General features: G+C 42.8%; 177 protein-coding genes, 1 tRNA gene, 6 pseudogenes, 1 riboswitch and 2 other annotated features (1 of these 187 running past the window's edge). Of the genes and pseudogenes, 116 read left to right on the top strand and 68 right to left on the bottom strand.

Going from position 1 to position 180,925, the window contains the following annotated elements:
* Positions 1 to 496: 496 nt before the first annotated feature.
* Positions 497 to 805: pseudogene (locus NLX67_RS10920) on the top strand (RCC1 domain-containing protein); the annotation flags it as partial.
* Between the two features lie 1,087 nt (positions 806 to 1,892).
* Positions 1,893 to 2,351: a P-loop nucleotide/nucleoside kinase family protein gene (locus NLX67_RS10915; protein ID WP_254311747.1), complete on the top strand. Its 459-nt coding sequence runs from the start codon at positions 1,893 to 1,895 to the stop codon at positions 2,349 to 2,351.
* 533 nt (positions 2,352 to 2,884) lie between these two features.
* Here NLX67_RS10915 and NLX67_RS10910 read toward each other — a convergent pair.
* A complete protein-coding gene (locus NLX67_RS10910; protein ID WP_254311746.1) occupies positions 2,885 to 3,925 on the bottom strand; it encodes an NAD(P)-dependent alcohol dehydrogenase in 1,041 nt (346 codons plus the stop codon).
* 386 nt (positions 3,926 to 4,311) lie between these two features.
* On the opposite strand from NLX67_RS10910, the gene NLX67_RS10905 reads away from it, so the two are divergent.
* The gene (locus tag NLX67_RS10905; protein WP_254311760.1) at positions 4,312 to 4,728 is read left to right on the top strand and encodes a MerR family transcriptional regulator; all 417 of its coding nucleotides are present in this window, start codon (positions 4,312 to 4,314) and stop codon (positions 4,726 to 4,728) included.
* A gap of 472 nt (positions 4,729 to 5,200) precedes the next feature.
* Here the strand turns inward: NLX67_RS10905 and NLX67_RS10900 are convergent, their stop codons facing one another.
* Positions 5,201 to 5,512, bottom strand: coding sequence for a site-specific integrase (locus NLX67_RS10900; protein ID WP_309143125.1), 312 nt, complete (start codon positions 5,510 to 5,512; stop codon positions 5,201 to 5,203).
* Between the two features lie 345 nt (positions 5,513 to 5,857).
* Here NLX67_RS10900 and NLX67_RS10895 point away from each other — a divergent pair, with 345 nt between their 5' ends.
* Together NLX67_RS10895 and NLX67_RS10890 are read left to right on the top strand one after the other, a co-directional pair.
* Entirely contained in the window at positions 5,858 to 6,958 is a 1,101-nt protein-coding gene (locus tag NLX67_RS10895) for a molybdopterin-dependent oxidoreductase (protein ID WP_254311745.1), read from the top strand.
* Positions 6,945 to 7,664 (top strand): hypothetical protein, encoded by a 720-nt coding sequence (locus tag NLX67_RS10890; protein WP_254311744.1) that lies wholly within the window; start codon positions 6,945 to 6,947, stop codon positions 7,662 to 7,664. Before NLX67_RS10895 ends, NLX67_RS10890 begins: the two co-directional genes overlap by 14 nt.
* Before the next feature lie 349 nt (positions 7,665 to 8,013).
* On the opposite strand, the gene NLX67_RS10885 is transcribed toward NLX67_RS10890, so the two are convergent.
* The gene (locus NLX67_RS10885) at positions 8,014 to 8,604 is read right to left on the bottom strand and encodes a branched-chain amino acid aminotransferase (protein ID WP_254311743.1); all 591 of its coding nucleotides are present in this window, start codon (positions 8,602 to 8,604) and stop codon (positions 8,014 to 8,016) included.
* Positions 8,605 to 8,671: 67 nt separating this feature from the next.
* On the opposite strand from NLX67_RS10885, the pseudogene NLX67_RS10880 reads away from it, so the two are divergent.
* Together NLX67_RS10880 and sstT are read left to right on the top strand one after the other, a co-directional pair.
* Positions 8,672 to 9,277: pseudogene (locus tag NLX67_RS10880) on the top strand (DUF4317 family protein); the annotation flags it as partial.
* Positions 9,278 to 9,801: 524 nt separating this feature from the next.
* Positions 9,802 to 11,040, top strand: a complete 1,239-nt coding sequence (sstT, locus tag NLX67_RS10875) for a serine/threonine transporter SstT (protein WP_254311742.1) — start codon at positions 9,802 to 9,804, stop codon at positions 11,038 to 11,040.
* 244 nt (positions 11,041 to 11,284) lie between these two features.
* Here the strand turns inward: sstT and NLX67_RS10870 are convergent, their stop codons facing one another.
* A complete protein-coding gene (locus tag NLX67_RS10870; protein WP_052728587.1) occupies positions 11,285 to 11,806 on the bottom strand; it encodes a DUF6241 domain-containing protein in 522 nt (173 codons plus the stop codon).
* A 944-nt stretch (positions 11,807 to 12,750) separates the two neighbouring features.
* On the opposite strand from NLX67_RS10870, the gene NLX67_RS10865 reads away from it, so the two are divergent.
* From NLX67_RS10865 to NLX67_RS10845, 5 genes are all read left to right on the top strand, one after another.
* A complete protein-coding gene (locus NLX67_RS10865; RefSeq protein WP_254311741.1) occupies positions 12,751 to 13,578 on the top strand; it encodes a protein-glutamine gamma-glutamyltransferase in 828 nt (275 codons plus the stop codon).
* A 596-nt stretch (positions 13,579 to 14,174) separates the two neighbouring features.
* Positions 14,175 to 15,125 (top strand): L,D-transpeptidase, encoded by a 951-nt coding sequence (locus tag NLX67_RS23040; RefSeq protein WP_254311740.1) that lies wholly within the window; start codon positions 14,175 to 14,177, stop codon positions 15,123 to 15,125.
* A 105-nt stretch (positions 15,126 to 15,230) separates the two neighbouring features.
* On the top strand, positions 15,231 to 15,554 hold the full coding sequence (locus NLX67_RS10855; protein ID WP_046180941.1) for a 2Fe-2S iron-sulfur cluster-binding protein: 324 nt from the start codon (positions 15,231 to 15,233) through the stop codon (positions 15,552 to 15,554).
* Positions 15,555 to 15,935: 381 nt separating this feature from the next.
* On the top strand, positions 15,936 to 17,411 hold the full coding sequence (locus NLX67_RS10850; RefSeq protein ID WP_254311758.1) for a protein adenylyltransferase SelO: 1,476 nt from the start codon (positions 15,936 to 15,938) through the stop codon (positions 17,409 to 17,411).
* A 250-nt stretch (positions 17,412 to 17,661) separates the two neighbouring features.
* Positions 17,662 to 17,868 carry a hypothetical protein gene (locus NLX67_RS10845; RefSeq protein WP_254311739.1) on the top strand — a complete coding sequence of 69 codons (207 nt, stop codon included), beginning with the start codon at positions 17,662 to 17,664 and terminating at the stop codon, positions 17,866 to 17,868.
* 101 nt (positions 17,869 to 17,969) lie between these two features.
* On the opposite strand, the gene NLX67_RS10840 is transcribed toward NLX67_RS10845, so the two are convergent.
* Positions 17,970 to 19,499, bottom strand: coding sequence for an amidase (locus NLX67_RS10840; protein ID WP_254311738.1), 1,530 nt, complete (start codon positions 19,497 to 19,499; stop codon positions 17,970 to 17,972).
* Positions 19,500 to 20,012: 513 nt separating this feature from the next.
* Here NLX67_RS10840 and NLX67_RS10835 point away from each other — a divergent pair.
* Entirely contained in the window at positions 20,013 to 20,606 is a 594-nt protein-coding gene (locus NLX67_RS10835) for a LysR family transcriptional regulator (protein WP_254311737.1), read from the top strand.
* A gap of 185 nt (positions 20,607 to 20,791) precedes the next feature.
* On the opposite strand, the gene NLX67_RS10830 is transcribed toward NLX67_RS10835, so the two are convergent.
* On the bottom strand, positions 20,792 to 21,343 hold the full coding sequence (locus NLX67_RS10830) for a glutathione peroxidase (RefSeq protein WP_046180938.1): 552 nt from the start codon (positions 21,341 to 21,343) through the stop codon (positions 20,792 to 20,794).
* Between the two features lie 811 nt (positions 21,344 to 22,154).
* Here NLX67_RS10830 and NLX67_RS10825 point away from each other — a divergent pair.
* Positions 22,155 to 22,469, top strand: a complete 315-nt coding sequence (locus NLX67_RS10825) for a hypothetical protein (protein ID WP_046180937.1) — start codon at positions 22,155 to 22,157, stop codon at positions 22,467 to 22,469.
* A 776-nt stretch (positions 22,470 to 23,245) separates the two neighbouring features.
* Here NLX67_RS10825 and NLX67_RS10820 read toward each other — a convergent pair.
* Positions 23,246 to 23,533, bottom strand: a complete 288-nt coding sequence (locus NLX67_RS10820) for a HesB/IscA family protein (RefSeq protein WP_254311736.1) — start codon at positions 23,531 to 23,533, stop codon at positions 23,246 to 23,248.
* A gap of 301 nt (positions 23,534 to 23,834) precedes the next feature.
* On the opposite strand from NLX67_RS10820, the gene NLX67_RS10815 reads away from it, so the two are divergent.
* Entirely contained in the window at positions 23,835 to 24,083 is a 249-nt protein-coding gene (locus NLX67_RS10815) for a hypothetical protein (RefSeq protein ID WP_254311735.1), read from the top strand.
* A gap of 239 nt (positions 24,084 to 24,322) precedes the next feature.
* On the opposite strand, the pseudogene NLX67_RS10810 reads toward NLX67_RS10815, so the two are convergent.
* A pseudogene (locus NLX67_RS10810) lies at positions 24,323 to 25,453 on the bottom strand (L-dopachrome tautomerase-related protein).
* Between the two features lie 553 nt (positions 25,454 to 26,006).
* Between NLX67_RS10810 and NLX67_RS10805 the strand changes: the two are divergent.
* From NLX67_RS10805 to NLX67_RS10795, 3 genes are all read left to right on the top strand, one after another.
* The gene (locus NLX67_RS10805; RefSeq protein ID WP_254311734.1) at positions 26,007 to 26,435 is read left to right on the top strand and encodes an ASCH domain-containing protein; all 429 of its coding nucleotides are present in this window, start codon (positions 26,007 to 26,009) and stop codon (positions 26,433 to 26,435) included.
* A gap of 541 nt (positions 26,436 to 26,976) precedes the next feature.
* Positions 26,977 to 27,678: a class I SAM-dependent methyltransferase gene (locus tag NLX67_RS10800; RefSeq protein WP_046180930.1), complete on the top strand. Its 702-nt coding sequence runs from the start codon at positions 26,977 to 26,979 to the stop codon at positions 27,676 to 27,678.
* Positions 27,679 to 28,353: 675 nt separating this feature from the next.
* Positions 28,354 to 28,587, top strand: a complete 234-nt coding sequence (locus tag NLX67_RS10795; protein ID WP_254311733.1) for an ABC transporter — start codon at positions 28,354 to 28,356, stop codon at positions 28,585 to 28,587.
* Positions 28,588 to 28,773: 186 nt separating this feature from the next.
* Here the strand turns inward: NLX67_RS10795 and NLX67_RS10790 are convergent, their stop codons facing one another.
* Positions 28,774 to 29,778, bottom strand: a complete 1,005-nt coding sequence (locus NLX67_RS10790; protein ID WP_254311732.1) for an LLM class flavin-dependent oxidoreductase — start codon at positions 29,776 to 29,778, stop codon at positions 28,774 to 28,776.
* A gap of 374 nt (positions 29,779 to 30,152) precedes the next feature.
* On the opposite strand from NLX67_RS10790, the gene NLX67_RS10785 reads away from it, so the two are divergent.
* The 3 genes from NLX67_RS10785 to NLX67_RS10775 all read left to right on the top strand — a co-directional run bounded on the left by NLX67_RS10785 (position 30,153) and on the right by NLX67_RS10775 (position 31,107).
* Entirely contained in the window at positions 30,153 to 30,317 is a 165-nt protein-coding gene (locus NLX67_RS10785; protein WP_172645588.1) for a hypothetical protein, read from the top strand.
* 155 nt (positions 30,318 to 30,472) lie between these two features.
* Positions 30,473 to 30,652, top strand: a complete 180-nt coding sequence (locus NLX67_RS10780; protein ID WP_254311731.1) for a YjzC family protein — start codon at positions 30,473 to 30,475, stop codon at positions 30,650 to 30,652.
* Between the two features lie 212 nt (positions 30,653 to 30,864).
* Positions 30,865 to 31,107: a hypothetical protein gene (locus tag NLX67_RS10775; protein ID WP_172645587.1), complete on the top strand. Its 243-nt coding sequence runs from the start codon at positions 30,865 to 30,867 to the stop codon at positions 31,105 to 31,107.
* Positions 31,108 to 31,163: 56 nt separating this feature from the next.
* On the opposite strand, the gene NLX67_RS10770 is transcribed toward NLX67_RS10775, so the two are convergent.
* Positions 31,164 to 32,012, bottom strand: coding sequence for an AraC family transcriptional regulator (locus tag NLX67_RS10770; RefSeq protein WP_254311730.1), 849 nt, complete (start codon positions 32,010 to 32,012; stop codon positions 31,164 to 31,166).
* A gap of 120 nt (positions 32,013 to 32,132) precedes the next feature.
* Here NLX67_RS10770 and NLX67_RS10765 point away from each other — a divergent pair, with 120 nt between their 5' ends.
* Both NLX67_RS10765 and NLX67_RS10760 read left to right on the top strand, forming a co-directional pair.
* Positions 32,133 to 33,131: a Gfo/Idh/MocA family protein gene (locus tag NLX67_RS10765; RefSeq protein ID WP_254311729.1), complete on the top strand. Its 999-nt coding sequence runs from the start codon at positions 32,133 to 32,135 to the stop codon at positions 33,129 to 33,131.
* 12 nt (positions 33,132 to 33,143) lie between these two features.
* Positions 33,144 to 34,094 carry an aldo/keto reductase gene (locus NLX67_RS10760; RefSeq protein WP_046180923.1) on the top strand — a complete coding sequence of 317 codons (951 nt, stop codon included), beginning with the start codon at positions 33,144 to 33,146 and terminating at the stop codon, positions 34,092 to 34,094.
* Between the two features lie 54 nt (positions 34,095 to 34,148).
* Here NLX67_RS10760 and NLX67_RS10755 read toward each other — a convergent pair whose 3' ends face one another.
* Complete coding sequence (locus tag NLX67_RS10755; RefSeq protein WP_254311728.1) at positions 34,149 to 34,949, bottom strand: NAD kinase; 801 nt, start codon at positions 34,947 to 34,949, stop codon at positions 34,149 to 34,151.
* A gap of 41 nt (positions 34,950 to 34,990) precedes the next feature.
* On the opposite strand from NLX67_RS10755, the gene NLX67_RS10750 reads away from it, so the two are divergent.
* Complete coding sequence (locus NLX67_RS10750; RefSeq protein ID WP_254311727.1) at positions 34,991 to 35,545, top strand: phytoene desaturase family protein; 555 nt, start codon at positions 34,991 to 34,993, stop codon at positions 35,543 to 35,545.
* Positions 35,546 to 35,901: 356 nt separating this feature from the next.
* On the opposite strand, the gene NLX67_RS10745 is transcribed toward NLX67_RS10750, so the two are convergent.
* Positions 35,902 to 36,453, bottom strand: coding sequence for a GNAT family N-acetyltransferase (locus NLX67_RS10745; protein ID WP_046180921.1), 552 nt, complete (start codon positions 36,451 to 36,453; stop codon positions 35,902 to 35,904).
* 373 nt (positions 36,454 to 36,826) lie between these two features.
* On the opposite strand from NLX67_RS10745, the gene efeO reads away from it, so the two are divergent.
* From efeO to NLX67_RS10680, 13 genes are all read left to right on the top strand, one after another.
* A complete protein-coding gene (gene efeO, locus NLX67_RS10740) occupies positions 36,827 to 37,657 on the top strand; it encodes an iron uptake system protein EfeO (protein ID WP_254311726.1) in 831 nt (276 codons plus the stop codon).
* 1 nt (position 37,658) lies between these two features.
* Complete coding sequence (gene efeB, locus NLX67_RS10735; RefSeq protein ID WP_046180920.1) at positions 37,659 to 38,891, top strand: iron uptake transporter deferrochelatase/peroxidase subunit; 1,233 nt, start codon at positions 37,659 to 37,661, stop codon at positions 38,889 to 38,891.
* Positions 38,872 to 40,596, top strand: a complete 1,725-nt coding sequence (locus NLX67_RS23035; protein ID WP_254311725.1) for an FTR1 family iron permease — start codon at positions 38,872 to 38,874, stop codon at positions 40,594 to 40,596. Before efeB ends, NLX67_RS23035 begins: the two co-directional genes overlap by 20 nt.
* An 18-nt stretch (positions 40,597 to 40,614) precedes the next feature.
* Positions 40,615 to 40,751, top strand: a riboswitch (FMN riboswitch).
* Positions 40,752 to 40,883: 132 nt separating this feature from the next.
* Complete coding sequence (gene ribD / locus NLX67_RS10725) at positions 40,884 to 41,960, top strand: bifunctional diaminohydroxyphosphoribosylaminopyrimidine deaminase/5-amino-6-(5-phosphoribosylamino)uracil reductase RibD (RefSeq protein WP_254311724.1); 1,077 nt, start codon at positions 40,884 to 40,886, stop codon at positions 41,958 to 41,960.
* Positions 41,961 to 41,964: 4 nt separating this feature from the next.
* Positions 41,965 to 42,609: a riboflavin synthase gene (ribE, locus tag NLX67_RS10720; protein ID WP_254311723.1), complete on the top strand. Its 645-nt coding sequence runs from the start codon at positions 41,965 to 41,967 to the stop codon at positions 42,607 to 42,609.
* Between the two features lie 12 nt (positions 42,610 to 42,621).
* Positions 42,622 to 43,830 (top strand): bifunctional 3,4-dihydroxy-2-butanone-4-phosphate synthase/GTP cyclohydrolase II, encoded by a 1,209-nt coding sequence (locus tag NLX67_RS10715; protein ID WP_254311722.1) that lies wholly within the window; start codon positions 42,622 to 42,624, stop codon positions 43,828 to 43,830.
* Positions 43,830 to 44,300 carry a 6,7-dimethyl-8-ribityllumazine synthase gene (gene ribH / locus NLX67_RS10710; protein WP_046180916.1) on the top strand — a complete coding sequence of 157 codons (471 nt, stop codon included), beginning with the start codon at positions 43,830 to 43,832 and terminating at the stop codon, positions 44,298 to 44,300. The genes NLX67_RS10715 and ribH overlap by 1 nt, the downstream gene beginning before the upstream one ends.
* A gap of 89 nt (positions 44,301 to 44,389) precedes the next feature.
* Positions 44,390 to 45,607, top strand: coding sequence for an NCS2 family permease (locus NLX67_RS10705; RefSeq protein ID WP_254311721.1), 1,218 nt, complete (start codon positions 44,390 to 44,392; stop codon positions 45,605 to 45,607).
* Positions 45,608 to 45,903: 296 nt separating this feature from the next.
* Entirely contained in the window at positions 45,904 to 46,890 is a 987-nt protein-coding gene (gene dapF, locus NLX67_RS10700; protein WP_254311720.1) for a diaminopimelate epimerase, read from the top strand.
* Between the two features lie 76 nt (positions 46,891 to 46,966).
* On the top strand, positions 46,967 to 47,635 hold the full coding sequence (locus NLX67_RS10695) for a phosphatase PAP2 family protein (RefSeq protein WP_254311719.1): 669 nt from the start codon (positions 46,967 to 46,969) through the stop codon (positions 47,633 to 47,635).
* Positions 47,636 to 47,847: 212 nt separating this feature from the next.
* Positions 47,848 to 48,858, top strand: a complete 1,011-nt coding sequence (gene adhP, locus NLX67_RS10690) for an alcohol dehydrogenase AdhP (RefSeq protein WP_254311757.1) — start codon at positions 47,848 to 47,850, stop codon at positions 48,856 to 48,858.
* 95 nt (positions 48,859 to 48,953) lie between these two features.
* Entirely contained in the window at positions 48,954 to 50,471 is a 1,518-nt protein-coding gene (adh, locus tag NLX67_RS10685; protein WP_254311718.1) for an aldehyde dehydrogenase, read from the top strand.
* A 58-nt stretch (positions 50,472 to 50,529) separates the two neighbouring features.
* The gene (locus NLX67_RS10680) at positions 50,530 to 50,886 is read left to right on the top strand and encodes a DUF779 domain-containing protein (RefSeq protein ID WP_046180911.1); all 357 of its coding nucleotides are present in this window, start codon (positions 50,530 to 50,532) and stop codon (positions 50,884 to 50,886) included.
* Positions 50,887 to 50,917: 31 nt separating this feature from the next.
* Here the strand turns inward: NLX67_RS10680 and NLX67_RS10675 are convergent, their stop codons facing one another.
* From NLX67_RS10675 to NLX67_RS10665, 3 genes are read right to left on the bottom strand one after another with little or no spacing between them, the layout of a single operon-like run.
* Positions 50,918 to 52,324, bottom strand: coding sequence for a sigma-54-dependent transcriptional regulator (locus tag NLX67_RS10675; RefSeq protein ID WP_254311717.1), 1,407 nt, complete (start codon positions 52,322 to 52,324; stop codon positions 50,918 to 50,920).
* A gap of 4 nt (positions 52,325 to 52,328) precedes the next feature.
* Positions 52,329 to 53,924 carry a GAF domain-containing sensor histidine kinase gene (locus tag NLX67_RS10670; RefSeq protein ID WP_254311716.1) on the bottom strand — a complete coding sequence of 532 codons (1,596 nt, stop codon included), beginning with the start codon at positions 53,922 to 53,924 and terminating at the stop codon, positions 52,329 to 52,331.
* Positions 53,924 to 55,066: an iron-containing alcohol dehydrogenase gene (locus tag NLX67_RS10665; protein ID WP_254311715.1), complete on the bottom strand. Its 1,143-nt coding sequence runs from the start codon at positions 55,064 to 55,066 to the stop codon at positions 53,924 to 53,926. The genes NLX67_RS10670 and NLX67_RS10665 overlap by 1 nt, the downstream gene beginning before the upstream one ends.
* A gap of 85 nt (positions 55,067 to 55,151) precedes the next feature.
* Between NLX67_RS10665 and NLX67_RS10660 the strand changes: the two genes are divergently transcribed.
* The 14 genes and pseudogenes from NLX67_RS10660 (at position 55,152) to trpA (ending at position 69,604) form a co-directional block, all read left to right on the top strand.
* Positions 55,152 to 55,901 (top strand): NRDE family protein, encoded by a 750-nt coding sequence (locus NLX67_RS10660; RefSeq protein ID WP_254311714.1) that lies wholly within the window; start codon positions 55,152 to 55,154, stop codon positions 55,899 to 55,901.
* A gap of 42 nt (positions 55,902 to 55,943) precedes the next feature.
* On the top strand, positions 55,944 to 57,434 hold the full coding sequence (locus NLX67_RS10655) for a glycosyl hydrolase family 28-related protein (RefSeq protein ID WP_254311713.1): 1,491 nt from the start codon (positions 55,944 to 55,946) through the stop codon (positions 57,432 to 57,434).
* A 177-nt stretch (positions 57,435 to 57,611) separates the two neighbouring features.
* Positions 57,612 to 58,910, top strand: a complete 1,299-nt coding sequence (locus NLX67_RS10650) for a homoserine dehydrogenase (RefSeq protein WP_046181341.1) — start codon at positions 57,612 to 57,614, stop codon at positions 58,908 to 58,910.
* 2 nt (positions 58,911 to 58,912) lie between these two features.
* Positions 58,913 to 59,977: a threonine synthase gene (gene thrC / locus NLX67_RS10645; protein ID WP_254311712.1), complete on the top strand. Its 1,065-nt coding sequence runs from the start codon at positions 58,913 to 58,915 to the stop codon at positions 59,975 to 59,977.
* Positions 59,974 to 60,864, top strand: coding sequence for a homoserine kinase (gene thrB, locus NLX67_RS10640; protein ID WP_254311711.1), 891 nt, complete (start codon positions 59,974 to 59,976; stop codon positions 60,862 to 60,864). The genes thrC and thrB overlap by 4 nt, the downstream gene beginning before the upstream one ends.
* A 291-nt stretch (positions 60,865 to 61,155) precedes the next feature.
* Complete coding sequence (locus tag NLX67_RS10635) at positions 61,156 to 62,025, top strand: carbon-nitrogen hydrolase family protein (RefSeq protein WP_254311710.1); 870 nt, start codon at positions 61,156 to 61,158, stop codon at positions 62,023 to 62,025.
* Positions 62,022 to 62,690 carry a GNAT family N-acetyltransferase gene (locus tag NLX67_RS10630; protein WP_254311709.1) on the top strand — a complete coding sequence of 223 codons (669 nt, stop codon included), beginning with the start codon at positions 62,022 to 62,024 and terminating at the stop codon, positions 62,688 to 62,690. The genes NLX67_RS10635 and NLX67_RS10630 overlap by 4 nt, the downstream gene beginning before the upstream one ends.
* A gap of 40 nt (positions 62,691 to 62,730) precedes the next feature.
* Positions 62,731 to 62,963, top strand: a binding site (T-box leader).
* Between the two features lie 26 nt (positions 62,964 to 62,989).
* Positions 62,990 to 63,197, top strand: a binding site (T-box leader).
* Positions 63,198 to 63,248: 51 nt separating this feature from the next.
* Positions 63,249 to 64,643: an anthranilate synthase component I gene (gene trpE, locus NLX67_RS10625; RefSeq protein ID WP_254311708.1), complete on the top strand. Its 1,395-nt coding sequence runs from the start codon at positions 63,249 to 63,251 to the stop codon at positions 64,641 to 64,643.
* Positions 64,640 to 65,140: pseudogene (locus NLX67_RS10620) on the top strand (anthranilate synthase component II); the annotation flags it as partial. The gene trpE and the pseudogene NLX67_RS10620, both read left to right, overlap by 4 nt.
* An 81-nt stretch (positions 65,141 to 65,221) precedes the next feature.
* Positions 65,222 to 66,253 carry an anthranilate phosphoribosyltransferase gene (gene trpD / locus NLX67_RS10615; protein ID WP_046181373.1) on the top strand — a complete coding sequence of 344 codons (1,032 nt, stop codon included), beginning with the start codon at positions 65,222 to 65,224 and terminating at the stop codon, positions 66,251 to 66,253.
* Positions 66,250 to 67,020 (top strand): indole-3-glycerol phosphate synthase TrpC, encoded by a 771-nt coding sequence (gene trpC / locus NLX67_RS10610; protein WP_254311707.1) that lies wholly within the window; start codon positions 66,250 to 66,252, stop codon positions 67,018 to 67,020. The genes trpD and trpC overlap by 4 nt, the downstream gene beginning before the upstream one ends.
* The gene (locus NLX67_RS10605) at positions 67,021 to 67,635 is read left to right on the top strand and encodes a phosphoribosylanthranilate isomerase (protein WP_046181347.1); all 615 of its coding nucleotides are present in this window, start codon (positions 67,021 to 67,023) and stop codon (positions 67,633 to 67,635) included.
* Complete coding sequence (gene trpB / locus NLX67_RS10600; RefSeq protein WP_046181348.1) at positions 67,632 to 68,843, top strand: tryptophan synthase subunit beta; 1,212 nt, start codon at positions 67,632 to 67,634, stop codon at positions 68,841 to 68,843. The genes NLX67_RS10605 and trpB overlap by 4 nt, the downstream gene beginning before the upstream one ends.
* Positions 68,840 to 69,604 (top strand): tryptophan synthase subunit alpha, encoded by a 765-nt coding sequence (trpA, locus tag NLX67_RS10595; protein WP_254311706.1) that lies wholly within the window; start codon positions 68,840 to 68,842, stop codon positions 69,602 to 69,604. Before trpB ends, trpA begins: the two co-directional genes overlap by 4 nt.
* Before the next feature lie 69 nt (positions 69,605 to 69,673).
* Here trpA and NLX67_RS10590 read toward each other — a convergent pair whose 3' ends face one another.
* Positions 69,674 to 70,462: an ABC transporter ATP-binding protein gene (locus NLX67_RS10590; protein WP_254311705.1), complete on the bottom strand. Its 789-nt coding sequence runs from the start codon at positions 70,460 to 70,462 to the stop codon at positions 69,674 to 69,676.
* Positions 70,463 to 71,111: 649 nt separating this feature from the next.
* Between NLX67_RS10590 and NLX67_RS10585 the strand changes: the two genes are divergently transcribed.
* Entirely contained in the window at positions 71,112 to 73,931 is a 2,820-nt protein-coding gene (locus NLX67_RS10585) for a 2-oxoglutarate dehydrogenase E1 component (RefSeq protein WP_254311704.1), read from the top strand.
* A gap of 82 nt (positions 73,932 to 74,013) precedes the next feature.
* Positions 74,014 to 75,273, top strand: coding sequence for a 2-oxoglutarate dehydrogenase complex dihydrolipoyllysine-residue succinyltransferase (gene odhB, locus NLX67_RS10580; protein ID WP_254311703.1), 1,260 nt, complete (start codon positions 74,014 to 74,016; stop codon positions 75,271 to 75,273).
* A gap of 36 nt (positions 75,274 to 75,309) precedes the next feature.
* Here the strand turns inward: odhB and sda are convergent, their stop codons facing one another.
* Entirely contained in the window at positions 75,310 to 75,438 is a 129-nt protein-coding gene (gene sda, locus NLX67_RS10575; protein ID WP_256519779.1) for a sporulation histidine kinase inhibitor Sda, read from the bottom strand.
* A gap of 192 nt (positions 75,439 to 75,630) precedes the next feature.
* Here sda and NLX67_RS10570 point away from each other — a divergent pair, with 192 nt between their 5' ends.
* The 5 genes from NLX67_RS10570 (at position 75,631) to NLX67_RS10550 (ending at position 80,582) form a co-directional block, all read left to right on the top strand.
* A complete protein-coding gene (locus tag NLX67_RS10570; RefSeq protein ID WP_254311702.1) occupies positions 75,631 to 77,079 on the top strand; it encodes an NAD(P)H-hydrate dehydratase in 1,449 nt (482 codons plus the stop codon).
* Positions 77,076 to 77,285 carry a DUF6501 family protein gene (locus NLX67_RS10565; RefSeq protein ID WP_254311701.1) on the top strand — a complete coding sequence of 70 codons (210 nt, stop codon included), beginning with the start codon at positions 77,076 to 77,078 and terminating at the stop codon, positions 77,283 to 77,285. The genes NLX67_RS10570 and NLX67_RS10565 overlap by 4 nt, the downstream gene beginning before the upstream one ends.
* A gap of 30 nt (positions 77,286 to 77,315) precedes the next feature.
* Entirely contained in the window at positions 77,316 to 77,729 is a 414-nt protein-coding gene (locus NLX67_RS10560) for a Rok-like winged helix domain-containing protein (RefSeq protein ID WP_052728642.1), read from the top strand.
* A 95-nt stretch (positions 77,730 to 77,824) separates the two neighbouring features.
* Entirely contained in the window at positions 77,825 to 78,694 is an 870-nt protein-coding gene (locus tag NLX67_RS10555) for an ATP-binding protein (protein ID WP_245618147.1), read from the top strand.
* A 1-nt stretch (position 78,695) separates the two neighbouring features.
* Positions 78,696 to 80,582 (top strand): VWA domain-containing protein, encoded by a 1,887-nt coding sequence (locus tag NLX67_RS10550; protein WP_254311700.1) that lies wholly within the window; start codon positions 78,696 to 78,698, stop codon positions 80,580 to 80,582.
* A gap of 128 nt (positions 80,583 to 80,710) precedes the next feature.
* Here the strand turns inward: NLX67_RS10550 and NLX67_RS10545 are convergent, their stop codons facing one another.
* From NLX67_RS10545 to yidC, 3 genes are all read right to left on the bottom strand, one after another.
* Positions 80,711 to 81,895 carry a toxic anion resistance protein gene (locus NLX67_RS10545; RefSeq protein ID WP_046181359.1) on the bottom strand — a complete coding sequence of 395 codons (1,185 nt, stop codon included), beginning with the start codon at positions 81,893 to 81,895 and terminating at the stop codon, positions 80,711 to 80,713.
* On the bottom strand, positions 81,843 to 82,538 hold the full coding sequence (locus NLX67_RS10540; protein WP_254311699.1) for a 5-bromo-4-chloroindolyl phosphate hydrolysis family protein: 696 nt from the start codon (positions 82,536 to 82,538) through the stop codon (positions 81,843 to 81,845). The genes NLX67_RS10545 and NLX67_RS10540 overlap by 53 nt, the downstream gene beginning before the upstream one ends.
* Positions 82,539 to 82,685: 147 nt before the next feature.
* Entirely contained in the window at positions 82,686 to 83,450 is a 765-nt protein-coding gene (gene yidC, locus NLX67_RS10535; RefSeq protein WP_254311698.1) for a membrane protein insertase YidC, read from the bottom strand.
* A gap of 170 nt (positions 83,451 to 83,620) precedes the next feature.
* Here yidC and bioB point away from each other — a divergent pair, with 170 nt between their 5' ends.
* From bioB to NLX67_RS10505, 6 genes are all read left to right on the top strand, one after another.
* Complete coding sequence (gene bioB, locus NLX67_RS10530) at positions 83,621 to 84,616, top strand: biotin synthase BioB (protein ID WP_254311697.1); 996 nt, start codon at positions 83,621 to 83,623, stop codon at positions 84,614 to 84,616.
* Positions 84,617 to 84,690: 74 nt separating this feature from the next.
* Positions 84,691 to 85,086, top strand: a complete 396-nt coding sequence (locus NLX67_RS10525; protein ID WP_254311696.1) for an FAS1-like dehydratase domain-containing protein — start codon at positions 84,691 to 84,693, stop codon at positions 85,084 to 85,086.
* Positions 85,079 to 85,432: a MaoC family dehydratase gene (locus tag NLX67_RS10520; RefSeq protein WP_254311695.1), complete on the top strand. Its 354-nt coding sequence runs from the start codon at positions 85,079 to 85,081 to the stop codon at positions 85,430 to 85,432. The genes NLX67_RS10525 and NLX67_RS10520 overlap by 8 nt, the downstream gene beginning before the upstream one ends.
* A gap of 5 nt (positions 85,433 to 85,437) precedes the next feature.
* Positions 85,438 to 85,803 (top strand): CidA/LrgA family protein, encoded by a 366-nt coding sequence (locus NLX67_RS10515; RefSeq protein ID WP_254311694.1) that lies wholly within the window; start codon positions 85,438 to 85,440, stop codon positions 85,801 to 85,803.
* Positions 85,803 to 86,474 (top strand): LrgB family protein, encoded by a 672-nt coding sequence (locus tag NLX67_RS10510; RefSeq protein WP_309143124.1) that lies wholly within the window; start codon positions 85,803 to 85,805, stop codon positions 86,472 to 86,474. The genes NLX67_RS10515 and NLX67_RS10510 overlap by 1 nt, the downstream gene beginning before the upstream one ends.
* 194 nt (positions 86,475 to 86,668) lie before the next feature.
* Complete coding sequence (locus NLX67_RS10505) at positions 86,669 to 87,508, top strand: formate/nitrite transporter family protein (protein WP_256519761.1); 840 nt, start codon at positions 86,669 to 86,671, stop codon at positions 87,506 to 87,508.
* Between the two features lie 17 nt (positions 87,509 to 87,525).
* Here the strand turns inward: NLX67_RS10505 and NLX67_RS10500 are convergent, their stop codons facing one another.
* Both NLX67_RS10500 and NLX67_RS10495 read right to left on the bottom strand, forming a co-directional pair.
* Complete coding sequence (locus tag NLX67_RS10500) at positions 87,526 to 88,872, bottom strand: TrkH family potassium uptake protein (RefSeq protein WP_305882029.1); 1,347 nt, start codon at positions 88,870 to 88,872, stop codon at positions 87,526 to 87,528.
* A 25-nt stretch (positions 88,873 to 88,897) separates the two neighbouring features.
* The gene (locus NLX67_RS10495) at positions 88,898 to 90,061 is read right to left on the bottom strand and encodes an aminotransferase class I/II-fold pyridoxal phosphate-dependent enzyme (protein WP_254311692.1); all 1,164 of its coding nucleotides are present in this window, start codon (positions 90,059 to 90,061) and stop codon (positions 88,898 to 88,900) included.
* 164 nt (positions 90,062 to 90,225) lie between these two features.
* On the opposite strand from NLX67_RS10495, the gene NLX67_RS10490 reads away from it, so the two are divergent.
* The 5 genes from NLX67_RS10490 (at position 90,226) to NLX67_RS10470 (ending at position 95,259) form a co-directional block, all read left to right on the top strand.
* On the top strand, positions 90,226 to 90,780 hold the full coding sequence (locus tag NLX67_RS10490; protein WP_046181368.1) for a biotin transporter BioY: 555 nt from the start codon (positions 90,226 to 90,228) through the stop codon (positions 90,778 to 90,780).
* Positions 90,781 to 90,811: 31 nt separating this feature from the next.
* Positions 90,812 to 92,215 (top strand): AMP-binding protein, encoded by a 1,404-nt coding sequence (locus tag NLX67_RS10485; RefSeq protein WP_254311691.1) that lies wholly within the window; start codon positions 90,812 to 90,814, stop codon positions 92,213 to 92,215.
* On the top strand, positions 92,212 to 93,276 hold the full coding sequence (locus NLX67_RS10480; RefSeq protein WP_254311690.1) for an acetyl-CoA C-acyltransferase: 1,065 nt from the start codon (positions 92,212 to 92,214) through the stop codon (positions 93,274 to 93,276). The genes NLX67_RS10485 and NLX67_RS10480 overlap by 4 nt, the downstream gene beginning before the upstream one ends.
* 74 nt (positions 93,277 to 93,350) lie before the next feature.
* On the top strand, positions 93,351 to 94,790 hold the full coding sequence (locus NLX67_RS10475) for a phospholipase D family protein (RefSeq protein ID WP_254311689.1): 1,440 nt from the start codon (positions 93,351 to 93,353) through the stop codon (positions 94,788 to 94,790).
* 109 nt (positions 94,791 to 94,899) lie between these two features.
* On the top strand, positions 94,900 to 95,259 hold the full coding sequence (locus NLX67_RS10470; protein ID WP_254311688.1) for a replication termination protein: 360 nt from the start codon (positions 94,900 to 94,902) through the stop codon (positions 95,257 to 95,259).
* 60 nt (positions 95,260 to 95,319) lie between these two features.
* On the opposite strand, the gene NLX67_RS10465 is transcribed toward NLX67_RS10470, so the two are convergent.
* Entirely contained in the window at positions 95,320 to 95,586 is a 267-nt protein-coding gene (locus NLX67_RS10465) for a hypothetical protein (protein ID WP_046180324.1), read from the bottom strand.
* A gap of 268 nt (positions 95,587 to 95,854) precedes the next feature.
* Between NLX67_RS10465 and NLX67_RS10460 the strand changes: the two genes are divergently transcribed.
* From NLX67_RS10460 to NLX67_RS10445, 4 genes are all read left to right on the top strand, one after another.
* Positions 95,855 to 97,186 (top strand): CitMHS family transporter, encoded by a 1,332-nt coding sequence (locus tag NLX67_RS10460; RefSeq protein ID WP_254311755.1) that lies wholly within the window; start codon positions 95,855 to 95,857, stop codon positions 97,184 to 97,186.
* A gap of 97 nt (positions 97,187 to 97,283) precedes the next feature.
* Positions 97,284 to 98,546 (top strand): sensor histidine kinase, encoded by a 1,263-nt coding sequence (locus NLX67_RS10455; RefSeq protein ID WP_254311687.1) that lies wholly within the window; start codon positions 97,284 to 97,286, stop codon positions 98,544 to 98,546.
* 19 nt (positions 98,547 to 98,565) lie between these two features.
* Entirely contained in the window at positions 98,566 to 99,246 is a 681-nt protein-coding gene (locus tag NLX67_RS10450) for a response regulator (RefSeq protein WP_254311686.1), read from the top strand.
* On the top strand, positions 99,243 to 100,199 hold the full coding sequence (locus NLX67_RS10445; protein WP_254311685.1) for a tripartite tricarboxylate transporter substrate-binding protein: 957 nt from the start codon (positions 99,243 to 99,245) through the stop codon (positions 100,197 to 100,199). The genes NLX67_RS10450 and NLX67_RS10445 overlap by 4 nt, the downstream gene beginning before the upstream one ends.
* 86 nt (positions 100,200 to 100,285) lie before the next feature.
* On the opposite strand, the gene trhA is transcribed toward NLX67_RS10445, so the two are convergent.
* Positions 100,286 to 100,939 carry a PAQR family membrane homeostasis protein TrhA gene (gene trhA / locus NLX67_RS10440; protein ID WP_254311684.1) on the bottom strand — a complete coding sequence of 218 codons (654 nt, stop codon included), beginning with the start codon at positions 100,937 to 100,939 and terminating at the stop codon, positions 100,286 to 100,288.
* A 150-nt stretch (positions 100,940 to 101,089) separates the two neighbouring features.
* On the opposite strand from trhA, the gene NLX67_RS10435 reads away from it, so the two are divergent.
* Genes NLX67_RS10435 through NLX67_RS10425 form a run of 3 tightly spaced genes read left to right on the top strand, consistent with a single transcriptional unit; the run spans position 101,090 to position 103,125 of the window.
* Positions 101,090 to 101,371 carry a GNAT family N-acetyltransferase gene (locus NLX67_RS10435; protein WP_254311683.1) on the top strand — a complete coding sequence of 94 codons (282 nt, stop codon included), beginning with the start codon at positions 101,090 to 101,092 and terminating at the stop codon, positions 101,369 to 101,371.
* Positions 101,368 to 102,690: an FAD-dependent oxidoreductase gene (locus tag NLX67_RS10430; protein WP_254311682.1), complete on the top strand. Its 1,323-nt coding sequence runs from the start codon at positions 101,368 to 101,370 to the stop codon at positions 102,688 to 102,690. The genes NLX67_RS10435 and NLX67_RS10430 overlap by 4 nt, the downstream gene beginning before the upstream one ends.
* A gap of 15 nt (positions 102,691 to 102,705) precedes the next feature.
* Positions 102,706 to 103,125, top strand: a complete 420-nt coding sequence (locus tag NLX67_RS10425) for a universal stress protein (RefSeq protein WP_046180244.1) — start codon at positions 102,706 to 102,708, stop codon at positions 103,123 to 103,125.
* A gap of 37 nt (positions 103,126 to 103,162) precedes the next feature.
* Here NLX67_RS10425 and NLX67_RS10420 read toward each other — a convergent pair whose 3' ends face one another.
* On the bottom strand, positions 103,163 to 104,785 hold the full coding sequence (locus tag NLX67_RS10420; protein ID WP_046180245.1) for an ABC-F family ATP-binding cassette domain-containing protein: 1,623 nt from the start codon (positions 104,783 to 104,785) through the stop codon (positions 103,163 to 103,165).
* Positions 104,786 to 104,980: 195 nt separating this feature from the next.
* Between NLX67_RS10420 and NLX67_RS10415 the strand changes: the two genes are divergently transcribed.
* From NLX67_RS10415 to NLX67_RS10370, 10 genes are all read left to right on the top strand, one after another.
* Positions 104,981 to 105,694, top strand: a complete 714-nt coding sequence (locus tag NLX67_RS10415; protein ID WP_254311681.1) for a phosphoadenylyl-sulfate reductase — start codon at positions 104,981 to 104,983, stop codon at positions 105,692 to 105,694.
* A gap of 64 nt (positions 105,695 to 105,758) precedes the next feature.
* Complete coding sequence (sat, locus tag NLX67_RS10410) at positions 105,759 to 106,898, top strand: sulfate adenylyltransferase (protein WP_254311680.1); 1,140 nt, start codon at positions 105,759 to 105,761, stop codon at positions 106,896 to 106,898.
* 13 nt (positions 106,899 to 106,911) lie between these two features.
* Positions 106,912 to 107,508 (top strand): adenylyl-sulfate kinase, encoded by a 597-nt coding sequence (gene cysC, locus NLX67_RS10405; RefSeq protein ID WP_046180248.1) that lies wholly within the window; start codon positions 106,912 to 106,914, stop codon positions 107,506 to 107,508.
* A 70-nt stretch (positions 107,509 to 107,578) separates the two neighbouring features.
* Positions 107,579 to 108,352: a uroporphyrinogen-III C-methyltransferase gene (gene cobA, locus NLX67_RS10400; protein ID WP_046180249.1), complete on the top strand. Its 774-nt coding sequence runs from the start codon at positions 107,579 to 107,581 to the stop codon at positions 108,350 to 108,352.
* Positions 108,349 to 109,098: a sirohydrochlorin chelatase gene (locus NLX67_RS23030; RefSeq protein WP_254311679.1), complete on the top strand. Its 750-nt coding sequence runs from the start codon at positions 108,349 to 108,351 to the stop codon at positions 109,096 to 109,098. The genes cobA and NLX67_RS23030 overlap by 4 nt, the downstream gene beginning before the upstream one ends.
* Positions 109,083 to 109,703, top strand: coding sequence for a precorrin-2 dehydrogenase/sirohydrochlorin ferrochelatase family protein (locus NLX67_RS10390; RefSeq protein ID WP_046180251.1), 621 nt, complete (start codon positions 109,083 to 109,085; stop codon positions 109,701 to 109,703). The genes NLX67_RS23030 and NLX67_RS10390 overlap by 16 nt, the downstream gene beginning before the upstream one ends.
* An 18-nt stretch (positions 109,704 to 109,721) precedes the next feature.
* Entirely contained in the window at positions 109,722 to 110,624 is a 903-nt protein-coding gene (locus NLX67_RS10385; protein WP_046180252.1) for a sulfite exporter TauE/SafE family protein, read from the top strand.
* A 92-nt stretch (positions 110,625 to 110,716) separates the two neighbouring features.
* Complete coding sequence (locus NLX67_RS10380; RefSeq protein ID WP_254311678.1) at positions 110,717 to 110,953, top strand: hypothetical protein; 237 nt, start codon at positions 110,717 to 110,719, stop codon at positions 110,951 to 110,953.
* Between the two features lie 87 nt (positions 110,954 to 111,040).
* Positions 111,041 to 111,208, top strand: coding sequence for a hypothetical protein (locus NLX67_RS10375; RefSeq protein WP_254311677.1), 168 nt, complete (start codon positions 111,041 to 111,043; stop codon positions 111,206 to 111,208).
* A 606-nt stretch (positions 111,209 to 111,814) separates the two neighbouring features.
* Positions 111,815 to 111,970, top strand: a complete 156-nt coding sequence (locus NLX67_RS10370) for a hypothetical protein (protein WP_254311676.1) — start codon at positions 111,815 to 111,817, stop codon at positions 111,968 to 111,970.
* A 49-nt stretch (positions 111,971 to 112,019) separates the two neighbouring features.
* Here the strand turns inward: NLX67_RS10370 and arr are convergent, their stop codons facing one another.
* Both arr and NLX67_RS23025 read right to left on the bottom strand, forming a co-directional pair.
* Positions 112,020 to 112,436, bottom strand: a complete 417-nt coding sequence (gene arr, locus NLX67_RS10365) for an NAD(+)--rifampin ADP-ribosyltransferase (protein ID WP_046181200.1) — start codon at positions 112,434 to 112,436, stop codon at positions 112,020 to 112,022.
* Positions 112,437 to 112,902: 466 nt separating this feature from the next.
* Positions 112,903 to 113,358, bottom strand: a pseudogene (locus NLX67_RS23025) (SMI1/KNR4 family protein); the annotation flags it as partial.
* A 216-nt stretch (positions 113,359 to 113,574) separates the two neighbouring features.
* Here NLX67_RS23025 and NLX67_RS10355 point away from each other — a divergent pair.
* A complete protein-coding gene (locus tag NLX67_RS10355) occupies positions 113,575 to 113,856 on the top strand; it encodes a CPCC family cysteine-rich protein (protein WP_046180257.1) in 282 nt (93 codons plus the stop codon).
* Positions 113,857 to 114,142: 286 nt separating this feature from the next.
* Here NLX67_RS10355 and NLX67_RS10350 read toward each other — a convergent pair whose 3' ends face one another.
* Genes NLX67_RS10350 through NLX67_RS10340 form a run of 3 tightly spaced genes read right to left on the bottom strand, consistent with a single transcriptional unit; the run spans position 114,143 to position 115,784 of the window.
* Positions 114,143 to 114,766 carry an FMN-binding negative transcriptional regulator gene (locus tag NLX67_RS10350; RefSeq protein WP_046180258.1) on the bottom strand — a complete coding sequence of 208 codons (624 nt, stop codon included), beginning with the start codon at positions 114,764 to 114,766 and terminating at the stop codon, positions 114,143 to 114,145.
* Positions 114,767 to 114,787: 21 nt separating this feature from the next.
* On the bottom strand, positions 114,788 to 115,306 hold the full coding sequence (gene paiA / locus NLX67_RS10345; RefSeq protein WP_254311674.1) for a spermidine/spermine N(1)-acetyltransferase: 519 nt from the start codon (positions 115,304 to 115,306) through the stop codon (positions 114,788 to 114,790).
* A 25-nt stretch (positions 115,307 to 115,331) separates the two neighbouring features.
* Positions 115,332 to 115,784 carry a MarR family winged helix-turn-helix transcriptional regulator gene (locus tag NLX67_RS10340; RefSeq protein ID WP_254311673.1) on the bottom strand — a complete coding sequence of 151 codons (453 nt, stop codon included), beginning with the start codon at positions 115,782 to 115,784 and terminating at the stop codon, positions 115,332 to 115,334.
* Positions 115,785 to 115,897: 113 nt separating this feature from the next.
* On the opposite strand from NLX67_RS10340, the gene NLX67_RS10335 reads away from it, so the two are divergent.
* Positions 115,898 to 116,542 (top strand): YczE/YyaS/YitT family protein, encoded by a 645-nt coding sequence (locus NLX67_RS10335; protein WP_254311672.1) that lies wholly within the window; start codon positions 115,898 to 115,900, stop codon positions 116,540 to 116,542.
* 264 nt (positions 116,543 to 116,806) lie between these two features.
* On the opposite strand, the gene NLX67_RS10330 is transcribed toward NLX67_RS10335, so the two are convergent.
* Complete coding sequence (locus tag NLX67_RS10330) at positions 116,807 to 117,385, bottom strand: cupin domain-containing protein (protein WP_254311671.1); 579 nt, start codon at positions 117,383 to 117,385, stop codon at positions 116,807 to 116,809.
* A 398-nt stretch (positions 117,386 to 117,783) separates the two neighbouring features.
* Here NLX67_RS10330 and NLX67_RS10325 point away from each other — a divergent pair, with 398 nt between their 5' ends.
* The gene (locus tag NLX67_RS10325; protein WP_046180263.1) at positions 117,784 to 118,965 is read left to right on the top strand and encodes a DUF4317 domain-containing protein; all 1,182 of its coding nucleotides are present in this window, start codon (positions 117,784 to 117,786) and stop codon (positions 118,963 to 118,965) included.
* A 448-nt stretch (positions 118,966 to 119,413) separates the two neighbouring features.
* Here NLX67_RS10325 and NLX67_RS10320 read toward each other — a convergent pair whose 3' ends face one another.
* A complete protein-coding gene (locus NLX67_RS10320) occupies positions 119,414 to 120,259 on the bottom strand; it encodes a 3'-5' exonuclease (protein ID WP_254311670.1) in 846 nt (281 codons plus the stop codon).
* A gap of 464 nt (positions 120,260 to 120,723) precedes the next feature.
* Positions 120,724 to 120,797: transfer RNA gene (locus tag NLX67_RS10315), tRNA-Arg, on the bottom strand.
* Positions 120,798 to 121,040: 243 nt separating this feature from the next.
* Here NLX67_RS10315 and NLX67_RS10310 point away from each other — a divergent pair.
* Entirely contained in the window at positions 121,041 to 121,214 is a 174-nt protein-coding gene (locus NLX67_RS10310) for a hypothetical protein (protein WP_254311669.1), read from the top strand.
* A gap of 73 nt (positions 121,215 to 121,287) precedes the next feature.
* Here the strand turns inward: NLX67_RS10310 and NLX67_RS10305 are convergent, their stop codons facing one another.
* From NLX67_RS10305 to NLX67_RS10290, 4 genes are all read right to left on the bottom strand, one after another.
* Positions 121,288 to 121,491 carry a hypothetical protein gene (locus NLX67_RS10305; protein ID WP_046180265.1) on the bottom strand — a complete coding sequence of 68 codons (204 nt, stop codon included), beginning with the start codon at positions 121,489 to 121,491 and terminating at the stop codon, positions 121,288 to 121,290.
* Between the two features lie 86 nt (positions 121,492 to 121,577).
* A complete protein-coding gene (locus NLX67_RS10300) occupies positions 121,578 to 121,955 on the bottom strand; it encodes a DnaJ family domain-containing protein (RefSeq protein WP_254311668.1) in 378 nt (125 codons plus the stop codon).
* Positions 121,956 to 122,504: 549 nt separating this feature from the next.
* The gene (locus NLX67_RS10295; protein WP_254311667.1) at positions 122,505 to 123,536 is read right to left on the bottom strand and encodes an FUSC family protein; all 1,032 of its coding nucleotides are present in this window, start codon (positions 123,534 to 123,536) and stop codon (positions 122,505 to 122,507) included.
* Positions 123,537 to 123,627: 91 nt separating this feature from the next.
* Positions 123,628 to 124,311 carry a type 1 glutamine amidotransferase domain-containing protein gene (locus NLX67_RS10290; protein ID WP_254311666.1) on the bottom strand — a complete coding sequence of 228 codons (684 nt, stop codon included), beginning with the start codon at positions 124,309 to 124,311 and terminating at the stop codon, positions 123,628 to 123,630.
* Positions 124,312 to 124,616: 305 nt separating this feature from the next.
* Between NLX67_RS10290 and qoxA the strand changes: the two genes are divergently transcribed.
* The 4 genes from qoxA to qoxD are packed head-to-tail and all read left to right on the top strand — an operon-like array spanning position 124,617 to position 128,388.
* Positions 124,617 to 125,537: a cytochrome aa3 quinol oxidase subunit II gene (gene qoxA, locus NLX67_RS10285; RefSeq protein ID WP_046180268.1), complete on the top strand. Its 921-nt coding sequence runs from the start codon at positions 124,617 to 124,619 to the stop codon at positions 125,535 to 125,537.
* A gap of 18 nt (positions 125,538 to 125,555) precedes the next feature.
* Entirely contained in the window at positions 125,556 to 127,505 is a 1,950-nt protein-coding gene (gene qoxB, locus NLX67_RS10280) for a cytochrome aa3 quinol oxidase subunit I (RefSeq protein ID WP_046180269.1), read from the top strand.
* A complete protein-coding gene (gene qoxC, locus NLX67_RS10275; RefSeq protein WP_254311665.1) occupies positions 127,502 to 128,104 on the top strand; it encodes a cytochrome aa3 quinol oxidase subunit III in 603 nt (200 codons plus the stop codon). The genes qoxB and qoxC overlap by 4 nt, the downstream gene beginning before the upstream one ends.
* A complete protein-coding gene (gene qoxD / locus NLX67_RS10270; protein ID WP_046180271.1) occupies positions 128,104 to 128,388 on the top strand; it encodes a cytochrome aa3 quinol oxidase subunit IV in 285 nt (94 codons plus the stop codon). Before qoxC ends, qoxD begins: the two co-directional genes overlap by 1 nt.
* 37 nt (positions 128,389 to 128,425) lie before the next feature.
* On the opposite strand, the gene NLX67_RS10265 is transcribed toward qoxD, so the two are convergent.
* The 6 genes from NLX67_RS10265 to NLX67_RS10240 form a co-directional block, all read right to left on the bottom strand.
* Complete coding sequence (locus tag NLX67_RS10265) at positions 128,426 to 128,659, bottom strand: hypothetical protein (protein ID WP_046180272.1); 234 nt, start codon at positions 128,657 to 128,659, stop codon at positions 128,426 to 128,428.
* A 136-nt stretch (positions 128,660 to 128,795) separates the two neighbouring features.
* On the bottom strand, positions 128,796 to 129,431 hold the full coding sequence (locus NLX67_RS10260) for an MOSC domain-containing protein (protein WP_254311664.1): 636 nt from the start codon (positions 129,429 to 129,431) through the stop codon (positions 128,796 to 128,798).
* Complete coding sequence (locus NLX67_RS10255) at positions 129,428 to 129,613, bottom strand: hypothetical protein (protein ID WP_254311663.1); 186 nt, start codon at positions 129,611 to 129,613, stop codon at positions 129,428 to 129,430. The genes NLX67_RS10260 and NLX67_RS10255 overlap by 4 nt, the downstream gene beginning before the upstream one ends.
* 39 nt (positions 129,614 to 129,652) lie before the next feature.
* Positions 129,653 to 130,222, bottom strand: a complete 570-nt coding sequence (locus NLX67_RS10250) for a spore coat protein (RefSeq protein WP_254311662.1) — start codon at positions 130,220 to 130,222, stop codon at positions 129,653 to 129,655.
* A 74-nt stretch (positions 130,223 to 130,296) separates the two neighbouring features.
* Positions 130,297 to 130,545, bottom strand: a complete 249-nt coding sequence (locus NLX67_RS10245; RefSeq protein WP_254311661.1) for a hypothetical protein — start codon at positions 130,543 to 130,545, stop codon at positions 130,297 to 130,299.
* A complete protein-coding gene (locus tag NLX67_RS10240; protein WP_046180276.1) occupies positions 130,502 to 131,464 on the bottom strand; it encodes a cation diffusion facilitator family transporter in 963 nt (320 codons plus the stop codon). The genes NLX67_RS10245 and NLX67_RS10240 overlap by 44 nt, the downstream gene beginning before the upstream one ends.
* Before the next feature lie 161 nt (positions 131,465 to 131,625).
* Here NLX67_RS10240 and NLX67_RS10235 point away from each other — a divergent pair, with 161 nt between their 5' ends.
* The 3 genes from NLX67_RS10235 to NLX67_RS10225 all read left to right on the top strand — a co-directional run bounded on the left by NLX67_RS10235 (position 131,626) and on the right by NLX67_RS10225 (position 134,028).
* Positions 131,626 to 131,994 carry a cytochrome-c oxidase gene (locus tag NLX67_RS10235; protein WP_046180277.1) on the top strand — a complete coding sequence of 123 codons (369 nt, stop codon included), beginning with the start codon at positions 131,626 to 131,628 and terminating at the stop codon, positions 131,992 to 131,994.
* Between the two features lie 370 nt (positions 131,995 to 132,364).
* Positions 132,365 to 133,216 (top strand): STAS domain-containing protein, encoded by an 852-nt coding sequence (locus NLX67_RS10230; protein ID WP_046180278.1) that lies wholly within the window; start codon positions 132,365 to 132,367, stop codon positions 133,214 to 133,216.
* Positions 133,217 to 133,395: 179 nt separating this feature from the next.
* Positions 133,396 to 134,028, top strand: coding sequence for a GGDEF domain-containing protein (locus NLX67_RS10225; protein WP_254311660.1), 633 nt, complete (start codon positions 133,396 to 133,398; stop codon positions 134,026 to 134,028).
* Positions 134,029 to 134,162: 134 nt separating this feature from the next.
* Here NLX67_RS10225 and NLX67_RS10220 read toward each other — a convergent pair whose 3' ends face one another.
* From NLX67_RS10220 to fdhF, 4 genes are all read right to left on the bottom strand, one after another.
* The gene (locus NLX67_RS10220; RefSeq protein WP_254311659.1) at positions 134,163 to 134,648 is read right to left on the bottom strand and encodes a hypothetical protein; all 486 of its coding nucleotides are present in this window, start codon (positions 134,646 to 134,648) and stop codon (positions 134,163 to 134,165) included.
* Between the two features lie 36 nt (positions 134,649 to 134,684).
* A complete protein-coding gene (locus NLX67_RS10215) occupies positions 134,685 to 135,737 on the bottom strand; it encodes a P-loop NTPase (protein ID WP_256519758.1) in 1,053 nt (350 codons plus the stop codon).
* 70 nt (positions 135,738 to 135,807) lie between these two features.
* Complete coding sequence (locus tag NLX67_RS10210) at positions 135,808 to 136,281, bottom strand: helical membrane plugin domain-containing protein (RefSeq protein ID WP_254311658.1); 474 nt, start codon at positions 136,279 to 136,281, stop codon at positions 135,808 to 135,810.
* An 18-nt stretch (positions 136,282 to 136,299) separates the two neighbouring features.
* On the bottom strand, positions 136,300 to 139,236 hold the full coding sequence (fdhF, locus tag NLX67_RS10205) for a formate dehydrogenase subunit alpha (protein ID WP_254311657.1): 2,937 nt from the start codon (positions 139,234 to 139,236) through the stop codon (positions 136,300 to 136,302).
* A gap of 287 nt (positions 139,237 to 139,523) precedes the next feature.
* On the opposite strand from fdhF, the gene NLX67_RS10200 reads away from it, so the two are divergent.
* The gene (locus NLX67_RS10200) at positions 139,524 to 139,865 is read left to right on the top strand and encodes a Na-translocating system protein MpsC family protein (protein WP_254311656.1); all 342 of its coding nucleotides are present in this window, start codon (positions 139,524 to 139,526) and stop codon (positions 139,863 to 139,865) included.
* Positions 139,866 to 140,122: 257 nt separating this feature from the next.
* Positions 140,123 to 140,932, top strand: a complete 810-nt coding sequence (locus NLX67_RS10195; RefSeq protein WP_254311655.1) for a formate/nitrite transporter family protein — start codon at positions 140,123 to 140,125, stop codon at positions 140,930 to 140,932.
* Positions 140,933 to 140,967: 35 nt separating this feature from the next.
* Here the strand turns inward: NLX67_RS10195 and NLX67_RS10190 are convergent, their stop codons facing one another.
* From NLX67_RS10190 to NLX67_RS10175, 4 genes are all read right to left on the bottom strand, one after another.
* On the bottom strand, positions 140,968 to 141,297 hold the full coding sequence (locus NLX67_RS10190) for a DUF1266 domain-containing protein (RefSeq protein ID WP_254311654.1): 330 nt from the start codon (positions 141,295 to 141,297) through the stop codon (positions 140,968 to 140,970).
* Positions 141,298 to 141,457: 160 nt separating this feature from the next.
* Positions 141,458 to 142,243: a glucose 1-dehydrogenase gene (locus tag NLX67_RS10185; RefSeq protein ID WP_254311653.1), complete on the bottom strand. Its 786-nt coding sequence runs from the start codon at positions 142,241 to 142,243 to the stop codon at positions 141,458 to 141,460.
* A 21-nt stretch (positions 142,244 to 142,264) separates the two neighbouring features.
* On the bottom strand, positions 142,265 to 143,125 hold the full coding sequence (locus NLX67_RS10180; protein ID WP_254311652.1) for a GRP family sugar transporter: 861 nt from the start codon (positions 143,123 to 143,125) through the stop codon (positions 142,265 to 142,267).
* A 317-nt stretch (positions 143,126 to 143,442) separates the two neighbouring features.
* Positions 143,443 to 143,637 carry a hypothetical protein gene (locus NLX67_RS10175; RefSeq protein WP_046180289.1) on the bottom strand — a complete coding sequence of 65 codons (195 nt, stop codon included), beginning with the start codon at positions 143,635 to 143,637 and terminating at the stop codon, positions 143,443 to 143,445.
* A 245-nt stretch (positions 143,638 to 143,882) separates the two neighbouring features.
* Here NLX67_RS10175 and NLX67_RS10170 point away from each other — a divergent pair, with 245 nt between their 5' ends.
* On the top strand, positions 143,883 to 144,602 hold the full coding sequence (locus NLX67_RS10170) for a hypothetical protein (protein ID WP_254311651.1): 720 nt from the start codon (positions 143,883 to 143,885) through the stop codon (positions 144,600 to 144,602).
* A 36-nt stretch (positions 144,603 to 144,638) separates the two neighbouring features.
* Here the strand turns inward: NLX67_RS10170 and NLX67_RS10165 are convergent, their stop codons facing one another.
* Entirely contained in the window at positions 144,639 to 146,519 is a 1,881-nt protein-coding gene (locus NLX67_RS10165) for an ABC-F family ATP-binding cassette domain-containing protein (RefSeq protein ID WP_254311650.1), read from the bottom strand.
* 65 nt (positions 146,520 to 146,584) lie between these two features.
* On the opposite strand from NLX67_RS10165, the gene NLX67_RS10160 reads away from it, so the two are divergent.
* Complete coding sequence (locus tag NLX67_RS10160) at positions 146,585 to 147,157, top strand: SLOG family protein (RefSeq protein ID WP_309143123.1); 573 nt, start codon at positions 146,585 to 146,587, stop codon at positions 147,155 to 147,157.
* A 90-nt stretch (positions 147,158 to 147,247) separates the two neighbouring features.
* Complete coding sequence (locus NLX67_RS10155) at positions 147,248 to 147,670, top strand: hypothetical protein (protein ID WP_254311648.1); 423 nt, start codon at positions 147,248 to 147,250, stop codon at positions 147,668 to 147,670.
* A 35-nt stretch (positions 147,671 to 147,705) separates the two neighbouring features.
* Here NLX67_RS10155 and purT read toward each other — a convergent pair whose 3' ends face one another.
* Positions 147,706 to 148,872, bottom strand: coding sequence for a formate-dependent phosphoribosylglycinamide formyltransferase (gene purT / locus NLX67_RS10150; RefSeq protein WP_254311647.1), 1,167 nt, complete (start codon positions 148,870 to 148,872; stop codon positions 147,706 to 147,708).
* Between the two features lie 192 nt (positions 148,873 to 149,064).
* Here purT and NLX67_RS10145 point away from each other — a divergent pair, with 192 nt between their 5' ends.
* A complete protein-coding gene (locus NLX67_RS10145) occupies positions 149,065 to 149,982 on the top strand; it encodes a CHAD domain-containing protein (RefSeq protein ID WP_254311646.1) in 918 nt (305 codons plus the stop codon).
* Between the two features lie 113 nt (positions 149,983 to 150,095).
* Here NLX67_RS10145 and NLX67_RS10140 read toward each other — a convergent pair whose 3' ends face one another.
* The 8 genes from NLX67_RS10140 to NLX67_RS10105 all read right to left on the bottom strand — a co-directional run bounded on the left by NLX67_RS10140 (position 150,096) and on the right by NLX67_RS10105 (position 161,937).
* The gene (locus tag NLX67_RS10140) at positions 150,096 to 152,234 is read right to left on the bottom strand and encodes a sensor domain-containing protein (RefSeq protein ID WP_254311645.1); all 2,139 of its coding nucleotides are present in this window, start codon (positions 152,232 to 152,234) and stop codon (positions 150,096 to 150,098) included.
* Between the two features lie 27 nt (positions 152,235 to 152,261).
* Entirely contained in the window at positions 152,262 to 153,803 is a 1,542-nt protein-coding gene (locus NLX67_RS10135; RefSeq protein WP_254311644.1) for a sensor domain-containing diguanylate cyclase, read from the bottom strand.
* Between the two features lie 438 nt (positions 153,804 to 154,241).
* Positions 154,242 to 154,901 (bottom strand): response regulator transcription factor, encoded by a 660-nt coding sequence (locus tag NLX67_RS10130; protein WP_254311643.1) that lies wholly within the window; start codon positions 154,899 to 154,901, stop codon positions 154,242 to 154,244.
* The gene (locus NLX67_RS10125; RefSeq protein ID WP_375143367.1) at positions 154,894 to 157,626 is read right to left on the bottom strand and encodes a PAS domain-containing sensor histidine kinase; all 2,733 of its coding nucleotides are present in this window, start codon (positions 157,624 to 157,626) and stop codon (positions 154,894 to 154,896) included. Before NLX67_RS10125 ends, NLX67_RS10130 begins: the two co-directional genes overlap by 8 nt.
* Before the next feature lie 358 nt (positions 157,627 to 157,984).
* Complete coding sequence (gene opuFB / locus NLX67_RS10120; RefSeq protein WP_254311642.1) at positions 157,985 to 159,502, bottom strand: osmoprotectant update ABC transporter permease/substrate-binding subunit OpuFB; 1,518 nt, start codon at positions 159,500 to 159,502, stop codon at positions 157,985 to 157,987.
* The gene (locus tag NLX67_RS10115; RefSeq protein ID WP_254311641.1) at positions 159,499 to 160,434 is read right to left on the bottom strand and encodes an ABC transporter ATP-binding protein; all 936 of its coding nucleotides are present in this window, start codon (positions 160,432 to 160,434) and stop codon (positions 159,499 to 159,501) included. Before NLX67_RS10115 ends, opuFB begins: the two co-directional genes overlap by 4 nt.
* Before the next feature lie 296 nt (positions 160,435 to 160,730).
* Positions 160,731 to 161,546 carry a TerC family protein gene (locus NLX67_RS10110; protein WP_254311640.1) on the bottom strand — a complete coding sequence of 272 codons (816 nt, stop codon included), beginning with the start codon at positions 161,544 to 161,546 and terminating at the stop codon, positions 160,731 to 160,733.
* 202 nt (positions 161,547 to 161,748) lie between these two features.
* Positions 161,749 to 161,937, bottom strand: a complete 189-nt coding sequence (locus NLX67_RS10105; RefSeq protein ID WP_254311639.1) for a hypothetical protein — start codon at positions 161,935 to 161,937, stop codon at positions 161,749 to 161,751.
* Positions 161,938 to 162,109: 172 nt separating this feature from the next.
* On the opposite strand from NLX67_RS10105, the gene NLX67_RS10100 reads away from it, so the two are divergent.
* Positions 162,110 to 163,159: a tetraprenyl-beta-curcumene synthase family protein gene (locus tag NLX67_RS10100; RefSeq protein ID WP_046180301.1), complete on the top strand. Its 1,050-nt coding sequence runs from the start codon at positions 162,110 to 162,112 to the stop codon at positions 163,157 to 163,159.
* A 182-nt stretch (positions 163,160 to 163,341) separates the two neighbouring features.
* Here NLX67_RS10100 and NLX67_RS10095 read toward each other — a convergent pair whose 3' ends face one another.
* Both NLX67_RS10095 and NLX67_RS10090 read right to left on the bottom strand, forming a co-directional pair.
* Positions 163,342 to 164,058 carry an SDR family oxidoreductase gene (locus NLX67_RS10095; RefSeq protein ID WP_046180302.1) on the bottom strand — a complete coding sequence of 239 codons (717 nt, stop codon included), beginning with the start codon at positions 164,056 to 164,058 and terminating at the stop codon, positions 163,342 to 163,344.
* A gap of 375 nt (positions 164,059 to 164,433) precedes the next feature.
* Positions 164,434 to 166,149 carry a methyl-accepting chemotaxis protein gene (locus NLX67_RS10090; RefSeq protein WP_254311638.1) on the bottom strand — a complete coding sequence of 572 codons (1,716 nt, stop codon included), beginning with the start codon at positions 166,147 to 166,149 and terminating at the stop codon, positions 164,434 to 164,436.
* Positions 166,150 to 166,390: 241 nt separating this feature from the next.
* On the opposite strand from NLX67_RS10090, the gene NLX67_RS10085 reads away from it, so the two are divergent.
* From NLX67_RS10085 to NLX67_RS10065, 5 genes are all read left to right on the top strand, one after another.
* Positions 166,391 to 166,711 carry an ArsR/SmtB family transcription factor gene (locus tag NLX67_RS10085; protein ID WP_254311752.1) on the top strand — a complete coding sequence of 107 codons (321 nt, stop codon included), beginning with the start codon at positions 166,391 to 166,393 and terminating at the stop codon, positions 166,709 to 166,711.
* Positions 166,712 to 166,733: 22 nt separating this feature from the next.
* Entirely contained in the window at positions 166,734 to 167,705 is a 972-nt protein-coding gene (locus tag NLX67_RS10080) for a TIGR03571 family LLM class oxidoreductase (protein WP_254311637.1), read from the top strand.
* 56 nt (positions 167,706 to 167,761) lie between these two features.
* Positions 167,762 to 168,775: an LLM class flavin-dependent oxidoreductase gene (locus NLX67_RS10075; RefSeq protein ID WP_254311636.1), complete on the top strand. Its 1,014-nt coding sequence runs from the start codon at positions 167,762 to 167,764 to the stop codon at positions 168,773 to 168,775.
* Positions 168,776 to 168,900: 125 nt separating this feature from the next.
* Positions 168,901 to 169,923: an LLM class flavin-dependent oxidoreductase gene (locus tag NLX67_RS10070; protein ID WP_254311635.1), complete on the top strand. Its 1,023-nt coding sequence runs from the start codon at positions 168,901 to 168,903 to the stop codon at positions 169,921 to 169,923.
* Positions 169,924 to 170,031: 108 nt separating this feature from the next.
* Entirely contained in the window at positions 170,032 to 171,153 is a 1,122-nt protein-coding gene (locus NLX67_RS10065; protein WP_254311634.1) for an NADH-dependent flavin oxidoreductase, read from the top strand.
* 110 nt (positions 171,154 to 171,263) lie between these two features.
* Here NLX67_RS10065 and NLX67_RS10060 read toward each other — a convergent pair whose 3' ends face one another.
* Entirely contained in the window at positions 171,264 to 171,857 is a 594-nt protein-coding gene (locus NLX67_RS10060; RefSeq protein WP_254311633.1) for a DUF2238 domain-containing protein, read from the bottom strand.
* A gap of 24 nt (positions 171,858 to 171,881) precedes the next feature.
* On the bottom strand, positions 171,882 to 172,448 hold the full coding sequence (locus tag NLX67_RS10055; protein ID WP_254311632.1) for a DUF2238 domain-containing protein: 567 nt from the start codon (positions 172,446 to 172,448) through the stop codon (positions 171,882 to 171,884).
* 380 nt (positions 172,449 to 172,828) lie between these two features.
* Between NLX67_RS10055 and NLX67_RS10050 the strand changes: the two genes are divergently transcribed.
* Entirely contained in the window at positions 172,829 to 174,010 is a 1,182-nt protein-coding gene (locus tag NLX67_RS10050) for an SAM-dependent methyltransferase (RefSeq protein ID WP_254311751.1), read from the top strand.
* Between the two features lie 610 nt (positions 174,011 to 174,620).
* Here NLX67_RS10050 and NLX67_RS10045 read toward each other — a convergent pair.
* Entirely contained in the window at positions 174,621 to 175,382 is a 762-nt protein-coding gene (locus tag NLX67_RS10045; RefSeq protein ID WP_254311631.1) for a polysaccharide deacetylase family protein, read from the bottom strand.
* Positions 175,383 to 175,547: 165 nt separating this feature from the next.
* On the bottom strand, positions 175,548 to 175,988 hold the full coding sequence (locus NLX67_RS10040; protein ID WP_254311630.1) for an Hsp20/alpha crystallin family protein: 441 nt from the start codon (positions 175,986 to 175,988) through the stop codon (positions 175,548 to 175,550).
* Between the two features lie 443 nt (positions 175,989 to 176,431).
* Between NLX67_RS10040 and nagA the strand changes: the two genes are divergently transcribed.
* The 5 genes and pseudogenes from nagA to NLX67_RS10010 all read left to right on the top strand — a co-directional run bounded on the left by nagA (position 176,432) and on the right by NLX67_RS10010 (position 179,823).
* Complete coding sequence (gene nagA / locus NLX67_RS10035; protein WP_254311629.1) at positions 176,432 to 177,604, top strand: N-acetylglucosamine-6-phosphate deacetylase; 1,173 nt, start codon at positions 176,432 to 176,434, stop codon at positions 177,602 to 177,604.
* Positions 177,604 to 178,329 (top strand): glucosamine-6-phosphate deaminase, encoded by a 726-nt coding sequence (gene nagB / locus NLX67_RS10030; protein WP_254311750.1) that lies wholly within the window; start codon positions 177,604 to 177,606, stop codon positions 178,327 to 178,329. The genes nagA and nagB overlap by 1 nt, the downstream gene beginning before the upstream one ends.
* Positions 178,330 to 178,342: 13 nt before the next feature.
* The gene (locus tag NLX67_RS10025; protein WP_254311628.1) at positions 178,343 to 179,065 is read left to right on the top strand and encodes a GntR family transcriptional regulator; all 723 of its coding nucleotides are present in this window, start codon (positions 178,343 to 178,345) and stop codon (positions 179,063 to 179,065) included.
* Between the two features lie 13 nt (positions 179,066 to 179,078).
* A pseudogene (locus NLX67_RS23210) lies at positions 179,079 to 179,614 on the top strand (sugar isomerase domain-containing protein).
* 41 nt (positions 179,615 to 179,655) lie between these two features.
* Positions 179,656 to 179,823 (top strand): phosphoheptose isomerase family protein, encoded by a 168-nt coding sequence (locus tag NLX67_RS10010; protein ID WP_254311625.1) that lies wholly within the window; start codon positions 179,656 to 179,658, stop codon positions 179,821 to 179,823.
* A 32-nt stretch (positions 179,824 to 179,855) separates the two neighbouring features.
* Here NLX67_RS10010 and uvsE read toward each other — a convergent pair whose 3' ends face one another.
* The gene (gene uvsE / locus NLX67_RS10005; protein WP_254311624.1) at positions 179,856 to 180,734 is read right to left on the bottom strand and encodes a UV DNA damage repair endonuclease UvsE; all 879 of its coding nucleotides are present in this window, start codon (positions 180,732 to 180,734) and stop codon (positions 179,856 to 179,858) included.
* Positions 180,735 to 180,915: 181 nt separating this feature from the next.
* Here uvsE and NLX67_RS10000 point away from each other — a divergent pair, with 181 nt between their 5' ends.
* Positions 180,916 to 180,925 carry the beginning of a tyrosine-type recombinase/integrase gene (locus NLX67_RS10000; protein ID WP_254311623.1) on the top strand. 1,070 nt of this gene lie beyond the right edge of the window, so 10 of the gene's 1,080 nt are visible here — the first part of the coding sequence; the start codon lies at positions 180,916 to 180,918; its stop codon lies off the right edge, out of view.

Here is a 180,925-nt window from a genome sequence, read left to right as displayed (position 1 = left end):
CCTTTGAAAAATACTATTTCAAAAAACTAAAACAAACCAGATTAATTGTTACATATACCGATTCACCAAAAAGACGTAAGAACCATTTTTTAATTGCCAAATACAGGCTTGTAACATTTAAATACTCTTATTAAAGGGCTAAAATACATACAAAGCAAAATCACCCATAATAGCAATTATGAGCGTCAGGATAAAGGAGAAAATTAGGTTCAAGATTGTAAAATATTTTTATCGAAAAAGAGTTTGGAATTAATCCAAACTCTTTTAGTCGTTTTATTTTTAGGCTCTGTTAAACACTATTGTTGATTTTTGCGGAATGCAGTAATTTAAGCAATAGACCAATACTGTTGAGTAAAAGGCTTTTCGATAACATACTTAAAAGAAGGGCTCGTTCAAGGATATTGTAGGTTTTCTTGTTTAACTAACGAAGCAGGTTAGCATAACAAGCAAAAGTGATACAATTAAAAAATAGGTCTTGTTTTCAGGTAGGTAAAATATGGTTTACAATTCACCGAAAGAAGCGGAGTTAAAAGTGAAAAATTTGGCTAAATATACCATAGAAGCGGGGGCTCGTCATACCGTTGGGACTAAATCTGATGGAATGGTGATGGCTGTTGGTGATAATAAATATGGACAATGTGACGTAAGCGAGTGGCACGAAATTGTTTCGGTCGCGGCTGGTAATGTTCATATGGCGACGAACACGGGGAATGCTCATACAATCGGTCTTAAATCGGATGGGACTGTGACGGCAGTGAGTTTGAATAAACATGACCAATGCGATGTAAGCGGATGGCACAGTTTGCAACTGCCAAACAATTAGTTTACGGATAAATGGGTACAGTCCCTGCAACTAATGAATCAAAAAAGGATTAAACATAAAAGATATAAATTCTTTATTCAATTAACGGGGGCAAGAGTTTAAGAACCAGCTGCTGTTCCAGCCGGTCTTTTTTCTTCCCCAACTAAAGGGTCAGTTTACTTTAAGAAGGATTACTTTAACAAACCCTAGAATAAATAACAAATTGAATTTTTAATGTAGGCTAACGGGTGCTTGAGCACAAGATGATTGTCACTGCGGCGGTCTTTTTTCTTATTTAACTAAAACTGAACGATACGATTACGAAGGTCAGGCGCAGTGTTTTAATATAGAGTTGGAGTCGGAGGAGAACAATAGAAGGAAACAATATCACTTAAAGCAACCGAATAAGGATTCCATCTTCCGCCGAAAAACCTATAGCCATAAATTCTTGACTCCCCGACAGTCGTTAAAAAAAACCAGAAATTGTCTCCGTTACTAAGCCACAAATACGTGAAATGATACAGACAATCTTGAAGACCCCAGGGATTCATTCGAGGTTCACTCCTTATTGAAATTAGACTTTTAACCAGTTTATGCTCAGGGTCAAAGCTTAGATTGGATGTATGCCTAGTAGCCCACCTAAATTCAAATATCAATGAAGAAGCTTATATGAAATTGTTTATGGATTGGGAAACTATTTTTATTGAGAACGGTATCTCTAATCCAAAGGAAATTATGAATAGTTTAAATAAGCCACGGAGTTGTTCAACTCCCATGTAAGAACGAGTTTCCTTACATAATCTGTGGTGCAGTGGTTGTGTTGCATGGATGGCTAACGGGGTGCTTTTATTTAATATCTCGGCTGTCATTTCGGCAGCCTTTTCTTATTCAGCTAACGGAGCAGGTTTGTTAAAAAAGGAAAATAAACGAAATCGGTAGAATAAGTAAACTGGATATAAATCTTAACGTCTAAATATTAATAAGAGGAGAATATCTAGGGGAACTAACGAAGTAAAAAGTTTAAACTAAAATAATTGCGGGGGTTAAAAAATATGAAAAATTGGGGACTCTATACTTTTTCTGTGGAAAAATGGGAGCTGGAAAATCAACTAAATCAAAACAATTGGCGATAGATAAACATGCGGTACTGTTGTCTGAGGATGAATGGCTTTCATCTCTTTATCCCAATCAGATTGCATCATTTGAGGACTATCTAAAATTCTCAGCGCAGCTCAAGCCGTTGGTGAAAAAGCATGTCCAAAACATATTAAGTGTCGGTACAGATGTAGTGATGGATTTTCCAGCTAACACTCAAAAACTGCGAAAGTGGTTTTTGGATATGGCGTCAGAGGTCAATGCAAGCCATCAACTAATTTTCCTTAATCTAAATAACGAGCAATGCTTACGTCAAATTGCACAAAGGCGTATCGAACAACCAGAAAGAGCAGCTTTTGACACGGAAGCGGTGTTTATTCATGTTACTAAATTTTTTGAAGCACCAGAGGCATCCGAGGGTTTAAATATTTTAGAGTTTAGCGGAGAAGAATAACAAGGAGTTCAATGATTCGTGTGTATAGAGTACCTTTTTTCTGGGAGGTGCTCTATTTGATATAAAATGAAATGTGAGTAAGAAAAGTTTCACTGTATATATGTTAAAATCGATGTAACTTTGTGAAGTGGTACACTTAAACTCCCATGTAAGAACGAGTTGCCTTACATAATCTGTGGTGCAATGCTTGCGCTGCATGGATGGCTAACGGGGGCTTTAGCTTAACAAACCAAATTAACAAGTCGGTTCCTTAGCGCACAGGAATTCGACTTTTTTTAGGTTGTAATTTGCTTAGTGTATAATATCCGCGTTTTGTCGGCAGGACCCCTAAAGGAAAAAGAATAAAAAAATGAAAGGAAATAGGCAGCTTTCTGTTCAAAACCGAACAGAAAGCTGCCTATTTTCGTTTGAAAACAATTAAGAATGTAAAAACGCAAGTTTTTCAGTGCCCTCAATAAAATTCAGGCGGTGTTTTTGTATTTAAATTGTGAGATACTCTCGAAATTACCAGTAGAAATTATCATTTACGCAACTCAGATTGTGCTAGTGTTAATCACGAATCGATATTTCACATCTGAAGCTAAGACGCGTTCGTAGGCTTCATCAATTTGGTCGGCCGAAATGACTTCAATCTTAGGAACAATATTGTGTTTTGCACAGAACTCCAACATTTCCTGAGTCTCACGGATGCCTCCAATCATCGAACCTGCAAATGAACGGCGATGACCGATGAGAGAGAACACATTTACTGACAATGGCTCTGCAGGCGCACCAACGTTTACTAGAGTACCATCCAGCGTTAACAGTGAGAAGTAAGCATTAATATCGATTTTTGCACTTACCGTATTAATAATTAAGTCAAAGGTTCCGGCAAGCTTCTCGAATGTTTCTGGATCGCTTGTGGCATAGTAGTTTTCTGCGCCAAATTGTAAGCCATCTTCTTTTTTACTTAATGTTTGTGACAGAACAGTGACTTCCGCACCCATCGCATGTGCAATTTTAACGGCCACGTGGCCAAGACCGCCCATACCAACAACCGCTACTTTTTTGCCTGGACCAGCTCCCCAGTGGTTCAGTGGCGAATATGTTGTAATGCCTGCGCAAAGTAATGGTGCTGCGGCGTCAAGCTCAATGCTGTCAGGAATTCTGACTGCGAAATCCTCAGTTACGACAATGTGGGTAGAATAGCCGCCTTGAGTTGGTTCGCCGTATTTGTCAACACCAGCGTAGGTAGGGACATTTCCTTTAAGACAGTATTGTTCTTCTCCTTTACGGCAGTTCTCACATTCGCCGCAGGAGTCAACCATACACCCGACCCCTACCCGGTCACCGACCTTGTACTTTGTGACCTCGGCTCCTACATCCGTGACGATTCCCGCAATCTCGTGTCCAGGTACGAGAGGATAGTTCACGGGTCCCCATTCGCCATGAGCAGTATGGATGTCCGAATGGCATATGCCTGCATACTTAATTTCAATCAGAATATCATGCAAGTCCAGATCGCGTCGTTTAATTTCGGCTGCTCGAAACGGTTTGTCTGGACCGTCGACAGCTCGTGCTTTAGCAGTTACCATAAAAAAATCCTCCTACAATTCATATTTTTCAAGAGAATGTGCTTGTACCAGGTCTAAATGAATAAATCAGTTTAAAAATTTTTTCATTCATTTCTATTCCTGCTTTTTCCCCTTGCAAAACAATGTTAATCCTTATAGTTAACTCTAGGTCAAGTGGATAGCTTATATTTTTTAAAAGATTCCTGCCCATACAGGTTTCATATCATCTATCAATATAGCCCTGTAGCTAGCTGCATTCTTTTTTTAGTAAGCAGATCCCCGTTAAACAGAGTCTATTTTTACTTTTCCTATGATTTGATTTTGACATTCAGCAACTACCATGATAAGATTTCCGCAAATTCTAAAGTTAACTCGAAGTATAGATAGTGCAAAAGGGGAGATAAATGATGAAAACATATTCTATCAGCGAAGCTGCGAAAGAATTGAATCTTACCGTGTATACCTTGCGATACTACGACAAGGAAGGACTTATGCCTTTTGTAGAACGGACACCCAGCGGAACACGATTGTTTAAAGAATCCGATATCGGCGCTTTAAAAATAATTAAATGTTTAAAAGCCACCGGGATGCCTATTAAGGAAATTAAAAGTTTCATTGATTGGTGCTCTGAAGGAGATGCTACTCTGCAGCAAAGATACGACATGTTTATGGAACGAAAAGCTAGTGTAGAGGCACAGATGGAAGAACTAAGAAACACAAGGGAAGTCATCGAGCATAAATGTTCATATTACAAGACTGCTTTGGATGCAGGAACGGAAGATATCCATAAAAACGATAAAATAGGAAGTTCCATTACTAATTGAATCAATTTCATAATTCTGAGCCCATGCCAGACACGGCTTTCAGCCAATAAAAAAAGGAGTACCTCCCCAAATGTCGAAAAGAGTAAGTAACGACACAAACTCTCGAGATCGGAGGAAGACTCCCTATGCCTATTATACGACAAGAAAGTCTGTTTGACCTGTAAGAATTATACGATTTATCACCTACCCAGCGTTTTGAAGCTGTTTTTTCATCCATATTTGATATTTCAGTAAACCCTGCTGTATCAATGTTTTTCAGATAAGTTAGGTCTGACCTATCACATTTAAAATTAAGAAAACCGCGTCTTTCGCTTTGACAGGGTAGAGGTCGCTGGTTCGAACCCAGTAGGAATCATTGGGTGTTAAAACCCTTGAGAGAGCGTCAGGAACACGGTTTCTCTACGAAAAGATCACTTCTTCGGGAGTGGTCTTTTTTTGTATTTTTTTAACCGTGGCATCCGTTTGGCAACAATTAATATGATGGTGGAGAACCAAAAATTGTTTGATCCAATCGGTCAGATGCATCCTGTTGCATGTTGGGCAATAAATGGCCATACGTATCCATTGTAGTCGTGATTTTGCTGTGTCCAAGTCTGTCAGCGATTAACTTCATTGGTTCATTTTGAAAGATCATTAAGGCAGCATGTGTATGTCTTAGATCATGAAAATGAATACGAGGTAAGTTTGCTTCTTCAGTCAACTTTCTAAAAGCTCGTAACAGGTTTCTTGGATTAATAGGTTTATCTATAGAAGACTTTTGTGAGGATAATTGATAATAAGGAATAAAAACAATGTTAATGAAAAGCCACTCAAAAAATTGAGTGGTTGTTTAATTTAATCGATATATCTTCGCGCACCTGCATATTCCTGTTTATATGTAGTGGTGTTTGAAGCGCTTACTAGCCGAATCTGTTGAAGTGAAGAAGGTGAATCATGATCAAATAAAAAACAAGCCTTCTCCTTCATTAAGGGAAGGTTCGTTTTGTAAGCTTTAAGCTGATACGAAATGGACGCAGAAAGAGATAAATAGTACAATGTTTGAAACGTTTTAGAGAAAGTACTTACACAAGCGGCTGCTTTTTTGGCTGAAGATGTTCATTATAAATGCTAAGGGAAGGTGGCTTAAGTCATGCAGTGGCTACGGATAATCCATTTGATTCATGGCGTTTTTTTTATTTTCATGCTCTTGTCAGGACTTTGTCTTTATATTGTTGCAACGAGGACTTGGTTTAATCAAATTGGTTTTCCACTTGTTCAATTTCATTTGCTCACCGCTTGTTTTTATTGCGGACTGGTCCTTTACAGTCTATATAGGATAGGTCGGTATTTACTAAAAAAGCCTCCAGTTAAAAAATTCAATTTCATTCTTAATCTTCTGTTCTTTTTGATGTGGATGGCCTCGGGATTACTTATGTATTTTCAAGCTTATTTGCTGGCAGAGGTTCGAAATGTCGCAGTCGTCATTCACGATTGGACAACATTTTTATTTTTGCCTTGGGTTTTAACACATACAATTGGCCACCTTTTTAACGTATCCCTTCCCTGGCCGGCATGGTGGAAAAGACGAGCTGCATTGCCGCCAATCATTGAAGAAAATATGCTCGAACGTCGTGATTTTTTAAAGCTTTTTAGTTTAGCATTTCTGTTCCTTCTCATTGGGAGCTGGTTCAAGTGGCTGACACCAATTTTAAATGTTACTGAAGCAGAAAATAAACGAAGAGGATACTTTCGAATTTATAATGTGACAAACGATTTTCCTCGTTATGAAGATCGCGAATGGTCCTTAACGATCGATGGTTTGATTAATAAAAAGGAGAGTATTGGTTACACTGATTTATTGCATCTTCCATCCACTACTATAATTGATGACTTTCATTGTGTTACGGGTTGGAGTGTGAGGAACGTCGAAATGAAAGGTGTTCTCCTAAAAGATTTATTTGATGCCTATGGTCTCGAAGCTAAAGGTAAATTTGTAACCGCTTACTCAGGCGATGAGGTATATTTTGATTCATTTTTAACTACCCAGTTAATAGATGAAGAGGCTCTGCTTGTGTACGAAATGGATGGTGAGTTTCTGAAACCAGCCCAAGGCTATCCATGTCGTCTCTATCATCCAGATATGTATGGGTATAAATCAGTTAAATGGGTTGATCGCCTTGAATTTAGTGGAGAACGAAAAAAGGGCTACTGGCAACAAAGTGGAGGGTACGATTTAAATGGTTACTTATAGACCAGTAAAACAAATTTTTATTCTGATACTAGCTTTGATTATGGGTATGTCCCTTTCTTTTTGGCTAATACCTTCAAAAATGGATTATGAATGGAATATTTGGCGCGATCGAACGTTAGAGTGGGAAACAAAAGATTATGAAATCAATGGTATATATACATTCGATGGGGTAAAAGCAACAACAGAGGTTGGAGATTGGTCTGAAGGAAACAGTCAATTTAACCTCACGTCTGTTGTTTCGGACGATTCAACGTTTCAATTTCAAGTTTTTTTTGAGGATGAGAAAATTTTTATTGATTCCGGTGGTAAATGGTTACAAAATGATATCAACTCTCGTTTTGTCGAAGAACTCACCCCTCTGTATCACCCATTTGAATGGATTCGAGAAATTTTGAATGAGGCTGATAAAGTAGAGCGAATCAAGGATGGCGATAAAACAACTTTTCGTGCAATCTTTGACTCTTTTGAAGAGTTTGATTTTCGTGGAACGCTTCTTAGCAAGCAACATAAAACCACATTAATAGTTATAGAAAAAAATGGAGTTATTCAATCAGTGACGTTTGAGGCTCGGCCAATTAGGCCGGATTCTGTCAGTATATTAGATCGTTATCCAAAACAGATGAGTTATAAAATAGATTTTACTGAAATTGAGTCTGCACAATTCGTGTTACCTAAAGAAGCTTACGAAAGCGAACTAATGGAATGAAGTTATCCTCAAGATGTAGAACAAACAAATGGCAAATGAAACACAACCGTTGTGTGTTGTTTACTTTTAAGAATTATATGATTGATCAAGAATTAACTGGTATCTTTGACGGCGGAATTATAAATGCGGCAGAAACAGAGCAGGAGGAATCACCCTGTATAAGCTTAATTTAACAGCGGAGGGGAGTTCAAGTACGCGAAATACTTCCTTTGCGCTGCGCACCTTCATAAAAAAGACAGCAAATAATATTTCATTTTTGATGTTCTTATTCAATAAACGGGTGGCTTTTGTTGAATAAGGAACACAAAACAGCCCCCATCTTTAGTTGGTGGGGGCTGTTTATAATTACTTAATTATCTTCTTCGATTGTTTCAACAAGAATAAACAGAAATTGATAGGTGAGGCTTAAAGCATCGCCTAAAGACATCTCTTCCTTAAATCCTTCTACACTATTCAAGGAAAAATTGACATCCCATAGTCCATCATCGTGGTTGAACATTAAACTGTATGTTCCAATCTCTCCTTGGAGTTCATTATTTAAGTAAGCCTTTAACACATTCCCCATTTTCTTCTGAAATTTCAAGCCAAGCAAGGCATTGTATGTTCCGAACACATCATCTACTTCCAATGAAAGTGTCTCAACTCCGATTAATTCAAACCATGAAGATTCGAAGTAAAGGAATTCGCTTTTATTGATTTTTAGGTATTCAAGGGGTTGTGATAAAAATGCAGCGGATTCTTCCGAAATCAATTCTTCGTTTTCTTTATTACTGCGCTCGATATAAGCATCAGTAAAACGGGTACTATTTTCTTTTTCTACTATAGTAAAATCATTTGTCAAGTGATGTCTTTCTGCATATTCCTTTTCCTCTTTAAACAATTCAACCTTATTCCCACTTAAAGCTTTTGATATGTATAGTTCCATTTGTTTTTTTAACATGGTGAGTGTCCTCCTAGTATCTTTTCATACTTGTTTCATTCAATCATAGCATATAAACCATGGGTTAATTGTTGAAAAAGTACTTAAAGACCGGCAATATGAAATGGATATTGTCGTGACATTCATTCGAGGAGAATATGTGAAGCCAATGAAACGCCCAAGCGAAGAGGCTGAGGAGAGTGAACGAGATGCCGTTTACTCCCATTTATTTATTTTATGCAGTATAAATAAAACGCAAGAACCAAAAAAAGAATTGCTTTTTGACTATATCGGGAAGGAATTCAAGTACAATGTTGTGATAGATCCTGTCATCAATCTCGATGCTCCAGTAGCAGGGCTTCTTTTTCCCTGTTTCACCGATAATGCTGCGGATGTCAGCCACATTCTATATTCAGCAGGCAAAGCACACGAGCCTGATCATCAGTTCGTAGAGGAAGTATTAAATGGTGAATAGAAGATGACTGCAAAAGAGGATAAAACCGCTTTTGAGGAAATTGTAAAAGACGTAATAGGTGATCAACTAAACACGTCAACACTCTCCAATGTATATGAAGAAATTAACCGTGTGATCGAAGAAATTGAAGATGAAGAAACGCCAAAATTAGACTACAAAGACGTAGAACATATTTTAAAGATGAGCGGACTAGAAGATGTAAATACAGAAAAGGAAGAGTATAAAAAGCAGAAAGAAGAAATCATAAAAGGTGTAATAAAAGCGATGTAAAAGAGTTTATTGAGAAAATGGGCAGTTTTTTTGAACAATGAGATGGAGGCTTTTTCTTATAGATATGAAAACATGTGTCACCGAGGTGGACATCTATTCATAAAGCCTTTATATTCCAGGGAGTTATACATTCTTTTAAAAAAGTAACCGACCCGGAAGGAATTTTCGATACATATATTGTTTAGGTTTGTTTTTATAAGAATGTTCTAAGTATTACAACATTTTTTAATAATATAAATAGTATTGTAATATACAGAAAAAATATTATAATACTATTTATTAGAAAGACAGTTGTCTTTTTCAGGTGGAATAAGTTGGAGAGAGGTTGAGGTTGGTACATATTTAATAAAAGTCGGCTATGATTCAATCGTATCTATTTGTAATAGATTTCTTTCTATCATCAGGGTATAGGAAAGGAATAGCTCAACAGGAGCAATGTTATAATTTTATCTTAAACTAATGGGGGAACATGTATGAAAAGTATACTGCAGAAGTGGAATCAGGTAAGCCTGGTCAAACAAATCATTATAGGTTTGATTATTGGTATTATCCTGGCTGTCACGATTCCGGAAGCAGCAAAACCAGTTGCCATTTTAGGCTCTTTATTTGTGGGTGCTTTAAAAGCCGTTGCGCCTGTTTTGGTACTCGTCCTGGTTATGTCGGCCATTGCTCAGCACAAAAGCGGCCACCAGACAAATATGAAATCGATTATTGGCTTATATCTTTTAGGAACGTTTTTGGCAGGCTTAATCGCCGTTATTGTCAGTTTTATTTTTCCTGTCAGCTTATCGCTTGCAGAGGGCGCTGAAGGTGTTACGCCTCCTACCGGTGTGACGGAAGTCTTGAAGACATTACTGCTGAACGTGGTTGATAATCCGGTAAATGCGCTTGTGAATGCGAACTATATCGGGATTTTAGCCTGGGCGATTGTTCTTGGTTTGGCGCTAAGAAATGCCGCTGACACAACAAAAACGCTCATTTCGAATTTTTCGGATGCGGTATCGAAAATGGTTGCATGGGTGATTAAGTTTGCGCCACTGGGAATCATGGGTCTAGTCATTGAATCGATTACAACAAATGGACTTGAGTCGCTGCTCAGCTATGGGAAGCTGCTTGCCGTGTTGATTGGCTGTATGGTTTTTGTGGCGCTGGTTGTTAATCCAATCATTGTGTTCGCAGTGATCCGCCAAAACCCTTATCCGCTTGTGTTTAAGTGCTTAAAGGAAAGCGGAATTACAGCGTTCTTTACACGCAGCTCGGCTTCAAATATTCCGGTTAATATGAGATTATGTGAAGATTTAGGTTTGGATAAGGATAGTTATTCAGTCTCTATTCCATTAGGTGCAACGATCAATATGGCCGGTGCCGCTGTTACGATTTCTGTATTGACACTTGCAGCGGTTCATACTCTTGGCATTCAAGTGGACATTCCTACGGCCATTATCCTGAGCATGCTGGCAGCTGTATGTGCCTGCGGTGCTTCCGGTGTTGCCGGCGGATCTTTATTACTGATTCCGCTGGCATGCAGTCTTTTTGGAATCCCGGCTGATATTGCTATGCAAGTCGTTGGTGTAGGTTTTATCATCGGTGTGTTGCAAGACTCGTTTGAAACGTCCCTTAACTCGTCCACAGATGTTCTTTTTACCGCAGCAGCTGAATTTAAAGAGTGGCGTAAAGAAGGGAAAAAAATAGACATCCATAAAGCAGGATAAAGAGAAATCCTTTTATCTGCGATTGAACGGTCCCTCCAACTGTTAGTTTAACAATTGGAGGGGCCGTTTTTATGGGAAAATAAATGATTGCCGGCAAAACCAGCGGCCAGAAACGTATATAAAAAGCAACGACTTTTGCATTCTTAATGACAATGTGAGCAATGTAGCAGAGGATAAAAAGCTAGGTACTCGGTGAAAAACCGAGTCCTAGGCGGTCCTTGTTTTAAGGGGTACCTACAATAATTCATTCAAAGTTTCTTTCAATATATTTTTCTTCTTCATATGGCGCCAATACTCCCGTAGCTTTACCTACCTCGCCGTCTAAAAGTTGCCATACGGTGTTATGGTCTTGGTCAGCATTTCTGAAATCTCCGGCTTTCCATCGGTTCAAAATGCTCAAATATACGTCTGCATTTCTATATGTATCTTGGTTGGCGAATACCACCTCCATTAAACGGTCAATTCTTTCAGGTGTTATTTGCAAAGCGCCACGTTTTTCATCCGCTTTTACTTTCTGATGGGACATAAAATGAATGGCCTCTCTTACTGAATATTCGTCCATATTCGAAGGGAATTCTTCTTCAATGCTTTTTGCAGTATTAAAAAAATCAGCTCTTTTTTCAGCAGCTTCATTGTTTTCATCGGCAATTTCATCTTGCTCCGGTGTCGATGGAAAAGCAGCACTGAAATAATAAAGGGATGCAGCCGCAATTAATGCGGCAATTAAGCTTCCTAAAACAATGACTTTAACCGTTTGTTTTTTCATAGTTATCGGATTCCTTTTATAGTGGTTTTTAGCCAATCTTTAATCAGCTCCGGTGATTTTAAACTCCCATCAATCTCCGCTCAATTAAATCAGCAGCCGTATTTATTAAATAACCCGATTTTAGGGACTAATCCGAAACAATTCTGCTGTTCTATCGCTAAAGCTACAGTACCTACATCTTCCAATAGGTTCAAATCCTAAATATAAAAATCTAATGTCTTCAAAGCTAGCCACTCATTTTTAGTAGTCCGAATGAAAAATAATCTATGCAAGCAATAATAGCATTTGGAACAAAATAATCCTTCAATATATTCACTCCCACATATTAGTAATATATCACTTTAGAAGCATAATAGATCACCATGTAGCTCTCAACCTTTTTATTAAATAGCCTAAAATCGTCCTAAATGTAGTAGAAGAATGTTTTAGTGGTGCGGTTAGTTCGAGGTCATCGTTATAAAGATATATATAATTGGGCAAAAACCTCAAAAGGGAAAAAGATGCGCCAATCGAACGTAGTGAGAGTGGCAAGGGTGAGCAACTCATTGCGAATCTATTACTTCATTAATGATTAAATGCCGAGAATAAACGGAAAGACTACAGGCTTGTTTGAAGTAGCTGGAGAGCGGTTCATTAGCCGCTTCACGAAGTTTAGTCACCAGTACCTTGTCCTTTTTGATAATGGACCAGTATGAATATTGAAGCAGGAAGCGGTGCAGATCATTAGCAGCTTGGTTATAGGATGAATCTATGGTCAATGTTCTTAGTCCTAGAATCGCAAATGATGGTATAAGGATTAACAATCCAAGTTCTTGGAGTAACCGAACGACAGGGTTCAACTTAAAAAAGGACCGATTTTTTTATTTGTGAAAGCTGCACATTAAAACGATGCTTGAATATTCTAGGTAATAGAATTAATACTCGAACTTGGAAAGAGGTATAGTATGATTCAACTATCAGGGATGCCCTTTCAACAAAGTGACAGGTGGCCGTCTGGCAACATTGAAAGTATGATCATTCAACGGATGAATGAAGATACAGTCGTTTACTCGTATCGATCTATAGACGAATTATCATTTGAGCTTGAGTTACGAAAAAATATCATAGTAAGTGCAAGAGCCATGAATCAAAGCATGATGGAGTTTGAAGTATTTGCAAACTCCCGTTGTAATCCTCAATACTGGGATTTGACACGTACCGGCGGATTCCTGCTGCGTCTTGGTGTAAAACCATCAGAAGCGATTCAAGATATCTACATGAACAGCTCACAATATGCGTTTGAATGTGCCACGGCAAAGGTCATTATCTATTATCATGCGGTTCTAAACGTTATAGGTGAATCCTTATTTAACCGCCTATTTCAAAACATCTATTTATACAGCTGGCATGCGGATCCTGACCTCGGGATAAAAGCAGCGTATACAGGCCATTTTTTGCCTGGAGATGTCGTCTATTTTGAAAATCCGGACTTCGATCCGCCAACCCCTCAGTGGAGAGGAGAAAATGCCGTTGTTCTAGGAGATGGTACGTATTTCGGACATGGATTAGGAATAAAGACAGCTGACCAAATGATTCATGCTCTGAATCAAATGAGAATCCCGGGGACAAATCAATCAGCCTACCGGACAAATATAGTTACAAGACCATCTTTTAAAAAGTTGGCGAAACTTTCGATGGCGCAGCCAGATTATTCGATTCATAAACCTCAACATATGGTCGCCCAGCACCACGAAAGTTCAATTCCATTTGATCGATATGTGTTCTATTTATAATCGCCAGCCCAAAAGTGTTGGTTTAACATAAAATTCGATCAAAGTACGGATGAAAACGTTGATTTATCAATAAATAAAAGAATCTGTTTTTGAAAAAAATTGATGAAAAATAGGGCGATTCCACTTCATCTTAGAAAAAGAGACAACAAAACTTAATAGGACAGAAAAAAGCTCTCATGATCAAATGAACTTTTCAAAATCGTCTCTTTTTGAGGGGATTTTTTTGTGTTTAACGATACTGACTTTTTATTTAAAACGCAGGGGGAAATGATATTTTGTTGTTCTTTATTAAGAACTGATGATATAATTTTGTTCATTATAAAGAATGAAAACTCGGAACATGTATAGCAGTGAAAATCAACTTAAGGGCCAAGGCACTTTATATAAAAGAAGTGATCATTCACGAAAAAACGAAGAAAAAATAAGCGAAGTAAACAAGATAAGGAAGAAAAAATCTTCATTTACTTCGGAGCGGTTTGTGAGTCATCGATCTGCTTTAAAACAAGTTTGAGTGTGTAAGGAACATAGCCGGGCTTCATTTTATCGCCGGCAGGATCTTCATGCACCGGCATTAAAAGAAGCAGGAGGCGAGAAAGGTGAAGAAACCTCAAAATCTCCATATACGTGTAAGAAATGCAGAATCAAAAGCAAAACAGGGGCAATCGAGTAAAAGATTGCTGGCTTTACTGATCTTTTTCTCTTGTTTATTTCTTTTGTATACCACATTTGTTTTAGATCATTATTTTTTTCACTTTACAGACACGTTCACGGAAGAAAACGCTGCCGATGCCTCTAAAGCAATACATGATTCTGGACCTGTGTACGAGGGAAAAGCAGTTTCACAGCAGGGAACGAACATTGCTCAAAAAGGCGGCGCATTGCTGCCGGTTGATGTAACGAATCGAAAGCATGTGGAGTGGCTCGTTGTAAACAGCGCGATTGTGCATTTTTATGGAGAAAAAAAACGCTATCCTGTTTCGCTTGAGGAGTTAGCGAGGTCGTATCCTAATAACTGGATTTCGTATGTTCCTAAAGGAATGACATACAAACGAACGAGCCGAAGCTATACTCTTTTTTTAGCAGGTAATTCTCTTGATGCTCGAAAAGGACTGGTGGAAATTCTCGTTTATCCAAGTGTGCACAAATTGGCGCTTTCCTTTCATGGCAGACCGATTGCTGTTTATTCGGCAGCTACAGGAAAAAACGGAATGCCGTTTTCCTCTTCATATGTAACAGAAAGAGTAGTGGAACCGAACGGTCCAGGCTCCCCGTTTGGCACTAGAGGGCTTGTACTGGAACAACAAGTAGCCATACATGGAACAAACAAGCCTTCTTCGGTCGGGAGAAGTGTGTCAGGGGGCTGTTTTCGCTTGTTGAATGACCATATTGAAGAGTTGTATCCATTTGTCCCAAAAGGAACACTTTTAAAAATATCAGACGGTGCTCCTGCTGCTTTGTCCCTGCCTGGAGCAATTCCGCTTGTGTTAACGGGAAAATCACTGGAAGGTGAAAAAAACCCAGGTACCCGGTATAATTGGCGAAGATAATGAAAGATGGAATTAGTAAGGATTGGAACAGCTTTGCATAAATTCTTTAATTAAGTCGATTTTATTAGTAACAATTAAAATTTTTTTCTAACAGGAGATGATAATATGCCCAAATTAACGGTTTCAGGGCTGGACACGTTTGAAGTTGAAACAGGAAAGAAGCTGGTGCTGGCGTTAGAAGATAATGGTGTAGATATCCTGCATCGATGCGGCGGCAAAGCCAGATGTACAACGTGCCGAGTAGAAATATTGGAAGGCAACTTTGATGATTTAACCAATATCGAAAAAAAAGCATTTGATGAAAAGGGATTGGTTGATGATCATATACGTTTATCTTGTCAAGTTCGGGTAAATGGTGAGATGACTGTCCGCCCCATTATGACAGTGCAAAACAGCGGCATGGATCCAGGTCCAAGACCGGCTGAATAAGCTGTAAAAGGATTATGTGCTGCTGCTTGGTTCGCACTAACAATTTGATGAAACGTCATCGATACGCACTAAATAAAGGAAGCCGTTTTGATGACCAAGAGATCGCTGGTTTGGACGCACCAGGAATGATACAACAAAAACCCTTGCAAATCCTTACCGGCAAGGATTTGCTGTAAAAGATTACTTTATTAGAGGCGATCTTTTTTGCTTTTTATTTCAGTTCATTTAAAGGGCGTCATCCATAGTTGGAAAGGGTATAATGACTTAGAAGAAGCAGACACTAATCGGGGCTGCCTTGCGTTAGAATGAAATGCCGTGATTTATGTGTATGTAAAAAAATATTCGGAAACAAAAAGACAAAAGCAGAAGAAGGGGGATATGATGACACAGAAAAAAGAAACGATCAAAACAGGATGGAACTTCGATAATCGTTATGCCCGTCTGCCGGAATCCTTTTTTGCGCGTCAAGACCTGAATCCTGTACGCTCACCGAAGCTGGTTATGCTCAATGATTCGCTGGCGGCATCATTAGGATTAAACGCCGAAGCGCTGCAAAGCGGGGAGGGCACAGCAGTATTTGCGGGTAACCGGGTTCCGAAAGGCGCTTCGCCGCTTGCCCAGGCGTATGCAGGTCATCAGTTTGGGCATTTTACGATGCTAGGGGACGGCCGGGCTTTGCTGCTTGGCGAGCAGATCACGCCCCATGGTGAACGGGTTGATATTCAGCTCAAGGGTTCAGGCCGGACGCCTTTCTCCCGCGGAGGAGACGGAAGGGCCGCACTTGGGCCGATGCTGCGTGAATATATCATCAGCGAAGCGATGCATGCGCTCGGTATTCCTACCACCCGCAGTCTGGCCGTTGTAACAACCGGTGAGACGGTCAGCCGCGAAACGGGACTGCCAGGTGCGGTTTTAACCCGTGTGGCGGCCAGTCATTTGCGTGTTGGCACGTTTCAATTTGCGGCAAATTGGGAAGGCGGGAAGGGGCTCCAGGCATTGGCTGACTACGCATTAGAGCGTCATTATCCAGACATTGAAGCGGATGAAAACCGCTATCTTTCGCTCCTTCAGGAAGTGATCAAGCGCCAAGCCGCACTCATTGCCAAATGGCAGCTCGTTGGCTTTATCCATGGAGTGATGAACACCGACAACATGACCATTAGCGGAGAAACGATCGATTATGGCCCGTGCGCCTTTATGGATACGTATGATCCGGAAACGGTATTCAGTTCCATTGATGTTCAAGGCCGCTATGCGTATGGCAATCAGCCGATGATTGCCGGGTGGAACCTCGCGCGATTTGCGGAAACCTTATTGCCTCTTCTCGATGAAAATCAGGAAAAAGCTATCGACCTGGCTGAGGGTGCGATTTCAGATTTTTCTGCGTTGTACGACACTCATTGGCTCGCCGGAATGAGAGCGAAACTTGGACTATTTAATGAAGAGCCGGAGGATAAATCCCTTGTTGAAGACCTTCTTGGTATGATGCAGAAGAATCGTGCAGACTATACGAATACCTTCCGCGCTTTAACGTTTAATAAACATGAAGATACGGTTCTGTCTGGAACCGAAGAATTTACTCAGTGGAATGAGCGGTGGCAGGCGAGACTAGGTCGGCAGGAGGAATCGAAAGTCTCCTCAGCTCAGTTGATGCAAAACAGCAATCCTGCGGTCATTCCCCGGAACCACCGGGTAGAAGAAGCATTGGAAGCTGCAGTGGAAAAAGGAGACTACAGTGTGATGGAGCGGCTGCTTGATGTTCTTTCAAGCCCCTATGCGTATTCGCACGAACAGGATGATTACGCCAAACTGCCTCCGCAATCACTTCGTCCTTACCGAACCTTTTGCGGAACCTAATATAAGGAGCATGAGGGACGGCTCTTTCTGCCCCCAGTCGGAATCATAAAAAATGATATAAATCCATCTTGCGAAAATAGCAAGGTGGATTTTTTGTGGCTGAAATGATTTCCCTGAAAAATGGGGTATTTTCCTGCCTTGCTTCCTTCTGTGCTTTATTGATTTAACGGAGTGGGGGACTGACACCAGAATATCATCTCTCCCGCTTTTTTACATAAAATGATGAATATAAAATAAGGGAGCAGAAAGGTTGAAGAAAAGCTATCTCGATTTTTCAGCAGAGTCTGGTATAGGCGGGACCCATCCTGGTGGTTTTTCTTTGACCAAAGAAATCTTCTTAAGCCGCCTTGATCTTCCAATAGGGGCTTCCATTCCCAATTCAAGCAATGACATTGAAAGATTTGATTACGTCTGCACCCGTCTTTCAAAAAGGAATGTCGCATATTCATTTAGGTGATAACTTTACACGAATCTTTTTTAGAAATTCTGAATACAAGCATACTTTAATAAATATGACTACTCCCCACCTTTCGGATGGGGAGTAGTCACTGGTTATAGTTATTTAATTAGAATTGGTGCAACTCTATGTTTAGTTGCTTGTTCATATGCATAAGCCATACCTATAAGACTAGGTTCACTCCACATTTTACCAAAGAAGGCCAGAGCAAATGGGGAGCCATTTTCGTAATAGCCGGCCGGAACTGTGATCAGTGGCAACCCGCTGATATTGATTTCAGAGATAGTTGTTGATTTTACAATTTCAACTTGAAGCGACGGAATCGCTTCAGGCATCTGAGGAAAAACGAATCCGTCTAACTCATGTTGTTCCATCACCGTATTAATGATGTGCAGCAACTCCGCTTTCACTTTATCAAATTCCTTCAAATCTGGCAAAACATTTGGATCAGCCGATGCTGTTTCAGCATTGATGATATCAGAAACTAAACGTAATGGACCTCCTTCTGCCCAAGGAACTTCGCCTGCTTTTTCAAATACGCTTTTAATAGAAAGTTCTGGATTTAAATTTTTAAAGTATTTTTCAAGGTCATGAAAGAAGGTTTCCATTCCGATAAATCCATTCTTTGACTCCATGTATTCAGCAAAACCTGTCCCGGCAAAAGGATCGGTTATCACTTCTGCACCTTGTTTTTCTAATTCCTCAATGGCAAGAGCATACAGTTCTTGTGTTTCTTTTGAAAGTTCTTCTGTACGCCAACCGGGTCCATACAATCCGACTCGTTTTCTCTTAAGCGATGTCGCATCAAGGAAAGCTGGGTATCCAGCTTCAGGAATATTCCCTTTAGCAGCTTCTGTTTTAACGTCCTCTTCAGAATATCCAGCTATTACATTGAGCATAATGGCAGCATCTTGAACGGTACGAGCGTGAGGTCCTAAAACATCTCTGGTACTGCCTGCAAGGGGTGTCACTCCAGTTGATGGAATTAATCCAAATGATGGCTTAATTCCAACCAATGATTGAGCTGCAGCAGGAACCTGGATCGAACCCGCCGTTTCTTCGGCTACACCAAGAACAGCAAAGTTACCTGAGACAGACATAGCAGTACCACTGCTGCTTCCGCCAGGTGAAAGCTCACGGTTTACCGCATTATAGGTGGGACCATTCCAACTATTGTTTGCATTATAGGCACAGCTGAAGGCAGGAATATTTGTTTTTCCAAGAATGATGGCACCCGCTTCTTTTAGTCTTGTTGTAACGAGTGCATCCTTTGCAGGCATTAATTCAATTCCTCCGCTGCCTTTGCTAAGAGGAGCCCAGCCAAATGTAGACGGGTATCCTGCAACATCGACGGCTTCCTTAATGACAATTGGTATTCCTGCCAGCGGTCCGAGTGTTTTCCCTTCTTCACGCAAACGATCCATTTCTTTTGCTTCTTCTAAAGCATTAGGATTCATAAAGGTAAAAGCATTATAAGTATCCCCGAATTGCTCTATTCGATTTAGAAATGACTCAACAACCTCCTGTACCGTAAATGCGCCCTCCTGATATCCTAATAACAGTTCATTCACGGTCACTTCTTCAAAACGAAAATCTTCTTTAGTGGATTTTAGTAAGGTACTGTTTTTCAAATGCTTTACCCCTCTCCATTGAATGAATTGTTTGAGAACAAAATCACAGCCTTCACTCAAGCTGGAATTTTTTCTCGCTTTTCTATCTTATATTTGTTTACTATTTTTAAAAATGAAATTGGTAGATAATCTAACACGGAAAATAGATGAGTTTTATAAAATTCCAAGCCGATGTCAATTAAGGCCTGGTTTTGGAACCTTTTTAATTATTGAGGCACTATTTTGCCGAGGAATTTATTACATTGTTATCCAAATCATCTATTTTTCAATTTTTATTGCTGACTGAAGATTAACTTGAAAAAAACGTGTGCATTCTTTTCCAAGAGATAAGCTCTGCATGTTAATAAAAAACCTGTTAATTTTTATAACAAGCTTACACTTATTCTCAAGGCAGCAGCGCTATAATGGTGTATTAGTTAATAGGTCCTTACCACTAGAAAGAAATGAGCTTAATGCCGGGGTATTCATAATATTTATATGTGGTGCCACTAATAGAAAGAAAGGATACTTTATATGGATATTGAATCCCTGCAGTCCTTTATTATGGTTGTTCGAGAGAAAAGCATTTCGAAAGCCGCACAGTCCCTTCACATTAGCCAACCGACTTTAAGCTCAAGAATTCATAAATTAGAGCAAAATCTAAATTTTAAACTGATCGAAAGGAGCTGGAAGGGCGTAGAACTAACCAGGGAAGGAAAGTATTTTTTGCCTTATGCTATTGAATCTTTTCACAATATCAGTAATGTTAATACTGTTTTAACAAGTATTTTAAGCAAGGAAGTAAAGAGAACGTATCAGGAAGTAGTTAACAACCCTGATCAGCTCCAAATTGGAATTGAATCATGGTTAGCGCCATGCTTTATCAAATTTATTCTGGAGGAGCTGAAAGAGATGCCAGAAATAAAGTATAAGATTATTACTCATCCTACACCCATTATTATGGAGGTGCTGGAATTAGGAGTCCTGGATTTGGGGATATTTTATGGTGGTAAAGAACGGATTAAACAACTTTCTGCCCCAATCATTGAAGATGAAATGATCCTTCTCTATAGTTCAAAAGAGCGGGAAATTAAAAGTGATTTTTCAAACATGCGGTACATGATCTAGAAGCATTCATGAAGAATCCATCCTGCGAAAGAGGCAGGATGGATTCTTCATGTGTGAAATACTACCATACTGATTTTCACCTCAGCCGCTTTTTTACATAAAATGATCCATGTAAAACAAGGAATAGTTTAGATAGAAAAAACAAAAGAGCCTGAACCAGTGATTCTGCTCAGACTCTTTCTATTTTATAATAAAGCTTCAATATCTTTTTCAATATCAATAATGTCGGTAGTGGCTTCAAAACGATGAAGGACATTGCCATTTCGATCTAATAGGAACTTTGTAAAATTCCATTTGATTGAATCACCAAGCATATAATGCGGAACTTTTTCGCTAATAATAGAATTTAATATTCTTGATACTGGATGAAATTGGTTAAATCCTTTAAATGGCTTAACCGCAGTTAAGTAATTAAATAGAGGATTGGCACCTTCATCTCTAACTTTTATTTTAGAGAACATTGGGAAATCGACTCCATAATTAAGCTTGCAAAATTGATTAATATCTTCATTACTTCCAGGTTCCTGATCATCGAAATGATTGGAAGGAAACCCTAATATAACAAATCCTTTATCCTTATATCGAGCGTATAATTTTTGTAAATCTTCGTACTGATATGTAAATCCACATTTACTAGCGGTATTTACGATCAGAACAACCTCCCCTTTGTACTCTTCTAATGAACGTAAATTACCATTTATGTCTGATGCTTGAAAATCAAAGTCATAGATACTCATGCTAGTTCTCCTCTTGTTGTATTTTTTAGGTCCGTGGACCCATTATACTATATAATCTTTTTGAACGCCCGTCTAAAGTAATGTTCATATAGTATTGTTCTGAAAGACCTGCTGTTGCACTGTCTTACCTCTTTTATCATGGGTATGATAAACCGGTGGGTAGAGAACGACACAATCTTTTTTCATTTCTGCTACTTTTTAATTGATAAAAGTTTTATCTTTGCAGGCATTCAACTTTTGAGACACTGAAATAGTAAGTTGCATCTTCATAGGGATTCTTCAAGTACGTCGTATAATTTTTTCAATTAGTCTAAAAGATAACGTATAATAAATTTTATTAAAAGGACATGTTCAGAGTGGGAAGCAGCTTAAGCTGGAATTCAAAGAGTATGTGGCTGGATTTTGAATCATATAAACAATACAAAATAAGGGCTTCTTGAACTAACAGGCAGCAATAATTGAAGCAATGGGTTGCTGCGGCAGCCCATTTTCTTGTTCCACTAACAGGCAGGGAGTTTAGGGAATGGTAACCAATAACCAAGCATGAATGAACCTTCCACAGCTTATTGCTGGTATAATAGGATACGTAAAATAACGGAGGAGAAAAGCAGTATTACTAAAAATATATAGCTGAACGACTGTTAATCCGTAAAGATGAGAAAGTTGATAAAGATTTTACTTATTCTTATAATTTACCAACGAGTGCACGGCCTCTATATACTTGAAAATGGATGCCACATATCGTTGGGACATAGATACACTATTTCCATAAGTTTACGATGAAGTAAAATGAAAAAAGGAGGAATACATTATGGGAAGAGCAGACGTGATTAGTAGTAGAGCCGAACAAGAACATAATCGTTTCATATTTCTAGGTCGTTACTATGCCGATGACTTTAACAGTGATAAATCAGGAGATTTTGTATTTATACAACGCTTAGAAGTAAAGGGGATTAATGGTGAAATAAAAGGTTCAACCCAATTTAATGAATATTGGTCTAACGCTAAGAACAAAGAACAAGTTAAGCAAGTGATAAATAATTCGGTTACTGAATTTATAAAAGCAAATAGTTTGAAATTAATGTTAGAAAAATATAACGTAGCAGAAAGACTAGGGGAGATTTAAATGTCTCTCCTTATATAGCTGTTAGTTAAGAAACAACTGTTTGATAAAACTAGCATGAAAACGAATTCAATTGGGAACAAGAAATAAAAAATGAAACTAAAAAACGCATCCTATAAGAATAGAAAGAAAGGCCAGCCAAATATAATAGGCTGACCTCAGCTTGCAGACAAAGTCTTCATTTTAAAGGCGATGTCTGCAGGCTTTTTTTGTCTAATCGAAACATCAAAACCTTGTGGGGGAATTTGTAGGTTGTCGAACCGATCGGGAAATTATTGGAATAAACTGGAGGTTATCGCGCTCAACCAGCTTGTGCCGGTATTTAAAGGCGATAAAAGAGTTGTTACAACATTTTCAAGATCTGCTTTTCTTTTATACTGGTCATCTCTAACCCTATGTTGATTTGTCTTACGGGTATCGTGTGCTCGACTTTTATTGGCGGATATTTCTCAGGCATTATTTAAGTATCGCACGCCTATCAAAAAAGACTTTGATGGTGTCATCGACTTTGAGAAAGCTATAGCAAACCCAGCGGATCCGGATAGAGAGATTCTAATTTCTGGTTGCGACGATCATATTCACCCTAACTTTACTAGGCACCAGGCAATGGAAAATGCTATGAATCTCTCCGCTTTTAAGCCTTCAGCAAGTATAAAACATTAAGGTCCTATCTATTTAAATGCCCCGGTTTATGTTAAATGAAAGGGAATTTTAACTTTTATTTTCGATTGGTCTAAATAATTTGTTCAATAACAAAAAAATAAAATTGTTCCAGACAATTAAACTGAAACTAAAGGATTGGGATTATTGATCATAAATCCATCGTCTTTAAAATCAATTTCTGTGTTTTTAATGAGATAAATATCGGCAGGGTTAATAAGCGCACGAAATTCATCAAATTCAATGATCGTATCTTGTTCTTTTTTATGTGAAGACAAGCTTAAGTCATATTCCATTTCATTACAGCACCTGCTTGTCACACGAAATGTTAAAAATGTTTCTATTCCTGTATCTTCCTGCATCATTTCCTTAATTTTTTCTTGGGCTTTTTCTGTGATCGTAAACATTTTTTCTCCTTTGATTTCTTTAATTCGATACTGCTGACACTTAATAGAATACGAAGTGTAAACACCTTTTTATATGAACTCTTACAAAGATTATATCACGAATTTTGGTAATTCAAGAAGACGATTATCTTTAGATGTAAATATAGTCTGGAAATAGTTTCGATTTGTTCCTAGTTCAAAAAATTTCTTGTTTATATATAATGTGAAGGGGTAACGGTTAATTTAAAGAGAAAGATTTAGCAGCTTGATGTGTGTCGTACGGTGATAGCTAGTCCTTATTTTGCTAAAACAGGAGGATACTATGGAGAATGCGAAAAAAAAATTTGTCACACCGACAGAAGCCATCGAAGCGGTAAACGAAGGAGCTATTGTTCGATTTGAGAGGAAGGATGGCTATTCGGAAATTAAAAAAAAGAAAAAGAAATATGCATTTACCGTCGCCGCCAATGACAAACCGCCGCTTACTTATTATGGAGACATGCGAAACCTTAAAAAAACAGTGAACGGTCCGAATTGCAGGGAGGCTCTTTATCTCGTGGAATTCGATTGAGCAGAAACATAATTTTTTAAACCATTGAGTCAAGGTAGAGGACAAAATATACTGTTCTTACTTTTAAAAAAGACAGCCATTTATTTGGTTGTCTTTTTTGTTTCTCAGTAGAGAAAAGGAAAACCCCAGTGTAAAACATGAATTTGTTAATCAGCTAATTGAACCTGAAAAGAAAGCAGCCGCTACAAAGGCAGTTGCTTTTTTGGGGAATTATCTGAGTGAGTTTTGTTTAAACATCGTTATTTAGCATAAAGATACGACTTAACACCTTCCCCAACATATGCTTTCCAAATGATTAAATTGTATGGATAGTCCCAATCGATTTCAGTCCGGTTTCATTCAAACATTTGGTGAAGCCGGTTGTTATTAAAAATGATGGATCCTTTTTGATCAAACGCTACTCCATCTACCCATAACATAAAGTCATCGGACAAGAATTCACTGAAACGTTTCGATTCAGGAGCGTAGACGCCAATTCCTTTTCCTTCCAGCATCGTGTAAAATACATTTCCTTTATTATCTGCATGCATCCCGTCTGTAGTTGTCCCTTTGCTGCCAAGATGCTGTACGGAAGCTTTGAGCTGTTCTAACGGTGTGCTGAAATCCCTTAATAATTTCGTGTCGACCGCATATAAATTCCGGTCCGTCACCTGGCAATAATAAAGAGTCGAACGGTCAGCAGACAAGGCTATTCCATCTGCACCTATTTTAATGGGTCTGTCTTTAAAGACCGGTTTATTGTCAATTTCAAAAACAAAGTCAGGAAAATCCTGCGTGCTGTAATGTCTGTCGAGTACACGCCGGAATTTTTTTGTATTCATGTTATACACAATGATCGCGCCAGCAAGCGGATGATCCGGTCAGCCATTTCCGGAATCGGTTATATAAACGAAACCATTCTTATTATCGACTACGACATCATTTAAAAATGAGTTTCGATAGGGTGCGATTTCATTCGGTATTTTGATCGATTGGATCATTTTATTTGTATTAAAATCCCATATAACGAGCTTTTGGGACCCTTCTGGAGAAGGAGCATAAGCTATTTTTCCTTGGTCCAAAATCCACATCCGGTTATGCTCGTCAATTTCGTAGCCCAGTACAGATTGCAGTACGTTCACATTTCCTGCTTGATTCCAATCCCAGCTTGGAAATGCTTCTAACAGCGGCTTTCCATTCTTCATGACAATTCAGTTCATCGTAGCAGGAATGCCATGAGCCCACCGCGGCACCGAAACATAATAGTTTCCTTGTTGATCCACCTTAATTCCAGCAGGCATCGCTCTTTTCCAATACTGACTCGCTTCAAACTGCTGCTTCATGCTGCTGTTAGGGAAATTCCAGTTCAAATGGTTCCAATGAAAAATCATCTGATACCGCTCTTTGTCTGCGCTCTTTAGAGCATGATCCTGCCGCGTGTATGAATTCGGTTCAGTGGTTTTTTGCCCATATGGAATTTGTTGGTCTATCCTTTGTTGGTACGGAACTTGCTGATATGGGGCTTGTTCATACAGATTGAACTGTTGAAAGTATGGTTGATACGGCTGCTGGTAGTATGCATACATACATTTGATAAGGTAGTGGCTGACACCGATTATTTTGATAATGAAGCGATGTTAATTGAGGATAATACGATCGTTGTTCATCTTTTTGGAAATCCTTTGATTCACCTGATTCAATACCCTGCATGTAACACTGCCGCCTCCATTACAATGATATTCACCTGCTTGTATAGATATATTCCACTAGGGGGAAAAGGAGTGGGCGAAAGGTTTAGTAAATAAATGTGAAACAGGATTTAAAACGCTGTCGTTTTTATTAATAATCGTGCTCATTTGATTTTTGCTTATGCTTATAATATTTCTTTACATGGACACTCTATAGGCAAAGTACACTTTCATAGGTTGGATGGAGGCCGGTAGAATGAAGGTTTTGTCAATGATCCAGCCTTGGGCAAGTCTTTTTGTCCTTAGAGAGGCCAAATATGAAACAAGGTCCTGGAAAACGAATTATCGGGGACCTTTGGCAATTCACACAAGTAAAAAAGTGGATAAAGACACTCTTAGCTATGCGGCGATTCAGTCGCTGCTAGGTAAGCATGGCTATACAAAAGAGAATCTTCCCACTGGCAAAATCATTGCTGTATGCAGGCTTGAAAATTGTTTAAGGGTAACTGAAAACAACGAGACATGGGCAGTACTGGAAGATGGACAAGTCGTATCTGGCAATGACTATTTTTTAGGGGACTTTAAAGTAGGTGGCTATGCTTGGGAAGTTCAGGATATGAAGATGCTGGATGAATTTATTCCAGCGAAAGGACAGCTTGGATTATGGGAGCATGTTTTAAAATGATAGATTAAGTCCGGAAAATGGATCTGGAGTAAAAATTTTTCTCAGTTCTTAAAAGGCAAAGATTTTGCCAGGGTGAAGGTGACTGATTCGAAACCGATGGATTTGAGTGTAGCGCGTGGAGGGAAACTTGTAAAAGGCGTATAAAAAAAGCGGCTTAATGAAGTGACCCCAGAAAGGTAGACAGGTTATTTATTAAGCAGCTGGTTGGGCATGAGTCCGGTATTGTACCGGGCTCATGCCCTATATTTTTGTCTTAATGCGCTTGTGATTGTAGTACTCGATATTATTGTGCCAGTTCCAGCTTAAAGTGCTCGATATTCTCAAACTCATTCTGTGAACCATACTTCAATTATGTAGAATGTGGAAAGATGCCGGTAAAGTTCATATAAAATAAACTTGCTCAATAATATCATTTTTTATGATTTTCCTTGCATGCTGCTCTCTGCGTTTTATTGATTTAACGGAGCGGGACTCACATCCCAGCATCACATTTGCCGCTTTTTTACATAAAATAATCCATGTAAAACAAGGAGGGAAAAGAGTGAAAAAAAACTATCTAGATTTTTTAGCGGAGTTTGGTATAGGCGGGGCTCACCCTGGTGGTTTTTCTTTGACCAAAGAAATCTTCACAGGCCTTGATCTCCCAACAGGGGCCTCCATTCTAGAAATCGGCTGTGGCACAGGACAGACGGCGGAATATTTAGCTGCTGCGTTCGATTGTACGATCACAGCTATTGACAACCATTCCATCATGCTGGAAAAAGCAGCAGAAAGACTAAATCAACGAAACGTTGTTGTGCAATATGGAAATGCTGAGCATTTGCATTTTCCTGATCAAACCTTTGATTTAGTCATAGCGGAGTCTGTTATTTCTTTCACTTCCTCGATCGATCAAACGCTCCATGAAATGTCACGTGTCTTAAAAAAAGAGGGAGCGATGATTGCGATTGAAATGACAGCAGACAGACCGCTTTGCAAGGAACAAGAAAGAGAAGTTAAGCATTTATATGGCGTTTCGGCCATCCTTACAGAAGAGGAATGGATGGAAAAATTTAAACGAGCTGGCTTTGATTCTTCCGATCTCTTGAAAACAGCCAATACGTTTAATGAAGAAATCCTTACAGAGATGCGTCTTTCAGAAAACATTAGTGAAGAATTGTATGATATTTGGGATGCACATCATGCCTTTATAAGTCAGCCTGACCTGCCTTTAAGTTACCGAGTCTTTTATTGTCAAACATGAACGATTACACGCGTTGAAGATCACCATTTTTTAAATAGTAGAAATTATAGTTAAATAAGCAGTTTTAACATAAAAAGACGGACAATTCCAATGCGGTATATAGCGCTCATAAAGGCTGACATGCTGTTTGTTTTGGAAAAGCTCGTCTTTATTTTGAGGGTTAGTGCTTCGGATCCATTATAAGAAAATAAGCGAATCTGTTCTTGTGAAAAGTATGAGTTCGCTTCCATATGAAGACCGAGAGCCTGACGACTTATGAAAGAGTTTAAATGTTTCCAAGACATAAAGAAGTGGCTTGGGCTCTAGTATTTTGAATAACAAAATGAAAAGACTTTGTGATATTTATTTTACTATCTTGCAAAAACAGCAAGATGGTTTTTTTATGCCTGAAATTATATTCCCCTTAAAATGGGCTCTTCTCCTTAGTCGGACGTTTAAAAGGAAGATCAGAAAGTCTTGTGGAAAATAAACCATTGGATCTTAGGCACTTTCCAATAGTTGAAATCATACAATGCTGTAGAAAAAAATGGTTAAAACAAGAAATAATGGGGCGCCCCATGTTCTTCGTATGAGAGATTTATTTGAGCCTTTTTGTGTGTTTTGCTTAAACAAAGTCTCAAGCATCCGCATACTATATTGTGAACAAACATTCCTTTTGAAAGGGGGTGAAATTCTATGAATAATGGGCATTCTTCATATAGTATTTTTGAAATTTTCCTTGGATTTTTAACGGGTGTAGTATGGCTGCTGCTGCCAACATCGGGGATAATATCTGATTTTGTTGTATTACTTGACATAGGAAGCATTGGTACTATTTTAAACATCATTATTGCAATCGTTGGCTTCCTTGCTTTTCTTCTCTTTGGAATATGTATCTTCAAGAGAATGTGGCGCTATTGCTTTAGGTGAAAAAGTGGATGTCAATGAATGACTATAGTCTTGGCAGCATCTAATTTTGTTAAAGCATCCTAAATACTTGTTGACAGTCTCTTTACAAGAGGTGTTTTTTTAAAATTATTTCCTCGTTCAGCCGCACTTGGTATGAAGAACGAAAAGCAAGCGCCTCTTGTGAGAGAGGGCTTGCTTTTTGCATTTTTACATTTCTCCGTCAACCACTTCTTTTAAAATCTTATACGATCGTTTTTGTTTATCCTGGTCATACATGTAAGAGACGGCCATAATTTCGTCCGCATTATATTTTTCTTGGAACCTTGTCAGTTGTTCCCGTACGGAATTTTTACTTCCGATCAGTGTTACACTCGACATGGAGGTCGCCATTTGTTTCTCCGGCTCGCTCCATAACTGATTCATGTTTTCGATGGGAGGACTTAACGGTGTTTGAGAGCCGCGTACGACATTCAAGAAAAACTGCTGCATCGTGGTCGATTCAAATTGGGCCTCTTCATCACTTTCCGCTGCAATCACATTCAGGCAGACGATCATATAGGGAGCGTCCAGGTATTGGGATGGCTTGAACCGATTGCGATAAATAGAAGTGGCTTCCTCTAGATATCTTGGTGCAAAGTGAGCAGCAAATACATAAGGAAGGCCTAATTGGGCTGCTAAATAAGCTGAATCCGTCGAAGAACCGAGGATGTAAATTGGAATATTTGTGCCGACACCTGGATACGCTTTTACATAACTTTGAAGCTCTTCAGGCCCAAAATACGTAAGCAACGAATTGACATCGTCAGGGAATGTATAAACAGAGTCATGCTGTGATCTTCTTAGTGCGCTTGCGGTCTTCATGTCGGTACCAGGCGCCCGTCCAAGGCCCAAATCCAGACGATCTGGGTAGATCGTTGCCATCGTTCCGAATTGTTCGGCTACGATTAAAGGGGAATGGTTTGGCAGCATAATTCCGCCAGACCCGACACGTATGTGTTCGGTATTTTCCAACGTATGTTTAATTAAGATAGAAGTGGCTGAACTCACAAGTGTTGACGTATTGTGATGCTCAGCAATCCAATAGCGTGAATAGCCCATTTTTTCAGTCGCTTGCGCCAAATCGACCATAGCATCGATGGCTTCTTTCGCCTCCTGTCCTTTGCGAATAGGGGCCAAGTTTAGGACTGATACAGGTATTTGTATATTTGTCATTTCGTTTTGTCCTTTCTGGATGAAGTGTCCATACTATCGTAACAGTAGGAACACTGGAAGCAAACTTAAATGCTTAGAAAGAAATTTATTTGCAGCATTTATTGGCTTATGTTTTTCACAATAAAAAGAATGTATTCATTTTTATTTCGTACAGAAAAAAGAACGCTGTTTAGGAGTTCTTCATTTAACATGTTTTTATAATTTGAAGCGATTATAACATCGATAGGTCGAATTAAACTAAATGCTGAAAGATTAACAGAAATAAACTATTAGCAGCAATCACGATGAAAGAGAGACCGCTTTGCGTGTATATGAATAGAAGAATCGGGAAAACTGTCGGTGATTCACTACAATTAAAAAGGAGGGATGGTCAGATGGTGAAACGTAAAGCGGCAAGAGATGCTGTGGAAAAATATGCAAAAACACCGAAGAAAAACATTGAGGAAACAGATTATTCCGCTGAATTTGCGGCCGGGGAAGATCCAATGAAAGGGGCAAACCGCAACTCTCAACTGGGCCGGAAAGGCAGAGGCAAGTAAAGACTGTCTGCCAATTGCGAAGATACTGTTAAATACGACCCCTCTTATGTGTTTGAAGTAATCACACGATAAGTGGGTTTTTTGCAAAAATTATTCATACATCAGATTGTTTCCGGACAGGCTACAAGCGTAATCACGAAGAAGGAGTGAGAGCATTGGGGCAGAACAATCAATTTAAGCATGGACAAAAAGCGCCAAACAATGGATTTTATATAGAAATTGGCGAAAAAGGAACCACGGTGAACGACCCGCAAAAAATCAAGCTGGAAGCGGGAGATCATTTCCCGGAAACGACCAATCATAACCGTGTTTGGACCCACGCACCAAAACCATAATAGCCGCATTAAAAAATGAGCCCGCTTGGATGTGCTAATTTCAGCGCTGACAAGAGGGTGCTTTTTTATAGCTTGAACAAACAAGCTTTGAAATGGACATGCACCTTCTCCTATGAAGAAAGAAGCGTTAAAAGTTTAACGGCATATATGGATAGTGAGACGCATAAACTGGATGATTAGAAACAAACTATTCTTTTAGGAGAGAAGGGAAGTTGATGGATGTGAAAGAAGATGTTGAATTTATTAGAGACATTATGCAGGACAAGCTTGAAGAATTAAATGAACTGATCGAATCGGGAGGAAAGCTTAGTCCGAGAGTCGAAATGACTTTTGCCATAGGGATTCAAAGCCTGCTGAACCAATCGATTCAAAAAATAGAAAAAGAGCGACGTCAAAGCCCGCCTGCCGCTAAAAAATCTGAATATGAATCTCTTTCGTCCATCGCAAACAAATAACGTTAAACAGCAGACAAAAGCCTTCCTAAAATGTCCATTAGGAAGGCTTTTGTCCATCACTCCTGCATAGCTGTGCCATGCAGCTCGCGGTACTTGGTCGGCGTCAGGCCTTCTTGTTTTAAAAAAAGCTTGTTAAAATAGCTTGTACTAGGATAGCCTGTTTTTTCGGCAATTTCTTTTATATTCATATCGCGATGATCGAGCAGCCATTGCTTGCTTTGCTGCAGGCGGCATAACGTAATAAAAGACATCGGCGTCATATGGGTGGCCTGTTTAAATAGACGGCAGAAATAATACTTGCTGACTTGGGCTTCTTTGGCCCAGTAATCAAGATCAAACGGCTCGCATGCCTGCTGCTGCATAAGAGGGAGAAGCGCCCCGATCCGGCTGTCATGCTCTGGCGTTTTTTCAGTATTCCACGGCTCTGCATTTGTCATAAATCCGGCAAGGAAAGCGTAAGTCAGCGTGGACAGCTGGGATAAGTGTAAAAAACTATGGGTTTCCGCTTCACTGAGGGTGTGTTCATGCAACTCGATGAGCAGGGGCACATCATGAATATGCCAAAGGGAAAACCGGTGAAAGCCCCGGCCTGATAAAAGAGAGCTCAGTCCTTCTCCATAAAAATGAACCCAGCGGATGCTCCATGGATCTTCTTTGCTGCTGTAATACTTCTGCTCCTGCATCGGAAAATAGAAAAACGCGTCTCCCCGCTTTAAACAATAGACCTCTCCTTCTTTCTCTACAAAACCCGCTCCCTCCACCACAAAGTGAATGCTAAATGTCGTCCACGTGCCCGCTTTGCGGTCTACATAATGATTCCACTCTTCCCAATACCACCCGACTGATTCAGGCAGAATCATATAGCGGGAGTCCTGCAGCATTGGCAATAAATATTGTCTTCGCAATTCATCACGTCCAATCGCAATATTCTTTCAGATTATGAGCAAAAAGCTTCTATATCTTATTGGTTTTCTCTTTTGTATAATGACAATATCATATTAAGATAGAGAAAGGGAGAGGGGAAAATGGAAAAAATTCGATGGGGTATCCTCGGTTGCGCAGGCATTGCAAAACGAGCAGGTATTCCAGGTATTCAGCAGTCTGAAACGGGAATGGTTAAAGCCATTGCCAGCCGCAGAATCGACAAAGCAAAAGAAACTGCCCAAGAAATGAACATTGAAACAGCGTATGGAAGCTATGAAGAACTGCTCGCTGATCCTGACATTGATGCCGTGTACATACCGCTGCCGAATCACTTGCATAAAGAATGGACGATCCGGGCGGCCGAAGCGGGCAAGCATGTGTTATGTGAAAAGCCGGCAGCCATGAATACGGAGCAAGCAGAAGAAATGAAAGAAGCATGTGAAAAAGCGCAGGTGCTGTTTGCGGAAGCCTTTATGTACCGCTATCATCCCCGTTACGCAATGATTCGTGACATCATTCAATCAGGTGAAATCGGGGACATTCGCAGCATACATGGAACCTTTATGTTTAATAATGCGGATGATAAAAACAATGTCCGCTATAAACAAGAATGGGGAGGCGGTTCGTTATATGATGTGGGCGTGTACCCAATCAGTGCCGCACGTCTTATTCTCGGGCAGGAACCGAAAGCCGCCACCGTTCACGCATTTTTTTCACCTGAACATGGTGACGTGGATATGATGGCGTCCGGCATATTGGAGTTTGAAAATGGGGTCACCCTCACTTTTCAATGCGGCATGTGGGCTCACTTTCAAAATGAGCTGTCCATTGTCGGCACAAAAGGGCGGATAGACATACCTTCTGCTTTTGTTGTTCAGCAAGATGAACAGGATCACTTTTTTGTATCGACAGAAAATGGACGGCGGCAAGTAGAAGTGCCAATGGTCAATCAATACGCCCTGCAGGCAGACGTACTCGGGCGCGGCATTCAAAGTCAGGAGCCTATCCCGTATGATGCTTCGGATGCTGTTTCTAATATGCGCGTTTTGGATGCCTGCTTAACGTCTGCAAGAGAACAACGACGAATCGAATTAAAATAGGAGGAGTTCAACATGAAAAAGATTTCCATTCCAGGACTAACAAAACCGGTCTCTGCGCTGATTCAGGGATCCGATTATTTTTCGCCGGATGTGTATGAAAAAGTAAGCGCGGTACTGGACCGATTTATCGCGATCGGCGGCAATACGATCGATACGGCTTACGTCTACTGCGGCGGTGAGAGTGAAGTGGCGATTGGCCAATGGCTGAAAGAACGACAAAATCGCCAAGACGTCTTCATTTTAACGAAAGGGGCTCATCCGAAAGGCGATAGTGGACCTCGCGTAAACCCCGATGCCATAGCAGAAGATCTTTCGACAAGCCTTGAGAGACTTGGAACGGATTACATTGATTTATACGCACTGCATCGCGACGATCCGGCTGTTCCGGTTCACGTCATCATCGACGCACTGAATGAACATCTTACGGCTGGACGCATAAAAGCGATTGGCGTTTCCAACTGGAGCGTGCAACGGATCCAGGAAGCAAATGAGTACGCGGCATCTCAAAATGTAACCGGATTCACATTCAGCAGTCCGAATTTGAGCCTAGCAAAGCCAAACGAACCGTTCTGGCCAGGCTGTATTTCAGTGGATGAAGCAGATATGAGATGGTACGAGGCGAATCAAATGCCGGTTTTATCATGGTCGTCACAGGCACGTGGCTTTTTCACCGGCCGTTTCACCCCGGAGGACCGGAGCAACGAAGACCTTGTCCGCGTTTTTTACAGTGATGCCAACTGGGAACGGCTGCGCCGCGCCGAACAATTGGCAAAAGAAAAAGGTGTCAGCCCGATTCAAATTGCGCTAGCGTACGTACTCAATCAGCCTTTTCCTACATGCGCGCTCATCGGGGCTCAAAATGAAAACGAGCTGCTTTCTTGCAGAGAAGGCGCAGACATTGTGCTGACACAGGAAGAAATCAACTGGCTGGAGCATGGGGAGAAAGAATATAAATTTGGATAAATGGACACAAATACAAATACGAAAAAGCGGACCGAAAAGGGTCCGCTTTTTTTTTCACAAAAACGTCCGCTGCACTTTGTGCCAGAACGAATTGTTTTTCAATTTGACTGTTTTAATGATTTTTCCAGACATCTCGATTTCAATGTTTTTTGCATTGTGTACACTGAGCGCTTCATTATCGAGACCAATAATCGGGTAGTCGTTGCCGTCTTGCACAATGCTTAATGTCAGCTTGCGGCTGTCGCCTAAAATAAACGATGAGCCGAGTGTGCGGAACTGGTTGTTGTTGAGCGAGGCAATTTCGCTAACCTGCATACATGGAATACGCGGATCGACAACGGCTCCGTTCAGCGACCGGCTGTATGCGGTGCTTCCTGTCGGTGTCGACACGACAATGCCATCACCACGGAACGTTTCAAAGTGAAGATCATCGATATGTACGTCGATCACAAACGTTTTGATAATAGAAGAACGGACTGACAATTCATTTAAGCATTGGAAATGGGTATGACCGTCCAAATGCACGTCAATGACCGGATAGCGGCGTACTTCCACGCCAGCCGTTTGAATCGCTTTAATCATCGCGTCACGATCGTGAATGTGAAAATCGCAATAAAGGCTCGCTTCCACTTCATCTGTCACCCCGACATACAGGCAGTCATCACGAAAGCCGGATTTCCGCACCGCCTGCAAAAACGCCCCGTCTCCGCCAACTGCCACAATGATATTCGCTTCCACTGAGCTGTCGACAATTGTAAATCCTTGCTCTTGGGCAATCGCTATGAGCGCTTGGATATCGTCTAATTTTCCGGGATCTTTTTTATAGGAAAAAAACATATTTCTTCTTGATTCCATTGATATAAGACTCCTTTATCGTACAAGATACATCCATTTTAATGTATAATTACGGCAATAGTAAAGGAGGACGCTGTGATGAAAAAGCGATTGTCATCGGCGCCGGACTCGGCGGTTTGTCGGCCGCTATTACCATGCAGGCAAAAGGGGCCGATGTGACCATTGTAACAGCAACGTGTCGGTTAATTGAAGAGCGCGACCGGCCGTCTTATCCGGACAAAAAACTCGACCGGTTTGAGTCTTCGATTTCAGCTTTTGTGATCCTGGCCGGCAAAAAAGAACGGCTCACACATTTGCCGCATCATCAGGTCATGTTCACAAACGATTATCAAGCCAAATTCCGCCAAATTTTCCATGAAAAGCGCATGCCGGATGACCCGACCATACACATAAGTCACAGTGCGGCGACTGATCCGGATGTAACGGACGGCAGCAATCTGTTTATTCTCGTCAATGCGCCGGCTGCAGACGTAGATACCGAACGTTATAAAAAAATAATTTATGAGCGGCTTTTTTCATACGGCATTGATGTCGGCATTTCCGATTATGAACAAATCATAGCGCCTCGGGATATTGCCCGGCGTTTTTCTGCATAATAAAGGAGCGCTGTATGGCATTTCCTCCCATCGCTTAAAAGACTCATTTTTGCGTCCGCGAAACGGTCATCCGAATATCAAAAACATTTATTACGCTGGCGGGACGACACATCCCGGCGGCGGCAGCCCGATGGTGACATTGAGCGGACTGAATGTGCCTTTTTGATCGATCGGTTAAAAAACAAAGTAAACGTAAAGCATTGGAATACACAGGCGAATAAAGGGAAAAAGGCTGTCTCCACTAATGAGAGACAGCCTTTTTCTTTGGGTTTTTGGTCGTCAGATGAACGGATCGTTCGCTTCTTATTTGAAGGTAAGGTACGCATTGAGGGGTTCTTCGGAATGGGTGTTACGCATTACGCTTCCATTGCCTGTTCGTTTTCCTGATCTTTGCGCATCAAATAAAGCGTGAAGAGGTCTTTCGGTACTTCATATAAATCAAATACAGCATCGTCTTTATTTAATTTGGCATATACATCCGGGCGTGTTTCGTTTGCCGGTACTGCATAAGGCAGTTTTTCTGCAGCTTTACGCGAGCGGATATTCACTTTACGAATCGACATATAAATCGATTCAATGCCCATTTCGTAAAAAAGCTCTTTGAAAAATTCTTCTTTTGCCGGAGCATTATAGCCTTGGCCGTGATACGGCTTGCCGAGCCATGTGCCGAGAAAACCAGCGCCGTTTTCAATGTCATACAAGTTGATCGTGCCGATTGGATTGCCCCATTCGTCAAGGATCGTCCGAGAAATTAATTCGCCGCGTTCTTCTGACTCGATGTTTTGTTTTGTCACGAACAAAAATTCTTCATATGACTGGACTTTATGCCGCACAAAAGGGAAGACTTCCGGGTGCGTCATCAAATCAAACAAAACATGACTTTCGTGAACATCGCGTTTCTTCAACATGGTAATTCCCTCCTTTTCATAACTTGAGGGTATAGCGGTTCATCAGCGTCCCGATTCACCCTCGAAATTTTTTATCAATCAAACAAGACCGTCACAACAGCAGCCTGTCCATCAAAAAATTCCGGGATGGGAATCGAACCCATTAGAACCGATTAAAGAAACCGGTGGCGCACCATTTGCCTTCCCACTACAACTAGCAATAACATGTCGTCATTACTTTTATAATATAAGATTTTTACCCATTTGAAAATAGGTTTTAAACGCAAATCAAAAATATTTTCGACATCTTTTTAAAATTTTAATTGAAAATGATTTTCAATAACGTATAATTGTGAATGAAATTCATTATCAGTTAATAAGGGAGATCAAAATAATGAAAAAATGGACGAAAACGACAGCAATACTAACGACTGCAGTAACGCTTGCCGCTTGTGGGGCAGAAGATGCCGCTGAGCCGGCTGAAGTGGCGTCAGCACCGGATTTGTCGAGTGTGACCGATGAGTATAGAGTGTATGCGATCAGTGAAATTGATTTGTTCGTCACTGAAACCGAAAAATTTGCCCAAGCAGTGAAAACAGGCGATATTGAGACAGCGAAAGCGGCGTATGCGCCGGCTCGTATGCATTATGAACGGGCGGAGCCGATTGCCGAAGTATTCGGCGATTTAGATCCGAAAATCGATGCGCGAGAAGGTGACGTGCCGGAAGAAGAATGGACCGGCTATCACCGCATTGAAAAGGGTCTTTGGATCGACGAAACGACGGAAGGCTACGAAGAATATGCCCAGCAGTTGATCGATGATACGAAGCTCCTTCGTGCAAAGGTAGAGACGGTTGATGTAACACCGGACTTGCTTATCACCGGTGCGGTCGATCTATTAAACGAAGTGTCGACGTCCAAAGTGACCGGCGAAGAAGACCGCTATTCACACACCGATTTATATGACTTTGCGGCGAACGTAGAAGGCGCGGAAAAAATCTTTACGCTGCTGCAGCCGGAGCTTGAGCAAAAAGACGAAGCGCTGTCAGCGGAAATTGATGCGAAATTCAGCGATGTTTACACGCTGCTTGACAATCAAAAAGAAGGCGATGCTTATACGCTTTATACTGATTTAACAGATGCAGAGGTAAAAGAATTGAGCCAAGCTATTGATGCACTTGCTGAACCTCTTTCGCAGCTTGGTATCGTGACGGAGGCGTCGTAATGTGGATAATTTTTTAAAAAAAGAAGTGTCACGCCGCAATGTGTTGAAAGCGGGCGGGATTGGTGCGGCAGGTCTGTTGATCGGTGCATCCGGTGCCGGCAGCCTGCTTACACTTAAAGCATCAGCTGGTCAAAAAAGCACCGGCACGGTTCCGTTTTATGGCACGCATCAGGCAGGCATTACAACCGATCCGCAAAATCACTTGTACTTTGCAGCGTTAATGCTGACTACATCGGAAAAAGCAGAAGTGATTTCTCTTTTTAAAGAATGGACAGAAGCGGCTGCAGCTATAGCAGAAGGAAAAGAAATTGGGAAACCGGCATCGAATGTGCTAATGCCCCCGGATGACACAGGCGAAGCAGCCGGTCTTGACGCCTCGAACGTGACCATGACATTCGGCGTTGGTCCCGGTTTTTTTCAAAAATTGGCCATGACGGCAAAGCAGCCGGCGGAACTTGCGGATTTGCCTGCTTTTTCCTTTGACGCCCTTGAAGAACAGTGGTCCGGCGGTGATGTGTGCATCCAAGCGTGCGCAGATGATCCGCAAGTTGCGTTTCATGCAGTGCGAAACCTGATTCGTCTTGCCCGCGGGAAAATGCAGCTTAAATGGACACAGGCAGCATTTCAGCGGACAAAGCAGGCGAACACGGAAAAAGAAACACCGCGCAACTTGTTCGGATTCAAAGACGGAACAGGGAATCCGGACCATACGAGCAAAAAAGCGATGGATGAACATGTCTGGACGAAAAGCGGCTGGATGGCGGGCGGCACGTATATGGTCGTGCGCCGCGTCCAAATGTTTATTGAGGTGTGGGACCGAACAGCTTTGCAGGAACAAGAAGCAACATTTGGCCGCCACCGTGCAACCGGTGCTCCTCTTGGGCGTAAAGACGAATTTGAACAGCTTGATTTGGCCAAAACGGATGAAACGGGTCAAAAACAAATACCGGCGAATTCCCACACGGCGCTTGCACACGGAGACGGAAGCGTGAAGCTTTTGCGTCGGTCTTATTCGTACGCGGACGGTCTCGATCCGAAAACAGGCAGCTTTGATGCAGGTCTGTTGTTTATTAGTTTCCAAAAAAGCATTCAAAATCAGTTTGTACCGATTCAAACCCGACTGGCGAAAAATGATAAATTGAACGAATACACGATTCACCGTGGAAGTGCTGTTTTTGCCTGTCTGCCCGGTGTGAAAAAAGGAGGCTGGCTCGGTGAAACGTTATTTAGTTAAGCTTGCCGCTGTTTTGTTCATTATATGCGGAATGGGCGTACAGAGTGCATCCGCTGAGACCGATATCGACGCTTTATTTGTACCGGTTGGCGATGCGATGATGAATGTGAAAAATGAAGACTACGCGGTGGTTGAAGAGAATATGGCTCAATTTCAAACAGAGTGGAAAACGCTCGGTACGCCGTCTAAAGAAGTAGATGCGGCAATGGCATCTGTTGAAAAAGCCGTGCAGGAAAAAAATCAGGAAAACGTGCAGTCGGCGCTGAAGCAATTATCGTCCGCGCTCGTTGGCGTTGATGAAGCATTAAATCCGGTGGACCAGGAAGCGGAACGTGCTAAAGTGGCAGAGCTGCTGCCGGTTTTGTCTGACATGAACCAAACAGGGATTGACAAGTCTTCATACCGTTCATTTGAAACAAAATGGAGCACTGTTGAAAAAATCGTCAATGCCGATAGTACAGCGGCATACGGTGACATTGAAACCAATATGGCGCTGCTCCGGATTGCCGTTGTAAAAGAACCGTCTGATCCCGCGGAGGTGAGCAGCGCAGCAACCACGCTTGAAGAAGCAATTAAACGGTACTTAAATGGAACGAGTGAGGGCGGCACGGCTGAAACGGCCACACTTGCCGACTACATGGCGCTTTTAAAAAAAGCGGAAGAGGAGGCGCGGGCTGAAAACAGCACCGCCGCTGCCGCCTCGCTGACAGAATCGATCACGATGTGGCCGGCTGTTGAAGGAACCGTTCAAGTAAAAGATACGTCGTTATACAACGACATTGAAGTAGTCATTCCGGAAGCGGCTGGCTTGCTTTCTTCTAAAGAGGTTGACAGTGAAAAAGCAGCAGATATGATCGCAGGCATCGAAAACCGCTTGCTGCCGCTCGTTGAATCCTCTTCCTACACATGGTGGGATGCGGCACTTGTCTTGCTTCGTGAAGGATTAGAAGCTGTGCTTATATTGTCGGCGCTGCTCGCTTTTTTATCAAAAACCGGACAAGAGAAGGCGAAAAAATGGATTTGGCTCGGCGCGGGAGGCGGTATGTTGGCGAGCGTTGTGATGGCGGTTGTGTTAAGCCGCGTGTTCACCGGTCTTGCGGGTGCCGCCGGACGTGAATATATGGAAGGGCTCACCGGCATCGTGGCTGTCGTCATGATGATTGGTGTTGGTATTTGGCTGCACGGAAAATCGAATATAAACAAATGGAATGCGTTTGTTAAGCAGTCGATGGGAAAAGCAGCCGCATCCGGAAGCGTTCTGTCGTTTGCGTTGATCAGCTTTTTGTCTGTTTTCAGAGAAGGCGCAGAAACAATCATTTTTTATGCCGGCATGGCACCGGATATGAAACTAGGCGCACTTGTCAGTGGCATCGCGGTGGCCGTTATTATCGTTTCAGCGGTTGGATCTCTGGTGATGAAATACAGCGTGCGGGTTCCGATGCGGCTCTTTTTTACGAGCGCGGCGCTGCTTATTTACGTGCTGTCGTTTAAAATTTTAGGCAAAAGTATTCATTCGCTGCAAGTTGCGGGCGTGGTGGACATTCATTCAACATCCATTGTGCCGTTTATTGATGTGATCGGCTTGTACCCGACGGTTGAAACGGTTTTGCCGCAGCTTGTCCTGCTTGTTGTCATTGCTATGCTTGCCTTCTGGCTGAAAAAACAAGAATCCCTGCTTGACAGACGATTTAAAGAAGGTTCATAATGATAACAACATTCGAATAAACCTTTCCGGGGCAGGGTGCAACTCCCGACCGGCGGTGATGGGCGCATAGCCCTTAGTCCGTGACCCGCATACGTGCGGTGGATCTGGTGTAATTCCGGAGCCGACAGTGAAAGTCTGGATGGGAGGAAAGGACAAAACGCGTTTTCTGAAAATTTTTTCAGATAGAAAACGTTTATTTCCTAATGATAAAAAGCCCCGTATTGAACATCAATGCGGGGCTTTTCTTGTGTACAGGCGGTATTTTTGAAAAGGGGGGTTCCCTTCTAATGAATGAAGAACATTATATGAATCTTGCACTGTCGCTTGCCGACAGCGCCGCGCACCAAACGTCACCAAATCCGCCAGTAGGCGCTGTTGTCGTCAAAGACGGCCGGATTCTTGGCATGGGTGCCCACTTAAAAGCAGGGGAAGCACATGCAGAAGTAAATGCGCTCGCTCAAGCAGGTGACGAGTCAAAAGACGCTGATATTTATGTGACACTTGAACCGTGTGCTCATTTTGGCAAAACACCGCCATGCGCTGACCTTATTATTGAAAAAGGCATTCGCCGTGTGTTCATTGCCGCTGTTGATCCGAATCCGCTTGTAGGTGGAAAAGGCATCGAAAAACTGCAGGCAGCCGGCATCGAAGTCAAGACCGGCATTTGCGAACAAAAAGCAACGGAATTATTAACACCTTTTTTTCATTTTATTCAGACGAAAAGGCCTTACGTTACGATTAAAACCGCTGTCACCGCCGACGGCAAAACGGCCGCCCACACCGGGCACAGCCGCTGGATTACGAGCGACGCCGCCAGAGAAGACGTACACCTTCTCAGAAGCCGTCACGATGCTATTTTAACAGGCATCGGCACCGTCCTTCTCGACAACCCGCTCCTCACCTCTCGTCTGCCCCAGGGAGGAAAAAACCCGATTCGAATTTTATTGGATACGCATTTACGCGTTCCGCTTGATTTTCATATCATTCAAAACAAAGAAGCAAAAACGATTATTTTCTGCGCATCCGACGCACAGACGAAAAAACAGCGCGCTTTAGAAGATGAAGGAGTCACGGTCATCCGGCTGCCGTATATGGCTATCGATGCGGTGCTTGATGAATTGGGCAAAATGAATATTATGACGCTTTTCGTGGAAGCGGGGGCTGAAATGAATGCGTCGTTTTTGGACATTGGCGCGTTTAACCGGCTCGTGATGTATATGGCGCCGAAATTAATCGGCGGAAAATCCGCTCCGTCTTCTTTTGGCGGACTCGGCGGTTCCTCCATGGATGAAGCACTTGATCTTGCGTTTGTTTCGATGGATCGGATCGGCCCGGATTTGAAAATCGTCATGGAAAAAAGGTGATCACATGTTTACAGGAATAATAGAAGAAATCGGTACCGTCGAGCGAATCGTCCGCGGCGGCAAATCGCTGCAGCTGACGATTGCGGCCAAAACCACGCTGACAGATGTAAAGCTTGGCGACAGCATTTCCATAAACGGAGTCTGCCTGACGGTCACAGCATTCACAAAAACCAATTTTGCGGCCGATGTGATGCCGGAAACATTTAAATCAACCGCCCTTGCGTCGCTTGCGCCCGGTACGCGCGTGAACTTAGAACGGGCGATGGCGGCGAACGGCCGGTTCGGCGGTCATTTTGTTTCGGGACATGTCGACGGTGTTGGTCATATTGTCTCGAAAAAGCAGGAAGAAAACGCCATTTATGTGACGATTTCTTATCCGGAAGGGCTTGGCCGTTACTTTTTATACAAAGGCTCAATTGCACTCGACGGCACCTCGCTTACTTTATTTGGCGTAACAGATAATGACGTAACGGTGTCACTCATTCCGCATACACGCGATGAAACGATTTTAGCGTCTAAAGGCGTTGGGGATGCTGTTAATATTGAATGCGACATGCTGGCGAAGTACGTTGGCAATATGCTTGAGAAAAGAGAAGAGCAGGGGCGCGGCGTCACAATGGATTTATTAAAAGAGAACGGCTATTTGTAAGGAGGAACATCCATGTTTTCGACAATTGAAGAAGCCATTAACGATTTAAAACAAGGGAAAGTGATCATTGTCGTTGATGACGAAGACCGTGAAAATGAAGGCGACCTTGTCGGTATTGCAGAACTCGCAGATGGTGCCATGATTAATTTTATGGCGAAAGAAGGACGCGGTCTCATTTGTGTGCCGGTTGAAGAGCAGATTGCAAACCGGCTTCAATTCCATTCGATGGTGGAACATAACACGGACAGCCACGGAACAGCGTTTACGGTCAGCGTTGATCACATTTCAACGACGACCGGCATAAGCGCATTTGATCGGGCTGATACGGTGAAAGCAATGGTGGATGATGCGTCCACACCAGCTGATTTTAAACGGCCGGGTCATATTTTTCCGCTGATTGCAAAAGACGGCGGCGTGCTGCGCAGAACTGGCCATACCGAAGCAGCGGTTGACCTTGCAAAGCTTGCCGGTCATAAACCAGCCGGTGTCATCTGCGAAGTGATGAATGATGATGGGACCATGGCCCGACTGCCGGCGCTTGAAGTGATGGCGAAAAAATTCGATTTGAAAATCATTACGATTGAACAGCTTGTGTCCTATCGCCGTGGACGTGAAACACTGATCCGCCGGGAAGCGGACATCCAGCTGCCGACCGATTTCGGTTATTTCCGTGCGGTTGGCTATGAGGAAGACTTAACCGGCAAAGACCATGTTGCACTTGTGAAAGGCGACATTTCCAGCGACGAGCCGGTGCTTGTCCGCGTTCATTCTGAATGTTTAACCGGGGACATTTTTGGCTCACATCGCTGCGACTGCGGTCCGCAGCTTCATGCGGCGCTTCAGCAGATTGAAGAAGAAGGGCGCGGTGTGCTGTTGTACATGCGCCAGGAAGGCCGCGGCATCGGGCTGATCAATAAGCTGAAGGCATACGAATTACAGGAGCAGGGCTATGATACCGTCGAAGCAAACGTCAAGCTTGGTTTTAAAGACGACTTGCGTGATTACGGCATCGGCGCCCAAATTTTGCGCGATCTCGGCATTTCAAAAATGCGGCTCTTAACAAACAACCCGCGCAAAATTACCGGCTTAAATGGATACGGGCTCGATATCGTTGAACGTATGCCGATTGAAATGCCGGCCAATGACGACAACCGTAATTATTTAAAAACAAAAATTTCAAAGCTCGGCCACTTATTACATGTAAAAGAGGAGAATGAATAATGGGAAAAACATTTGAAGGACATTTAATTGGAACAGGACTAAAAGTAGGCATCGTTGCCGGCCGTTTCAATGAATTTATTACAAGCAAGCTGATTGGGGGCGCACAAGACGGATTTATCCGTCATGGCGTTGAGGAAGAAAACATCGATATCGCCTGGGTGCCGGGTGCGTTTGAATTGCCGCTTGTCGCTAAAAAAATGGCAGAAAGCGGAAAATATGACGCGGTTATTACGTTGGGCGCCGTTATTCGCGGTGCAACAGCCCACTTTGACTATGTCTGCAGCGAAGCGGCAAAAGGCACCGCGCAAGCCGGCATGCAAACAGGAGTACCAGTAATCTTCGGTCTTCTGACAACGGATACGATTGAACAAGCCATCGAACGTGCAGGCACAAAAGCAGGCAACAAAGGCTGGGATTCAGCGATGTCTGCTATCGAAATGGCGAACTTGCTCCGCTCATTTGACGCGTGATATAATCGCTAACGTGGCTGGTTGTCAGACCTCTGTCTGACAATACAGCGGGTAGGGAGAGGGCGCTTTACAGTAAGCAGGTTTTATTAATGAATGGAGGAATTTTTAAGCTTCGCGAAAATGGAACGACTTTCGCGAAGGAATTGTCTGCGGGTGTGGCCGGCTTTTTAACAGTCATCTACATTATTGCCGTAAACGGGCTCATTTTGTCAGAAGCGGGCATGCCATTTGAAGCAGCCGCAGCGGCAACCATCGTATCGGCCGCGACCGGGTGTTTGATTATGGCGCTGTGGGCGAATGCACCGATCATAATTGTACCAGGCATGGGCATCAATGCGATGTTCACTTATACATTTGTGAACGAAATGGGCATGATGTGGCAGCAGGCGCTTGGTGTCACTGTCGTTTCCGGTCTATTGTTTGGGGTAGTCACACTGACACCAATCGCCGGAAAACTAAATGACATTGTGCCCGCGTCGCTTAAGGAAGCGATCACAATTGGCCTCGGGCTATTTCTTATCGTGATCGGTTTGGAAAAAGCCGGGCTTTCGTGGGCTGCGCTTGTCACGTTCGTGCTTGCAATCGTATTATTTTGGCGAAAAGTGCCGGGCACCTTTATCTGGATCATTTTAGCCGGTACCGGCATCGCCTGGCTGTTTGGCACATTACCGGAGATCTCACGTCATGTTGGCATGAGCAGCTATGCATCGGTATTTGGCGCCTGGACCGTTAAAGGGGTTTCGCCAGTCGTGTTCATTTCGGCGGTATTTTCGTTAACGATGGTGCTGCTGTTTGAAAACATCGGCCTCGTGCACGGCCACTTGAATTTGGCTGAGCAGCCGCAGAAATTCAAGCGGGCCATTCAGTCTAATGCATTTGCGGTAATCGCATCCGGCATGGCCGGATCAAGTGCTAATGTGTCGGCCGTTGAAAGCGCGGCGCCAATCGCTTCTGGCGGACGGACCGGTCTTGTACCGCTTGTTGCCGGACTTTTATTTCCGCTTGCGTTTGTCGCGGCGCCGTATTTAAATATGGTGCCAGGCTCTGCTGTTGCGCCGATCTTAATTATTATCGGCGTGCTGATGACAATGAACATCCGCCGGCTGTCTTTTTCTGACTGGACCGAATCGATTCCAGCACTTGCCATTATCGCGATCATTCCGCTTACATCGAGCATCGCAGATGGCATTGCGGCCGGATTCATTTTGTATCCACTTTTAAAAATAACCCGTGGACGATTCCGCGAAGTACCCGTTCCGATGTATGTTATCGCGGTACTGTTCCTGATGAATACAATGATTCACTAAAAAATCCGCCTCTCGGGGCGGGTTTTTTATTTTTGTATAAATGTGGTGAGAATCGTGTATAGGAATAATAAAGTCTTTTAATTTTCATCTGAAAATACCAGAGTCTTATTAAAATTAAATTAACTTTTCTTAGATTTAATATATTTTTGTGTGAGTATTCCTGCATTATATACGGATAAAATCATCTTTCGCGCTAAGCGTCTATAAAATCGCGCCACCACACTACAAAGTCGCACCGCCGCGCTTAAATCTGCTATACTATACAAAACAAATTAGCTGCGAAAGAGGGATTTAGGTTGGAGATTCAATTTATTAAAGGCCACGGGTCAGGAAATGATTTTATTTTAATTGATGAGTGGACGAACGGGTACACGTTCACCGAAGAAAACCGCCGTGATTTGTCGCTGGCGCTTTGTAACCGTGAAACAGGCATCGGTGCGGATGGCATTGTGTTTGTCATGGAAAGCAGTCATTCGGATGCAAAAATGCGCATTTTTAACAGTGATGGCTCAGAAGCATCGATGTGCGGCAACGGCCTTCGTCTGCACGGCCGGTATGTACTGGACAAACTCGGAAGAAATGAGATTGTTGTTGAGACAAATAAAGCAGACCTTTATGTGAAACGGGACGGGGATATTTATGACGGTGTACCGGCGTATCGCGTGGAAATTTCACCCGTTTTGTTCGATCTTGCCGACTTGCCGATGACGATCGGAAAAGAACGCTTGTTTAATGAAATCGTTCCGGCATTATCTGATTCAATCCCATTTTCAGCAGTCGCCGTACCGAATCCACACTTAATTGCAGTCGGCAGCCGGGAACTAATTGCCTCAAATGAGCAAAAACAGATTGCGGCAATGCTGAACGAAAAAAATGACATTACGCCGGATGGAGTCAATGTCAGCTTCGTTCATCCAATCGAAAAAGGTACGCTGTATGTCCGGACGTTTGAACGCGGCGTCGGCTTTACAAATGCGTGCGGTACAGCGATGTCCGCTTCAACATTGACGACCTGCCAGCTCGGCTTAAACGAGTATGAAACACCGATTGACGTTTTTAACAACGGCGGGAAAGTCCGCTGTGAAGTGCATCAACACGAGGCAGGCCGCTACTCGATTGATTTGATCGGCAACGGCACGTACATGTTTGAAGGGACGATTCAGCTCGATCTGTCAGCCCCAGGCCAATTTACAGTCCACGATCAAAAAACGTTTGAAGAACAGGCTGCTTACGAAAAACTTCGGGAAGAAGCGGAATCGTATTTAGCCGCACATGTTTTTTAAATCCAGGATACATTCCTGGATTTTTTTGTGTAGCGAGGGTACATAAAAGGATAAAAAGAAGAAAGGAAGAATCGTATTGGAGAAGAAAAACTGGCGGCCATACGCTTATTACGGAGCATTAGTTGTTTTTCTGCTCTTTTTTACATGGGGATTTTTTGAAGTCGTCGACGCGCTTCAGGAAAATGAAGTGGCGGCTTTTGATACAAAAATTATCAATGAGGTGCAGTCATGGGTGAATGAAGGCCGAACCGCCCGGATGGTGTTTATAACTGATCTCGCTTCGGTGACGTTTTTAACGGTTGCGACTGTCTTAATCGCATTGTTTCTTCTCATCCGCAGACGATATGGATGGGCGCTGTTTTTTCTTCTCGTCAATGGGCTTGGCGGCGCGTTTAACGGCTTTTTAAAAGAACTGTTTAAGCGCCAGCGTCCGGACATTTTGCCGTTAATTGAGCAGGGCGGCTACAGTTTTCCGAGCGGCCATTCCATGGGATCGTTTATTTTTTATGGTGCTCTGTCGTTTATGCTGTTCCGGTTGTTAAGGGGAAAATGGAAAAAGCTGATGGCCGCGATGCTCGCTGGCTGCATGATCCTCCTTGTGGGCCTGACACGGATTTATCTTGGTGTCCATTACCCGAGTGATGTACTCGCCGGGTTTTCCATAGGCGCGGCCTGGCTGTTTTTTTGGATTATGCTGTTTCATTTTAGTGAATATCGGATTAACCGGCGGCTTTCTCGACGATGAGAAAGCCGTTTTTTTGTTCGAATGAGCCGGAATTTTGGCTGAAAGAGCCGGAAACCCGGCTTAAACATTGGAAAAAAGGTAATGTGTTAACGTTCTCAATGTTGGCACGATGCTTGCATTATAAAAAACGAAAGACAAATTAAAAGGGGGAACGAAACATGAAAACAACAGCCGTAAATGAAATGAACCAGCAGACCGAGGCACAAACAAGTATGAAAGCAGCCGTCGTAAACGAATTTAACCAGCAGCTTGAAGTAAAAAATATGCCGAAGCCGACAGCGGGACGCGGCGAAATTTTAGTGAAAATTGAAGCATGTGGCGTTTGTCATACTGATTTGCATGCGGCACACGGTGACTGGCCGGTTAAGCCGAAATTGCCGCTTATTCCAGGTCATGAAGGCGTTGGAATTATTGAGGAAATCGGTGAAGGAGTCACATCATTAAAGGTGGGCGACCGTGTTGGGGTGCCGTGGTTATTTTCCGCTTGTGGCGAGTGTGAATACTGTCTACAGGGGCAGGAAACACTTTGCCCGAACCAGGAAAATGGCGGCTACTCGGTAGACGGAGGTTATGCGGAATATTGTGTGGCACCGGCTGATTATGTGGCGAGAATTCCAGACGGCCTTGATCCGGTTGAAGTCGCACCGATTTTATGCGCAGGCGTGACGACGTATAAAGCACTGAAAGTTTCAGGTGCCAAACCAGGTGATTGGGTCGCGATCTACGGCATTGGCGGACTTGGCCATATCGCGCTTCAATATGCCAAAGCAATGGGCTTTAATGTTGTGGCGGTTGATATTGCGGATGAAAAGCTGGAGCTTGCGAAAAGCTTAGGCGCAGATGAAGCAGTGAATGGGATGAATGAAGATCCGGCAGATGCAATTCAGGAAAAATTAGGTGGCGTTCAGGCGGCAATCAGTGTGGCAGTCACCAAAAAAGCGTTTGAACAGGCGTATCGTTCCGTGAAACGCGGCGGAACACTGGTCGTGGTTGGTCTTCCAAACGATGAGCTGCCGATCCCGATTTTCAATACAGTTTTAAACGGTGTATCTGTTAAAGGCTCAATTGTCGGTACACGTCTCGATATGAAAGAAGCACTCGATTTTGCGGCACGAGGCAAAGTAAAAGCGCAAGTCGAAACCGCTCCGCTTGACGATATTAACAATATATTCGACAAAATGGAAAAAGGGAAAATTAATGGTCGAATTGTGCTCACTATGTAAGACAAATGAGTTGACATTCAGTTCGGAAGACGTTATTTTGGAAATGTAAGCGTTTTATATAACGGATTTCCAACATTCAAAGGGGGAAAGGGTATATGATTTACGCAAATCCAGGGCAAGAAGAATCAAAAGTTACGTTTAAGAAAAAATATGATAATTTCATTAATGGAGAATGGACCGCGCCAGTCGGCGGCCAATATTTTGAAAACGTCACACCGGTGACGGGCGAAGTATTTTGTGAAGTGGCCCGATCACAGGCGGAAGATATTGAACTCGCACTTGACGCGGCACATGCGGCAAAAGATGAATGGGGCAAAACGTCGGTCGCCCAGCGTGCCAATATTTTAAATAAAATTGCCGATCGAATTGAAGAAAATTTAGAACTGCTTGCGGTAGCAGAGACGTGGGACAACGGGAAAGCAGTTCGTGAAACACTCAATGCCGATTTACCTCTTGCAATCGACCACTTCCGTTATTTTGCCGGAGCGATTCGGGCGCAGGAAGGCTCGCTGTCACAGATTGATGATGACACAGTTGCTTATCATTTCCACGAGCCGCTTGGCGTCGTCGGACAGATTATTCCATGGAACTTTCCGATTTTAATGGGCGTATGGAAGCTTGCACCGGCGCTTGCGGCAGGAAACTGCGTTGTATTAAAACCGGCTGAACAGACTCCAGCGTCGATTTTGGTCTTAATGGAACTCATTGAAGACCTGCTGCCGCCGGGTGTTGTTAACATCGTCAACGGATTCGGTCTTGAAGCAGGAAAGCCGCTTGCATCAAACAAACGCATTGCGAAAATCGCTTTCACGGGTGAAACAACAACGGGTCGACTGATCATGCAGTACGCGTCGCAAAACTTAATTCCGGTCACGCTTGAACTCGGAGGAAAATCACCGAATATTTTCTTCGACGATATTATGGAAGAAGACGATGCATTTTTAAACAAAGCGGTGGAAGGATTTGTCATGTTTGCGCTTAACCAGGGTGAAGTGTGTACATGCCCATCTCGCGCGCTCGTTCATGAAAACATTTACGACAAATTTATGGAGCGTGTCATTGAGCGTGTCAATGCAATCAAAACAGGCAATCCGCTTGATACAGACACAATGATGGGCGCGCAGGCGTCGAATGAACAAATGGAAAAAATCTTGTCCTACCTGGATATTGGTAAACAAGAAGGCGCCGAATGCCTGGCCGGTGGTGAGAAAAATACGGTCGAAGGGTTTGAAAACGGCTACTACATTAAGCCAACTATTTTTAAAGGTCATAATAAAATGCGTATTTTCCAGGAAGAAATTTTTGGACCGGTTGTTTCTGTTACAACTTTTAAAGATGAAGCGGAAGCGCTTGAAATTGCAAACGATACACTTTACGGTCTCGGATCCGGTGTCTGGTCGCGCCATCAAAACAGAGCATACCGGTTCGGCCGCAACATTAAAGCGGGCCGTGTTTGGACAAACTGCTACCACCAGTATCCGGCACACGCAGCGTTCGGCGGCTACAAAATGTCCGGGATCGGACGCGAAAATCATCTCATGATGCTGAATCATTACCAGCAGACGAAAAACCTGCTTGTCAGCTATTCAGAAGATGCTCTTGGATTCTTTTGATCAATGATTGCGCTGCCGCGTTATGCGGCGGCGTTATTTTCATAGGGAGGTGGAAAATATGACAGAGCGGGTGACGGCTACTCAAGTTGCCTTAGATTTAATCGGAAAGCTGAAAGAAAAACACGGACCGCTCATGTTTCACCAATCAGGCGGCTGCTGTGATGGCAGTGCACCGATGTGCTACCCGGACGGCGAATTTATGACTGGTGATTCAGACAAGCTGCTCGGTGAAATCGGAGGCGTCAAGTTTTACATTAGCGATGCCCAGTACGAATACTGGAAGCATACACAGCTCATTATTGATGTCGTTGACGGACGCGGCGGCATGTTTTCACTCGAAGGACCCGAAGGAAAACGCTTTTTAACAAGGTCCCGTGTTTTTACGGACGAAGAGCGGCAGGAACTGAATCAATAAACGAAAAGTCTTCCAAATGAATGGAAGACTTTTATGTTTCATTTAAATAATAGCGGATTTTCCGCTTGGAAATACCGAGCTTTTCGGCTGCCTGTTCGCGGCTGCCGGCCGTTTCTTTCAATGTTTTTTTGATAAACGCTTCCGCGGTCCGCTTTTCCATTCGTTTCATCATATGCAGCAACTCATCGAGCTGAACCAGTTCATCGCCGTTATACAAGTCAGCCAACCGGTTTGAAAAGCGGCGCCACTCGGATTCAAAAGAGCGGGCGGGCGTTGGCAGAGTTTTCTGAAACGTGCCCGGCCGTACCATTTTTTCCGGCAGCATATGAATGGTAATAACCGGTTCATCGGCATATAAAACGGACAGACGCTGCAGCGTATTCACAAGCTCGCGCATATTGCCCGGCCAGTTGTATTGTATAAAAGCATCCATGGCTTCTGGTGAAAATGAAAAAGCAAATCCGCTTTTTTGACCGTATAATTCAATAAAAAGGGGGATGTCCTGCCGTCGTTCACGAAGCGGTGGAATCGTCAGCTTCACAATATCCAGCCGGTACAATAAATCCTCGCGAAACGCACCTTCTGCTACAGCTTTTTCTAAACTCGAATGGCTGGCGGCGATGATGCGCGCACTCGTCCGCTTTGGTGCTGGGTCGCCGATTTTAAAAAACTCACCGGTTTCGAGGACGCGAAGCAGCTTTACCTGAGTGGCATGGGACGCTTCGGCGATTTCATCGAGAAACAAGGTGCCGTTCGTTGCCACTTCAAAATAACCGGCACGATCAAATGCGGCTCCGGTAAACGCGCCTTTTGCGTGCCCGAACAATTCACTTTCAAGCAGAGATTCCGAAATCGCCCCGCAGTTAATGCCAATAAACGGCTGTTCAGTGCGGCTGCCGGCCCGGTGCAAGAAGCCGGCCAGCACTTCCTTTCCAGTGCCTGTTTCTCCTTCAATTAAAATGGTCACCTGTTTTGATGCGAGTTTATACGCTAAACGGTACAATTCGTGCATGCTAGCGCTCGTTCCTAAAAAGGCCCCGGCTTCGATTGCGGCTTGCTTGTATTCTGCAGTATCCACTCGTTTTGTTAAGTGATCGACTAACTCTTCAAGCGCATTGATATCCTCAAACGGTTTTTCAAGAAAATCTTCCGCACCGAGCTGAATCGCTTCCACGGCCGTTTTTACTGTACTGTAGCCGGTCATCACGACGGCTTTACAGGACGGTGCTCTTTTTTTCAATTCCTTTAAAAGATCAAGGCCATTCCGGTCTGGCAGCCGTACGTCTAAAAAAGCGGCATCGAATTGATCGATGCGATCAAGATCATCAAATGCGCGGCCACTATCAATATAGGTTACATTCATTTTTTTAAGTTGAAAAAGCCGGGTTAAAAAACGGCCGATTTCCTGTTCGTCATCCACAATTAATATATGTGCCATGTATTCACATCCTTTTCCATATAGGAAGGGCCAGCGTAAATGTGCTTCCTTTTCCGATACCACTCGTTACAGTTAATGTGCCGCCATGTGATTCGGCGATGCCCAAGCTTACCGACAAACCAAGACCGGTGCCATTGTGTGCTGATTTGGTAGTGAAAAACGGATGGAAAATATCATCTATTTGGTCTGGGGATATCCCAGACCCGTTATCTGTGATATGTAAATACACATGATGCTTGTCGGCTTCCGATTCCACTAATACTTGCTTAACATCCTTTTTTTCTAAACAGGCGTCTTTTGCATTAATTAATAAATTCACCGCAATTTGACTCAGCTGCTGAATACTCCCTTCAACAAAAGGCAGCCGTTCGGCTAATTTAACGGTTAATTCAATCCGCTGCTTTTCAAGTTGTCGTCCTGTCAGCCGCAGTGCTTCATACACCGCATCGTTTAACGAGCATCGGGCAAATGAAGCCGGCTCCTGACGGGAAAAAGCGAGCAGGCTTCGAATGATCGTCCGGCATCGTTTTCCGCACTCATCGATGTCTTCGAGCATGGGCTTCGTGTCATCTGTGGAAAGCCGAAGCAGAAGCTGTGTATTACCGAGAATCGCTGTGAGTGGATTATTCAGCTCATGCGCAACGCCGGCGGCCATTTCACCGATGGCGGCGAGCTGTCCAGAGTGAATAATTTGCGCCTGCATCAGCTGTTTTTCCGTAATGTTTTTTAAATAGACAATAATGCCATTCAGTTCGCCGGCGTCAAGAAGCGGGTAATAAGCACATTCATAGACGTTGTTTTGAATAGATGCTTCTTCAAAGTGTGGTGTAACCTCTCGAACCGTTTGAAGAAAAAGATCTGTCTTTAAAAAAACAGAAATATTTTTCGCGTCCGGCCAATGAATAGCTGCACTGTCATTTCTCGTTAAAATCGTTCCGTCGACGTCCGTCACAAAAATGGAATCCGCTACCGCGCGAAACGTCGATTCCCATCTTGATTTGCTGAGCAGTACTTCATGGTAAAGACGCGCATTTTCAATACAAACAGCCACTTGCCCCGATAAATGCTGAAAAAAAGCCCGGTCTTCCTTTGAAAAAGAAATGGATTCACGAGTAGCAAGTCCGAGCACCCCAATCATGGCACCACGGCTGCTGAGGGGGAACAGCCAGACGGAACGAAGGTCAAGTGCTCCAAATGCCTCAGATTCAAAAAATGCATCCGTTCTCTGAACAGAATGCAGAACATCCTGGCCGGCTGAAAAAACGTGAGAATAAAGCGAAACGTCAGCGGGAAAAGCGGTTCCTTTCGCCAGAAATGTTGCTTTTTCCGGATAAACATCCGCCATTCTAAGCGCTCCGTCTTCCCACATCGCCAGACTGAGGCGGTCAATCCTGTATACGGCCTGAAGTGTTTCCTGCGTTTGTTTCAGCATTTCCTGAATCGACATATTGACATTAAAGCTGTGCATAATGTCATTCATAATTTCAAGCTGCCTGTTTTTCTTTTGAAGCTCGTCCACCGTCCGCTTCAGCTCTGTATAATAGTTACGCTTCGATGACTGGACACCGGTCAGCAAATGAATCATTTCCGGCCGGTTCATTACAGCGCCCTCCTTAAAAGTGCAGCCACTTCTTCCGCCGAAATATCACGTGGATTGGTAATCATACACGCGTCCGTCAGGGCAATTTTACTCATTTCGGGAATCGCATCCGCTTGAAAGCCCATTTCTGACAGGGTCAACGGCGCCCCAATGTCAACGGCCAATTTTTTTACATACTGAATTGCTTTTTCCCCGGCGGCGATGTCAGAAAGCCCGGTCACATCTTCGCCCATTAAAACCGCCATTTCGCGAAACTTTTCCGGACAGGCAATTAAATTAAATTCCATTACATGTGGCAAAAGAACGGCATTAATGTCACCGTGCAGAAACGGATAGCGCCCGCCGATCGTATGGCTCATCGCATGGGCAGCACCTAAAATCGCATTTGAAAACGCAAGACCGGCCTGCAAGCTTGCCATCGCCATTTGTTCTTTTGCTTCTTTATTGTATTTCGACGCAACAGATGGGCGCAGATGACGTGCTGCAATGGCGAGCGCATTTTTTGCCTGCACATCCGTCATCGGTGTCGCCGCGATGCTGACAAATGCTTCAATTGCATGCGTAATCACATCAAGGCCCGTCGTTGCGGTCAGGCGGGCGCTTTTTGTCGTCAGCACGTCCGGATCAATAACGGCAATGTCCGGAACGAGTGATTTCGAGACAATGGTCATTTTTTTCTGCCGGGAGCTGTCTACGATCACTGAAAACTGAGACACTTCTGAACCGGAACCGGCCGTTGTAGGGATCATAACCAGCGGGGGGAGAGGGTGCAGAATCCGGTCAACCCCTTCGTAATCTCGAATGTGACCGCCATTGGTCACAAGCGCAGCGGCTGCTTTCCCGATATCGATGGCGCTGCCGCCGCCGACGGAAATAATCGCATCGCAGCCATTTTTTTTATAGACACGGGCACAGGCATCTGCTTCATCATCTGTCGGATTCACCGACACCTGGTCAAACAAAGCAGCAGTAAGACCGGCTTCCCGGCAGCTTTCTAACACAGGCTCCGTCCAGCCGGCTTCCATTACGCCGCGATCTGTTACAACGAGCACATGACGGGCGCCCAGCCGCTCACAGCATTCTCCCGCCTGAGAAATGGATCCGCTTCCAAAAATCACTTCTGGCATTACAAACTTATACATAAGTTCCACCATCCTATCGTTCTGTCATTTGTTCCATTGTACCATTCCTGCGTATAATTGAAGAAAAAGAAAGTAGGAATCTATCATGTGTTTAATCGCCATCGCTTTTAGGCAGCACACCGATAAGCCGCTGATTGTGGCGGCAAACCGGGATGAATTTTATCATCGCCCAACTGAAGTGTCCCATTGGTGGGATGATGTGCCAATTTTGGCCGGGCGCGATTTGGAAAAAGGAGGCACGTGGATGGGTGTGTCCAAAAACGGCCGATTTTGTGCGCTGACCAATTACCGTGATCCGAACGAACAATCAGCCGGAAAAGAATCACGAGGCCACATCGTCCGGGCTTTTTTAGAAAGTCATTTGACGGCTGAAGTGTTTTTGAACGAATTAGACAGGGAAAAGGACCGCTACCCGGGTTTTAATCTCGTGGCCGGCACGAAAGATGAATTGTATGCGTACGGGAGCCGTTCTGGTGAAAAACCATTTCTCCTTCCGCCGGGCATTCATGTCGTCAGCAACGCTTTTATAAATACTCCGTGGCCTAAAACCGTACGAGCAAAAGAAAAAATGGCAGCAGCGCTGAACAGCAAAGAAGAGCTGTTTGACATGCTGTGCGATTACACAGCCGCCAATGACACCGAACTGCCGGACACAGGGGTGTCGATTGAATGGGAACGGCTGCTTTCGCCCATTTTTATTAAAAGCGAAACATATGGAACGAGAAGCTCGACTATACTCGAAATAAGCAAAAACCATTCAGCTGTTTGGACAGAGAGGACAGTCGAGCCAACTAAACCAGTAAAAGAACAGACTTTTTCCTTTGAAATAAACTAAAAACATTATGTGCAAAATTCAAAAAAAGAAAGGAAAAAGTACATGTATTTAAACAAAGGTCATAACCCAGGAAAAAATGCCGCTCTGATTGAAGCCTATTTCAATGACAGCAATCCACTGTCTGACGCTGTAGCTGAAACAAACCAGCTTTTTTTGGCATCAGCTGCAGATTGGAAGCCAGTGAGTTCAAAAAAAAGCATTTTCGATAAATTGAAGGCGCTTTGGACAAAAAAAGAAGAGCCGATCAAGTTTCATCAAACACTCGTTAAGAAGGGAACGGCTTATCCTGACTGGAAGCCGGTATTGGACCGTGAGTATGGCATACTGCAAAAAAACGCAGCCGCCGTTGTTTATGTAAAATCTGGCGACGACCTGCAGAAGGCGCTGTCCGGCGGCAGGAAAACCGTTCAGTTAGCCGAAGGAACTTATATTGTCGATGAGCTGCATGTGCCATCCAATACGATCGTCAAAGGAGCAGGACCGGGCAAGACAATATTGAAATTGCGGGATACGGCACCGAAACGAAGCTTTGTCGTGACGAATGAAAATCATGTAAAAGGCAATCATCATGTATCAATAGAAGCAATAACGTTAGATTGGTCACTTGAACGGCTCCGTCCCGACGAAAAATCGTCAAGCGGCAATAACCGCTCAAGCTGTTTAACGTTCGCAAATGTTACGTACGGCTGGGTGAAAGAGTGTGACGCGATCAACCCAGGTCTCCATTGTTATGACGTTTCATCTACCTTATATGATTACTCAGGCGATGGACACCGTGCGCCGGGAGGAAGCCGTTTTGTCTGGATTGACGGCTGCACCGGTTCCGGTTTTGGCGATGACGGCGTCACAACGCATCATAGTGACTACATTTTTGTTTCTAATTGCTTTATGCATGATCCGTCCGGCCGAAGCCATAAAACGGGTTTTTCCAATTCAAACGGCTTTGAAGTGGATGATGGCTCTCGTTCAGTCTGGCTCGTGCATAATGCATCAGCGCGTTGTTTCGGCGGCATTGAAATAAAAGCGCACGCAACGAGCTCAGCGGCAGCCAATGTTCATATCATCGGCCATCTTTCCGAAAACGACAATCGGTCGTTCAATTTCCGTCATATCGGCCACCATTCGGCGAGCGATCCGGAATCCAAAACGGCCCGTTTTTTGACCGCCACACGCATCGTGTCCCTCCGTCCGGTATACACAGACTTGTACGCCGGATCAAAACCACGCGCGCTAACGGTATCCGCTTACCGGCACGTCGTGATAAACGGGCTGCGCGCAATCGGTGATCCAGGCTATAATTACAAGGAACTGCCTGTAGCCGGTATTCAATATAAAGCGAAACACGTTCACATTCAAGACGTCGTCATGCGTGATTTTGTGACAGCGGGTACTGCCTTGAAAGTATTCGGCGGAGCAAATAAGCCGGAGGACGTGAGCATAAAAAATGCGCATTTTGCCAACTGCGGAAAAAAACCGCTTTTCATCGCAAAAGACGTTAAAGGGGCTTCATCAGAAAATACGACAACCGCTTGAAAGAAGCGGTTGTTTTCTTTATTATAGGAATTGTATGAAAATATTGTTTTTGTAAAAAAATGATTCTACATTCTTTTACAAAAGATATGGTTGTATTCCGCACGAAAGACCGATATAATGTCTACTATATAAAAACAAATGTACATCAGAAAAATACATAGTTGAGGTGACGTTTAGATGAAGGACAACGTAAAAGTAGGATTACTCGGTCTCGGAACAGTCGGAACAGGTGTTGTCAAGATGATTCAAGATCATCAGGAACAGCTTGCCCACCGTGTCGGCTGTTCAGTTGACGTGACGAAGGTGCTTGTAAAAAACGTAGATAAAAAACGAGAAGTGGAGCTGCCGAAAGAAGCACTTACACTAGATCCATATGATGTGATTAACGATCCGGACGTCGACGTAATAGTAGAAGTGATGGGCGGCATTGATGAAACGAAAAAATTGCTGCTTGACGCGCTTCATCAGAAAAAACATGTTGTGACAGCAAATAAAGACCTTGTCGCACTGTATGGTTCGGAACTGTTAAAAGCAGCGTCTGAAAACGGCTGTGACTTTTATTATGAAGCAAGTGTCGCCGGCGGCATTCCGATTATCCGCGGCTTGGCGGATGGACTTGCATCCGATAAAATTAAAAAAATGATGGGGATTGTCAACGGGACAACGAACTTTATCCTCACAAAAATGAACAAAGAAGGCATGTCTTACGAAACGGCGCTGAAAGAAGCGCAGGACCTTGGCTTTGCGGAAGCAGACCCAACGTCTGACGTGGAAGGACTGGATGCCGCGCGTAAAATGGCAATTTTGGCCCGTCTTGCTTTTTCAATGGACATCGAACTTGAAGACGTCGATGTAAGTGGCATTTCGAACGTGTCCGACAGCGACTTGAAGCACGGCCAGACACTCGGCTATACAATGAAGTTGATTGGATATGCGGATAAGCAAGACGGCGGTGCTGAAGTAAGCGTACAGCCGACATTTTTATCGAATAATCACCCGCTTGCGTCTGTTAATGACGAATACAATGCGGTATATGTATATGGTGAAGCAGTCGGTGAAACGATGTTTTACGGCCCAGGTGCCGGCGGTCTGCCAACAGCTACATCCATTGTCAGCGATCTTGTTGCTGTTATTACAAACATGCGCCTCGGCGTGAACGGCAAAAGCATCACTGTGCCACAATTTGAAAAGCTGTTAAAAACACCAGAAGAAAAATTCGCGAAACATTTTATTCGTCTGCACGTCCGTGATGAAGTTGGGGCATTTTCTGAACTGACGAAGCTGTTTTCATCCAACGGCATCAGCTTCGAAAAAATTCTTCAGCTGCCGCTTGAAGCAGACGGTGTGGCCGAAATTGTCATTGTCACTCATAAAGCATCGATGAAAAACTACACACAAATGCAAGAACAAATTAAAGATCTGGCGGTCGTTCGTTCAATTGAAAGTTTCTACCGCGTTGAAGGAGAAGGAGCATAACAATGGCTAAATGGGAAGGTTTATTACACCAATACAAAGAATTTTTACCGGTTAACGAAAACACGCCGGCGCTTTCATTAATGGAAGGAAACACACCGCTTATTCCGCTTGTGAACATTTCAAAAAAACTTGGCGTCAACATTCACGTAAAAGTGGAAGGAGCCAATCCGACCGGCTCCTTTAAAGACCGCGGCATGGTTATGGCAGTTGCGAAGGCGAAAGAAGAAGGCAGCAACACGGTCATTTGTGCGTCAACAGGAAATACATCAGCAGCAGCAGCAGCGTACGCTTCACGTGCCGGCATGAAAACAATCGTTGTTATCCCTGATGGCAAAATCGCGCTTGGCAAGCTTGCACAGGCAATGATGTACGGAGCAGAAATCGTTGCGATCGAAGGCAACTTTGATGAAGCCTTAACAATGGTACGCAACATCAGTGAAAAATCACCGATTACACTTGTAAACTCGGTAAATCCATATCGTATTGAAGGTCAAAAAACAGCAGCGTTTGAAGTATGCGACCAACTTGGACAAGCACCAGATATTTTAGCGATTCCAGTAGGAAATGCCGGCAACATTACGGCGTACTGGAAAGGCTTTAAAGAATATAACGAAAAATTCGGCACAGGCCTTCCACGCATGCACGGTTTTGAAGCAGAAGGTGCTGCGGCAATCGTGCAGGGGGCGCCAATAGCCGATCCTGAAACAGTGGCAACAGCCATCCGTATCGGCAACCCGGCAAGCTGGAAATTTGCAGAAGCTGCTCGTGATGAGTCTGGCGGTAAAATTGACTTCGTAACAGATGCCGAAATTTTAGAAGCGTATGAAATGATGACACGTGAAGAAGGTATTTTCGCAGAGCCTGCTTCAAATGCATCTATCGCAGGCATTATCAAGCACGTAAAATCAGGCGAAATTGAGCAAGGCGCGAACATCGTCGCAGTTCTGACAGGAAACGGATTAAAAGATCCACAGACGGCGATTGCCCAAATTGAGAAAAAGCCGACGGTTCTGCCAAACAGCGAAGAAGCGGTGTTTAACTTTATTCGTGGAGTGGTTCAGGCATGAGACACGCCGGCTCCTTAAAAGTGCCGGCTTCAACGGCCAATTTAGGGCCAGGATTTGACTCGATCGGCCTTGCCTTTAGTCTTTATTTAACGGTTGACGTGAAGCAGGCGGAGGAGTGGGCGTTTTCCCACGAGTCTGCGCTGCTTGCCGGCCTTCCGGAAGATGACCGCCATTTAATCGCGATTGTTGCCAAAAAAACCGCTTCGCTGCGCGGCATTGAGATGCCGCCGATCGAAGCGGTGCTGAAAAGCGACATTCCGCTCGCACGCGGACTTGGCAGCAGTGCGGCGGCGATTGCAGCCGGCATTGAGATTGCGGACCGGTTTGCGGATTTGAAGCTGACAGATGAAGAAAAATTAAACATTGGCGACCAGTTTGAAGGGCATCCGGATAATATCGGTGCGTCTTTGTTTGGAGGCATGGTATGTGGTGTCTCATTAGGTGAAACGGCCGAATTGTTGACGCTGCCGACGCCAGAAGTCGATTTAATTGCCATCGTTCCGCCGTATGAGCTGAAAACGGAAGATGCACGTAAGGTCTTGCCGGATTCGTTTGACCGAAAAGACGCTGTTTTGGGCAGTGCCGTATCCAATATGCTCGTCGCCGCTTTTATGCAGCACGACTACGAGACAGCTGGGCGAATGATGGAGCGCGATGTGTTCCATGAACCATATCGTGCCGCGCTCATTAAAGAATTCCTGCTGGCACGTGAACTAGCGCATACGCACGGCGCATATGCGACAGTTATAAGCGGCGCAGGCCCAACGGTGTTGACCCTTGCGCCGCGCGGCAAAGGCAAGGTTATCGCGGCTGCCTATCGCGATCAATTTACCGATTGCGATGTATTGCAGCTGAATGTAGAATCAAACGGCCCAGTGTGGCAATAGATAAACCAGCCGGTGGATCATTCCGCCGGTTTTTTTATTTTGTACGGATGGACATAAATGAGAGTGAGTGGACACAATGGGCTATGTGTGGACACAAATTAAAAAAACGCACACAAACAGGTTGACATTTCTGTGAAAAAAACTATAATTGAAATTGAGATTCATTCTCATTAACCCCCTCTTATGAGTATGAATTGAACATTTGACTTTAGGCGGCTTTTAAGCCGTCTTTTTTTCTTGCAAAAAAGACGAATTTCCACTACTTTAGAAAAGATGAAAGGGGCGATTGAGTTGAGAATGAGAGTATCAGCAGTGCAATACCATTTGCACACCATTAGTTCATTTGATGAGTTCGCAAAGCAATGTGAGCATTATATAAAAACAGCAATGGAATTTGAAGCGGAATTTATTTTATTCCCGGAATTTTTCACAACCCAGCTTCTTTCGATCGGCGATGAAAAAACAGGCGAAGCATTAAAGATCACCGACCTGCCGTTGTTTACAGAAAGGTATGAACGGTTGTTTTCCGATTTTGCCAAAGAGTATGACGTACACATTATCGGTGGTACACACGTAACGGAATGGAAAGGCGGCATTCAAAATACGGCGTATTTGTTTTATCCGGACGGCTCATATCAAATGCAGTCGAAGCTGCATATTACACCAGCCGAAGTGGAAGGCTGGAATATGCAGCAAGGGGAAACGTTCCGTATTTTCGAAACCGAAAAAGGCACGATTGCGATCCTCACGTGCTACGACATTGAATTTCCAGAAGTGGTCCGGATGGCGAAAGCAAAAGGAGCCGACGTTGTTTTTTGCCCGTCGTGTACAGACGACCGGCACGGCTTCCACCGCGTCCGTTATACGAGTCATGCGCGTGCCGTTGAGAACCAAATTTATGTGGTCGGCGCCGGAACAGTCGGCTCGCTGCCAACAGTTGATTTAATGCGGTCCAATGTTGGACAGGCGGTTGTCATTTCACCGAACGATATTCCGTTTCCACCGGCGGGAATCGTAGCAGAAGGCATTATGAATGACGACATGATTATTACAGCAGACCTTGATCTATCGCTCTTATATGAAGTGCGTAAAAAAGGGTCCGTCACAACGTGGCGCGACCGACGTACAGACTTGTATCCCGACTGGTGGGAGCACGAATGACCTATTATCAGGAATATTTCGCTTTTCAAGATGAAAAACCGGTGAAAGCGATTATCCGAAATTATACGGAGAAAGATTTCGATGCTTTAATCGGCGTGCAGAAAGAATGCTTCCCGCCCCCATTTCCGGAAGAACTTTGGTGGGATAAAGAACAGCTTGCAAACCATGTCCGGTTGTTTCCGGAAGGAGCATTTTGCATCGAAATAAATAAAGACATCGTTGGCTCTATGACGGCGCTCATTGTCGATTATAAACAGGGTGATACCCATTCATGGGAAGAAATGACCGACAATGGCTGCATTCGTAATCACAATTCAAGCGGCAACACGTTGTACGTTGTCGATATTAGTGTGAAACCGGCGTACCGGAAGCTTGGCATCGGCAAAAAAATGATGCAGGCCATGTATGAAACAGTCGTTCACCTGAATCTTGACCGGCTGCTTGGCGGCGGACGCATGCCAGGTTACCATAAGTATGCAAATAAGCTGACACCAGAGCAATATATTCAAAAAGTGACAGAAGGCGAACTAAACGACCCAGTTATCACATTTCTCATGCGTTGCGGCCGCGTGCCGGTTGATGTGATGGGCAACTATTTAAAGGATGCCGAATCCCTTAACTGCGCGGCATTAATGGAATGGAAAAATCCTTTTAAAAACAGTTGAAATTTTAAATTGATTGTATTATGATAATAATCAGTCAAATAAACATGCGTTGAAGAAGAAAAGTAGCAGTGTAGAATGCTAAAGAGAGCCGGCGTTTGGTGCGAGCCGGTGCAGGAAACATTGTGAATGGGCTTCCGAGCTCCGGACCGAACCGTTTTTAGTAGGCTCCGGCGTACGTCTTACGTTACAAAAGACAGGCAGATTATTCTGCTGTTAAAGTGGGCTGCGATTTTGCGGCCAATAAAGGTGGTACCACGGCTCCCCGTCCTTTTGTTGATGAGGGGGCCTTTTTGTATACAAAAAATACGTTGATCGGAAAAAGTAGGGCTGAAACGCGCGTTAAAGAGAGCCGGGATAGTGGAAGCCGGCACGTTGCAGCAGCTTGAATGGGTCCGTGAGTGGCCGCTTGAACGTGAAGTAGAGCGCCCGGCATTTGGCCGTTATCCAGATTTTAAGGGGAAGCATTTGCTTCAACGAGAGGTGGCACCGCGGGAAACCGTCCTCCATAGATGATGATCATCTATGGAGTTTTTTTATGCACTGAAAGGGGAACTTAAAATGAATTTACAAAAAAATATTTCATACAAACTAAGAGAAATGGAAGGCGATATGATCACACCGATTTCCATCTACCGTTTGCTTACCGGCTCGAAAAAAATGCTGTTTGAATCGTCGGCCAAACATGAAGAAAGCGGACGTTATTCGTTTATTGCCATCGATCCGATTGCTGAATTTACAGCGGATGCAAGCGGCTATACACTGGCGAAAAAAGACGGAAAAACTGAAAATGGCACAGGCAAATTTATGGGCAAGCTAAAAGAAATCATGCCTGCTCACAAAGAACAGGACTATCCATTCCCGTTTTTCGGTGGTGCGGCAGGCTACATCGGATATGATACAGTCTTTTTTGAAGAAAAAATTGGCGAGCCGCTTACAGACGAGCTTGGCATGCCGGATGTGCACATGATGTTTTACGATACGTTCGTTGTGTACGATCATTTAACACAGCGCGTCACCATTGCGGCTGTTGACTTATTTGGCGGACGAACTGAAGCGGAGATGGAGTCGGCGATTCAAAAAATATATGACGACATTCATGCGGAGCAAAAACCATATGCCGTAAATGAAACGAATGTGCTGGCTTTCAGCTCAAAGCTTGAACGGAACGCCTTTTGCCAAATGGTCGAAAAAGCGAAGGAACATATTGTTCGAGGTGACATATTCCAAGTGGTTTTGTCTCAGCGTCTTTCATCTCCATTTGAAGGCGACCCGTTCACGCTCTATCGCCGTCTGAGGACATCGAATCCGTCGCCATACATGTTTTATATCGATTTTGATGGCTACACGGTGCTTGGAACGTCACCTGAAAGCCTTGTGAAGATAAGCGGACGGACGGTGACTACGAACCCGATCGCCGGAACGCGCCCACGCGGTAAGTCACCGGAAGAAGATGCGCGTTTATCAGAAGAATTGCTGGCTGATGAAAAGGAAGTTGCCGAGCATCGGATGCTCGTTGACCTTGGCCGCAACGACGTCGGCAAAATTTCCGAAATTGGCTCGGTGACATTGGATAAATACATGACGATTGAAAAATACAAACATGTCATGCACATTGTGTCCGAGGTTTCCGGCGAGTTAAAAGAAGACTACCATCCACTTGATGCACTTACAGCCTGCTTGCCGGCGGGAACAGTATCGGGCGCGCCGAAAATTCGCGCGATGCAAATTATTAACGACCTGGAGCCGGTGAAGCGCGGCGTTTATTCCGGTGCGGTTGGGTATTTATCGGCAACCGGAAGCATGGACTTTGCGCTGGCCATCCGCACGATGGTCATTAAAGATGGCAGCGCGCACGTGCAAGCGGGCGCCGGGATTGTGTATGATTCGGTGCCGGAAACGGAATTTGATGAAACGATGCATAAAGCAAAAGCATTACTGGAGGTGCAAAAATGATTTTATTAATTGATAACTATGATTCTTTCACATATAACTTGTATCAGCAAATCAGTGGACTCGGCAAAAACGTCCGTGTCGTCCGCAACGATGAAATCACGATTGATGAAATTGAAGCGTTAGAGCCGGAAGCGATTGTCATTTCACCAGGACCGGGAACACCGGAAGAAGCAGGTGTTTCCATTGAAGTGGTGCACGCGTTTTACCACCGCATCCCGATTTTAGGCATTTGCCTGGGCCATCAAGCGATTGCGGCGGCGTTCGGTACAGATATTATTCAAGCGAAAACGATTAAACACGGCAAGCTGTCGATGGTGCGTCACGAAGGAAAAGGCTTGTTTGCTGGTGTGCAAGGGCCGGTGCCGGTCATGCGTTACCACTCACTAGTGGCAGACCCCGAAACACTTAGCCCGAAGCTTGAAGTGATCGCGGAATCAACAGACGATAATGAAATTATGGCGCTTCGCCATAAAGAATATCCGGTGTTTGGCCTACAATTTCACCCGGAATCAATTGGTACAAAAATTGGCGATGAGCTGATTGCTGAATTTTTCCGCTCGTACCGGAAAGAAAAAAACATGAAAAAGCATTTGTTGACATTGTCTGCCGGTGAATCGTTACCATTTGCTGAAATGGAAGACGCGGTAACGGAAATTTTGCAGGAAGACGTTTCCGACAGTGAGATCGCTGCGTTTTTAATGGCGCTGAAAGCAAAAGGCGAAACCGTTGATGAAATTGCGGCACTCGTTCACGTCCTGCGTCAAAATGCTATCTCCACACGGACCGTATGGAAAAATGTGATGGACAATTGCGGCACGGGCGGCGATGGCTCGCAAAGCTTTAATATTTCCACCACGTCCGCGTTTGTATTGGCAGGAGCGGGTGTGAAAGTGGCAAAACACGGCAATCGGAGTGTGTCAAGTAAAACAGGCAGCGCTGATGTGCTTGAGCATTTAGGGGTGTCGCTGGACTTCCTCGCTGACGAAACAGATAAATTGCTTGATGAAAACGGTATTACGTTTTTATTTGCGCCGCACGTTCACCCGAAATTAAAACGAATTATGAAAGTACGCCGCGATCTGAAAATCCCAACGATTTTCAACTTAATCGGGCCGCTTACAAATCCAGTCCAGCTTGATACGCAGCTATTAGGCATTTATCGGCGTGATATGCTGGACATGATGGCAGACGTTTTAAACCGGCTCGGACGCAAGCGTGCGGTCGTGCTGAACGGGGCCGGTTACATGGATGAAGCGTCACTTGCCGGTGAAAACCACCTCGTTGTGCTTGAGAACGGCACAGTGGAAAAAATGATTGTAACGGCCGAATCGGTTGGCTTGCCAGAATATTCACTTGATGAAATTAAAGGCGGCGAAGCGATTGAAAACGCTGAAATTTTAAAACGTATTTTAGAAGGCGAACTCGGGGCATGCCGCGATACCGTCGTGTTAAATGCCGGGATTGGATTATTTGCAAACGGCAAGGCGAAGACGGTGAAAGAAGGCGTAGAGATGGCGCAGGAAAGCATCGATTCCGGTGCGGCGCTGTCTAAGCTGAATTACCTCGTTGACTACTCGAAATCCAGAAAGAAAGAAGAGGTGCTTGGATGACAACCATTTTAGATAAAATTATTGAGAAGAAAAAAGAAGAAGTGGCTATGCTGAAAAAGTCCGGCCTGTCGTATAAGGCTGACCGGAAACCGGTGTCTTTTTACGACCGGATCGCTGCATCTAAAACGATGGCGCTTATTGCAGAAGTAAAGCGGGCATCCCCGTCAAAAGGGGACATTAACCTCGGCGTGAATCCGGTCGAGCAGGCATCGATTTATGTAGAAAACGGAGCGGACGCTGTTTCCGTCTTAACGGATACGCCATTTTTCAAAGGAACGATGGATGATTTAAAAGCGGTGAAAGGGAACATCGACATCCCGGTGTTAAACAAAGATTTTATCATTGATTCGATCCAAATTGACCGGGCATTTGCTTCAGGCGGTGACATGATTTTATTGATCGCGGCAGCACTGAATGATGATGAAATGAAGCGTTTATATGCGCATGCAAAAGAAAAAGACCTTGATGTGCTCGTGGAAGTACACGACGAGGCGGAAATGGAACGGGCGCTCAAACTTGAAGCGAACATTATTGGCATCAACAACCGCAACTTAAAAACATTTGAAACAAATCTTTCTGTCACAGAACGGCTGCTTCGTTCTTACGGCAAAGAAAACGCCTTTTTCGTGTCTGAAAGCGGCATTCAGTCGCAGGAAGACGCCATTCGCTTAAAAGAAGCAGGGGCTAGAGCACTTCTTGTCGGTGAAACATTAATGAGAGCGGGTAATGTCGCAGACGCGGTCCGTTCGCTGAAAGTGGAATTATAAATGAACGTAAAAATTTGCGGCATTATGTCCTTTGAAGCGGCAAGCTGGGCACGGGAAGCCGGAGCGGATATGATTGGCTTCGTTTTCGCACAAAGCAGCCGGAAAATTCCCGCTGAATTTGCCCGGCAGCTGGCAGAAGCGGTTGGCCCACATGTGAAAAAAGTCGGCGTATTTGTCAATGAAACAGAAGAGGCGATTCGATCGATTGCAGCGGAAGTCGGCCTTGACTACATTCAGCTGCACGGTGATGAAACAGCTGATTTTGCGGGGAAAATGCCAGTACCGGTTATTAAAGCTTTTTCAGTGAAAGATGGTTTGTCCTTTAAAGAAATGTTCGCGTTTCCGGCAGACTATATTTTAATCGACAGTCCGCCCGCGCAGTACCGGGGCGGCAGCGGCCAGGTATTTGACTGGTCCGTGCTTGATGATCCGGATGTGGACAAAAGCCGATTAATTTTGGCAGGGGGCTTGAATCCTGATAATATAAAAGAAGCCGTCCAATCTGTCGGTCCGTTTGCGGTTGATATTTCAAGCGGCGTCGAAACAGATGGGCGAAAAGATGAAGTGAAAATATTTCAATTTGTACAGCGTGCGAAAGGGGCTAATAAAGCGTGAGCAATGTATACAATCAGCCAGATGAAAAAGGGCACTATGGTCAATACGGCGGCCGCTACGTACCGGAATCATTAATGCGTGCAGTAAAAGAGCTGGAAGAAGCTTATCAGTCAGCGATGAAAGATGAAGCATTTCTGTCAGAGCTGAATCATTATTTAACCGATTATGTCGGCCGTGAAAACCCGCTTTATTTTGCGGAAAACTTAACAAAAGCAGCCGGCGGCGCAAAAATTTACTTAAAACGGGAAGATTTAAACCATACAGGCGCCCATAAAATTAACAACACGATTGGACAAGCGCTCCTTGCCGTGCGCATGGGCAAGAAAAAAGTTGTCGCAGAAACAGGCGCCGGCCAGCACGGCGTCGCAACAGCAACTGTGTGTGCGCTTCTAAATTTGGATTGCGTCATTTTTATGGGCGAAGAAGATATTCGCCGCCAGGAATTAAATGTGTTCCGGATGGAGCTTCTAGGCGCTCGTGTTGAAAGTGTTTCACAAGGAAGCGGCACATTAAAAGATGCGGTGAACGAGGCATTGCGCTACTGGGTCACAAACGTTGAAGATACCCATTACATTATGGGCTCGGTACTCGGTCCACATCCATTCCCGCAAATTGTCCGCGATTTCCAGGCAGTCATCGGCTTGGAAACGAAAAAACAGCTGCAGGAAAAAGAAGGCCGTCTGCCTGATGCGGTTATTGCCTGCATCGGCGGCGGCAGCAACGCAATGGGCATGTTTTACCCGTTCATTGAGGATGAAACCGTTAAAATGTATGGAGTAGAAGCATCGGGAAGCGGCGTTGAGACAGATAAACATGCGGCGTCAATGACGATGGGCAGCGTCGGCGTCCTTCACGGCAGCAAAATGTATTTACTTCAGGATGAGGCCGGCCAAATTCAAGAAGCACATTCGATTTCAGCAGGTCTTGATTACCCTGGTGTTGGACCGGAACATAGCTTTTTAAAAGATTCCGGACGTGTGATTTATGAACATATTACGGATGAAGAGGCGCTTGAAGGCTTTAAAGCGCTGACGAAAACAGAAGGCATTATTCCGGCACTTGAAAGCTCGCATGCAATTGCGTACGCATTGAAGCTTGCGCCAAAAATGAACAAGGACGAAATCATTGCTATCTGCTTATCCGGCCGTGGCGACAAAGATGTGGCGCAGATTAAAGAACGGTTTGAGAGAGAGGGCAAGCAGGCATGACGAAATTTAAAATGGCCGACGCGTTTCAACAAGTGGAACAAGCGGGCAAAAAAGTGTTTACCGCTTACATTATGGCGGGCGACGGCGGCCTTCATACATTAAAAGATACAATTTTACTGCTTGAACAATCCGGTGTGACGGTGATTGAACTCGGCATCCCGTTCTCCGATCCGGTTGCAGATGGTCCTGTCATTCAGGAAGCCGGCAAGCGTGCCTTAAAAGAAAAAGTGACACTGACACAAATTTTAAAAGAGCTTGCCTCCTTTAAAGACGAAATCAGCGTGCCGATCGTCATTATGACGTATGCCAACCCGGTCTTTAAAATCGGTGCAGAACATTTTGCGGATTTATGCGAAAAAGCCGGCGTTTCCGGTGTTATTATTCCGGATGTGCCAATGGAAGAAGAAGCAGAATTTAAAGAGCCGCTTACTGCGCGTGACATTGCGATGATCCGATTTGTGACACTGACAAGCTCGGACGAACGGATTGCCGAAACAGTGAAAGACGCAGAAGGATTTGTTTATGCAGTAACGGTTAACGGCATTACCGGCGCGCGTGCCGGGTTCGCCGGCGATTTGAGCGCACATTTGTCTCATATTGCTAAACAAAGCCCGGTGCCGGTCCTGGCCGGATTTGGGGTTTCGTCAAAAGAACAGGCGGAAACACTCGGCGCTGCGTGCGGAGGCGTTATCGTCGGCAGCAAAATCGTCCAGCTGTTAAATGAAGGAAAAGGCAATGAAATTAAACAGTTGATTCCGTGAGTAGAAAAAAATTTAATAAAATGCTTCATAAAAAAACCCGATTTGCATGAAAGCAAATCGGGTCCTTTTTTAGTTCGACACAACTTTCAGCCAACTTCGCCGGTCCCGCCACTCTACTTCAACCGAAAGGCCAAATGCATCTGACAATATCTTGTTCGTCAGCACCCTTTTTTTCTCACCGGCTGCTATCATTTTTCCATCTTTCAACACAGCCACATGCGTGATTGCAGGGAAAATTTCTTCGATATGATGGGTCACATATAAAAGAGAAGTGCTGTGTTTTGACGCTTGAACCTCAAGCGATTCCAATAATTCTTCCCGTGCCCGCACGTCTAGTCCAGAACAAGGCTCATCTAAAATCATCGCGCCTGGTTCCGCCATAAACGCCCGCACAATCAGCACACGCCGCTGCTCTCCTTGAGACATAAACCGGTACGGCTTGTCCGCTAAATACGATAGACGAAACGAAGCGAGCAGTTCATCAGCTTTTTCCCAGTCCGTTTTATCCGTCTGTTCATAGATACCGATTGAATTAAACCGGCCGCTCACAACAATTTCCCGTGCGGTTTCCATATTGAGCGTTTCTAAAAAACGATTGAGTGTATTGCCGACAAAGCCAAGCCGTTTTTTCACATATTCCCAGTTGTAACGCCCATATTCGTGTCCAAACACGCGGATTGTACCACTTGTCGGGAATTCATAGCCGCCCATCATATTCAGCATAGTTGATTTGCCTGAGCCATTCAACCCGAGAACCGCCCAATGCTCCCCAGGATTCACCGTCCAGTTTACATCGTCTAAAATCACACTCTTTTCCCGAATAAACTGCACATTTTCATACGAAATTATCTTACTCATTACTCATCACTCCCTCCCTCATTTTAACAGAAAAAGAAAGAGTTAAAATACAATTGGATTATTTTGTTAAAAGAAAAAAACTGGCTATTGTATTTACTTAAATACCCTTAAATGTATAATAAGACAATTTTATGGTAAAAAATAATTATTATCGACGATGTTGCTTCGTATTTTGGTAAAGCGGAATAAGCCACTATTAACTTGTTTATTTAATTGCTATAATCGCAAAAAGACATTTGACAAACAAACTGAAATGCCTTTTTGGCATGAATACAATGCCGGAGATGGAACCTTTTTAACATAACATTTTACTAATGAGAAGAGGTGATCCTATAACACTTTTTTATTGATTTTGGTTAAAACAAACCGCATAACGGCGCTGATTAGAGCGTTTTCAACAAAAGTGAAAATTTATTGCGGAAATTTGCAAAAAAGCATTGGTTTTTACAAAGAACAGTAGTAACATTGTACTTGAAAAGGCACCATCCAAATGACTGGAATTTCCAAATCGGAAACCGCCTTTTTTGTTTAATCTGCAATCAGAGTGGTAAACTTGTTCTGAAAGCGTTTTTAGATTTATTTGTACATATTTTGTTAACAGCGAACGTATACACGGAAATCAAATGGCAACAGGTGGAGGTTTTTCAGAATGAACATGCAAAGTGGCCAAGGGAACCCGTGGAAAAACTTTTCGGGACCGAACCTTGGGTATGTAATGGAAGTGTACGAACAGTACTTGACCGACCCGGATGCAGTCGATCAGGAACTGCGTCAGTTATTTGATCAGTGGGGACCCCCTGAATCATTAACAGGAAATGCATCACAGCACAAGGCATCAGCAGGCGACCTTGATAAGCTGTTTCGTGCGGTTAAGCTCGCAGACAGCATTCGCATTTACGGTCATTTGGCAGCGGACATCGACCCGCTTGATGACAGCAAAAAAGACACGCGCCGGATTGATCTTGAAACGTACGAATTGACGGAAGCGGACCTACGCCAAATTCCGGTGGAGTACATTTGCCCGGGCGCGCCAACGCACGTGCAAAACGGTTATGACGCGATCATGCACTTGAAAAAAGTATACACGGATAAAGTAGCATTTGAATTTGCACAAGTGCACGATCTTGAAGAAAAACAATGGCTTCGCCAGCAAATCGAATCAACGGATTATTATCCGACGTTTTCAGACAGCGACAAGAAAAAGCTGTTGAAACGCCTTACACAAGTAGAAGGATTCGAAAAGTTCATTCACAAAACATTCGTTGGCCAAAAGCGCTTCTCTATTGAAGGCTTGGATGCGATGGTGCCACTTTTAGATGAGCTCGTTCACCATTCAGCGGTTAAAGGTTCGCAATCGATCAACATTGGTATGGCCCACCGCGGACGCTTAAACGTGCTTGCTCACATCCTTGGCAAGCCATACGAGATGATTTTTGCGGAATTTGCACATGCACCAAACAAAAAAATGCTGCCGCTTGGTTCGATGAAAATGAACTACCATGGCTGGACAGGGGATGTGAAATACCACCTCGGTGCAGACCGCAGCTACAAAGAAGAAGATACGCAAACAGCGCGCATTACTCTTGCGAACAACCCGAGTCATCTTGAAGTCGTCAGCCCAATTGTAGCCGGTTATACGCGTGCTGCCCAAGAAGACCGTACGAACAAAGGCAAGCCGGAACTTGATGTATCGAAAGCGATGTCGATCATCATTCACGGTGACGCAGCGTTCCCTGGACAGGGCATCGTCGGGGAAACGTTCAACATGAGCCAAATTAACGGCTATAAAACAGGCGGTTCGATTCATATTATTTCGAACAACATGATCGGATTTACGACTGAAAGCTATGATTCCCGTTCTACGAGATATGCATCAGACGTTGCAAAAGGATTTGAAGTGCCAATTGTACACGTGAATGCAGACGATCCAGAAGCATGTGTAGCGGCAGCCTTTATGGCGGTTAACTACCGGACGCGCTTTGGCAAAGACTTTGTGATCGACTTAATTGGGTATCGCCGTTTTGGCCATAATGAAATGGACGAGCCGATGACGACCAATCCGACCATGTATAACATGATTCATAAGCATAAAACGGTTCGTGAGCTGTATGCGGAAAAATTGGCGGACCGCGGTGTTATTGAAGCAGGCTTTGCTGATGACGTATATAAAGAAAACGAACAAAAATTAAAAGAACTGTTCGAAACAGTTCCGAAAAAAGACGACAATCCAGATATCGTCATGAATCCGCCTGAAGTGGTTGAGCAAGATCTTCCATGTAACAAAACAGGCGTAAGCGAAGAAGATTTAAAAATTATCAATCATGAGCTTCTTCAATGGCCAGAAGGCTTCCAGCCGTTTAAAAAGCTGGAGCGAATTTTAAAACGCCGCGAGCAGCTGTTTGAAGAAGACGGTCAAATTGATTGGGGGCATGCTGAAACGCTTGCCTTTGCCTCAATCCTAAAAGAAGGCACACCGATCAGACTAACCGGTCAAGATTCGCAGCGTGGAACATTTGCACACCGAAACATCGTTTTGCACGATGAAAGTGATGGGAAAGAATATAATCCATTACACGGCTTAAGCAATGTATCGGCTTCATTTGACGTCATTAACTCGCCGCTGACAGAAACAGCCGTAGTTGGCTTTGAATACGGCTATAACGTTTTCTCGCCGGAAACACTTGTCTTATGGGAAGCACAGTTCGGTGATTTCGCTAACATGGCACAAGTGATGTTTGACCAGTTTGTTTCATCTGGCCGGGCGAAATGGGGGCAAAAATCAGGTCTTGTGCTGCTTTTGCCCCATGGCTATGAAGGCCAAGGTCCAGAGCATTCAAGCGCACGCATGGAGCGTTTCCTGCAATCAGCAGCAGAAAACAACTGGACGGTTGCAAACTTGTCGTCGACGTCGCAGTACTTCCACATTTTACGCCGGCAAGCATCAATTTTGAAAAAAGAAGAAGTTCGCCCGCTTGTGATCATGACGCCGAAAAGCCTGCTTCGTCATCCGTTGGCCGCATCAAAAGCATCTGAGTTCTCAGACGGAAATTTCAACGTGATTGTTGAAGAGCCGAGAACGGGCAGCAAACCAAAGCAAGTGGAACGACTTGTGCTTTGCAGCGGAAAAGTTTCCATTGATCTGGCAGAACAAATTGAGAAATCAGAAGACAATCTTGATTGGGTGCATGTACTGCGGGTTGAGGAATTGTATCCATTCCCGAAAGAAGAAATTACCGCTATTCTTGAACGCTTGCCAAATGTGAAAGATGTTATTTGGCTTCAAGAAGAACCGCAAAACATGGGCGCATGGACATACATGGACCCAAGACTGCGTGATACGGTTCCTGAAGGCGCAACGGTGCGCTATGTCGGCCGCCGCCGTCGTTCAAGTCCTTCAGAAGGTGATGCAATTGTACACAAAAAAGAGCAGGCTCGTATTTTACGTACAGTTTTAACGAAAGAACAGTAATAAAAGCCTGCACCACCTGCAAGTGGTGCCGGCCTGTACATAATGAAAATGACAACGGAAAACAACGAGGAGGATTTTAACAGTGGCTGAAATTAGAGTTCCTGAACTGGCAGAATCAATTACAGAAGGCACCATTGCACAATGGCTGAAACAGCCGGGTGACTACGTTGAAAAAGGCGAATATATCGTTGAACTTGAAACGGATAAAGTAAACGTGGAAATCATTTCAGAAGAAGCAGGAACGATTACGGAATTGCAGGCGGCAGAAGGCGACACTGTTGAAGTCGGCCAAGTCATTGCGCTCGTTGAAGCAGGCGGTTCAGGTTCACCGTCCACACCAGCAGCGAAAGAAGAAGCACCAACGCAGGCAGCGCCAAAAGCAGAAGAAAAAGAAGTACAGCCAGAACCGGCACAGCTGCAAAAAGAAGCTGGCAGCCGCACAGTCGCTTCACCGGCAGCCCGCAAGCTTGCTCGTGAAAAAGGCATTGACTTGAACGCAGTGAAAACAGCTGATCCACTTGGCCGTGTCCGTGTTCAGGATGTTGACTCACATCAAAACACACCAACTGCACCGCCGCAAAAAGCACCGCAGCAAGCGGCACCACAAAAAGCAGCACCTGCACCAAAAGCGCAGAATAATGGTAAACCGGTTGAACGCGAGCGCATGAGCCGCCGTCGTCAAACAATCGCAAAGCGTCTTGTTGAAGTACAGCAAACCGCGGCGATGCTGACAACATTTAATGAAATTGATATGACAAACATCATGGACCTCCGTAAACGGAAAAAAGATAAGTTCTTTGATGATCATGATGTGCGTCTCGGCTTTATGTCATTTTTCACAAAAGCGGTCGTAGCCGGATTGAAAAAATATCCATATGTAAACGCAGAAATTGATGGCGACGAAGTGGTATTGAAAAAGTTTTATGATATCGGCGTTGCAGTATCAACAGATGACGGTTTAGTTGTGCCAGTCGTTCGCGATTGTGACCGCAAAAACTTCTCTGAAATCGAAGGATCCATTATGGAAATGGCTTTGAAAGCACGCGACAACAAATTAGCGCTTGCAGATTTGCAAGGAGGCTCATTTACGATTACAAACGGTGGTGTTTTCGGTTCATTGCTGTCGACACCAATTTTAAACGGTTCGCAAGTGGGGATCCTTGGCATGCATACGATTCAAAAACGCCCGGTTGCGATCGGTGATACGGTTGAAATTCGCCCGATGATGTATGTGGCACTTTCATATGACCACCGGATCATTGACGGAAAAGAAGCGGTTGGGTTCTTGAAAATGGTGAAAGAATTAATTGAAAATCCGGAAGATCTTCTTCTCGAAGGATAATAAAAAAATCCCGCAGCACACGCTGCGGGATTTTTGTTACTCTTTTTCAAGTTTTGGGGAAAGGCCTCTTTTGTGCACTTCTGTTTTTAATGTTTCAATTTCAGACTTATTCTGGTCATGCTTCAATGCATCCCTGTAAGCCGCCACCAGCATCTCGTCACTCATAATTTTCACTTTATGACCTCCTTTGATTTGGTGTTCAAATAAAGAGAAATTCTCTTTATTTTCTGCTAATTATACTAGCTATCTCATAAAAGGCAAACGATAACAGGAAAACAAATAAAAATGCTATAATACTCCTAAATTATATGATTATTTTTAGAAATTATTACATAAAATCATGAAAAAGGGGGTATTATGTTGTATATTTATAAGAGTAGTGAAATAAAAAAAACGGATCAACAAGCCGAAGAAAATGGCATGCCTTCTTTCACATTAATGGAGAGTGCTGGTGCCGGTTTATTTAAGGATATTACTGCCTCGTACGATGTGAATGATCATTCGTTTTTAATTGTATCGGGAAAAGGAAAAAATGGGGGCGACGGGATTGTGCTGGCGCGTTATTTAAAACAGGCTGGTGCGAAATGCTGTCTCTATTTTCCGATCGGGCTGCCGGAAACAGAGCCGTCGAAAAGCCACTTGCACTATTATGAAACACTCGGTTATTCATATGAAACCGATCAGCCGGACGTTTCGGCCACGGTCTTAATCGATGCCTTGTTGGGTGTTGGAGCGAGGCTGCCATTATCTGCTGCCATAAAACAATGCACGGATTGGATCAATACGCAAAAAGCGCAGCGCGTTTCTATTGATTTGCCAACCGGTGTGGCCTCCGATAGCGGGAATTGTGATGAATCCGTTATTCAAGCAGACAAAACCTACATAGTACATGGGTATAAACCTTCCCGGTTTTTGTATCCTGCTGCGGCTTATTACGGAGAATCATATATTGTTGATATCGGGCTTCCACATACGTCTAATTGGACCATTTATGAGCCGGCCCAGACATCTTGTTCTTTTTATTACAGCGGCCATAATGCCCATAAAGGCATATTTGGCCATGGACTCCTGATCGCGGGAACGGGGTTAATGCCCGGCAGTGCTGCACTTGCTGCGCTTGGTGCAGTATCATGCGGTGCTGGTAAAGTAACGGTGCAAACCAAACAAGAAGCGGTACCGGTGATCGCTTCCCATGTCCCTGAAGCACTGTACGACTTTGGGACGAGCATTGATGTTGATCATACGTTTCAGGCGATCGCCGCCGGGTGTGGACGGGCAGCAGATAATAAAATGGAATTGATCGTTCAGCATCTGCTGCAGCAAAACCAACCGGTTATTTTAGATGCCGGCGCGTTACACTCAAGAAGCTGGCAAGAAGCTAAATGTCCGGTCATTTTAACACCGCATCCTGGTGAGTTTTCTCGTATGACAGGAAAATCGATCGAGCATATTCAAAAAAATCGTTTGCAGGAAGCGTCCGCTTACGCGGTGAAACACCAGGTCACTGTCGTATTAAAAGGCGAATATACCGTCATTGCGTTTGCAGACGGAAGCGGCTATATAAACGAAACGGGCAACGAAGGGTTGTCAAAAGGCGGAAGTGGTGATACGCTAACGGGTATCATTTTAGCGCTTGTCATGCGCAATTCACATTTAAAAACAGCTGTCGCAGACGCTGTTTATTTGCACGGAAAGTGTGCTGACATTTGGAAACGAATGTACCCGGCTCAAGCGATGCGGCCATTTGGCATTCACGACTTGATTCCGGATGCGATAAATGAAATGGTAAAGGAGAGAAGACGATGATTCATTTAAACTGGAACGAAACGAAAACGCTAAAACAAGTCACATGTATTCACACAAATGCAGAAAAGTATATGGTGGAAAATGTCCTGACGAAAGGACACGTATACGAAGTAAAAAATGAAACAGACGAATTTTATTTTGTCGTTGATAACAAAGGACAGGTGTCCGGTTTTTATAAAGATTATTTTCAAGATACGAATGGATAAATGAGCGTGTTGCTACAGGGGGCGAAAACAGTGTTTGATGAACGAATGGCATTGAAAATCAGGCTGGATCAGTTAGCGGATGCAGAAATTCGTGTGATGCAGGAATTTAAAAAAGAACGGGAAACGATCTTTTCCAGACTTCAGGAATTAGATGAAGGGGAAGCAGGGCATGTCGAGGTAACGGCCATTACAACAGTCGGAGCGCCACCAAAAGTACGCAGAGGCCGGCGAAGTGAAGGATTAACAGAGCTTCGAGATACAACGATCCGCATTTTAAAAGAACAAAACACACCGATTCGCGGCGTTGAGCTGCAGCGATATGTGGAACAGCAATCCGGAAAAAAAATTGCGAATATGACAACGTTTATGAACAGTCTTGAGCGTGAAAATGCGCATGTTCGCAAGCTTGGACGTGGCCTTTACATTTACGAATATGACATGTAAGCAAAATGCGGGCGAATCAGCCTGCTTTTTTTGCGTTATATATCTTTACAGGTGTATGATGAAATGTGCAAAAGCGATTGGAAAGGAAGATTTTTTTGAACATTACAACACTGCCAGAACAAATCAATTCCATTATAGAAAAACGAAAAGCGCAATTTGAGCAGCATACTGTTACGAAATCAACTGCGTATATTGCCCAAAACAATGAGTTAGTGACGGATACGGTTATTTCCTTGGCGCTTGGTAAAAACATTTTGCTGAAAGGGCCGACTGGCTCCGGAAAAACAAAATTGTCTGAATCACTCGCCGCTTATTTTGGCCAGCCGGTTCACAGCATCAACTGCTCTGTTGATCTCGATGCAGAAGCCATGCTTGGCTTTAAAACGATTGTTGAAACGGACGGAAAAACGCAAATTGACTTCGTCGAAGGGCCCGTCATTCAAGCAATGAAAAACGGACACCTTTTATATATTGATGAAATTAACATGGCAAAGCCGGAAACATTGCCGATCTTAAATGGTGTGCTTGACTATCGCCGCCAAATTACCAACCCGTTTACAGGGGAAGTCGTTAAAGCGCAGCCGACATTTAGCGTGATTGCTGCTGTCAATGAAGGATACGCTGGCACCGCACCGATGAATGAAGCACTCAAAAACCGGTTTATCGTCTTTGACATTCCATATATTTCAGGGGATGTCTTATTTAAAGTGCTGAAGCAACAGTCCATCTTACAAAATGAAACAATGCTCAGTCAATTCGTTTCGTTATCAAGCGACTTAACGACCCTTGTGGAAAGCGGCCGTCTGCCGGAAGAAGCATCATCCATCCGTGCCCTTGTTGACGCGTGTGACCTGGCTCTATATATTCCACCGCTGCGTGCGATTGAAAGCGCAATTGCCGGCAAGCTCGATGATGAGCGCGAAAAAGCCGCTGTTTTGAACGCGGCGGAAACGTGGTTCGCGTAACGTGGAACGGTTCATTCAATTTAACGACGAAACGGTCAATTCCGCTTTTTGGATGGAGCTGTCTGATCTCGCGGCGGCATTGTCCCAAAATCCTAATTTAAAAGTAGAATTTGGACCGCTCGCTTACTTTCAAAAAGAGCCGGCCGTTTTGTATGTCAGTCATTTTTGGCATCACCGCTCTCGTCAGGAAGAAACAGCCGGAATGAAAACAGACATTTATTTGCGTGCACTCGGAACCGCCCAGTGGACAGACGAAGAAGCGGTCCACTCGTTTATACACCGCTATAAAAATGGATTTGCCCGGCAGCTGCTTGCCGTCGCAGAAGACATCCGGCTTGAGCTGCTTTGCGTTCAATTGCGCCCCGGGACGAAAAAAGCGTTTGGAATTCGGAAGCAAGTGATGAGGGGCTATCATGAAGGGCAGCTATCGGTTAACCGATCAAAAGGATTTTTTACAGATGCTGTTTACAATGCGCTGTTTGTGCTTTGGCAGGCAGATGCCCCTTTTGATTGGCCGGACATTCATCCCGGTATTAACGGCGCCATTCCATTTATCGACCGAACTGCACGGGCACTTTTTGATGCGAGAACGACAAAAGACGTCGTGAAAATCGTTTCCGACATAGCGGATGTGCTCGAAGAATTAGATGTGCGGGGAATGGTGAATACGTATAGCCATCTGCCGGATTATCGACAGCCAACTATCGAAGAAGCAGCAGTAGATCCAGGCAAACGCCAAGACCCGCTTGCGAATGATGATGAGCAGGATGCAGACGAACATGAACAATTTGATGAACAATTTTTCACATGGCATCGTGAATCCGAAGAAACGCGCGGCACATTTATGCAGTTTGATCTTGATCAAGGAGCGAAAACGCCAATGATGGGCAATACCGCCCGTGAAGGAGACGAAGGGGATGCTGCGCTTGCCTCAGTGCAGGGACGCTCGAAAAAATCGTCACGTGAACAATACAGCCGGCTATTAGCGGAGCGCCGCGATGCCGACACGCAAGCGGATGAAACTCGCTACGGAAAAGAAAACATCGGGGCCAAGGCGATTTATGAAAAACCGCGTACAGCGAAAGACAGCGAACGGGAACAGTACCGCCTTTTAAAAGACGAAACAGCACCGGTTGTTCATACATTAAAACGAATGATTGAAAAATCGATCGAAAAGAAAAAAACAAGTCCACGGACGGATTTATTAACGGGCCGGCTCGGACGGAAGCTGACACGGTATTTTACGGACGATAATCCACGCCTTTTTTACAAAAAGCAGGAGCCGTCTCGTGAAATTAATGCCGCTTTTTATTTATTAATTGATAGTTCTGCGTCTATGTACGATAAAATGGACGACGTGAAAAAAAGTGCGGTGCTGTTTCATGAAACACTTGCTTCGCTTCGTGTACCACATGAAATTACCGGCTTTTGGGAAGATACGTCGTCTCTTTCCAAAGACGTAAAGCCGAATCATTTTTTGACAGCTGTGCCATTTAACACGTCATATCAAGCAGAAACGGGCTATGCGATTATGCAGCTTCGGCCGGAGGAAGACAATCGCGACGGATTTGCGCTTCGTTTGGCGATTGAAAAAATGGAGCGCCGCAGTGAAGAGCGAAAATTTCTTATCTTCTTTTCTGATGGAGAGCCATCCGCCGCCGATTACGATAAAAACGGCGTGCTCGATACACATGAAGCGGTGATGGCAGCTCGCAAAAAAGGCATGACGGTGTTTAATCTGTTTATTGGGGATGAAGCGCTTGACGAAGCACGCCAGCAGACGATGAAGACAATTTACGGGCATGGCTCTATTATGGCGCCGGATGTATCTGAACTCCCGCATGTTTTGACACCCATCTTAAAAAAATTACTGTTTGACAGTATTTAGAAAGGACTTTTCATCGGATCGGCTGGGTGCCGTTTTTTGAAAGCGGCCTTAGGTGGATTATGATCAGAAGAGCTATAAAATGAACATGAAAAAGGGCTGTCCTCTAAATTGGACAGCCCTTTTTCTAATTATTGTTTCAGCCGCAGCAGCCGTTGTTTTAAATCGTCTTCCATTACAATTAATTCATCTTCGGCCGCTTTTCGTTTTACTCGGCCGTCTTGCTGGATGCGAATCGTTTCTTCGAGTGTCGTAATTAAGTTTTCCTGCGTTTTCTTTAACGTTTCAATGTCGACAAGCCCACGCTCGTTTTCACGGGCGGTTTCAATGGAGTTGACCTTCAGCATTTCTGAATTTTTCAAAAGCAGTTCATTTGTCGTTTTCGATACTTCTTTTTGGGCCTGTACCGCTTTTTGCTGGCGGACAAGGGTTAATGCGATTGCAATTTGGTTTTTCCAAAGCGGCACCGCTGTTAAAATCGACGACTGGATTTTTTCAGCGAGCGCCTGGTTTGTATTTTGAATTAAGCGTATTTGCGGGGCGCTTTGAATCGTAATCTGGCGGCTCAGTTTTAAGTCGTGCAGCCGTTTCTCCAGCCGGTCGGCGAATGCTATCATGTCATTGACATCCTGAAAATCCATTTGATCGCCGGTTCGCTCCGCTTTTTGGCGCAGATCCGGAATCGTCTTCGTTTCAATTTCTTCGAGTTTTAATTCTCCGGCAGCAATGTAAATGTTCAGCGCTTGGAAATATTCTTTATTTTTTTCATATAATTGCTCGAGCATCCGGATATCTTCTACAAGTCCGCGTTTTGAATGTTCAAGCTTTACGCCGATCCGATCGATTTGTGAGCCGACTTTCTGGTAGCGTGTCATCACTTCCTGCACGGAATCGGACACTTTTCCAAACATGCGGGAAAACACATTCCGCTTTTCATCGCGTAATTCATCAGGATTGACATTTTTTAAATTTTTCATTAAATCGTTTAAAATATCGCCAATCGGCCCAATATCTTTACGCTGGACGTGATCGAGCATATGGTGGGAGAAATCAGACAGTTTTGTTTGAGCAGCGGTTCCGAATGAAAAAACCGCCTGTTGATTCCCAGCGTCGATTTGTGCAGCGAGCTGCTCCGCTTTTTGCCGATGTTCAGCCGACAGCATATCGACAAGCCGCTTTGACTGGGCGGACGGTGTCGCCCCTGTACTTGGTGAAGAAAGAATGTCTCCAAATGGATCCGCAAGCAGGTCATCTAATAAATCATCATTTTTTGCGCCCATAACGGGTGCCTGTTGGGGCTGTAATTCGTTGTTCATCTTTTTTATCTCCTTCCTTAGCAGGTTCAGGTTCAGACAATTGGTTAGTCCGGCCGGCACGCTGTTTAGCGACATCGAGTTCAATCGTTAAATGCTCAATATCACGGGCGAGTACCTGGCGTAAGTCAGCTTCAAGTGTTTGCGACAGGTCGCCAAGCGTTTCGGTCGTTTCAAGCAGTGATTTTTTCATGTCTGGGTCTTTTACTTTTTTGCTTGAGAGAAGGGACGATTTTTCAGCAAGCTCCACGACCGAGTCAAGGTGCGAGTAGAAAAAAGGCTCAATCTCATAAAAACGCTTTGGCTCTTTCTTTACGACAGAATAAATCCGCTTCACAAGGCTGTTCAGCTCAATCATCTGCTTTAAGGAGCGCAGGCTCCGCACTTTTAAAAATAAATGCTGCAGCCGGGACAGCTTCGCTTTCGCTTCTTTCAGCTGATCCAGTATATAGTAATATTCCCTTCGATTTAACCCGTGTTTTTTCTGGATCCGTCTGTTGCCGAAATTGGTGTACAGCATAAATGTCACGGCAAAACTGGCCGCAAACGCCCCGTACGCCAAAAATCCGTCAAACAGAGTCGTTGCGAGAACTGCCGTTCCGAATGAAACGGCAAGACGACGAAACCAGTAAAGAGAGTATCGCATCGTTCATCCACTCCATCTTGTCATTTCGCTCTTCATTGTGAGCGTATTATGTTCTTTTATACGGACAGCCAAACAAAAAAGTTTCATATTTTATAGTGTTTACGTTTTTTTCTATTAAAAAACCCCTTTTTTAAAAAAGGGGATGAATCACTTCACTGTTTCTTCTACAGGCGGGTGATTCTGATAATATTTGCGGCCGATCCAAGATTGGAAAATTAAAATGAGTCCGCTGACACTCCAGTATATCGGCAAAGCAGCCGGTGCATTAAAGGAGAAAATCAAAATCATCAATGGCGACAGCAGGCCGACAAATTTCATTTGCTGCTGCTGTTCCAGCGGCATCGTCTGCATCGACAGTTTAAATTGAACATAGTACATAATACCGGCAATGATCGCCATCGCGATATCAGGCTGACCAAGCTGGAACCATAAAAATTCGTGCGTTTTAATGTCTTCTGAAATGGTAATGGCATAATAAAGCCCCATCCAGACCGGCATTTGCAGAAGCATCGGCAGGCAGCCCATCGCCATTGGATTAATGTCGTTTTCTTTGTAAAGACTCATCATTTCCATTTGAATTTTCCGCTGCTCTTCCGGATTTTTCGTCGCTTTTAAACGAGCTTGAATATCCGTCATCTGCGGCTTTACAACGTCCATTTTCTGCCGCATGACAGCCTGCTTTTTCATGGAATTAAGCATAAGGGGCATGAGGATAAGACGGACAGCAATCGTGATCACAATGATCGCAAGACCATAGCTTCCAAGCATTTCCCCAAGCCAGTGAATGAGTTCAACAAACGGATTCACCAAATAATCGTGAAAAAAATGACCTTCTGTTTGAGCGCTCTGACAGCCGGAAAGCAAGACTGCGGATAATAAAGTGAGCGCCAGTAATAATTGTTTTTTCAACATTCGTTCCTCCTGCGCCTGCTAGCAGGCTAGTTCCTTTAGACACAAAAAGTATACTCCTTTTTCTCTATGAAAACAACGAATGTACGAGAGGATTATTGTCAACTTGAAATAAAAATAGGTTGACAAAAGAATTAGTTACCCTTTAATCTGGAAAAAAGGAGAGATGACCTATGTCAACATGGACTCAATTAGCTGGGCAGGTTTTAAATGGATACAAACTATCGGAAGTGGAAGCCATCCAGATACTAGAATGCCCGGAGGATGATTTGCTGCAGCTGCTCGATGGCGCTTTTCAGATCCGCCGCCATTATTACGGCAAAAAAGTGAAGCTTAATATGATCATCAACACAAAATCAGGGCTATGCCCCGAAGATTGCGGCTATTGCTCTCAATCATCTAAATCAACTGCCCCAATCGAAAAATACCGGATGATGGACCGGGAACAAATCGTGGCAGGCGCCGAAAAAGCGCATTCGCTTGGAGCGAATACATATTGTATCGTCGCAAGCGGAAGAGGTCCGTCTAAAAAAGAAATTGAAACAGTCACAGGTGCCGTGAAAGAAATTAAAGAAAAATATCAAATGCGCATTTGTGCGTGTCTTGGCATCTTAAAGCCAGAACAAGCCGCACAGCTGAAGGAAGCCGGGGTGGACCGGTATAATCATAATATTAATACGTCAAAAGAGCACCATAGTGAAATTACAACGACACATACATACAATGACCGGACTGAAACGGTCGGGCGCGTCAAAGAAAGCGGCATGTCACCATGTTCCGGTGTCATTATCGGAATGGGCGAAACAAATGAAGATATTGTCAATATGGCCTTCAGCCTGCGCGAACTGGATGCTGATTCGATCCCGGTTAATTTTTTACATGCGATTCCCGGTACGAAACTTGAGCATGCAAAACCGCTCACACCTTCTTTTTGCTTAAAGGTACTGGCTTTGTTCCGGTTTATTAACCCATCAAAAGAAATCCGTATTTCCGGCGGACGGGAAGTGAATTTGCGTTCGGTACAGCCGCTCGGCTTATATGCCGCCAATTCGATTTTTCTCGGCAACTATTTAACAACAGCCGGCCAGGAAACGACCGCTGATCATAAAATGATTGAAGACATGGGATTCATCGTGGAACATGCACACGAACAGGAACCTGTTTGTTAACAAAAATGGCCTCTTTTCAAGGGGTCCTTTTTTGTTGATTGTATGATAAAATCATCAAAAGAAAGGGTGAGACAATGAAAGAGAAAACAGAATTGTACCGTTATGTTTACAAAATTGAAGAAAAAGAAGTGAATGCTTTTAAACAAGCTGTTTTTGCAAGCGATTCCATTCAAGAGATCCCGCCAACTTTTGCGACAGTCATGGATTTTCAGGGGGGCATGTCATTTTATAAATTAACTCGACTGCTTCAGTATGATCCCGCTTGTGTACTGCATGGCAGCCAATCATACGAATACATAAAACCTGTTTACCCTGGGGATCAAATTGAAGCCATTGTTTACATAACCGGAAAAACAATGAAAAAAAACATGACGTTCGCGAAGCTTGAAACAACCTACATAAAAGAGAATGAAACAGCTATTATTTCCCGTTCTGTCCTTATCGAGCAGAAAGGAGACCGTCATGTTTAATCTGATTCAATGGACGATCAAACAAGAAGACATAGAATCCTATGCACACGCATCAGGAGATCATAATCCGATTCATACCGATGCCGAATATGCTAAAAAAGCCGGGCTGCCGGGCTGTATTGCGCACGGCATGCTCGTTATGGCGCTGGGGAGCCGGGCGATTGATGAATGGTGTGCCGAGCCGCTCACGTCCTATGACGCCCGTTTCCAGGCGATGACATACCCTGGTGAGCCTCTTGCTATAAAAGGCAGCTGGATAGATGAAGAAGCGGGAAAAGGGAGTGTAACAATTGAAAATGAAGCCGGTGAAGTGAAAATGAAAGGTTTCTTTACGGTTAAGCGGTAATCCCAATGAAAAAATGGATCCTTTTCTTTATTCAAATTGCCTGCTTAACTGCTCTTTACCAGCTGTCGGTTTGGACTGTTTCTGTGCTCCACATTCCCATCCCGGCAAGTGTATTCGGTATGCTCACTTTACTTTTGTTACTGTTAACGGGGATCGTGCCGGACCGCTTTATTGGGTCAGGTGCGGCGTTTTTAAACAAGCATTTAGCGTTCTTTTTTATTCCAATCGCAGTTGGTTTGATGGCGTATGGTGATTTAATTCGCTCAGACGGTGTTGCCCTTTTCCTGATGATTGCAGGGAGTTCGATTATTGGTCTTTTTATAACGGCTGGGCTGTCAAATTTCCTGTCGGCTAAAAGGAGGTCAAAATAGTGACAATTCTTTATATTGCATTGACTGTTTTAGTCTACTTAGGGGCGCGAGTCATTTCAATGCGTTTTCCCTCACCCTTTACAACGCCTGTTTTTACATCAACGGTGGTTGTGATCGCCATTCTTCTTGCATTTAATGGTTCTTACGAAGCGTATACACCAGCGAAAGACATTATGACGTTTTTGTTGGGTCCGGCAACGGTCGCACTTGCTGTGCCGCTTTATCATAATCGGGAAGTTCTTCTAGAACGGCTTGTGCCTGCTGTAGTAGGCCTTGTGGTCGGAACAATGTCTACAATTGCGTCTGCTGTCGGGCTGTCGGCTGCATTCGGCTTGTCGGAAACAATTCAAGCAACCGCCGCGGTGAAAGCAGTAACCACGCCTGTCGCGATTGAAGCCGCGCTTATTATTGGCGGCGACCCGTCGCTCGCTGCAGCGTTTGTCATGACAGCAGGCATATTTGGTGCCGTATTCGGACCGTTTTTGCTAAATGTCTTTCACATAAAAGATCCGTTTTCGAGAGGACTTGGCATCGGAACCGTTTCTCACGGGATCGGCACAAGTCAGGCCGTGCTCGAAGGACCGGTCCAAGGTGCGGTTTCAAGCGCAGCGATGGGGGTCGCCTCGATTATTACATCGCTCGTTTTGCCGTGGTTTTTTCCGCTGCTTTAAAAGATTTTGAAAAAGAGATGGCGCTTACTCAGACCATCTCTTTTTTCTTTAGGGAAAATTATTGATAACGCTTTAAAAAAGGACAAAAAGTTGTGACAACTTTTCTGTAGACTTTGGGAAAAGAGGGCATATAATAAAAGTGTAAATAAATTGTGATTTATTTCACAAACTAACAAGAAGAGCGAGTGAATAAAATGAAAAAAGAGGCTTACGAAGAAATAAATACGTGGGCGGTTAAAAAATCAGCCATCTTAAAAAACAATCCAATACAGTACATCGTCAAAGCGATGCTGGCCAGCTTTTTCATCGGTTTTGCTATTATGCTTTCTTTTAAACTTGCTGAACCCTTTTTCGATGCGGGATCGCCTGCAACAGCGCTTATGCTCGGCGCCTTTTTTGGCATTGCGCTCGTCTTGATTATATATGGAAGTGCAGAGCTGTTTACTGGCAATACGATGTATTTTACGATGAGTACCATAAGCGGCAAAACAACATGGAAAGATTCGCTGGCTGTGTTAGCCGTCTGCTATACAGGAAATTTATTAGGTGCGGTATTCTTTGCTTTATTTATTGGCGCAGCCGGCATTTATAACGATCCGGCCAACTCTCAATATTTAATGGATGTCGTTTCACACAAAATGCATTACCCGGCATCTGAATTATTTTTTAAAGCGATTTTATGTAACTGGATTGTCTGTCTCGCGGTTTGGATTCCGATGCAGATGAAGGGCGATATGGAGAAAATTGTGACGATGCTTTTGTTCGTCATGACCTTTGTGGTAGCCGGCTTTGAGCATAGCGTTGCCAATATGGTGCTTTTCAGCCTGACGCTCGTTGTACCGCATCCGGAAGCGATCTCTATTGCAAGTGCGATCCATAACTTAATTCCGGTCACAATTGGAAATATCATTGGCGGCAGTGTATTTGTCGGTATGGTTTACATGTATTTGGCCAAACCAGCCGCCAAACCTGAGCGGGCAGCAAAAGAAAGAATTTCAATAAAATTACTGGAGATGAGTAAAAGCCGTCGATAAAGACGGCTTTTACTTTTTTAGCCAATTAAAATTCTTTCTTTCGGGTAATGGTAGGAATCTTTTATTTCTTTGCCGCGAATAAGGAACAAAAGGGAGAATAAGCCGACACGGCCGATAAACATAAGCCCGATTAAAATGATTTTCGCCGGCGCCCCAATAACGCTAGTAATGCCCAAAGAAGATCCAGTCGTTCCAAATGCAGAAGATGCTTCATAAATGATCGGCAGCAGTGCCACCTCAGGCTCTAGATAAGAAAGCATCATAATCGACATACACCAGATAAATGACCCGGTGGCGACAACGACAAATGACCGGTGTACATCAATCGGGTGCACTTCCCGCTGAAACACTTTAATCGTATTTTTTCCGCGTGCAAATGTAAACACACTCAATGCCGCAATGGCAACGGTTGTCGTCCGTAAGCCGCCCCCGACACTGGACGGGGAAGCGCCGATAAACATAAGCATCGACAGCAGAAGAAGCGATGGCGATGAAAAATCATTTAAATCCAGTGTCGTTACCCCCCCGCTTCTGGATGCAATCGACTGAAAAGCAGCATAAAAAAACGATTCATGCCACGTTTTATCCATTAAAAAGTTATGCCGTTCAAACAAAAGCAGCCCTGCTGTACCAACTGCGGCTAAAAGAACGTACATCGTCACCGTTAATTTTGTGAATAAGCTGAATGAAAACTTGCGTGAACCGCGATAAGTAAGAAAATCTTTTACTTCAATCAGCACAGGAAATCCGATTGCTCCAAGAATAATCAGCACCATGTGAACAAACTGGACGAAATAATCGTTCGCATATGGAATAAGCGAGGCACCGGTAATATCAAACCCGCCATTAGTGGTCGCACTGACTGATGCAAACAGGCCATGCAGAAATGCTTCGCCAAGTGTCGGATAATATTGTGTGAAATAAATGCCGAGTACAATGGCACCGACGGCTTCAATCGCCAAAATAAGCAGGAAAATTTCACGCATTAACCTGACAAGCCCATTTAAATCCGTCCGATTTTGATCGGCCATAATGAGCTGCCGTTCCCGCATGCCGATTCGTTTGCCGAACAGCAGCCAAACCATCGAACTAAATGTCATAATACCAATACCGCCGACCTGCAAAATCAGCAAAATAAAAAAATAGCCGGTCGTGCTAAAGGTGTCAACCGTGCTGACAGGGGTGAGCCCAGTGACACTAAGAGCACTGACAGCGACAAAAACTGCATCAATAAACGCAATTTCAACACCTGGCTTATGGGCAACTGGCAGCAGCAATAAAATGCTTGAAAAAACAACGCCTATCAAATAAAGAAGCACGATAACTTGAAAGGGAGACAGCCGGAGTGTTCGTTTTAATTTCATTTTTTCCATTATTGCCATATCCCATTCATGAAATCACCTTTTTCAGCTCTTTTGCCGCTTGCTTTAGTATGGGAACGGGCTGAACAAGCGCAATCCGCACATAGTCTTTGCCCGCTGTGCCAAACGCACTGCCGGGAACCATCACGACACCAGACTCGTCAATGGCTTGAAACACAAACGCCCGATCATCTTCTCCGCGCGGAATTTTCGCCCATAAAAACATCCCGCCGTTTGGACGCTCAACAGGCCAGCCAATATTCTGAAGCCCTGTCGAGAGGGCCTCGGCACGTGCACGAAATTCAGCGCGAAGCTTGTCTGTAATTTCTTCCGCCTGATCAAGAGCAAAAGCCGCCGCTTTTTGTATCGGGTCAAATACCCCATAGTCGAGGTTTGATTTCAATTGTTTTAAAACAGCGATCATGCCGGCATTCCCGGCGATGTAGGCAACTCGTGCACCAGCGAGGCTGAAGCTTTTGGATAGGGAGTTAATTTCTATTCCAACCTCCATCGCCCCAGGAATCGCAAGAAAACTAAACGGCTTTTCGCCCGTAAAATAAAACTCCGAATAAGCAGCATCGTGCAGCACAATAATTTGATGCTTTTTGGCGAATACGATGACCTGTTCAAAAAACGCGTCATCCGGCATCGCTGGTACCGGATTGCCTGGTAAATTTAAGAGCATCAATTTCGCTTTTTTCGCCACATCGTCCGGGATGAGGGACAAATCCGGCAAAAATCGATTTTCAGACAGAAGCGGCATGTAATACTGGACAGCTCCTGCAAGCGTAATACCCGCTTCATAAGCCACGTAAGCCGGATTGGTCGTCAGAACAATATCACCGGGGTTGCAAAATGCAAGCGGAAGATGAACGAGCCCTTCCTGAGAGCCCATCGTCTGAACGATTTCTGTCTTTGGATTTAGGTTTATTCCAGAACGTCTTTTATAGTAGTCGGCAACGGATTTATAAAAAAGTTCTGTCCCACCGAGTGTATAGCCGTATGCTTCCGATTTCGCACTTTCATTAGCTAATATAGCCCGGATTCGCTCGTCCGGAGGCAAGTCCGGACTGCCGAGGCTTAAATCAATCAGTGTTTTTCCTTTTTGTTTTTTTTCATCCGTATACGTTTTTAAATTACTAAAAATGGATGAGTCGAACGCAGCCATTTTTATAGAAGGTTCAATCGTCAAAACAAGCACCTCATTGCGTGGAAATATATATGTATGGGCACTATTTTACCATACCGGCCGAAAAAAGTATGTTGTGTTATTTGTTAACTTAAATTAAATTCAGTTGACAATAAAGCGAAAAGACCTTTACAATAAAAAAAACGATTTATTGGAGGAATACATATATGAAAACAATTCACTGGATGCAGGCAGCCATGTTTGCGGCTATTATGGGCGTTTTAGGCTTCTTGCCGCCTATTCCGCTCTCTTTTACACCGGTGCCGATTTCCTTTCAAACGATTGGGGTCATGATTGCCGGCGGTGTACTCGGCGCGCGTCTCGGGGCACTCAGCCAAATTATCTTTCTCCTTACAGTCGCAGCAGGGGCACCGCTTCTTGCCGGAGGGCGCGGCGGTCTTGCTGTGTTTGCGGGACCAAGTGCCGGCTTTTTGATTTCTTGGATTGCAGGAGCTTTTGTTATTGGCTTGTTAACCGAACGTGCCGCTAAGCTGACAGCACGCCGGACGTTCGCTGCCAATCTTGTGGGCGGTGTCGCAGTTCTATACGCAATCGGCATACCGGTTCAATCCTTTGTTACAGGTGTTGGATTAAAAGAAGTGACGATTGCAAGCATGGCGTTTATTCCGGGAGACGTTTTAAAGTCGGCTGCTGCCGCTGTTCTTGTCCCGAAACTGCGGACAGCACTGCAGGCCGTGCCATCTTTTCGCCGCGCTGCCTAAAATTTGATATAGTACTGTGGGGGGATCGATAATGAACATGACATCCACACAATCGCTCCGGGCACAAACGTGCTCGGAGTCTATTTGTGTACAAACAAAAAATGAGGTTTTTACATGCAGCAGATGGGAAGACATAACGAAGCGGGCAGCAGCGTGGCTTCTTTTACAGGGCCAGCCTGGCGATATCGTTGCGCTAACAGCACAAAATCGGTGGGAAACACTTGCTTTGTTTTGCGGCGCAGTCCGGGCCGGCTTTACTTTTATGCCGCTTGATCCACGAATGACCCATGCGGAACGAGCCGAGCGGCTTCACCTGGCAAAACCGGCGCTGTTTATTGGGGAAGACGATCTAAGTGAAATCGGCGGGCTCATTCAAAAAACAGCGCCTTCTTCCTATTGCCATCCGGATTCCGAAGCGTTGTTTTATTCCGGCTTTACTTCTGGGTCAAGCGGCACGCCAAAGCAATTTGCCCGAAACCAGTTTTCCTGGCTGAAAAGCTTTGAAGCGGGATTGGCTGATTTTCCATTGACCGGTCAGGAAACGGCGGTCATTGCCGGTCCTATTCATCATTCTCTTTTTTTATATGGCACGGCTTTTGCGCTTTTTAGCGGACAGCCGATTGTATTGATGGATAAATTTTTGCCGCAAAGTGTGATCGAAGCATTAAATACAACCGAATCGTTCGTTTTTTATGCGGTGCCGACGATGCTTGAAGCCATCGATCAGCAAGGAGAGCTTGCTTCTGCGGGGCTCGTTTTCCTATCCGGTGCCGGCTGGACAGCTGAAAGAAAGCAGCAGTGGATGAATTCGTATCCAAAAGCGCCTCTTTACGAGTTTTACGGCGCATCCGAGCTGAGCTTCGTTTCTTACATGACGCCGGATGATTACAAAGAGCGGCCTGCTTCTTCCGGAAAGCCAAGCACAGGCGTGACGATTGAGATTCGATCGGATGGAAAAAGCCTTTCTGCTAATCAAATTGGCACAGTCTTTGTGAAAAGCCCGATGCTGTTCAGCGGTTATGTGGAGCAGGGCTCCTATCAGCTGGATGTTAGAGAAGACGGATTTTATACAGTTGGGGACGCCGGCTATTTAGATGAAGAAGGCTATTTATACATCGTTGGCCGGGAACAGTTTATGATCATTACCGGCGGGGTCAACGTGTATCCGGAAGAAATAGAACGCATCATTGTGAAATGTCCGGGAGTTGAGATGGCCGCCGTAACCTCCATTCCAGATCCGCGGCTAGGCGAAAGGATTATCTGCTTTTATACAGGACAAGCCGCTGCCACCGTGGTCCGAGCGTTTGCCAAACAAGCCTTATCGGTTCAAAAACTGCCGAGACGCTGGATTCAACTGAACGAGCTGCCGCTTACATCAAACGGGAAAATCGCCCGTAAAGACTTGCAAAAGAAAGCAAGGGAGGCGTTTCTATGACGGTTTACATCACGGATGCGCGACGGACACCGGTTGGCGTAAAAGACGGCATTTTTGCGCACATTGGGGCGGCTGAGCTTGCTGCGCCTGTTATCACGTCTTTAACAAAATCAGTGAACGTTCCACCTGACGAGGTGATTCTTGGCAATGTGACCGGACCAGGTGGAAACATTGCGCGCTTGTCTTCGCTCTTGGCCGGGCTTCCCCAAACCGTACCCGGCTTGACGGTTGACCGGCAATGTTCATCTGGTTTAGAAGCGATCCGGCTCGGTGCCGCCATTATTCAATCCGACGGGGCACAATTCATCATCGCGGGCGGATGTGAAAGCTCCAGCACATCACCTCGTCCGGAAAAAGCCGTCTTTTCCCCTGCATCGATTGGCGATCCTGAAATGGGGATCGCGGCAGAATGGCTCGCTGAACGGGAACATATTTCTAGAAAAGAGCAGGACGACTATGCGATTTTAAGCTATAAGCGATATGAGGAATCGATAAAGAAAAAGCGGTTTAGCGAAGAAATCGTTCCGGTTGGCGGCTATAAGCAAGATGAAGCCGCCATGAAAAAACGCCCAGTTGAAAAAATTGCGCCGCGGGCGAAAGCTGCTTTTAAATCAGGCGGCACCGTGACGGCATTGAATGCATCTGCCTTTAACGATGCGGCGTGTGCTGTGTCGATGACGTCTGTGAGAGCACCTGGTTTAAAAGTGATCGCAAGTGCCGTCGCTGGTGCCGATCCGAACTTTCCAGCTGCAACACCTGTCCCGGCGATTGAAAAGCTGCTTCAAAAAACAGGTTTAACTGTTTTAGACATTGATGTGTGGGAAATAAATGAAGCCTTTGCGGTAAAACTCGTATATGCCGCTCGAAAACTGGACATTCCGCTCCAAAAACTAAATCCGAACGGAGGCGGGCTTGTACTTGGGCATCCGTATGGGGCGTCAGGAGCGATGCTTGTACTGCGGCTTTTTTACGGCATGCAGCAGCGTAATGAAACGTATGGGGTTGCGGCAGTTGGAAGTGCGGGTGGAATTGGTGTTGCGATGCTGTTTGAACGTGTTTAAAAAATCTTTCAGCCGGTTTTTCCCCGTACAGGCATGGGTATGATAAAAGAAACAGAGAGAACGGGGGAGCCGTTATGAAAATAAGGCTGGATAAATGGGGAAAGCGGCGCTTATTCGCCATTCTTTTTTTGTCTTTATATGTGATTATTATGATGTACAATGTCTATCGGCCGCTGCCAGACAATATATCGTACAAAAGCAAAGAATACACAGTACATGAAGAAGATGTCGATTTTTTCTACAATTTATCTGGTGAAAAAAACAGCGAGACATTTTTTAAGGAAGAAATTTTCACAAGAACGCTCGAAATTATAAACGAAGCGGAACAGTTTATCGTCCTTGATTATTTTTTATTCAATTCTTATCATGAAAAAAAGAAAGAATATCCAGCGAATGTTCAGAGAATGACAAATGCACTAATCGCTAAAAAAGAAGCGAACCCCGATATGCCTATCATTTTCGTCACAGACGAAGTAAACTCATCATACCGCTCTCATTCAGTGCCGGAATTTGTGCAAATGAAAAAGGCTGGCATCAAGGTCGTGGAAACAAACATGGATGCCTTTCGTGATCCGACCCCAATTTACAGCGGATTTTATCGGATGCTGTTTACGTGGTGGGGTGACAGCCAAAACGGCTGGTTGCCAAATGCTTTTTCCGACACCGCACCGGATATGACGATTCGTTCCTATTTAAAACTTTTTAACGTCAAAGCCAATCACAGGAAAACGATTACGACAGAACAAACGACACTGATCAGTTCAGCAAATCCGCATGATGCAAGCTATTATTTTGCCAACGTGGCGTTTGAAGTAAAAGGAGCGCTCGTTGGAGACATGCTTAAAAGTGAAAAAGCGGCTGCGGACACCCGGCGTGAAATCAATTTTCCGGATTCCATTGATCCGCATCAAAACGAAGGGGATGTTCGTGTGCAGCTCCTAACAGAAGGAAAAATTCAGGAAGCGGTCCACGATGAAATTGATGCAGCAAAAAAAGGAGATGAAATTTGGCTGGCAATGTTTTATTTAGCCGACCGTACTGTTATTGAAGGGCTGACTAATGCGGCAAATCGCGGGGTGAACGTGAAGCTCATTCTTGATACAAACAAAAATTCATTCGGACGTAAAAAAACAGGCTTGCCGAATATCCCAATGGCAGCTGAATTGCGGGAAGACACAGACAACAAAGTAGAAGTGCGCTGGTTTGCTCAGTCGCCGGAGCAATTCCATCCGAAAATGATCTATGTGAAACATAAAAAGGAGACCGTTATTATAAGCGGTTCAGCCAATCATACGTCGCGAAATCTGAATAACTACAACCCGGAAACAGACGTCAAAATAAGAGCAGCCAACGATAGTGAAATTATAAGTGAAGTGGATGGCTATTTCCAAATGTTGTGGGAAAACCAAGGAGCGATTTATACAGATGCGTACGAGGAACACAACGACAACATGTCGCTTGGCAAACGAATCATCTATGCATTCCAAAAAATATTTCATTTTACAACATTTTAACGAAAACGGCTTCGGCCGTTTTTATTTTTTAAAATACAATATGTGCAAAATTCAAATTTGACAATTTTAAAACAAGCTATTAAACTAAAAAGAAAGGAGTGATGGAAAAATGCCTAGAGGTGAAGGGAAATTTTTAATTAAACAACGTGCTTTTTTAAAGCTTTATATGATCCATTTTGTTGAAGAACATAAAATGTATGGAATGCAGGCGATGGACGAATTAAAAGCAAACTTTAAACCTTTCGGATACGAGCCGAATCATTCTGAAATATACCGGTCACTTCATGAATTAATTGATGATGGTATTTTAATGCGCCAGAAAAAAGTGCAGGAAGGCGCAAAATATAAAGAAATTGTTATTTACCAATTCGCTGACTATGAAAAAGCGAAACTCTATAAGAAACAAGTGAAAACAGATCTTGACCGCAGTATGTCGCTATTGCGAAAAGCGCTGGAAGACGTTTATTGAGCTCTTTTTTGTGGGTTTTCTTTTTTAATTGAAGAAACAGACAGGCGATTTGAGAACAAATTATTTATTTTCTTCTTCGTTTAGTTTATCGTCTTTTTCTCCATCCTGCATATCAACACCATCATTAATGGTGTCATCCTGTTTGATTTGATCATCAAGCTGGTCATTTTGATCCTCATTATCTTGATCTGGCTCGTTTTCTTCATCCAGCTGGCCCTCCTGCTGATCTTCCGGTTCTTCACTGTCTCCACAGGCGGATAAGCCGCCAAGCATTAATACGGCTGCCATTCCACTGGCGAGCAGCCTCTTTTTCAAATTGAGATCCAATGCCGTTTCCTCCTTTATTCTAGTTTGATTTAGTAAATTTTCTACCCTCCCTACAAAAGGATAAACAGATGGGGGGAATGGTTAATTAATAAAAGTCTTTTTTATAGAAAAAGCGAAGCAAAATATGAATTAGTTTTTATGAACACAAAAACTTTTATTGTTAATACTTTTTTAATTTTCGTTTTATATACCTTTCCACTTAATTTAATTAAATTATTCAATAATAAAGCGTTTTCATAAAAATGAAAAGGAGTGTTTAACGATGACAATGCTCGCCATTCTCGGTTTTTCCATGATAGCTGTTTTCATGTATTTAATTATGAGTGGAAAATTATCCGCATTAATCGCCTTAATGATTGTACCGGCCGCATTTGCTGTTTTTGCTGGATTTGGTTCTGGCATCGGTGATATGGCGCTTACTGGCATTACAGAACTTGCACCGACCGGCGTTATGCTTATGTTTGCGATTTTGTACTTTGGGATTATGATCGATGCTGGACTTTTTGATCCAGTCGTCGGCAAAATTTTGAAAGCGGTTAAAGGGGATCCAATGAAAATTGTGGTCGGCACCGCCGTGCTGGCAATGATTGTTTCCCTTGATGGAGATGGAACAACAACGTATATGATTACGATCTCTTCGATGCTGCCGCTGTATCAGCGGTTGAAAATGAATCCGCTTATTTTGCCGGCTGTTGCGTTGATGGCTGTGGGGGTGACGAACTTGACACCTTGGGGCGGTCCGACTGCTCGTGCGGCGAGTGCGTTGAACATTGATATGCAGGAGTTATTTAACCCGTTGATTCCAGTGATGATCGTGGGAGCTTTATGGGTCATTTTGTCAGCATATTGGATGGGGAAACAGGAAAGAAAACGTCTTGGAGTCCTTTCGATGGAAGAGCTCCAGCAGCAGGCGGAAGGAAAAAGTTATTTAACGTTTTTTAGCACAGCCACTGCCGCTGTTTCGGAGGAAGAAGCAAAATGGAAACGGCCGAAGCTTATTTGGTTTAACTTTGCGTTAACCATTGTACTTATGGCGATGCTCATTTTAGGCGTTATGCCGCTTCCGATTTTGTTTATGCTGGCGTTTGCCATCGCGATCACCGTAAATTATCCGAAAGTGATGCACCAAAAAGAGAGAATTGCCGAACATGCAAGCAATGTGCTGGCGGTAGTGTCACTTGTCTTCGCAGCCGGTATTTTCACCGGTATTTTATCTGGAACAGAAATGGTCGATGCAATGGCCAACAGCTTAGTTGCTGTCATTCCGGATTCAATGGGACCGCACTTGCCGATTATTACTGCGATTACAAGCATGCCGTTCACGTTTTTCATGTCCAATGACGCGTATTACTTTGGGGTTCTGCCGATTATTGCAGAAGCCGCTTCGACATATGGCATCAGCGCCGTTGAACTTGGCCGTGCGTCATTGCTTGGGCAGCCGGTTCATTTACTTAGCCCGCTTGTAGCATCAACTTATTTGCTTGTCGGGATGGCAAAAGTGGATTTCGGGCAGTATCAGCGGTTTACAATTCTGTGGACAGTCGGAACATCCCTTGTGATGACGATGACTGCTTTATTGTTTGGTGTTATTTCGTTGTAATTTATATCCCGGCCCGGATTTTTTCGAATCCGGGATTTTTTCTTTTCATCTGATCAAATGTTTCGTACAATTTGATCAAAAGCAGATTGGAGCCTTCATGAAAACGAAAACAGTCCCACTCCGGACGAAAATTTTTGCGCTTGTTTTTTCTTTACTTTTTTTCATTATTGCCGGTATGTCCACTGTTTTTTACGCTATTCAAACGGGGGAAACGGCCGAACAGGTTCACCAGCTTTCGCTTCAAACCGCACAGACGATTTCGTTGATGCCGGAGACAACCGCTTTTTTAGTGGAACAACGTGACCGCGAAACGCTATTACCTGTCCTTGAACATATACAAGAGCGGACCGAAGCACAGTCCATTTCTATTGCCGGACGAAACGGCACTGTGTTGTCCACCTACGGGAATAACGAACTGCTCCGGGAGTCCGATAGCCGCTCGCTCATTTATGGCGGGACGTATACGGTGGAAGAAACAGGAACAGACGGAGAAGCCATTATTGGAAAAGCCCCTATTATGAAAACAACAGATAACTATACAGAAGTGATTGGGACCGTTTCCGTTGAATTTTCAAAAAAGTCAATTGCACAGAAAACAGCCGCTCAAACCGGTGAAATTTTAATCGCAGCTGCCTTTGCTCTGTTAGCGGGGGTAGTGGGCGGGATCTGGCTGACGAAAAGCATATTAGCCGATACACTTGGATTTGAACCGTCTAAAATCGCAGCCATGTACAAAAAAACGATTGATGAAATGCGTCTCTATTCCGATGACCTGCGTGCCCAGACGCATGAATTTATGAATAAGCTGTACGTATTGTCCGGCCTTTTGCAGCTCGGACGGAATGAAGCAGCACTTGATTTTATTCAAAAAGAAGCCGACAGCGTGTCACTTCAAAATCAGATTGTATTCAAGCAAATTCAGGATGACCTTATTCAAGCGGTTTTATTAGGCAAAACCGCCAAAGCGTCCGAGCGAAAAGTGTTTTTTACAATCGAACAAGAAAGCACATTGTCAGCCCTTCCTGCACATATAGACGCCCACTCGCTGCTGACGGTCATCAGCAACTTAATTGATAATGCCTTTGAAGCGGTTAAACAAGTAAAGCAGCCGCTCGTTACGTTTCTTATTACGGATGCCAGCCCAACGTTAATTATCGAAGTAACAGATAACGGGACCGGCATCGATGAACAAGTACTCCATTTTTTATTTGAAAAAGGCTATTCTACAAAAGGAGACGGACGGGGATTTGGGCTCCACAATGTGAAAGAAGCCGTTGAATCGTTTCACGGCATGATTGAAGTGGTACCGAATGAGCCTGCTGGAACCATTTTTACGATTTACATACCGAAAGAAGACTGACAAAAAAGGATGGATATTCATGATTCGTGTTGCGATTGCAGAAGACGACTTTCGTATTGCCAGTATACAAGAACAATTTCTACAGCAATTAGACGGATTTATCGTTGTTGGAAAAGCACTGAATGCAGCCGATACGCTGGCACTGCTAAAGAAAAATGAGACTGATTTGCTGCTGCTCGATATTTACATGCCAGATATGCTGGGCACAGAACTTTTGCCGTTGTTAAAAGAACGGTTTCCGAAAACCGATATTATTATGATTACAGCTGCTTCTGAAAAACATATGCTGCAAGAAGCACTCCGCTACGGTGTATTTCATTATTTGGTGAAGCCGGTATCGATGGAGAAATTCACTGCTGTGATGAAAGAATATCAGAAGAAAAAACACCTTTTATCCGCGACAGACCATATAACGCAAGACGTGGTTGATGCGTATTTCGCTGGGACAGTGCAGCAGGAACCCAGACATGCTGCCCAGCTTCCGACAGGCATTGACAGCGTTACATTAAACCGCGTATCCGGCGTTCTTCAGGAGCTTGAGAGCGGCATTTCCATTGAAGAAATGGGCGCAAAAATCGGTGCTTCCCGTACAACGGCGCGCCGCTATCTTGAATATTTGGTGACAACTGGAAAGTGCCGGGTAGAACACGAATATGGCATTGTCGGCCGGCCTGAGCGGCGCTATTTTAAGATCGAATGATGAGGAAGAAATACATACTCCTGCTGCTTGCTTCCATCGTGCTTGCCAGCTGTACACCATCCAAAAAACCGCTCACGCAGCAGGAACTTACCTTTATCGTGCCAGGCTCTCCGGACGGAGGATGGGATGCCCTCGCTAATTCGCTTAAAACCGTCATAGAAAAGGAAAAACTGACGAAGTATAACGTACAAATCATCTATGAAGAAGGAGAAGGGGGTAACGATGGATGGGCACATTTAAAAGAATCCGGTCCTCATACGATCGCGATGACATCCAGTTTGCTGTTAACAAATAACCTGCTTGGCCATAGTACACTTAACTACCGGGAATTTACCCCGCTTGCCACGATGGCAAGTGAATGGCAGGCGGTCATTGTAATGGATGACTCGCCGATTCAATCTATTACAGACTTTATGCAACGACTGAAAAAACAGCCGGATCTCTACCCAATCGGCATTGAACCACAGTTTGGGAATGATGACCAAATTGCGTTTTCTGAAGCGGCCCGTGCTACAGGACTTTCCGCTGCATCGCTTCGCTTTTTTCGTTATTCAAACGGTGACGAACTTTTGTCTGCGCTCCAAGCGGGGGAAATTGCGGCAGCTTCTCTTTCCTCATCCCAGTCAGAAACATTTGCAAAGGAAGAAAACGTTCGGATCATCGCCATTTCGTCACCGGAACGGCTCGGCCATTTGCCTGATGTACCGACATGGAAAGAACAAGGCATCGATGTCGTGTTTCCGCATTGGCGCGGCGTGATGGGATCTGGTGAAATGAGTGAGCCAGAAAAAGAGCAGTGGTCATCCCTTTTGAATGCTGTTCAATCCTCCCCATACTGGGTGGAAGAATTAGAAAAAAACCATTGGACACCCTTTTACAGAAACAGCGAAGACACCGCCGCGTTACTTGAAGCAGACATGAAAAAATACCGCTATATCATGAATCAAAAATGACGACACCTCTTCCTGCGGTTCCACGTAGAGGCAGGGGTGTTACCGCAGATGCATAAAAGGCTGTCTCAGTTTAATGAGACAGCCTTTTATGCATCTGGAAGCAGTCCAAGTACAGCAAAAAAGTGAAAGACACTTCCGGCGAGTACAAACAAATGCCAAATCATATGATGATATGGAAAACCGCGCCAGACGTAAAAAACCGCGCCTGCTGTATACAAAATCCCGCCAGTTACGAGGAAAGACATCGCCATAGGAGATAACATTTCCGTGAGGGGTCCCCATGCAAAAACGATCAGCCATCCCATTACAACGTACAAAAAGGTCGAAAAGCCCACAAACCGCTTCACAAAAAAACATTTAAAGACGGTGCCGACGATGGCCATCCCCCATACGAGACCAAATAACGTCCAGCCGAGTGTTCCTTGTACCGCGATAAATAAAAATGGTGTATAGGTGCCCGCGATAAACAAATAAATAGACGCATGATCGAAGATTTCAAACAAATCTTTCACTTTACCCTGGGGAAAACTGTGCACGAGCGTGGAGGACAAATAAAGCAGTACCATGGTAATCCCAAAAACCATAAACCCTGCCAAGTGCCAGCCGTTTCCATAAATAGCGGAAAAGACGATTAAGATAACGAGTGCGGCAATACTGAGCAGAGCGCCAATTCCGTGAGTGATGGAGTTTGCAATTTCCTCACCCTTGGAAAACACATGTGTTTTCGTAGATTCCTTCACAAGCGACAACTCCTTTCGTTCAATCACTATTACACTCATATTGTAGCATATTCAGCTCTAATTGTTCTTGTTCCGCACTTTAAAAGAGGTTAATGTACCGTCTTAAAAAGGGTATACTGAAAAAGAGAACAAGGAAAGGGGTTTTTGATTATGGAACCAATTAAACATGAAGAAGGCATTTTTTATATGGAGAAGGATGGACAGCGTGTAGCAGAAATTACGTATGCCCCTGCCGGCGACGGAAAAATAAACGCCAATCATACGTATGTAGCGAACGAGCTTCGCGGCGGCGGTGTAGCTGGACAACTGCTTGATGCGCTTGCTGATTATGCAAGAAAAGAGAATCTGAAAATTCTGCCTACCTGTTCATATGTCGTCGCTGAATTTTCAAGAGGCGATAAATATGACGATGTAAACGCATTAGCGAAATGAAATACGTGATTATCGGTGGCGATGCAGCCGGAATGAGCGCGGCGATGCAAATCGTTCATAACGACAGCGAAGCGGAAATTACAGTGCTTGAAAAAGGGCACATTTACTCATACGGTCAATGCGGGCTGCCCTATGTAGTCGGCGGACTTATTAAATCGACCGATGACTTAATTGCCCGGAGCGTAGAGACATTCAAGTCTAAATATGGCATTGATGCCCGCATTCTGCATGAAGCAACGTCTGTCAGTCCTTCTATGCGAAAGGTGTCGGGGGAAAACCATGAAACAGGAACTGCTTTTACCATTTCATATGACCGCCTGCTGATCGCCACTGGCGCGAGTCCGATGCTGCCGAAATGGAAGGGAGCATCGGAAAAACGGGTTCACGTTGTTAAAACGATTCCGGATACTAAGCGCCTCATTCAAGACTTACAAATGGACCAGGTAAAAGAAGTCATCATTATTGGAGCAGGCTACATCGGCCTTGAATTGGCTGAAAATATTCACCGGCTCGGAAAGCGAATTCGGATCATTCAAAGGAGTGGGCATATTGCCACAATGCTTGATCCGGATATGGCTGAACTTCTTCACCTGGAAGCGGAAAGACATGGTATTATCCTGGCGGTAAACGAAGAAGTAAAAGCGATTGAGGATGGGCATGTTGTGACGGACGTCCAATCACACGCCGCCGACTTAGTTATTGCTGCGGTCGGCATTCGCCCAAATACCACTTTTTTAAAGAAAACCGGCATGAACATGCTCCAAAATGGGGCGGTTATCGTCAATGACCGGTTGGAAACCTCAATTCCAGGTATTTACGCTGCTGGTGACTGTGCGACTCATTTTCATCTTGTGAAGCAAAAACCTGATTACATTCCGCTTGGTACAACCGCCAATAAACAAGGGCGGATCGCCGGATTAAATATGGCTGGAAAGCGACGCTCGTTTAAAGGTATCACCGGTACATCAGTCATGAAGTTTTTCAATTTGATTGCCGCCTCCACCGGCTTAACAGAAAAAGACGCACGGGAAGCGGGTATTCCGTATAAAACATCTACAATTGAGACAAAAGACAAAGCCGGCTATTATCCAACGGCATCACCGTTACGCGTGAAAATCATGTATGATCCCGATTCCGGCCGGCTGCTTGGCGGGCAGGCGATTGGTAAACACGGAGCTGAAAAACGGATTGATGTGCTGGCAGCCGCGCTGTTCAACAAGATGACAATTGAAGAACTGGAAGATCTGGATTTAAGCTACTCGCCGCCTGTTAATGGCGTTTGGGACCCTATCCAGCAAGCGGCACGCCGGGCAACGTAACAGGAGGAACCGCTTATGTACAACTCTATTATATTGGCAGCCGACGGCTCAGAGCATTCTTACCGCGCTGCCGAGCAAGCCGCAGCATTGGCACATTTTTCTGATCACTGCACCGTCACGATTTTATTTGTCCCAAGTCGAGACAAGTCAAGAGGGGCAGCACTTCAAGCAGAACGATTAGCCGCTGTCCAGCGGGAACGCCAGGAAAAACTAGGCCGCCACGAAGCGCTTTTTAAAGAAAAAGGCATTCCCTATACGATTCTTGTCAAAGACGGCGATCCGGGACCTGCCATTGTAAAATATGCGAATGACCATAAAGCGGACCTGGTCATTCTCGGCAGCCGAGGGCTAAACAATCTGCAGCAATTTGTCCTTGGCAGCGTCAGCCATAAAGTGATGAAGCGAACGAACTGTCCGGTGATGATTGTAAAGTAAAAAAACGGCACCCCTGTGAGGTGCCGTTTCGTTTTTATTAAGAGGCGTACATCGCTTTTACTTTTTTCTGAAGTTCCGCATCATCCAAATATTCATCATACGTAACTGATTTATCTACGATTCCTTTTGGCGTAAGATCAATAATGCGATTCGCTGTTGACTGAACGAACTGATGGTCATGGGACGCGAAAATCATTGCGCCTTTAAAATTGATCAAGCCATTATTAAGCGCTGTGATTGATTCCAAGTCCAAATGGTTCGTCGGCTCATCCAAAAGAAGGATGTTTGATCCGGACAGCATCATTTTTGACAGCATGCAGCGCACTTTTTCACCACCGGATAACACACTTGCTTTTTTCAGTGCTTCTTCACCCGAAAAGAGCATACGGCCCAGGAATCCACGCAAAAAGCTTTCGCTTTCATCAGCTGGTGAAAATTGGCGCAGCCATTCAACCAGTGTAATGTCCGATCCGTCAAAATACTCGGAGTTATCTTTCGGGAAATAGGCTTGCGTTGTTGTGACGCCCCATTTGTATGAACCCTCATCCGGCTCCATTTCACCTGCCAAAATTTTAAAGAGCGCTGTTTTTGCAGCTTCGTTTGTACCGACAAAGGCAATTTTGTCATCATTATTCATAATAAAGCTGACGTTATCGAGCACTTTCACGCCATCAATCGTTTTCGACAAGCCGTCGACACGAAGTACGTCGTTGCCAATTTCACGTTCCGGCGTAAACTGAACGTATGGATAGCGGCGGGAAGACGGCTTAATGTCATCAAGCGAAATTTTATCAAGCGACTTTTTCCGGGAGGTTGCCTGTTTTGATTTGGACGCATTTGCACTAAAACGCGCGATAAATGCCTGAAGCTCTTTAATTTTTTCTTCTTTTTTCTTATTGGAATCCGACTGAAGTCTTTGCGCCAGTTGACTTGATTCATACCAGAAATCATAGTTACCTGCGTAAATTTGAATTTTGCCAAAGTCAAGATCTGCTGTGTGCGTGCATACCTTATTTAGAAAGTGACGGTCATGGGATACGACAATAACGGTATTTTCAAAGTTGATTAAAAATTCTTCCAGCCAACGGATCGCCTGTATGTCAAGGTGATTGGTCGGCTCATCTAGCAAGAGAACATCCGGCTTCCCAAACAGCGCTTGTGCAAGAAGCACTTTCACTTTGTCCGAACCGTCCAAGTCCGCCATTAGTTTATCATGCATTGTATCTGAAATGCCGAGACCTGAAAGCAATATCGCTGCTTCCGGCTCAGCTTCCCAGCCATTCATTTCTGCAAACTCGCCTTCAAGCTCTGCTGCGCGCATGCCGTCTTCATCAGTGAAGTCCGCTTTCATATAAATTGCGTCTTTTTCTTTCATCACTTCATATAAACGCGCGTGGCCCATAATGACCGTTTCCATCACACTGAACTCTTCATATTCAAAATGGTTCTGCTTTAAAACAGTAAGGCGCGCATCTTTCGGCATGGATACATGGCCGGTCTGTGGTTCTAAATCACCAGACAGAATTTTTACGAAAGTTGATTTTCCGGCACCGTTTGCGCCGATCAATCCGTAGCAATTCCCCGGTGTGAATTTTAAGTTAATATCTTCAAACAATTTTTTGTCGCCAAAGCGAAGGCTGACATCTTGTACTGTAATCAAATTTGTTTTCCTCCCAAAATGAATTCATCGCCTCTGATTATATCATTCCTGCGTTAAAAAAAGAACAGACAGTCATTTGAAAACGAAACCAAATCTTTTTTTAAATCCCGAGTAAGTAAATAGGATTGACTTTCCTTTATTTTCTGATAAACTAAACTCATTCATAAAGAATACCGACAAGAGAGGTGGGCATTAATGATTACGTTTGAATCGTGGAACGAGCTTCAAAATCAAGTTCCTGATTTTCCAGTAGACTCAGAAACAAAAGGGGCACTCGAAACATTGCAATGGGCATATGATACTTATGGAGAGAAATTAGTATATGCCTGTAGTTTCGGAATCGAAGGGATCGTGTTAATCGATTTAATTGCACAGGTAAAACCAGATGCAGAAATCGTTTTTCTTGATACACATTATCATTTTAAAGAAACATACGAAACGATTGATAAAGTAAAAGCACGCTATCCGCAGCTGAATATTCGTATGCAGCAGCCGGAGATGACAATTGAGGAACAGGCTGCACAATTCGGGCCAGACTTGTTTGCGACAAACCCGAATAAGTGCTGTGAAATTCGCAAGATTATTCCGCTTCAAAAAGCATTGGCGCCATCAACGGCCTGGATCTCAGGGCTGCGCCGCGAGCAATCGGAATCAAGAGCCAATACAAACTATTTAAATCTTGATAACCGGTTCAAAAAAATTAAAGTGTGCCCGCTTATTCACTGGACGTGGAAAGAAGTATGGCGCTACGTGACAAAACACGAACTTGATTACAATGTGCTACACGACCAGGGATACCCAAGCATTGGCTGTGCACCATGTACGAAACCGGCATTTTCAATGGACGACATTCGTTCCGGTCGCTGGAGCGGTTCTGGAAAAACAGAATGCGGTCTTCATACAACATAATTTTTTTCCGAATCTAATACCAAGTATTTATATATGATTTCAATACTATCGGAGGTAATTTCACATGACAAACATTGCTGCCCACGGAGGCCAACTTATTAATCAGTACAACCCGGATCTTGATCTATCAGGCGTTTCAAAAGAAGTCGAACTTGATGCAACAGCATTAAGTGACCTTGAGTTAATTGCGACAGGTGCGTTCAGCCCTCTAACCGGCTTTTTAACACAAGCTGATTATGAGAGTGTCGTGAAAGACATGCGTTTAGCAAACGGAACGGTTTGGAGCATACCGATCACGCTTCCTGTACATGATGAATCCGGATATGAAAAAGGCGATACCGTTCTTTTAAAACAAAACGGCACGGTGTACGGTGTTTTGAACATTGAAGACATTTATGAGCCTGACCAGCAGCTAGAAGCTCAAAATGTATATAAAACAACAGAAGAAGCACATCCAGGCGTGAAAAAAGTATACAGCCGTGGTCCTGTTTATCTTGGCGGCCCGATTACACTTGTAAAGCGCATTGAACGCGAACAATTTGCGGAATTTTATTTTGATCCATCGGAAACACGCCGTATTTTCCAAGAAAATGGCTGGAATAAAATCGTTGGCTTCCAAACACGGAATCCGGTTCATCGCGCGCATGAGTACATTCAAAAATCAGCACTTGAAATCGTTGACGCGCTCCTGTTAAACCCACTTGTTGGCGAAACGAAATCCGATGACATTCCTGCAGATATCCGTATGGAAAGCTATCAAGTACTTCTTCGTGATTACTACCCGGCTGACCGTGTAAAACTGGCGGTATTCCCAGCAGCGATGCGTTATGCAGGACCACGCGAAGCAATCTTCCATGCGCTTGTTCGTAAAAACTATGGCTGTACACACTTTATCGTCGGCCGCGACCACGCGGGGGTTGGCGACTACTACGGCACGTATGAAGCACAGGAAATCTTCTCAAACTTTACAGCAGAAGAAATCGGCATTACCCTTTTATTCTTTGAACACAGCTTCTTCTGCAAAAAATGCGGCAACATGGCGTCAGCGAAAACATGCCCACACAGCAAAGAAGACCATGTCATTCTTTCTGGTACTAAAGTGCGTGAAATGCTCCGCGCAGGCGATATTCCGCCAGCAGAATTCAGCCGTAAAGAAGTCGTGGAAGTACTTATCCGCGGCATGAAAGAAACAGCAAACGCATAAAAGGAGAATGAAGATGACAAACAACAATATCGTGTGGCACGAACAGTCACTAACAAAAGAAGAACGCCGTCAAAAAAACAAACACCACAGCGCGGTTTTATGGTTTACCGGGCTGTCCGGCTCCGGCAAATCGACCGTTGCAAACGCAGCGGCCCGCCGCTTATTTGACCTTGGCGTCAGCACGTATGTATTGGATGGCGATAACGTCCGCCATGGCTTAAATAAAGACCTCGGCTTTTCAGATGAAGCACGCAAAGAAAACATCCGCCGCATCGGCGAAGTGGCAAAGCTATTTGTAGACGGCGGCCAGCTTGTGTTTACCGCTTTTATTTCGCCATTCCGTGAAGACCGTGATACCGTTCGTGCGCTGCTTGAAAAAGATGAGTTTATCGAAGTATTCGTTGAGTGCCCGATCGAGAAATGTGAAGAGCGTGATCCAAAAGGCTTGTACAAAAAAGCAAGAGCAGGTGAAATCCCTGAATTCACGGGCATTTCGTCGCCATACGAAGCACCGGAAAAACCAGAGCTTGTCTTGAACACTGACCGCTATACTGTTGAAGAGTGCGTGGATCAGCTCGTTGATTACTTAAAGCAAAATAACTGGCTGTAAGAGCTCTCATGACGAGGGTCATGCAGACGATAGAAATAGAGAGAAATGCACGATGAACGGAGGTGGCACGATGGGCAAAATATGGCTTGTCGGTGCAGGTCCGGGAGATCCGGATTTAATTACGGTTAAAGGGTTAAGGGCGATACAGGAAGCGGATGTCATTTTATATGATCGTTTGATCAGCATGGAGCTTCTTGAGCATGCAAAAGAAGGAACAGAACTTCTTTTTTGCGGAAAGCTGCCGGATCGTCATTTTGTTCAGCAGGAAAACATTAATGAACTTCTTGTGGAGCATGCGAAGCAAGGGAAACAGGTTGTCCGTTTAAAAGGCGGCGACCCTTATGTTTTCGGGCGCGGCGGTGAGGAAGCGGCATTTGCTGTTCAAAACGGCGTTGAGTTTGAAGTTGTTCCAGGTATTACATCTGGTATTGCAGCTCCTGCTTATGCTGGCATCCCTGTTACCCACCGTGATCACGGGGCGTCTTTTGCTATCGTGACAGGCCACCGTAAAGAAGGTGCAGGAGAAGAAATGAAATGGGCTTCCTTAGCAAAAGGAATCGATACGATCGCTATTTACATGGGCGTGAAAAACCTTCCTTATATTCAAGAACAGCTTCTGAAGTATGGAAAGTCTCCTGAAACACCTGCGGCCCTTATTCATTGGGGGACGACAGCAAAACAGCAAACAGTCACAGGTACGCTTTTGGATATACATGATGTTGCTCAAAAAGAAGGCATTACGAATCCAAGCATGATTGTTATCGGTGAGGTCGTGAAGATGCGCAGTGAGCTTCAATGGTTTAAAGAAAACACGGATAATGTATCAGGAGGTGTAAATGGGTGAAAGCTGTACTTTACATTTGTCATGGCACCCGTGTGAAAGAAGGCGCGAAACAGGCAGCTGATTTCATTAAAGAAACGATGCCGCTTGTTGACGCACCCATCCAGGAAATTTGCTATCTTGAATTATCTGAACCATCCATTGAAGAAGGACTGCGTGCCTGTATTGAAAGAGGAGCAACGGATATCATTGCGATTCCGTTTCTTCTTTTAACAGCGGGACACGCAAAAGAAGACATTCCGGGTGAACTCGCGAATGCAGCAAAACACTTCCCCCAGGCCGTTATTCGCTATGGCCATCCGCTTGGCGTACATGAACAGATCATCGACGTACTCATCGACCGGATGAAGGAAGCAGCTTCAATACAACCGGATGCGAGTGTTCTTCTCGTTGGCCGCGGCAGTAGTGACCCGGCGACAAAAGAAGATTTCAGCCGTATTCTTCATCTTTTTAAAAATAAAACCAAGTTAACTGATGTGCATATTGGATATATGGCAGCCTGCGAGCCCGCTTTTGAAGATGCACTTCGGGAAGTGGCTGTAACCAATCCAAAACAGCTGTTTATTGTTCCATATTTGCTGTTTACTGGCATACTGACAAAAACAATGGACCGAGCCGTCAAAAAGCTTAAACTAGACGGAGACATCCATTTATGCAGGCATCTTGGCTATGATCCGGTGATCGGAAATATTTTAGCAAAGCGTGTGGAAGAAGCTGCACAGTCGGAGCCGGTATGTTTCCCATTATGATTGATTTAAGCGATCAAAAAGTCGTCATTGCCGGCGGCGGATCGATCGCGTTTCATAAAGTTGAAAACCTGCTTCGCTTTGGCATCCGACCCCACATTGTCAGCCCAAAATGCCATCCGGCTATTGAACAGCTGGCAGCTGAGGAAAAAGTTTTTATTCACCGTAAAAAAGTCGAGTGGACTGATCTTGAAGACGCGTTTTTAATTATGCTCGTTACGGACGACAAAGAGGCCAATGCCGAGATGGCGAAGCTTGCTGTTTTGCACGGAAAACTTGTCGTGCATGCGGAGCATAATGACCTTGGCAACGCGCAGATCCCCGCTGTATTAATTCGGGGCAAGCTGATGATTAGTGTGTCGACTAGCGGTGCAAGCCCGACATTGTCGACTCAAATACGGAACCAGCTTGAGCATGAATTTGATGAACGGTATGAAGACTATTTGGATTTTTTATTTGATGCACGACAATACATTAAGAGTCACATTCATGATCGGCCAGAGCGGAGAATTTGGCTTAAAAAAGCGGCGGAAACCCGCTACTTAGAATATCCGGAGGAGCGGGAATACTATATGGCAGAACTTTTTGCACACTATCCCGCTTTATAGACAACAGGAGGAACCAATATGGAACGTTTTTTAATTCTTGCACTCGTCGGGCTCGCTGCCCAGCTCGTTGACGGGTCGCTTGGAATGGGCTATGGCCTCACATCGACAACACTGTTGCTAACAGCAGGGATTGCGCCGGCCATTGCATCCGCTTCTGTTCATATGGCAGAAGTCGTTACGACGGCAGCATCCGGCATCAGCCACCGTAAGTTCGGCAATGTAGATAAAGCGATGCTGAGAAAACTCATTGTGCCAGGTGCAATTGGTGCATTCGCCGGCGCGACATTTTTAAGCAACCTGACTGGAGATTATGTACGCCTATACATTTCTGGATTCCTGCTTTGTCTCGGATTGTTTATTCTTGGACGCTTTCTTTTCTTAAAAGATGCACGGAAACAAAAACCAAAACCGCCAACGAACCGATTCTTTATTCCGTTAGGCTTTGTAGGCGGCTTTTTTGACGCCAGTGGCGGCGGCGGATGGGGACCGATTGCAACGCCTGCTTTACTCTCCCAAAAAGGCATGCAGCCGCGTATGGTCATCGGAACTGTTGCAGCGAGTGAATTTGCCGTTGCAACTGCTGCCACAATCGGCTTTATGATTTCACTTGGTCCGGACAAAATTAACTGGCTTTGGGCAGGTGCCATTATGCTTGGCGGCGTGATTGCCGCACCATTTGCCGCCTGGATCGTAAAAAGTCTGCCGACACGCGTATTAGCTGTCATCGTCAGTGGCATGCTTATTATGACCAATTTAAATGCAGTTTTGAATTACACAAGCATTTCAGATTCTGTGGAAACCGCGATCTTTATTGTATTAGTAATTATTTGGATTCCTCTTACATGGTATATAGTGCGAAAAGAAAAACGCATTGCGCAAAAAGAAAAGCAAGAAATGAATACAGTGAAAAGAACCTCTTAAAGGCGGGGCCCATATAAATTGGGTCACGTCTTTTTTTATCGCCAATTGGTTAAAATTGGGTATAATAGTAATAATACAAAGGAGGGATCTGCATGAAAATTCAATTTGGCGCACTGGGAGCTTCCGTTAATGCAAAACGTCCGGCAGTTAATGCCCGGCTTTACGCCATGAAAAGTGGAGGCTCCACTGTGAAACGTTCAAGAATGCGATCCTCGCGCGGAGAATCTGACGCCCTCACAGCGCTTATTCTCGCCAAGAAAAAGCGTGCTGTTCAAGAAGGGACCTTTATGATTAAAGAGCCGGGGAAGATTTATTTTGACGCCTATTGATCGCCTTAAAAAAGAGTTGACTTCTTTATTGCAGCTTCCGATACGTGAGCGCATGTTTGAATTTGCCGGACTTTTAACAGAGTATATATGGCCAGCCATAATATAAAACCAGTAGTTGTAGGAGGTCTCGCTGTTGAATTGTACACGTTGAACCACTACACAACGTACGATATTGATTTTATTTCCAGAGGGTGGGAGCAATTTGATAAGCTGCTGACAGAAGAACTCGGATTCAGCAGAACGTCACGAGAGTGATATCATGAAAAACTCGAAATTGCGATTGAAATACCTTACAGTGACCTGGAAGGTAACGAAAGAAAATTTGTTGAAATTGAATTAAAAAGCGGCCGCAGCATTTTTGTTATTGCTGTGGAAGATATTATTATTCACCGGCTAGAATCCTTTCTCGTCTCAAACGCTCAATTTCCCGAAGATTATCAATGGGCATACTGGATGTTTTTGCACCATAAAGATGACTTGATTGACCATGAGTACTTAAAAGCAGAATCCATTAAAACAAGTACACATAAATGGATTCAAGAATGACAGCAATCTTAAAGCAAACAAGCTTACTGAAATTTTTCTTTTTTCTCATTATTAGAAGTTTACTTTTGAAATGAGAAAAAACATACCTGACTTTCTATAATAGATATTATGTTAACTTTGAAAAACCTCAAATAGAACAATAAGTCATTCCCTCAAGTTTTTATAATATTCGTTATTAAAAACTTCCCCTCTCTAAGTTGACTATAATCATTAGGTCTATTCCAATAAGCTTTGCAGTCACTCCCATAACATTCAGGTACGTTCCATAATTTTCGGGTCCGTACTGATAACTAACTTTTTTGGAGGTCGTTATGTATGAATTTCACACAAGCTACCGATGATTTTTTGATGTCAGTAGTACAAAGAACATTTGGCAGAACATCAATTAAAGGCTATATTCTTGAATATATTGACTTTTATAATCCAGCTTCAATAACAATCTTTTCTTGTGGAGCGTGGACTTTTCCATAATCATTAATCTTACCTGCGTTAAATATGTTGCGAATTGTATATTTATGGATTAATCGTATATTACAAATTTTCCTTCTTCACGTAACTTATTTATAGATGCAATCATATGATTTATTTGTTCATCGGAATGTCTTTCCCATGAACCTAATTCAGCTATTATTTTCAATGGTGATTTAGACCTATAGGAACGTGTTGGGTTCCCAGGAAATTTTTTGTCAGTTACGTTCGGGTCATTTTCAAATTCACCTAATGGTTCTACAATATAAATTCTTTCTTTTGATTTGGATGTTGCTAATTCAGCACCCCATTTAGCAGCATCTAATGTTGCAGTAAAATATATATAGTTAGATTTTTTATCTTGGTAATTTGATATGTGTTGTGGTTCTAATAAATCTCCAATTTTTAGTTCTGCTTTAGTACCATGAAAAAAAGGACCATTATCTAAGACATCTTTTTTGTCATTCATACTGATACACCTCTTTTATGTTTTTAGATTTGTATAATAACATTATAGTATCCGAATTGGAATAATTATACTACCCAATCTGAATGTGTGTAAAAAAGCAACAAACTTTACGAAAAGAGCTTTGTTTTTTAACTCAATTTTCATCGAAATACATATCTGCATAATACTCTATTTCTTTATCCTTCCGTATGATGGATACCATTTCCTCGACCCCTTTAGAAGATAGTATCCCTACTTCATTGAAGTGATTAGCATAATTGGCTGCTAACTGTTTAATCTCAAGAATTGGATTTTGAAGAAGAACAATCAGTTTTTGCTCAATAAAGTATTCATTTTCTTTCGTATTTTCATAAAGAAAGTTCAAAGCACGAATAACCTCTTGTTCATTACTCGTTGATAAAGCTGTGTCAACTTCATCAAGAGTCAAATGTGTTACAACTGGTTCGATATAAGCATCTTCAAGTTCTTCTTCTTTTTCTTCTTCAACGTATAATCCATTTAAGAATGTCTCAAAATTAGGCGCTAATTCAATAACTTGTTCAGAGTCCAAGTCAATATATATAATAGGAGGTTCTTTTTTTGTATTCCGATAATCAAATGCCACCCACGAATGTCCCTCTCCGGAGAATAAAGCAATATTTTTGGGCAGTCCCCATTCTTTTATTAAATATTCGCTTTGTAGTATACCGTCTTCTTCACCCACACCTAAAATGTGGTCTATATGAATATGGTCCTCTGCCCAAGAGGTTGGGATACTAGAAGGAAATGAATTATAGTTAATGTATCCGCCATTTTGTTCTTTAAGAAGATTAATATACGATTCAGGTAGCTTTACTTTAAGTTTTTCTTCTGCATCTTCAACTGCTTTATCCATTAAAGGTAGTAACTTATAATAATCATCATCTCGCCATATGGTTTTCATGGTTGACCTATCCCTCCAAAAATGGATTAAACACCTTCTGCCATTTTAACGTTAGACTGTTATTACCTCAACAGTACCGGTCTACTGCTGCTCAATCTGAAAATAGGTTGGTTCATTTATATGAACGTACTGTTGAGCATATAAATTTACTTGAAAGCTTCCATTAGCAAGAAATATTAATATCTAAAGTACAGATAAAATAATAGAGGTGAAAAAATGAAATACACTTGTCCATGTTGTGGATATAAAACACTAGATGAAGAACCGCCAGGAACGTTTGATATATGTGAAATTTGTTATTGGGAAGATGATAACGTTCAATTTGATGACCCAGACTTTGAAGGTGGAGCAAATGTTGTTTCGCTCAGACAAGCACAGCGAAACTTCGCTAAACTCGGTGCTTGCGAAAAAGATTTTATTAAATATGTCAGGAAACCAAATAAGAGTGATTTAAAAGGTTTTAATGTGTTCAATACTAATGAAGATACGGACTACTAATCAACAGTATTGGTCAACTGCTGCTCAATCTGAAAATACGGACGCACTGTTGAGTAACAATTTGAGTTGTTTTGCTTTTAATGTTTTAGGAACTGTTAAACGACAGTATTGATATTTCATCAAAAGAACAAATAAGGGAGCAAGTACATTCCCTTATTTGTTCTCTCTTTAACTAACGCCCCCGTTACTTTAAGTACAATCTCTCACAATCTGAAGAGGAGCTGCTAATATGAAAGCTCCGTTCCATTCTTTAATTCTTGTATCTGAAGGTTGAATAAAAATCGGCTTATATGTGATTTTTTAATCTCTTTTCCATCAGTTCTGCCATTTGTTTCGAATTTGGATTTCCTTCATTTTGTAATTTATCAATGATGTGAATATAATCCGTTTCATTTCGGTTCTGACTTAATTTATATGCAGCCTGAATTTCTCCCACCTTAATCTTAAATCCAACAATTCCTTTCAGTTGACTTTCTAAGAGTTGAGGAGAAAGCTTATCCCATAAAACTGGATTCTCACGGTTTTCTTCGTATTTTTGCAGCAACATTGTCAGGTCCTGTTTTAACTCTTCTTCGTTCAAAATGCTGGCTGTACCATATACATGTACGGCTTGATAGTTCCATGTCGGAACATTTTCCTGTTCATACCAGGAAGAAGAGATATAAGCGTGTGGTCCCTGGAACATTACTAATACGTCTTCACAGGTTTCGAATGTTCTCCATTGAGGGTTCCCATAAGCCATATGCCCCGTTATGTAGCAAGGATCTCCCTCTTTAATCAACTGCAACGGCAAATGAGTAGCAATTGGTTTCCCTTGTTTTGTTGTAACCATCGTGCCAAAAGAATTTTTTTGAACAAAATCCCAAATTTCACTAACATCGGTAACCTTAAAGTATTTAGGAATATACATAATAACCCGCCTTTACTAAATTTATATCAGTGTTTTGGTCATGATAAAATCAATTTGTTCTTCATCACCCATATAAAAAGAGTGGGCTCCGTTTTGAACAAACCCCATTTTCTTATAGAAGGCAATAGCATTTTTATTTTTTTCCCATACGCCCAGCCAGATTTTCTTTTTATTACTTTCCATTGCCATTTCCATAGCTTTATTTAGCAGATATTTACCAAGCCTCTGTTTTTGAAATTTGTTCTTTATGTAAATCCTTTCGATTTCAAGTGATTCATCACCCATTTCTTCAGATTGAGCATCATCGGTATTGACCTTTAAATATCCAGCGACTTCCTTATTAAAATAAACAAAAAAGAATTGTGAAGAGATATTGGATAATTCTTTTTCCAATTGTTTTAAGTTAAATGTCCGTTCCAAATAGGCGCTCATATTTTCGGGTGAATTATGATGCTTAAATGTCTCATTAAATGTCTCATAACTAATTTCTTGAAGTTTATGTAAATCTTCAAGGGTACACTTTTTTATATTTACAGTCATATCTATATGTCGCTCCTTTATATAATCAATAATTTCTTTTGTTTCCTTTTTTTACAAATTCCCAGTCTTTTTCTATATTTTTTCTCACTCTTTGAAGAATATTGAAAATGGTTTCTACTTCTCTTTCGGTAAATCCCTCTAATGCAACGATATTGGAATAATCATTTTCTCTTTTTATAAAAGGAAATACATTTTTTCCTTTTTCTGTTGGAAAGAGTTTATTTATTTTTTTGTTATGTTCATCATCTTTCTTTTCAATAAATCCATTCATTTCAAGTTTTTTTATAGCACGAGCGGCTGTTGTTCGGTCTACTTTTATCATCTCAGCTAACTTTTCTTGAATGATTCCTGGGTTTTCACATATTCGCACAAGGTATAAATACTGTCCTTTTGTAAGGTGATATTCTTTAAATTCTATATTGCTTATAGAATCTAATGCCCTTGCTATCATCCCAATTTCACGCAGAATTTCCTCCATAATTAGCTCCTTAGCATATGATTTTTGTTGCAAATACAGTAAAAATAATATACATTAAATTTAATTCAACTTTGTTGCATTTGCAACAAAAAATAATGAAGGGGTCGAGTAAAGTGAAATATGTTTTTTATGTATTAGGAATTTTAATATTAACCCTTGGTATTTCCTTCACTATACAATCAGACCTTGGAACTTCACCTTTTGATGCACTGTTGGTAGGACTGTCTATAAATGTGGGGCTTACTGTGGGAAGTTGGGAAATAATAATAGCTTTAATATTGATTTGTTGTAATTCATTTTTAAAAAGACAAAGACCAGAAGTTTTGGGGCTGTTAACAGCATTTATAGCGGGTACTGGTATTGATATGTGGCTTTTTTTATTGCCCAATTTGGTAACACCTGAACTATGGTACGGCAAAGTTGTTTGTTTTGGAATTGGTTTAGTTGTTATAGGGTTAGGAACTGCAACGTATTTGCATACAAATTTTGTACCGATTCCAGTTGACCGATTAGCATTAATCATACAAGAATTAACTAGAACAAATATATTTTTTTCGAGAACATTCATTTACCTCGTATTCTTGATAATGGCAATGATTTTAAATGGACCAATTGGGGTTGGAACGTTATTAACCGTTTGTTTAGGAGGGCTAATACTTAATTACTTTACGCCGGTTACTGAAAAAGTATTAGACCGCGTATTAATACACTCTAGTACATCACCAAATCATGATAAAAATAAAAAGCATTCTATATAGAATGCTTTTTATTTTTCTTGTGTTACTTGAATCCGCTTCACTCTAGGCTTCTACGATACTTGCTTTTATATGCGTTTATATGTAAATAAGCGTAGCAGCCAAACACGAGTTTATAATATAACCTAAATAATTATATTTACTAAAAAGGTTCTTTTAAAATTTTATTGTCAATTTTGACCAAATCAAAAAACCAAAAATGACCTTTTTTGTATGTACTCCTGTCCTAACGCACCCGTTAGGACAGGAAGATATTAATTAATCACCCTAGTCTTCTTCCGCAGCTAATGCATCTGCTTTGGTAACATGAACAGTACCAAATGGATGGTTAGGAGGAGCATATATGGAGTAAAGTTTTAGCGGAACATTACCTGTATTGGTTAGATTATGCCATGTTCCAGCAGGTACCATTATTGCAGAATCATCATAGACATTTCTTTCAAAGTTTAAATTATCTTTACTCTTGCCCATTTGAACAATCCCCTGACCTTGCTCAATACGTAAGAATTGATCAACGTTAGGATGCATTTCCAAACCGATATCTTCGCCAACATTGAGACTCATTAAAGTAACCTGTAAATGTGTTCCTGTCCATAATGCAGTACGATACGTATTGTTTTGCTTCGTGGCTTCATTGATATTAACGACAAATGGTTTTGGGCCATAATCTGTTAACAAAATACTTTCATTACCTTTGGAGGGGCGAAAAGAATCAAATCGGTTTGCCTGCTCTATCCTATTAGGAAAAGTCTGGTAAACGGACGGTCTTCCACCGTTATACATTGGTACATTAACATAATAAGGATATTGATATCGATATCGATATATATAAGGAACGTAATACATTTACTCAATCCCTTCACAGTTTATAAAATTATCCTATGCACCTGTTAAGGGAATGTACTTAGATTCAGGGTGACTTATTTAAAGCAAGCATTTTAGCCTAAAACACTTATTTTATTAAATGGTCTGGTTATTGAACAAAGATCAAACCTTATTCTTCAACTAACCTGCTTCGTTAGTTAAGTAAGAAAATCTATATTATCCTTGAATGAGCCTTTCTTTAACCCAGTTATCGAAAATGTCTTTTACTTGTAAGCACCTCCCCTTTGGAAGATTTTCAAACGTTAGACGACACGTAATTAAAAATTTTCGTTTAAAACGAATGAATAATTTAAAGAGCAAAGGTTATTTGTTATTCTAGTAAGTATACAAATCAGGGCAGCTTAGGAGTGGATTTAACCATGAATAAAAAAGACATAGCACATATTCGAAAACAATTCAAAGTAGGCAATGATTTACTCAAAATCTCCGACATTTTAAATGTCTATATTATGAAGGAATCAAGTGACATTTATCATCATCAAAGTCAACCTTTTGAAATGCTAGACCAAGATCAACAGGAGTTATTTATGAATAACTTCAAAAAATTACTTGCCGGCCAATTGGATGAGAAGCTCTTTGAGTTAAAGTTTCAACGGGAAGCTGAAAATAATAGTCAGCTCATTTTGCATCAAGGATTATTAAGCAGTGATGTAGAAGGCTGGAAAGAGCAAATGCTTCAAATCGTCGGTAAAATGCTTGTACTTCGGCAATATGAGAAGGATATTGTCCTAACATTCATTCGTGGAGAATATTTTAAGCCAATGAAACGCCGAAGTGAAGAGGCTGAGGAAAGCGAACGGGATACAGTTTATTCTCATCCGTTTATTCTATGCAGCATAAATAACACACAAGAGCCGAAAAAAGAACTGCTTTTTGACTATGTGGAAAAAGAATTCAAATATCATTTTGTCGTTGATCCAATTATCAACCTCCATGCTCCCATCTCAGGGTTTCTGTTTCCCTGCTTCACCGATAACGCAGCAGATGTCAATCACATTCTATATTCAGCAGGAAAGGTTCATGAGCCCGATCACCAGTTGATAGAGGAAGTATTAAATGGGGAAGAAACGATGACTGCAAAAGATGATAAAATCGTTTTTGAGGAAATTATTAAAGACGTAACAGGAAATCAGCTAAGCACGTCTACACTCTCCAATGTATATGAAGAGATTAATCGAATGATCGAGGAAAATGAAGAGGAAGAACCGCCAAAATTAGATTCCAAAAGCGTAGAACGTGTTTTAAAGATGAGCGGCCTTGAAGATATAAATTCGGAAAAGATTGAATCAGCTTACCAAAAAATAATTGATGATGACAAATATGAGATCAAAGCCAGCAGCATCCTGCCGAAATATACTTCAAAATCGATTAAAATCAACACGAAAGCAGCTAACATTTCTATTAGTCCACAAGATTTAAGATATGTGAGACAAATTTTTTTTAACGGTAAACGCTACCTCATGATCGAAGTGGAAGAAGATACCGTGATCGAAGGCTTCACTATGATTCCAGAAGCTTTTGGCGGCGATCCAGATAAATAATATATAAAATGTGTCAGGTACCACAATAATGACATCAAACTCTAATCCAGATTATACAATTGAAAATAATATTTGTTCTTAAAATTCAAATAACCCTTACCAAATCAAAGCAGCAATGCTCCCCGTTTGGTAAGGGTTATTTTCGTATAATGTCTTTACGTTCAGAAAAGGTTGATATATATCTGTATTCAACCCGCAGTCAAGGTGTACCCCATTTTCCTAAAACACCCCCCATATGAAAAATAGAAAGAAGCGGGGTAATAATCTGCCTCGCTCTGTGTACGTTCATTATATAAGTAACAAAAAAAATAATTGAATACCTTATAACCCAAGAAGCCTTCCTGCAGTTGAATCAGGAAGGCTTTTTCACAATTGCAATGCCAGAATAGGTGCAAATAATTTAGAACAAAAAAGAGATGCCTTATTGAGACACCTCTTTTCACGCAGACTATCGTGTTAACATTTCAGCATTTAGCAGCAATGCTTTCTGGGATACATATTTCTCGGATGCCTCTTGTTTTTGCGCGTCAAACTCGGTTTTAAAAACAGCCGTTACGTGTTCATTCAGTTCAAGTGCAGCGGCCCGATCCAGCCAGATGGGGCTGGTAAAGAAGGCATCGAATGCCACATCGTCTACGTCATGCTTCTTCATATACACAAAGATGCATTTCATTAATTGCCTTTTCCCGCTGGATTTTAGTGTATCCTCATACAGATACCGTTCTTCAGGTGTTTTGTTTGATTTGTACGTCGCATGAACATCCAGTTTTCCGTGAAGATAGCGAAACACTTTTAAGGTGTTCATCGAATCATCCAAGCTGTTGTGTGCCTGCCCGTCTGCTTCGATTTGGAACACCTCCATCGTTTTGGTCAGGCTGGGGGTGTTGCCGTTGAAGGTATCGTACAGGCCAAACTGAAGAATCGGCAATATGTCAATATAGCTGGACAGGTTCAGGGAAGGAAGTCTGTAACGTTCGCATTCCTTTTCCAAGAACCGAAAATCTTCTTTCCCCCATGTCACAAAACAGGATTCCTCCGTGCCAAGAAACGCCTTGAATTTCTTTAATACGTGTGGAAAGGCCGGCGCGGAAGACACATCCCGCTGCGTGATGCCTGTTAGTTTTTTCGTAAACGATGTTAACCGTTCTGCTGGCTTCACCAGGGATGAAAAGACATCGATCACGTCCAATGTAGCGGGCGACACTTTCAGGGCTGAGAGTTCGATAATTTCTTCCAGGTGGTGCGGGTCCCATTTCGATGCGTTCCATTCAATATCAAGTACGATGTAATTCACAGTATCCTGCCTTTCTCATTGTTTGTTTCTCATTATACAGCCATTTGAAAAAAAACAGGGAAAAATGTGTTTTTCGGACTCTTCGAAAGAAACAGGAATACAAATAAAAAAACAGAACTACATCAGATGAAATTGAAAAATGAGTGAACGAGCTGATAGGTCTGTAATGAATGTCACTTGGTATCCAAACTCTTCTAGAAATAATTTTAAATATCTTATATGATGCCTATACTCCTCAATGGTTCGTGGACGTACTCCTTCTATATTACATATGCTCTTGCCATACTATGCCATTCTAATTGTAATGGAGGACACCACAAGGCAGCCATCTGTCCCAAAAACGTCCAAAGCTTTGTCCTACAGCTCAACCAAAAAACACGAAAAAAAAGGTTGATATATGTCGGACACTCAGGGTATTTCTAACCTTGAGAACCTTAGTATATCAACCCTTTTTCAAAAAAAAGCGTCCCAGATAGGAATCGAACCTACGACCTACAGCTTAGGAGGCTGTTGCTCTATCCTGCTGAGCTACTGGGACATACAAAATAATGTGAACTGTTCCATTATATTTTTAAAAAGAAAACTTTTCAAGTAGTAACTATAGTACTTCTATAGATTGCAAAAAAAGAAAATGTCCAAAAAGGAATAGCTTGTTCTTGCACTTTTGAGCATGTAACCTGTTTGAATAATTAACATTTATAACATTTTTTAAATAAAAAGCAATATTTTTCTTTGCTTTGTAATATTTATAGTATATAAATAGGTAAATGGAGGTGTTTACATGTCAATGGAGTCTAAAACTAGTTCATATGATGGAAGAGAAATTGTGGATCTTGGGGTGCAAAAAAATTACAAGACAATCGTTGTGAAACCCCAAAACATTACGGTATCTGCAATTCAGGATGTCACACAAAAACCGTCGTATTATGATGGAAGCGGCAAATTATCGTTCTAATAGAAATAGAATTATTGAAAAAATCAAATTCTGATTTAATGAAAAAAACGCCAGATAAATGGCGTTTTTTTCATTATTGATTGTCTCGATTGTTTTTTTTGTTGCCTGTTAAATTGTTTGCAGCGTTTTTAGTTGCATCAACAGTATTCATTGCAACATTTTCTGTTGTTTCTAAAGCATTATGCACTGTTTCAAATGCAGATCCTGCTGTGTTCTTAATGCTCTCTGCGACACTTTTGTCATTTTTTTGATTTTGATTATTTCTTTGATTAGTCATTAAGTTTCACCTCCTAAACAGGAGTAGGATATGTATTATATGATTAATTATTCGGACTATCTATACGAATAAATTATTTTCAATGCTTATTTACCAAAAAGCTTTTTCTCGATTTTCTGCTCATAATTTTTAAAAATGCCTGAATTTGTATCGATTCTCTTTTTGGATAGCATTTGATTGTAGCGAAGCATTTTTTCGTTTAATTGGCGTTTCAATTCCTGTTTTTGTTCAGGGTCTATACAGTCATTTATGAGCCGCTCAAGATTGCGTATGTCCTGGCGAAGATTTGCATCTTCCGGTGTAAATCCTGCATTTTTCATCATTCTAACCGACATACGCAGCTCTGGCGGCAAATGTTCGAATTCATCCTTCGGCAGCGGCTTGCCGGCGCCAGGCAAATTGTCAAACACGCCTTCTTCAAGCGTTTTTTTGATTCGCTCTTCTGCAATACGAAATGAGTCCATGTCAACCACTCCATTTTAATATTGTTGGTCTTTATCATAGCAAAACTATTTTCGTTTTCAAAATGGCTTCAATCGGGTATAATGACAGTAGATCAGCATACATTAAAAAAGCCGTTTCGATGTGTCCAGCATCGAAACGGCGATCACAATAGCTGGTTTCCATTACGGGAATCGGCGTCACAACAGGCTAAAACCGCCCGGGCTCGCTAAAACCTCAAGGGCGGTTTTAATCTTTTTTCTGGAATGACAGAATTGAAATAACCAGCCCCGTAAATGCTACGGTGAACATAAGTGATTCAAATACAGTCATACGGCCTCACCTCCATTCCTGCAAAGACATGCTTTGACAGTGGAGTGAGCCGACCACCCTTGAGAAACCTTTACTATTGCTTCTTAATTATAACACATGCCCGAATATCAGTTCGAGATATTTATAGAATAAATGTAAAAAAGCATCCTTTTTCACAGAAGGATGCTTTTTTGTAACTGTTAATCAGCCAAGTCATGTTTTTTATTTCTACCTGTTTTAAACGATTGTCTTCAATTTTCTCAATTCTTTCTTACCTTGTAATACTGATCAATTAATTGATCCAGCCGCTGCAAGTAAAACGAATATTCAATAATGGAAGAGGCTACAATAAATAAACGGGATTTTCGTTTTTTGTTTTGCATGTAAATATCCTGTGACCGCTCAAAAAATGCTGCACTTTCCTTCATAATATTCATTTCATATTCACCTTCTAGTTTCCTTGTTTTTCCTTCGTATTTTAAAAATAAATATTCATGGTATTTTATGAGCTGTTCAATATGACGATCAAAAAAATGATCCTCTTCGTCACTAGCCCCGCTTTGAAAATAGTGCTCTTCGATATTCTCTAATATTTCTTCCCCCTGCTGAAGCGTCTTGAGCATCTGTTTAAACACAACGATTTCCCGCACATCAAGCGGTTTTAATTTGGACAGTTTTGCACGTTCTTCATCGAAAATTTTATACTGATCTTCCAATTTTCGAATATCTTGCTGAAGCTGTTTACTTTGCCCCTGGAAAGACGTTTCAGTTAATTCATTAGAAACAGCTGTACGCAGCAGCAATGACATATTTTGAAAAACAGACGTTGTTTTTTCAAGATAATTCTTTTTATAGTTTGGTGGTATAATAAGCAGGTTGACGACCAAAGCAGACCCAATCCCGACCAGGATGATGAAAAAGCGGTTGAGTATAAAATCGATATCTTCATTGCCTGGAGCACTCATAATGGCCAGTACAGTAACGAGCGTCAGCGGGATCGTGCTTTCCATTTTCATTTTTAAGCTTAATGAAATAACCAGCATCATCAACAGCCCTATGATAATCGGATTGTCCCCTAAAAAGTAAATGGAAAAAAGGGCTACTGCAGCACCAATCGTATTGGTTACAACCTGATCCAGCAGCTGTCTCCAAGAACGGTAAATGGATGGCTGAATTGTAAAAACAGCTGCCACTGCTGCAAAAACAGCCGGCTCAAGGTTTAAGAATAAACATATGTATAGCGATAGTGTTACGGCAATGCCTGTTTTAAAGACGCGCGGACCTAACGTCATCTTTCATTCCTCCTGTTTTGCTTTTCAATACAAAAAAAGACACTTTCACTTGATTTTAGTGAAAGTGTCTAAATAAAGAAAGATATTTGCCCTACTTATTTACCTTTTTTAAGGCATTCACCAGTTCCTCACCCATTAATTCAGATGAAAATGGATCACGGCTCGTAACAATTTGATCGTCTGCCCAAACGGCATGTGCTTTCTTTTCAAGACTGCCTTGGTTGTACTGTGCTACTTCTGTTAATTCGTCCTCAAGACTGAACGGCAGAATATCAAGCAATCCTTCCGGCTCAATTTCATTCGGATAACCGGTCACCGCTTTGCCTGCAATAATGCTTTTGCCGTCTGGACGATTTGTCCAAATAAGCGGTGCCGGGCCATGGCATTCCGCTGCCACAATTCCTTTATTGTCATAAATGGTATTGACCAGCTTATGAAGGGATTCGTCTTTTGCTAAGTCATACATCGCCCCGTGCCCTCCCACAATCAGAACCGCATCATACTTAAGCGCGTCTACTTCTGATAGTTTTAACGTATTATCTGCGCGGCCGGACTCGTATAATGCTTTATATTTGCCTGTTGGATCATAGTCTTCTTGCAGACTTACTTGATCCAGCACTGGTTTGCCGCCAAGTGGCGATGCGAGATCAACAGTATGGCCTGCTCCTTCTAAGAGTTCAAGCGGTGCAAAAAGTTCCTCTGCCCACCAGCCGGTTTCATAATTATTTTTCTTGTCTTTATGTCCACTTGATAAAATTGCAATAATGTTCGCCATAAAAAAACACTCCTTCTCTACATCTTCATCTACAAGATACCCGGTTTTATAAGAAATAATCACTTGGACATAAATTTGGTAAAGAATCCATCCGCAATTTTCCTTTTTCGGAAACGGAAATGCAAACTGTTGAATTTTTTGTGACACCGCCGCTAAAGGATTGTTTTTTACTACTAATAGGATTAGCATAGGAGAAGGCGAAAAGATCATTGTAATTCTTGTTTACCTGCCTTAAACCGCTTAATTGTGAATATATTAACAATCTTTTCGCTTTACTAGGTAACTATATAAGAAAGGGGTATAGCATGAAAAAGAAATGGCTGTTACTGTCAGCAATGTTCACTATTGCTACGGTGCTTGCAGGGTGTGAAAACCCGCTTATGGTACTTGATCCAAAAGGACCGCAGGCCAAAACGTTATCTGACACAATCATTTTGTCCATCATTGTGATGGCTGGCATTTTATTTGTCGTTTACGTGTTATATGCGTTTATGCTTATTAAATACCGGGCTTCAAAAATGGGAGACGATTATGAACCTCCTCATGAACACGGCAGCAAAACACTTGAAATTATTTGGACGGTTATTCCGATCATTATCGTTTTGTTTTTGTCTGTTGTGACCGTTCGGACGACGAGCGAAGTTGAAAGCAAGCCATTAGGCTATGAAGACCAGGAGCCGCTTGTTATTTATGCATCATCATCGAACTGGAAGTGGCACTTCAGCTATCCAGAAGAAGGAATTGAAACGGTGAACTATGTGAATATGCCCGTGGATCGTCCTGTTGAATTCCGGCTTTATTCATACGGACCGATTACAAGCTTCTGGATTCCACAGCTTGCCGGTCAAAAATATGCCATGAGCGCCCATGTAACCAAAATTAATATGGCTGCGGATGTGCCTGGATCGTTTATGGGCCGGAACTCAAACTTTAACGGACAAGGCTACGCTCAAATGGAATTTGAAGCGCAGGCAATGACGGCTGCAGATTACGATGAATGGGTAAACGATGTAAAAGATACGGCACCTGAATTAACGGAATCAGACTTTGATGAATTGCTGGAAACAGATTTCGTAGGACGTAAATCATATTCATCCACCCATCTTGAATTCAGCCCAGCACCTGAAGGGGAACATCACGGATCACCAGTATCCAATGAAGAAGACATGGAGACTGCTCCTTCTTCTGAAACCGATCACTTCCACCATAAGGATGCGGAACAATGATGAAAGGAGCTACACAAAATGGAATCGCATGAGCAACAGTTTCTTATTCTCAATGAGCCAATGATTGTCGGAGCGATGATCAGCATTGTCGTTGGTGCGCTATCCATTCTGCTCGGCCTGACCTACTTTAAAAAGTGGGGCTACTTATGGCGCGAATGGATCACGACCGTCGATCATAAAAAAATCGGCGTTATGTATATACTAGTGGCTCTCGTTATGCTTTTCCGCGGAGGCGTCGACGCTCTTTTAATGCGCGGCCAGACCGCCATGCCGGAAAACGGGCTGCTTGATGCCCAGCATTACAATGAAATCTTTACCACTCACGGCGTCATTATGATCCTGTTTATGGCAATGCCGTTTATTATCGGTTTAATTAACGTTGTCACGCCGCTTCAAATTGGCGCGCGCGACGTAGCGTTCCCGCGATTGAACTCAGTCAGCTTCTGGCTGTTTGCAGCCGGTGCGGGACTGTTTAACATCTCGTTTATTATTGGAGGATCACCGGATGCCGGCTGGTCTGCTTATTTCCCGCTCGCCAGTCTTGAATTCAGCCCGACTGTCGGGAATAACTATTACTCACTTTCCCTGCAAATTGCCGGTCTTGGTACATTGATGACAGGTATTAACTTTGTCGTTACGATCTTAAAAATGCGTGCACCAGGTATGACGTTAATGAAAATGCCGATGTTTACATGGTCAGTATTAATCACAAACGTTATTATCGTGTTCGCATTCCCTGTTTTGACCGTGGCGCTTGCTCTGATGACAATGGACCGTCAGTTTGGCACTAAATTTTTCGCGATGCAGGACGGCGGAATGGACATGCTTTGGGCGAATCTGTTCTGGGTTTGGGGACATCCTGAAGTATATATTGTTATTCTTCCTGCTTTCGGTATTTTCAGTGAGATCATTTCCACATTTGCCCGTAAAAACTTATATGGGTATAAGTCGATGGTTGTTAGTATGGTTGCGATTTCCCTTCTTTCTTTCGTTGTTTGGGCGCACCATTTTTACACGATGGGCCACGGTGTTATGGTCAACAGCATATTCTCTATTACAACAATGGCGATTGCTGTACCGACCGGGGTGAAAATATTTAACTGGCTGCTTACCTTGCATAAAGGGAAGATTTCCTTTACAACCCCAATGCTTTATTCTCTTGCGTTTATTCCGATTTTCACAATCGGCGGAGTTACAGGGGTTATGCTTGCCATGGCGAGTGCCGATTATCAATACCATAATACAATGTTCCTTGTAGCGCATTTCCACTACGTATTAATTCCAGGAACCGTGTTTGCGGTTATTGCCGGTTTCCATTTCTGGTTCCCGAAAGTATTCGGTTTCCGCTTAAATGAAAAGCTTGGAAAACTCGCTTTTTGGTTTATCACAATCAGCTTTAATGTGGCGTTTTTCCCGTTGTTTATCCTTGGACTGAACGGAATGACACGCCGTATGTATACGTACTCTGAAAGCACTGGCTACGGCCCGCTTAACATGCTTTCCTTTATCGGTGCGGTCGGTCTCGGAATCGGCTTCATCATTCTTGTTTATAATTTGTACTGGAGTATCCGCTACAGCCCGCGTGATGAAACGGGAGATCCATGGGATGCACGTTCTCTTGAGTGGGCTACACACAGTCCTGTACCGGTTTACAACTTTGCACGTGTGCCGAAAATTAAAGAACTGGATGCGTTCTGGTTTGCGAAGAAAAACAACCAGCCGCTTAGCGATGGTCCATATGAGCCAATTCATATGCCGAGCAACAGTGGTATGCCATTCCTAATGAGCGGCGCCTTTTTTGCCGCAGGCTTCTGTGCTGTTTTCAGCTGGTGGATTCCGGCTATCGTATTCACAATTGCCATTTTTGTTTTCATGGCATTGCGTTCGTTTGAACAAGATCATGGCTATTACATTTCAGTAGAAGAAATTGAACGGACTGAACGGGAACTTGGAGGTGACAAAGAATGAAAATAGATGAATCATTGCCGCTTGAATACAGTACCGAAGAAAACCGGCTGAAAATTCTTGGCTTCTGGATCTTTTTAGGGGCGGAGATCGCCTTGTTTTCCACATTATTTGCGGTTTACTTTGTACTCGAAAACCGATTTGGTACTGGACCGAGCGCGCAGGAAATTTTCCATATGCCGCCGGTTATGATTGAAACGATTTTACTCCTAACAAGTAGTTTTACCATCGGGCTTGGTATTCATGCCATGCGTCTTGGACTGAAAAAAGCGATGATGACGTTCTTTGTTATTACACTTGTGCTCGGTCTTGGCTTCCTCTGCGTTGAAATTTATGAGTTTGTAACGTATGTAAATGAAGGTGCGACGATTCAAACGAGCGCGTTTCTCTCAAGCTTAATGACACTGCTTGGAACGCACGGTTTACACGTAACGTTTGGCCTTTTCTGGGGAACGTCGATCCTGCTTCAAGTAAGAAAACGGGGACTGACGCCGCAAACAGCTAATAAATCGTTTATTTTCTCGCTTTACTGGCATTTCCTTGACGTCGTCTGGATTTTCATTTTCAGCTTCGTTTATTTGAAAGGACTGATGGTACTATGATGAAGCAATTGTTCCCGAAGCAGCACGTTATGGGCTTTGTGTTTTCTCTTGTCCTGTCTGTCGTTGCATTATCGGTTCTCGCTTTTGATATGTCATACAAAATGGGAATGGCTATTTTGCTTGTTACAGCGATTGCCCAGGCAAGCGTTCAGCTTCTTCTCTTCATGCATATCGGCGAATCAGAAGATAAAAAAACATTGTATACCAATATCATCTACGCCTTGTTTGTCGGTGTAGTGACGATCCTTGGAACATTACTTACAATGATCTGGGGCTACCAATAAAAAAACCGGAGCGGAATAAACCGCTCCGGTTTTTTTATTACTGTAAATCCCGGCGTTTTACACTAAGATTTTGAATTAACACAAACATTAAACCAATCCCGAACACCCACATGGAGCTGACGAGAATGGTCGCTCCAACAATCGACATCATAAATCCTTCATTGAGACCGCCTGCAAATAAACTAATAAGGAAGATACCTGCTCCAATCATACAGCCCGCACCTGAAAAGTATTTAATAAATGATAGCACTTTCATTTGTTCTGTTGTCATTCTTAATCAGCTCCTTCTTACTTTCTATTTTACCCATATTCACAAAATTGTCAAACTTATTTCATATTATCGTCAAAATTTATTCATAAAATGATCACAAAAAAAACAGGGAGCTTCATTTCTCCCTGCCAATTTGTTATTTTTGTACCCGAATACGAAGCGGTTTTTTCCAGCTTTCGGCTAATTCTTCTAACTGAAGCAGCATGTGAAGATCTTCTTGATCAGCGTTTTTATTATTCATGATATTATTTGCTTTACTTATTGTTATTTTGGCTGGATGGATCTCCGTCCGCTTCAGCTCACTGGTGATATCAACTGTTCCTTCTGTTAAAACACGGAAATAAAAACCTGTATAACCTGTTTCCTCTGCCAAAAGAGCCAGCTTCGATTCATGATGCAGCGCAGCAAGCTTAAAGCACGGCTGACGCGGCTGACTGATTTGCACAACTGCTTCTCCCAATTGAAAGACATCGCCTATATGGACATCTGTTTCAAGCACCCCGGCAGCCGTTACATTTTCACCAAAAGCGGCAGACGGGAGCGCCCGATTTAATGTTTCTTTCCAATACGCATAATGCTCAAGTGCGTACACACAAACTGCTTTGTCTTCCCCGCCGTGGTGAATGAGATCTGCCTGCCCATCTCCCTCAAATCCGGTTTTGGACAAATACAATGGCGTCTGAACCGATCTTTTTTTAATACCTGATAAAACGGTTTTCTTTTTATACGGCAGCTCAGCCGGCTTGCCGATATTTAATGAGATCAATTTCATACTTTTCGCTCCTTGCGTGTTCTGTGCGATTTTTCTTTTTGATTATCTTTTATGTATTGATCAAGCGGCCTTCCTTTTGGCCACTCCTTGTAGCCAAGCTTATACAAGCAGGGCATTTCTTCTGATGCTGCTTCGCGCAGTAACTTGTATCCAGCCCCCCCTTTCTTCTTTTTATCGTACAAAAAAACCGTCCCGAAACGCAAGGACGGTTTTTATTCTTATTAAGTTAAAGTCTGTGTTGCTGGTGCATAGCATTGCTGCATCTTTTGCATGTCTGCTTCAGAAAGCTGCGGCACCTGATAATAGCGGTTTTTGTTTTGATAAATCGAAATTTCATACGCCATTTCAATGCAGTTCGGCACAGAGTCTGCTAAAACCCGGCGAACGACTGGGTTTGTCGATTCTAGTGCAGCGTATGTTTTTAAAGCTGCCCCGGTTTTATGCGCACTGAGCATAAATCCAGAGATTATTTCATCATTAATTTCCGTTTCTGCTTGAATGGGTTTTGTCGGCTGTTTTGTTTCAAGGCCGTATATAAATTCGTTGTCTTGTTTCATCTTATAGCTTTTTGTGGGAACAGCCGGGTCCTTTCCAGACTGGAAGCAATCGACAGTTGTATTATAATCCTGCAGCATAAATGCATACTGACGATTCAAAATATCTAAAAGTTCCGGATCCTGTACTTTTGAGCGCAGCATTGTATATTTGTTTAATGCGCCAACTGCACATGATAACACTTCATGAACGTCAAGTACTTCATGTGCCCCATGATTAAATTGTGGTGAAGTCATTCAAAATCGCCTCCTGAATAAAATGTATTGCCTGTATAGTGTGCGGCACAGCGTTCATTTTATTCAAAAATTGATTAGGCAATCCGCAGGTTTTTAGCAAGTGTCATAATTGTTGAAACGATGGCTTTGTTCGTATCATCCAGCTGTTTAATGATACCGTTTTCATCTGTAACGGTCAAAATAGAAGATTGATCCAGTGCATGCAGATCTTGATTTTTATTATAGGATATATCCGCCTTTTTGACTAGAAAAACCGGATGGCAGCTGCCATCCGGTTTTTTATAGAGGATTAGGTGAAGAAGACCAGCTGGCTGTTCCATCATCTTCAATAATGCCTAGTGTTACGTCGCTTATTTCCGGTTCATCGAGCAGACGGTTCTTGACTCTAAATTTAATGTCATCTGCATCCGCAAGGGTCAGTCCTTTACGCAGCTCTACGATGCCATCCACGTGGTATGAACGGCCTTCCTGCATAATCCGCAGCGAATGGATATCAACAGCATCCGCATCCTCTAAAATCACCCGGCCCACTTTTGTCTCCACTTCTACGGGTGCCGCTACACCGATGAGACCGACCATATTGTCATAGCCGACCCGAAATGCGACGAAAACCATTAACAGGCCGATTAAAATAGTAATCACTCCATCTGCCGCCAACACGCCGACTTGTGCAAGGCTGATCCCGATAAATGCCAGCACAGCACCGGACGTCGCCACTATATCCTCATAAAATACGAGGCGGGTGGCTGGGGACGCCTTGCCGACATTTTTAAATGCCTGCGCGACAATATTCCCTTTTTTCTCCACGCGCGCTTCATGCAAAATCTCTTTCATTGCCTTAAATAAAATAAATCCATCAATAATAAACGCGGCCAGCAATACCGCTGCGTTTAATAAAAAATCGGTTGATTCTTCCGGATGCTGAAGCAGCTTCCAGCCCTTTAAAATCGTTTCATATGCCATAATCGACACAACAATGACCGCTATCATACAAAAAATATTAACGACGCGGCCGAATCCGGTCGGAAACCGCTTAGACGGCTTCATTTCAGCGAGCGAGCTTCCAAAGAAAACAAATCCCTGGTTAATGGCATCCGCAAGTGAATGCATCGCTGACGCAAACATCGTTCCGCTGCCACTGAATGCAGCGGCAATAAATTTTAAAATTGCGAGAACCGTATTCCCAAGTGACGCAATGCCGGATGATGTATTTCCCTTTCTCAATAATTGAACAATCGCCATAGACTGCCTCCTTTATTACTTATATATCCCTATACCCAACCGCATGGTCATTTATTCTCGGGCAGAAACATTTAAAGAAAGAAAAAGCTTAAGGTTCTTTCTTTTGATGCACTTACTATAATAAACAAGGACTAAATATGATGACATAGGGAGGGGAATTGATGGAAAAGCTGTATTTGAAGATTGCTGTTTGTTATTTTGCTGCAGGTGTCTTGCTTGGAATGACGATGGGTATCATTCATGATTTCAGATTAACTTCAGTACATGCCCACATTAATTTGCTTGGATGGGTTTCAATGACTCTTTTCGGTCTTATTTATCATTTTTATCCCGCTGCTGCCCGGACAAAGCTGGCACAAACTCATTTCTGGTTCCACAATATCGGCCTGCCGATTATGATGATGGCAATCAGCTTTCAAATTTGGACTGGTGACACTGCTTTCATGCCGGCAGCAATTATTGGCTCTCTTTTAATCGTGATAGGGGTTTTATTATTTGCCATAAACCTATTCAAACAAATGAATAAATAGAAAATCAAAGCAATATCCAGGAAGTTTAAAAAACAGGAAAAAACAGTTTAATTTATCCGCTTCCGTGTTATTTTTATCTTCATGCTAAAAAACCCTGTGCTTAATTTGAAATAAGTACAGGGTTTTTGGTGGAAGTTGCAGAAAATTTCAACCGATAAAAGGTGATACACGGCCTTAACATCAATGCCATCTTGGTACGTATACGCTGGTATGGAGCGGTCTTCTTTCACATCAAACATCCGAATCATCCTATGCACGAATTATACATTTTCATATGGACACAAGTTTAAATTTCTTTGGATCGCTCGTTCTCATGGTATGATAGAAGAAGAAATATGAAATTGTTTGCAGAAGAATTGAGGACTTTTCTATGAATACAGAATATACCCGACAAAATAACAGCCAGTTTCGCGACTTCGAGGAGGCGGCAGTACGTGTTCTTCAAATCATGGCAGCGTTTGTAGACATAAACACGTTATTTATTGCCCGAAATGACGGCAAAACGAACCGAATGGTAAAAGTGCTGAATAAAGAAAATACGCTTGTCTCAGAAGGAGAGGAACTGCCATTTCACGAAAGCTATTGCAGCTTAAGCGTACAAAATGGCGAACGGGTTCTCATCATTCCGGATGTTACGCTTGATAAACAGACAAGCAGCATGAAAGTCACCGAAAATTTAGGCGGGGGAACATTTATTGCGATCCCGATTAATTATGAGGACGGCGAAAATTACGGAACGATTTGTGGACTCGATACGAAAAATCGAACGTTCTCAGACGAGCAGGTGAAGCTGTTTGAAACGATGTCTTCTTTGCTGACCTATGTGCTCGAGCTGGACTACACCCATCAGCAGTTGTACAAAACAGCTGCACCGGTTGTGCCGATTACGAGCGGGGTCGCAATCCTGCCGGTTGTTGGCGATATTGATGAGCGGCGGGCGGAAAGCATCATTGAAACGGCGCTGTTTAAAAGTCAAGAGCTTGGGCTTGATCACCTTGTCATTGACTTATCCGGTGTTATGTACATAAATGAAACCGTAGTCGCGTCACTTTTAAAAATTGCCGCCATTTTAAAATTGATTGGCGTAACGCCGATTTTGACCGGGTTTCGTCCGGACCTTGCAATGAAAACTGTCCAAATGAATGCAGAGCTGAATGATATTTTGATCGTGACGACTTTAGAACAGGCACTGAATCAAATTGGATTCGAGCTCAAAAAATAAACAGGACTGCCGTAATGGCAGTCCTGCTTTTACATTTGAGAAATGGCTGGTTTAGGCATAGTTTTTTTCTTTTGAAACAACAACCGGCTCATATAGTAAACAAGGAATGAAGATACCTTTATTTCTCTCATAAAATGATTTATATTGGGAACAAGACATAAATTTAGGTGGTAAGAAACTTGAGATATACGGGAAGGATTATACTCGTTAGTGTTAGTATTTTTTTCGGCAGCATTTCTATTTTTTTCTTAAACGAATCATTAGTGGAAGAAATACCAACCATCCTTATTACACTCATAATAGGATGGTTTTTTGGCAAGCAGTTTGACAAAGTAAAGTATTTATCTGAAAGAGACTTTCTTACAGGGGTCTATAATAGAAGGTATATGTACGAACAGTTTCCAAAGTTATGTGCTAAATATGAAATGTTCAGTATATTAATTATTGATGTTAATAATTTCAAAGTGGTCAATGATACGCGCGGACATGAGTGCGGAGATAATGCGTTAAAAGATCTTGTACAGGTTATTTCACGTACTGTTAGAAAACAAGACATTGTTTCCAGATGGGGTGGGGACGAATTTTTAATCATTTTGCCTTTAACGAGCCGGGAAGAAGCAGAAAAAATAGCTATGCAACTAGAAAACGAAGTTAGAAAAGATATTGAAAAAAAATGTTCAGAACTTTCATATTTAAGTCTTTCGATAGGGGCTGCTGATTATCCGAGTGAAGGAATGACGTTAGATAACTTAAATAAAATCGCAGATGATAAAATGTACAAGAAAAAGAAAGAAAGTAAATTGAACACTTGACTTGGCAGCGCAACTGCCCAGGTATGGTTGAAGCATGATGAAAGACTCCATTAAGAGAATAAAACAATGTAAGGGACTAGTGTTCTTGAACACTAGTCCCTTTACCATACTGTATCAAATTGGACTCTTATCTTTTAAATTAATTGATCCGCAATCATTTGCAGGGCTTTCTCATTTCTCAGCACCGGAAATCTCCCTAAGCGTTTTTTGATAGCCGAGAGGACTTCTGAGAGCTGCTCTTTGGGAATTTCATCAAAGAGCTCATCAAAAGCCGGCGCCAAAATCCGCTGGTCTATAAATAAAAACAGCCGCTTCCATTCATTTCGATTGATAAATTGCTGCAAGCTGGCATGTGTCTGTTTAATTTGCCGTTTTGTTTTATTTAGTTCCAATTCTTCAATGTCGAGCTGCCGGGGCAGCTCTATGATAACAATACTTTTATAATAAAGGAAAGGCGCACTTTCCCCATTCGAATTAAAATATAAATCGGATGAAGATATGCTTAAATAATCAACTGCCTGATTGACTGCTTCTTCATTAGGAAATTTCAGCATTGAATACTTTTCGCGTATGTCTTCCGTGACTTGCAGTAACGGAATCAGTTTTTCTTTTCGTATCATCTTGACCCTCCATGAAATCATAAATGACAAGCGCTCTTACTGTTTATAAGTAAAGTCAATTGTTTCTGCCAGCAGTTCAAACGCCTCTCTTGCTGGGCTGTCTTCATCGGCAATGGATGTTGTAAAACCTTGATCAACCGGCTGGAATGGAACGCGGGCAATAACGTCGGCCTGCAGCCGTTCCGCCAATTGATCACCGCCTCCTTGTCCAAATAAGTATCGCTTTGTTCCGTCTCTTTCCTCAATGTAAGACATATTCTCCACAACACCAGCGATTTCGTGCTTCGTATGCTTTGCCATGACGCCGGCACGTGTCGCCACATAGGAAGCGGCCTGGTGAGGGGTTGTCACGACGATTTCTTTCGCTTGCGGAATCATAGCTGCCACGTCGATTGCCACATCCCCTGTTCCTGGAGGCAGATCCAAAAGAAGGTAATCCAGCTCTCCCCAGTGTGTGTTTACTAAGAAATTTCGGATCCATTTATTTAGCATTGGCCCCCGCCACATAACAGGCCCGTTGTCAGGCGAGAAAAAGCCCATTGACATGACTGATACACCATGGCTCATGATAGGAATAGCTGTTTGGTCAATCATGACCGGCTTTTCCGTAATGCCCATCATCACTGGAATACTGAACCCATAAATATCAGCATCGATAATGCCTACTTTTTTGCCAAGTTTCGCGAGGGAAACAGCTAGGTTAATCGTCACCGTTGATTTTCCCACTCCGCCTTTTCCGCTTGTAACTGCAAGAAAGGTAACACCAGAGTCCGGTTTTAACAAAGCGGGCATCCCGCTTTCTGTTGTCTCCGCCTGACGTAGTGTGGCAGATAATGCTTTTCGCTCTTCATCTGTCATGCTTCCAAATGAAAGCTGAATATCCGTCAAACCGATTTCACGCAAGGCAAACTCAATGTCTTCTTGAATTTTTGCTTTTAATGGACATCCCTGTATGGTCAAAATTACATCCAAACTGATTGAGTTCCCACTAATCTTTATATTGCGAACCATGTTCAAATCCACAACGGACCGATGCAGCTCAGGGTCCTGAACATGCTGAAGGGCTTTTAATACTTGTTCTGTCGTCATCTTAATCACTCCTATTTAGTCACACAATAACGGGAAGGCAGATGTATCCTCTGCCTTCCCGTCTAAACATTTATTCTTTTAATCCTTTTCCAATTCCTTTTAAGAAGTGAAGACCGAAGTTGATGGCCCGATTAATATCAGGATCTTTCAGCGCTTTAACTAAATTCATCACGCCGACCTTTTGATCACTATTTTCCTTTGCATCTTCCAAACCAATGGCAACGCCTGCTAACAATTTTTTTGTTTGCTCCGGATCAATGGCGGTTAAAATACCGGCCGCAGCCATGGCGTTGTTGATTAAAGAGGTCATTTCTTTTCGGCCGACCTGCCCTAATGCTACCTCTGCGATATTTTCCTTTGCTTTCAGCATCGATTCTGCCGCTTCAAGAATTCCGCTGTCATGAAGTTCACGGACAATGGCCATTGTTTTTTGAAGGGCTTCTTCATTTTCTGTTAAACTGTCTGTCAGTTTATTGAGCGACTGATGCTTTATTTCTTCTTCGTTCCATTCACGTTTTTTTAACGTAGTAATCGGACTTGCCAATTCTTTCACCTCCAATGTTTAGTCAACCAATGAAATATATCCAGGACGTTTCCACTTGCGTTCTGCCTCTACCCCATTTTGAGGATGACGTTCTTTCGTTCTTGGACTTGTTTTTGGCAGTGGATTTTCCCCGCTAACGCTCAGTACTTCCATCCGTACCTTCGTTTGTTTATAAGCTGGTGTATGGGTAATAATATCAAATCCATTCCCAGTAAGAAGGTTGACCGCACTTTCATGACTGTTCGAGTGCATAGGCACATATATTTCTTTCCCGTAAACACGGTCCGACACCAATACATTCAGCTTAATCTGACCGTAAGGAGATAAAAGGCGAACGAGTGAACCACTTTCCACGCCTCGCTCTTTAGCGAGTTCCGGTGATACCTCTACGAAAACTTTTGGCAGCTTTTTGTTCATGCCGCTTGATTTATTTGTCATGTTTCCTTCGTGGAACTGTTCAAGCAGACGGCCATTATTAAGAGTTAAATCAAATTCAGCCGGGTATTCTACCGGAGGAACATAATCAAACAGAGCAAAGCGCGCTTTTTTGTCCGGGAAGTTAAATCCATCTGTAAATAAAAGCGGTGTATCTTTTCCGTCTGGTGAACCCCAGTTAAAGCTGTTCCATCCTTCTAATACATCATAATCACACTGGCTGAAGAATGGTGTTAAGCTCGCCATTTCCGCAAAAATTTCACTCGGGTGAGAATAGTTCCACTCATAGCCAAACCGCTTCGCTATTTGCATAAGAATCCACCAGTCCTGCTTGCTGTTACCAGTTGGCTCAAGAGCCTGGTACAAACGCTGTACGCGGCGCTCTGTATTGGTAAACGTTCCGTCTTTTTCTAATGATGGAACACCTGGCAAAATCACATCCGCAAATTGTGCAGTCGTCGTAAAGAAAATTTCTTGAACAACTAAAAAGTCAAGCTTCGCCAGCATATCCTGTGTATGGTTCGAGTCTGCATCTACCCATGCCATATCTTCACCGGCAATATACATACCTTTTAAGTCGCCCTGGTCAATCGCTGAGAGCATTTCAATGTTATCAAGGCCTGGCTTCGGTGAAATATTTACGCCGTATGCTTTTTCAAATTTTGCACGAATGTCATCGTTCGTCACGGACTGGTATCCCGGGAAGATATTCGGCATTGTACCCATATCCGCCGCACCCTGAACATTATTATGACCACGAAGCGGATACGCACCCGCACCTGGACGGCCCATATTACCTGTCACAAGAAGCAAGTTCGCAATAGCGGCTGACGTATAAGAACCGGCATTATTTTGCGTGACACCCATTCCCCAGCAAATCGCTGTTCCATCTGCATCGCGAATCATTTCCGCCATTTGAATCAATGTTTCTTTCTTGATGTTTGTTTCTTTTTCAGCGAATTCAAGCGTAAAACGTTCAAGTCCTTTTACGTAGTCATCAAAGAAGTTTACTTTTTCATCGACAAATGCCTGGTCATGCCAGCCTTGATCGATCATATACTTTGCCACAGCCGCAATCCACACATAATCTGTCCCTTGTTTTGGACGGATAAACATGTCAGCACGATCCGCCATTTCATGTCTGCGCAAATCGACCGTAATTAACTTTTGACCGTGCAGCTTATGCGCGCGTTTAATACGCGTCGCAAGCACCGGATGTCCTTCCGCAGGCGCACAGCCGACTAAAATGACAAGACCTGCAGCCGCAATATCTTTAATTGTTCCAGAGTCACCGCCAATGCCTCCTGTTTGCTGCAAGCCCCATGATGCTGGTGACTGGCAGTAGCGTGAGCAGTTATCGACGTTATTTGTTTCAAATACCTGACGTGCCATTTTTTGCATCAAGTAATTTTCTTCATTCGTGATTTTTGAAGAAGAGATAAAGCCGAGGGCATCGCTGCCGTACTGCTCTTTAATGCCGCCAAGCTTGCTTGCAACAAGATCAAGTGCTTCATCCCATGTTGCTTCCACAAATTCATCGCCTTGACGGATCAAAGGAGTTGTAATACGTTCTTCGCTATTGACGTAATCCCAGCCGAATTTCCCTTTCACGCAAGTTGAAATTGCATTAACAGGCGCTTTCGAGCTTGGCTGAACTTTAAGGATTTTACGGCCTTTTGTCCATACTTCAAACGAGCAGCCTACACCGCAGAAGGTACAGACGGTTTTGGTTTTTTTCGTTCTTGTTTCACGCATAGCTGCTTCAATTTCGGATACTGCAAAAATACCGCTGTATCCAGGCTCAACATCTTTTACCAAATCAATCATTGGTTCAAGAAGATTTGGTTCAATTTTTGTCATAAAGCCGGCTTCACCGAGCATTGATTTTTCCATTAATGCGTTACAAGGGCAAACCGTGACACACTGTCCGCAGCTCACGCATGAAGAATCATTAATCGCTGTGCCTGCATCCCAAATAACGCGCGGGCGTTCTGCTTCCCAATCGATCGAAAGCGTTTCGTTTACTTGAAGGTTTTGGCATACTTCCACACACTGGCCACACGCTATACATTGGTTTGGATCATAGCGGTAAAACGGGTGAGACATGTCGACTTCTGTCGGATCTACTTTCGGTTCAAATGGATATTTCTGATGCTCAATGCCCATCATTTCAACTGTATTGTGAAGCGTGCAGTTTCCGTTGTTGTTGTCGCATACTGTACAGTACAGCATATGATTTTCTAGCAGCCGGTCCATTCCTTCTGTCTGTGCAGCTTTTGCCCGATCAGATGAAAGTGAAATATTCATTCCAGCTGAAACATTTGTTGCGCAAGAACGGACAAGCTTCCCGTCTACTTCTACGATACATGTATCACATGTTTGGATCGGGTCTACTTCCGGAACGTAACACACCTGCGGAAGTTCAAGGCCTGCCTGGTTAACCGATTCTAAAATGGTTGTACCTGGCTGAACGTTATACTCTTGATTATTTAAATAAATCTTTATGTATTCCTGATTCATTGTCGTGTTCTCCTCTTTATTTGGGAATAAAAAAATCCAGCACAACAAACACCAAAAAGGTGCCCATAGTGCTGGATTAACCAATTAGCATATGCCTACTAATCTGCCATTCCGCCATAAAATCATTCAATAGAGCCTTAACAAAAAATTATTAAGAAATCCATTTGTCTTGTTTTCTTTCCAGAAATAATTATACTCTTCTTGTTTAAAAAGGCAAGATGGCAATAATTTTATTTTTGGTTTTGTTATTTTAGACGTATAATGGTTCTTTGGAAGGGGTGAATGAAATGAAAAAAGAAGCGGCATTTAATGATATTATTCGAAAAGTGAGACGGGATTTATTTGGAAAAGGTCCCGAAAGAATTTATACCCATTTCATCGAAAATATGGCAATCACGAAAATGCATGGCAATTTGACCATGTCTGAAAAGTTTATTTCACAGACAGCAGAAGGACAACAAATGGTTCATAATGCACGAACGCTTATGATACAAGAATTGTACAAAGAAAACATACCTGAAGGTTTAGAAGAACTTATCGGGGCTAAACTGGTACATTTGTTTAATGATATTAAAGTGGAAGAAGATATTGCGATCTCTGTTTTTATTTTCGAGAAACCGATTGCTTAACAAGTCAACATTTATTCGATCATGATTGTTCACATCCTTGACAAATTTCAAAAGATAATGTTAGGATATGATTTGCCTTTGCGTGTTTCAAATGAATAAAATATAGGCACTGTATTTTATTTACGAGAACACCATCATTTGTTCGATTGATTATTCTATAGGAATTGTGTAGAAAAATTAACCAGTACAAACAACATCCTTTTATAAAGAGGGTGTTGCTTTGTGCTGTTTTTTATTTTACTTTGGAGGGGTTATGTATGTCCTTGTATTCGCCACAAGAAATTGCGGTAATGGCTTCAGAATCAGGTGAAAAGAAAGCGAATTTACCTTTAGTAACACTTTTAATTCTTGGATTTTTAGGAGGAGCCTATATTTCTCTTGGTTTTTTGTTAGACATTCGTGTTATCGCAAATGTTCCAAAAGAATGGGGATCATTCACCAGTTTTTTAGGAGCTGCTGTTTTTCCGGTCGGTCTCATTTTAGTCATCCTAGGCGGTGCTGAGCTTGTAACAGGAAATATGATGACCGTTACGATGGCTTGGCTTTCTAAAAAAATCACGTTTTTAAAAGTGCTGAGAAATTTATTTTTGGTTACAATTGCTAATTTTATTGGTGCTGTTTTTGTGGCTTATTTCTTTGGTCATATTGTCGGATTAACAGAAGAAGGTCCGTTTCTAGCCAAAACAACAGCAATCGCACAAGCAAAATTAGATGAAAGTTTCCTTCAGGCATTTATTTCTGCAATCGGATGCAACTGGCTCGTTTGTCTCGCGGTTTGGCTGGCACTGGGAAGCAAAGATTTTACCGGCAAAATTCTCGGTATTTGGTTTCCGGTCATGGCCTTTGTCGCGATTGGATTTCAGCACGTTGTAGCCAATATGTTTGTCATTCCTGCGGCTATTTTCGCCGGTCAAGTCACATGGGCTGAATATGTGCCTAATTTCATCGCAGTATTTCTAGGAAATGTCATTGGCGGCGCCGTTTTGGTTTCGTTATTATATTTCATTGCTTACAAAAATTCATTCGGCACTAAACCAAAGATGATCAGCCGAACAAAATCTGCTTAAAAGAATAAAACCAGAGCCGGCTCAAAAGACAGTTTTCACTGGATTTTGAGCCGGCTCTCCTCATTTCTCTCTTTCAATACGAAAAGATCTGTGTTCCAGCCTACTTTCTGCAAGGGGCTGTGATCTGATGCCAGCAGCTTGACGATAAATGCTTCCTTATCCTTCATTGACTCGCGAAAAGCTTTATCTGTCCCTTTTGTAAACTGGATACCGGCTAAAAAAGCTGCTGTATATTCAGGCCAGCTTGTATACTCCTTTTGTGCTTTATTGGCTGCCTCCGTTTTCAAATATAAAGCGTCAACGCTGCCTATAAAACTGGCCCGCTCCGCCTGGGTACAGAGCAAAACACAAAAAGCATAGTCCATTGCCGCAATCTAGAATACTTACATAAAACGTAAAGCCGCGTTCAATTGTCATTGAACGCGGCTTTGGTTTGTATATATCACTTAATATTCTTTTGACTATTTTTTCTATTAGTAGGTAACATTCATGAATCCACTATCCAACGCTGTCGTTTCATTTGACTCATCCTCTGCCGGCTTGAAAGCCCGGATATTTCGTCATTCCTCCATCGGCAAATAATGTAACCCCTGTTACATAACTCGATTCTGAAGAAGCAAGCCATGCGGCCACTGCGGCAATTTCTTCTGGTTTTCCGATATACCCCATTGGGATCAATGATTCGACATCCGCTTTTGCTTTCGGATCGGAAAATTTTCCGGCATTAATCGGCGTGTCAATGGCACCCGGACCAATGCTGTTAATACGGATTCCTTTTGGTGCGTATTCTAACGCAAGCGTCTGTGTCAGCATCTTGACGCCCCCTTTGCTTGCTGCATAATGGACAAAGTGCGGCCAGGGAATGACCTCATGAACACTGGACATATTGATAACAGTCCCTTTTATATTATGGTCCAGCATATAGGCGATAGACTCCCGGCATCCCAGAAACATACCAGTCAAGTTCGTTTCGATGACTCTATTCCAGTCCTCTATCGGTAATTTGTCAGAAGGTACTTCATTTTCAATTCCCGCGTTATTAATCATGATGTCCACGGCACCAAAAGTTTCGACCGCTTTGGCGATCAGGCTTTTAACATCCTGTTCTTTAGAAACATCCCCTTGAACATGAATCGCTTCGCCTCCTGCCGCCTGAACCTCTTTCACCACTTTTTCTCCGTCTGCTTCATTTTTGAAGTAATTCACAACGACCTTTGCTTTTTCCTGTCCAAAGCGGATGGCCATAGCCCGCCCGAGTCCGGAAGAGGCACCGGTAATCACAACCACTTTCCCCTCCAAATCTCTATACATTCTCATCCCTCCATATTTGAGTTATTTTTTAGTGAAACCAATCATCACCCCGCCGGCAATGATTAAGATGCTTCCAATAATGACAAAGAGAAGCTGTTTTTTCGTCTTCTTTTCCCCCAGCAGAAAAATACCGCCAAACGTGGAAATGACGATTCCTGTCTGCGATAAAGAAAAACTGGTAGCGACCCCTATACGCGGCAGGGATAGGAGCAGGCCAAGGTTGCCGATTCCCCAGATTAAGCCGGAAAGAGTATTCCGGACAGCATATTTGTTAAATGGTTTATGTGTAAATGTAAGAACGATGGCCCCGCCGAACATCCCAATAGCCTGGGGCAGAATGACCGTCCAGCCATCAATGTTAAACCAGCGGATGATCACGACATAACCAAGATATCCCGCCGTCGAAAGAAGCAGGAGCATGATCCCTTTTCGCCTTTTGCCGGATTTCAAGTCTTTTTCGTTTTCACTTCCTGTCATCGTGGTAAGAATAACCCCCACAATAATAAGAATGATGGACGCACTGCCAAGCAAAATAGCTGTAGTTGTCGCCCACTCCTTAAATACGATCACGCCAAAAAGAGTTGTCGCAGCAAGCTGCATGCCGGTTGAAATAGGTACCGTTTTGGATACGCCAAGATATGGGACGCTGCCAAGCTGGTTCTTCTGGCCAACGGCCCAAAAAAGGCCGGATATAATACCGGCTATCCATGCGGTCATATTGATAACAGGATGAGCCCATACATAAATGCCGGATGCAAATACCAGCGCGCCAATCGTTATACCTAGCGTCTGGCTGTAAGAGTCGCCTCCTAATTTAACACTTACAAGCACAATACTTCCCCAGGCAATTGCGGGAATAAGCGCAATTAAAATCGTTGTCATATAAAGTCCCTCTGTTCATCTTTTGTTGGACATTTTTTTAATTTTGTCAATTCCTTCAATCCAAAATTAGTTTTATCAATACAAAAGATATCCTTTGTTTGAAAGGGGAAAATTATGCATCAGGATCGGTTCCCCAGTCCATATAAACGGATTATGGAATAAAAAAAACCGTCAAAAATAATGACGGTGTAAGCGGATACAATAGAGTTTATTATGTTGGGGGAAAGAGTACTGATAAAAACCAGCAGAGTCCAAATGTACTTGAAATAGGGGTTCTCTATTAATAAATAAAGCAATGCGTTTCATTTATACTCTTTTTAAGCCTGTCGCTGGTCCGATACTGCTTCATTCATCACTTGTTCCGCCCGCCCAATATAGTGGACACCCTGCATCAGCTGTGAGGCGTCGCAAATCAAATGAACGAGCGTCTCTTTTTTCGTCCAGGCAATCAGGTCATTTGCAAGAATTGGCTTTTGACATGTGCTGCAGCACCAGTTAATATTTCGGTTCATTACTTCCACTCACCCTTTTTTTCTTTTATCATACCGTGCGAAAAAAGAAAATTGTGTCAAACGAAAACCGATTTTTTTAGCAAGTTTTGTCGACTTAACCTTCTGGGATTCCCGGTTATGATCAAGTTTCCTTTCAGCTCTAAGGCTTTTACAATGAATAACTGACTCATGTACACCCAGCTGCAATTTTACATATGATGGAGGGTGATGTTTTTTAATTTTGTACAGATGGAGGAGAAAAAAGCATGTATCCATACTGGTACCCATATTCCGAAGTAAATCCAGGATTTTTTGGTGTTTCTCCCTATGAGGCATTCCCTGTAGTTGTGGGAGATGTACTGCCTCAGTCATTCGGATTAGGACGGCGCTGGATTGTGCAGGAAGGCGGCTGGCGCGGCGTATGGACACGGCGCGGAAACAGCAACGTGTTTGATGGAAGATGGTCCATGGCAGGACAAACGGATATTACAGCTGTACTGACCATGTATACATTCGGGCACAATGTTTTAATTGTACGGCGAAACAGCAGTGATGGGAATAATTGCACCTACACAGGAACGTTTGGTGCTGGCGGGAGAACCGCAAGCGGCCAAAACGTCTGCAACCGCGGTGGCGGAGCATGGAGTGCGGTCATTGAACGACGTGATCAGCCGCAGCCACCGCAGCCACAAGACCGGTTAGGCAGAAGATGGAATGAACAAGAAGACGGCTGGAACGGCGTATGGACACGGCGCGGAAACAGCAATGTTTTTGACGCCAGATGGACACAGCCCGGCCAAAGAGATGTAACGGCTGTTTTGACCATCTATCTGCAAGGAAATAATGTTCGGATTGAGAGACGAAATAGCAGCGACGGGAACAATTGTGATTACAGAGGTACGCTCTCGAGTGACGGCAGAACTGCCTCCGGTCAATTCACCTGTGACCAGGGCGGCGGCGGCTGGCGTGCAACGATTTTAAGATAATTTAAAAGGCTTCCGAAAAATCGGAAGCCCTTCCTTTTATCCTTCCACTTTTTGGGCCAGATACTCCCACCGCTCCAGCATATGATCAAGTTTTTCTTTCAACGCTGTTTCTTCTGCCATTAGGCTGTTTAATTTTTCAAAATCACTGCCAGCTGTTGCCATTTCAGCAGCGATCTCTTCTAATCGCCTTTCTGCTGCTTCCATGTCGTCTTCAATCGTTTCCCACTCCCGTGTTTCCGAGTACGACATTTTCTTTTTTCGTTCCGGACGGGGCGGTGCTGCTGCGGCTGTTTTCATTTTTTCTTCTAAAGCAGGAGACTCCTGTTCTTCTTCAAGAAAGTCAGAGTAGCTGCCATAGTAATAGTCCACAACACCATGTCCTTTAAAAACAAGCAGCTGATGACACGCTTTATCAAGAAAATACCGGTCATGTGACACTGTTACAACGACGCCCGGAAAGTGCTCGAGGTACTCTTCCAAAATCGTCAGCGTCTGTGTGTCCAAGTCATTGGTCGGTTCATCCAAAAGCAGGACATTTGGGGCTGACATTAAAATATTCAATAAATAAAGACGCCGTTTTTCCCCGCCAGACAGCTTGCGAATAAGCGTGCCGTGCGTATGCATCGGAAACAAAAACTTCTCCAGCATTTGCGCAGCGGAAATAAAGCTGCCGTCTTTTAGCTGAATTGATTCCGCCGTTTCACGAATGTACTCAATCATGCGTTTGCCTTCATCCATATCCTCATTTTCCTGTGTGTAGTAGCCAATTTTCACGGTCTGCCCCAGATCCAGCTCTCCTGCATCAACGGCTTCGCGTCCGGCGATGATGTTTAGAAGCGTCGATTTCCCGCTGCCGTTGTGGCCGACAATGCCAATCCGGTCTCCCCGTTTAAAGAGAAATGAAAAATCAGCTAAAATAGACTGGCTGCCAAACGATTTTTGAACATTTTTTAATTCTAATACTTTTTTGCCGAGGCGAGCGCCGCCCAGATCCATTTCGAGCGACCCGCTTTCCGTTTTATTCTTCACATCGGCATCGAGCGTTTCAAAGCGCTGAATGCGGGCTTTTTGTTTTGTTGTCCGCGCTTTGGCGCCTTTTCGCATCCAGGCGAGCTCTTTTTTAAACAAGCTTTCTTTTTTGCTTTGTTCAAGCGATTCATTTTCTTCTCGAATTGCCTTCGACTCTAGGAAATCTGCATAGTTCCCTTTATATTCATATAATTTCCCACGCTCAAGCTCCCAAATTTTATCGGCCACTGCATCAAGGAAATACCGGTCATGCGTGACGAACAAAACCGCTTTTTGCGCTTTCTTTAAATACTCCTGCAGCCACTTGATGCTGTCGTAGTCCAGATGGTTAGTCGGTTCATCCAAAATAAGCAGATCCGATGTGTCAATAAGTGTTTTCGCCAGCGCCGCCCGCTTTTTCTGGCCGCCGGACAGTTCAGACAGCTTACGGGTGAAATCAGGCAAACCGAGTTTCATTAAAATGGTTTTTGCTTCGGCGCTCGTATCCCATGCGTTAAGGTCATCCATTCGCTGTTGACGCGTCATCAATTCTTGCTGAACCGTTTCGTCTTCCGGTTTTTCCTGCAGCTTCAATAATGCCAGTTCATATTCCTTAATAGCTGTAAAAACCGGCGACTGGCTTGCATACATATAATCGATAATCGTCAAACGTTCATCAAATTCCAGATTTTGAGACAAATACGAAATCAAGTAATCATTCGGATGATCTTTTTTTCCCGTATCATAGTCATCCAGCCCTGCAATCACATTTAACAGCGTGGATTTTCCGGTGCCGTTAATGCCAAGAACACCAATTTTATCTCCTTCTGTAATGGAAAACGAAATATCGTGAAACAGCGTTTTTTCACCTAATGTTTTTGTTAATGCTTCTATAGTAAAAACGTTCATAGTTTTCTCCTTCTCCTGCTGGTCTTTTTTCATTTTACCATTGTTCCATGTATAATGGACGCGAGGTGGTTCAATTGATCAAAACGATTTTGCTTTCGGGCTATAAAAGCCATGAGCTTGGCATATGGGATCAGAAGCATCCGGGGATTTTTATCATCAAAAATGCGATTGAGCAGCAGCTGCGTACGCTGATCGATGAAGGACTCCAATGGGTGATTATTGGCGGGCAGCCAGGCATTGAATTATGGGGCGCAGAGGTTGTTTTTTCATTAAAAGAAGAATTTCCTGACTTGAAGCTCGGCGTGCTCATGCCGTTTTTGGAACAGGAGAAAAACTGGAAGGTAGAGCGGCAGGAACATTACAAAAGCATCATCGAACAGGCGGATTTCGCCCAGGCTGTTTCCAAAAAACCATACATCGGGCCGTGGCAGTTTAAGGCAAGAGATGAATTTTCATTAGACAACACGGAGGCGCTTTTGCTTGTTTATGATGAAGAAAAAGAAGGGTCACCTAAATTTTTAAAAGAGGCCGCAGACAAGCGGACTAAAAAAGGGGATTATCCAATTTTTATAGTCTCCATGTATGATTTACAGGTTGCAGCGGAAGAATTACAGGATAAAGAGCGGTCGGACTGGTGATTATGCAGTTCGATCCCTTGAACAAATACGGTCTTTTAGCATATAATATAGATAATGAAAACGCTTACTTAACAGAAGGAGGTTTCAAGTATGATTGAACATAAAAACTTGTCTCTTCACTTGTCAAAGGACCAGTTAAAAGGCATCGTTCATGAGCTGGCACAGCAGCACTATTTAATTTTCTGGGGCTTTGACCGGGGCACGATGATTTTAAATGTTTATCATGCCGCTGCGAATAATCAGTTTGCATTCGTCCGTCACCGCGACACGATGGAGCTTATCTATGCTAAAATTGTCGATGATGATGTCTTAACCCGACTGAACCGGACTATACAATTTACAACACAGGCAGAGCAGCACGAAAAGAAAAAAGCGGCTCTTTCAAAAGAAGTGCACTATAAAGAACTCGACTATTATTTAAGTGAGCTTCATGACTATATGAAGCAGGGTAATAAAGAAAAAATAGCGGAAACAAAAGCGATTTTAGCTTCGCTCATATCTGACGCTTCATAGAACAGGCTGCCTGGGTTTCCCAGACAGCCTGTTTTTTAGTTATATTTTACAGAAATAACGGATGCAGCTTGTTCCGCCTGCTCGCGTGCTTTTTCCACTGATTCTGCCGCGTTTAACACGACTGCCATGCGGCGGCCGACTTTTGTTTCCGGTTTTCCGAAAGCACGCACTTGCGTATCCGGTGTTTCCAGCGCTTTTTCAACCCCATTGATCTCGTAAGAAGATTGTTCCTCCCACGCTTTTATCGTACGGCTTGCGCCAGGTGAGAGAAGACGGATCGCAGGAATTGGGTACCCAAGAATCGCCCGAATGTGAATGGCGAATTCCGACAAGTCCTGCGTCACCATCGTCACCATACCGGTATCATGCGGACGCGGCGACACTTCACTAAAGTAGATGCCGTCTTTTGTAATAAACAGCTCCACACCAAATAAGCCATAGCCGCCGAGCGCGTCAGTAATTTTTTTGGCAATCTCTTCTGCTTCCGCAATATGTATATCCGTCATATTATGAGGCTGCCATGATTCGATGTAGTCGCCGTCCTGCTGAATGTGGCCGATCGGTGCGCAGTACGAGGTGCCCGATACAGAACGAACTGTCAGCAGTGTAATTTCAGATTCAAATGTAATAAATTCTTCTACGATGACACGTGTTTTTTTCGCGCGTCCGCCTTCCATCGCAGCATTCCAAGACAATGCCACATCATCAAACGAACGGCAGACACTTTGCCCTTTTCCGGACGAGCTCATGATCGGCTTAATGACACATGGGGTACCGATTTTTTGTACCGCTTCTTCCAGTTCTTCGAGTGTATTAGCGAATTCATATTTTGCTGTCGGCAATCCCAGTGTTTCGCTTGCCAAACGGCGAATGCCTTCCCGGTCCATTGTCAAATTCGTCGCTTTCGCCGTAGGAACGACGTTAAAGCCTTCTTTTTCAAGCTCAATGAGTGTTTCCGTCGCAATCGCTTCAATTTCCGGGATAATGTAATCGGGTTTTTCCTGCTCAATCAATGCGCGTAATGCTGTACCATCAAGCATATTAATGACATGGGAAGAATGAGCCACTTGCATCGCCGGTGCGTTTTCATAACGGTCCACAGCAATCGTCTTCACCCCGAGCCGCTGCGCTTCTAATACGACCTCTTTGCCAAGTTCTCCCGATCCGAGCATCATGATTGTTTTTGACTGTAATCCATTCATCTAAGCATTCTCCTTAATATCCGTTATTTATGGTTCCTTTTTGCTTTTAACATGAATTCGAACCCATTATAACACGTAAACATCGAACATATTAAGAGAAAAACACACTATTATTCGTCAATAAACGTTTTGTTACTTTTTCGTAAAAAGCGGGAAAACAGAAATAACAATATGGAAGCAGGTGACGAGATAATGACAAATGAAAGGAAATCATGTCTCTTTTGCCAACGGGAACATTTATTACTTCCCATAAAACAAGAATATATTTGTGATGAGTGCCTAAATGAAGGAAATGGTGAACGGATGATGCAATGGGAAGCATTGCTTCAAAAACAAATGAACGATTATAAACATTTTTGTAAGCGCTGTGTAAAGGTGGGGCATTCAGAAGACATCCATCAGGCACGTGTGAGTGGCCGCAAACTAAAATCAATCCTTCAATTTTTGGAAGTAAAGAAAAAACATTCTGTTCTAATTAGAATAAAGCGTATTCACAAGTTACTGAATACCATCCGGGAAGCAGATGTCTTCATTGAGGCATTTGAAAAACGGGAAAAGGAAAACAAAATTTATAAAGGAATGGTGAAAAAAGTAACGATAAAGCGGAAAAATATTCAAAAAGAGCTCCAGTCACAAATGCCTTTCATTATGAATGCAGACTTTTTTCATGATTGGGAGCAATTTTTATCGAAAGAGTTAGCTTTCTGTGTTCTGACGCTTGAAAAAGAAAAAAGACTCAATGAATATGAACAGCGTTTTTCCCATAAAGTTGATGCTTATCATAAAGCAGTTAGAATGCATGGAAAACAAAATTCAAAATCGATCGAGGCACTGCATAAAGTTCGCATCCAATCAAAATCCTTGCGGTATATTTATAAGGAATTAAGTGAACTGATGGATCAAAATTTCACTTCAGAAAAAGAGTACTATAAAAAAATACAAACTCAATTTGGAGCTATAAATGATGTGCAGGATTGGCTGAATAAAGTGAAACAATATAGAAACAAGCTGAATGCTTCAAAAAAAGACATCGGATATGTCAAGAAAAGACTGAAAATTCAATTAAAAGAGATGATTGAAACTGTTGATTTGCCCCAACCTAACGATTAAAATACCGTAATGAGTTTATTTTAAAAAGGACGTTATTCACTAGAAAATTGCCTTTTTCTATTTCACATAATGAGATTTAAAAAGCTGCCTATTTACAGGTAGCTTTTTGGGATTCACCGTTGGTTAAACGGCAGTGAATGAGCAGGCAAAGGACGGTTAAAAAAGTATCCCTGCCCTTCATCGCAGTTTTCTTCTTTTAAATACTCCAGCTGGATTTCATCTTCAATCCCTTCCCCTACCACATTCATTTCCAGACTATGGGCTAATGATATGATCGCGGATGTAATTCTTTTACCATTCAAGTCATTGTTAATATCATCGATAAAACAGCGGTCTATTTTCACTTTATCAAATGGATATTGCCGTAAATAACTTAAAGAGGTGTAGCCTGTTCCAAAATCATCGATGGATATCGAAATGCCTGCTTGTTTTAATTTTAAAAGGCTTTCTTTTATTAATCCTACGTCATCCAGCAAAATGCTTTCCGTTACCTCAAGCTCCAGCCATTTTGATTCTAGGTTTGTTTCTTCTAATATAGTTAAAACGTCATCAACAAATTCCGTCTGCTGCAGTTGTTTCGTCGAGATATTAACGGCTACTTTGAAGGGAGGAATTCCTGAATCCTGCCATATTTTACTTTGACGACAGGCGGTTTGGAGTACCCAAGTCCCAATGCCGATAATCTGGCCGCTTTCCTCGGCAACCGGGATAAAATCATTTGGCGGAATCAGCCCGAATTCCGGATGATTCCATCGAATCAACGCTTCCAGCGCCGTCAGTTTTCCCGTTTTTAAATCCATAATCGGCTGATAGTATAATTCCAGCTCATTATTTGAAACGGCACTCTTTAAATCGCGTTCAATGGTAAGTTTATAGGATGCCTTTAAATCCATTTCTTTCGTAAAGATGGTATAGCTGTTTCTTTTATATTTTTTCGTGTAGTACATCGCCGTATCGGCATGCCTGATTAATTCTTGAGGGTTTTCTTCTTTTCCACTGCTAAAAGCCAGCCCTATACTTATGGACACAGTGATTGAATGACCGGCAACACCAAAGGGCTCTTTCATGACCTGATTAATATGTTCAGCCACTTTAATCGCTTCTTCCTGAGAAACCTCTGGCAGAAGAATGGTGAATTCGTCTCCAGCCAGCCGGCTGACCGTATCCGTTTTTCGGAGATTTTGCAAGAGCCTTTCCGCGAACATTTTCAACAGTTCATCGCCAATATGATGGCCTAATGAATCATTAATGAGCTTGAAACGATCTATATCGAGAAACAAAACGGCAAATGAATGCCCATCCTCACTTGAAAAAAGAACCATTTGACTGAGCCGATCTTCAAACAGCTTCCGGTTAGGCAATTTTGTCAGTGTGTCATAAAAAGCGAGCTGCTCCATCTGCTGGTCCAGAAGATTTTTTTGCGTAATGTCTCTTGCGATCCCATACGTGCCGATAATTTCGTCATTTACTTTCATCGGAAAATGAGTGGCATTTAAATGGATTTTCTCTCCATTTTTTTTCGTAATAATGATCTCTGAACTGCTCGATATTCCCTTCTTTGCTTTTTCAAAATGCGTAATGGCTTTTGGCAGATCCTCTGGGATAACGAGGGGCGCGAAAGACATTTCCAACAATTCATTTGCTGCATAGCCCGTGATCGTTTCACTGGCAGGGTTCGCATGAATAAATTTCCCGTCGTCATCAAACGTGAAAATAGCATCTGGACTGTTATGAAAGAGGGACTCGTATCGCTCATTGCTTTCCTGAAGCAGATTTTCAGCGACCACTCGTTCTGTAATATCAATCACAGTCCCAAATAACGTAACATTCCCATCGATCTCTGCCACTGTAGAATGAATTTCAGTATAAATTAAACTGCCGTCTTTTTTAAGCTTGCGAATTCTGTAGCTTCCCTCACTTTTTTCTTTTAATTTCCTTTTTTCAATCTTTTTCTGTATCATTTGAAAATCATCCGGATGGATAATTTTATCCAATGGCACGTCTCCGTTCGTTAATTCTGACTTTGTATAGCCTAAAAGGTCCGCATAATAGGTATTCACATATGAATACGTTTCATCTCCTAATATGTACATCCCTACTGAAGCATTTTCAATCAGCGTATGAAACATGGTTTGATAAAAAGAAAGTTCAGCATGATTTTTTTCATTATGATCCGTTAATTGAGTAATAAAATCACGCAAATAATGATCGTCTTTCGTTAATGGGTGAGGCATTTCATTCAATTCTTCCATTCATCACATCTCCTGAGAACTATTTTCTCAATCTGCATAAATCGTTGTTTTGTTTCGGCCATCTGCTTTTGATTGATAAAGAGCAAAGTCCGCTTTTTCTATCACTTCAGTTGATTGCCCGGCATCTTCCGGGTAAACAGCTATACCAAGAGAGATCGTAACAGCCCCTCCTGTAGGACTTTTACTTGTTTCGATTTCACTTCTTAAGCGTTCTGCTAAATTGGCTGCTGTTTCCATGTTTCCTGTCTTGACAAGAATCCCAAACTCTTCTCCACCAAATCGGAAGCATACATCTTCTACTCTAGAAAACTTCTGCATAATAGACGCTGTAAACACTAAAACCTCATCCCCTTTTACATGCCCGAATGTATCATTCACCTTTTTAAAATGATCAATATCCAGCAAAATGAGGCAAAAAGGAAGTTGGCTTTCAATCCATCCTTGCATGACCTGTTCGAATGTCTTGCGGTTTGCTATCCCTGTTAATCCATCGATTCGATTCTCACTATTCAACTGGTCAAAATGATTATGGATATGATGGGCAAGCTGGCGCACTTCATATACTCTCGAACGAATGATTGGCCGGTCAAGAGGAGCAGTTTTATTGTCTGCAATCGCATCTTCTGAAAATTTAGCCAGCTGATAAAGAGGCTTTGAAATGATGAAAGAAACCCCAAATGCTATCAGCAAAATAAAAAGAAGAAATGGCAGCCCTTGCATAATCATTGAAACAATTAATTTATTCAACGGTTCTTTTAATACTGAAACAGGCGTTTGAGAAACAATTCCCCAGCCACTGCTTTTTTCATAGGAGTATCCAATAAAATATTCAGTTCCTAATGAATTTTTTGTTTGCTCGAAGCTGCTTTTCCCTGATATTACTTTTTGAATGATGGCATTTCCAGATACAAATTCATTGATGCGCTTCTTATTTGGATGAAAGATTAAATGGCCCTGCCTGTCGACCACATACACATAGGAGCCGTTTCCATAAAAGTGTTCATTCAGCATAGTGCTTAACACATTGTCTTCCTCTAAATAAATCGTTCCGCCTACAAATCCTTTATATGTTCCTTCTTTATCAAAAACAGGAGAAGAAACGAGGAGAATAAGCCTTCCTGATGTCCCCAAATAAGGGTCTGAAATAAATGGTTTCTTCAACTGGACTGCCTCAATCGATACTTCGGAAGTTAACTGGGTCCCTACGGCCAAACCTGAACCAGTTGGGCTAACTTGTTGAATCACCCGATTTGAATCAGCGAAAAAAATTGAATTAAAATACTGTTTATTCGCCTGCAGCAAAAGGTCTGTTTCTTTTTTTGTTAATGTTTGTTCTTGGGCGTTATTTGCAATAAAATTCATATTCTCCTGCATGCTGGTTAATAATATATTGGTTTCTGATGAAATCTTTTTGGCATATTGATAGTTGTTCTCCAAATGATTTAATGCCAATGAATTTCGTGTTGAACTAAAAGCCGAATAACCGCCTACTATTGCTGTTAATAACGCAGAAACCAGTACTAATACACCAATCATGAACCGAAGCGTCATTCCTTTGTATCTCTTCACCTTTCACCCATCCCTGTTATAGAATTAAAACAGCAGATTTCCTGCAAAGTTAACTCAATTGCTATCATCCATTCAATTTCTTTTATTTTTATATATGAACCCCAATCCATATTTGGACTGGGGTTCATATTTTTTCATATGGCAAATCAACTTACTTTAAAAACCAAGGTAGAATGATCCAGTTCTTCTGCGAGTTCAACAAGAGAATGAGCCGTTGCTACAGTTTCCTTTTAATAAGCTGATTTAATTATATATTGACACAGGACTTTCGTAACCGAAAATCATTGGCGGGATGGCGCAATTCTTTTTGCGGTACCGCGCAGTTTTTGTCGATTTTTGAAGAATGATAAAAAGCGGTTAAAAATCCCGCACCACCAAGCTGGCGCACGGGAGAGCATGCTGTTAAAAGCAATATCTGTTTTGAAGGCCCCATGAATGTTAAAGCGGGGAAATGTCCTGGTCAGATAATAGTCCGGTTTCCTTAGCCTTCATTGCTGCCTCAATACGCGATTTCACATTTAATTTCTGAAAAATATTCGTTAAGCTGTATTCTAATGAACGTTGGCTCATTAATAAACTATCCGCAATTTCTTTATTGCTCCTTCCTTTGGATATTTCTCTTAATATCTTATATTCTTTGTTACTTATCGCCTGCACATCAATTTCTTTTTTTACATCCGGCACATGAAGAGTGGTTCTTCTCAGTTGTTTTACTAAAGAAAGCGGCAAAATTACTTCACCCTTCAAAGCATACCGAACGGTTCTGACAAGCTGTTCTTTATTAACTGTTTTCTGCACGAAGCCGGATACACCAGATTCAATTAGCAGGTTAAAATGGTTTTTAAATTCAAAGCCGCTGTAAATTAAGATGACTGCATTTGGCTTCAGGGTTAATACTTGCTTTGTAAGGTCAATTCCATTAATGTCCGGCATATGCAAATCGAATAACATAATGTCAAATTGCTGCGTACTTGCCATCTCGAGTGCTTGATTGCCCGAATACGCCAAAGACACTTTTATATCCTCTTCCTGTTCCAGGAGCATTTTTGTACCTTCCATAACGGTTGGATGATCGTCAACCAGTAAAATCTCAATCATGATCGAACCCTCCTTGGGTAAGAGTGGTGTGGGCCCCTCCTAAAAGTGATGGCAGTGAAATGGAAATGGTGAGCCCTTTATTAGGCAGGGAATGGAAGTCAATTTTCCCGTCCATACTGCGCACTCGCTCTTTCATTCCATATACCCCCATACTGCTAAAGGAGTCTTCTATCCCTTTTACATCCATTCCGATTCCATCATCTCGGTAGACCAATTTAATTCGATCGGGATAGCTCGCAAGTGTGATGTGAACTTCTGCTGCACCGGAATGCTTCGTGGCGTTCGCTAAAAGCTCTTGGGCGATACGATATAAGCCAATTAATAAATCGTCCGTCAGCGTATGATGAAACTGGGCCTTATCAAACTGAATAGAATAATTAGACCGCAATTGAGTAAATTCAAATAACGCCTCCAAGGATGAAACAAGCCCCTCCTCTTTAAGCATAGGCGGCCGCAATTCATTGCACGTTATGCGTATTTGATAAATGACATCTAATAAGCCCTGCATAATTTGCTGCAGCTGTTCCCGCACCTGTGGGGGAATAAGTGGATCTGTCGACAGATGATCAAGCTTCCGATACCAGATAATCTGTTCTTGCAGCGCAGAATCATGCAAATCCTGAGACAAATGCTTTCTTTCATTTTCAGACAGTTTAAATAATAGGCGCAAAAGCCAGGCGGGAGCCATTTGATTAGATGTGATCGTATCCAGTTCCTTTGTTAAATCTTCAATCAGCCGGAAATTGTCATATAAAACGTTAATATACCGGCTTACCGTCTTAAGCCACACTTTCTTTGATGAGAACGTTAAAGATTCAGGTTTTCCCCCAATGTAAAGCAAATAGTTTTTCCCACTAATTTCACCAATTTTTAATACGTAGCCGTTTAATGTTTCGATAAGTTCGTTTACTGGAAGATTACTTATCGGAAGTGTTCCAATATCCCCCTGCAGTTCTTGTTGTAGATCGGAATTGCCGCTTTTTGTTATAAATGTCTTATCCTCCTGTACTTCAATGACACTGACATGTTTTATTTTAATCACGTTCTGCACTTCTTTTACAAAACGGCGATTAAGTTCAGATACCTTCATAATCCCAAAAAGATCATGCGAAAAGCGGTCCAGGCTTGTCTGTAAGGAGGAATAGCGTTCTTCACTTTCTCGAATTTTTTGTTCCGCGCGATTCCTTTCTTCTTCCATTTTTTTTTGTTTTGTTACATCGCGAATTAGCGAGAAACCGGCGTTTTTGCCCATGAATGAAATCGGGGTAATGATGGCTTCTGCATCTATAACCGTTTGGTCTTTGCGGATCATTTTAAGTTCAAGAAGAGACGTACCGGTTTGCTGCTCGTATACTCCTTTCAAGTGGGAATTCGCCATTTTTTGAAAATCGGGGTGAATAAAATCAAAGATAGACCGTCCTATAATATCTTCTGCACTTGAAGCGCCAATAAATACAAGAGCAGCTGAATTAATATAAATACATTTATAATCATAATGAAAAATAATCGCTTCCGGTGAAAGTTCAACAAGAAGCCGGTTCAGCTCTTCACTTTCTTTCAATCCCTTTTCCATTAGTCCTTTTTCCGTCAGGTCCCTTGCGACAGCTACAATACTTTCAACTTCCCCGTCATGATTAAGAACAGGCGCCGCCATGCATTCTACCAATACAGAATAGCCTTCCGCATGAACAAATCGAAATTGAAACAGCTGGTTGATTTTTTTCTCCGCCAAGTTAGAAAATATTTCTTGAACATAACTAAGATCTTCTGGGTCAATAAATTGAAATAGTGAAACACCCTCTACACCTTCACTATAAAATCCTGCTCCTTTTCTAAAAGCATAACGTATTGTACCATCTGGGTCTAAGACGCCGTTTAAATCGGCTATGTTTTCAATAATGAAACGATTTTTGGCATCGCTTTCCACAAGTGCTTTTTCCATCATTTTTTTTGAAGTGATATCTCTGCCAATTGTAAAGACCCCTTCAATTTTGTCATTAATATAAATCGGAATAACGTGAATATCCCAGTACACGTTTTTCTTATTGTCGTGATAGGTGGTAATCTCGTAGTTTTGCGGCTGGCCCTGCTTTGCTTTTTCAAAATGTTCCCTAGCGCGTTGTTTATCTTCAGCAGGAAAGAAGTCTGGCCAGGAAATCCCTTTATCTTTTTCAAGAGCAGTCTGTCCTGTTATTCTTTCACCAATTGGATTAACATCGAGAATAGTCCCATTTAGATCCATTTCACAGATGACATCAGAATTATATTCAAATAAGGATTTATACCGCTGCTCACTTCTATCTAACGCCTCTTCTGTCTTTTTTCTTGATGTGATATCAATAATAACCCCGTCCAGCCGGATGACCTTTCCAGATTGATCCATCGTTGGTGTAATCCTATTTTGAACCCATCGGATATGGCCATCGGCATGAATAATTCGATATTCACTAATACGCGAAATACCATTTCTGTTATCTCTTGATGAGGCTTCGAAAATGGATACATCATCAGGATGAATGATTGTTTTCCAAGATTCCCGATCTATAAATTGTTCCGATGGATACCCTGTAATCTTCTTCATCCCTTTTGACGTATAAGGTATTTTTTGAGAACGCCCATCATAGCACCAAACCGCTACATCAATATTATTGAAAACAGTTTGCAATTGTTGTTTACTCTCCAACAACTCCTCGTTAAGCATTCCCAGCCTTTTTTGATTTTCCAAACTTCTCATTCTCCCGATCATTGTTATCCCTATTAAAAATAATATACATATTGCAAAGTAGCCAAATTCGCTCATAGCACAATAATTCCGTCCAATCTTTATTAGATTTAAATATATCGGTTTAATGTTATAACATAGCGAAAAAGTAAAGCTATTTTTTTTCTTTTTTATAGAGTTGGTAAATATTTCTGAAAGTGTCTTTCTTGGCAATTGTCCATAGTAGAGTATTTAGCGGATGACCGATGAGTTCGTGCAGATTAAAATGCGTTTATAAACAAAAAAGCTGCGCCAGGATTGTCTTGCGCAGCTTTTCATTCTGTACTGTATCCTTGCATTTTTTTCAATCAGTATTTACTGTTTACTCCTGCAGGAGACCTTCTTTTTCTAAAAATTCACGTGCTGTTGCTTCAACACTTTTACTTTCCGCATTGACTTGATAGTTCATCGCACGCATTTCATCGTCGGTAATTTTGCCGGCGAGCTTATTCAACGATTCAACCAGCTCCGGGTATTCTTCTGCCGTTTCCTCCATTAAAAGAGGCGCGCCTTGGTATGGCGGGAATAAGTTTTGATCATCTTCTAAAACGGTTAAGTCATACACTTGCAGCTCACTGTCTGTTGAATATGCATCAATGAGGTTGATGTCTCCGCTTTGAAGCGCCTGATAGCGCAGCTTCGGCTCCATTGTGACGACAGATGGGAAATCAATGCCGTACGATTCTTGAATGCCGAGATAACCATCTTCCCTGTCTGAAAATTCAAGTGTAAAGCCAGCCTTAATCTGGCTTTCAATTTGCTTTATATCTGTAATCGTCTGAATGTCATGTTGCTCTGCTAAAGCGGTTGGAATCGCAAGTGCATATGTGTTATTATATTGCATCGGCTCAAGCATAGTCATGTCAAATTGCTCGCTCATGCCGTCTCTCGCCTGCTCATACACAGCTCGGGAATCAGTGCTTTCGGCCGTTTCTTTTAAAAATTCCGAAATGGCAGTTCCCGTAAACTCCGGATACAGATCAATGCTGCCAGAATCAAGCGCGTTAAAGACAAATGACGTTTTGCCAAGTCCCGGCTTTAACTCAACCGAAAGATCCGTGTCCTGCTCAATCAACAATTTATACATGTTGATTAAAATTTCCGGCTCCGTGCCAAGTTTTGCTCCAATGACAATTTCTTTATCCTGCCTTCCGAAAAACGGTCCTACGATGACAAGCAGTGAGACAGCAAGCAAAATGCCAAGCATCGCCCCCGCTTTTTTAAAGGAAAGAGTCTCAAATCGGCGTAATAGAATATCAAACGAAATCGCCAGCAGCGCAGCCGGAATCGCTCCAAGAACGATAAGCGCTGTATTGTTGCGGTCAATACCAAGTAAAATAATATCACCGAGACCGCCGGCGCCGATTAAGGCGGCAAGTGTCGCCGTGCCGACAATCAGCACCATGGCTGTTCGAATTCCCGCCATAATCACCGGCATTGCCAGTGGCAGCTCCACCTTCATAAGCCGGCGTTGTTGGTTCATCCCCATTCCCCGTGCCGCTTCAATTAAAGAAGGATCAACTTCTTTAATACCCGTGTATGTATTACGCAAAATCGGCAGCAATGCATAGACAACAAGCGCGATAATAGCGGGAACCTTTCCAATGCCGAAAAGAGGAATAAGCAAACCAAGAAGCGCCAAAGACGGGATCGTCTGCATAACGGCTGTAATCCCGATAATGCTTTCCGCCGCTTTTTGCTTTCTCGTTAAATAAATGCCGAGTGGAATCGCGATTAAAACCGCGAAAAAAAGAGCAATAAATGAAATTTGAATATGTTCAAGAAGTGCTGCGAGTAATTCTTCTTTCCGCTCGGAAAAAACGGTCGTCAGCCCATTCATGCCCGCACCTCCCCGGCAAGAAACTGAATAATGGTCTCCCTCGTCACAGAGCCAATGGGCTGTCCATTTTCTTCGATGATTAGGACGTCCGTTTCCGCTAACAGCTGGAGCGCTTTGCTAATCGGTGCGCCTGCAGAAATCGTCCGTCCTTCTTTTAGTTCAATTGGAAATTGCACCACTACTTCTTTTACTTTTCTGCCTTCTATCCGGTCATGCGAACCAATAAAGCTTTTCACAAAATCATTCGCCGGGTGTTCGATAATTTCTTCGGGCGTACCGATCTGGACAACCTTGCCATCTTTCATTACACAAAGACGGTCACCGAGCTTGATGGCTTCTTTCATGTCATGTGTCACGAACACAATGGTTTTTTGAATTTTGCGCTGCAGCTCTAAAAGGTCATCCTGCAGCTTTTCCCGGCTGATCGGGTCAAGCGCACTAAAGGGCTCATCCATTAAAATCACTTCCGGATCGGCTGCAAGCGCCCGGATAACGCCTATTCGCTGTTGCTGTCCACCCGAGAGCTCAGACGGTTTCCGGTTTCGATAAACGAAAGGATCAAGACCGACCATTTCAAGCAGCTCATCGACACGGCGGCTGATTTTTGAGCGGTTCCACTTGCGCATCTCTGGAACGACCGCAATGTTTTCAGCAATCGTCATATGCGGAAACAGGGCGATTTGCTGCAGGACGTATCCGATATTCCAGCGAAGTTCGTGAATATCAAATTCACTGATTTTTTTACCGTCAATCCGCAGCGTGCCCTCAGATATCGGAATAAGCCGGTTGATCATTTTCAGCGTTGTCGTTTTCCCACAGCCGCTTGGCCCAATTAAAATGAAAAATTCTCCTTTTTTAATGATTAAGTCAAGTTGTTGGACCGCTTGGGTGCCATCCGGGTATTTCTTTTCCACCTGGTCAAACTGAATCATATTATCACACTCCATTCCTATCCCTTTTTACCCTTTTGAAATCACTCCTATGCTTATCTGGTACATTTTCGCGTCAAAAAGAACCACCTTATTTAAGTGGCTGCTATCAAGTCAATAATAGAACAATTCTAAACGAAGTGGAACTATAAGTCGGAATAAGCCTAATAAAAAAATCAGCTTATAGACTCAGCCCATATTGTCAGCGGTCTATAAGCTTTTTAAAAATTTTAGTATTCGTCTTTTTCTTTTTTTCATACTAATCACGTATGAACTTTTAAATAATCGTTGTTTTTCTTTTATTTTTTTAATATGTTGGTTTCTTTTAATACTTCTTCGTTTTCTTCTTTTTCTTTCAGATCATTAGGCGGTTTATCTTTCGAAAGAAACCAGCCTCCTACACCGATCAGGAGAAGGACAGACCAGAAAATCATTTTCCATGTTGTTCCTTTGCCGAAGCCTTCCGAGATAATGGCCAGCTCTGGATGAGATAAGGCATAAACGCCGAGTTTCACCCCTACCCACGCAACCACAAGAAATGCGGCTGTTTCGAGCCCGGGCTTCCGGTCTAGCAAAACAACAAAATACCCTGCCGCAAATCTCATAATAACAAGTCCAATGATTCCACCGGCAAGTACGATCGTAAAATGACCGCCATCCAGCCCGCCGATTGTCGGCAGGTTTGTCCCCGGAAGCGTAATAGCTAATGCCACAGCGGCCAGAATCGCATCAACGGCAAATGCAATGTCTGCCAGCTCCACCTTGATGACGGTCATCCAAAAACCAGACCCCTTTTTTTCCTTTTCTTCTTTCTTTAAATGGCTTTTTAACACAAACTTCTTTACTAAATGATAAAGAGCAATACCAAACAAATACAGAGCGCCAATTGCCTGCACCTGCCAAATGTGAACCAAATAAGAAATAATAAACAAGGAGCCAAACCTAAAAACAAACGCTCCAGCAAGCCCATAAAATAAAGCTTTCTTTCTTTGCTCGGGCGGTAAATGCTTCACCATTGTGGCAATAACAAGCGCGTTATCTGCAGCTAATATTCCTTCCAGCCCGATTAAAATGATCAGAACCCAACCGTACTCTAATAATAAGGCAACATCCATAAAACCAACTCCTTTTACATAGTGAATACCTCTTTTATCGGAAATAAAAAAGGTTTCTTTAGCTGTGTGACCTTATTTCAAAGAAAATAAACATAAGTGGCAGCAAGTACTTCATGATAAAAAATACCGATTTATTTATGAACCAATAATAAATCGGTATTTTTTCTTTTGCAGGAATCTTTTCTTGTTCATCATTTAAATCTTATGAACTAAATTTCATAATTGCCTTAAGAGTTGTCCCCTTTTTAGAATCTGCGATAGCTTCATTATGACAAATTCCCGACGCAACAAGGCGGACTAAAACCTCACCTGGTTTAGGGTCATCGATTGAAATTTCTGTAATTTGAAATGGTTCACCTTTTCCAAATGTAACGGCTGCTTTTGATTGCATATCGATACCTCCCAGTTAATGAAAAACGTTTCATAATTAAGATAACCGTCCTAGTTTTTTTCATACAATCTTTTGTAAACCTTACTTGTCATTCCGCTGTATGGATTTTAAAAGAAGGAGTATCTTCTATAAAGTCGAATAAGTTAATAATTCAGTTTAGGAGGGTATGCACTTGAAAGTACCAACGAAACCATGGACATTGTTGTATAAAATACAACAGGAGGTACTTCCGGACACTCGTCATTATTTAAACGAGTGGAAGGTGAAGGCAGACAAAATCCCGGATGACGAATTACGAAAACAAGCTCTTTCCAGCATTAAAGAAAAGACTTTCCACTGTGAAGGCGGGGCTGTTTATGGACTGCTTGCTGGACAAGAGCGCAAAAACATTATTCGATTTATTGTGGCCTATCAAACGATCAGTGATTACTTGGATAATCTTTGTGATAGGAGTACCTCTTTGGAAGAAAGGGATTTCCGGATGCTTCATCAGTCTATGCAGCACGCCTTAACCCCTGGAGAAGAACCGGTAAATTATTATCGATATCGGCAAAATCAAGATGATGGCGGGTATTTGGCTTCTCTTGTGTTAACCTGTCAAAATATTTTAAAAGACCTTCCTGGATTTCGAAGTGCTCAAGATTCAATGCATCAATTAGCAAGGTATTATTGCGACTTACAGGTTTTCAAACACGTCGAAAAAAATAAACGTGTTGAATTATTAGAAAATTGGTTTGCGCGGCACAAGCAGGAAGTATCTGCAATGACTTGGTATGAGTTTTCAGCCTGTGCAGGTTCTACATTAGGCATTTTTTGTTTGGCTGCCTACACGTCAAATTCTTTGAAAACCGAAGAAGTGAACACAATAAAAAATGGATATTTCCCTTGGGTTCAGGGGCTCCATATTATGCTGGATTATTTCATTGATCAAGAAGAGGATCGGAAAGAGAATGATTTAAATTTTATCTTCTACTACGAAAATGAAGAAAAGATGGTACAAAGAATCAAATATTTCAAAGAAAAAGCCGAGTTAAGTATTCGTAATTTGCCAGATTGGAAATTTCATCAACTTATTAACAAAGGTCTTATCGCCATTTATCTAGCTGATAAGAAAGTTCAAGAAGATAAGAAACTAAAACGAACCGCCAAACGATTTATCCGCTTTGGCGGTTTATCTACTCTATTTTTCTATCTAAATAAACGTGTGTATCGCCAAGCGTAAGCGGAAATAGTTTTGCTCATGAACCGTGAACGCCCGCTGTTCAATCACGCCTGTATTCAAAATGAAAGGCAGCTCTACGTGGTGTAAAGCTGCCGAATAACTCTTTTTTAATAATTTTATTTCTTCAAATGATAAGAGACTTATGCATATAAATCATGCTTGATATCGCTTAATCTCCATCATTACACCAAGTGAGCGCCGCCATCAATGAGAACAACAGAGCCTGTTGTAAATCCATTTTTGGCCAAGTAAACATATGATTCTGCAATGTCTTCAGATGTTGCGACACGTCCTACTGGCAACTGCTGCGCGATCCCAGTAAACAATTCCCCACGCTGTTCTGCCGGCATACCGGCGTAAAGAGGTGTGTCTACAATTCCAGGTGAAACAACATTTACTCGTGTCGGAGCCAAATCCACTGCAAGGCCACGTACCAATCCTTCAATACCTGAATTAATAGCTGCTAAGGTAGAAGCACCAACAGGAGGCCGTTTGCCGTAAACACCTGATGTTAACGTAATAGATCCTCCAGTATTCAAAAACGGGATTGCTGCATGAACGGTAATATATTGTCCCCAGAACTTGCTGTCAAAAGCAGCTTTTGCATCTTTAACAGGCAAATCGCTGAATGAACCCATTGCGCCCTCTCCCGCCGTAATCACCAAGTGATCAAATTTCCCAACCTTGTTGAAAAATTGGGCTGCTTTCTCTTCACTGCGAAAATCAATTTCATATGCTTCAACATCTCCATCCAGCGCACTTTTTGCCTCAGATAGTTTTGAAGCAGATCTGCTTGCGATAATAACCTGTGCTGATTCATCAAGAAAGGCCTTCGCGGCAGCTAATCCAATACCAGAAGTACCTCCAACAACAACTACACGTTTTGCACTCAATGACATAGAAATTATCCCCTTTTATGTTTTCGTTAGTTTTACCATGTTACCTGCCTGCATACTTAAAATAAAATTTCTTTTTCAAACTACATCTTACTCTTCATCTTTCTCTCATGAAAGTAAAATGCACCTGACACATCATATCCTCATCAGTTTCAGAAAACGATAGGCCAAATTCCTCTTCGAATTCTCACAAAAGAACACGTCCAGTAATGGTACTCAACCCCATCCTCATACATATAGTGCAATACGAGCGCTTAAATTGGGATTAGAAAAGGACTGTCTGAAAAAATAGACAGTCCTTTTTGTGTAAAAGTAATATATAGTAAGTGTTCCTTTCAATTAATTAAAACAATTAATCCAAGAAAATTACTAGTATGTTTATTTTAGTTTGAAGCCAGATACTGTTTGATTCAAATCCTCAGCAAGACTTGCAAGGGACTGGGTTGTTGCCGCCGTTTCTTCACTGGCTGCAGCTGCTTCTTCACTGGCGCCAGCAATACTTTCAATCGCACGCATTACATTCCCTGTTTGAGCAGACTGCTGCTCACTGGCTGCTGCAATGCTCTCAATAGAACGCATCACTTCACTTGATTGGGCGGACTGCTGTTCACTGGCTGCTGCAATTTCATTTATCTTTGTAACTGACTCGCGAACCATCTCAGAAATAAAGTCGAATGCTTTCTCTGTCTCATTCGTTGCACTTACTCCGTCATTTACATATATAACACTTTGTTTTGTATTGTTTTGAATTCCTTTAATAATACCCGTTATTTCTTTTGTCGCCGTACTGCTCTGTTCTGCTAATTTCCGTACTTCATCTGCTACTACGGCAAACCCCTTCCCTTGCTCTCCTGCACGTGCCGCTTCGATCGCCGCATTTAGGGCTAAAAGGTTCGTTTGATTCGCAATCCCGCTAATAACAGTAATAATCTGACCAATTTTCTCCGCATCTTCCTCAAGCAGGCTCATTTGAGCACTTACTTGGTTCATGCCATTCATAGACGTTTTAACCACTTTCCCCGCTTCACTTGAGACTTGAAGCATCCCTTCTGAAAGAGTTGATGTTTCTTCAGCACTTTGTGAGATGGAATTAATGGCCTCGTTTAACTCATTAAATTGTTCTTTCATTACCTGGGCATCATTGGCCTGACTTTCGGTGCTATTGGCAATATCCCGGAATAATTCTGTGATGGTCTGCGCGTCATTGGCTTGATTAGAAGCACTGCCTGCGATTTCCTCACTCGTAGCTGATATTTCTTGTGAAGATGCAGCTACATTTTCAGATGATACAATAATGCTTCCTACTGTTTGTCTTAAATTCATGATCATGTTGTTGACTGACTGTGCTAATACGCCTACTTCATCTTTTGTGTCAATATCAGTTGTTTCCGTTAAATCACCTTTGGACACGTTTTCCACTAATGCCACAACATTATTTAATGGTTTTGAAATGATTCGCGCGATGAAATATCCGAATCCAATACTAAATAGTATCGCTAATACAATGATTGCCATCGTTATTGTGTGAGCAGAATTTGCTAATGCGTCCGCTTCTGCATTTGATTTTTCGCCAAGCTCTATATTTAATTGGATTAATTCCTTTAAAGTAGCCTGTACGTTATCACCAGCTGCTTTAAACGTGGGCGCTAATGCAAGATAAGCTTCCGTATCATTCGCGTAAGCATACCCTTTTGCTTCGTCTAAATAGCCATAGTATTCTTCTAATGCGGGATGTAATTGATCAAGCAGCTGTTGTTCAGATTCTACCACATATGTATTTTCAAACTTTTCAATACTGGTATCAATTTCTGCTTGAATTTCCTTCAATCTATCCTCCAACTCTTTCTTTTCCTCCGGTGTTTTTGCTACAAACACCATATCGCGAATATTAACACGAATACGCTGATAATTCGTTTCAGTACGCCCCAAATCACTGATTGGGACAACCCGTTCATCATACATGAAAGTAAGCTGTTCATTCACTTTCCCTAAGTTTGTTAAACCAAAGATACCCACTAACCCGACGATAATCGCCATAATTGCAAACGCTGATACTAATTTCACCGACGTTTTTAAATTGTAAAACCAATTCAAAATTGTGCACCTCATTCTTTTTTTGTTATCATATTTATTTATCGACAAATTTCGCATCATTGTTAGCATTTATTTGGCTGGACATAAAAAGTTTATACTATTTGACATTTTGATAAAACAGGCATAATATCGGCATATCGTTATTTGTCGATATGTGAATATTATCATACGGTTATTTTAAAATCTCTGGACATACTGAAGAAGAAGGGTGCTGACAATTTTGAAACAGGAATTACACGTGATGAATGACGAAAAAGCAGTTGAAATCTTTAAAGCTCTTTCTAATCAGACAAGATTAAACATTCTCCAAATGCTTAAGGATGCAGAAACGAACTTTTCAGCGCAGGCACATGTGATTAAAGAGGCAAATTTTGAAGGCGGCGTTTGTGTAAGTGATATTCATAAAAAAACAGGCACCTCCCAGTCCACGACTTCTCAATACTTATCCATCCTTCTGCAGAGCGGGTTACTGGAAACGAAAAGAATCGGGCAATGGACATATTATCGAAGAAACGAAGAAATGATTAAGCAATTCGACCAATACATTGGGTTAAAACTATGACACATAGCGAGGGAGGAACCAAATGAGCTTGTTAGAACATGGTGCTTATCAAAGAATGTACCAAAAAAACAAAATGACACTTGGCTTTGTCCTGCCGACTGCAAAAATGAGCAAGACGCCGATCATGGAAAATCAATTGAACCTGGCGAAAAAAATTGAAGACTTTGGATTTTCAGCACTTTGGCTGCGGGATGTGACGATGCAGAACCTTGCGATTGATGATAATGGCCAAATGTATGATATCTGGATTTATTTAACGTATCTGGCTGCACAAACAAAACAAATCGCATTAGGTACAGCAAGCGTCGTCCTTCCCCTTCGCCATCCTGTACGAGTCGCAAAGGAAGCCGTCTCCATTGATCGATTGTTTCCTGAACGTCTCATCATGGGGGTCGCTTCTGGAGACCGGGAAAAAGATTTCTTCGCTCTTGGTGTATCAAAAGAAAAAAGCGGCGTTATATTTAATGAGAATTACACTACTCTTGATCGATTACTCCATGAAGAAAGTCCGACCATCCATTCGGGGTCAGGCGTCATTGACGGCAGAGAGATGAGAATGTTTCCGAAGCCTTACTCTTCTATTCCGGTCATGCCGACAGGCTTCAGCAGCCAGTCGATTGAGTGGATTGCTGAACATGGGGATGGATGGATTCAATATCCTAGAGACATTAAGCAGCAAGCAAGGCTGATTCAGGATTATCGTGGATTGACAAATGTAAAAGCACCAGGAAAATTTAAGCCTTTTACGCAGACTTTATTTATCGACTTATCGGAAAATCCCGATAAACAACCGGTGAAAATCCCGCTGGGTTTCCATCTTGGACGCAACTATTTAATCGAACTGCTTCAGGACTTTCAGACAATAGGCGTTAATCATCTGGCATTCGTCTTGTACTTTGCCCAGCGTCCGGCTGAGGATATTATTCAGGAGCTTGGTGAGGACGTTTTACCTTACTTCCCCACACATAAACATGCGGCAAAAGAGCAAAAGTAAGGAGAAAGATGAAGTGTTGAAAATTATATATGTTTTAGGAAAGGATATCTTTATTTATGGCTGATTTAGTAAAAACACCGCTTTCTGTACTTGATCCATCTCCCATTATAGCAGGAGGTTCTGCTGAGCTGTCCCTTCATAATACCCTTGATTTAGCTAAGAAAGCAGAAGAATGGGGGTACAAGCGGTTTTGGTTGGCTGAGCATCACAATTGGGTGGGAATGGCCAGTTCTGCTTCGCCGGTTGTCATTGGAAGAGTAGCATCTGTAACCGAAAAAATGCGTATTGGTTCCGGCGCAATGCTGCTTTCTCACTACTCTCCATTGTCGGTGGCCGAACAATTCGGGACGCTAGAAGCCTTTTTTCCCGGCCGGATTGATCTTGGCTTAGGCCGCGCGCCAGGCACCGATGCCTACACAGCCCAAGTATTGCGTTCACGTGCTGCCGGAGAACCGGAATTTGCAGAGCGTCTTCAAGAACTGACCGCTTACTTATACGGATCAGGAACATCATTGGCTAATGGATCACACACATTCCATGCGATTCCTGGCGAGAATAGCGAAGTGCCGATTTGGCTGCTGGGCTCAGGGCTTTACAGCGCCCAGTTGGCTGGGAAACTTGGGCTGCCGTTTTCTTTTGCCGGCCATTTTGCTCCAGGCAATATGATGGAAGCACTGGCCGTTTACCGGGAGCATTTCCGCCCGTCCGAAGTGCTTGATAAACCATATGTACTTTTATCTGTTCAAGTAGTTGCAGCAGATGAGGAGAAAGAAGCGCAGAGGCTTGCCACCTCCATGTATCAAAAATTTTTATTGTTAACCCGTGGACAGCCGGCACCATTGCAGCCTCCTGTGGACAGCATGGAGACAATTTGGAGTGAGCGTGAGCGCGAAGCAGTAGAAGAACAGCTTTTTACGTCCCTCATCGGGGATCCATCGGGCATTAAACAACAACTAGCAGAGCTGATTGAAAAAACGGAAGTAGACGAAATAATGGCCCACACCGAAATTTTTGATCATCAGGCCCGGCTGCGCTCTTATGAAATTTTGGCTGAGGCTGCCAACTACTAAAAGGTTGAACGTAGCGGCAAAGAAGTTGTTTAAGAAAAATAAAAGAACGTATTTTACAGGACAATAATTAAAGAGACAAAAAAATTCCCTTTAGCTTGTATTATAAATAGAAAGAAGTTGAAACTATGTCTGGCTCTAAAAACACAAAACAACTACGCGATATTAAATATTCAGTATTGGATCTTTCGCCGATTGTAGTCGGTGGTACTCCCGCCATTTCGTTTCAAAACACGCTGGATCTTGCCCAGCATGCTGAAAAATGGGGCTTTAACCGGTACTGGCTCGCTGAACATCACAATATGCCCTTCATTGCCAGTTCGGCCACTTCTGTCGTAATCGGTCATGTGGCAGCCGGCACATCAAAAATCAGGGTTGGTTCTGGCGGGATTATGCTGCCAAATCATGCTCCCCTCGTCATCGCCGAGCAGTTTGGGACACTCGAATCACTGTTTCCAGGACGTATCGATCTCGGCCTTGGCCGTGCGCCGGGCACTGACCAGCGTACCGCACAGGCTTTGCGGCGTAACCTTGGAAGTAATGGTGAGGATTTTCCGGAACAATTGATGGAACTTCTCGCCTATTTTGACCCGTCTTTGGCGGCAGGAAAAATGCATGTACGAGCTATTCCTGGAGAAGGTCTGAATATTCCAGTCTGGCTGCTCGGTTCAAGCGGATTCAGCGCACAGCTGGCTGGCCAGCTCGGTCTGCCATTCGCCTTTGCCAGCCACTTCTCTCCTAACAACACACTGGGAGCTCTGGATTTATACCGCCGTTCTTTCCAGCCTTCGAATATTCTTGACAAACCGTATGCAATGGTTGGGGTTAACGTCATTGCCGCAGATACGGATGCGGAAGCAAAACTATTGGCCACTACCCTGCAGCAGCAATTTTTAAACTTGAGCCAAGGGAATGAAATGCCGTTGCAGCCACCTGTAGAAAATTTGGAAGATCATTGGAGCAAATATCAAATCGACGCTTTGCAGCATCAGCTGGGCTCTTCCATCGTTGGCAGCCCCGAAACCGTGAAAGAAAAAATGCAGGCGTTTTTAGATGATACCCAGGCGGACGAAATGATGGTCATCGGTCAAATTTTTGATCATCAGGCGCGTCTTCGTTCTTATGAAATTGTGGCCGATATTACAAAATAAAAAACACCAACTTGCAACAACTGGATTATTCATTAATTAAGTCCGCTGCACACGTTGTTTATATGTGGAAAACGTGTGCAGCGGACTATACCAAAAGGAGATTTAACAATGAATTCTAAATATGAACCAGCTTTTAAACCTTTTACATTCCCTTCTGGAGTCGAAATTAAAAATCGTATAGTGATGGCACCGATGACGAACACTGCTGCCTACGATAACGGAGAAGTGTCAGATGAAGAGCTCGCTTATTATCGCGCGCGTTCTGGCGGCGTTGGTACTGTTATCACTGCCTGCACGTATGTAAAAAGAAACGGCCAAGGATTCCCGGGTGAATTTGGAGCAGATTCTGATGAATTGATCCCGAGTCTAAAACGATTAGCAACAACCATTCAAGAAGAAGGCGCTAAAGCCATTTTGCAAATTTTTCATGGCGGGAGAATGTGTCCGCCTGAACTTTTACCGGATGGCCAGCCCATTAGCCCGAGTGCAGTAGCAGCAGAACGTGATGACGCTATGGTACCTCGCGAGATGACACCTGAAGAAATTGCGGAAATGGTGCAAGCCTTTGGAGAAACGACTCGCAGAGCAATTGAAGCGGGATTTGATGGAGTTGAAATTCACGGAGCGAATACTTACTTGCTTCAGCAGTTCTTTTCCCCGCATTCAAACCGAAGAACAGATAAATGGGGAGGCACACTTGAAAAGCGTTTGGCTTTCCCGTTGGCAGTTGTAGAGGCAGTGAAAAAAGCCGTTGCTGACCACGCTGAAAAACCTTTTATTGTTGGTTACCGTTTGTCCCCTGAAGAAAGAGAAAATCCTGGTATCACCATGGAAGATACATTGGTATTAGTGGATAAGTTAGCTGACCAACAATTGGATTATCTTCACATTTCCGTTGGCGCGTTTTGGAACGGATCCATCCGTGATACAAATGACAAAACATCTCGTGTCGTAATGATTCAAGAGCGTGCAGGAGACCGTGTTCCAGTAATCGGTGTCGGCATGCTGCACACACCAGAGGATGTAATCGCAGCACTGGATACGGGCGTACCATTAATTGCGTTAGGCCGCGCCTTAATTATGGAGCCTAAGTGGATACAAAAGGTAGAAAAAGGTCAGGAAGAAACAATTCGTACCACTTTACCAAAAGAAGATCAAAAAGAATTGGTCCTTTCGGACGAAATGATGGAGTACTATCAAAGTATCCCGGGCTGGATTCCGGTCGTGTAATTGAAAAACCCGAAATCTTGGCCTTTTGAGCCAAAATTCCGGGTTTTTTCTTTGTTAATTTACCATTACCTGACTACAATAAACGGAGTAAATATGCCGCTGTCATGCCCCTATCCCTCCTGCTTTTCCTTGTCTTTAGACGTATTCAAACGCTTCCTTAAACCAGCCTGTAACGCAATAACGATTCCTCCAATCGTATCTGCTATTAAATCCAGCATGGTATCTTTATTCCCGCCGCCTTGCAAAGTCATTCCGAAAAATTGATCCATGCTAAATTCATAAATCTCCCACACAACGCCGCCTAATACGGCAAAAGAAAGAGTAAATAGAAAGACAAACCAAGATGAGATCTCTTTGCCCGCTCTTCTATGAACAAAGCGCTCATACAAAGCAATACCTGCAAATGCAAGAAGGACTCCGCTCATGACGTGCAAAAAGAAATCCCACCAGCCAAGCCCGTACCATCCTAAAATCGATCCAAAATATTGTGAACCCAAGAGAAACAAAAAATAAAAAACGATAAGGGGCAAATTAAATTGGAGCCTGATAAAAAGCCCCAAAAGGAGAGGAATTGCTCCACATACAACGCCGCCTGCTGCAACAAGAGCCTTTTTATGATCACCATTGACGTAGTAAAAAAAAGCTAATACAGCCATGAAAAGAACGTATGCAGCACTTAGGAAAATAACTATCCTGCTTTTCATCTGTTCGCCTTCCCCTCTTATTTCTCATACCTTTTGTTTTTGACTGCTTGTATAAATTGCTGCCAGAAGGCCCCCTGCTATTCCAAAAAGCAGGTCACCCATAGTGTCTGTATTTCCGCCTTTTTGCATAGTGCGGGTAACCGTCTGGTCTCCTGCGAATTCATAGATCTCCCAAAGGGCATTCGCAAATGTTCCGAGCGAAAGGACAAAAAGAAAAAGAATCCAGCGTGACACATCTTTTCGTACCTCTGGCGGGATGAAAAGCTTATAAAGTGCAATCCCAATAAACCCCGCGAAGAGTCCCGCATAAAAATGAAGGGCCATATCCCACCATTTGAACGTGACGTAAAAATGCAAAGTGGCGCCCAAAAAAGTCGCACAAAAAAGGAAAACATAATAACCAATGATGATAGGAATATTAAACGGATTATTTTTCAAAAATAACAGCAGCATGGGCAAAGCACTGACAGTAATTCCCCCAATTGCTACACGTCGGCCGGATTCATTATCATGCATGATATGAATGATCAACGCAACAGTCATTAGCAGAACAAATATCGCGCCTAGAATTATGATTAATTTACGTTTCAACCCATCACCTCATTTATAAATTTCATACTCATTATGTCCCTTCTAAAAAAGGGGCAATCATAAGAAAGGAAATCAGGGAATGATGAAGCATGAAATCCGGCATAAACCAAATATTGGGCGCTAAAAAATATTGAAAGCGCGAACAGTATCTTAACAGTGTGTTCTTTTTAAAACATCGATTGCATATAACTATTTATTACTTTAAAACACCTTTCCAATATGTATGATTTTACTTATAACAGCCCATACTAAACCAAAATACATTAATTTCCCGTTATTTGATCGATCAGCTTATTATTGAAGGGGAAAATTAACTTAACCTAATGCGGAGTTTTAATTCTGAAAATTCCAAAAAAATGGGGAGATGAAATATGGCTGCAATCCTAGAAAAGCCCATTTACAAAAAAATTTTAGAAAAAGCCTCTAACGACCCGTTTCTCGTTACTTTCTGGGACGGAGAAGAAAAAGCTTTCAATAAAGGGGAACCTGCCTTTCGACTGATTTTCAAAAAACCGCTGAACACAAAAAAATTAGTAAGCGACACGACGTTGGCACTTGCTGAAGCTTACATGTCCGGTGAATTGGTCATCGAGGGGAACATAGAGAAAATTATTGAATCTATTTTCAGTAATAAAGATAGTTTCTTAAACCAGCATAAAGTCCTTGGAAAGATATCCAAAATCAAATCAAACACGGTGAAGAAGTCAAAAGAAGACATTTCTTATCATTATGATTTAGGTAATGATTTTTATCGTTTATGGCTTGATGAGACTATGAGTTACTCATGCGCTTATTTTAAAACAAAAGAAGACACCTTATATGAAGCTCAAATGAACAAAATTCACCATACATTAAAGAAATTAAATCTAAAACCCGGCCAGACATTACTTGATATTGGATGCGGATGGGGATATTTGATTATCGAAGCGGCTAAATTCTATCAGGTGAAGGCCGTGGGGATTACATTGAGCGAGGAGCAATACCTGGAAACAAAAAAGCGTATTGAGGAAAATGGACTTGTCGGCCAGGTAGAAGTGCGTTTAGTCGATTATCGTGAATTAAGTAAAGAAAAAATGATGTTTGACAGGATTGTCAGTGTTGGCATGCTTGAACATGTTGGACAAGCAAATATCCCTATCTTTATGGATGAAGTGGACAAGCTGTTAAAAGAAAAAGGCGTCGCGCTGATTCACTGTATTACCGGCCTATTTGAGACAGAGGTAAATACATTCTTGGGGAAATACATTTTTCCAGGCGGATATATCCCTTCCGTAAGAGAACTGATCAATCACATGTCACTTCATAATTTTCGAATCATCGACCTTGAAAGCCTCCGTCTGCATTATTATCGGACACTTCAACACTGGATTATGAATTTTGAAAAGAATATCGATAAAGTCGAAAAAAGATTCGATGACCGTTTTATCCGCATGTGGCGTCTTTATTTAAATGCATGCGCAGCAAATTTTAATATGGGAAACTCAGATTTGCATCAATTCCTTATCAGCAAAGGAGTGAATAATGAATTACCGACGACAAGGGATTATCTATATCTTTTATAACCTTCTTCTACACCATTAGGAGGATTCTTCTCTCAAGAAGGAAAAGAATAAAAGAGCCGATCAGAAGCCGTAAAATAAATCAAGCCCTATCCGCATTAGATAGGGCTTGATCTATTCTGAAAATATAAACGTTCAAGGATAGTAACGGATCAAAATTAAATGCAGTTTTCATTTGCTAGCAACAAAAAGAACGAAAAATTATTTCTGTTCTTCGTATCGGCCCCACCTACGCCGGATACCTTGACGGCCACTCATGCCATCCCACCCAGTATTACAATTTTTATTGCTATATTGCTTTTATACCCCGCACATTTCTTTAAAAACCAAGATACTTGCTTTTTAATTCTTTGTATTTATTTTTAATGTTTCATTGTAGTTCTTTCGTTTCAAATCTCTTGCAGTTTTTAATACCAACACATTTTTTGCTGATTGGAAAATGATGACGGCATTCATATAAGCCCTTATTAAAAACAAGATACTGTTCAGTTGAATAAATCTCCTTCATGTCCAGCAAGCTTTTTTTCAAAGCTAAAAAAGTCGGCTCATTAAACCAACCTTTTTTGATTATTATTGATCGTTTTAAGGTTCTTTTTGCTTTCAATGATTTTGTTTATCTGAATTCGTTTAGTGGGATTTGAAATTTAGGGTGATTTTGCAGCAATTGCCCTACTGTAACAAATTTATATCCCCTTTCTTTTAGTTCAGGTAATAAAACCTTCAATGCTTTGACTGTTTGAGTCCGATTGCCGCCAGAATCGTGTAATAAAATAATGTCACCGTTTCGAACGTCTGAAAGCACCTGGTTTACGATGGTATCCACCCCTGGATTGGACCAATCTTTTGTATCCTGGTGCCATGACCATAAAATGATCGTGTAATTTTGTTTCTTTAACGCATCAATTATTCCTTTATTTACAGCGCCCCCAGGTGGCCGAAATAATTTCACGTTGTAGCTTTCTTGGAAATTCATTAACTTTTCTGTCTTGTCGATCTCATTTAATAATGTTGATTGTGAGATGTTGTAAAAACTCGGATGCGTATAGGTATGATTTCCAATTTCATGACCCTCTCGTACTTCACGCTGGACAATTTCTGTATATTTTTTTACGCGGTGCCCTAATAAAAAAAAGGTAGCGTGAGCGTTATTATTCTTTAATACGTCTAAAATTTGCGGTGTGTAAATAGGGTCTGGTCCATCATCAAAGGTAATTGCTACAATCTTTTCCTTTGTTGGTATGTCCCAAATAACATCACCTTTTTCCTCATAGTAAGGCCGGTCCAGCACTTGTCCATTAGCAGGAGAAGGAAAGGAAATCTGGAATAACTGCAGAGAAAATAAACAGATAGCTAAAACATCTTGTTTCCAAAGCATAAAACACCTCGGTCTTATGAAAAATGTAGTACTTGGGTTTATTATTTATTAATTCCCCATTCTTATACCGGTACAAATATAGAAATATTTTTAATCAAAGAAAAAAGAGACCGTTAAAGTACCGGCCCCCTTCAGCTTATAGACAAAGCCTCCATTTTAAGGAATTCATTCAATGTCAACAAATCGTCGCTTTCCTTTTTTAAGGACAACTTTTAATAATCCATCTCGGCAAGTCGCTTTCGGAGCCTCATCTGTGACAGGAAACGGCAATTGAATGATTCTTTCCATTTTTCCCGCTGCTCGTTTTTTATAATACTGGATATTTTCATCCTTTTTTACTTCTGTTGTTACGTCATTTTCTACAAGAATCCTCAATCGATCATTGCGTAAAATTTCTACCTGAATTTGATCTCTCTTGCAGCCTGGAAGTTCTGCTTCAATCACAACGTCATTGGCTGTTTCATGGACATTAACAGAAAAAGAATCTCGGCTAAGAAAATCATCGAAATGTCGAAATGGTTCGTCAAAAAAAGAATCAAAAGTCTTGATAAAATGATTAAAAGATCCATCAAATAGGCTTGTAAGGTTATTTTTATCAGGTTTCATCAGGTACTTTCTCCCCTTTCTTAAGGTTTTCTTTATAAAGTATGCAAAATCGATAAAATTGTCCCCGCGATTGCAACATTCTCACAGCACCTTGGCTTCCCACCCTGTGCAGCTTCCTCATGCTGGAGACACGATCCTGCCCCGGCAAGTTCTCAAGATGATGATTCTCCTTCTAACTAAGACAATGAATTCAAAAGAGACACCGTTCATTAATTCGAACGGTGTCTTGCATTTTGAGAAATTCGAAATTTTCGTCAGAAGATAAACAAGACAACAATCAGAAAGCGCTTTTTCATATATAAGTATAGTTGTCTATACCAATTGAAAAATATTTCAAATTAAAACCTCGAATATTTTTTAACAACCATCAAATATTGGTATAGACAACTAGTTTTTATTCCTTTAAACTGTTTATACTAAAAGAAAATAAGAGGTGCGTTACAATGAATGATTATGTAATTGAAGGCGGCTCGGTTTATGCGGAAAATGTGGTGTTCAAACCCGGTTTTATCCGTATAACGGATGGCAAAATTGCCGCAGTGGGACCCATTTCACAAAGTCCACAGCATGAATCGATCGAAGTCCTAACCGTTTCGGATGAAACGCTCGTTTTGCCCGGGGCCATTGATATCCATATTCACGGTGCAGCAGGCGCGGACGTAATGGATGCGTCCCTTGATTCTCTGCATAAAATGGCGGCTTATCTCCCTTCAGAAGGAACGACCACTTTTTTAGCGACGACCATGACACAGCAAAAAGAAGCCATTGAAAAAGTACTCAGCTGCATTGCTTCTTATGAGCAGACACCGGGAACAGCAGAGATTGCCGGTATTCATTTAGAGGGTCCTTTCATTTCAAAAAAACACCCTGGGGCGCAGCCACGCGACGCTATATTAAAACCAGATGTATCCCTTTTTAAAAGATGGCACACACTCTCAGGAGAAAAAATCAGGCTGGTCACATTGGCGCCAGAGGAACAAAACGGCTTAGAACTTGTGTCGTTTTTAGCCCAGTTACATATTACCGCTTCGGCCGGCCACACGGATTCAACATTTGACCAGCTTAATGAAGCCGCAAAAAATGGCTTAACGCATATCACTCATTTATATAACGGCATGCGCGGCATGCACCACCGCGAACCAGGTACGGTCGGCGGCGCTTTACTCCATAATGGGCTGTATACGGAGATGATTGTGGATGGCATTCATATTCACCCGCATATGGTCCGGCTTGCATTTAACCAAAAAACAGCTGAGCGTACCGTTCTTATTACGGATTCCATGCGTGCAAAAGGCTTGCCGGATGGGGAGTATGAATTAGGCGGCCAGGCGGTCAGCGTCACGAATGGAAAAGCTGTTCTTCGTGATGGCACACTCGCCGGCAGTACATTATCGATGCAAAAAGCCATTCAAAACATGAGGAAATTCACAGATTGCACCATGCAGGACATTATAAAAATGACCGCAGAAAACCCTGCGAAGCAAGCCAATCTATATGACCGCAAAGGCAGCATCACGATCGGGAAAGATGCGGACATTGTTATTTACGACAAGGAGTTCCGTGTCCAAAAAACGATTTGCCGCGGCATGATCGCTTTTCAAAAGGAGACAAAATGATGGAGATTATTCAAGTGTCTAACTACGAAGAAATGAGCAAAAGAGCCGCTGAATTTTTATTAAAAAAGATAGAGCAGAACCCAAGCCTCGCCCTTGGCCTGGCAACCGGCTCCACGCCAAAAGGATTGTATGAACAATTAATTCTCGACCGCAAGGAACATGGAACATCTTATGAGCATGTTACAACGATCAATTTAGATGAATACATCGGCCTGCCTGCTTCAAATCCGAACAGCTACCACTCGTATATGAAAGAAAACCTTTTTCGCCATCTGGATACTCTTTTATCAAATAGCTATCTTCCAAATGGAGAAGCAGCAGACTTACAAAAAGAATGTACACGCTACGAATCCATCATTGATGAAAAAGGCATTGACGTACAGGTTCTCGGGATCGGACAAAATGGGCATATCGGATTTAATGAACCCGGTACCTCGTTTAATCAAACGACTCATATTACAACATTAGCCCAGTCAACCCGCCAAGCGAATGCCCGGTTCTTCCAATCGATTGAAGAGGTACCAAAGCAGGCGATCACAATGGGCATTGCTTCTATTATGAAAAGCAGCGAGATTTTGCTGCTGGCTTCCGGCGCAAAAAAAGCAGAAGCAGTCCATCAGTTATTGTCAGGGGAAATTTCGGAAGACTTTCCTGCGTCCGTGCTGCATCATCACCCCCATGTTACAATAATAGCAGATGATGAAGCGCTCTCAATAGTTACGTGAAAGGAAGAACACGATGATTGATAAACACTCGCCTATGCCGATTTATTTTCAGCTGGAGCATTCTATCCGCCAGCAAATTGAAAACGGTGAACTGACACCGGGCAATTTGCTTCCTTCTGAACGCGAATATGCAGAGCTGCTTGATGTGAGCCGAATGACGGTTCGGCAGGCGATCACCAATCTTGTGAATGAAGGACTGTTGTATCGCCAAAAAGGGCGCGGCACGTTTGTGGCAGAACAGAAGCTTGAGCAAAAGCTTTCCGGGCTGACAAGTTTCACAGAAGATATGAAAGCGCGTGGGATGACCCCAGCTAATACGCTGCTTGCCTTTGAAATCATTCCAGCGGATGCAAAAGTCGCAGAACGGCTTTCTTTAAAAGAACACACACCGGTTTATGAAATTAAGCGGATTCGACTGGCAGACGATGTTCCGATGGCACTTGAAACCGTTTATATTTCAGCGAACCTCGTAAAAGGACTGACTGAAACCATTACCGCCGCGTCCCTTTATCATTACATTGAAGAGGAGCTCGGCCTTGCAATTGGACATGCCGTTCAATCCATTGAAGCGGCTATTGTTAATGAAATAGAAAGGCCGCATCTGCTCGTTCAAAAAGGCGCGCCCGTTTTATTAATTGAACGAAATACCTTTTTAAAAGATGGAACACCACTTGAGTACGTGAAATCATCTTACCGGTCCGACCGCTACAAGTTCACGATCGATATTAACCGGTAAAGGGTGGGGCAGGATGTATTTTCAATATGTTCAACAGGCAGCGAATATGCTGGTGGAGACTGCACAAAAACAAACAAAGCAGGCAGATCTTGCGGCTGAGTGGATATCTGATTGTGTTCAAAAAGGCGGCGTTATTCATGTATTTGGCTGCGGTCATTCTCATATGCTGGCGGAGGAATTATTTTACCGGGCTGGCGGGCTCGCCTGCATCTGTCCAATTTTATTGGACAGATGCTGCATAAAGGAGCCGTTCACTCTTCAATGCTCGAGCGCCAAAACAGCTACACAGATTCATTTGTAGACGAATTGGATATACGTTCTGGCGATATGTTGATTGTCATCTCCACATCCGGCATCAATCCTGTTCCAGTTGATATGCTGCTTCAAGGTCAAAAAGCCGGTGCCAAAACGATCGCTATTACATCAGCGGCATATTCAGAAAATGTCCTGTCTAGACATAAGAAACAGATTAAACTGGGTGATGCCGCTGACCTTGTGAGCGATAATGGCGCCCCGCACGGAGACGCGATTTTAACACACGAGAATTAACACACGAGAAGGCTCCTGCCCCGTTTTCACCGGTTTCAACGGTGATTGGCGCAGCTTTATTAAATGGCATCATCGCAGCCTCAATCGAAAAAATGATCAAGTCCGGTTTTAACCCGCCGATTTTTTTAAGCGGCAACCGACCAGATGCCGATGAATACAATCAATCTCTTATTCATCAATATCAACAACGAATTCCATTGTTACGTTAAAAGCGCCCTTCCATTTTTGGATAAGCGCTTTTTCACTGGGTTCTTTCTCTTATTTTTAACACGGCTTGTTCTTTCATTTTCGCTTCCACCATTACATCCACCGAATGATCCGGCAGGTGTTTCATTAAATAATGCCAGTCCTCTTCTAAAATATATGCATGGTGCGCCCGGTCTGTTTTCCCTGTTTTTCCGGAGCTGATGTGCATTTTCGGCGGGATGCCGATCTTTTCCCATGTGGCTATTGCCCGCTGCATCACATTTTTAATGTCAGCTTCTCCTTCATGATGACAAGTATGGTGATGAATATCAAAACAAGCGGCCGCACCTGTTTGTTGACAAATATTCAGTACATCATCAATCGTGAAAATTTTATCGTCGTTTTCAATTCGCAGAACATTTTTAATAGCATCAGGAAGCAGCTGGTAAGCAGAAACGAAGCGTTTTTTCGCGGCTTCTTTATCTCCATATGCACCGCCAACATGTAAAATCATATCCGTTCCTCCGGTAAGCGCCAGCAATTGTTGATGATGTTTTAAGTCCAAAATGGACTTGCGGACGACTTCTTCATTGGGTGAATTGATAAGCGTATATTGTCCGGGATGAACAGATAAACGAAGCTTATACGCTTCAACCAGTTCTTTGATTTGATCAGTAATATAGCGGACCTCTTCATCCTCTTCCCATGCCCATGTCATAACCGGATGCGTTCCAAGCGGCACGAGATTGCTGCTCATCCTGTAAAAATAAATATTATGTGCAATGTTCCACTTTATGATCTCCAGCGTTTCATTTAAATTATGAAGTGTAAGTTCTTTTACTTTTTGCATCCCTTCCAGCTTGGCCGTTTTCAACCGGCACGTTTTAAACTTAGAAGGCATTTTCATATTGATACAGGCGTAGCCAATTCTCATATTCAGTCTCCTTTTCGTCAATTTTCCCTTACTTTTTCCTTGTTTTAAAACAAGTGAACCGCTTCAATATACATGAATACATGCTTTCTTTGCAAATTTAAAACTGTTACAATTAGAAGTAAAGATAATGTCTGATTATCTTTACTATACATAATAATATTACTGTAAAGGAGGGAAAGGCATGAATGTAC

It is taken from the genome of Domibacillus sp. A3M-37, from assembly GCF_024213455.1.
Taxonomy (GTDB): Bacteria; Bacillota; Bacilli; order Bacillales; family Domibacillaceae; genus Domibacillus; species Domibacillus tundrae.
The sequence above is the reverse complement of the archived record's forward strand: the minus strand, read 5'-3'. Positions and strand labels throughout refer to the sequence as shown.

Bases quoted from the DNA above. Each gene is read 5' to 3' on its own strand.
- NLX67_RS10200 (WP_254311656.1), top strand. From the start codon at position 139,524: ATGAAAAAAGAAGCGGCATTTAATGATATTATTCGAAAAGTGAGACGG.
- NLX67_RS10240 (WP_046180276.1), bottom strand. From the start codon at position 131,464: ATGGCGATTGTTCAATTATTGAGAAAGGGAAATACATCATCCGGCATT.
- NLX67_RS10745 (WP_046180921.1), bottom strand. From the start codon at position 36,453: ATGTTGAAGAAACGCGATGTTCACGAAAGTCATGTTTTGTTTGATTTG.
- sda (WP_256519779.1), bottom strand. From the start codon at position 75,438: ATGAGTGACGAGATGCTGGTGGCGGCTTACAGGGATGCATTGAAGCAT.
- NLX67_RS10230 (WP_046180278.1), top strand. From the start codon at position 132,365: ATGAATACAGAATATACCCGACAAAATAACAGCCAGTTTCGCGACTTC.
- NLX67_RS10760 (WP_046180923.1), top strand. From the start codon at position 33,144: ATGAAAAAGATTTCCATTCCAGGACTAACAAAACCGGTCTCTGCGCTG.
- trpC (WP_254311707.1), top strand. From the start codon at position 66,250: ATGACAACCATTTTAGATAAAATTATTGAGAAGAAAAAAGAAGAAGTG.
- nagB (WP_254311750.1), top strand. From the start codon at position 177,604: ATGGAGATTATTCAAGTGTCTAACTACGAAGAAATGAGCAAAAGAGCC.
- bioB (WP_254311697.1), top strand. From the start codon at position 83,621: ATGTCAACATGGACTCAATTAGCTGGGCAGGTTTTAAATGGATACAAA.
- cobA (WP_046180249.1), top strand. From the start codon at position 107,579: ATGGGCAAAATATGGCTTGTCGGTGCAGGTCCGGGAGATCCGGATTTA.
- NLX67_RS10370 (WP_254311676.1), top strand. From the start codon at position 111,815: ATGAATTTCACACAAGCTACCGATGATTTTTTGATGTCAGTAGTACAA.
- NLX67_RS10170 (WP_254311651.1), top strand. From the start codon at position 143,883: ATGTATCCATACTGGTACCCATATTCCGAAGTAAATCCAGGATTTTTT.
- NLX67_RS10430 (WP_254311682.1), top strand. From the start codon at position 101,368: ATGAAATACGTGATTATCGGTGGCGATGCAGCCGGAATGAGCGCGGCG.
- NLX67_RS10515 (WP_254311694.1), top strand. From the start codon at position 85,438: ATGAAAAAATGGATCCTTTTCTTTATTCAAATTGCCTGCTTAACTGCT.
- NLX67_RS10265 (WP_046180272.1), bottom strand. From the start codon at position 128,659: ATGACAACAGAACAAATGAAAGTGCTATCATTTATTAAATACTTTTCA.
- NLX67_RS10070 (WP_254311635.1), top strand. From the start codon at position 168,901: ATGTCTGGCTCTAAAAACACAAAACAACTACGCGATATTAAATATTCA.
- qoxB (WP_046180269.1), top strand. From the start codon at position 125,556: ATGGAATCGCATGAGCAACAGTTTCTTATTCTCAATGAGCCAATGATT.
- NLX67_RS10565 (WP_254311701.1), top strand. From the start codon at position 77,076: ATGATTCATTTAAACTGGAACGAAACGAAAACGCTAAAACAAGTCACA.
- NLX67_RS10450 (WP_254311686.1), top strand. From the start codon at position 98,566: ATGATTCGTGTTGCGATTGCAGAAGACGACTTTCGTATTGCCAGTATA.
- ribE (WP_254311723.1), top strand. From the start codon at position 41,965: ATGTTTACAGGAATAATAGAAGAAATCGGTACCGTCGAGCGAATCGTC.
- NLX67_RS10650 (WP_046181341.1), top strand. From the start codon at position 57,612: ATGAAGGACAACGTAAAAGTAGGATTACTCGGTCTCGGAACAGTCGGA.
- thrB (WP_254311711.1), top strand. From the start codon at position 59,974: ATGAGACACGCCGGCTCCTTAAAAGTGCCGGCTTCAACGGCCAATTTA.
- efeO (WP_254311726.1), top strand. From the start codon at position 36,827: ATGAAAAAATGGACGAAAACGACAGCAATACTAACGACTGCAGTAACG.
- NLX67_RS10660 (WP_254311714.1), top strand. From the start codon at position 55,152: ATGTGTTTAATCGCCATCGCTTTTAGGCAGCACACCGATAAGCCGCTG.
- NLX67_RS10675 (WP_254311717.1), bottom strand. From the start codon at position 52,324: ATGGCACATATATTAATTGTGGATGACGAACAGGAAATCGGCCGTTTT.
- NLX67_RS10705 (WP_254311721.1), top strand. From the start codon at position 44,390: ATGAATGGAGGAATTTTTAAGCTTCGCGAAAATGGAACGACTTTCGCG.
- NLX67_RS10305 (WP_046180265.1), bottom strand. From the start codon at position 121,491: ATGACTAATCAAAGAAATAATCAAAATCAAAAAAATGACAAAAGTGTC.
- NLX67_RS10180 (WP_254311652.1), bottom strand. From the start codon at position 143,125: ATGACAACGATTTTAATTGCGCTTATTCCCGCAATTGCCTGGGGAAGT.
- NLX67_RS10485 (WP_254311691.1), top strand. From the start codon at position 90,812: ATGAACATGACATCCACACAATCGCTCCGGGCACAAACGTGCTCGGAG.
- NLX67_RS10765 (WP_254311729.1), top strand. From the start codon at position 32,133: ATGGAAAAAATTCGATGGGGTATCCTCGGTTGCGCAGGCATTGCAAAA.
- NLX67_RS10220 (WP_254311659.1), bottom strand. From the start codon at position 134,648: ATGATACGAAAAGAAAAACTGATTCCGTTACTGCAAGTCACGGAAGAC.
- NLX67_RS10075 (WP_254311636.1), top strand. From the start codon at position 167,762: ATGGCTGATTTAGTAAAAACACCGCTTTCTGTACTTGATCCATCTCCC.
- trpD (WP_046181373.1), top strand. From the start codon at position 65,222: ATGAAAAAGCATTTGTTGACATTGTCTGCCGGTGAATCGTTACCATTT.
- NLX67_RS10460 (WP_254311755.1), top strand. From the start codon at position 95,855: ATGCTCGCCATTCTCGGTTTTTCCATGATAGCTGTTTTCATGTATTTA.
- NLX67_RS10060 (WP_254311633.1), bottom strand. From the start codon at position 171,857: ATGAAAAGCAGGATAGTTATTTTCCTAAGTGCTGCATACGTTCTTTTC.
- qoxD (WP_046180271.1), top strand. From the start codon at position 128,104: ATGAAGCAATTGTTCCCGAAGCAGCACGTTATGGGCTTTGTGTTTTCT.
- NLX67_RS10290 (WP_254311666.1), bottom strand. From the start codon at position 124,311: ATGGCGAACATTATTGCAATTTTATCAAGTGGACATAAAGACAAGAAA.
- NLX67_RS10040 (WP_254311630.1), bottom strand. From the start codon at position 175,988: ATGAAACCTGATAAAAATAACCTTACAAGCCTATTTGATGGATCTTTT.
- NLX67_RS10295 (WP_254311667.1), bottom strand. From the start codon at position 123,536: ATGACGTTAGGTCCGCGCGTCTTTAAAACAGGCATTGCCGTAACACTA.
- NLX67_RS10795 (WP_254311733.1), top strand. From the start codon at position 28,354: ATGAATAATGGGCATTCTTCATATAGTATTTTTGAAATTTTCCTTGGA.
- NLX67_RS10905 (WP_254311760.1), top strand. From the start codon at position 4,312: ATGAAAACATATTCTATCAGCGAAGCTGCGAAAGAATTGAATCTTACC.
- thrC (WP_254311712.1), top strand. From the start codon at position 58,913: ATGGCTAAATGGGAAGGTTTATTACACCAATACAAAGAATTTTTACCG.
- NLX67_RS10505 (WP_256519761.1), top strand. From the start codon at position 86,669: ATGAAAAAAGAGGCTTACGAAGAAATAAATACGTGGGCGGTTAAAAAA.
- adhP (WP_254311757.1), top strand. From the start codon at position 47,848: ATGAAAGCAGCCGTCGTAAACGAATTTAACCAGCAGCTTGAAGTAAAA.
- NLX67_RS10585 (WP_254311704.1), top strand. From the start codon at position 71,112: ATGAACATGCAAAGTGGCCAAGGGAACCCGTGGAAAAACTTTTCGGGA.
- NLX67_RS10130 (WP_254311643.1), bottom strand. From the start codon at position 154,901: ATGATTGAGATTTTACTGGTTGACGATCATCCAACCGTTATGGAAGGT.
- NLX67_RS10065 (WP_254311634.1), top strand. From the start codon at position 170,032: ATGAATTCTAAATATGAACCAGCTTTTAAACCTTTTACATTCCCTTCT.
- NLX67_RS10850 (WP_254311758.1), top strand. From the start codon at position 15,936: ATGACACAGAAAAAAGAAACGATCAAAACAGGATGGAACTTCGATAAT.
- NLX67_RS10655 (WP_254311713.1), top strand. From the start codon at position 55,944: ATGTATTTAAACAAAGGTCATAACCCAGGAAAAAATGCCGCTCTGATT.
- NLX67_RS10870 (WP_052728587.1), bottom strand. From the start codon at position 11,806: ATGAAAAAACAAACGGTTAAAGTCATTGTTTTAGGAAGCTTAATTGCC.
- NLX67_RS10855 (WP_046180941.1), top strand. From the start codon at position 15,231: ATGCCCAAATTAACGGTTTCAGGGCTGGACACGTTTGAAGTTGAAACA.
- NLX67_RS10475 (WP_254311689.1), top strand. From the start codon at position 93,351: ATGAAAATAAGGCTGGATAAATGGGGAAAGCGGCGCTTATTCGCCATT.
- NLX67_RS10785 (WP_172645588.1), top strand. From the start codon at position 30,153: ATGGTGAAACGTAAAGCGGCAAGAGATGCTGTGGAAAAATATGCAAAA.
- uvsE (WP_254311624.1), bottom strand. From the start codon at position 180,734: ATGAGAATTGGCTACGCCTGTATCAATATGAAAATGCCTTCTAAGTTT.
- NLX67_RS10525 (WP_254311696.1), top strand. From the start codon at position 84,691: ATGAAAGAGAAAACAGAATTGTACCGTTATGTTTACAAAATTGAAGAA.
- NLX67_RS10390 (WP_046180251.1), top strand. From the start codon at position 109,083: ATGTTTCCCATTATGATTGATTTAAGCGATCAAAAAGTCGTCATTGCC.
- NLX67_RS10910 (WP_254311746.1), bottom strand. From the start codon at position 3,925: ATGGTAACTGCTAAAGCACGAGCTGTCGACGGTCCAGACAAACCGTTT.
- sstT (WP_254311742.1), top strand. From the start codon at position 9,802: ATGAAAAGTATACTGCAGAAGTGGAATCAGGTAAGCCTGGTCAAACAA.
- NLX67_RS10105 (WP_254311639.1), bottom strand. From the start codon at position 161,937: ATGCAATCAAAAGCAGCCGTTACATTTGGAAAAGGTGAACCATTTCAA.
- NLX67_RS10680 (WP_046180911.1), top strand. From the start codon at position 50,530: ATGACAGAGCGGGTGACGGCTACTCAAGTTGCCTTAGATTTAATCGGA.
- NLX67_RS10110 (WP_254311640.1), bottom strand. From the start codon at position 161,546: ATGGATGTTGCCTTATTATTAGAGTACGGTTGGGTTCTGATCATTTTA.
- NLX67_RS10195 (WP_254311655.1), top strand. From the start codon at position 140,123: ATGTCCTTGTATTCGCCACAAGAAATTGCGGTAATGGCTTCAGAATCA.
- NLX67_RS10490 (WP_046181368.1), top strand. From the start codon at position 90,226: ATGAAAACAATTCACTGGATGCAGGCAGCCATGTTTGCGGCTATTATG.
- NLX67_RS10915 (WP_254311747.1), top strand. From the start codon at position 1,893: ATGGGAGCTGGAAAATCAACTAAATCAAAACAATTGGCGATAGATAAA.
- qoxA (WP_046180268.1), top strand. From the start codon at position 124,617: ATGAAAAAGAAATGGCTGTTACTGTCAGCAATGTTCACTATTGCTACG.
- sat (WP_254311680.1), top strand. From the start codon at position 105,759: ATGACAAACATTGCTGCCCACGGAGGCCAACTTATTAATCAGTACAAC.
- NLX67_RS10175 (WP_046180289.1), bottom strand. From the start codon at position 143,637: ATGAACCGAAATATTAACTGGTGCTGCAGCACATGTCAAAAGCCAATT.
- nagA (WP_254311629.1), top strand. From the start codon at position 176,432: ATGAATGATTATGTAATTGAAGGCGGCTCGGTTTATGCGGAAAATGTG.
- NLX67_RS10140 (WP_254311645.1), bottom strand. From the start codon at position 152,234: ATGGAAGAATTGAATGAAATGCCTCACCCATTAACGAAAGACGATCAT.
- NLX67_RS10895 (WP_254311745.1), top strand. From the start codon at position 5,858: ATGCAGTGGCTACGGATAATCCATTTGATTCATGGCGTTTTTTTTATT.
- NLX67_RS10380 (WP_254311678.1), top strand. From the start codon at position 110,717: ATGAAAATTCAATTTGGCGCACTGGGAGCTTCCGTTAATGCAAAACGT.
- NLX67_RS10025 (WP_254311628.1), top strand. From the start codon at position 178,343: ATGATTGATAAACACTCGCCTATGCCGATTTATTTTCAGCTGGAGCAT.
- NLX67_RS10830 (WP_046180938.1), bottom strand. From the start codon at position 21,343: ATGAGTATCTATGACTTTGATTTTCAAGCATCAGACATAAATGGTAAT.
- NLX67_RS10300 (WP_254311668.1), bottom strand. From the start codon at position 121,955: ATGGACTCATTTCGTATTGCAGAAGAGCGAATCAAAAAAACGCTTGAA.
- NLX67_RS10590 (WP_254311705.1), bottom strand. From the start codon at position 70,462: ATGAGTAAGATAATTTCGTATGAAAATGTGCAGTTTATTCGGGAAAAG.
- NLX67_RS10570 (WP_254311702.1), top strand. From the start codon at position 75,631: ATGTTGTATATTTATAAGAGTAGTGAAATAAAAAAAACGGATCAACAA.
- NLX67_RS10085 (WP_254311752.1), top strand. From the start codon at position 166,391: ATGAATGACGAAAAAGCAGTTGAAATCTTTAAAGCTCTTTCTAATCAG.
- purT (WP_254311647.1), bottom strand. From the start codon at position 148,872: ATGAATGGATTACAGTCAAAAACAATCATGATGCTCGGATCGGGAGAA.
- NLX67_RS10755 (WP_254311728.1), bottom strand. From the start codon at position 34,949: ATGGAATCAAGAAGAAATATGTTTTTTTCCTATAAAAAAGATCCCGGA.
- NLX67_RS10325 (WP_046180263.1), top strand. From the start codon at position 117,784: ATGAATAAAAAAGACATAGCACATATTCGAAAACAATTCAAAGTAGGC.
- NLX67_RS10165 (WP_254311650.1), bottom strand. From the start codon at position 146,519: ATGAACGTTTTTACTATAGAAGCATTAACAAAAACATTAGGTGAAAAA.
- NLX67_RS10215 (WP_256519758.1), bottom strand. From the start codon at position 135,737: ATGACGACAGAACAAGTATTAAAAGCCCTTCAGCATGTTCAGGACCCT.
- arr (WP_046181200.1), bottom strand. From the start codon at position 112,436: ATGAATGACAAAAAAGATGTCTTAGATAATGGTCCTTTTTTTCATGGT.
- NLX67_RS10340 (WP_254311673.1), bottom strand. From the start codon at position 115,784: ATGGAGGAAATTCTGCGTGAAATTGGGATGATAGCAAGGGCATTAGAT.
- NLX67_RS10435 (WP_254311683.1), top strand. From the start codon at position 101,090: ATGGAACCAATTAAACATGAAGAAGGCATTTTTTATATGGAGAAGGAT.
- trpA (WP_254311706.1), top strand. From the start codon at position 68,840: ATGACGAAATTTAAAATGGCCGACGCGTTTCAACAAGTGGAACAAGCG.
- cysC (WP_046180248.1), top strand. From the start codon at position 106,912: ATGACAAACAACAATATCGTGTGGCACGAACAGTCACTAACAAAAGAA.
- NLX67_RS10045 (WP_254311631.1), bottom strand. From the start codon at position 175,382: ATGCTTTGGAAACAAGATGTTTTAGCTATCTGTTTATTTTCTCTGCAG.
- NLX67_RS10885 (WP_254311743.1), bottom strand. From the start codon at position 8,604: ATGTTAAAAAAACAAATGGAACTATACATATCAAAAGCTTTAAGTGGG.
- NLX67_RS10185 (WP_254311653.1), bottom strand. From the start codon at position 142,243: ATGTATAGAGATTTGGAGGGGAAAGTGGTTGTGATTACCGGTGCCTCT.
- NLX67_RS10545 (WP_046181359.1), bottom strand. From the start codon at position 81,895: ATGAACAACGAATTACAGCCCCAACAGGCACCCGTTATGGGCGCAAAA.
- NLX67_RS10470 (WP_254311688.1), top strand. From the start codon at position 94,900: ATGCCTAGAGGTGAAGGGAAATTTTTAATTAAACAACGTGCTTTTTTA.
- paiA (WP_254311674.1), bottom strand. From the start codon at position 115,306: ATGACTGTAAATATAAAAAAGTGTACCCTTGAAGATTTACATAAACTT.
- NLX67_RS10190 (WP_254311654.1), bottom strand. From the start codon at position 141,297: ATGGACTATGCTTTTTGTGTTTTGCTCTGTACCCAGGCGGAGCGGGCC.
- NLX67_RS10155 (WP_254311648.1), top strand. From the start codon at position 147,248: ATGATTGAACATAAAAACTTGTCTCTTCACTTGTCAAAGGACCAGTTA.
- NLX67_RS10330 (WP_254311671.1), bottom strand. From the start codon at position 117,385: ATGTATTACGTTCCTTATATATATCGATATCGATATCAATATCCTTAT.
- NLX67_RS10310 (WP_254311669.1), top strand. From the start codon at position 121,041: ATGTCAATGGAGTCTAAAACTAGTTCATATGATGGAAGAGAAATTGTG.
- adh (WP_254311718.1), top strand. From the start codon at position 48,954: ATGATTTACGCAAATCCAGGGCAAGAAGAATCAAAAGTTACGTTTAAG.
- NLX67_RS10540 (WP_254311699.1), bottom strand. From the start codon at position 82,538: ATGCGATACTCTCTTTACTGGTTTCGTCGTCTTGCCGTTTCATTCGGA.
- NLX67_RS10385 (WP_046180252.1), top strand. From the start codon at position 109,722: ATGGAACGTTTTTTAATTCTTGCACTCGTCGGGCTCGCTGCCCAGCTC.
- NLX67_RS10415 (WP_254311681.1), top strand. From the start codon at position 104,981: ATGATTACGTTTGAATCGTGGAACGAGCTTCAAAATCAAGTTCCTGAT.
- NLX67_RS10445 (WP_254311685.1), top strand. From the start codon at position 99,243: ATGATGAGGAAGAAATACATACTCCTGCTGCTTGCTTCCATCGTGCTT.
- NLX67_RS10355 (WP_046180257.1), top strand. From the start codon at position 113,575: ATGAAATACACTTGTCCATGTTGTGGATATAAAACACTAGATGAAGAA.
- NLX67_RS10750 (WP_254311727.1), top strand. From the start codon at position 34,991: ATGTATAATTACGGCAATAGTAAAGGAGGACGCTGTGATGAAAAAGCG.
- NLX67_RS10865 (WP_254311741.1), top strand. From the start codon at position 12,751: ATGATTCAACTATCAGGGATGCCCTTTCAACAAAGTGACAGGTGGCCG.
- NLX67_RS10260 (WP_254311664.1), bottom strand. From the start codon at position 129,431: ATGAAATTGATCTCATTAAATATCGGCAAGCCGGCTGAGCTGCCGTAT.
- NLX67_RS10605 (WP_046181347.1), top strand. From the start codon at position 67,021: ATGAACGTAAAAATTTGCGGCATTATGTCCTTTGAAGCGGCAAGCTGG.
- NLX67_RS10235 (WP_046180277.1), top strand. From the start codon at position 131,626: ATGGAAAAGCTGTATTTGAAGATTGCTGTTTGTTATTTTGCTGCAGGT.
- NLX67_RS10890 (WP_254311744.1), top strand. From the start codon at position 6,945: ATGGTTACTTATAGACCAGTAAAACAAATTTTTATTCTGATACTAGCT.
- NLX67_RS10825 (WP_046180937.1), top strand. From the start codon at position 22,155: ATGGGAAGAGCAGACGTGATTAGTAGTAGAGCCGAACAAGAACATAAT.
- NLX67_RS10080 (WP_254311637.1), top strand. From the start codon at position 166,734: ATGAGCTTGTTAGAACATGGTGCTTATCAAAGAATGTACCAAAAAAAC.
- yidC (WP_254311698.1), bottom strand. From the start codon at position 83,450: ATGTTGAAAAAACAATTATTACTGGCGCTCACTTTATTATCCGCAGTC.
- NLX67_RS10145 (WP_254311646.1), top strand. From the start codon at position 149,065: ATGACAAATGAAAGGAAATCATGTCTCTTTTGCCAACGGGAACATTTA.
- opuFB (WP_254311642.1), bottom strand. From the start codon at position 159,502: ATGAATGGGCTGACGACCGTTTTTTCCGAGCGGAAAGAAGAATTACTC.
- NLX67_RS10250 (WP_254311662.1), bottom strand. From the start codon at position 130,222: ATGACTTCACCACAATTTAATCATGGGGCACATGAAGTACTTGACGTT.
- trpE (WP_254311708.1), top strand. From the start codon at position 63,249: ATGAATTTACAAAAAAATATTTCATACAAACTAAGAGAAATGGAAGGC.
- NLX67_RS10455 (WP_254311687.1), top strand. From the start codon at position 97,284: ATGAAAACGAAAACAGTCCCACTCCGGACGAAAATTTTTGCGCTTGTT.
- NLX67_RS10715 (WP_254311722.1), top strand. From the start codon at position 42,622: ATGTTTTCGACAATTGAAGAAGCCATTAACGATTTAAAACAAGGGAAA.
- NLX67_RS10665 (WP_254311715.1), bottom strand. From the start codon at position 55,066: ATGTATAAGTTTGTAATGCCAGAAGTGATTTTTGGAAGCGGATCCATT.
- NLX67_RS10670 (WP_254311716.1), bottom strand. From the start codon at position 53,924: ATGAACCGGCCGGAAATGATTCATTTGCTGACCGGTGTCCAGTCATCG.
- NLX67_RS10095 (WP_046180302.1), bottom strand. From the start codon at position 164,058: ATGTCATTGAGTGCAAAACGTGTAGTTGTTGTTGGAGGTACTTCTGGT.
- NLX67_RS10630 (WP_254311709.1), top strand. From the start codon at position 62,022: ATGACCTATTATCAGGAATATTTCGCTTTTCAAGATGAAAAACCGGTG.
- NLX67_RS10805 (WP_254311734.1), top strand. From the start codon at position 26,007: ATGAAGGTTTTGTCAATGATCCAGCCTTGGGCAAGTCTTTTTGTCCTT.
- NLX67_RS10375 (WP_254311677.1), top strand. From the start codon at position 111,041: ATGGCCAGCCATAATATAAAACCAGTAGTTGTAGGAGGTCTCGCTGTT.
- ribD (WP_254311724.1), top strand. From the start codon at position 40,884: ATGAATGAAGAACATTATATGAATCTTGCACTGTCGCTTGCCGACAGC.
- NLX67_RS10425 (WP_046180244.1), top strand. From the start codon at position 102,706: ATGTACAACTCTATTATATTGGCAGCCGACGGCTCAGAGCATTCTTAC.
- ribH (WP_046180916.1), top strand. From the start codon at position 43,830: ATGGGAAAAACATTTGAAGGACATTTAATTGGAACAGGACTAAAAGTA.
- NLX67_RS10520 (WP_254311695.1), top strand. From the start codon at position 85,079: ATGTTTAATCTGATTCAATGGACGATCAAACAAGAAGACATAGAATCC.
- NLX67_RS10790 (WP_254311732.1), bottom strand. From the start codon at position 29,778: ATGACAAATATACAAATACCTGTATCAGTCCTAAACTTGGCCCCTATT.
- NLX67_RS10820 (WP_254311736.1), bottom strand. From the start codon at position 23,533: ATGTTTACGATCACAGAAAAAGCCCAAGAAAAAATTAAGGAAATGATG.
- NLX67_RS10815 (WP_254311735.1), top strand. From the start codon at position 23,835: ATGGAGAATGCGAAAAAAAAATTTGTCACACCGACAGAAGCCATCGAA.
- NLX67_RS10480 (WP_254311690.1), top strand. From the start codon at position 92,212: ATGACGGTTTACATCACGGATGCGCGACGGACACCGGTTGGCGTAAAA.
- NLX67_RS10500 (WP_305882029.1), bottom strand. From the start codon at position 88,872: ATGAAATTAAAACGAACACTCCGGCTGTCTCCCTTTCAAGTTATCGTG.
- fdhF (WP_254311657.1), bottom strand. From the start codon at position 139,236: ATGAATCAGGAATACATAAAGATTTATTTAAATAATCAAGAGTATAAC.
- NLX67_RS10115 (WP_254311641.1), bottom strand. From the start codon at position 160,434: ATGATTCAGTTTGACCAGGTGGAAAAGAAATACCCGGATGGCACCCAA.
- NLX67_RS10835 (WP_254311737.1), top strand. From the start codon at position 20,013: ATGGATATTGAATCCCTGCAGTCCTTTATTATGGTTGTTCGAGAGAAA.
- qoxC (WP_254311665.1), top strand. From the start codon at position 127,502: ATGAAAATAGATGAATCATTGCCGCTTGAATACAGTACCGAAGAAAAC.
- NLX67_RS10245 (WP_254311661.1), bottom strand. From the start codon at position 130,545: ATGATGGAACAGCCAGCTGGTCTTCTTCACCTAATCCTCTATAAAAAA.
- NLX67_RS10350 (WP_046180258.1), bottom strand. From the start codon at position 114,766: ATGTATATTCCTAAATACTTTAAGGTTACCGATGTTAGTGAAATTTGG.